General features: G+C 59.9%; 200 protein-coding genes, 1 tRNA gene, 1 pseudogene and 1 riboswitch (1 of these 203 only partly in view). Of the genes and pseudogenes, 100 read left to right on the plus strand and 102 right to left on the minus strand.

Going from position 1 to position 230686, the window contains the following annotated elements; genetic code table 11:
- Positions 1-252 precede the first annotated feature (252 nt).
- The 5 genes from eco to glpT all read right to left on the minus strand — a co-directional run bounded on the left by eco (position 253) and on the right by glpT (position 6098).
- Positions 253-735, minus strand: coding sequence for a serine protease inhibitor ecotin (gene eco / locus LA321_RS18870; protein WP_026457944.1), 483 nt, complete (start codon positions 733-735; stop codon positions 253-255).
- Between the two features lie 207 nt (positions 736-942).
- Positions 943-2031, minus strand: coding sequence for a glycerophosphodiester phosphodiesterase (glpQ, locus tag LA321_RS18875; RefSeq protein ID WP_042069854.1), 1089 nt, complete (start codon positions 2029-2031; stop codon positions 943-945).
- Between the two features lie 93 nt (positions 2032-2124).
- Entirely contained in the window at positions 2125-3612 is a 1488-nt protein-coding gene (gene glpD, locus LA321_RS18880; protein WP_042069856.1) for a glycerol-3-phosphate dehydrogenase, read from the minus strand.
- 269 nt (positions 3613-3881) lie between these two features.
- Positions 3882-4640, minus strand: coding sequence for a DeoR/GlpR family transcriptional regulator (locus tag LA321_RS18885; RefSeq protein ID WP_026456932.1), 759 nt, complete (start codon positions 4638-4640; stop codon positions 3882-3884).
- A gap of 102 nt (positions 4641-4742) precedes the next feature.
- Positions 4743-6098 carry a glycerol-3-phosphate transporter gene (gene glpT / locus LA321_RS18890; RefSeq protein ID WP_042028653.1) on the minus strand — a complete coding sequence of 452 codons (1356 nt, stop codon included), beginning with the start codon at positions 6096-6098 and terminating at the stop codon, positions 4743-4745.
- A 510-nt stretch (positions 6099-6608) separates the two neighbouring features.
- Between glpT and LA321_RS18895 the strand changes: the two genes are divergently transcribed.
- Positions 6609-7463, plus strand: coding sequence for an MIP/aquaporin family protein (locus LA321_RS18895; RefSeq protein WP_042069858.1), 855 nt, complete (start codon positions 6609-6611; stop codon positions 7461-7463).
- 29 nt (positions 7464-7492) lie between these two features.
- Positions 7493-8995, plus strand: a complete 1503-nt coding sequence (gene glpK, locus LA321_RS18900) for a glycerol kinase GlpK (protein WP_042028651.1) — start codon at positions 7493-7495, stop codon at positions 8993-8995.
- A gap of 203 nt (positions 8996-9198) precedes the next feature.
- Here glpK and LA321_RS18905 read toward each other — a convergent pair whose 3' ends face one another.
- Positions 9199-10101, minus strand: coding sequence for a LysR family transcriptional regulator (locus tag LA321_RS18905; protein ID WP_042069859.1), 903 nt, complete (start codon positions 10099-10101; stop codon positions 9199-9201).
- A gap of 195 nt (positions 10102-10296) precedes the next feature.
- Between LA321_RS18905 and LA321_RS18910 the strand changes: the two genes are divergently transcribed.
- The 7 genes from LA321_RS18910 to dkgB all read left to right on the plus strand — a co-directional run bounded on the left by LA321_RS18910 (position 10297) and on the right by dkgB (position 13734).
- Entirely contained in the window at positions 10297-10677 is a 381-nt protein-coding gene (locus LA321_RS18910; protein ID WP_042069861.1) for a DUF6404 family protein, read from the plus strand.
- Positions 10678-10681: 4 nt separating this feature from the next.
- Complete coding sequence (locus LA321_RS18915; protein ID WP_042069862.1) at positions 10682-10918, plus strand: hypothetical protein; 237 nt, start codon at positions 10682-10684, stop codon at positions 10916-10918.
- 82 nt (positions 10919-11000) lie between these two features.
- Positions 11001-11363, plus strand: a complete 363-nt coding sequence (locus LA321_RS18920) for a VOC family protein (RefSeq protein ID WP_042069864.1) — start codon at positions 11001-11003, stop codon at positions 11361-11363.
- 41 nt (positions 11364-11404) lie between these two features.
- Positions 11405-11641 (plus strand): hypothetical protein, encoded by a 237-nt coding sequence (locus LA321_RS18925; protein ID WP_042069866.1) that lies wholly within the window; start codon positions 11405-11407, stop codon positions 11639-11641.
- A 159-nt stretch (positions 11642-11800) separates the two neighbouring features.
- A complete protein-coding gene (locus LA321_RS18930) occupies positions 11801-12391 on the plus strand; it encodes a HEPN domain-containing protein (RefSeq protein WP_042069867.1) in 591 nt (196 codons plus the stop codon).
- 156 nt (positions 12392-12547) lie between these two features.
- On the plus strand, positions 12548-12844 hold the full coding sequence (locus LA321_RS18935; protein WP_042069869.1) for a putative quinol monooxygenase: 297 nt from the start codon (positions 12548-12550) through the stop codon (positions 12842-12844).
- 83 nt (positions 12845-12927) lie between these two features.
- Entirely contained in the window at positions 12928-13734 is an 807-nt protein-coding gene (dkgB, locus tag LA321_RS18940) for a 2,5-didehydrogluconate reductase DkgB (protein ID WP_042069870.1), read from the plus strand.
- A gap of 120 nt (positions 13735-13854) precedes the next feature.
- Here dkgB and LA321_RS18945 read toward each other — a convergent pair whose 3' ends face one another.
- Positions 13855-14862, minus strand: coding sequence for an HAD family hydrolase (locus LA321_RS18945; RefSeq protein WP_042069871.1), 1008 nt, complete (start codon positions 14860-14862; stop codon positions 13855-13857).
- A 304-nt stretch (positions 14863-15166) separates the two neighbouring features.
- On the opposite strand from LA321_RS18945, the gene LA321_RS18950 reads away from it, so the two are divergent.
- Both LA321_RS18950 and LA321_RS18955 read left to right on the plus strand, forming a co-directional pair.
- Positions 15167-16339 carry an MFS transporter gene (locus LA321_RS18950; protein WP_042069873.1) on the plus strand — a complete coding sequence of 391 codons (1173 nt, stop codon included), beginning with the start codon at positions 15167-15169 and terminating at the stop codon, positions 16337-16339.
- Positions 16340-16437: 98 nt separating this feature from the next.
- Positions 16438-16737 (plus strand): annotated as a pseudogene (locus tag LA321_RS18955) (PLP-dependent aminotransferase family protein); the annotation flags it as partial.
- A gap of 36 nt (positions 16738-16773) precedes the next feature.
- On the opposite strand, the gene LA321_RS18960 reads toward LA321_RS18955, so the two are convergent.
- Positions 16774-17424, minus strand: a complete 651-nt coding sequence (locus LA321_RS18960; RefSeq protein WP_042069876.1) for a tellurite resistance TerB family protein — start codon at positions 17422-17424, stop codon at positions 16774-16776.
- Between the two features lie 62 nt (positions 17425-17486).
- Between LA321_RS18960 and LA321_RS18965 the strand changes: the two genes are divergently transcribed.
- The 4 genes from LA321_RS18965 to rsmS all read left to right on the plus strand — a co-directional run bounded on the left by LA321_RS18965 (position 17487) and on the right by rsmS (position 19342).
- On the plus strand, positions 17487-18338 hold the full coding sequence (locus LA321_RS18965; RefSeq protein ID WP_042069877.1) for a DMT family transporter: 852 nt from the start codon (positions 17487-17489) through the stop codon (positions 18336-18338).
- Complete coding sequence (locus tag LA321_RS18970; protein WP_042069880.1) at positions 18335-18634, plus strand: hypothetical protein; 300 nt, start codon at positions 18335-18337, stop codon at positions 18632-18634. Before LA321_RS18965 ends, LA321_RS18970 begins: the two co-directional genes overlap by 4 nt.
- A 20-nt stretch (positions 18635-18654) precedes the next feature.
- Positions 18655-19125, plus strand: a complete 471-nt coding sequence (locus LA321_RS18975) for an acyl-CoA thioesterase (protein ID WP_042069882.1) — start codon at positions 18655-18657, stop codon at positions 19123-19125.
- A gap of 61 nt (positions 19126-19186) precedes the next feature.
- Positions 19187-19342: a pleiotropic regulatory protein RsmS gene (gene rsmS, locus LA321_RS18980; protein WP_082037565.1), complete on the plus strand. Its 156-nt coding sequence runs from the start codon at positions 19187-19189 to the stop codon at positions 19340-19342.
- Between the two features lie 91 nt (positions 19343-19433).
- Here rsmS and rluF read toward each other — a convergent pair whose 3' ends face one another.
- A complete protein-coding gene (rluF, locus tag LA321_RS18985) occupies positions 19434-20462 on the minus strand; it encodes a 23S rRNA pseudouridine(2604) synthase RluF (protein WP_042069883.1) in 1029 nt (342 codons plus the stop codon).
- 566 nt (positions 20463-21028) lie between these two features.
- Between rluF and gdhA the strand changes: the two genes are divergently transcribed.
- Positions 21029-22375, plus strand: a complete 1347-nt coding sequence (gene gdhA / locus LA321_RS18990; RefSeq protein WP_042069885.1) for an NADP-specific glutamate dehydrogenase — start codon at positions 21029-21031, stop codon at positions 22373-22375.
- 126 nt (positions 22376-22501) lie between these two features.
- On the opposite strand, the gene LA321_RS18995 is transcribed toward gdhA, so the two are convergent.
- The gene (locus tag LA321_RS18995; RefSeq protein ID WP_042069886.1) at positions 22502-22873 is read right to left on the minus strand and encodes a VOC family protein; all 372 of its coding nucleotides are present in this window, start codon (positions 22871-22873) and stop codon (positions 22502-22504) included.
- 151 nt (positions 22874-23024) lie between these two features.
- On the minus strand, positions 23025-23492 hold the full coding sequence (locus tag LA321_RS19000) for a hypothetical protein (RefSeq protein WP_042069888.1): 468 nt from the start codon (positions 23490-23492) through the stop codon (positions 23025-23027).
- Positions 23493-23767: 275 nt separating this feature from the next.
- Here LA321_RS19000 and LA321_RS19005 point away from each other — a divergent pair, with 275 nt between their 5' ends.
- The 9 genes from LA321_RS19005 (at position 23768) to gloA (ending at position 32166) form a co-directional block, all read left to right on the plus strand.
- Entirely contained in the window at positions 23768-24406 is a 639-nt protein-coding gene (locus tag LA321_RS19005) for an HNH endonuclease (protein ID WP_042069889.1), read from the plus strand.
- Between the two features lie 183 nt (positions 24407-24589).
- Positions 24590-25171 (plus strand): electron transport complex subunit RsxA, encoded by a 582-nt coding sequence (gene rsxA / locus LA321_RS19010; RefSeq protein WP_042028612.1) that lies wholly within the window; start codon positions 24590-24592, stop codon positions 25169-25171.
- A gap of 2 nt (positions 25172-25173) precedes the next feature.
- The gene (gene rsxB / locus LA321_RS19015; protein ID WP_026458166.1) at positions 25174-25740 is read left to right on the plus strand and encodes an electron transport complex subunit RsxB; all 567 of its coding nucleotides are present in this window, start codon (positions 25174-25176) and stop codon (positions 25738-25740) included.
- A 2-nt stretch (positions 25741-25742) separates the two neighbouring features.
- Positions 25743-28412, plus strand: coding sequence for an electron transport complex subunit RsxC (gene rsxC, locus LA321_RS19020; RefSeq protein WP_042069890.1), 2670 nt, complete (start codon positions 25743-25745; stop codon positions 28410-28412).
- Positions 28413-28441: 29 nt separating this feature from the next.
- Positions 28442-29494, plus strand: a complete 1053-nt coding sequence (gene rsxD / locus LA321_RS19025; protein WP_042069891.1) for an electron transport complex subunit RsxD — start codon at positions 28442-28444, stop codon at positions 29492-29494.
- A 40-nt stretch (positions 29495-29534) separates the two neighbouring features.
- A complete protein-coding gene (gene rsxG, locus LA321_RS19030) occupies positions 29535-30167 on the plus strand; it encodes an electron transport complex subunit RsxG (RefSeq protein WP_042069892.1) in 633 nt (210 codons plus the stop codon).
- A gap of 26 nt (positions 30168-30193) precedes the next feature.
- On the plus strand, positions 30194-30946 hold the full coding sequence (locus LA321_RS19035) for an electron transport complex subunit E (protein ID WP_042028701.1): 753 nt from the start codon (positions 30194-30196) through the stop codon (positions 30944-30946).
- 14 nt (positions 30947-30960) lie between these two features.
- On the plus strand, positions 30961-31602 hold the full coding sequence (gene nth, locus LA321_RS19040; protein WP_042069893.1) for an endonuclease III: 642 nt from the start codon (positions 30961-30963) through the stop codon (positions 31600-31602).
- 150 nt (positions 31603-31752) lie between these two features.
- A complete protein-coding gene (gloA, locus tag LA321_RS19045) occupies positions 31753-32166 on the plus strand; it encodes a lactoylglutathione lyase (protein WP_026458785.1) in 414 nt (137 codons plus the stop codon).
- A 63-nt stretch (positions 32167-32229) separates the two neighbouring features.
- On the opposite strand, the gene LA321_RS19050 is transcribed toward gloA, so the two are convergent.
- Positions 32230-33105 (minus strand): flagellar protein MotY, encoded by an 876-nt coding sequence (locus tag LA321_RS19050; RefSeq protein WP_185377951.1) that lies wholly within the window; start codon positions 33103-33105, stop codon positions 32230-32232.
- Positions 33106-33174: 69 nt separating this feature from the next.
- Positions 33175-35148, minus strand: a complete 1974-nt coding sequence (locus LA321_RS19055; RefSeq protein WP_224212230.1) for a methyl-accepting chemotaxis protein — start codon at positions 35146-35148, stop codon at positions 33175-33177.
- Positions 35149-35428: 280 nt separating this feature from the next.
- On the opposite strand from LA321_RS19055, the gene LA321_RS19060 reads away from it, so the two are divergent.
- Positions 35429-36382, plus strand: coding sequence for a hypothetical protein (locus LA321_RS19060; RefSeq protein WP_042069895.1), 954 nt, complete (start codon positions 35429-35431; stop codon positions 36380-36382).
- A 237-nt stretch (positions 36383-36619) separates the two neighbouring features.
- Positions 36620-37618: a DUF1176 domain-containing protein gene (locus LA321_RS19065; protein ID WP_042069896.1), complete on the plus strand. Its 999-nt coding sequence runs from the start codon at positions 36620-36622 to the stop codon at positions 37616-37618.
- Positions 37619-37659: 41 nt separating this feature from the next.
- Here the strand turns inward: LA321_RS19065 and LA321_RS19070 are convergent, their stop codons facing one another.
- Positions 37660-38820, minus strand: coding sequence for a DUF1615 domain-containing protein (locus LA321_RS19070; RefSeq protein ID WP_042070052.1), 1161 nt, complete (start codon positions 38818-38820; stop codon positions 37660-37662).
- Between the two features lie 241 nt (positions 38821-39061).
- Here LA321_RS19070 and LA321_RS19075 point away from each other — a divergent pair, with 241 nt between their 5' ends.
- Positions 39062-40090, plus strand: coding sequence for a sterol desaturase family protein (locus LA321_RS19075; protein ID WP_042070054.1), 1029 nt, complete (start codon positions 39062-39064; stop codon positions 40088-40090).
- Positions 40091-40155: 65 nt separating this feature from the next.
- Here the strand turns inward: LA321_RS19075 and leuA are convergent, their stop codons facing one another.
- The 4 genes from leuA to dapB form a co-directional block, all read right to left on the minus strand.
- Positions 40156-41814, minus strand: a complete 1659-nt coding sequence (leuA, locus tag LA321_RS19080) for a 2-isopropylmalate synthase (RefSeq protein ID WP_042069897.1) — start codon at positions 41812-41814, stop codon at positions 40156-40158.
- Between the two features lie 481 nt (positions 41815-42295).
- Positions 42296-45532: a carbamoyl-phosphate synthase large subunit gene (gene carB, locus LA321_RS19085; protein ID WP_042069899.1), complete on the minus strand. Its 3237-nt coding sequence runs from the start codon at positions 45530-45532 to the stop codon at positions 42296-42298.
- Between the two features lie 16 nt (positions 45533-45548).
- Complete coding sequence (carA, locus tag LA321_RS19090) at positions 45549-46712, minus strand: glutamine-hydrolyzing carbamoyl-phosphate synthase small subunit (protein ID WP_042069900.1); 1164 nt, start codon at positions 46710-46712, stop codon at positions 45549-45551.
- A gap of 641 nt (positions 46713-47353) precedes the next feature.
- Positions 47354-48166, minus strand: coding sequence for a 4-hydroxy-tetrahydrodipicolinate reductase (gene dapB, locus LA321_RS19095; RefSeq protein WP_042070055.1), 813 nt, complete (start codon positions 48164-48166; stop codon positions 47354-47356).
- A 331-nt stretch (positions 48167-48497) separates the two neighbouring features.
- On the opposite strand from dapB, the gene LA321_RS19100 reads away from it, so the two are divergent.
- From LA321_RS19100 to serA, 4 genes are all read left to right on the plus strand, one after another.
- Positions 48498-49823 (plus strand): Na+/H+ antiporter NhaC family protein, encoded by a 1326-nt coding sequence (locus LA321_RS19100; RefSeq protein ID WP_042069901.1) that lies wholly within the window; start codon positions 48498-48500, stop codon positions 49821-49823.
- Positions 49824-49945: 122 nt separating this feature from the next.
- Positions 49946-50542, plus strand: a complete 597-nt coding sequence (locus LA321_RS19105; RefSeq protein ID WP_042069903.1) for a 5-formyltetrahydrofolate cyclo-ligase — start codon at positions 49946-49948, stop codon at positions 50540-50542.
- Between the two features lie 171 nt (positions 50543-50713).
- The gene (rpiA, locus tag LA321_RS19110) at positions 50714-51367 is read left to right on the plus strand and encodes a ribose-5-phosphate isomerase RpiA (RefSeq protein ID WP_042069905.1); all 654 of its coding nucleotides are present in this window, start codon (positions 50714-50716) and stop codon (positions 51365-51367) included.
- A gap of 209 nt (positions 51368-51576) precedes the next feature.
- Entirely contained in the window at positions 51577-52809 is a 1233-nt protein-coding gene (gene serA / locus LA321_RS19115; protein WP_042069906.1) for a phosphoglycerate dehydrogenase, read from the plus strand.
- Positions 52810-52890: 81 nt separating this feature from the next.
- On the opposite strand, the gene LA321_RS19120 is transcribed toward serA, so the two are convergent.
- Positions 52891-53271, minus strand: coding sequence for a diacylglycerol kinase (locus LA321_RS19120; protein WP_042069907.1), 381 nt, complete (start codon positions 53269-53271; stop codon positions 52891-52893).
- A 143-nt stretch (positions 53272-53414) separates the two neighbouring features.
- Between LA321_RS19120 and LA321_RS19125 the strand changes: the two genes are divergently transcribed.
- The gene (locus tag LA321_RS19125) at positions 53415-54476 is read left to right on the plus strand and encodes a 3-deoxy-7-phosphoheptulonate synthase (protein WP_026456871.1); all 1062 of its coding nucleotides are present in this window, start codon (positions 53415-53417) and stop codon (positions 54474-54476) included.
- A gap of 80 nt (positions 54477-54556) precedes the next feature.
- Here the strand turns inward: LA321_RS19125 and LA321_RS19130 are convergent, their stop codons facing one another.
- The 3 genes from LA321_RS19130 to LA321_RS19140 all read right to left on the minus strand — a co-directional run bounded on the left by LA321_RS19130 (position 54557) and on the right by LA321_RS19140 (position 57170).
- Positions 54557-55342, minus strand: a complete 786-nt coding sequence (locus tag LA321_RS19130; protein ID WP_042069908.1) for an ATP-binding cassette domain-containing protein — start codon at positions 55340-55342, stop codon at positions 54557-54559.
- Positions 55329-56336 carry a vitamin B12 ABC transporter permease BtuC gene (gene btuC / locus LA321_RS19135; protein WP_042028584.1) on the minus strand — a complete coding sequence of 336 codons (1008 nt, stop codon included), beginning with the start codon at positions 56334-56336 and terminating at the stop codon, positions 55329-55331. The genes LA321_RS19130 and btuC overlap by 14 nt, the downstream gene beginning before the upstream one ends.
- A 102-nt stretch (positions 56337-56438) precedes the next feature.
- Positions 56439-57170: a substrate-binding periplasmic protein gene (locus LA321_RS19140; RefSeq protein ID WP_042069910.1), complete on the minus strand. Its 732-nt coding sequence runs from the start codon at positions 57168-57170 to the stop codon at positions 56439-56441.
- 114 nt (positions 57171-57284) lie between these two features.
- On the opposite strand from LA321_RS19140, the gene LA321_RS19145 reads away from it, so the two are divergent.
- Both LA321_RS19145 and tapW read left to right on the plus strand, forming a co-directional pair.
- Positions 57285-57641, plus strand: a complete 357-nt coding sequence (locus tag LA321_RS19145) for a DMT family protein (RefSeq protein WP_005337656.1) — start codon at positions 57285-57287, stop codon at positions 57639-57641.
- Between the two features lie 59 nt (positions 57642-57700).
- Positions 57701-58840: a type IVa pilus ATPase TapW gene (gene tapW, locus LA321_RS19150; RefSeq protein WP_026457954.1), complete on the plus strand. Its 1140-nt coding sequence runs from the start codon at positions 57701-57703 to the stop codon at positions 58838-58840.
- 70 nt (positions 58841-58910) lie between these two features.
- Here tapW and LA321_RS19155 read toward each other — a convergent pair whose 3' ends face one another.
- On the minus strand, positions 58911-59360 hold the full coding sequence (locus tag LA321_RS19155; protein WP_042069911.1) for a methyltransferase family protein: 450 nt from the start codon (positions 59358-59360) through the stop codon (positions 58911-58913).
- Between the two features lie 163 nt (positions 59361-59523).
- Here LA321_RS19155 and alr point away from each other — a divergent pair, with 163 nt between their 5' ends.
- Positions 59524-60750: an alanine racemase gene (alr, locus tag LA321_RS19160; protein ID WP_042028580.1), complete on the plus strand. Its 1227-nt coding sequence runs from the start codon at positions 59524-59526 to the stop codon at positions 60748-60750.
- A 193-nt stretch (positions 60751-60943) separates the two neighbouring features.
- On the opposite strand, the gene LA321_RS19165 is transcribed toward alr, so the two are convergent.
- From LA321_RS19165 to LA321_RS19195, 7 genes are all read right to left on the minus strand, one after another.
- Positions 60944-61888: a TerC family protein gene (locus tag LA321_RS19165; RefSeq protein WP_042069912.1), complete on the minus strand. Its 945-nt coding sequence runs from the start codon at positions 61886-61888 to the stop codon at positions 60944-60946.
- A gap of 297 nt (positions 61889-62185) precedes the next feature.
- Positions 62186-63181, minus strand: coding sequence for a murein tripeptide/oligopeptide ABC transporter ATP binding protein OppF (gene oppF, locus LA321_RS19170; RefSeq protein WP_042069914.1), 996 nt, complete (start codon positions 63179-63181; stop codon positions 62186-62188).
- Positions 63182-64162 carry an ABC transporter ATP-binding protein gene (oppD, locus tag LA321_RS19175; RefSeq protein ID WP_042069915.1) on the minus strand — a complete coding sequence of 327 codons (981 nt, stop codon included), beginning with the start codon at positions 64160-64162 and terminating at the stop codon, positions 63182-63184.
- A gap of 117 nt (positions 64163-64279) precedes the next feature.
- Entirely contained in the window at positions 64280-65191 is a 912-nt protein-coding gene (gene oppC / locus LA321_RS19180; RefSeq protein ID WP_042069916.1) for an oligopeptide ABC transporter permease OppC, read from the minus strand.
- A 14-nt stretch (positions 65192-65205) separates the two neighbouring features.
- Positions 65206-66126: an oligopeptide ABC transporter permease OppB gene (gene oppB, locus LA321_RS19185; RefSeq protein WP_042028574.1), complete on the minus strand. Its 921-nt coding sequence runs from the start codon at positions 66124-66126 to the stop codon at positions 65206-65208.
- Between the two features lie 101 nt (positions 66127-66227).
- Positions 66228-67847 carry an ABC transporter substrate-binding protein gene (locus LA321_RS19190; RefSeq protein WP_042028571.1) on the minus strand — a complete coding sequence of 540 codons (1620 nt, stop codon included), beginning with the start codon at positions 67845-67847 and terminating at the stop codon, positions 66228-66230.
- 280 nt (positions 67848-68127) lie between these two features.
- Positions 68128-68763, minus strand: a complete 636-nt coding sequence (locus tag LA321_RS19195; RefSeq protein WP_042028570.1) for a YchE family NAAT transporter — start codon at positions 68761-68763, stop codon at positions 68128-68130.
- A gap of 962 nt (positions 68764-69725) precedes the next feature.
- On the opposite strand from LA321_RS19195, the gene adhE reads away from it, so the two are divergent.
- Positions 69726-72392, plus strand: a complete 2667-nt coding sequence (adhE, locus tag LA321_RS19200) for a bifunctional acetaldehyde-CoA/alcohol dehydrogenase (protein WP_042028569.1) — start codon at positions 69726-69728, stop codon at positions 72390-72392.
- Between the two features lie 379 nt (positions 72393-72771).
- Here the strand turns inward: adhE and LA321_RS19205 are convergent, their stop codons facing one another.
- From LA321_RS19205 to LA321_RS19215, 3 genes are all read right to left on the minus strand, one after another.
- A complete protein-coding gene (locus tag LA321_RS19205; protein ID WP_042069917.1) occupies positions 72772-73512 on the minus strand; it encodes a YebC/PmpR family DNA-binding transcriptional regulator in 741 nt (246 codons plus the stop codon).
- Between the two features lie 90 nt (positions 73513-73602).
- The gene (aspS, locus tag LA321_RS19210) at positions 73603-75369 is read right to left on the minus strand and encodes an aspartate--tRNA ligase (protein ID WP_042069918.1); all 1767 of its coding nucleotides are present in this window, start codon (positions 75367-75369) and stop codon (positions 73603-73605) included.
- 32 nt (positions 75370-75401) lie between these two features.
- On the minus strand, positions 75402-75653 hold the full coding sequence (locus LA321_RS19215) for an FmdB family zinc ribbon protein (protein WP_005337686.1): 252 nt from the start codon (positions 75651-75653) through the stop codon (positions 75402-75404).
- A gap of 163 nt (positions 75654-75816) precedes the next feature.
- On the opposite strand from LA321_RS19215, the gene LA321_RS19220 reads away from it, so the two are divergent.
- The 6 genes from LA321_RS19220 (at position 75817) to LA321_RS19245 (ending at position 82062) form a co-directional block, all read left to right on the plus strand.
- Positions 75817-76665 carry a DUF72 domain-containing protein gene (locus tag LA321_RS19220; protein WP_042069920.1) on the plus strand — a complete coding sequence of 283 codons (849 nt, stop codon included), beginning with the start codon at positions 75817-75819 and terminating at the stop codon, positions 76663-76665.
- Between the two features lie 321 nt (positions 76666-76986).
- On the plus strand, positions 76987-77736 hold the full coding sequence (cmoA, locus tag LA321_RS19225; RefSeq protein ID WP_042028565.1) for a carboxy-S-adenosyl-L-methionine synthase CmoA: 750 nt from the start codon (positions 76987-76989) through the stop codon (positions 77734-77736).
- On the plus strand, positions 77733-78710 hold the full coding sequence (gene cmoB / locus LA321_RS19230) for a tRNA 5-methoxyuridine(34)/uridine 5-oxyacetic acid(34) synthase CmoB (protein ID WP_042069921.1): 978 nt from the start codon (positions 77733-77735) through the stop codon (positions 78708-78710). Before cmoA ends, cmoB begins: the two co-directional genes overlap by 4 nt.
- A gap of 52 nt (positions 78711-78762) precedes the next feature.
- Positions 78763-79551 carry an ATP-dependent zinc protease family protein gene (locus LA321_RS19235; RefSeq protein ID WP_042028562.1) on the plus strand — a complete coding sequence of 263 codons (789 nt, stop codon included), beginning with the start codon at positions 78763-78765 and terminating at the stop codon, positions 79549-79551.
- Between the two features lie 3 nt (positions 79552-79554).
- Positions 79555-81093 carry an inactive transglutaminase family protein gene (locus tag LA321_RS19240; RefSeq protein ID WP_026457188.1) on the plus strand — a complete coding sequence of 513 codons (1539 nt, stop codon included), beginning with the start codon at positions 79555-79557 and terminating at the stop codon, positions 81091-81093.
- Between the two features lie 3 nt (positions 81094-81096).
- Positions 81097-82062, plus strand: a complete 966-nt coding sequence (locus LA321_RS19245; RefSeq protein ID WP_026457189.1) for an alpha-L-glutamate ligase-like protein — start codon at positions 81097-81099, stop codon at positions 82060-82062.
- A 144-nt stretch (positions 82063-82206) separates the two neighbouring features.
- Here the strand turns inward: LA321_RS19245 and LA321_RS19250 are convergent, their stop codons facing one another.
- Positions 82207-82809: a peroxiredoxin C gene (locus LA321_RS19250; RefSeq protein ID WP_026457190.1), complete on the minus strand. Its 603-nt coding sequence runs from the start codon at positions 82807-82809 to the stop codon at positions 82207-82209.
- A 145-nt stretch (positions 82810-82954) separates the two neighbouring features.
- Between LA321_RS19250 and LA321_RS19255 the strand changes: the two genes are divergently transcribed.
- The 4 genes from LA321_RS19255 to LA321_RS19270 all read left to right on the plus strand — a co-directional run bounded on the left by LA321_RS19255 (position 82955) and on the right by LA321_RS19270 (position 86800).
- Positions 82955-83863 (plus strand): hydrogen peroxide-inducible genes activator, encoded by a 909-nt coding sequence (locus tag LA321_RS19255; RefSeq protein WP_042028560.1) that lies wholly within the window; start codon positions 82955-82957, stop codon positions 83861-83863.
- Positions 83864-84025: 162 nt separating this feature from the next.
- Positions 84026-84478 carry a C40 family peptidase gene (locus LA321_RS19260; RefSeq protein ID WP_042028559.1) on the plus strand — a complete coding sequence of 151 codons (453 nt, stop codon included), beginning with the start codon at positions 84026-84028 and terminating at the stop codon, positions 84476-84478.
- A gap of 293 nt (positions 84479-84771) precedes the next feature.
- Complete coding sequence (locus tag LA321_RS19265) at positions 84772-84948, plus strand: hypothetical protein (RefSeq protein ID WP_124240153.1); 177 nt, start codon at positions 84772-84774, stop codon at positions 84946-84948.
- 397 nt (positions 84949-85345) lie between these two features.
- Positions 85346-86800, plus strand: coding sequence for a SulP family inorganic anion transporter (locus LA321_RS19270; protein WP_042069923.1), 1455 nt, complete (start codon positions 85346-85348; stop codon positions 86798-86800).
- Positions 86801-86882: 82 nt separating this feature from the next.
- Here LA321_RS19270 and icd read toward each other — a convergent pair whose 3' ends face one another.
- Both icd and LA321_RS19280 read right to left on the minus strand, forming a co-directional pair.
- Positions 86883-88136, minus strand: coding sequence for an NADP-dependent isocitrate dehydrogenase (gene icd, locus LA321_RS19275; protein WP_042069925.1), 1254 nt, complete (start codon positions 88134-88136; stop codon positions 86883-86885).
- A gap of 166 nt (positions 88137-88302) precedes the next feature.
- Complete coding sequence (locus LA321_RS19280) at positions 88303-89178, minus strand: helix-turn-helix transcriptional regulator (RefSeq protein ID WP_042069926.1); 876 nt, start codon at positions 89176-89178, stop codon at positions 88303-88305.
- Between the two features lie 129 nt (positions 89179-89307).
- On the opposite strand from LA321_RS19280, the gene manA reads away from it, so the two are divergent.
- The 4 genes from manA (at position 89308) to LA321_RS19300 (ending at position 95226) form a co-directional block, all read left to right on the plus strand.
- Entirely contained in the window at positions 89308-90519 is a 1212-nt protein-coding gene (gene manA, locus LA321_RS19285) for a mannose-6-phosphate isomerase, class I (protein ID WP_042069928.1), read from the plus strand.
- Between the two features lie 805 nt (positions 90520-91324).
- A complete protein-coding gene (locus LA321_RS19290) occupies positions 91325-94003 on the plus strand; it encodes a GH92 family glycosyl hydrolase (protein ID WP_042069929.1) in 2679 nt (892 codons plus the stop codon).
- Between the two features lie 281 nt (positions 94004-94284).
- On the plus strand, positions 94285-94656 hold the full coding sequence (locus LA321_RS19295) for a hypothetical protein (RefSeq protein ID WP_052445706.1): 372 nt from the start codon (positions 94285-94287) through the stop codon (positions 94654-94656).
- A 51-nt stretch (positions 94657-94707) separates the two neighbouring features.
- Positions 94708-95226: a hypothetical protein gene (locus tag LA321_RS19300; protein WP_224212231.1), complete on the plus strand. Its 519-nt coding sequence runs from the start codon at positions 94708-94710 to the stop codon at positions 95224-95226.
- A 93-nt stretch (positions 95227-95319) separates the two neighbouring features.
- Here LA321_RS19300 and LA321_RS19305 read toward each other — a convergent pair whose 3' ends face one another.
- On the minus strand, positions 95320-95469 hold the full coding sequence (locus LA321_RS19305; protein WP_167335316.1) for a hypothetical protein: 150 nt from the start codon (positions 95467-95469) through the stop codon (positions 95320-95322).
- 521 nt (positions 95470-95990) lie between these two features.
- Between LA321_RS19305 and LA321_RS19310 the strand changes: the two genes are divergently transcribed.
- The 7 genes from LA321_RS19310 (at position 95991) to tauD (ending at position 104054) form a co-directional block, all read left to right on the plus strand.
- On the plus strand, positions 95991-97886 hold the full coding sequence (locus tag LA321_RS19310; protein WP_042069931.1) for a PTS fructose transporter subunit EIIC: 1896 nt from the start codon (positions 95991-95993) through the stop codon (positions 97884-97886).
- Between the two features lie 240 nt (positions 97887-98126).
- On the plus strand, positions 98127-98879 hold the full coding sequence (locus LA321_RS19315; RefSeq protein WP_042069932.1) for a DNA/RNA non-specific endonuclease: 753 nt from the start codon (positions 98127-98129) through the stop codon (positions 98877-98879).
- A gap of 253 nt (positions 98880-99132) precedes the next feature.
- Positions 99133-100236, plus strand: coding sequence for a YdcF family protein (locus LA321_RS19320; protein WP_042069933.1), 1104 nt, complete (start codon positions 99133-99135; stop codon positions 100234-100236).
- Positions 100237-100604: 368 nt separating this feature from the next.
- A complete protein-coding gene (gene tauA, locus LA321_RS19325; protein WP_042069934.1) occupies positions 100605-101579 on the plus strand; it encodes a taurine ABC transporter substrate-binding protein in 975 nt (324 codons plus the stop codon).
- 23 nt (positions 101580-101602) lie between these two features.
- Complete coding sequence (gene tauB / locus LA321_RS19330) at positions 101603-102370, plus strand: taurine ABC transporter ATP-binding subunit (protein WP_042069936.1); 768 nt, start codon at positions 101603-101605, stop codon at positions 102368-102370.
- On the plus strand, positions 102367-103206 hold the full coding sequence (tauC, locus tag LA321_RS19335; protein ID WP_042069937.1) for a taurine ABC transporter permease TauC: 840 nt from the start codon (positions 102367-102369) through the stop codon (positions 103204-103206). Before tauB ends, tauC begins: the two co-directional genes overlap by 4 nt.
- Positions 103203-104054 carry a taurine dioxygenase gene (gene tauD, locus LA321_RS19340; RefSeq protein WP_042069938.1) on the plus strand — a complete coding sequence of 284 codons (852 nt, stop codon included), beginning with the start codon at positions 103203-103205 and terminating at the stop codon, positions 104052-104054. The genes tauC and tauD overlap by 4 nt, the downstream gene beginning before the upstream one ends.
- A 66-nt stretch (positions 104055-104120) precedes the next feature.
- Here tauD and LA321_RS19345 read toward each other — a convergent pair whose 3' ends face one another.
- The 4 genes from LA321_RS19345 to LA321_RS19360 form a co-directional block, all read right to left on the minus strand.
- Positions 104121-104489 carry a DUF805 domain-containing protein gene (locus LA321_RS19345; RefSeq protein ID WP_042069939.1) on the minus strand — a complete coding sequence of 123 codons (369 nt, stop codon included), beginning with the start codon at positions 104487-104489 and terminating at the stop codon, positions 104121-104123.
- A gap of 145 nt (positions 104490-104634) precedes the next feature.
- The gene (locus LA321_RS19350) at positions 104635-104970 is read right to left on the minus strand and encodes a DUF3634 family protein (protein ID WP_042069940.1); all 336 of its coding nucleotides are present in this window, start codon (positions 104968-104970) and stop codon (positions 104635-104637) included.
- Between the two features lie 382 nt (positions 104971-105352).
- A complete protein-coding gene (locus LA321_RS19355; protein ID WP_042070059.1) occupies positions 105353-106327 on the minus strand; it encodes a nucleoside hydrolase in 975 nt (324 codons plus the stop codon).
- 218 nt (positions 106328-106545) lie between these two features.
- The gene (locus LA321_RS19360; protein WP_026457877.1) at positions 106546-106839 is read right to left on the minus strand and encodes a hypothetical protein; all 294 of its coding nucleotides are present in this window, start codon (positions 106837-106839) and stop codon (positions 106546-106548) included.
- Between the two features lie 212 nt (positions 106840-107051).
- Here LA321_RS19360 and LA321_RS19365 point away from each other — a divergent pair, with 212 nt between their 5' ends.
- The 14 genes from LA321_RS19365 (at position 107052) to LA321_RS19430 (ending at position 121179) form a co-directional block, all read left to right on the plus strand.
- A complete protein-coding gene (locus LA321_RS19365; protein WP_042069941.1) occupies positions 107052-108494 on the plus strand; it encodes a coniferyl aldehyde dehydrogenase in 1443 nt (480 codons plus the stop codon).
- A gap of 14 nt (positions 108495-108508) precedes the next feature.
- Positions 108509-109099 carry a TetR/AcrR family transcriptional regulator gene (locus LA321_RS19370; protein ID WP_042069942.1) on the plus strand — a complete coding sequence of 197 codons (591 nt, stop codon included), beginning with the start codon at positions 108509-108511 and terminating at the stop codon, positions 109097-109099.
- Positions 109080-109598, plus strand: coding sequence for a hypothetical protein (locus tag LA321_RS19375; RefSeq protein ID WP_042069944.1), 519 nt, complete (start codon positions 109080-109082; stop codon positions 109596-109598). Before LA321_RS19370 ends, LA321_RS19375 begins: the two co-directional genes overlap by 20 nt.
- Before the next feature lie 17 nt (positions 109599-109615).
- On the plus strand, positions 109616-110800 hold the full coding sequence (locus LA321_RS19380) for an iron-containing alcohol dehydrogenase (RefSeq protein ID WP_042069945.1): 1185 nt from the start codon (positions 109616-109618) through the stop codon (positions 110798-110800).
- A 144-nt stretch (positions 110801-110944) separates the two neighbouring features.
- Complete coding sequence (locus tag LA321_RS19385) at positions 110945-111205, plus strand: GNAT family N-acetyltransferase (RefSeq protein ID WP_026457815.1); 261 nt, start codon at positions 110945-110947, stop codon at positions 111203-111205.
- Complete coding sequence (locus LA321_RS19390) at positions 111192-111782, plus strand: nucleotidyltransferase family protein (protein ID WP_042069946.1); 591 nt, start codon at positions 111192-111194, stop codon at positions 111780-111782. Before LA321_RS19385 ends, LA321_RS19390 begins: the two co-directional genes overlap by 14 nt.
- A gap of 70 nt (positions 111783-111852) precedes the next feature.
- Positions 111853-113676, plus strand: coding sequence for a SulP family inorganic anion transporter (locus LA321_RS19395; protein WP_042069947.1), 1824 nt, complete (start codon positions 111853-111855; stop codon positions 113674-113676).
- A gap of 131 nt (positions 113677-113807) precedes the next feature.
- Positions 113808-115154 (plus strand): MATE family efflux transporter, encoded by a 1347-nt coding sequence (locus LA321_RS19400; RefSeq protein ID WP_042069948.1) that lies wholly within the window; start codon positions 113808-113810, stop codon positions 115152-115154.
- Positions 115155-115165: 11 nt separating this feature from the next.
- Positions 115166-115777 carry a hypothetical protein gene (locus tag LA321_RS19405; RefSeq protein ID WP_042069949.1) on the plus strand — a complete coding sequence of 204 codons (612 nt, stop codon included), beginning with the start codon at positions 115166-115168 and terminating at the stop codon, positions 115775-115777.
- Positions 115778-116043: 266 nt separating this feature from the next.
- On the plus strand, positions 116044-116262 hold the full coding sequence (locus tag LA321_RS19410) for a YdcH family protein (protein WP_026457390.1): 219 nt from the start codon (positions 116044-116046) through the stop codon (positions 116260-116262).
- Between the two features lie 162 nt (positions 116263-116424).
- Positions 116425-117618: a sugar ABC transporter substrate-binding protein gene (locus LA321_RS19415; RefSeq protein WP_042070061.1), complete on the plus strand. Its 1194-nt coding sequence runs from the start codon at positions 116425-116427 to the stop codon at positions 117616-117618.
- Positions 117615-119753 (plus strand): sensor domain-containing diguanylate cyclase, encoded by a 2139-nt coding sequence (locus LA321_RS19420; RefSeq protein WP_042069950.1) that lies wholly within the window; start codon positions 117615-117617, stop codon positions 119751-119753. Before LA321_RS19415 ends, LA321_RS19420 begins: the two co-directional genes overlap by 4 nt.
- Before the next feature lie 127 nt (positions 119754-119880).
- Positions 119881-120540, plus strand: coding sequence for a YceH family protein (locus LA321_RS19425; protein ID WP_042069951.1), 660 nt, complete (start codon positions 119881-119883; stop codon positions 120538-120540).
- Positions 120541-120621: 81 nt separating this feature from the next.
- Positions 120622-121179: a HutD family protein gene (locus tag LA321_RS19430; RefSeq protein WP_042069953.1), complete on the plus strand. Its 558-nt coding sequence runs from the start codon at positions 120622-120624 to the stop codon at positions 121177-121179.
- A gap of 76 nt (positions 121180-121255) precedes the next feature.
- On the opposite strand, the gene azu is transcribed toward LA321_RS19430, so the two are convergent.
- Complete coding sequence (gene azu / locus LA321_RS19435) at positions 121256-121696, minus strand: azurin (RefSeq protein WP_026457528.1); 441 nt, start codon at positions 121694-121696, stop codon at positions 121256-121258.
- 295 nt (positions 121697-121991) lie between these two features.
- Here azu and LA321_RS19440 point away from each other — a divergent pair, with 295 nt between their 5' ends.
- The 10 genes from LA321_RS19440 to LA321_RS19485 all read left to right on the plus strand — a co-directional run bounded on the left by LA321_RS19440 (position 121992) and on the right by LA321_RS19485 (position 137538).
- Complete coding sequence (locus tag LA321_RS19440) at positions 121992-123035, plus strand: FAD:protein FMN transferase (RefSeq protein WP_042070062.1); 1044 nt, start codon at positions 121992-121994, stop codon at positions 123033-123035.
- 154 nt (positions 123036-123189) lie between these two features.
- Complete coding sequence (locus LA321_RS19445; RefSeq protein ID WP_042028519.1) at positions 123190-124836, plus strand: tetratricopeptide repeat-containing response regulator; 1647 nt, start codon at positions 123190-123192, stop codon at positions 124834-124836.
- 49 nt (positions 124837-124885) lie between these two features.
- Positions 124886-125848 carry an ion channel gene (locus LA321_RS19450; RefSeq protein WP_042069954.1) on the plus strand — a complete coding sequence of 321 codons (963 nt, stop codon included), beginning with the start codon at positions 124886-124888 and terminating at the stop codon, positions 125846-125848.
- Between the two features lie 271 nt (positions 125849-126119).
- Positions 126120-126926: an exodeoxyribonuclease III gene (xthA, locus tag LA321_RS19455; protein ID WP_042069955.1), complete on the plus strand. Its 807-nt coding sequence runs from the start codon at positions 126120-126122 to the stop codon at positions 126924-126926.
- Between the two features lie 315 nt (positions 126927-127241).
- Positions 127242-128441 (plus strand): efflux RND transporter periplasmic adaptor subunit, encoded by a 1200-nt coding sequence (locus LA321_RS19460; RefSeq protein ID WP_042028515.1) that lies wholly within the window; start codon positions 127242-127244, stop codon positions 128439-128441.
- A gap of 9 nt (positions 128442-128450) precedes the next feature.
- Positions 128451-131561, plus strand: coding sequence for an efflux RND transporter permease subunit (locus LA321_RS19465; protein WP_042069956.1), 3111 nt, complete (start codon positions 128451-128453; stop codon positions 131559-131561).
- A gap of 144 nt (positions 131562-131705) precedes the next feature.
- Entirely contained in the window at positions 131706-132215 is a 510-nt protein-coding gene (locus tag LA321_RS19470; RefSeq protein WP_042069957.1) for a hypothetical protein, read from the plus strand.
- Positions 132216-132480: 265 nt separating this feature from the next.
- Entirely contained in the window at positions 132481-133995 is a 1515-nt protein-coding gene (locus LA321_RS19475; RefSeq protein ID WP_042069959.1) for an efflux RND transporter periplasmic adaptor subunit, read from the plus strand.
- Positions 133992-137141, plus strand: a complete 3150-nt coding sequence (locus tag LA321_RS19480) for an efflux RND transporter permease subunit (protein ID WP_042069960.1) — start codon at positions 133992-133994, stop codon at positions 137139-137141. Before LA321_RS19475 ends, LA321_RS19480 begins: the two co-directional genes overlap by 4 nt.
- Positions 137142-137175: 34 nt before the next feature.
- Positions 137176-137538, plus strand: coding sequence for a copper-binding protein (locus LA321_RS19485; RefSeq protein WP_042069961.1), 363 nt, complete (start codon positions 137176-137178; stop codon positions 137536-137538).
- A 74-nt stretch (positions 137539-137612) separates the two neighbouring features.
- Here the strand turns inward: LA321_RS19485 and LA321_RS19490 are convergent, their stop codons facing one another.
- From LA321_RS19490 to LA321_RS19515, 6 genes are all read right to left on the minus strand, one after another.
- Positions 137613-138530 carry an ABC transporter substrate-binding protein gene (locus LA321_RS19490; RefSeq protein WP_042069962.1) on the minus strand — a complete coding sequence of 306 codons (918 nt, stop codon included), beginning with the start codon at positions 138528-138530 and terminating at the stop codon, positions 137613-137615.
- Between the two features lie 59 nt (positions 138531-138589).
- Positions 138590-139393, minus strand: coding sequence for an ABC transporter ATP-binding protein (locus LA321_RS19495; RefSeq protein WP_042069963.1), 804 nt, complete (start codon positions 139391-139393; stop codon positions 138590-138592).
- Positions 139393-140430 carry a FecCD family ABC transporter permease gene (locus LA321_RS19500; protein ID WP_026457394.1) on the minus strand — a complete coding sequence of 346 codons (1038 nt, stop codon included), beginning with the start codon at positions 140428-140430 and terminating at the stop codon, positions 139393-139395. Before LA321_RS19500 ends, LA321_RS19495 begins: the two co-directional genes overlap by 1 nt.
- Positions 140431-140437: 7 nt before the next feature.
- Positions 140438-141454, minus strand: a complete 1017-nt coding sequence (locus LA321_RS19505; protein ID WP_042069965.1) for a FecCD family ABC transporter permease — start codon at positions 141452-141454, stop codon at positions 140438-140440.
- A 71-nt stretch (positions 141455-141525) separates the two neighbouring features.
- A complete protein-coding gene (locus LA321_RS19510) occupies positions 141526-143499 on the minus strand; it encodes a TonB-dependent receptor domain-containing protein (protein WP_042070063.1) in 1974 nt (657 codons plus the stop codon).
- 281 nt (positions 143500-143780) lie between these two features.
- The gene (locus LA321_RS19515) at positions 143781-144584 is read right to left on the minus strand and encodes a siderophore-interacting protein (protein ID WP_042069966.1); all 804 of its coding nucleotides are present in this window, start codon (positions 144582-144584) and stop codon (positions 143781-143783) included.
- A gap of 330 nt (positions 144585-144914) precedes the next feature.
- Here LA321_RS19515 and LA321_RS19520 point away from each other — a divergent pair, with 330 nt between their 5' ends.
- On the plus strand, positions 144915-146432 hold the full coding sequence (locus LA321_RS19520) for an HD domain-containing phosphohydrolase (RefSeq protein ID WP_042028494.1): 1518 nt from the start codon (positions 144915-144917) through the stop codon (positions 146430-146432).
- An 89-nt stretch (positions 146433-146521) separates the two neighbouring features.
- On the opposite strand, the gene LA321_RS19525 is transcribed toward LA321_RS19520, so the two are convergent.
- Positions 146522-147772: a TIGR03503 family protein gene (locus LA321_RS19525; RefSeq protein ID WP_042069968.1), complete on the minus strand. Its 1251-nt coding sequence runs from the start codon at positions 147770-147772 to the stop codon at positions 146522-146524.
- On the minus strand, positions 147769-148503 hold the full coding sequence (dnaQ, locus tag LA321_RS19530; RefSeq protein WP_042069970.1) for a DNA polymerase III subunit epsilon: 735 nt from the start codon (positions 148501-148503) through the stop codon (positions 147769-147771). The genes LA321_RS19525 and dnaQ overlap by 4 nt, the downstream gene beginning before the upstream one ends.
- A 75-nt stretch (positions 148504-148578) precedes the next feature.
- On the opposite strand from dnaQ, the gene rnhA reads away from it, so the two are divergent.
- Positions 148579-149043: a ribonuclease HI gene (gene rnhA / locus LA321_RS19535; RefSeq protein WP_042069971.1), complete on the plus strand. Its 465-nt coding sequence runs from the start codon at positions 148579-148581 to the stop codon at positions 149041-149043.
- Here the strand turns inward: rnhA and LA321_RS19540 are convergent.
- Positions 149031-149753, minus strand: a complete 723-nt coding sequence (locus LA321_RS19540; RefSeq protein WP_026457478.1) for a methyltransferase domain-containing protein — start codon at positions 149751-149753, stop codon at positions 149031-149033. The genes rnhA and LA321_RS19540 overlap by 13 nt on opposite strands.
- A gap of 72 nt (positions 149754-149825) precedes the next feature.
- On the opposite strand from LA321_RS19540, the gene gloB reads away from it, so the two are divergent.
- Together gloB and LA321_RS19550 are read left to right on the plus strand one after the other, a co-directional pair.
- Complete coding sequence (gene gloB / locus LA321_RS19545; protein WP_042069973.1) at positions 149826-150590, plus strand: hydroxyacylglutathione hydrolase; 765 nt, start codon at positions 149826-149828, stop codon at positions 150588-150590.
- A gap of 70 nt (positions 150591-150660) precedes the next feature.
- Positions 150661-152217 carry a LysM peptidoglycan-binding domain-containing protein gene (locus LA321_RS19550; RefSeq protein WP_042069975.1) on the plus strand — a complete coding sequence of 519 codons (1557 nt, stop codon included), beginning with the start codon at positions 150661-150663 and terminating at the stop codon, positions 152215-152217.
- Between the two features lie 79 nt (positions 152218-152296).
- On the opposite strand, the gene astE is transcribed toward LA321_RS19550, so the two are convergent.
- On the minus strand, positions 152297-153322 hold the full coding sequence (gene astE, locus LA321_RS19555) for a succinylglutamate desuccinylase (protein WP_042069976.1): 1026 nt from the start codon (positions 153320-153322) through the stop codon (positions 152297-152299).
- A gap of 253 nt (positions 153323-153575) precedes the next feature.
- On the minus strand, positions 153576-153785 hold the full coding sequence (locus LA321_RS19560; RefSeq protein ID WP_026458132.1) for a DUF1127 domain-containing protein: 210 nt from the start codon (positions 153783-153785) through the stop codon (positions 153576-153578).
- A 513-nt stretch (positions 153786-154298) separates the two neighbouring features.
- Between LA321_RS19560 and LA321_RS19565 the strand changes: the two genes are divergently transcribed.
- Positions 154299-155192 carry a DNA replication terminus site-binding protein gene (locus LA321_RS19565; RefSeq protein WP_042069977.1) on the plus strand — a complete coding sequence of 298 codons (894 nt, stop codon included), beginning with the start codon at positions 154299-154301 and terminating at the stop codon, positions 155190-155192.
- Positions 155193-155280: 88 nt separating this feature from the next.
- On the opposite strand, the gene LA321_RS19570 is transcribed toward LA321_RS19565, so the two are convergent.
- From LA321_RS19570 to LA321_RS19685, 24 genes are all read right to left on the minus strand, one after another.
- Complete coding sequence (locus LA321_RS19570; RefSeq protein WP_042069978.1) at positions 155281-159096, minus strand: DEAD/DEAH box helicase; 3816 nt, start codon at positions 159094-159096, stop codon at positions 155281-155283.
- A 434-nt stretch (positions 159097-159530) separates the two neighbouring features.
- Positions 159531-160898 (minus strand): tetratricopeptide repeat protein, encoded by a 1368-nt coding sequence (locus LA321_RS19575; RefSeq protein ID WP_042069979.1) that lies wholly within the window; start codon positions 160896-160898, stop codon positions 159531-159533.
- 168 nt (positions 160899-161066) lie between these two features.
- Entirely contained in the window at positions 161067-162230 is a 1164-nt protein-coding gene (locus LA321_RS19580; RefSeq protein WP_042069980.1) for a hypothetical protein, read from the minus strand.
- A gap of 14 nt (positions 162231-162244) precedes the next feature.
- Positions 162245-165400 carry a toxin VasX gene (locus LA321_RS19585; protein WP_042069982.1) on the minus strand — a complete coding sequence of 1052 codons (3156 nt, stop codon included), beginning with the start codon at positions 165398-165400 and terminating at the stop codon, positions 162245-162247.
- Positions 165401-165413: 13 nt separating this feature from the next.
- On the minus strand, positions 165414-166265 hold the full coding sequence (locus LA321_RS19590; RefSeq protein ID WP_042069983.1) for a DUF4123 domain-containing protein: 852 nt from the start codon (positions 166263-166265) through the stop codon (positions 165414-165416).
- Entirely contained in the window at positions 166265-168307 is a 2043-nt protein-coding gene (tssI, locus tag LA321_RS19595) for a type VI secretion system Vgr family protein (protein WP_042069984.1), read from the minus strand. Before tssI ends, LA321_RS19590 begins: the two co-directional genes overlap by 1 nt.
- Before the next feature lie 10 nt (positions 168308-168317).
- On the minus strand, positions 168318-168605 hold the full coding sequence (locus LA321_RS19600; RefSeq protein WP_042028472.1) for a type VI secretion system PAAR protein: 288 nt from the start codon (positions 168603-168605) through the stop codon (positions 168318-168320).
- 289 nt (positions 168606-168894) lie between these two features.
- Positions 168895-170325 carry a VasL domain-containing protein gene (locus LA321_RS19605; protein WP_042069986.1) on the minus strand — a complete coding sequence of 477 codons (1431 nt, stop codon included), beginning with the start codon at positions 170323-170325 and terminating at the stop codon, positions 168895-168897.
- Between the two features lie 45 nt (positions 170326-170370).
- Complete coding sequence (gene tssM, locus LA321_RS19610) at positions 170371-173856, minus strand: type VI secretion system membrane subunit TssM (RefSeq protein ID WP_042069987.1); 3486 nt, start codon at positions 173854-173856, stop codon at positions 170371-170373.
- Positions 173857-173897: 41 nt separating this feature from the next.
- The gene (gene tssA / locus LA321_RS19615) at positions 173898-175337 is read right to left on the minus strand and encodes a type VI secretion system protein TssA (RefSeq protein ID WP_042070065.1); all 1440 of its coding nucleotides are present in this window, start codon (positions 175335-175337) and stop codon (positions 173898-173900) included.
- 8 nt (positions 175338-175345) lie between these two features.
- Positions 175346-175945 (minus strand): type VI secretion system-associated protein VasI, encoded by a 600-nt coding sequence (vasI, locus tag LA321_RS19620; protein ID WP_042069988.1) that lies wholly within the window; start codon positions 175943-175945, stop codon positions 175346-175348.
- A complete protein-coding gene (locus tag LA321_RS19625; RefSeq protein ID WP_042069989.1) occupies positions 175945-177483 on the minus strand; it encodes a sigma-54 interaction domain-containing protein in 1539 nt (512 codons plus the stop codon). The genes vasI and LA321_RS19625 overlap by 1 nt, the downstream gene beginning before the upstream one ends.
- 2 nt (positions 177484-177485) lie before the next feature.
- Positions 177486-180122, minus strand: a complete 2637-nt coding sequence (gene tssH, locus LA321_RS19630) for a type VI secretion system ATPase TssH (protein ID WP_042069990.1) — start codon at positions 180120-180122, stop codon at positions 177486-177488.
- A gap of 21 nt (positions 180123-180143) precedes the next feature.
- Positions 180144-180923, minus strand: coding sequence for a type IVB secretion system protein IcmH/DotU (gene icmH / locus LA321_RS19635; RefSeq protein ID WP_042028462.1), 780 nt, complete (start codon positions 180921-180923; stop codon positions 180144-180146).
- A 23-nt stretch (positions 180924-180946) separates the two neighbouring features.
- On the minus strand, positions 180947-182281 hold the full coding sequence (gene tssK / locus LA321_RS19640; RefSeq protein ID WP_042069991.1) for a type VI secretion system baseplate subunit TssK: 1335 nt from the start codon (positions 182279-182281) through the stop codon (positions 180947-180949).
- Between the two features lie 2 nt (positions 182282-182283).
- On the minus strand, positions 182284-182799 hold the full coding sequence (tssJ, locus tag LA321_RS19645) for a type VI secretion system lipoprotein TssJ (RefSeq protein ID WP_042028457.1): 516 nt from the start codon (positions 182797-182799) through the stop codon (positions 182284-182286).
- The gene (gene tagH / locus LA321_RS19650) at positions 182799-184034 is read right to left on the minus strand and encodes a type VI secretion system-associated FHA domain protein TagH (RefSeq protein WP_042069992.1); all 1236 of its coding nucleotides are present in this window, start codon (positions 184032-184034) and stop codon (positions 182799-182801) included. The genes tssJ and tagH overlap by 1 nt, the downstream gene beginning before the upstream one ends.
- A 40-nt stretch (positions 184035-184074) precedes the next feature.
- Complete coding sequence (gene tssG, locus LA321_RS19655; protein ID WP_026457015.1) at positions 184075-185073, minus strand: type VI secretion system baseplate subunit TssG; 999 nt, start codon at positions 185071-185073, stop codon at positions 184075-184077.
- A complete protein-coding gene (gene tssF / locus LA321_RS19660; RefSeq protein ID WP_042069993.1) occupies positions 185037-186803 on the minus strand; it encodes a type VI secretion system baseplate subunit TssF in 1767 nt (588 codons plus the stop codon). The genes tssG and tssF overlap by 37 nt, the downstream gene beginning before the upstream one ends.
- A gap of 3 nt (positions 186804-186806) precedes the next feature.
- Positions 186807-187238 carry a type VI secretion system baseplate subunit TssE gene (gene tssE, locus LA321_RS19665; protein WP_042028453.1) on the minus strand — a complete coding sequence of 144 codons (432 nt, stop codon included), beginning with the start codon at positions 187236-187238 and terminating at the stop codon, positions 186807-186809.
- 6 nt (positions 187239-187244) lie between these two features.
- Positions 187245-188726, minus strand: a complete 1482-nt coding sequence (tssC, locus tag LA321_RS19670; RefSeq protein WP_026457012.1) for a type VI secretion system contractile sheath large subunit — start codon at positions 188724-188726, stop codon at positions 187245-187247.
- 37 nt (positions 188727-188763) lie between these two features.
- A complete protein-coding gene (gene tssB, locus LA321_RS19675) occupies positions 188764-189267 on the minus strand; it encodes a type VI secretion system contractile sheath small subunit (protein WP_042028451.1) in 504 nt (167 codons plus the stop codon).
- A 1886-nt stretch (positions 189268-191153) separates the two neighbouring features.
- Positions 191154-191594, minus strand: a complete 441-nt coding sequence (locus LA321_RS19680; protein ID WP_042069994.1) for a hypothetical protein — start codon at positions 191592-191594, stop codon at positions 191154-191156.
- An 11-nt stretch (positions 191595-191605) separates the two neighbouring features.
- Positions 191606-193228 (minus strand): RHS repeat domain-containing protein, encoded by a 1623-nt coding sequence (locus LA321_RS19685; RefSeq protein ID WP_224212232.1) that lies wholly within the window; start codon positions 193226-193228, stop codon positions 191606-191608.
- Between LA321_RS19685 and LA321_RS20240 the strand changes: the two genes are divergently transcribed.
- Entirely contained in the window at positions 193214-193348 is a 135-nt protein-coding gene (locus tag LA321_RS20240; RefSeq protein WP_267884086.1) for a hypothetical protein, read from the plus strand. The two genes, LA321_RS19685 and LA321_RS20240, sit on opposite strands and share 15 nt — an antisense overlap.
- A 228-nt stretch (positions 193349-193576) precedes the next feature.
- Here the strand turns inward: LA321_RS20240 and LA321_RS19690 are convergent, their stop codons facing one another.
- From LA321_RS19690 to LA321_RS19715, 6 genes are all read right to left on the minus strand, one after another.
- The gene (locus tag LA321_RS19690; RefSeq protein WP_042028446.1) at positions 193577-194275 is read right to left on the minus strand and encodes a DUF2931 family protein; all 699 of its coding nucleotides are present in this window, start codon (positions 194273-194275) and stop codon (positions 193577-193579) included.
- A complete protein-coding gene (locus LA321_RS19695) occupies positions 194275-196275 on the minus strand; it encodes a phospholipase effector Tle1 domain-containing protein (RefSeq protein ID WP_042069996.1) in 2001 nt (666 codons plus the stop codon). Before LA321_RS19695 ends, LA321_RS19690 begins: the two co-directional genes overlap by 1 nt.
- A complete protein-coding gene (locus LA321_RS19700; RefSeq protein ID WP_042069997.1) occupies positions 196275-197069 on the minus strand; it encodes a DUF4123 domain-containing protein in 795 nt (264 codons plus the stop codon). Before LA321_RS19700 ends, LA321_RS19695 begins: the two co-directional genes overlap by 1 nt.
- Positions 197066-199108, minus strand: a complete 2043-nt coding sequence (locus LA321_RS19705) for a type VI secretion system Vgr family protein (protein ID WP_042069998.1) — start codon at positions 199106-199108, stop codon at positions 197066-197068. The genes LA321_RS19700 and LA321_RS19705 overlap by 4 nt, the downstream gene beginning before the upstream one ends.
- Positions 199109-199407: 299 nt before the next feature.
- A complete protein-coding gene (gene hcp1, locus LA321_RS19710; RefSeq protein WP_010634242.1) occupies positions 199408-199926 on the minus strand; it encodes a type VI secretion system effector Hcp1 in 519 nt (172 codons plus the stop codon).
- 766 nt (positions 199927-200692) lie between these two features.
- Positions 200693-201616 carry a LysR family transcriptional regulator gene (locus tag LA321_RS19715; protein WP_042072772.1) on the minus strand — a complete coding sequence of 308 codons (924 nt, stop codon included), beginning with the start codon at positions 201614-201616 and terminating at the stop codon, positions 200693-200695.
- 124 nt (positions 201617-201740) lie between these two features.
- Here LA321_RS19715 and LA321_RS19720 point away from each other — a divergent pair, with 124 nt between their 5' ends.
- Genes LA321_RS19720 through LA321_RS19735 form a run of 4 tightly spaced genes read left to right on the plus strand, consistent with a single transcriptional unit; the run spans position 201741 to position 204984 of the window.
- The gene (locus LA321_RS19720; RefSeq protein WP_042072774.1) at positions 201741-202658 is read left to right on the plus strand and encodes an alpha/beta hydrolase; all 918 of its coding nucleotides are present in this window, start codon (positions 201741-201743) and stop codon (positions 202656-202658) included.
- A 49-nt stretch (positions 202659-202707) separates the two neighbouring features.
- On the plus strand, positions 202708-203637 hold the full coding sequence (locus LA321_RS19725; RefSeq protein ID WP_042072777.1) for an alpha/beta hydrolase: 930 nt from the start codon (positions 202708-202710) through the stop codon (positions 203635-203637).
- A 56-nt stretch (positions 203638-203693) separates the two neighbouring features.
- Positions 203694-204332 carry an SDR family oxidoreductase gene (locus LA321_RS19730; protein ID WP_042072778.1) on the plus strand — a complete coding sequence of 213 codons (639 nt, stop codon included), beginning with the start codon at positions 203694-203696 and terminating at the stop codon, positions 204330-204332.
- Positions 204333-204345: 13 nt separating this feature from the next.
- A complete protein-coding gene (locus tag LA321_RS19735; protein WP_209418325.1) occupies positions 204346-204984 on the plus strand; it encodes a flavodoxin family protein in 639 nt (212 codons plus the stop codon).
- A gap of 99 nt (positions 204985-205083) precedes the next feature.
- Here the strand turns inward: LA321_RS19735 and LA321_RS19740 are convergent.
- Positions 205084-205173: transfer RNA gene (locus LA321_RS19740), tRNA-Ser, on the minus strand.
- 308 nt (positions 205174-205481) lie between these two features.
- Here LA321_RS19740 and LA321_RS19745 point away from each other — a divergent pair.
- Together LA321_RS19745 and LA321_RS19750 are read left to right on the plus strand one after the other, a co-directional pair.
- Entirely contained in the window at positions 205482-206399 is a 918-nt protein-coding gene (locus tag LA321_RS19745) for a L,D-transpeptidase family protein (protein WP_042028169.1), read from the plus strand.
- A 21-nt stretch (positions 206400-206420) separates the two neighbouring features.
- A complete protein-coding gene (locus LA321_RS19750; protein ID WP_026457253.1) occupies positions 206421-207407 on the plus strand; it encodes a DUF481 domain-containing protein in 987 nt (328 codons plus the stop codon).
- A gap of 76 nt (positions 207408-207483) precedes the next feature.
- Here LA321_RS19750 and LA321_RS19755 read toward each other — a convergent pair whose 3' ends face one another.
- The 4 genes from LA321_RS19755 to LA321_RS19770 all read right to left on the minus strand — a co-directional run bounded on the left by LA321_RS19755 (position 207484) and on the right by LA321_RS19770 (position 211683).
- Positions 207484-208899, minus strand: coding sequence for an SLC13 family permease (locus LA321_RS19755; RefSeq protein WP_042072781.1), 1416 nt, complete (start codon positions 208897-208899; stop codon positions 207484-207486).
- A 230-nt stretch (positions 208900-209129) separates the two neighbouring features.
- Positions 209130-209855, minus strand: coding sequence for a MaoC family dehydratase (locus tag LA321_RS19760; protein WP_042027394.1), 726 nt, complete (start codon positions 209853-209855; stop codon positions 209130-209132).
- Positions 209856-210099: 244 nt separating this feature from the next.
- Positions 210100-211044, minus strand: a complete 945-nt coding sequence (rlmF, locus tag LA321_RS19765; protein ID WP_042072782.1) for a 23S rRNA (adenine(1618)-N(6))-methyltransferase RlmF — start codon at positions 211042-211044, stop codon at positions 210100-210102.
- Positions 211045-211194: 150 nt separating this feature from the next.
- Positions 211195-211683, minus strand: a complete 489-nt coding sequence (locus LA321_RS19770) for a C40 family peptidase (RefSeq protein WP_042027399.1) — start codon at positions 211681-211683, stop codon at positions 211195-211197.
- Between the two features lie 275 nt (positions 211684-211958).
- On the opposite strand from LA321_RS19770, the gene LA321_RS19775 reads away from it, so the two are divergent.
- Together LA321_RS19775 and LA321_RS19780 are read left to right on the plus strand one after the other, a co-directional pair.
- A complete protein-coding gene (locus tag LA321_RS19775; RefSeq protein WP_042072783.1) occupies positions 211959-212681 on the plus strand; it encodes a 4'-phosphopantetheinyl transferase family protein in 723 nt (240 codons plus the stop codon).
- Entirely contained in the window at positions 212678-213526 is an 849-nt protein-coding gene (locus tag LA321_RS19780) for a tetratricopeptide repeat protein (RefSeq protein ID WP_042072784.1), read from the plus strand. The genes LA321_RS19775 and LA321_RS19780 overlap by 4 nt, the downstream gene beginning before the upstream one ends.
- Before the next feature lie 147 nt (positions 213527-213673).
- On the opposite strand, the gene LA321_RS19785 is transcribed toward LA321_RS19780, so the two are convergent.
- Positions 213674-213916 (minus strand): Lpp/OprI family alanine-zipper lipoprotein, encoded by a 243-nt coding sequence (locus tag LA321_RS19785; protein ID WP_005334342.1) that lies wholly within the window; start codon positions 213914-213916, stop codon positions 213674-213676.
- Between the two features lie 224 nt (positions 213917-214140).
- Positions 214141-214794: a 3,4-dihydroxy-2-butanone-4-phosphate synthase gene (gene ribB / locus LA321_RS19790; RefSeq protein WP_042027402.1), complete on the minus strand. Its 654-nt coding sequence runs from the start codon at positions 214792-214794 to the stop codon at positions 214141-214143.
- A gap of 105 nt (positions 214795-214899) precedes the next feature.
- Positions 214900-215057, minus strand: a riboswitch (FMN riboswitch).
- Positions 215058-215289: 232 nt separating this feature from the next.
- Between ribB and purU the strand changes: the two genes are divergently transcribed.
- Complete coding sequence (purU, locus tag LA321_RS19795; RefSeq protein WP_042072786.1) at positions 215290-216126, plus strand: formyltetrahydrofolate deformylase; 837 nt, start codon at positions 215290-215292, stop codon at positions 216124-216126.
- A 55-nt stretch (positions 216127-216181) separates the two neighbouring features.
- Here the strand turns inward: purU and LA321_RS19800 are convergent, their stop codons facing one another.
- Both LA321_RS19800 and cls read right to left on the minus strand, forming a co-directional pair.
- Positions 216182-217444 (minus strand): DUF945 family protein, encoded by a 1263-nt coding sequence (locus LA321_RS19800; RefSeq protein WP_042072788.1) that lies wholly within the window; start codon positions 217442-217444, stop codon positions 216182-216184.
- Positions 217445-217547: 103 nt separating this feature from the next.
- Positions 217548-219029 carry a cardiolipin synthase gene (gene cls, locus LA321_RS19805; protein ID WP_042072789.1) on the minus strand — a complete coding sequence of 494 codons (1482 nt, stop codon included), beginning with the start codon at positions 219027-219029 and terminating at the stop codon, positions 217548-217550.
- Positions 219030-219128: 99 nt separating this feature from the next.
- Between cls and LA321_RS19810 the strand changes: the two genes are divergently transcribed.
- Entirely contained in the window at positions 219129-219671 is a 543-nt protein-coding gene (locus LA321_RS19810) for a DUF1439 domain-containing protein (protein WP_042072791.1), read from the plus strand.
- Here the strand turns inward: LA321_RS19810 and LA321_RS19815 are convergent.
- Complete coding sequence (locus LA321_RS19815) at positions 219633-220112, minus strand: GNAT family N-acetyltransferase (RefSeq protein ID WP_042027413.1); 480 nt, start codon at positions 220110-220112, stop codon at positions 219633-219635. The two genes, LA321_RS19810 and LA321_RS19815, sit on opposite strands and share 39 nt — an antisense overlap.
- A gap of 281 nt (positions 220113-220393) precedes the next feature.
- Here LA321_RS19815 and LA321_RS19820 point away from each other — a divergent pair, with 281 nt between their 5' ends.
- Positions 220394-221101, plus strand: coding sequence for a lytic transglycosylase domain-containing protein (locus tag LA321_RS19820; RefSeq protein WP_042072792.1), 708 nt, complete (start codon positions 220394-220396; stop codon positions 221099-221101).
- 88 nt (positions 221102-221189) lie between these two features.
- Here LA321_RS19820 and aqpZ read toward each other — a convergent pair whose 3' ends face one another.
- Together aqpZ and LA321_RS19830 are read right to left on the minus strand one after the other, a co-directional pair.
- Entirely contained in the window at positions 221190-221879 is a 690-nt protein-coding gene (gene aqpZ / locus LA321_RS19825) for an aquaporin Z (RefSeq protein WP_042072795.1), read from the minus strand.
- 269 nt (positions 221880-222148) lie between these two features.
- A complete protein-coding gene (locus LA321_RS19830) occupies positions 222149-222361 on the minus strand; it encodes a DUF1653 domain-containing protein (RefSeq protein ID WP_042072798.1) in 213 nt (70 codons plus the stop codon).
- Between the two features lie 393 nt (positions 222362-222754).
- On the opposite strand from LA321_RS19830, the gene LA321_RS19835 reads away from it, so the two are divergent.
- Complete coding sequence (locus LA321_RS19835) at positions 222755-223969, plus strand: pyridoxal phosphate-dependent aminotransferase (protein ID WP_042072799.1); 1215 nt, start codon at positions 222755-222757, stop codon at positions 223967-223969.
- Positions 223970-224102: 133 nt separating this feature from the next.
- Here the strand turns inward: LA321_RS19835 and LA321_RS19840 are convergent, their stop codons facing one another.
- The 7 genes from LA321_RS19840 to LA321_RS19870 all read right to left on the minus strand — a co-directional run.
- A complete protein-coding gene (locus LA321_RS19840) occupies positions 224103-225743 on the minus strand; it encodes a mechanosensitive ion channel family protein (RefSeq protein ID WP_082043447.1) in 1641 nt (546 codons plus the stop codon).
- A 327-nt stretch (positions 225744-226070) separates the two neighbouring features.
- Positions 226071-227264 (minus strand): enoyl-ACP reductase FabV, encoded by a 1194-nt coding sequence (fabV, locus tag LA321_RS19845; protein WP_042072802.1) that lies wholly within the window; start codon positions 227262-227264, stop codon positions 226071-226073.
- A 268-nt stretch (positions 227265-227532) separates the two neighbouring features.
- Entirely contained in the window at positions 227533-227715 is a 183-nt protein-coding gene (locus LA321_RS19850) for a hypothetical protein (RefSeq protein ID WP_026456445.1), read from the minus strand.
- 53 nt (positions 227716-227768) lie between these two features.
- A complete protein-coding gene (gene rstB, locus LA321_RS19855) occupies positions 227769-229094 on the minus strand; it encodes a two-component system sensor histidine kinase RstB (RefSeq protein WP_042072803.1) in 1326 nt (441 codons plus the stop codon).
- Positions 229095-229115: 21 nt separating this feature from the next.
- Positions 229116-229823: a two-component system response regulator RstA gene (rstA, locus tag LA321_RS19860; RefSeq protein WP_042072804.1), complete on the minus strand. Its 708-nt coding sequence runs from the start codon at positions 229821-229823 to the stop codon at positions 229116-229118.
- A gap of 75 nt (positions 229824-229898) precedes the next feature.
- On the minus strand, positions 229899-230552 hold the full coding sequence (locus LA321_RS19865) for a helix-turn-helix transcriptional regulator (protein WP_042072806.1): 654 nt from the start codon (positions 230550-230552) through the stop codon (positions 229899-229901).
- 67 nt (positions 230553-230619) lie between these two features.
- Positions 230620-230686 carry the 3' portion of an L-cysteine desulfidase family protein gene (locus LA321_RS19870; RefSeq protein ID WP_042072808.1) on the minus strand. 1223 nt of this gene lie beyond the right edge of the window, so the window shows 67 of its 1290 coding nt (coding positions 1224-1290); its start codon lies off the right edge, out of view; the stop codon is at positions 230620-230622.

Raw genomic sequence — 230686 nt, forward strand, 5'->3', positions numbered from 1 at the left:
TCAGGCCATCGCCGAGTGCAAAATCAATTTTTTCACTATGTTAATAAAAAACTTTTATTGATGTCGATTTATCCCGACCCTATTGATGATTTCGTCTCAAAACAAGAAAAAATCATTGATAAATAACGGGCTTATGCCAAAACGATGTCATCCTGACAGGCCGGTTTGTCACCGCGACAGATAAAAATAAAGCGCCATATGGCGCTTTATTTTTATCGCGAGTCAACTCGTGTCGCAGGGCTGCAGAGCGAGTTACTCGATCATGGCCGGTTGAGCCAGGTTGTCGGCACGCCACAGACGATAGCGCACTTCATATTCCTGGGGCACATAGATGACGAATGGCAGCTTGGAGTTGTAGTTCACAAAGAAGCCCTGGCCATATACCTGAACAAAAGACTCCTTCTTCTGTCCATCCGGGCAGGCCATCAGGGTGCTGATGGGGTCGGATACCTTGCCCAGCACCAGATAGTTGTAGCCCCAGCCCTTGACGCTGTGCTGTTCCAGATTGCCGGCAAAACGTGGCACGTTGCAATCCACCATCATCTTCTTGCCAACCTGCAGCTCGACCATCATGTCGGCTTCTTTTTCGACTTCGGGCAGGCGGATCACCACACGTTCCTGATTCACGTCAGCGGCTGGGAACATGCTGATATCAAATTTTTTCGGCTCGGCAGCGACGGCATGGCCGCCCAGCAACAAGGCGCCCAGCAGGCTAAAACGCAGTACGGTTTTCATCTGTACCTCTTGGGGTTGGTTCAACGCCGCTAGACTAACCGCTCTGCCGATTTCATGCCAGCGCTCTGCGCCGCAAATCTCGCAGGAACCGGCACACAGTGACGCTATCTGGTTATTTTCTGACATGGTGTACACGCCCGTTGCGGGAGCCTCATGAAAAAGGCGAGGCCAACTGACCTCGCCATGCACCAACTTACTCTTTTTTCACTATTTTTTAGCCGTCTCATGGGCCTGGATGACGGCCACCGCCTTGTCCGGGAAGTCGCTGAACACCCCGTCCACATCCGCCTGATAAAGGAAGATGTTCAGGAGATCAGTGAAGTCCTTGGCATAGGCGGGGATCTGTCCCTCATCCTGACGGAAGGTATAAGGATGCACCTTGAGACCGGCGGCATGGGCCTCTTTCACCATGTTGGTGAAGACCGGCTTGCCAGGAGTACCCGGCTCGGTCACCACCATCGGCTTCCAGGGGCCAATCCCTTCGGCATAGGAGGCGATGGTCTTCATGGCGCCCGGCTTGAACATCCAGTCGTAGTCATAGGGGGTCGCCTTGCCCTTGGCGTCGTAGACCATGGTCTCGTTCCAGTCGGTCTCGGCCATCAGCTGCACCAGCTTGAGATCCATCCCCATGGCGGGCATCAGCTCGCTGTTGATGCGCTTGAGCTCGTTGGCATCGAAGCATTGCAGATAGACCTTGTCATCCTTGGTGGTGTAGCCGTACTCCTTGAGCACCTTCAGCACTGCCTTGGAGATGTCCTTGCCTTCGTGGCGAAACAGCCAGGGGGCCTTGATCTCCGGATAGATGCCGACGTTCTTGCCGGTGCTCTTGTTCATGCCCTGGATCATCTCGATCTCTTCCTGGAAGGTGTGGATCTTGAAGTTGGACTTCCAGAGTGGGAAGCGGGCGGGATAAACGGGGACCTGCTTGCCATCCACCAGCTGGAACGGCTCGGTCATGCGCAGGGAGCGCACCTCGTCCAGAGTGAAGTCCACTACATAGTAGCGGCCATCCGGGCGGGCCCGGCCGGGGAAGCGCTCGGCCACGTCGGTGATGCCGTCCAGGAAGTGATCGTGCATCACCACCAGCTGGTCATCCTTGGTCATCACCAGATCCTGCTCGAGGTAGTCCACCCCCATGGCGTAGGCCATGGCCTTGGACGCCAGGGTGTGTTCGGGCAGGTAACCGGAGGCGCCGCGGTGAGCGATCACCACCTTGCCTTCATCGACGGCCAGCGCAGGCAATGACAGGGAGGCCCCAAGGCCCAACGCAATGAGGGAAATAGCGAATTTTTTCATATGTGATGCTCTTTATTATTGTGTAGGTAGTTGTTCTATCAGAGGTTTATTGCAGTTTTAGGGCGGGCTGCCTGGCAGCAGCCCGCTTTTTCATCAGCTTGCCTTGGGCAAGGCGTGATGATGTTGCGCCAACCAGGCTTGCAGTTGCTGCTGTTCGGCGTCGGAGAGGCGCAGCCCCAGCTTGCTGCGGCGCCACAGGATATCTTCCAGGGTAAAGGCCCACTCGCGCTCGATGAGATAGCGCACCTCGGATTCATACAATCCGGCACCAAAGTGCTGGCCACGCTCCTCTTTCAGCCAGAGGCGGGCATGGCTGCCATAGGCTTCGGCGATGCGCAGGGCACTGCGATCATCGAGCCAGTCGAATTCGAGCGCATAGGCGCGCGCCAGTTCGCGTACCGTGCAATCGAACTCGCCGCCGGGCAGGCGGCTGCTGGCGGTCCAGTCGTCGCCCATCTGGCTGAACCAGGGCTTGAGCTTGTTGCAGGCAGCCTGGGCCAGCTTGCGATAGGTGGTGAGCTTGCCACCAAACACTGAGAGCAGCGGCGCGCCATCGGATTCACCGGAGAGCTCCAGCGTGTAGTCGCGGGTCACCGCCTGGGGCGAGTCGGATTCGTCATCGCACAGCGGGCGCACCCCGGCATAGGTCCAGATCACATCTTTCGGGGCGATCTGGCGGGTGAAGTGGGCGTTGACCACCTTGCACAGATAGTTGACTTCGGCGTCGCTGATCCTGGCCTCGCGCGGACTGCCGTGGTGCTCCACGTCCGTGGTGCCGATCAGGGAGTAATCCTGCTGGTAGGGAATGACGAAGACGATGCGGTTGTCCTCGTTTTGCAGGATGTAGGCCTCTTCGCGCTCATGGATGCGCGGTACCACGATATGGCTGCCCTTGATGAGGCGAATACCGCGCGGGGATGTCTCGTGCAGGCTCTCGTCATAGAAGGTCTTGACCCAGGGACCGGCCGCATTGACCAGACCGCGACAGGAGACGGTGAACTGCTCGCCCCCTTCCCGCTCCAGGGTCAGGGTCCAGTGTTTGGATCCGCGCACCGCCTTGACGCAGCGGGTACGGGTCTGCACGTCGGCGCCCTTGTCCCGGGCCATCATGGCATTGAGCACCACCAGGCGGGCGTCATCGACCCAGGCGTCGGAATATTCAAACCCCTTGCTGATGCCGGCGGTCAGACCATCTTGCGGCAGGAAGCGCACGCCGCAACTGCCTTTGAGCTTGTCGCGCTTGGCCAGATTGTCATAGAGGAAGAGGCCGGCACGGATCATCCAGGCCGGGCGCAGGTGCGGGCGATGGGGCAGGCGAAAACGCATGGGGCGCGCGATATGGGGCGCCATGCCGAGCAGCACCTCCCGCTCCGCCAGCGCCTCTTTCACCAGCCGGAATTCATAATGTTCGAGATAACGCAGGCCGCCGTGGATCAGCTTGCTGGAGTTGGAGGAGGTGGCCGAGGCGAGATCCTGCGCTTCAAACAACGCCACCTTCAGCCCACGCCCCGCCGCATCGGCCGCGATGCCGACGCCGTTGATGCCGCCGCCGACGACGACCAGATCATAATGTTCGCTCATGTTCACCTACTTTCATTTTTATGATTGCTATGGCAGCAATGTTTGATTTCGCTCATTTTAGAACATGAAAAACCAACAAACGAACATTTTATGGCGAAAGTGTGATCGCACCATCCCACGGAAAGCAGCAAATATGGCATGGCACGCTCACCAGCGATGCGCTGCCGGACAGGGGGTAGCGCAGCCCAGGTGAAAACTAGCCATTAAGGGATATGAAAATAGAAAAGCCGCCCGGATAGGCGGCTTATAGTGATATCTGCCGACGATGATCAGCAGATATGGCAGGCGATCTGGTGCTGCGCCATCAGCCGCACCAGCTTCTCCGGCGGCTCCTGATCGGTGAAGAGGGCGTGAACCTGGCTGAGGTTGCCGAGATTGACCATGGCATTGCGACCGAACTTGGTGTGGTCGGCGGCCAGGAACACCTGACGGGAGTGGGCGATGATGGCCTGGGCAATCTTCACCTCGTGATAGTCGAAATCGAGCAGGGAGCCATCGCTGTCGATGCCCGAGATGCCGATGACGCCATAATCCATGCGAAACTGGCCGATGAAGTCGCGGGTTGCCTCCCCCACTATGCCGCCGTCCCGGTTGCGGATCTCGCCCCCGGCGATGATGACGGTGAAGTCATCCTTGGCGGTCAGTATGCTGGCCACGTTGAGGTTGTTGGTGACGATGCGCAGCTCACGGTGATCGAGCAGGGCGCGGGCAATGGCCTCGGTGGTCGTGCCGATGTCGATAAAGAGGGAGGAGCCGTCGGGAATATTGGCCGCTACTTCCCGGGCGATACGCTCTTTCTCCTTGAGCTGCATCACCTTGCGGGCGCTGTAGGCAGTATTGACCGTGCTCGAATGCAAAGAGGCACCACCGTGATGGCGCCGGATCTTGTTCTGTTCGGCGAGATCGTTCAGATCCCGGCGAATGGTCTGGGGACTGACGTCAAAATGGCTCACCAGATCGTCGGTCGAGACAAATCCCTGCCGCGTCAAGACCTCCAGGATCTCCAGATGTCGTTGGGTTTGTTTCACGCTTTCACTCCGATGATGAAACGAAAAAAGGCCCCGGCAGATGCGGGGCCTTCTGGCAGTTTACCTGATCCCCTTTGGGATCAATAAGCTGGGGATCACGTTTTATGCCTTATTGGCCGCCGCCTTGGCTGCAACGGCGATGTTCTCGTGCTTGAGGGTCATCGCCAGCAGGATGATGGAAAGCACGCAGGATGCAGTCAGCACCACGAAGCCGCCATCCCAGCCAAAGTGGTCAACGGTGTAGCCCAGCATGGCGTTGGCCGCGACCGCACCGCCCAGGTAACCAAACAGACCGGTGAAGCCTGCCGCGGTACCGGCCGCCTTCTTCGGTGCCAGCTCCAGGGCATAGAGACCGATCAGCATGACGGGACCGTAGATGAGGAAGCCGATGGCCACCAGCGCCAGCATGTCGACGGTGGGGTTGCCCGCCGGGTTGAGCCAGTAGACCAGCACGAACAGGGTCACCAGCACCATGAACAGGATGCCGGCCGGGGCGCGGCGGCCCTGGAACATCTTGTCGGAGATCCAGCCACACAACAGGGTGCCCGGGATACCGGCCCACTCATAGAGGAAGTAAGCCCAGGAGGATTTGTCGACGGAGAAGTCCTTGGCCTCTTTCAGATAGGTCGGGGCCCAGTCCAGCACGCCGTAACGAATGAGGTAAACGAAGGCGTTGGCGATGGCGATGTACCACAAGAGCTTGTTGTGCAGCACGTACTTGACGAAGATCTCCTTGGCGGAAAACTCCTGCTCGTGGCTCTCGTTGTAATCCTTCGGGTAGTCGTTCTTGTACTCCTCGATGGGGGGCAGACCGACCGATTGCGGGGTATCACGCATCACGAAGAAAGCGATCACCGCGATGGCAGCGGCGGCCGCAGCCGGCACATAGAAGGCACTGCGCCAGTCGTTGAACCAGCCCATCCCCAGGATGAACAGCGGACCAATCATGCCGCCACCCACGTTGTGGGCCACGTTCCAGACCGAGACGATCTCGCCTCGCTCTTTTTGTGACCACCAGTGCACCATGGTGCGACCGCAGGGAGGCCAGCCCATGCCCTGCACCCAGCCATTCAGGAACAGGAGCACAAACATGATGGCGATGCTGGAGGTGGCCCAGTGCATGGTCCCCATCATGAACATGATGCCGGCCGACAGCAGCAGACCGGCGGAGAGGAAGTAACGGGCGTTGGAGCGATCCGACACGTTGCCCATCAAAAACTTGGAAAGGCCATAGGCGATGGAGACCCCGGACAGGGCAAAGCCGAGATCCCCGCGGGAGAAGCCCTGCTCCACCAGATAGGGCATGGCCAGACTGAAGTTTTTCCGGACCAGGTAGTAACCTGCGTAACCGAAAAAGATCCCGATGAAGACTTGCCAACGCATGCGTTTATAGAAGGGGTCGACCTTGTCAGCCGGAAGCCTGTCGATGTGCGGTGCAGGCCTGAAGAGACTAAGCATGTTCTGCTTCCTTATTGTTGTTATGGGCGGTTGAGGATGCCCTGACCAAGCTGACGAATCGAGTGAGTCCTCAAATTCGAAAGCGAGCCAATTGTGCGCATAAACGCTCACAAGTTCTGTGACACATGCTCAAATATTGCAGATTTATTACAAACAAAAAGCCTCAAATGAGAAATCAATCATCAAGCGCAACCCCTTGTACAGCAAGGGATAGAGACTACCACCTTGGGGGTAACTGGCCGTTATCAGGTTGCTTTACGTCACATTTTCTTAGCAATGAGTGGGATCTTGCCCACATTTCCCATGGCGGGGGGATGGTGAATTCGTCGGGACGGGTTATTTTCTCACACGTCCGATAACGAACAAAAACGAGCATAACGTTTGCGTAAGGTGAGAAAAAACAGGGAAACGTTTCCGGACGCAACAGATAGATAGAAAAACGATAAAACGGAACATCGACAATAACAGAACATCAAACCTCTACTACGGGTGGATACGAGGAATACAGATATGAGCATACAAAGACCCAATACCCTGCTTGGTGAGTGCATCGCCGAGTTTATCGGCACCGGCCTGCTGATCTTCTTCGGCGTAGGATGTGTGGCCGCCCTGGTGCTGGCAGGCGCCAATTTTGGTCAGTGGGAAATTTCCATTACCTGGGGCCTTGGCGTGGCCATTGCCATCTATGTGACCGGCGGTATTTCAGGTGCCCACCTGAACCCGGCCGTCACCCTGGCGCTGATGACCTTTGCCGGCTTTGACAAACGCAAGGTGGTGCCCTTCATCATCGCCCAGATGGCAGGCGCCTTCTGCTTCGCCGCCCTTGTCTACTTCCTGTATGGTAACCTTTTCACCCAGTGGGAAGTGACCCATAACGTGGCACGCGGCAGCATCGAGAGCCTCGGCACCGCCGGCATCTTCTCTACCTACCCCAATGCCCTGATCTCCAACCTGCAGGCCTTCGCGGTCGAGCTGGTGATCACCGCCGTGCTGATGCTGGGCATTCTGGCGCTGTGCGACAACAACAACGGTGCCCCCAAAGGTTTCGCCGCCGCCCTGCTGATCGGTATCCTGATCGCGGTGATCGGCGCCTCCCTCGGCCCGTTAACCGGTTTTGCCATGAACCCGGCCCGTGACTTCGGTCCCAAGCTGTTTGCCTTCTTCGCTGGCTGGGGTGATGTGGCCCTGACCGGTGGTCGTGACAACCCCTACTTCTGGGTACCCATCCTCGGCCCCATCGTCGGTGCCCAGATTGGTGCCGCCCTCTATGTGAAAGTATTGGCCCCCTGTGTGCCGGGCAACCGTGTTGCCACCACCGAGCAAGCCACCCAAACCGCCAAAGCCAAAGAAGAGGCCGCCGCGTAAGAGCGGCCCCATAAAACGTGGAGAACATCATGTCTGCTGAAAAGAAATATGTCGTCGCTCTGGACCAGGGTACCACCTCCTCCCGCGCCATCGTCTTCGATCAGGATGCCAACATCGTCGGCACCTCCCAGCGCGAATTCACCCAGCACTACCCGAAAGCGGGCTGGGTAGAGCACGACCCGATGGAGATCTGGGCGACCCAATCCTCCGTCTTTACCGAAGTACTGGCCAAGACCGGCCTGCGCAGTGAAGAGATCGCCGCCATCGGCATCACCAACCAGCGTGAAACCACAGTGGTATGGGAAAAGGCCACCGGCAAGCCCATCTACAACGCCATCGTCTGGCAGTGCCGCCGTACCGCGGCCATCTGCGAAGAGCTCAAAGCCCGTGGCCTCGAAGAGTACGTGCGCGAAAACACCGGTCTGGTGCTGGACGCCTACTTCTCCGGCACCAAGGTGAAGTGGATCCTCGACAACGTGGAAGGGGCCCGCGAGAAGGCGATGAACGGCGAGCTCTTGTTCGGCACCATCGACACCTGGCTGGTGTGGAAGATGACCAACGGCGAAGTGCATGTCACCGACCCGACCAACGCCTCGCGCACCATGCTCTACAACATCCGCGATCTGAAGTGGGATCAGCGCATGCTGGACGAGCTGGGCATCCCCATGTCCATGCTGCCGGAAGTCAAACCCTCCTCCGAGGTCTATGGCTACACCACACGTGGCGGCGGCTCCCGCATCCCCATCGCCGGTATCGCCGGTGACCAGCAGTCCGCCCTGTTCGGCCAGCTCTGCTTCGAAAAAGGGATGGCCAAGAACACCTACGGCACCGGCTGCTTCATGCTGATGAACACAGGCACCGAGCCGGTTCGCTCCAATAACGGCCTGCTGACCACGGTCGCCATCGGCCCGAAAGGGGAAGTGAATTATGCCCTCGAGGGTGCCGTGTTTATGGGCGGCGCCACCATCCAGTGGCTGCGTGACGAGCTCAAGATCATCCACGATGCCCGCGACACCGACTACTTCGCAAGCAAGGTGGGCGACACCAACGGCGTCTATCTGGTGCCGGCTTTCGTCGGTCTGGGTGCCCCCTACTGGGATCCGTACGCTCGCGGCACCATGGTCGGCCTGACCCGCGGCGCCAACCGCAACCACATCATCCGTGCGGCGCTCGAATCCATCGCCTACCAGAGCCGCGACGTGCTGGATGCGATGCAGCAGGACTCCGGCATCAAGCTGGCGGCCCTGAAAGTGGACGGTGGCGCGGTCGCCAACGACTTCCTGATGCAGTTCCAGTCCGACATGATGCACACCCCGGTAGTCCGTCCGACCCGTATCGAGACCACCGCCATGGGCGCCGCCTTCCTGGCAGGCCTCGCCGTCGGCTTCTGGAAGAGCTCGGACGAGCTGGAAGACAAGTTCAGCGTGGACAGAGAGTTTATCCCGCAGATGGACCGTGACGAGCGCGCCAAACGCTACAACGGCTGGAAGAAGGCGGTCGAGCGTTCCCGCCGCTGGGCCGAAGAGGATTGATCGGCTAGCCGACATCTTTTTGGAAACAAACATGCCAAGAGGCCGACAGCGATGTCGGCCTCTTTTTTATCTCGCGCTCTGTGCGTGTTCTGTCTTGATGACCACCTGCGTCATTGAACCATCAAGCCATCCATGCTCACCTCTGCCCGGCCAGAGGCCGGGAATGGGTTGGCACCTATATTCCTCCCAGCCCTGTTCAGCCATTAGAGGGTGTGGCTGCCTAATTGCTCCTTTAAAAAATCGAGCCAGACCCGCAGCCGGATATCCCGCTGGGCATCTGAATAGAAGACCGCATTGATGGGGCGCGAAGCGCCGCTGTTGCTGCGCGCCAGCACCTCCACCAGGGCGCCGCTCGCCCGATCCGGCCCGGTCATAAAGTCCGACAGGCAGACAATCCCCTGCCCCGCCAGCGCCAGTTGGCGCAAGGTCTCGCCACTGCTTGCACGCAGGGTCGGGTTAATGGGAAAGCGATCCCCCTGCTCTTCACTCAGTAGCGGCCAGTGATTGAGGTGATCGGGATGCAAAAAGCCGAGCAGCTCGTGACCCGTCAACAGATCCGCCGGCTGGCGCGGGGTGCCGCGCGCCTTCAGATAGTCGGGAGAGGCCAGCAGCCGCAATCTGGATCGCCCGAGCGGCAGGGCGCGCAGGGAGGAGTCGCTCAGCTCGCCGATGCGAATGGCCATGTCCACCCGCCGCTCCATCAGGTTGATAAAGCCCTCGGAGCTGTGCAGTTGCAGCTCTATCCCCGGATAGCGACGGCGAAACTCGCCGATAATGGGCACCAGTCGATGCAGGATAAAGGGGGTGGCGGCATCGACCCGCAAGATCCCCTCCGGCTGTTCGCGGCGCATCAGCAGCAGCCCCTCCGCCTCGCTCATCTCGGTCAGGATCTTCACCGCCCGCTGATAGAACCAGCTCCCCTCCTCGGTCAGGCTAACCCGCCGCGTGGTGCGATTGAGCAGCACGGTAGCGAGCTTCTCTTCGAGCCGCTTGATGCCGCGGCTCACCACCGAGTTGTCCATACCGAGGTTTTCCGCCGCCTGGCGAAAACTGCCCGCCTCCACCACGGCCACAAACAGGGTCAGTTCATCAGAATGGGTCTTCATTGATGTTATTCCGGCAAGAGTAATGGGCCTTTATAGGCGCATTGGCCATGCACTGGCAAGGCCAACGGGACGCCACCAGCCGCAGAATCCTCGCCAATAACGTGATGGCCAACCCATCTATCCATCGGGCTTATGGGTAGAATGCTCGCCATCAGGCATCGTATGGCGCCATGCATGCTCACAAGGAAATATCCCATGACATTCGAAGAGCGACTGGGCGCCGCCCATCAGGAGCTTGCCAGCAGGGGCGTATGGCAATCCCATTACGCTCCTCTCCTGTTCAGACTGCTGCGCAGGCTCGGTTATCCGGTCAAGCCACCCCACTATCAGAGCTGGCTTGCCAACCTGCTGGGATTTGGCATCAGCGCCGGGCTGATCTGGGGTCTGTTGATGTGGCTGTTCAGCTGGCATGGCACTGAAATGGAACCCGTTGACGCCCTGCGCCAGACAGCCCTGTTTGCTGCCCTCTTCGGTCTGCTGATGGCAAGCAGCATAGGAATAAGGCGCAAACAGCTGAAATTGACCCCGTGGGAGCAGTTGGCCCCCACGACAACGACCCCCACCATCCATGAGTGACCCCATGTTCAACCAATTTTGTCCCCGCTGCGGGATTGAGACCGATCACCGCGAGCGGATCCTGCCCAAGGTTCAGCACCACGAAGAGTCTCCCCGCGGGGTCCTCAAGGCCTTTCTCAGCGGCCTTTTTTCCGGCTCCAGCATGAGCGGCATCGCCGCCATGGATCAGGTCGACCGCTATCTGGTCTGCACCAGATGCGGGCTCGATACCCTGGCCAATCAGGGCGAGGAGTTTCAATAGGCAAGGTTTATTCTGCCATCATCAACTCATCGACACCGCGCGGATAAGCCGGCGAACCATCGACCAGCAGGGAGCAACCCAGATGAAAGCCCATGAAAAACTGAACTATGTGGAGTTTGCCGCCAGGGATCTCGCCGCCACCAAGGCCTTCTTTCAGGCCGCCTTTGGCTGGCAGTTTGCCGATTACGGCCCTGACTACTGTGCCTTTGCCGGGGAAGGGCTCGACGGCGGTTTCTATCGCGCCGATCTCTGCAGCCAGAGCGCGCAAGGCGGGGCCATCCTGGTGTTCTACAGCGCCAATATTGAAGCGACCCAGGCCAAGGTGGCCAGCGCTGGCGGCAGCATAGTACGGCCGCTCTTTGACTTTCCCGGTGGCCGCCGCTTTCACTTTGTCGAGCCCAGCGGCAATGAATTTGCCGTTTGGTCGGAGCCGGCCAGCGCCTGATAGTCACAGGCCGGCCAATTACCCACACAAGAGGAAGCCAGATGAGCAAACAGTTTTGCCCTCACTGCGGGATGGATACCGAACACAGAGAGAAGATCAGACAAAAACCCTCCCCCTATCCCGACACAAAGCGTGGGCAATTCAGGGCCTTTCTCAGCGGCTTTTTCTCCGGAATAGGGGGCCACGGCATTGCGGCGCTTGAACTGCTAGACCGTTATGTGGTGTGTGAACAATGCGGTCTGGAGACGCTGGAAAATCAGAGGGAGGAGTTCAATTAACCTCACTTCTAGCAACAGGGCTGAAAGGAATAATGGTCCTACTACCCATCAATACAAGCGTTATCTCTTTTATCTTTTTAAACATATCTGATAAGTTGCAGACTTTGTGCGCTCTGATCTAATTGGTAAAACGAAATAAATCCCTATCAGGAAGATAATATGTCAAAAGCAATTCAAGGATTTGAATACGCCATCAAGGATGCGGAGGAATTACTTGCCCATTTTGATAGCATCAATGCCAACCCACCACCAGCCAATAGCGAAGTTCTCAAACGCGCAGGTCTTGTCATGGCACTTACCGCTTGGGAAACCTACGTAGAAGATCGTCTGGTCGAAGAGATGCATAAAAAACTCGCCATTGTACAAGGCAGCTATCTTGGCGACTTCATCTTGAAAAAACTGCATACCGATTTGAAATCATTCCATAATCCGAGTTCTGACAAGACCAAGAGAATATTTCAAGACTATTTGGGATTTGATGTTACAGAAGGATGGCGATGGTCCAACTATGAGCCAGAGAAAGCCAGATGCACGCTAAATCAGTGGATTAAAAAGCGTGGGGATGCAGCTCACCGCTCAAAGCCTATCAGCACTGGTATCCCGTCGGCACATCTTATCAAGCGCGATGAACTCGAAAAGGTGATCCGTTTTATCAAAGACCTGGTGAAGTCAACAGACAATTACGTCAATGAAAAAATAGATCAACACCATGCTTCCGTTTTCGAAAGACAGCATCAGTTATCAAGCTAACGCGGTACAAATTTAATGATCGCTCGACACCGGCTCTGCCGGTGTATTTATTTCGCCTCATTGCTGCGCTCCCCTCAATTCACTATTGCAATAGTGTCCCTTTTTCCCTACCAGCCTCATATTCATACTGAACCTTCATTTTGCAAGGAGGTTCAGATGTCATCGCCCGTAATTGTGATTGCCCAGCTTGAGGCCAAACCCGAATTTGCCACCCTGTTTCGCGCCGCCTTGAGCCCCTTGATCGCGGCCACCTTGCAGGAGTCGGGCTGCCTGCGCTATCAACTGCATCAGGATCTGGACCATCCCCACAGCTGGATGCTCTACGAGGTGTGGGAAAGTGAAGCTGCCCTCACCACTCACCAGAGCCAACCCCACTTTATCGAATTTCTCGCCAAGATCGGGCCCTGGTTTGCCGACAGCACCATTCGCCGTTATCAGCCGCTGGGTACCTGAATGGCTCGTTTCCCTGACAACGACACAAAACACAGCCTTGCCCTTTGATCTGTAAAGAGGGGCCAACCAATTTGAGGAACAGCATGATGAAGATGCCCAACCTGGGTCTTGGAACCTTCCGCCTGTCCGGGCAACCCCTGCGTGACTCCCTGCTGCAGGGGCTTGAGCTTGGCTACCGCCATATCGACACCGCCCAGATCTACGCCAACGAGGCCGAAGTGGGCCAGCTGATGGCCGAGAGCGGCGTGCCCCGCCAGGATATTTACCTGACCACCAAGGTGTGGACCAGCGAGTTTGGCCAGGGCAAGGTGATCCCGAGCCTGGAGATGAGCCTCGAAAAACTGGGCACCGACTATCTGGATCTGGCGCTGATCCACTGGCCCTCTCCCAGGGATGAAGTGCCGATGGCGGTCTATCTGGAGCAGCTGGCCGAGGCCAAAGCGCGGGGGCTGACCCAGGAGATCGGGGTCTCCAACTTCACCGTTGCCCAGCTTAAAGAAGCCATCGACATTCTGGGGCCAGGCTCCATCGCCCACCAGCAGGTGGAGGTTCACCCCCTGCTGCAAAACCGCAAGGTGGTGGAGTTCTGCCAGGCACAGGGCATCACCGTCACCGCCTATATGCCGCTCGCCTACGGCAAGGTGTTAAGCGAGCCGCTGCTGATGGAGATCGGCAAGCGCCACGGCGTCTCGGCGGCGCAAGTGTCGCTCGCCTGGCTGCTGGCGCAGGGCATGGCGGTGATCCCGAGCTCCACCAGGCGGGAGAACCTGATCGCCAATCTGGCCGCCCTCAAGGTGACGCTCAGCAGCGATGAGATGGCTGTCATCGCCACCCTGGATCGAGGCGAGCGCTGTGCCAACCCGGACTTTGCCCCCGCCTGGGATAACTAAGCCGGGATGTAACGCCCCTGGCAGCCAAAAACAAGCCGGGCGAAGGCGCTCCCGCCTTCGCCCGGATTTGCGGGATAGATCCCGCTTGCTGCTTTATCACGCCCCGTCAATCGCCTCCCGTCAGGGGGCGTTTGGGCAGAGCGCCGGATCAAAGACTTGATTCCAGTCCGACTTCATGTCGACCACCACCCAGCCCCGCGCCTTCGCCTGAGCCAACCCATCGACCAGCTTGCCGCTGGCCGGAGGGTGACTGTCATAGGCATATTCCCGCTTGGCGTCCGTGTGGTGGACCAGCAGACCAAGGGTACGGTAGTCGGGGTTGGTCGAGGTGTACTGCAGCATGGGCACATCGCCATCGCTGTTGCCAAAGGCCGCCACCGGGCGCTGTCCCATAAAGAGGTGGATGGCCGCCGGTTTGGCCTTGCCATCGTCATAGTAGGCCCCCTTCATGGTCTTGCGGATCGCTGACCCATCCTCCGTCAGGGCAAACTCCCCTTGCGCAAACGACCCCACCACCTGCTGCGGCGGTATGCCATACATAGGCTCCGCCAGCTCCCGGATAAAGTCGGCCCCACCGCCGGAGACAATCCAGGTCTTGAAGCCGTTTTCCCGCAGATAGGTGAGCAGCTGCTTCATCGGCAGATAGCCAAGCTGGTTGTAGTGGCAACCATAGCGGGGATCTTTTTTGCTGCTCACCCAGTTGTTCACTCGCTTGGCAAATTCCGTGGTGGTCATGCCGCTGTGCGTCAGGGCCACCAGTTGCACAAGCCCCTTCTCCCCCATCCTGGTCAAAGCCTTGAGATCATCGTTCAGCACAGCGGCGACGACGGGCTCTTTTTTCCACTCAGGGTGGTCTAGCGCCAGACGTTTGATCTCGTCTATCGCAAACTGCAGCTGAAACGTCAGGGGCGCCTCAGGCCACAGGGTGCCGTCATTATCAAACACTACAAAGCGCTTATCTTCCGGGATAAAAGTGGCTTTTTGCTGATCCGTGGCATCGGCCACCCATTTGATGATCGCCTGCTTGGCGGTTGTGTTATTCCAGGCGAAGAGGGGATCTTGCGGGGCGGCCTGGGCGGCAAAGGCACCGCACAGCAAAAGAAAGGAGGATAGTCTGGTCAGTTTCATCTTGTGTCCTGTTTTGCAAGGGAAAAGCCATGACTGGCAGCCCTGAGCGACATCCCCCGTCATGTATCCGGGCCACCCCTGTACCAGCGCCTAAACCATCTACCGGAGCTTACCCCAACGCCCAACGAGTGCAATATGACACCACTGCCAATAGCCACAACAAGCCAGGGGGAGAAAGCGATTAACGGCCAGATTGATGCGAATTGATCAAAAGTCATTTGAATATGCCGTCATTTTTGCCAACAAGCTGCCTCGGCATACTGGCGCCATTCTCCCGTCGGGAGTCCCTATCCAAGGAGTTGTTATGCCACTGGCGTTATTTGCCCTCACCTTAAGTGCCTTTGCGATCGGCACCACCGAATTCGTGATCGTGGGGCTTATCCCCACCATCGCCGACCAGCTCAAAGTCTCGCTCCCCTCGGCGGGCCTCTTGGTCAGCCTCTATGCCCTGGGGGTGGCCATCGGCGCCCCCGTACTCACGGCACTCACCGGCAAGGTGCCGCGCAAGTGGCTGCTGGTGGGGCTGATGGCGCTCTTTACCGCCGGCAACCTGCTGGCCTGGCAGGCCCCCGGTTACGAGAGCCTGATCCTGGCCCGCATCCTGACCGGGCTGGCCCACGGGGTCTTCTTCTCGGTGGGCAGCACCATCGCCACCGGCCTCGTGGCCAAAGAGAAAGCGGCCAGCGCCATCGCCATCATGTTCAGCGGCCTCACCATAGCGCTGGTGACCGGCGTGCCGCTCGGCACCTGGATTGGTCAGACGTTCGGCTGGCGCGAGACCTTTCTGGTGGTGAGCCTGCTGGGGTTGGTGGCCATGGTGGGCAGCCTGCTGCTGATCCCCAATAACCTGCCCAAGGGGGCGGCCTCGACTATCCGCGATCAGCTCTCCGTGCTCACCAAAAAGCCCTTGCTGCTGGTCTACGCCAAGACCGCGCTTGGTTACGGCGGCGCCTTCACGGCCTTTACCTTCCTCGCCCCCATCCTGCAGCAGGTGAGCGGTTTTAGCGCCGGCGCGGTGAGCCTGATTCTGCTGGTGTACGGGGTCTCGGTCGCCGTCGGCAATATCTGGGGCGGCAAGCTGGCCGATCGCATGGGCCCCCTGCCAGCGCTGAAGCTGCTGTTTGCCGGTCTCGCGCTGGTGCTGCTGGTGCTCACCTTCACCGCGCCGCACCCGGTGCTGGCGGTGCTCACCGTGCTGGTGTGGGGCGCCTTTGCCTTTGGCAACGTACCCGGGCTGCAGGTGCTGGTGGTGAAACAGGCCGAGCAGCACACTCCGAGGGCGGTGGATGTGGCCTCCGGCCTCAATATCGCCGCCTTCAACGTCGGCATTGCGCTGGGCTCAGTCGTCGGCGGCCTGGTGGTGGAGCACCTGGGTCTGATGCACACCCCCTGGATTGGCGCCCTTATCGTGCTCTTGGCCTATGGCCTGACCCATATCAGCGAGAAGCGTGAAGCCAGACTGGTGCTGGCAATCTAGTCCGCCACGCAACAGAACGAGAAGGCCGACATCCTGTGTCGGCCTTTTTCATTGGCAAGATGGCAATGGCTCAAGACTCCTTGAGATCCTCATCGACGGCCCTGCTGCGCCTGCTACCGGTGGAAGTGAGCATCTCTTCCCCCGATGGCGGCTATTTTCTCTGGCTCGAGTTTGACCCGCGCCTCGACAGCCGCGCCCTGCACGCCCGGGCGCTGGCCAGCGGTTTTTCACTGGCCCCCGGGGCGCTCTTTTCCAGCAAGGGGCTGCACAACCACTGCCTGCGGCTCAACAGCTCCCATCCCTGGAGCGATCAGTTGGAGGGGGCTCTCACCCGGCTGGCAGAGCTTATCCACCAGCAGCTGGACGCCATTCCCCCAAAAAACAACAAGGCCCCGTAACGGGGCCTTATCGACAATCCATGTACTGAGCGGGGGTCAGGCGGGAGCATCCAGCTGAGCCACCTGGCGCTCTATGCTGCCTTTGAGGTTGTCATCGAGCTTGAGGGCGCGCGCCAGCTCGTCCAGATAACCGCGCTCCATGAAGTGATCCACGTCGATGGCGAGCAGGGAGGCGAGGTAGACCTCGGTCGCCAGCTCCATGTCGGTCACCTCTCGCGCCAGGGCGTGAGGATCCAGGGGGCGGGCCAGCTCGGCATCAATCCAGCGGGCCGCGTCGCTCTGGCCCTGCTCGGTCAGGTACTGCTGGATCTTCTGACGCTCGTCGTTGTCGATATGGCCATCGGCCCGGGCCGCCGCCACCATGGCGCGCACCAGAAGCGCGGCTCTGGCATCCAGCGCATTGCCCTGCAGGGTATCGAGGGGCTGGGTCGGCTGCGCCGGGCTGCCCTGCTGTGCCTGCCAATCCTGATAGAGCTTGTAGGCCAGACCGCCGAGGGCCGCCGCCCCACCGACCGCCGCCACCTTGCCACCATATTTGCGCATCTTCTTGTTGCCAAGCAGCAGGGCCATGGCCCCGGCCGCCAGGCCACCCTGAGCCATCCCCTTCATCTGCGCCTTGCGGCTGTCGCCGCCTTCGTTGAGCCAGCCCTTGCCAGCTCCCATCAATTGCTCCAGCATTTGTTTCATGGGACCTCCTCGTTGGATGGTGAACCATGCTGAACCTCCCCCACTGAACTCAAGGTGAATGGATGCCACTGCCCCGCCTGCTGTTACTGACTCTGCTGACCCTGATGGCGTTCGCCGCCAACTCGGTGCTCTGTCGGCTGGCCCTGTTTGAAGAGCGGATGGATCCCGCCCTCTTCACCCTGTTGCGCCTGACCAGCGGCGCCCTGGTACTGGTGCTGCTGTGCGGCGCGCGCAAAAAATCCCCCCGCCAGGGGGATTGGGGCGGTGCCCTGGCTCTTGTCATTTATGGCGCGGCGTTTTCATTTTCCTACCTCACCCTGACCACGGGCACCGGCGCCCTGCTGCTATTTGCCGCCGTGCAGATCAGCATGCTGGCTCCCCCCCTGCTGCGTGGAGAGGCCCTGCCCCGGCGCCAGTGGCTCGGTCTGCTGCTCGCCATGGCGGGTCTGGTGGTCTTGTTGCTACCCGGCCTCAGCGCGCCGGATCCGCTGGGGGCAACCCTGATGATAGTGGCCGGCATCGCCTGGGCCGGTTATACCCTGCGGGCCTCGCGCTTTGCCGATCCCGTCGCCGCCAATGCCGGCCATTTTCTGCGCGCAAGTCTGCCGGCCGCCCTGCTCTATCTGTTGCTCGGGCAGTTGCAGACCAGCCCCGCCGCCATCGGTTATGCCCTGGCCTCGGGAGCGCTGGCCTCCGGCCTGGGTTATGCACTCTGGTATCTGGTGCTGCCTCATCTTGGCCGCACCCTGGCCGCCAGCGTCCAGCTGCTGGTGCCCCTGCTCGCCGCCCTGGCCGGGCTCATCTGGTTGGATGAGTCCTGGTCACTGCGCTTGGTATTGTCGACCCTGGGCATCTTGGGGGGGATTGCCCTGGTGATTGCCGGACGCCCCCCTTCAGGAGAAAAATCATCATGAAGATGCTCGTACTGCTGCTCGGTTGTGCCCTCTCGCTCCCCCTGCTGGCCGCAGTGGAGGACAGGGATGCCAAACAGGCCAAGCTGGATGCCGCCTGCCAGCAGGCCCAGCAACAGCTGGTCGAACAGGGCAAGCAACAGCGGATCGACGCCTGCATCAAGGCGGGCGGCAAGGCCGCCAAGTGCCAGCAGGAGTTCGCCAGCTTCGGCCAGCGGGAGGGCAACAAACGCCCTGCCCTTGGCGACCTGCCCCCCTGCCAGCAGGCAGAAATCTACCGCAAGAGTTACCGGCAATGAACCCGGATCAAGGAGAGTACATGAGCCCACCCCGCGAGTTGACCCTGCAATTTCTGGCCGAACCTGCCGATGTGAATTTCGGCGGCAAGGTGCATGGCGGCATGGTGATGAAATGGATCGATCAGGCGGGCTATGCCTGCGCCGCCGGCTGGTGCAGCGGCTATGCGGTCACCGTCTATGTGGGGGGGATCCGCTTTTTGCGCCCTATCCAGATAGGCCAGCTGGTGGAGGTACACGCCCAGGTGATCCACACTGGCACCACCAGCATGCACCTGGCGGTAGATGTCTACAGCCGCCACCCCACTGAGGCCCAGCGTCACAAGACCACCCACTGCATCATCATCTTCGTTGCCATGGACGAGCAGGGCAAACCGACCCAGGTACCCCAGTGGCAACCGGTCTCGGCCGCCGATCTGCAGTTGCAGCTCTACGCCAAAAAATTGATGGCCCTGCGCGAGGAGATAGACAAGGAGATGCGCCAGCACCTCTAACCCCAGTCAGTCGGGACGGCGCCCCGTGTATAATGGCGCTTTTCCCTTACCGGAGCCCCCCATGTCACTGGAAAATGCCCCCCCCGAGGTCCAGCTCGCGGTGGATCTTATCGAACTGCTGGAAACCAACCGGATCGATCCGGCCCTTGCTCTCGCGGCGCTCGCCATCGTCCAGCAGGATTACCAGCGTAAGCTGGAAGAGGGACGGGATCACTGACTCCAGCCTCTTTCCCAAAGCAATACACCGGCCTGATGGCCGGTGTATATGCGAGTGAGTCGATGGCAACAGCGCGATCAGACAAGGCGCCCTAGCGCCCCTTCTTCTGCCGCCCACCCTGACCGGTGCGCGGCTTGCCCGCGGCGGGTTTGCCTCCCTTGTTCGGGGCTCCTTTGCCAGCACCGCCTTTTGCTGCGCCACCTTTACCGCCCTTGCCGACCGGGGTTTTCTTCTCGAATGCTTCCGGGCCCGGCACATTGGGGCGTCCACCAATTTCGTGGTCATCATCCCGGCGCGGTTTTTTGCCCTGTCCAGGTTTGCCTCCTTGCCCCAGGTTGCCAGCCCCCTTGTTGCCCTGCGGGGCCGAGCCCTGCTTGCCCTTGGCCGGTTTCACCTCGGAGGAGGAGTCCTCAATCAGCTTGAACAGCTCAATGAGCTCGTCACCGTCAAGATCGCGCCACTCGCCCACCGGCAACCCCTTGAGGCTGACGTTCATGATGCGAATGCGCTCAAGCTTGGTTACCTCGAAGCCAAAGTGCTCGCACATGCGGCGGATCTGGCGGTTCAGCCCCTGCACCAGCGTGATGCGAAACACGAACGGCGCCTCTTTTTTCACCTTGCACTTCTTGGTGACGGTGCCGAGGATCGGCACCCCGGCAGCCATCCCTTTGATAAAGTCGTCGGTCACCGGCTTGTCGACGGTCACCAGATACTCTTTCTCGTGATCGTTGCCTGCCCGCAGGATCTTGTTGACCAGATCGCCGTGGTTGGTGAGAAAAATAAGGCCCTGGGAGTCCTTGTCGAGCCGGCCGATGGGAAAGATGCGGGTGCTGTGGTTGACGAAGTCGACGATGTTGTCCTTCTCACCCGCCTCCGTGGTGCTGACAATGCCCACCGGCTTGTTCAGCGCGATAAACACCAGGCTGTCAGCCTCGCGCGGTTCGATCACCTGACCGTTGACCTTGACCAGATCCCCGGCAAACACCTGATCCCCCACCCCGGCCCGCTTGCCGTTGATGAAGACGTGGCCCTGCTCGATAAAGCGGTCGGCCTCGCGGCGCGAACAGATGCCGCTCTCGCTGATGTACTTGTTCAGGCGCATGGATTCATCGGCCAGCATGGGTCACCTGCCTGCGGGCAGAAGCCTCGCCTCGTTGAACTCTGGTATTGTTTGCCAGCGAGGGCTCGGTCAGCGGCATCAACCGCGTCACCGCATCAAGTTTTTGCATAGTTTTCCATCTTAAAAAGGGCAAAGGCCAGCTTATCCGTCAAAAATGGCGACACAGTAGCATATTGCCAGCTTTAACACGCCGGATACTTGCTCGCGGCGCCCCTCTGCCGGCCAAAATGCGCCAGGGGTCACGCCTCTCCCTCCCGTTACACCTGTTCATCGTTATTTGGTTGTTATGCACAGGCTCCGTTTCTGCGCCATACGGAGCTAATAATTTCTTGCTATTTATTAATCAAAAATGCATAAAAAGATTTTCCTCAACACGAATTATCTTGTGCCCATCGCCCTGACTCTCGGTAGTTTTCGACGATTGGCACAATAATCGGCGGCAAGCCCGTCATTAAGTCGGATCTGTGTCTGCGTCCAAGCGACTTATAACCTCAAAAATTTGGATGCAGGGCATGTGCTTTTCTCTGGCAAGAGGCCAATTTCACCCTTCACTACAGGAGTTACAGATGAGTCATTCCCTATCCCGGGCGGACTTCCTGGCGCAGGTCGCCAGCCGCAATCCCCACCAGCCGGAGTTTATTCAGGCGGTCAGCGAGGTGCTTGCCTCCATCTGGCCCTATGTCGAGCGCCATCCCCGCTATCTGCAACATGGCCTGCTGGAGCGACTGGTAGAGCCGGAGCGGCTGATCCAGTTTCGCATCAGCTGGGTGGACGATCAGGGCCAGGTACAGGTAAACCGTGGCTACCGCGTCCAGCACAGCTCCGCCATCGGCCCCTTCAAGGGGGGGATGCGTTTTCACCCCTCGGTGGATCTCTCTGTGCTCAAGTTCCTCGCCTTCGAGCAGACCTTCAAGAATGCCCTCACCACTCTGCCCATGGGCGGTGGCAAGGGAGGCAGCGATTTCGACCCCAAGGGCAAGAGCGAAGGAGAGGTGATGCGTTTTTGCCAGGCGCTGATGCTGGAGCTCCATCGCCATCTGGGGGCCAACACCGACGTGCCGGCCGGTGATATCGGCGTCGGTGGGCGCGAGGTGAGCTACATGACCGGCATGATGAAGAAGCTCACCAACAGCGCCGAGTGCGTCTTTACCGGCAAGGGGCTCTCCTTTGGCGGCAGCCTCATCCGCCCTGAGGCCACCGGCTATGGCCTGCTCTATTTCGCCCAGGCTATGCTGGCCCATCGCGGCCAGTCGCTGGCGGGCATGACGGTGTCGGTGTCGGGCTCGGGCAACGTGGCCCAGTACGCCATCGAGAAGGCGATGGAGCTGGGAGCCCGTGTCATCACCGCCTCCGACTCCGGTGGTACCGTGTACGATCCCGACGGCTTCACCCCTGAGAAGCTGGCCCGGTTGATGGAACTCAAGAACGAGCAGCGCAAGCGCATCGCCGATTACGCCTATGAACTGGGGCTCGAGTATTACAGTGGCCGCACCCCCTGGCATATCGCCACCCAGGTCGCCCTGCCCTGCGCCACCCAAAACGAACTGCTGGAGGAAGATGCCCGCGAGCTTATCGCCCATGGGGTGCAACTGGTCGCCGAGGGCGCCAATATGCCGAGCAGCGCCGAGGCTATCGCGCTATTTCACGAGGCCAAGGTGCTGTTTGCCCCGGGCAAGGCGGCTAACGCCGGCGGGGTGGCCACCTCGGGCCTTGAGATGAGCCAGAATGCCCAACGCCTTGGCTGGAGCCGGGAAGAGGTGGATGCCCGCCTCAAGGGGATCATGACCAGCATCCACGCCACCTGCGTACGTTACGGCCAGGATGAGGAGGGTCATGTGAACTATGAAAGCGGCGCCAATATCGCCGGTTTCGTCAAGGTGGCCGATGCCATGCTGGCGCAGGGGGTCTGCTAACTCCGCCCATCCCATCTCGATGGGGTGGCCTGAACGAGCGCCCTCTCCCGCCAATAACAACGGCAGCCCATGGCTGCCGTTGTGTTTCAACATGGCGTTATCACCCGTACCAGTGCCTGCGCACCATCAGTCAGGGTAGCGGCTGATCTCGATAAGGTTCCGATCCGGGTCGAGGAGATAAACCGACTCGATGGGCCCGCAGGCACCGCTCTTTATCACTGGCCCCTCCACGACCTCGACATCTAGGCTCGCAAGCTGGGCCAGCACCTGATCCAGAGGCCAGCGGGTAATGAGGCAGAGATCCCCCGAGCCTACCTGCGCCCGGTTGCGCGGCTCCTGCCCAAGGAGTTGCAAATTGATCTTCTGGTTGCCAAAGCGCAGGGCGCGGCGCCCCTCGCCAAAGGTAACTGCCTCCATATTGAGCACTGTGCTGTAAAATGCCACCGAGCGTTCGATATCGCTGACTGTCAGTACCAGATGGTCGATATGGCTAATCATGCATCCTCCCTGTAAACGTCGCCGTCATGGTAATAAGGTGATGGAGACACCTACCACTCCATGCTTATCCTACCCACCTTATGTGGACAGCGAGCAAAACGGCTCAAACGTGTAGCAAACAGCCTCTTTTTGAGAATATCGGTAGCCAGCCTCACTGCACCTTGGCACACTCCTTGTCACGCTGGGCCTGCAGGGCTTCATCCTCGCTATCCATGGCCGCCAGAATGGCCTGATTACAGGCCCGCTCTGCCAATTGGGCCGGGTTCTGTCTGGCCTCCCCTATCTCGGCGATCATGGGGCGGTAGCTGACCGCCGCCTGGCAATACATGGCGCGAAATTTAGGCTGTTGCAAACTGCTGTCGTCTTGGCGATTCAGATCGTCGCAGAGCCGGTGAAACAACGCCGATGCCTTGACCGTACACTGACTAAAACGCCGAACATCCTGCTCGTAAGGTCGGCAAACACTCTGTGGTTGGATCCGCCACAGCTGAAACGAGTAGGGCACCTGCTCCCCCTCATACTGCACCACCAGCGTCTTAAGCTCGGTGCCATAGATATCCGACACCTGCTGCTGCACCAGGTTGAGATAGGCCGAGAAAAGATAGGAAACCGGATCCATCACCACCTCCTTGTGGTTGTGCCATATCACGGTATTGCGGCATGCCTATTCAGATGCCCGCTCTTTGCCAATAAGGGGATACGAAAAACTAGCCTGCTGATTTGTTTATAGAAATCGACCCAGTGTACCGACGTTACTAAAAAATAACCGCTTAAAAAAAGGCGTCATTTGGATTAACATGCCAGGCAACGGCTGCAAACCCAGATGGCGCCTGCTTTCTGTGTTAAACGCCATCCACTGCCCTCTCACTGCCTCAATATCTCTAGGAGTTCACCTTGCGCGATAACTGGACCACCGAAGAGTTACGCGCGGCGGTCGCGGCCTATCTGGAGATGCATGGCAAGGCCCAGCGGGGCGAGCGATTTGTGAAAAAACGCTATTATCGCGAACTGGCCGAGCAATTTGGCCGGACCGACAAGTCCTTTGAATTTCGCATGCAAAATATCTCCTATGTCTTTGAGCAGATGGGACTAGGCTGGGTGCCAGGATTAAAACCGGCGAAGCATGTGGGCTCGCGCACCATGGCTATCCTTGAGGGGCTTATTCGCGATCTCGCTCCTCTGACTGCGCCATTGGCCCCCGAGACTAACGTTCCTCAAGGGGTGCAAGCCCCCCAAGCACACTACCGCACGGCAAGCCGTCACGAGCGCAGTCAATCGGTGCGGGAGTGGGTGCTGACCAACGCAGCCCAGCGATGTGAATCCTGTGGTGAGCTGGCCCCCTTTTTAACAGCAGCGGGAGAGCCTTTTTTGGAGGTGCATCACCTCAAAGGGCTGGCTGATGGCGGGTCAGATACGGTGAGCAATACGGTGGCACTCTGCCCCAACTGCCATCGCGAGCTCCATCATGGTCGTAATAAGCTGACGGTACTCAATGAGTTATATCGCCGCCTCCCTCGCCTCGTGAAAGAGTAACCGCTCACCACATCACTCAGCACCATCACGCCACCATGCCATGGCGCCAAACTTGCCGCCATCTTGAGCAAAACCGCGGGCAAATTATCCGGTTGCATAATAACCCTGCCCCCTTGCGGTTGTTTAACGTGCCCTAAAATCAGATAATACCGCCCGCCTTCAAACCGGATAACCCGACATTCGATGACTGAGTACCTGCTTTTATTGATCGGCACCGTGCTGGTTAACAACTTCGTGCTGGTGAAATTCCTCGGCCTGTGCCCCTTCATGGGGGTCTCCGGCAAGCTGGAAACCGCCATCGGCATGGGGTTGGCCACCACCTTCGTGATGACCCTCGCCAGTGCCAGCTCCTATCTGGTGGAGCACTATATCCTGCTGCCGCTGGATATCGTCTACCTGCGCACCCTCGCCTTTATCCTGGTGATCGCCGTGGTGGTGCAATTTACCGAGATGGTGGTGCGCAAGAGCAGCCCCACCCTCTATCGCCTGCTGGGGATCTTCCTGCCCCTCATCACCACCAACTGCGCCGTACTCGGGGTGGCGCTGCTGAGCATCAATGAGCGTCACAATTTTATCCAGAGCGTGATTTACGGCTTTGGCGCGGCGCTTGGCTTCTCGCTGGTGCTGATCCTGTTTGCCGCCATGCGCGAGCGACTGGTGGCCGCCGATGTGCCCGCCCCCTTTCGCGGGGTTTCGATTGCCATGATCACTGCCGGCCTGATGTCGCTGGCCTTTATGGGCTTTACCGGCCTAATCAAGATATAACCATGATCCATATTCTCTTTGCCATTCTGGTGCTCACCCTGCTGGCGCTGGCGTTCGGGATTATCCTGGGCTTTGCCGCCGTCAAGTTTCATGTGGAGGAGGATCCCGTCGTCGATCAGCTCGACGCCCTGCTTCCCCAGACCCAGTGCGGCCAGTGCGGCTACCCGGGCTGCAAGCCCTACGCCGAGGCGGTTGCAGGTGGCGACGCCATCAACAAGTGCGTGCCCGGTGGTGACGCCACCATGCGCAAGATTGCCGATCTGATGGGGGTCGAACCCCAGCCGCTCGGCGGGGGTGACGAGGCCGCCGTGCCAGTCAAGAAGGTCGCCTTTATCCACGAAGATCAGTGCATCGGTTGCACCAAGTGCATCCAGGCCTGCCCGGTGGACGCCATCGTCGGCGCCACCAAGGCGATGCACACCGTGATCGCCAGCGAATGTACCGGCTGCGATCTCTGTGTCGACCCCTGCCCCACCGATTGCATCGAGATGATCCCGGTGCCGACCACGGTCGATAACTGGAAGTGGGATCTCAACAACGTCATCATCCCGGTCAAGGTAGTGGAGTAACCATGCAGTCCTTACTCGAACGTATCAAAGCCGGCACCTTGTGGGATTTTCACGGCGGTATTCATCCGGCCGACAACAAACGTCAATCGAGCCAGACCCCGGTGGTAGACGCAGGTCTGCCACCGCAACTCATCATTCCGGTACGCCAGCACGCAGGCCTGGCCGGCGATCTGCTAGTGCATGTAGGCGATCGGGTCAAGAAGGGCCAGCCCCTGACCCGTTACGCCAAGGGGCGGATCGTGCCGGTCCATGCCCCCACCTCGGGCACCATCACCGAGATTGGCAACCACACGGTTGCCCACCCCTCCGGCCTCGACGATCTCTGCATCACCCTCACCCCGGATGGCGAGGATGCCTGGGGTGAGCGCAATGGCAAACCCGACTACTGGAATCTGGAGCGGGGCGAGCTGCTCGAGCGCATCCAGCAAGCGGGCATCGCGGGCCTCGGGGGCGCCGTCTTCCCCACCCACAGCAAGCTTGACGGTCGCGGCCAGCTCACCGAGATCCTGATCGTCAACGGGCTGGAGTGCGAGCCCTACATCACCACCGACGATCGGCTGATGCAGCAATACGCCGACGAAATCATGGATGGCATCCGGGTACTCAAGCACCTGCTCAAACCCAAGCTCACCCTGATCGGGGTGGAAGACAACAAGCCGGAAGCCATCGACCAGCTGACCCGCCACGCCACCGACGAGGACGTGCTGGTCAAGACGGTGCCCACCAAGTACCCCTCGGGCGGTGCCAAGCAGACCATTGAGCTGCTCACCGGCCGTCAGGTACCCAAAGGGGGTCGGGCGGTCGATATCGGCATCATGGTGCTCAACGTCGCCACCGTGTTTGCCATCAAGCGCGCCATCATCGACGGCGAGCCGCTGATCGAGCGGATCGTCACCCTCACCGGCGACAGCTTCAAACAACCCGGCAACGCCTGGGTACGCCTGGGCACGCCGGTGCGCTGGTTGCTGCAACGCTTCGAGCTGCAACCCGAGGCGGATCAGCGGGTCATCATGGGGGGGCCCATGATGGGCTTTACCCTGCCCCACGCCATGGTGCCCGTGGTCAAAGCGACCAACTGCCTGCTGGCACCGACCCGTGCCGAACTGCCCTTCCCCGGTCCGGAACAGGCCTGCATCCGTTGCAGCGCCTGTGCCGATGCCTGTCCGGCCACCCTGCTGCCCCAGGAGCTCTACTGGTACAGCCGGGCCAGGGAATACGACAAGGCCGAGCAGCTCAACCTGTTCGACTGCATCGAATGCGGTGCCTGCGCCTGGGTCTGCCCGAGCGAAATCCCGCTGGTGCAGTACTACAAGATTGCCAAGGACGATATTCGCGAGGCGCGTGCCGAAGCCGAGAAAGCCGAGCGTGCCAAGCAACGCTTCGAGGCCAAGCAGGCCCGTTTCGAGCGGGAAAAAGCGGCCCGCGAGGCTCGCCACGCCGAAGCCGCCGCCCAGCGCCGTCAGGCCATGACGGCCGCCGGGGGGGAAGACCCGGTGGCTGCGGCCCTTGCCCGCATCAAGGCCAAGCAGGAGGCCCCTGTCACGGCCGTTGCCGCCACCGCACAAGGCTTGCCCGACAACAGCGCAATGATCGCCGCCCGCGAGGCTCGCAAACGGGAGGCAGAAGCGCGCCGCGCCGCCAAGGCGGCCGAAGCTGCTGCGACCATGCCGAGTGACACCACAACCTCTGCCGAGGCGGACCCGAAAAAAGCGGCTATCGCCGCTGCACTGGCGCGGGCCAAGGCCAGGAAAGCCGCCCAGAGCGGTGATGCCGAGGCAGCACAGACCGTTACATCAGATGCGCCTGTGAGCACCAAGGCCGATAGCGATCCGAAAAATGCCGCCATCGCGGTAGCCATTGCTCGTGCCAAGGCCAAGAAAACCCAGGCTGGCGATGAGGCTGATGCCACCGAGCCAACCGCTGACAGCAAAGCGGCTCAGGCTGAACCGGCAAGCCCCAAGGCCGATCCCAAAAAGGCAGCCATTGCCGCGGCCATCGCTCGCGCCAAGGCCAAGAAGCTGGCCCAAAGCGGCGAAGGCAATCAGGTAGAAGCAACGCCGGCCCCTGAAGCAAGCGAGGCCCCGGTCGAACCGGCCAGCCCCGAGGTCGACCCCAAGAAAGCCGCTATTGCCGCCGCCATCGCTCGTGCCAAGGCCAAAAAGCTGGCCCAAAACGGGGAAGGTGTTCAGGTAGAGGCTGCACCAATCGCTGAAGCAAACGAGGCCCCAGCCGAACCGGCAAGCCCCGAGGTCGACCCCAAGAAGGCAGCCATTGCCGCCGCCATCGCTCGTGCCAAGGCCAAGAAGCTGGCTCAAAGCGGCGAAGGCAATAAGCTAGAGGCAGCACCAGCCCCTGAAGCAAGCGAGACCCCGGCCGAGCCGGCAGGCACCGAGGTCGACCCCAAGAAGGCGGCCATTGCCGCCGCCATCGCTCGTGCCAAAGCCAAGAAGCTGGCCCAAAACGGCGAAGGCAATCAGGTAGAGGCGACGCCGGCCCCTGAAGCAAGCGAGGCCCCAGCCGAGCCGGCCAGCACAGAGGTCGACCCCAAGAAGGCGGCCATTGCCGCCGCCGTGGCCCGGGCCAAGGCCAAGACGCTGGCGGCACAAGCAGCGGCCAATACCGGTGCCAGTGCCACTGAAACGTCGCCGAGCGAAGGCTCATCGCCACACTGATCGTTACAACAGAGGTAACCGACTTCTCCATGTTCAATATCGCGACTGCGCCGTTTGCCCATAACCGCAAACAGACCCGAACCCTGATGCTGCTGGTGATCCTCGCCTGCGTGCCGGGTTTTCTGGCCCAGACCTGGTTCTTCGGCTGGGGCACCCTTATCCAGATCCTGCTGGCGCTGGTGACCGCGCTGGGCTGTGAGGCGCTGGTGCTCAAGCTGCGTGGCCGGGCCATCAAGCCCACCCTGCTGGATGGCAGCGCGGCGCTGACCGCCGTGCTGATCGGCCTCTCCCTGCCGCCACTGCTGCCCTGGTGGATGCTGGTGGTGGGCACGGCGTTTGCCGTCATCATCGCCAAGCACCTCTATGGTGGCCTTGGCCAGAACCTGTTCAACCCGGCCATGGTGGCCTATGTGCTGCTGCTGGTCTCCTTCCCGGTGCAGATGACCAGCTGGTTGCCGCCAGAGAGCGTGCGGGCCTATGACCTGGGTCTTGGCGACGCCCTGTCGGTGATCTTCACCGGTTTTAGCCTCGACGGCTACAGCATGGCCCAGCTCAAACAAGGGGTGGATGGCCTCACCATGGCCACCCCGCTCGATACCCTGAAGACGGGCCTGACCCAGGGGCTGACCACCAGCGAAATTCTGAGCGGCCCGCTGTTTGAAGGCTGGGGCGGCATCGGCTGGAGCTGGGTAAACCTGGGCTACCTGCTGGGGGGCCTGTTCCTGCTGCAACAGAAGGTGATCAACTGGCGCATTACGGTGGCTGTGCTCGGCGCCCTGCTGGTCTCTGCCACCCTCGGCTATCTGCTGAGCCCGGATGCCACCGGCACCCCCATCTTCCATCTGTTCAGCGGCGCCACCATGCTGGGGGCCTTCTTTATCGCAACCGACCCGGTGACGGCCAGCACCACGCCCCGTGGCCGCCTGGCTTACGGGGTGCTGATCGGCGTGCTGGTCTATATTATTCGTCGCTTTGGCGGCTACCCGGATGCCTTTGCCTTTGCCGTGCTGCTGGCCAACCTCTGTGTCCCGCTGATCGACAGCCTGACTCGCCCGAAAGTGTATGGAGCCCGTCGCAAATGATCTCTCTTCGTCCTCTTGTCACCGCCGCCGGAGCCCTGTCATGTTAAAGAGCATGGGAAAAAACGGCCTGATCCTGGCCCTGTTCGCGCTGGGCTGCACCGCACTGGTGGTGCTGACCCACGAATTGACCAAAGAGAAAGTGGCCCAGCAGCAGCAGCGGGAAAAGTTGCAAACCCTCTCGGCCCTGCTGCCTGAGGGAAGTTATGACAACGATCTGGTGGCCAGCTGCAAGCTGGTGACCAGCCGCAAATACCTGGGCAGCGATCAACCCCAGGCCCTCTATACCGCCACCAAGGGGGGCATCGCCACCGGCTATGCACTGGAGACCATAGCGCCGGACGGTTACAGTGGAGCCATCCGCCTGATTGTCGGCATCGATGCCAAAGGCACGATCAGCGCGGTGCGGGTGCTCGAGCACAAGGAGACCCCAGGCCTTGGCGACAAGATTGAGCTGAAAAAATCGGGCTGGATCAACAGCTTTGCCGGCAAGTTCCTGAGTGCGGACAACGAGGCCAGCTGGGCGGTGACCAAGGATGGCGGCGAGTTCGATGCCTTCACCGGCGCCACTATCACGCCGCGCGCCGTGGTCAAGGCGGTGAAGAACCTGCTGACACTGCAGCAAAAGCATCCCGAATGGCTAAGCAACGCCCCGGCCTGTCCGGCGGCCCAATAACCGGAGTCGATCCCGTCATGACACAGATGGAACAGATTGAAACGGGCACGGTCCCGACAGCCGAGCCGGACAACCGCAAACGCGAATTCAAGGAGCTGATGGTACAGGGGCTGTGGAAGAACAACCCCTCTCTGGTGCAGGTGCTGGGCTTGTGCCCGACCCTCGCCGTCTCCTCCACCTTTACCAACGCCCTGGGGCTGGGCCTGGCCACCATGGCGGTATTGATCGGCTCAAACCTCGCCGTCTCCCTGGTGCGCAACTGGGTGCCGAAAGATATCCGCATCCCGGTCTACGTGATGATCATCGCCTCCCTGGTGACCAGCGTGCAGCTGCTGATGAACGCCTACACCTATGGGCTCTATCAGGCGCTCGGCATCTTCATCGCGCTCATCGTCACCAACTGCGTCATCATAGGCCGGGCCGAAGCCTATGCCTCCAAGAACCCGCCGTTGCTGGCCGTCATCGACGGCTTCATGATGGGGCTGGGCTTTACCCTGGTGCTGCTGCTGCTGGGGGCGATGCGCGAGATCATCGGCATGGGCACCCTGTTTGACGGTGCCGAGCTGCTGCTCGGCGACTGGGCCAAATCCCTGCGCATCGAGCTGTTCCACGCCGATGCGAGCCTGCTGCTGGCCATTTTGCCACCGGGCGGCTTCATCGGTCTGGGGCTGCTTATCGCCGCCAAGAATGCCATCAACGACTGGCGCCACGAAAAGCAGTCGGCCACCATAGCCCACTGCAGCGTGCCCCCCGCCAGAGCGCGGGCAACCCAGCTCTGAGACAAGAGGGAGCCATGAACAACCAGAAACGCCGCCAGATCCTGGAGCGGCTGCGGGAGCACAATCCCCACCCCACGACCGAGCTCAACTTCAACTCGCCGTTTGAGCTCCTGATCGCCGTGCTGCTCTCGGCCCAGGCGACCGATGTGAGCGTCAACAAGGCGACCGACAAGCTCTACGCCGTGGCCAATACCCCGGCGGCCATGCTGGCCCTCGGGGTGGACGGGGTGAAGGAGTACATCAAGACCATAGGCCTCTTTAACACCAAGGCCGAGAACGTCATCAAGGCCTGCACCATACTGCTCGATCGCCACGGCGGCGAGGTGCCGGAAAATCGCGAGGCGCTGGAGGCCCTGCCAGGGGTGGGTCGCAAGACTGCCAACGTGGTGCTCAATACTGCCTTTGGCTGGCCCACCATCGCCGTCGACACCCATATCTTTCGCGTGTCGAACCGCACCGGTTTTGCGGTGGGCAAGAACGTGGATCAGGTGGAGGAGAAGCTGCTCAAGGTGGTCCCTGCCGAGTTCAAGCTGGACGTGCACCATTGGCTGATCCTGCACGGGCGCTACACCTGTCTGGCTCGCAAACCGCGCTGCGGCTCCTGTATCATCGAAGACTTGTGCGAGTACAAAGAAAAGGTCTACCCGGAGAGCTGAGCCCGGTGACCTGAACAAGGTGGTTTGAACCGCAGGGCCCCTGCGCCCTTCAGCCATACCGGCCTCGCTCGCAAACATCTGCGGCAGCGGCTTCTCGCGTATCGAAGCGCTGTGTGAATACAAAGAGAAAACTACCCGGAGAACTGAGCAATGAGAATTCTGCATACCATGTTGCGTGTGGGCGATCTGCAACGCTCCATCGACTTCTACACCCGCGTGCTCGGCATGAAGCTGCTGCGCCAGAGCGAGAACAGCGAGTACAAGTACACCCTGGCCTTCGTCGGTTACGGTGACGAGAAGGATGAAGCCGTCATCGAGCTCACCTACAACTGGGGGGTAAGCGAGTATGAGCTGGGTACTGCCTATGGCCACATCGCCCTGGAAGCGGACGACATCTATGCCACCTGTGACGCCCTGCGCGCCGCCGGCGCCAAGATCACCCGCGAGCCGGGCCCGGTCAAGGGCGGCACCACCGTCATCGCCTTCGTCGAAGATCCGGACGGTTACAAGATTGAGCTGATCGCCAAGAAAGATGCCGGCATGGGACTGGGCGACAGCCACTGATACCCAATCCGCAGAAGATAAAAAAGAGCGCTCTGGCGCTCTTTTTTATCTCTGTGGCAGTGCTCAAATCTCGCCATTGCGGCCCATGCTGATCACCACTCGCCGGTTCTTGGCACGGCCCTGCTCGGTTTCGTTGGAGGCGACGTGCTGCTTCTCACCGTGCCCTTCAACCGAGATCTTGCCGGGATCCAGCCCCAGATCGACGAACACCTTCTTGATGGCGTCGGCCCGCTTCTCCGAGAGCTTCTGGTTCGGCCAGCGGCCGCCGTAGCTGTCGCTGTAGGCGTCGATCACCACCACGTCGATGCTCTTGTCCGCCTTGATGAACTCGCTGATCATCGCCAGCCGCCGCTTGGAGGAGATGGAGAGCTGATCGCTGTTCTTGTCGTAAGTGAGCACGCTAAAGGCAATGTCGTTGAAGCTGTAGGGCAGCAAGCCGCTCAGACAGTCGAGAAACGCCTGGTACTTGACCCGGAAATTGACCGAAGAGAGGGAGACCCGTACCGCCCGATTCTGGCGATACCAGTCCCGATATTGAAAGGTCGGCATGCGCCCCCCTTCCAGCTCGTCCAGCATGGTCCAGGCGGTCTGCCCGTCGACCAGGCCATCAAACTGCTTGAAGAAACGCAGCTGGCTCACTTCCCGCCCGGCGATGCCGGGGCGCCACATGGGCGGCATGATGCCGAGACTCACCGTCTGGGTCTGGGCCTGGGGACGCTTTCCTTTGAGCTCGAAGTCGAGGTTGATCTTGCGCCCGGCACGGCTGACGAAAGCCCCCGTGCCCCAGTTGGGAATGGGGTGTTCGAGACGGCACTCGATCTGGCTGTCGGAGGTCAAACGCCAGACGGATTGATCCAGGCCGGCACCGAATTCGGTGACCCCCGCCTGCAACTGCATACTCACTGATATGCTGACCAACCCTAACACCCAAGCGTTCAATTGCCTGCCCTCCACGCGATCTCTTTTCAGATATCGGCAAGGGCAGGCCAAGCTTTAGGTATTAATGGTTCAATGGGAAGCGGGGGGCTCCATCAGCCGGAAACAGGCGATGCGACCCGCCAGCTCGCGGGCCAGTTGATCCAGCTCTGTGCTGTTTTTTTGCAGGGTAACGGAGTGCTGGCGATGCGCCTCGTACACCTCGCGAATGGTCAGCATGTTGTTCTGGATATCGTCGGTGACGTAGCGCTGCTCTTCGGTGGCGGTAGCCACCTGGGCGGTCATCTCGCTTACCTTGCGCACCTCGTCCACTATATCGGTCAGCTCGCTGCCAGCCCGTTTCGCCTCGGTGACGCTGAGCGCCGCCTGTTCGCTGCCCGACTGCATGGCCACGACCGCCTGGCTGGCGCCAAAACGCAGGCGGGAGAGCATCTGTTCGATATCATCGGCCGCCTGCTGGGTACGGTTGGCCAGGGTGCGTACTTCGTCGGCCACCACTGCAAAGCCCCGCCCGGACTCCCCGGCCCGCGCAGCCTCAATGGCCGCATTGAGAGCCAGCAGGTTGGTGCGATCGGAGATCTGCTTGATAAGGCTCAGGGCCTCCACTGCCGACTCGGTATCCTGATGCAGATTGTTGACCAGCTGGCGGGTCTGGGTGAGGGTATCGGCCACCTGGGCGATGGCGGCGATGGTCTGATCCACCTCCTTGTCCCCCTGGCGGGCACGGCCGATGGCCTGCTGGGTTGCCTGGGAGGTCTGGGTCGCATTGCGGGCAATCTCGGCCACGGTGGACGCCATTTCAGTAGCAGCGGTTGCCACCAGATCTACCTGCCCCACCCCGCGCTCGACCCCCTCGTTGACTTCGGCGATCACCTCGTTGGAGGCAAAAGCACTGCGCGTCAGTACATCGCAGGAGCGGCGCACTTCGCACAACAAGCCTTCGAGGTGTTGCAGGAACTGGTTCAAATCGCGGGAAAGCGCTCCCAGCTCGTCGCCGGACTGCCAGTTCACCCGCACTGTCAGATCATTCTCATTGACCAGACGGGAGAAGGTGCGATGCAGGGCGACAAAGCCCAGATGCAGATCCCGCAGTACCTTCCAGCTGATGAGACAGGTCAACAGTAAACAGACCAGCACCGCCAGGGTACCCCACCAGAAGTTGTGCTGGCTGCTGATCTGCATCTGCGCTACCCGCTCAAAGAGTTGCTGGTAGAGCTGATCTTCACCCTGTTTGAGCAGATCGATCTTCTTGGTACTGACCGCAAACCACTGTTCGGGATCAACGCCAAAACCCCCTTGCGCCATCTTGTCGAGGGCGACCTGCTCCAGCTTGCTGACCTCCCCCATCACGGGAGACTGCAGCAGGGTATCGAGCAGCCCTATCTGTTCATCCGTGGCAACCGCCCGGAAACGCTCGAGATAACTCTGCTGGGAAGCGAGCAGCGACATGAACTGCTGCAGGGCGGCGGGCGTGAAGCTGTCTTTGGCAAACACGTTGCTCAGGGTTGCCCGCTCCATCCCCATGCGCTCCTTGTTTTGCAGGAAGGCGGCATAGGCGTTGGTCTGCAGGGCGATGCCTGCATCCCGGCTGCGCAGGCTGATCTCGTCAACCACCCCCAGCAGGGAAGCGATCAACTGGCTATAGAAGGCCACCTGACGAGGCGCTTCTATGGTCAGCTGACTGACCTGATCGCGGATCCCGGCCAGCTGGGCCAGCCCCTGATCCGCCTGCTCATGGGCGATCCCCTGATCCTCGGCCCGAAATCTGGCGATGGCCTCATCCACCGCCGCCCGCTGTTGTGGCAGGGCATCGGCAAACTTGCTGCCAGCCGAGCCGATAAACCCTGCCGACATGCCCCGCTCTTTTTGCAGCTCATGAACCAGCTGGGCACTGCTCTTGACGAGCACCAGCATCTGCTGGGCCTGCTCCATCTCCTGCGACACCCGATAACGGTCGTACACGTAGTGGCCAGCGAAAAACACCAGCGCCAATAATGGCAGGCAAATTGCCAGCAACATCTTGCCAGCCAGTCCCAGTCTGTTCATCACGCGCTCCTGTTTTCTCTATCAATTGATTGATTATATTCACTTCTCTCTCTTTTTCCGGCGCCCACCCAACTATTTTCCACTCCCTTGACCTGGGTCAGGATAAGGGCTCTTGCCGCCACGGACGCGATGACCAGGCGCTTCTTGAATGCTGATTCGAGAGGATGAAACAGCTTCATTCGATAACTATCAAAATATTGGCAAGCTCGCCACTGGTGACATTGGCCACAAGCCCGTTACAGTAGGCAAAAGACAGGATGTCTCGGATCGGAACCTCATCATGCATATTTCCCCTCTCTGGCTGCTGCCGCTTTTACTGGCGCTTCCCGCCCTATCCGCCGATGCCGGCCAGCTGGATCCCGCTCGGGCGCAGGAACGCGCCAATGCGGTGATCGCCCTGATGACCTACACGGTCGTGCCGGATATCACCGCCAGCGATCTCAATATCGGCAGCGGCACCAACCAGTCGGCAGCCCTCGCCATGACCCAGTTTGGCGGTGGCTCAACCATGAGCGACCAGATCCCCGTCTATCTGGAGGGGGCAATAGGATTCAGTCGTTACGATCCCCAGTTCGTCATGAGCAATGGCACCGAGAGCCGCACCATTCCGACCCGCTGGAATAGCCTGACCGCCTCGGGGGGCGTCGGCTGGGATTTTTCCCTGCACCGGGATGAACAAGGGGGACACTGGGTACTTCGCCCCATCGCCAACATCTCCCTTGGCGTGGTGGCCAGCGATCTGCGGATCGGCAGCTGGCTGTTGGAGCGTACCCGGGGCTATTCACTGGACTTTCTCGATGGCGGCCAGCTCAACGTCTATGGCCTGGGGGGCTCCATGATGCTCGATTACGAGCTCTTCTCCCCCGCCCAGGATATCGATGCCGAGCTGCGCTACTCCTACCAGCACCTGCAAAGCTTTGGCGGCACCTCCCACAGCGTGCGCGGGTCTGCCGAGGCGGAAAACCTCGGGCTCTATCTGCGCCGCCGCGCCCCCCTGCTGGACTGGACTCTGCTAGATCGCCCTCTGCGCTATGTGCTGGAAGGGGCCCGCACTGAATATCTCGGGGATCAGCGCGGCCAGCTCGGCTTCAACTCCCTCAACTCGCTGGGACTGGGGCTGGAGCTCGATAGCAGCAAGTACGATATCTTCGTCACCCGCACCCGGTTGGTGGCCAGATACATGTTCAGCCGCCATACCAGCGGTTATTCCGTCGGGCTGGCCATGAGTTTCTAACCAGCTGTAAACGGCCATTAAGCATGAGTGAGAGAGCTTTCATTCAACCGCTAATCTCCCTCAGGTTCACATTTTTCTTGCCTCAAATGACTGGCAATGATGCTTGAACAAACCTGTCTTTTCATTCAGGTAGAAGGTTAATGCCCCACTAAGCGCCTTTATGCGCGCCACAACAAGATTCAATTTGCACCACCCTGAATGCTATCCTGACCTGCCTAATTCTTTTGGAACCATCTCATGCTCATCGCAACACTGCTGGCTTCTGCGCTCGGCTCTTTTACTGAAGGGATCTCTTTTCAACACAAGGACTGGGAACTGGCCTGCGACAACACACGGACATGCCGATCCGCAGGTTACAGCGCAGGATCTGGTGGAATATCAGTTCTGCTCACACGAGAGGCAGGAGCCAAGGGGATACTCAATGCCGAGCTGGCCATCACTGAAGTTGATGAACAAACCCCATCGGCCCCCAGTGATGGTTTGATAACACTGCGCATCAATGACGAAATACTCGGCACCGTAAAAGAGCGGACTCCATTTAGCCAGCATCAAACGGCAGCGCTAGTCCGAGCAATCAAAGGGACTGGCAAGGTGGTATTTGAATGGAACAAACATCAGGAACCGCTATCCGGTGCCGGTGCCTATGCCATTTTTCTCAAAATGGATGAGTTTCAAGGCCGTCTGAATACCAATACAGCCCTGACCAAACAGGGCTCGCTACCCATCACATCCATTCCTCCTGCCTTGTCGGCCCCCGTGATCCACGCCGGTGCCGTTGCCGCAGACAATCTCTCTCGTCCGCTCACCAAGCCGGAGTTGCAGAGCATAGGCAAGTGGCTAAAACAGCAAGTCGATCAAGATACCTGTCCCATGGCCTATGAAAAATCGGAAGGTGGCAGGCTCTATCCCCTGACCCAAGAACGAGCCTTGATCCAGCTCCCCTGCTGGCTCGCCGCTTACAACGACGGATCAGCATTCGTTCTGATTGACGCAGAGCTTGACACCGACAGTGCGACCCTCATCAGTACTGATGCCAATGGTTATGGAATGGGTGAACTGAGTGCCTCACACAAGGGAAGAGGGATAGGAGATTGTTTTTCTTTCGAAAGCTGGATATGGGATGGCAAAACCTTCGTGCAGAGCGAGAAAAGCACCACCGGAAGCTGCCGCATGATTGCACTGGGGGGCACCTGGCACCTACCGACACTGACCAGCAAGGTGGTCAAAGCACAGTAAACATAAGGCAGCCGCTGGGCCGCCCTTGTGGCTTTTGAATATCAGCGGATCGTCGCCATCTTTCTGACGCAGGCTTGCTCCCTGTCATCCACCCGCTTGGCAAACCAGGCGGTGGTGAGGTTGCGGGTGATCTTGGGGCTCTTTAGCTGGATGCCGGGCAGGATGGCGCGGGGCAGCCGCTTGCCCGCCTGCTTGTCGGCCAGGACGAAGACCCTGTGGTAGAGATCGCTCTTGGCAAAGTCGCTGCTATCCCCCAGACGCAGGCTCTGGCTGATGGCCTTTTTGCTCATATTGACCCGGCTGGCGAGGGTGTAGACCGCCAGCTCGGTATTGCCGGGCTTGTCGGAGTTGTAGCGAATGAGATCTCCGTCCAGCGCCAGGCTCTTGCCGCTCAGGCGGCTGACCGCGGCCTGGAAGGCGGCATTGCGGCTCGCGTACCAGCCCGCATTGAAATCGGCGAAGCGGTAGAGGGTGTCGGGGTAGTCGGCCGGGTAGCCGAAGATGTGCTTGGTGCCAAACCAGATGCCGCCGCGACGGGTAAAGACTTCGTGGCGGATGCTGTCCTTGACGGGATAGGGATAGCCACGGGCATTGGCCTCGGCAAAGGCAATGCTCACCTGCATGGGGCCGCCGGTGCGCACCGGGTTGAGGTTGCCAAAGAGCGTCTTGCCCATAGGCAGCATGCCGATCATATCCTCGAAGATTTCACTCATCTCCCGCTCGGTGCGCACCCGATCGATGCGCTCGGCATAGGTCTTGCCGGTAGGAGAGTTGATCGAAAGGGCCGTGCGCACCACAAACTCCGGGATCAGCAGCTTGCCGGCACGGGCGTTGATCTCCTTCCAGGCGATCTTGCTTAAATTGGGTACTACGGGATCGGCCTGGTAAGTGGCTTCCTGCTCCGCCACCGCCAGCACTGAGCAGACGTTGTGATCACTGACTGTGAGTCCCTGGCTGGTGAGGGCCGTCACCACGTCGTTGGCCCACCCCTGCTTGTCCGGCACCTGTCTTGGCAAAAAGCGCACGATGCGGGTCTTCATGTCGGCCGGCTTGCGCGGCTGCATAGCCTTGGGCAACTTGGCGATGGCCGCCGCATCCTGCGCAGGGGCTCCCGGATCGCTGGCGCAGCCCGCAAGGAACAGGGTGACAAACAGCGGCAACGCGCGCACGGCAAAAGAGCTTGAGGAGAGTGAAAACGTCATCGAGGCATCCGGTACTGAGGCTGGGCGCAGACCCGGCCAGTGGCGGGCGCGCAAATAGTCGCTCATTGTAGAGGATTGATCCACAAGGCTAAAGCCCGATGGCCGCGGCGTTCTATTGCGCCTGACAGCCCCTGCCGTCATCCCCTCGCAAACCAGGATGACAAAGGCCCATTGATAAGCTTTTATCGAGAGTGATTTACATTTAGAATGCCGCCGCCCGGACGCTCACGGTATGGACTCCATGGACAGACTGACCCTTCTCTTTGACCCCGTGCAGCAGTGGCTGATCACGCCGCTCTGGCACTGCCTGACCGGACTGCTCGACTTCAACGGGCGCCTGGGGGCCCCCTTCCTGCTGGTCTCGGGCACGATCGCCTATCTGCTCTATCGCCATCGCCGTCGCCAGGGGGATCCCGACGTCCGCAGCTTTGCCGGTTTTCTCGGGGGGCAGGCCGTCTGGCTGCACCCCTCGGCTCTGCTCGACTACCAATACTATCTGGTGCGGGCACTGCTCCATGTGGCGCTGATCCTGCCGATCCTGGCCCTGCTTCACCCCTGGCTGCTGCAGGCGGAGGATGTCCAATCGGCCCTGACCCGGCTCTGGGGTGAACGCCCCCGGCTGGCCCAGGCGAGCTGGCTGATGATGCTCTATGGCCTGGGCGTCTTCCTCATCAGCGATCTGGTGCATTACTGGCTGCACCGCGCCTTCCACAGTCGCTGGCTCTGGGAGTTTCACAAGGTGCACCACAGCGCGACCGTGATGGTGCCGCCGACGGCAAGCCGCATCCATCTGGTGGAAAAGCTGTGCGAGATGCTGGTCAAGGGGAGCTGTCTCGCCCTCTACGCCGGCGCCTTCTACTGGTTGTGTGGCGGCACCGTGCGCCCCTACACCCTGTTCGGGGTGAGCTACCTGGTGCTGGTGTTCAACTCCCTGGCCGCCAACCTGCGCCACACCCATGTCTGGCTCTCGTTTGGTCCCGTGCTCGAGCACATCTTCAACAGCCCGGCCCAGCACCAGATCCACCACAGCCGGGATCCCCGCCACTTCAACCACAACTTCGGCACCAACCTCTCGCTCTGGGACTGGTGGTTTGGCACCCTCTATGTGACCAGCAGCCAGCCCGAGCCCCTCTCCTTCGGGGTCGGCCCCAGGGACAACGAGCGCTACAGCCGCCTGAGCGTGCTCATCCTGCGCCCCTTCCTGGTGACGGCGCGCAAGCTGTGGCGTGCCCTGCCCCGCCCGCGCGGGCGCAATGCCCTGGCCGATTGAGCCGGACAGCCATAAAAAACGCCACCTTGCGGTGGCGTTTTTTATGGGCGAAGAGGCGTGCTGGCTCAGGCACTCCGGCGCAGGGCCTGGTGCTGGGCGGCGCCGTTGATCACCGCCTGCAGGGAGGCATTGACCACGTCGCGACCCACGGCCACCCCGCACATGCGGATGCCCTCGACGCTCAGCAGCACATAGGCGGCGGCGCGGGACTCGGTACCGGCGGTGAGGGCATGCTCGGAGTAGTCGAGCACGTCGATGTGCATGCCGGTGTGGCGTTGCCAGCCGTTGACCAGGGCCGTGATGGCCCCCTCCCCCTCACCGCACAGCTGCAGGGTCCCCGCAGGGGTCTGCAATTCCAGGCGCAGGCTCTCCTGACTGTCGTGGCCGAGCTGGAAGCGGCCCACCCGATAGCCGTGGGCTGGCGCCAGATAGTGGCGCTCGAACAGGGCACGGATCTGCTCCGGGCTGATTTCGCTGCTGCTGGCCTCCGCCTCGGCCTGGACCCGGCGGCTGAAGTCAATTTGCAGCCAGCGCGGCAGTTGCAGGCCGAGGTCGCGCTCCAGCAGGTAGGTGACGCCTCCCTTGCCGGACTGGCTGTTGATGCGGATCACCGCCTCGTAGCTACGGCCGAGATCGGCCGGGTCGATGGGCAGGTAAGCCACGTCCCAGTAGTGATCCGGCTTCTCCGCCGCCAGAGACTTGCGGATGGCATCCTGGTGGCTACCGGAAAACGCGGTGTAGACCAGCTCGCCGGCATAGGGGTGGCGCGGGTGCAGGGCAATCTGGGTACAGGCCCCGACGGTGGCGACGATGGCATCCATGTCGGAGAGGTTGAGCTCGGGGTCGATCCCCTGGCTGTAGAGGTTCATGGCCATGGTGACGATGTCCATGTTGCCGGTGCGCTCCCCGTTGCCGAGCAGGGTGCCCTCGATACGATCCGCCCCCGCCAGCACCGCCAGCTCGGCAGCAGCCACCCCGCAGCCCCGATCGTTGTGGGTGTGGATGGAGATACACACCTCGGGCCGCGCCTTCAAATTGCGGCAGAACCACTCCACCTGATCGGCAAACACGTTGGGGGTGCTCACCTCCACCGTGGCGGGCAGGTTCAGGATCATGGGGCGGGCTGCGCTGCGCCACTCATCGATAACGGCGTCGCACACCTCGACGGCAAACTCCACCTCGGTACTGCTGAAACTCTCCGGCGAGTACTGAAAACTCCACTCGGTGCCCGGATTGCGGGCCGCATACTCCCGCACCCAGCGCGCCCCCTGCACGGCGATGGCCTTGACCCCGTCCCTTCCTGAGTTGAACACATAGTTGCGCTGGGTCGGGTTGACCGAGTTGTAGACGTGGACGATGGCCCGCTTCGCCCCCTTGAGGGCCTCGAAGGTGCGGGCAATGAGATCTTCGCGCGCCTGCACCAGCACCTGGATGGTGACGTCGTCCGGAATCAGGTTGCGATCGATAAGTTCGCGTACGAAGTCGAAATCGGGCTGGGAGGCGGCCGGAAAGCCCACCTCGATGTGCTTGAAGCCGATGTGCACCATCAGCGCCCACATCTGCAGCTTCTGGGCCACCGTCATGGGCTCGACCAGCGCCTGGTTGCCGTCGCGCAGATCCACGGCGCACCAGAGCGGCGCCCGCTCCAGCACCCGGTTGGGCCACTGGCGATCCGCCAGATTGATGACGGGGGCACGGCGGTATTTGCGATGATCGAAGCTCATATTCTGATTCCCTTGGCTGATAGACGAACGGCTGACTGGCGGCTGACAGAGGGACGAAGAGAGGGAAGCGGGGCGGCGCGGTAACGCCGGCCCTGACGAGTCGCGAGGCGGTAACCCCACGCCCGGTATCCTGTGGCCCTTCCCGGTAAGAAGGGCCGGCCGCACAACCCGATAAGGCTGCGGGCCCGATCTGTTCGCCCCTGCATCGGCAGGTGCAGACGACCTGATCCGTTGGCTCCTGTGACGAGGACCCAGTATAGAGAGGCAACGCGGGCGAGAGATTGCAAAGAACGCTGTCAAATACATCTATTGCACAATCATTGTGATGTTTTATCTAATTATTGAGTGACTATCTCCCTCAGGTTCCCTGACCAGGCATTTTCCCCTCTGTCCCGCAGCCTTCGGCCAATAAAAAACCCCGCCATCGCTGGCGGGGTTTTATCGGGTCACGAAGGAGGCGTCTCTCCTTCATCACGCGGTCTTAGCGGCTTTTCAGCTGGCTCTCGACCTTCTGGTGCAGCTCCTGCACCGAGCTCACGTTGGCGGTAGCATCGACTGTGATGGCCATGCAGGTGGCGAACGCCGCGTGCAGCGTGGTGGTGTAAGCCACCTTGTGCTGCAGGGCGCCACGGCGCAGCTGCTTGGAGTCCTCGATGGCCTGACGACCCTCGGCGGTGTTGACGATGTAGGTGTACTCGCCATTCTTGATGCGATCCAGAATGTGCGGGCGACCCTCGTGCACCTTGTTGACCAGGCGCGGGTTGATGCTCGCCTCCCCTAAGGTCACCGCAGTGCCGTGGGTGGCGTCGAGGTCATAGCCCAGCTCCAGCAGCTTGGCGGCCAGGTTGACCACCCGCTCCTTGTCGCCGTGGCGCACGGAGAGCAGGGCGCGACCTTCGCGCGGCACCTGGTGACCGGCACCCAGCTGCGCCTTGGCATACGCCTCGGCAAAGCTGCTGCCCACCCCCATCACTTCACCTGTACTGCGCATCTCCGGGCCCAGCAGCGGGTCGACCCCCGGGAACTTGGCAAACGGCAGCACCACTTCCTTCACGGAGTAGTAGGGCGGGATGATCTCGCTGGTGAAGCCCTGTTCTTTCAGGCTCTGACCGGCCATGACGCGGGCGGCGATCTTGGCCAGCGGCGCACCGGTGGCCTTGGAGACGAACGGCACGGTACGGGCGGCACGTGGGTTCACCTCGATGAGGTAGATCTCGTTGTCTTTCACCGCGAACTGCACGTTCATCAGGCCCACCACGCCAAGCTCCAGCGCCAGTTTGCGCACCTGCTCGCGCATCTCGTCCTGAATGGCCTTGGACAAGGTGTAGGGCGGCAGGGAGCAGGCGGAGTCACCGGAGTGGATGCCGGCCTGTTCGATGTGCTCCATGATGCCGCCGATGACCACATCCACGCCGTCGCAGATGGCGTCCACGTCCACCTCGGTGGCGTCGTCCAGGAAGCGGTCCAGCAGCACAGGCGATTCGTTGGAGACGCTCACCGCCTCGGCGAAGTAGCGGCGCAGGTCCTGCTCGTCATAGACGATTTCCATGGCGCGGCCACCCAGCACGTAGGAGGGGCGAACCACCAGCGGGTAGGTGATGCGCGAGGCCAAAGTAACGGCCTGCTCCAGCGCGGTGACGGTGCCGTTTTCCGGCTGCTTGAGACCCAGGCGCTCCACGGCGGACTGGAAGCGCTCGCGGTCTTCCGCGCGGTCGATGGCATCCGGGCTGGTCCCGATGACCGGCACGCCGTTCGCTTCCAGGGCGCGAGCCAGTTTCAGCGGAGTCTGGCCGCCGTACTGGACGATGACGCCCTTGGGCTGCTCGACCCGCACGATTTCCAGCACGTCTTCCAGAGTCACCGGCTCGAAGTAGAGGCGGTCGGAGGTGTCATAGTCGGTGGAGACGGTTTCCGGGTTGCAGTTGACCATGATGGTCTCGTAACCGTCTTCGCGCAGGGCCAGCGCCGCGTGCACGCAACAGTAGTCAAACTCGATGCCCTGACCGATACGGTTCGGGCCGCCACCGATGACCATGATCTTGTCGCGGTTGGTGGGGTTGGCCTCGCACTCCTCGTCATAGCTGGAGTACATGTAGGCGGTGTTGGTGGCGAACTCGGCCGCGCAGGTATCGACCCGCTTGTAGACCGGGAAGATGTTGTGGCGGGCACGCAGCTTGCGCACTTCCCCTTCGGCCACACCGAGGATCTTGGCCAGACGGGCATCGGCGAAGCCCTTGCGCTTGAGGGCGCGCAGGAAGTCGGCGTCCAAGCCTGCCATGCCGCGCTCTTTCACCTGCTCTTCCAGCTTCACCAGCTCTTCAATCTGCACCAGGAACCAGGGGTCAATCTTGGTCAGCTTGAACACGCCATCCATGGAGAGACCGGCGCGGAAGGCGTCGGCGATGTAGAAGATACGCTCGGCGCCGGCATCCTGCAGCTCGTGGCGGATGCGAGTCAGGGAGTCAGGGGCATTGAGGTCGACCATGGGGTCGAAGCCGGTCTTGCCGGTCTCGAGGCCACGCAGCGCCTTGTGCAGGGATTCCTGGAAGTTGCGGCCGATGGCCATCACTTCGCCGACGGACTTCATCTGGGTGGTCAGACGGTCGTTGGCACCGGCGAACTTCTCGAAGTTGAAGCGCGGTACCTTGGTGACCACGTAGTCGATGGCCGGCTCGAAGGAGGCCGGGGTACGACCGCCGGTGATGTCGTTCATCAGCTCATCCAGGGTGTAACCGATGGCGAGCTTGGCGGCGATCTTGGCGATGGGGAAACCGGTCGCCTTGGAGGCGAGCGCGGAGGAGCGCGACACCCGCGGGTTCATCTCGATGATGACCATGCGGCCATCTTTCGGGTTGATGCCGAACTGGACGTTGGAGCCGCCGGTCTCGACACCGATCTCGCGCAGCACCGCCATGGAGGCGTTGCGCATGATCTGGTACTCCTTGTCGGTCAGCGTCTGGGCCGGCGCGACCGTGATGGAGTCACCGGTGTGGATGCCCATGGGGTCGAAGTTCTCGATGGCGCAGACGATGATGCAGTTGTCGTTGCGATCGCGCACCACCTCCATCTCGTACTCTTTCCAGCCGATCAGGGACTCATCGATGAGCAGCTCTTTGGTTGGCGACAGGTCCAGGCCCCGTTCGCAGATCTCGACGAACTCTTCGGTGTTGTAGGCGATGCCGCCACCGGAGCCGCCCATGGTGAAGGAGGGACGGATGATGCAGGGGAAGCCCACTTCTGCCTGTACCTTCCACGCTTCTTCCATGTTGTGGGCGATGCCGGCGCGCGGGCACTCCAGGCCAATGCTGCGCATGGCCTTGTCAAAGCGGGAGCGATCCTCGGCCTTGTCGATGGCATCGGCGGTGGCGCCGATCATCTCGACACCAAACTCGGCCAGCACGCCGTGCTGCTCCAGCGCCAGGGCGCAGTTGAGGGCAGTCTGGCCACCCATGGTGGGCAGGATGGCGTCCGGGCGCTCTTTCTTGATGATCTCGCGCACCACTTCCCAGGTGATGGGCTCGATGTAGGTGGCGTCGGCCATCTCAGGGTCGGTCATGATGGTGGCCGGGTTGGAGTTGACCAGAATGACGCGGTAGCCCTCCTCGCGGAGGGCCTTGCACGCCTGGGCGCCGGAGTAGTCGAATTCGCAGGCCTGGCCGATGACGATGGGGCCGGCGCCGAGGATCAGGATGCTCTGAAGGTCGTTACGTTTTGGCATGGCTCTCTTTATCCTCTTAGGCGCGATACTGCTTAATCAATTCAATAAAGTGGTCGAACAGACCGGCACAGTCGTGCGGACCCGGACTCGCCTCGGGGTGACCCTGGAAGCTGAAAGCCGGGCGGTCGGTGCGATGGATGCCCTGGAGCGACCCATCGAACAGAGAGACGTGGGTCGCGCGCAGGCACTCGGGCAGGGTCTGCTCGTCCACCGCAAAGCCGTGGTTCTGGGCGGTGATCATGACTGTGTTGTCATCCAGACTCTTCACCGGGTGGTTGGCGCCGTGGTGGCCAAACTTCATCTTGACGGTCTTGGCGCCGGAGGCCAGGCCCAGCAGCTGGTGACCCAGGCAGATACCGAACACCGGGGTGTTGGTATTAAGGAAGGCCTTGATGGCAGTGATGGCGTAGTCGCACGGCTCGGGGTCACCTGGGCCATTGGAGAGGAAGATGCCATCCGGGTTCATCGCCAGTACCTCGGCTGCCGGGGTCTTGGCCGGCACCACGGTCAGGCGGCAGCCACGATCCACCAGCATGCGCAGGATGTTGCGCTTGACGCCGAAGTCATAGGCCACCACGTGATATTTGAGCTGGTCGGCATCCGGGGTGACGTGCCCCTTGCCAAGCTGCCAGCTCCCCTCGGTCCAGTTGTATGCCTCGGCGACGGTCACTTCCTTGGCCAAGTCCATCCCCTTCAACCCGGGAAAGGCGCGAGCCTGCTCGAGGGCGTACGCTTCTGCACTTGCTTCAATGCCCTGCTTGCCCGCCACTTCTTTGCCGGCATAAATGCAACCGGCCTGGGCGCCTTTCTCGCGCAGGATGCGGGTCAGCTTGCGGGTGTCGATGTCGGCGATGCCAACGATATTGTGGGACTTGAGGTAATCGGAGAGGGATTGCTGATTGCGGAAATTGGAGGCAAGTATCGGAAGGTCCCGGATGATCAGGCCTTGGGCGTGGATCTGGGTGGACTCTTCATCTTCGCTGTTGGTGCCGGTGTTGCCTATATGGGGGTAAGTGAGGGTAACGATCTGACGGGAATAAGAGGGATCGGTGAGGATTTCCTGATAGCCCGTCATCGACGTATTGAAAACCACTTCACCAACGGAACATCCCTCGGCGCCTATCGACACGCCTTTGAACACAGTTCCATCTTCCAGCACTAGCAATGCAGTGTGATTCAAGACAACCTCCAGTTATTTAGCTTTAAATTCAGCAATTTACCTGGGTGTTGCGGGCTCGGTTCCGGTCTTTGACAGGACTCGAACCCGGCAGATTTCTGGCAAATTGGGCGCATTCTACTTAAAAAAAGTGGCATTTCAATGTCTTTTCTCTGACGAAATGCATCTAAATTCAATAAACAAGCAACATTACCCATTATCTATGCACTTTTTGCCTTTGCAACCCCCACCATCAAAAGAAAATGAAAAACCACCACCAAAAGCAACACCCAATGCGTCGATAGACACAAAAATCAAATTTAATCACAATAAAAACAATAAATTAAAAAACAACACAAAAACAAACCTGGCCTGATATCGCTCATTTAACCGAAGAAGATTTTCCATAACGCATGAAAAACGTTTTTATTGTTTTGCATTTTTAGTCTGTTTTGTTGAATGTAAAAAAATGGCTAAAAGGGGGATTTTTGACCGCAATGTCGTCACGAGCCGATGACAATCCGGAGAGGGAAAATTGGGGGGCAGAGAGAATTGTGATGATTTATGGCAGTTCAAACAAAAGAGCGGCCATAATGCCTATTTTGGTAGACAAAGTGGGAGTGGACGAGCAATCCCCCCGGCAGAGCGGGGGGATGAAGAGTGTGTTACTTGAGGCCCAATACATCCTGCATGTCGTACAGACCGGCCTGCTGGCCACTGAGCCACTTGCCCGCCCGCACGGCACCGTTGGCAAAGGTAAGACGGCTGGAGGCCTTGTGGCTGATCTCCACCCGCTCGCCGATGTCGGCAAACATGACGGTGTGCTCTCCCACCAGATCGCCGGCGCGAATGGTGGCAAAGCCGATGGTGTTGCGATCCCGCTCGCCGGTGATCCCCTCGCGGCCATAGACGGCGCACTCCTTGAGATCGCGGCCCAGCGTTTTCGCCACTACCTCACCCATGGAGAGGGCGGTGCCAGACGGTGCATCCACCTTGTGTCTGTGGTGCCCCTCGATGATCTCGATGTCGGTGTAATCCCCCATCACCCTGGCGGCCTGCTCCAGCAGTTTGAACACCAGGTTGACGCCCACCGAATAGTTGGAGGCAAACACGATGCCGATCTCCTTGCCCGCTTCGTTGAGGGCCGCCTTGCCCGCCTCGTCGAAGCCGGTAGTGCCGATCACCATCCGCTTGTTGTGGGCCAGGGCGAAGGCCAGGTTGGCCAGGGTCACTTCGGGACGGGTGAAGTCGATGATGAGATCAAACTCGTCACGCACCTTGTCTAGGCTGTCGCTGATCGCCACCCCCAGATGACCCAGTCCGTTGAGCTCACCGGCATCCAGCCCTATCACGGCTGAGCCCGGTCGCTCCAGCGCCGCCCCGACCACTACCCCCTCGGCATTGGTAATGGCTTCCAGCAGCACCTTGCCCATACGACCATTACAGCCCATCACGGCCACACGGATCGGATTGTCCATCTCCACCCTCTCTTCTCTTTAATAAGGAAAGAGACCGTTTTACCAGCCCGCGTTGCCTTTGAAAAGCCCGGTGTGGGCCCGGGCTCACACCCGACAAAACAACGAGATATTTAAATAAAACCGAATATTTGACGGATTCGTACCGATGTACAAAATCCCCTGATAAAAACCCCTATCCATCTGGACGTCCATCTTGACCCATTAACCCTGACTCACTACTGTAGACCCCCCAACCGGGGCAGGATGCCCCCCTGTTTTTCCCCTATTCGCTTCAGATTTCGGCACAAAACAGCACACGACAGGAGGTCATTGTTCAATTTCAGAGGAACACATGATCCAGACTCAACCCAGTGCCAAGGCCCTGCTGCCCCTGCTGGTCTTTCTCGCCCTCTTTATCGGTACCGGTACCTGGCTGACCCTGCAAGGGGTCGAGTTTGCCTTCTACCAGCTGCCCGCCCCCGTCGCCGCCCTGCCCGCCGTGATGCTGGCCCTGATGCTGGGCAAAGAGGGATTCAACAAAAATCTCGAGACCTTCTTCAAGGGGGTCGGCCACAGCAACATCATGGCGATGTGCCTCATCTATCTGCTGGCGGGCGCCTTTGCCAGCGTGGCCAAGGCCACCGGCGGGGTGGATGCCACGGTCGCGCTCGGTCTGTCGTTGATCCCGGGCTGGTTCCTGCTGCCGGGGCTCTTCCTCATCTCTGCCTTTATTGCCACCGCCATGGGCACCTCCATGGGCACGATCGGTGCCGTCGCCCCGGTGGCCCTCGGCGTCGCCCAGGCCGCCGGCATCGACCCCGTACTCATGGCGGGCACCATCCTCTCCGGCGCCATGTTTGGCGACAACCTCTCCATCATCTCTGACACCACCATAGCCGCGACCCGCAGCCAGGGCTGCGAGATGAAGGACAAGTTTCGCGAGAACGTCAAAATCGCCGCCCCTGCCGCCATCGGCGTGATCCTGCTCTACCTGACCCTAGGGTCGGTGGGCGAGGCCCCTGCCAGCAACACGGCCATCGAACTGTTCAAGGTGATGCCCTACCTGCTGATCCTGGGGCTGGCCCTGGCCGGGGTGAATGTGTTCGTGGTGCTGGGAATTGGCATCCTGGCCGCCGGCCTCGTCGGCTTGTTCAACGGCTATGAGCTTGGCCAGTTCAGCAAAGATATCTATCAGGGCTTTACCGGCATGCAGGAGATCTTCCTGCTCTCCATGCTGATCGGCGGCCTCGGCGCTCTGATGGAGCGCCAGGGGGGGCTGGCCTGGATCAGCACCCGCATTGCGGCCCTGATCGCCCGCTTCACCCGGGAGCACAGTGGCGAGCAGAACGAGAAGGCGGCCGAGCTCGGTATCGCCGGGGTAGTGGGCCTCACCAACCTCTGCACCGCCAACAACACGGTCGCCATTATCGTCGCCAGCAAGGTGGCCCGGGATCTGGCGGAGCACCACGGTGTCACCCCGCGCCGCGCCGCCTCCATGCTGGATATCTTCTCCTGCGTGGTGCAGGGGCTTATCCCCTGGGGAGCCCAGGCGCTGCTGCTCGGCTCCATCTTCGCGCTCTCGCCCCTGTCGGTGGTGAGCATGAGCTTCTACCCCATGGCACTGGCCCTGGCCGCCCTGGTGGCAGTGTTCATCAAGCACCAGATGCGCCAGCGTTGATCCCGCCGGCACCGGACATGGCCTTGTCTGGTGCCGTTTGCCACTCTGGCCTCCCCTGATCCGCCGGAGTAATGTGTTAAGGTAAGGCGCTTTCCCCTGCGCAGCCATTCTCGAGGTGCCCCATGCAAGAGTCCCAGCCCGAACGTCAATCCCTGCGCCAACTGGTGAGAACGCGCAGAAAGAGCCTGACCCACGCCGAGCAGCAGCAGGCGGCTCAAGAGCTGCTGGCCCGCTTCAAGGAGCACCCCGAGATCCTGGCGGCCAAACGCATCGCGCTCTATCTGGCCAACGACGGAGAGATCAATCCCCTCCCCGCCATCCACTGGCTCTGGGCCCAGCAAAAAGAGGTCTACCTGCCGGTGCTGCACCCCTTCACCCCGGGCCACCTGCTCTTCTTGCGCTACACAGCCACCAGCCCCATGGTGCGCAACCGCTACGGCATCGAGGAGCCTGAACTCGATGTGCTGCAGGTGGTGCCCCACAGCACCCTCGACCTTATTTGCACGCCCCTGGTTGCCTTCGATGCCGAAGGCAACCGCCTCGGCATGGGGGGCGGCTATTACGATCGCACCCTCGCTTGCTGGCACGAACACAGAATGGGGCCCAAGCCCCTCGGCATCGCCCATGACTGCCAACAGGTGGAGGCGGTGCCGCAAGAAGAGTGGGACGTGCCCCTGCCCCAGATCATCACCCCGAGACGCTGCTGGCGTTTCGAGTAGAGCCGTCAGGCTCCACTCCCCCTTAATCAAGTTCACAGATCAAGGTAAATGGGGAATAAACAGGCAAACGATTTACATCTTGCGGCTTTTTGCCCCGGAACGTGAGCGAGGTGGTCGCTCCGGGGGGGCGGCTTGGATATAATGCGCCCGCTTTTTTCTTAAGGAACGATCATGACTCAAGATGAAATGAAGAAGGCGGCCGGTTGGGCTGCGCTCAAGTATGTGGTTCCCGGTACCATAATCGGGGTCGGCACTGGCTCTACCGTCAACCACTTTATCGACGCGCTGGCGACCATGAAGGACGAGATCAAGGGAGCCGTCTCCAGCTCCGTGGCCTCCACCGAGCGTCTCAAGGGCTTTGGCATCCCGGTGTTTGATCTCAACGAGATCGACGCCCTCTCCGTCTACGTGGATGGCGCCGACGAGATCAACGCCACCCGTGACATGATCAAGGGCGGTGGCGCGGCCCTGACCCGCGAGAAGATCGTCGCCGCCGTGGCCGATCAGTTCATCTGCATCATCGACAACACCAAGACAGTCGACGTGCTGGGCACCTTCCCGCTGCCGGTCGAAGTGATCCCCATGGCCCGCGAATATGTGGCCCGCGAAATCAGAAAGCTTGGCGGCAACCCGGTCTGGCGTGAAGGGGTGGTCACCGACAACGGCAACCACATTCTGGACGTGAAAGGCATGGCCATCACTGATGCCAAGGGGCTGGAAGTACAGCTCAACGCGATCGTCGGCGTGGTTACCAACGGCCTGTTCGCCCACCGCGGTGCAGACGTGGTGCTGATCGGTACCCCCGACGGGGTCATCACCCAATAATCGCTCTGCGAATGAATGACGGCGCCTGATGGCGCCGTTTTTGTTTATTCCTCAACGAGTTGCAAGGTATTGCATGCAACTATCGTTGAAAACTTCAAAAAATTTGACTTTCGTCACAAATATTCCCTCTCCCGCACGTTTTTGCTACTTTACGGTTTTCTTCACACACCATACCTGCACTCGCGTTGCACACTTACAGAGGGATCGACATGACCGCCAAGTTTTCACTGGACAAGGATAAAATCAAGGTACTGCTGCTGGAGGGGGTTCACCCCAACACGGTAGAGACCTTCCGTGCCGCAGGTTACACCAGTGTGGAGTATCTCAAGACCTCGCTTTCCGAGGAGGAGCTGATCGAACGGGTACGCGACGTCCACTTCATCGGCCTGCGCTCGCGCACCCAGATCACCGAGAAGGTGCTGGATGCCGCCAACAAGCTGGTTGCCATCGGCTGCTTCTGCATCGGCACCAACCAGGTCGAGCTGGACGCGGCCCAAATCCGCGGCATTCCGGTATTCAACGCCCCCTTCTCCAACACCCGTTCGGTCGCCGAACTGGTGCTCGGCGAGATCCTGCTGCTGCTGCGCGGCATCCCCGAGAAGAATGCCAAGTGCCATCGCGGCGTGTGGGAGAAACTCGCCAACCGCTCGGTGGAGGCACGCGGCAAGAAGCTCGGCATCATCGGCTACGGCCACATCGGTACCCAGCTTGGCATCATCGCCGAGAGCATCGGCATGAAGGTTTACTACTACGACATCGAGAACAAGCTCTCGCTGGGCAACGCCATCCAGGTGCCCAACATGGTCGAGCTACTCAACATGTCCGACGTCATCAGCCTGCACGTGCCGGAGACCCCTTCCACCAAGGATCTTATCGGTGCCGAGCAGCTGCGCATGATGAAACCGAGCGCCATCTTCATCAACGCCTCCCGCGGCACAGTCGTGGACATCGATGCTCTGGCTGACGTCATCAAGAGCGGCCACATCTCCGGCGCCGCCATCGACGTCTTCCCGAGCGAACCCAAGTCCAACGACGAGGAGTTCATGACCCCGCTGCGCGGTCTGGACAACGTGATCCTGACCCCGCACATCGGCGGCTCGACCCAGGAGGCACAGGAGAACATCGGTCTGGAAGTGGCCAACAAGCTCATCAAATACTCCGACAACGGCTCCACCCTCTCCGCCGTCAACTTCCCGGAAGTCTCCCTGCCGGGCCACAAGGGCTCCAGCCGCCTGCTGCACATTCACCGCAACCAACCCGGCGTGATGAACAAGATCAACCAGATCTTCGCCGAAGAGGGAATCAACATCGCCGGTCAATACCTGCAGACCAGCAGCCACATCGGTTACGTGGTGATCGATGTCGAGACCGAGCACAGCGAGAAAGCGCTGGCCAAGCTCAAGGAGATCGACGGCACCATTCGTGCGCGGATCCTGCACTGATGGCGTGAGTCTCGCCCAGCAAAAAGCCCGTCATGATGACGGGCTTTTTTATTTTATGGCGCTCGCTTGATGAAGGTTTGCTTACCACCACCCCAGCAGATTGCGCCCCACCAGCGCTCCCCACACCAGGGCGTTGAGGGCCAGCGCGATAAAGACGGCGGCGGAGCCCAGATCCTTGGCACGGCCGGAGAGTTCATGGTGCTCGGGGCCGATGCGATCCACCACCGCCTCGATGGCGGAGTTGAGCACCTCGACGATCACCACCAGCCAGCTGATGATGACCAGCAACAGGATCTGGTTGAGGGTCTCCCCCACCCAGAACGTCAGCGGCATCAGCAACAGAATAAGCATCAGCTCCTGACGAAATGCGGCCTCATTGATCCAGGCAGACTTGAGCCCTTTCATGCTGTAACCGGTTGCCTTGATGATACGGGTGACCCCGGTTGCCCCTGGCTTTGCCACGCTATCTACCTCATTTGGAATCGATTTTGGCCTCACATCCTATCAGAGCCCCCCAAGGTTTCAATCGGTGGACTTTTGCTTTATTTTATCCCTTTGCATTTTCGCCCCTGCGGCTGACACCACCCACTCGAGACTTGAGTTGTATGTCCATTCACACAGATGAATTGCGCACCCGTCGCCTGGAGTCACTGATCACTCCGAGCGAGCTCGCACACGCTTTCCCGATCAACGATACCATTGCCCAGAATCTGCTGGATGCCCGTCGCGAAGTGGAAGCCATTCTGGCCGGAGAGGATCAGCGCCTGCTGGCCATCGTCGGCCCCTGCTCCATCCATGATCCTGCCGCCGCCCATGAGTATGCCCGTCGCCTCAACCGCCTGCGCGAGCAGTATAAAGAGAGCCTGTGCATCGTGATGCGCACCTATTTCGAGAAGCCGCGCACCATCGTCGGCTGGAAGGGGCTGATCAACGATCCGCGCCTCGACGGCAGCTTTGACGTCAATGAAGGGCTGAAGCTGGCCCGCAAACTGCTGGTCGACATCAACGAGATCGGCCTGCCCACCGCCACCGAATTCCTCGACATGGTGACCGGCCAGTACATTGCCGACCTCATCACCTGGGGCGCCATCGGTGCCCGCACCACAGAATCCCAGGTACACCGCGAGATGGCCTCTGCCCTCTCCTGCCCGGTCGGCTTCAAGAACGGCACCGACGGCAACACTCGCATCGCCATCGATGCGGTGCGCGCCGCCCGTCACAGCCACATCTTCTATTCCCCGGACAAGGACGGCAAGATGACCATCTACCGTACCGCCGGCAACCCCTATGGCCACGTGATCCTGCGTGGCGGCCACCGTCCCAATTACGATACCGCCAGCATCGACGAGGCCTGCGAAGCCTTGGCCGACGTGGGACTGCCTGAGCGTCTGGTGGTGGATTTCAGCCACGGCAACAGCATGAAGGATCACCGTCGCCAGCTGCTGGTGGCTCAGGATATCTGCGATCAGCTGCGCCGTGGCCGCACCGGCATCGCCGGCATCATGGCCGAAAGCTTCCTGGTGGAAGGGCGCCAGGATGTGGAGAACGGCTGCGCCGCCACCTTCGGCCAGAGCATCACCGATGCCTGCCTCTCTTGGGACGATACCGAGACCCTGCTGGCCATGCTGGCCGAGGCCGCCCAGGTGCGTCTGCACAAGTTGGGCTGAGCCTCGTCAGAACGTACAATAAATAAAGAAGGGCCAGACATCCTGCATGTCTGGCCCTTCTCTTATTAGGCAAACCCCGCTTACAAACTGGGCATAAACCAGACCCGGCCACCCGCCTCTATGCGCTCTGTTCTTATCTGGAACACCTGCTCCAGCAGCGCCTGGCCCACCAGTTCGACCCCACCCTCGCTCACCACACGCCCCTGCTGCAGGCAGAGGATGCGATCCGCCCAGTCGATGGCCAAATTGATGTCGTGGATGGCGATCACCACCAGCAGCCCCTGACAAGCCACCGTCTTCAGCAGCCGCAGCAAGGCCAGCTGATGGTGCAGGTCCAGCCCGGCCAGAGGTTCATCAAGCAGCAGGACGCGCCCCGCCGGGTTGAGCCCTGGCCACACCTGCAGCAAGGTACGGGCGATCAGCACCCGCTGCTGTTCGCCGCCGGACAGCCGGCTGAAATCCCGCGCCAGCAAATCATCCAGCTCCAGAGCCTCGCACAGGGCCTGGATCGCCTCGCGCTGACGGGCGGGCTCGCCCCCCTCGTCCAGCCCCAGGCTCAACACCTGAAACACCGGGATATGAAACAGCTGGGGCTGGCGCTGGGGCAACATGGCGCGGCGACGGGCGAGCGCCTGCCAACCAAGGTCAGTAAGCACTTCCCCATCCAGCAAGACGTCTCCTTGCGCAGGCAAAATGCCGGCTAGGGCGCCGAGCAGGGTCGATTTGCCGCTGCCATTGGGGCCGAGCAGGGCCACCAGCTGGCCGCCCGTCCAGGCGAGATTAAGAGGGGCCAGCCGTGCAGGAATAGCGAGGGCGCGGGCCTCAATCAGAGGGGCGGCATCATTGTGACACTCAGGTGTTGGCATGGGCATCTTGCCTCAACAGCAGGTAGATAAAGAGCGGGGCCCCGACCGAGGCGGTGATGACGCCGATGGGCAGTTCACCGGCACTCAAGGCCGAGCGGGCAACCAGATCGGATGCCAGCAAGAGGGCGCCGCCCCCCAGCGCCGAGGCAGGCAGCAAGAAGCGCTGATCGCTGCCGCCACACAAGCGCAGCAGATGGGGCACCACCAGGCCGACAAAACCGATGACGCCGCACAGGGACACCGCCACCCCGGTGAGCAGACAGACCGCCAGCACCAATCGCACCCGCATCCTGTCCACATCCAGCCCCATCAGGCGGGCCTGGGTCTCCCCCAGCAGCAGTTGCTGCAGCGCCTTGCCCTGCCAGCAGAGCCAGCCCAGGGTGAGCGGCAATAGCAGCCACCACCAGGCGATCTGCTGGCTGCCATAAGAGAGACTGCCCATCATCCAGAACATGAATTCGCGCAAAGAGGCATCGTCGGCAAAGTACATCAGCCAGGTCATGGCCGCATTGGTGAGAATGCCGATGGCGACCCCAAACAGCAGCAGCCTGGCATGGCCAAGCCTGGCACGGCGCGCCAGCCGGATCAGCATCATGGTCACCAGCAGGGCCCCGCCAAAAGCGGCAAGGGACAAACCCCAGCCCGGCAGATAGACGCCGAGGGATTTGGCCACCGCCATCGATACCATGGCCGCCAGCCCTGCTCCGCTCGAGACGCCGAGCAGGCCGGGTTCGGCCACCGGGTTGTGCAGCATCACCTGCAGCACGGCGCCGCCACAGGCGAGCGCGGCTCCCGCCAGCAGGGCCAGCAGGGCGCGCGGCAGGCGCAGCTCCAGCAGGATGCGTTGCTCCAGCTCGCCAAGGGGTTGCCAGGGCAGCAGCACAAACTCCCCCCAGGCGAGGGAACAGACAAAGAGCAGCAGGGTCAGCAGGGCGAGGCCAAAGAGCCAGCGCCGCTGCCAGCGTTGCTGGCGGGCGAGCAAAGAGAGGTACACGCAAGATCCCCGAACATGAAGGCACAACCTTGCCACCGCTGTCGGCCAGACAGGGCAAGGTTGCAGGAAAAGGGCATGATAACAGTGGCTTGCCACCCAAGGTCAAGGCTGGTAGTGACTGGCCATCTGCTTTATATCGCCGCTCTCCACCAGACGCTGCAAGGCGGCGCTCAGGACGGACTTTTGCGCCTGATGGGGTGAGCGCTTGCTCATGCCAAGGTAGAGGGTCACCGGACTATCCGGGCGGTAGTCCGCTTTGCCAAGGGGCTCCCCGTCCCCCTGGCGCAGGGCGTAATCAACCTGGCAATCGGTGCCTATCATCAACGGCAGGTGGCCCCGCTGCACCATGCGAAGCAGCTGATCCTCGGTCGGCACCCCGTGCTTGTTGAGTGCGGGATCAGAGTCAAAGGGTTCGAAGTAGGCAGACTTGAGCACATAGCCCACCTCCATTCCAGCCAGATCCCGATACTGGCGGATACCGGCCACCGTGGCGGGCTTGCCATAAAAAGCGGGCCAGCACTGGTAATAGGCGGGTTGCAGATAATCGATGAAGGCGGCGCGTTCGGCGGTGTGAGCCAGACCAATCATGAGATCGACCTGGCCGGATTCCATCTGCTTGAGAGCCCTGCCCCAGGGCATGCGCCGGATCTGCAACTGGATGCCGCTCTCCTTCTGCAGACGCTGCAGGATCTCCACATCGAGTCCTTGCAACTCGCCATCCGGTTGCAGGATCCGAAAAGGGGGCCAGAGATCGGTGGCGACCGTCAGGGTCGGAGCACCTTGAACCAGGCAGGCAAACAGCAGACCAAGCACACCCCAGCTTGTCTTGCCCATTCGGTTGGATCCTTGTGTTGCGCTATCCATGATTGACTAAAAATACCCTGACCGCCCACTTATGAAAACCCATGGTTCAGAGATAAAATGCAATTGATTTTAAAGGAGAACCTAATGAACCCAATCTTTACCAGTATCGGTCTGTTGCTGTGCAGCAACGTTTTCATGACCTTTGCCTGGTACGCCCACCTCAAGAGTATGAACCACAAACCCTGGATCATTGCGGCGCTGGTAAGCTGGGGCATCGCCCTGTTTGAATACCTGTTGCAAGTGCCCGCCAACCGCATCGGCCATACCGTGATGAGCGTGGGGCAGCTCAAGATCCTGCAGGAGGTGATCACCCTCACCGTATTCGTCCCCTTCTCCATCTTCTATCTCAAGGAAGATCTGAAATGGGACTACCTCTGGGCCGGGCTGTGCATCCTGGGGGCGGTCTTTTTTGTTTTTCGCGAGAAACTCACCGGCGCCTGACGCTGTACACTCAATAACATCCCCGTTAACGGCATCTCCTTGATAGACGAGGCAAAACAATGGAATTGCGAGACATGCTACAGATCCTGGCCAAGCAGGATGGCTCAGACCTTTATCTGTCAACCGGCGCCCCCCCCTGCGCCAAGTTCAACGGGGTGTTGCGCCCGCTGACCGAGACGCCCCTCAATCCGGGAGATGTGGCGAGCATCGCCGACGCCATCATGGACAAGGAGCAGAAGGAGCAGTTCGAGCGGGAGCTGGAGATGAACCTCGCCATCTCCCTGCCCCAGGTAGGCCGCTTTCGGATCAACATCTTCAAGCAGCGCAACGAGGTCTCCCTGGTGGCGCGCAACATCAAGACCGAAATCCCGCGCTTTGAGGATCTCAAACTCCCCCCCGTGCTGCTCGACACCATCATGGAAAAACGGGGCCTGGTGCTGTTCGTCGGCGGTACCGGTTCAGGCAAATCCACCTCACTGGCGGCCCTTATCGATCACCGCAACCGCAACAGCGGCGGCCACATCATCACCATTGAGGATCCGGTAGAGTTCGTTCACCGCCACCGCAAGAGCATCATCAACCAGCGCGAGGTGGGGGTCGATACCCGCAGCTTCCACGCCGCCCTGAAAAACACCCTGCGCCAGGCGCCGGACGTGATCCTCATCGGCGAAATTCGTGATCGCGAGACCATGGAGCATGCCCTGGCCTTCTCGGAAACCGGCCACCTGGCTATCTCCACCCTGCACGCCAACAACGCCAACCAGGCGCTGGACCGCATCATCAACTTCTTTCCGGAAGAACGGCGCCCGCAACTGCTCAACGATCTCGGCAACAACCTCAAGGCATTTGTCTCCCAACGGCTGGTGAAGACCACGGACGGCGGTCGCCGGGCGGCGGTGGAGATCATGCTTGGCACTCACACCATACGTGACATGGTCAAACGGGGTGAATTTGGCGGTCTGAAGGAGGTGATGGAGAAATCCAAGGCCCTCGGCATGGTCACCTTCGATAGCGCCCTGTTCGATCTGGTAGTGGAAGGGGTGATCGATGAAGAAGAAGCGGTGAAGAACGCCGACTCGGCCAATAACCTGCGCCTCAAGATCAAGCTGTGGCGGGAGAAGGGCCAGATCGCCAGCAGCAGCGATGCCACCGGCTGGAGCCTCGAACCCACCAAGGATGAGAAAGACGACCTCTTCTGATCCAGCGCCGTTCAAGCACAGCCTCGTCAACCAAGGGGTTGTGCTTCTTTCCTCTTCTGTCACCGCCGCCCTAGCACCAGCGCCGCACCCGCTGGCAGTAACGGGCATACTCATCCCCGAAGCGAGCCTGCAACAACCGCTCTTCCGGGATGATCTGGAAGCGGGTCAACCAGGCCACCAGCAATACCGGTCCCAGCCAAACCCAGACGCCCCCCAGATAACAACCCCAGGCCAGCAGCCAGCAGAGCAGCCCCAGGTACATGGGATTGCGGCTGATACGATAGACACCGCTGGTGACCAGATGGCGGGTGTGGTGTGGCCGGGTCGGGCTGACGGTGGTCTGGTGGTGGCGAAAGCGCTGCAGGGCCCCGAATCCCAGCACGGCGCCCAGCGCCACCAGCAGGGCCCCCAGAACCCATTGCCAGCCCGCAGGCTCCCCACCACCGCGCATTCCCCACATGGCAGCAGCAGATAGGGTAAAGATCAGCGGGGGTGGCAGACGTAACTCCAAATTGACCATTTTATTCCTCTGACAAGTGTCGCACGGCGCTCGGTTGCGATAGACTCTCCATCACTCGGCAATCGCCGAGCCGTCGCCAAGATCATAATAATAACAACAAGTTGTCGCTAAACCGCTACGCTAGTATCGGCACTATCCCAACTCGAATAAAAAAGGAACGTCTATGCACAAGAAAACCCTACTCGCTACCCTGATCTTCGGTCTGCTGGCTGGTCAAGCCGTCGCTGCCCCCTATCTGCCGCTCGCCAATGACCATCGCAACGGTCAGGAGCAGACCGCAGCCAATGCCTGGCTGGAAGTGGATCTGGCCGCCTTCGAGCACAACATCCAGACCCTCAAAGAGCGCCTGGGTGACAAGGGCCCGCAGATCTGCGCCATCATGAAGGCCGACGCCTACGGTCACGGCATCGATCTGCTGGTGCCCTCCGTGGTCAAGGCGGGCATCCCCTGTATCGGCATCGCCAGCAACGAAGAGGCCCGCGTGGCCCGCGAGAAGGGCTTCGAGGGTCGTCTGATGCGGGTCCGTGCCGCCACCCCGGATGAAGTTGAGCAGGCCCTGCCCTACAAGATGGAAGAGCTGGTTGGCAGTCTGGCCAGTGCCCAGGGGATCGCCGACATCGCCAAGCGCCACAACACCAACATTCCGGTGCATATCGGTCTGAACTCCGCCGGCATGAGCCGCAACGGCATCGACCTGCGTCTGGCCGATTCCAAGGAAGATGCGCTGGCCATGCTCAAGCTCAAGGGGATCACCCCGGTCGGCATCATGACCCACTTCCCGGTGGAAGAGAAAGAGGACGTCAAGCTGGGGCTGGCCCAGTTCAAGCTGGACTACCAGTGGCTGATCGACGCCGGCAAACTGGATCGCAGCAAGCTCACCATCCACGCCGCCAACTCCTTCGCCACCCTGGAAGTGCCGGAAGCCTACTTTGACATGGTGCGCCCGGGCGGCATCATCTATGGCGACACCATCCCCTCCTACACCGAGTACAAGAAGGTGATGGCATTCAAGACCCAGGTTGCCTCCGTCAACCACTACCCGGCAGGCAACACCGTCGGTTATGACCGCACCTTCACCCTCAAGCGCGACTCCCTGCTCGCCAACCTGCCACTGGGTTACTCCGACGGCTACCGCCGTGCGCTCAGCAACAAGGCCTATGTACTGATCCAGGGTCAGAAGGTACCGGTCGTCGGCAAGACCTCCATGAACACCATCATGGTGGACGTGACCGATCTGAAAGGGGTCAAACCCGGTGACGAGGTGGTGCTGTTTGGCCGCCAGGGTGACGCTGAAGTGAAACAGGCGGATCTTGAGGAGTACAACGGCGCCCTGCTGGCGGACATGTACACCGTCTGGGGCTACACCAATCCCAAGAAGATCAAGCAGTAAGGATCGACCTTAAAACAAGGGCTCCCGAGGGAGCCCTTTTTACTGGTGCCTTTTGATGTACCTTACGCCGTCTTCTTGCGGGTCATCCAGAGGCTCAGCCCCATGGAAGCCAGCAGGATCAGCGCTACTACGCTCAGTGCGATGCCACTCAGGGGGATCTTGAACAGATCCCCCCAAATTATTTACAGCGCCTTCAAGCGGTCTTTTTACGAGTCACCCAGAGACTCAGTCCCATGGAAGCCAGCAGGATCAGGGCCACGACACCCAACGCAATACCGGTCGGGATCTTGAACACATCCAGCAGCAGCATCTTGACCCCGATAAACATCAGGATCAGCGCCAGGCCATATTTGAGCAGGGCGAAGCGCTCGGCGACACCGGCCAGCAGGAAATACATGGCGCGCAGGCCCATGATGGCAAAGATGTTGGAGGTCAGCACGATGAAGGGATCCGTGGTCACCGCAAAGATGGCCGGGATGCTGTCCACCGCGAAGATAAGATCGCTCACCTCCACCAGCACCAGGATAAGCAGCAAGGGCGTCGCGTAGCGCACGCCATCACGCCAGACGAAGAAGTGCTCCCCCTCCAGCGTCTCGGTCACCTTGAAGCGGCGGCGCATCCAGCCAAGCAGGGCGTTGTTCTCGAGATCCGGCTCCTTGTCGGCCGCCCACAGCATCTTGGCACCGGTCAGCAGCAGGAAGGCGCCGAACAGATAGAGGATCCAGTGGAACTGCTCGATGAGCCAGCTGCCGGCGAACACCATGCCGGCGCGCATGACGATGGCACCCAGTACCCCGTAGAGCAGTACCCGGCGCTGCAGCTCGGCCGGAATGGCAAAGTAGCCGAACAGCATCAGCCAGACGAAGACGTTGTCCACCGCCAGCGCCTTTTCGATAAGGTAGCCGGTGAGAAACTCCAGCCCCTTCTGGTTGGCGATTTCGCGCCCGGCACTGTGATCCAGCCAGAGCCAGATGGCGAGGTTGAAGAGCAGGGCCACGCTCACCCAGATGAGGGACCAGATACCCGCCTCTTTGAGGGATACCTTGTGTGCCTTGCCGCCGCCGACAAAACGAATGTCAATCCATAACAGGACCAGCACTATGCTGAAGAAACCGGTCCACATCCACCATTCACCCATGTTCACTTCTCCCCAAAACGACAAAACCCACGGCCGGGAGGCAGTGGGTTTGCATCTGGAGCAGATACACCTTGCCTCTCGGCAAGGTCTCACTTACAGCCAATTTGCATCGACTGCCCGGCTGCCGGGTGCACTGCAGGAAAAGGTGTGCACCGTAATGACGACAAACCGGCGAGAAGTTACTCCCCTTGTTGCGGCGGATAGTAACAGCCTCGAAAGGTAACGCCAAGAGGCATCTTCACCCCCACACAAAAAATAAAAAGGGCGCCACATGGGCGCCCACTTATCATGCTTCAATCAGAGCGGATCTATCTTGAGGCAGGAGACCGCGTGGTCAAAATTGCCTTCAAGCTGGGGACGGGTTTTGGCACATTCGGGGCCCGCCACCGGGCAGCGGGTGCGGAACACACAGCCGGACGGCGGGTTCATGGGCGACGGCAGATCCCCCTCCAGGATCTGGATGGTCTTGCTGCGCTCCAGATCCGGGTCAGGGACGGGCACCGCCGACATCAGGGCCTTGGTGTAAGGGTGCAGCGGATTGGCGAAGATCTCCTTGCGGGTTCCCAGCTCCACCGCGTTGCCCAGATACATCACCAGCACCCGATCCGAGATGTGTTTGACCACAGACAGATCGTGGGCGATGAAGATGAGCGACAGTCCCATCTCCTTTTGCAGGGATTTGAGCAGGTTCACCACCTGGGCCTGGATCGAGACGTCGAGCGCCGAGACCGGCTCGTCACAGATGATCATCTTGGGCTCCAGGATCAGGGCCCGGGCAATCCCGATGCGCTGGCACTGGCCGCCGGAAAACTCGTGGGGGTAGCGGTTTACCAGGTTTGGCAACAGGCCCACCTTGCTCATCATGGCGCGCACCCGATCCTTCACCTCCTCCTTCGCAAGATTTGGATAAAAGGTGATGAGGGGTTCGGCGATGATGTCGCCTATGGTCATGCGCGGGTTGAGGGAGGCCAGCGGGTCCTGGAAGATCATCTGGATCTCTTTACGCTTCTCCCGCAGCGCCTTCTGGTCGAGCTTGGTCAGATCGTTGCCAAGCCACACCACCTTGCCGTCGGTGGCCGGCACCAAGCCGATGATGGCGCGAGCGAAGGTGGACTTGCCGCAGCCCGACTCCCCAACCACCCCCAGGGTCTCCCCCTCGTACAGGCGCAGGGTCACCCCGTCCACCGCCTTCAGGGCCGAGGGTTTGGCCCAGGGCCAGGCCTTGCCGCTCTTGATGCTGAAGTGAACTTTGAGGTCGGACACTTCCAGCAGCAGTTTCTTGTCAGTACCCATTTAGTTCACTCCCTTGATGATGGCATCCGAAACCCAGTGGCAAGCCCGCTCCCGCCCGTTGTTGAACTGGGTGAGGATGGGAGATTGCTGGCCGCAAATCTCGCTCACCCGGTGGCAACGCTCCTGGAAGGGGCAGCCGGTGGGCAGACGTAGCAGGTTGGGTGGATTGCCCGGGATGGTGGGCAGCTCTTCCCCTTCGGTATCGAGGCGGGGAATGGCGCGCAGCAGGCCTTCGGTATAGGGGTGGCTCGGGCGATAGAAGATATCGTCCACCTTGCCGTACTCCATGGTGCGGCCGGCGTACATCACCAGCACCTTGTCACAGATACCGGCCACCACGCCAAGGTCGTGGGTGATCATGATGATGGCGGTGTTGAACTCGCGCTTGAGTTCATTCATCAGGGTCATGATCTGGGCCTGCACCGTCACGTCGAGTGCCGTGGTCGGCTCGTCGGCGATCAGCAGCTGGGGCCGGCACAAGAGTGCCATGGCGATCATCACCCGCTGGCGCATGCCGCCGGAGAACTCGTGCGGGTACATGCCCATGCGCTTGCGCGCCTCTGGGATCTTCACCGCATCCAGCATGCGCACCGACTCTTCGAACGCCTCGGCCTTGCTTACCCCCTTGTGCAGCATCAGCACTTCCATCAGCTGATCCTGCACCTTCATGTAGGGGTTCAGCGAGGTCATGGGGTCCTGGAAGATCATGGCGATCTTCTCGGCGCGGATCTTGTTGAGCTTGGACTCCGGCAGGTTGAGGATCTCGTCGCCCTGAAACTTGGCAGAGCCGGTGATGACACCGTTCTTGGCGAGCAGCCCCATGATGGCAAACGCGGTCTGTGATTTGCCAGAGCCGGACTCGCCGACGATGCCCAGGGTCTCGCCCGCCGCCAGTGAAAAGTTGAGGTCGTTGACCGCCACCACATTGCCGTCCGGGGTCTTGAACTCGACCCGCAGATCTTTTACATCCAGTAACTTCATAAAAACTCCTTATCGATCTTTCGTGACGTATTCCTGTCGATCCGGTGCGCTGCCAGCGTATTAGCCGCTGTCTTGGCGCTCTCTCGCCGTTTTCTCAGCGCTCACTCGGCGCTTTTTTTAGCGATCCTTCGGATCGAGGGCGTCACGCAGACCATCCCCGAGGAAATTGAAACAGAACAGGGTCACCACCATGAAACCGGCGGGGAACAGGAGTTGCCAGATGGCCACTTCCATCGACTTGGAGCCTTCATCCAGCAGGGCACCCCAGCTGGTCATGGGCTCCTGGACACCGAGGCCCAGGAAGCTCAGGAAGGATTCGAACATGATCATCCCCGGCACCAGCAGGGTGGCGTAGACCGCCACGATACCGAGCACGTTTGGCACTATGTGGCGAGTGATGATCTTCCACTTGGAGACGCCGCAGACATGGGCCGCCTCGATGAACTCCTTGCTCTTGAGGCTCAGGGTCTGGCCACGGACGATCCGCGCCATGTCGAGCCAACTCACCGCCCCGATGGCGATAAAGATAAGCGCCAGATTGCGGCCGAAGAAGGTCACCAGCATGATCACGAAGAACATGAAGGGGAAGGCGTTGAGGATCTCGAGTACCCGCATCATCAGGCTGTCGACGCGACCGCCGATAAAACCGGAGGCGGCGCCATAGAGGGTGCCTATGATGACGGCCACCATGGCCCCCATGATGCCGACCATCAGCGAGATGCGCCCACCGAGCAGGGTACGCACAAACAGATCGCGTCCCAGGCTGTCGGTGCCAAAGTAGTGACCCGCCTCCATGTCAGGGCCAGTCTGCATGGCGCTCCAGTCCGGATCGTCGAAGGTGTACTGGGACAGATGCGGCCCGAAGATCACCGCCAGACCAATCAGGCTAAGGATGATGAGGCTGGTGAGCGCCGCCTTGTTGCGCAGGAAACGACGACGGGCATCCTTCCACAGGGAGCGCCCTTCCACCACGTCCACTTTCTGGGCGAATGCCTCGACGGCCTCGCGTTTTTCAGTTGAAACAACCATGGTCTACTCCCTGATTAATAACGGATTTTCGGATCGATAAAGGCATAGAGAATATCGACCACGGCGTTAAAAGTGATGGTGAGGGCACCGACCAGAATGGTCAGGCCGAGCACCATGGAGTAGTCACGGTTCAGCGCTCCGTTGACGAACAACTGACCTATCCCCGGCAGGCCGAAGATGGTCTCGATCACCACGGAGCCCGTGATGATGCCCACAAACGCCGGCCCCAGGTAGGAGACCACCGGCAGCATGGCCGGGCGCAGCGCGTGTTTGAGGATGATGTGGCGCAGGGGCAAGCCCTTGGCGCGAGCGGTGCGGATGAAGTTGGAGTTCATGGTCTCGATCATGCTGCCGCGCATGATGCGCGAGATGGCCGAGATGTAATACATCATCATGCCGAACACCGGCAGCACCATGAACTGGATGCCTCCCCCCTGCCAGCCACCGGCCGGGAACCAGCCCAGATAGATGCTGAAGAAGAGCACCAGCAGCGGCGCCAGCACAAAGCCGGGTATCACCACCCCCGCCATGGCCGACGACATCAGCAGATAATCGATAATAGTGTTCTGCTTCAAGGCTGCTATGGTGCCGAACGTCACCCCCAGCGTCACCGCGAACAGAAAGGCGAAGGAGCCGATCTTGGCCGAGACTGGCAGGGCCTGGCTCACCAGATCGTTGACAGTGAAGTCCTTGTATTTAAAGGAGGGCCCCAGATCCCCCTGTACCAGGTTGCCTAGGTAGGTGAGGTATTGCATGCCGATGGGCTTGTCGAGGCCGTACTTGGCTTCGATGTTGGCAATGACTTCGGGAGGGAGCGAGCGTTCGCTGGTGAAGGGGTTACCCGGGGCGAAACGCATCATGAAGAAGGAGACGGTGATCAAGACCAGCAGAGTCGGGATCGCTTCCAGTAGACGTTTTAGAATAAATTTCAACATAGACAGTTCCTGTCCTGTACTGCTTCCAAATGGTCGCGGTTGTAATAAAGGCCCGCCGTCTGGCGGGCCCTGCTTGTTATGCGACTTGTTGCTTTACATCATCAGTGGGCGACGATGTACATGTCCTTGCTGTAGAGGTTGTCCAGCGGGTTGGCCGGGTAGCCACCCACATAGGGTTTCACCATGCGGGCAGTCACGTACTGGTAGATGGGGGCGATCGGCATGTCCTTGGCCAGGATCTCTTCGGCCTGGACATAGAGCTTGTTGCGGGCTTCCACATCCACCTGATCGCGGGACTCGCTCATCAGCTTGTCAAACGCCGGGTTGGAATATTTGCCGTCGTTGTTGCCATGGGTGGTCTGCATCAGATCCAGCATGGAGGAGGCTTCGTTGTAGTCGGCGATCCAGCCGGCACGGCCCACGTCAAACTGACCCTGTTTCTTGGTCTCGAGGTAGGTTTTCCACTCCTGGTTGACCAGGCTCACCTGCACGCCCAGCTTTTTCCACATGGAGGCGACGGCCACAGCCACTTTTTTGTGGTTGTCGTCGGTGTTGTAGAGCAGCTCGAACTTCAGCGGCTTGCTGGCATCGAAACCGGCTTCGGCCAGCAAGGCTTTCGCCTTGGCATCGCGCTCGGCCTGGGTCATCTTGGACCACTCGGGCGCCACCGGCTTGAAGCCGTCCACGAAATCAGGCACCAGGGTGTAACCCGGGGTCTGGCCCTGGCCCATCACCTTGTCGGCGATCACGTTGCGATCGATGGCGTAGGAGAGCGCGGTACGCACGCGCACATCGTCAAACGGCTTGCGCTTGACGTTGTACTGGTAGTAGTAGGTGCCCACATAACCGGTCACTTTCAGCTCGTCCGGCTTCTCTTTCTTCATCTGCTTGAAGCGCTCGATGGGCATCTGGTAGGTCATGTCCACTTCACCGGCCAGGTAGCGGTTCAACTCGGCGTTGGTGGACTGGATCGGCAGATAGGTCACCTTGTTGATGACGGTCTTGGCGTCGTTCCAGTAGTTTTTGTTGCGCTCCACATCGACGCGCTCGTTCACCACCCAGTCTTTCAGCACATAGGCACCGTTGGACACCATGTTGCCGGGCTGGGTCCACTTGTCACCAAACTTCTCGACTACTTTCTTCGGCACCGGATAGGTGGTGGTGTGGGAGAGCATGCTGACAAAGTAAGGGATCGCCTTCTCCAGTTGCACCTCGAAGGTGTAGTCATCGACCGCCTTCACACCCAAGGTGTCGGCAGGCTTCTTGCCAGCGATGATGTCGGAGGCGTTGACGATGGTCGGGATCTCCAGATACCAGGAGTAGGGAGAGGCGGTTTTGGGGTCGACGGCACGCTTGAAAGCAAATTCGAAATCGTGAGCGGTGACCGGATCACCGTTGGACCACTTGGCGTCTTTACGCAGGTGGAACACATATTTTTTGTTGTCCGCGGTTTCCCAGGACTCGGCCACGCCGGGCAGCACTTCGCCCTTGGGACCGGAGGCGACCAGACCTTCGAACAGATCGCGCAGGATATTGGATTCGACCGTTCCTTCGGTCTTGTGCGGGTCCAGGGTGGCGGGCTCGGAGCCATTGCCTTTGACCAGCTGCTGCACTTCGGCCAGCTTGGTACCGGCGGGTACATCGGCGGCTTGTGCCATTGTGGCGCCACCAAACAGCGCGGCCACCAGGAGGGTGTTAATCATTGTTTTTTTATGAGTCATTTCCATACTCCAACAAGAACATTCCATGCAATTTTTTCAATGACGGGGTAACAACCCGCTCCCAGCATAATTCCCTGCTTATTGTGATGATGCAATAGATATTATCAGGAGCAACGGCCATCCATGGTCAAAAAAACAGCTTTTGACAAGAATTTCAGTATTTAAACGCCCCGTAACCGACGTTTTTTTATACAAATCGCTCGATTCTAGAAAATGGCATTCAAAAAGCAACCAATAAAAAGCCGGTCACGAGGACCGGCTTTCATAAAACGGATCTGGCTCACATCAGGCTGGGGAAGACACCCTTGATCCCGGCCACCATGATCTCGATACCCAGCGACATCATGATAAGACCCATGATACGGGTCACCACGTTGATGCCGGTATTGCCCATGATCTTGAACAGCAGGGGGGCGGCGCGAAAGATTAGCCAGGAGCAGAACGAGAACACCACCACCACCAGCGACATGCCGAGCATCTGCTGCCAGTGGCTCTGGCTGGCGTAGACGATGACCGACGAGATGGCCCCCGGTCCCGCCATCAGTGGCAGCGCCAGCGGCACGACCGCGATGGATTCACGCACCGCCAACTCCCCTTTCTCCTGCTTGTTGTGCTTCACCTCACCCAGCTTGCCTTGCAGCATGGACCAGGCGATCAGGGTGATAAGCGAACCGCCGGCGATGCGAAACGACGCCAGCGAAATACCAAAACCGTCCAGGATCAGCTGCCCCATGGTCATGGAGACCAGCAGGATCACCATCACGGCGATATTGGCGGTCGTGTTGGTCTTCATTCTTTCGGCCGGGGTATGGTGACTGGTCAGACTGACAAACACCGGCAACAGACCAAGCGGGTTGATGATCGCAAACAAACCGACAAAAAACTTCAGATATAAAGAGACGTCAATTGCCGCCATAGACCCCTTCCAATAGTGTGCAAGCCCGCGGGCTACTCCATATCAATGCGTGCGTAAATTTACACCATAGCCAGGATCCGCACCAATTAAATAATCTCACCAATATCGGGGTTTTTTAGTTAGTTCCGCTAATGATTCCCCTTCTTCCCAACAGATAAGCCAGTGCGAAACGATCTCCGCGGCGCAAGTCGCTACCTCCTCTAATCCGTGGCCCAGGTACACCCCCTGTCGCCACGAGTGTTTTTCCGGCTCCTGTTTTGACGTTTTCCTGACGCGACGATCAACACCAGGAACCGAGGGTCATGATTGCCTATCAGATACCAGCTACACATCCGCCTGCCAGCCACTAAACTGCCTTTGCAGAAGCCCGGCAAGGAGGGGCATTCCAACCACTTCACACCACGCTAAAGGTAATAACGAGTCCCTTACGGGTCATACCTCTTCCCCCTTTATCCAAGGTAAAGGAAATGCGAAATTGCGTGTAAAAAAGCGCCAAAAACGGTGGGAAGAAACGGCAAACCAAACGGTCAAAATACACAAATCGATAACAGACAGTGGAAAATCTGCCACCACTCGAGTGTCAAAGGTTAAGTTTGATCACAATGACTGTGTGATGGCCGTCATGCAGCGGTTTCCTCCAAATTGTTTATCAAGCCTTAACTTGATGAAAAATCTGGACTAAAACCGTTCATTCCGGGTTCATAAAGGATTTGTTCAACTCCACAACTTGATAACATCCGACTAAAAAAAATTGTGAAATAAAATTTCTTTTGTTCTTTTGCAACACTTGATCGAGATCAAGTTTTTATGGGTCTACCCCGCTCTATAATCGACTCGGAAAACAATTTAGTAAGGCATGTAAATACCCCTGTTGCAGTAATTGTCGCCTTGACAGGCCAACTATAATTGCCGGGCATTGCCAACGTCTTACTAAACAGTTTTCAAATAATCAGGAGATAAACATGGCAGTAACCAATTTGGCAGAACTGGATGCACTGGTCGCCCGCGTTAAGGAAGCACAGCGTGAATTCGCCAGCTTCTCCCAAGAGCAGGTAGACAAGATCTTCCGTGCCGCCGCCCTGGCCGCCAACAACGCCCGTATCCCTCTGGCCCAGATGGCCGTAGAAGAGTCCGGTATGGGTATCATCGAAGACAAGGTTATCAAGAACCACTTCGCCTCCGAATACATCTACAACAAGTACAAAGAAGAGAAGACCTGCGGCATCCTCAGCGAAGATGACGAGATGGGTACCATCACCATCGCCGAGCCGGTAGGCATCATCTGCGGTATCGTACCGACCACCAACCCGACCTCCACCGCGATCTTCAAATCCCTGATCTCCCTGAAGACCCGCAACGCCATCATCTTCTCCCCGCACCCCCGCGCCAAAAACTCCACCAATACCGCTGCCAAGCTGGTACTGGATGCAGCCGTTGCCGCCGGTGCGCCGAAAGACATCATCGGCTGGATTGACCAACCGTCTGTTGAACTCTCCAACGCCCTGATGAAGCACAACGACATCAACCTGATCCTGGCCACCGGTGGCCCGGGCATGGTGAAAGCCGCCTACTCCTCCGGCAAGCCCGCCATCGGCGTGGGTGCCGGTAACGTACCGGTAGTCATCGACGAAACCGCCGATGTGAAGCGCGCCGTCGCCTCCATCCTGATGTCCAAGACCTTCGACAACGGCGTGGTCTGTGCCTCCGAGCAAGCCGCCATCGTGGTTGACTCCATCTATGACCAGGTCAAAGAGCGTTTCGCCACTCACAACGGTTATGTGCTGAGCAAGGACGAAGCTGACAAGGTTCGTAAAGTCATCCTGATCAACGGCGCCATGAACGCCAACATTGTGGGTCAGCCTGCGGTCAAGATCGCCGAAATGGCCGGTGTTACCGTGCCTGCCAACACCAAGATCCTGATCGGCGAAGGCGTGAAGATCTGTGAAGAGGAAGAGTTCGCTCACGAGAAGCTCTCCCCGACTCTGGGTCTGTTCCGTGCCAAGAACTTTGAAGAAGCCGTTGAAATGGCCTGCGACATGGTCAACCTGGGCGGTATCGGCCACACCTCCGGTCTGTACACCGACCAGGACCGCAACGCCGACCGCATCAAGTACTTCGGCGACAAGATGAAGACTGCCCGTATCTTGATCAACACCCCGACCACCCAGGGTGGTATCGGTGACTTGTACAACTTCGCGATGGCACCGTCCCTGACCCTGGGTTGCGGTTCCTGGGGTGGCAACTCCATCTCCGAAAACGTGGGTCCCAAGCACCTGATCAACAAGAAGACAGTCGCAAAACGGGCAGAAAACATGCTGTGGCACAAACTTCCGAAATCCATCTACTTCCGTCGTGGTTCCCTGCCGATCGCCCTGAGCGACCTGGAAGGTAAGAAGCGCGCCATGATCGTGACCGACCGCTTCCTGTTCAACAACGGCTATGCCGACGAAGTGGTTCGTCTGCTCAAGGGCCTGAAGATGGAAGTGGAAGTGTTCTACGAAGTAGAAGCCGACCCGACCCTGACCGTGGTACGCAAGGGTGCCGAGATGGCCAACTCCTTCAAGCCGGACGTGATCGTCGCACTGGGCGGTGGTTCACCGATGGATGCTGCCAAAATCATGTGGGTGATGTACGAGCATCCGGACACCGCGTTCGAAGATCTGGCTATGCGCTTCATGGACATCCGCAAGCGTATCTACAAGTTCCCGAAAATGGGCGTGAAGGCCGAGCTGGTCTGCATCACCACCACTTCCGGTACCGGTTCTGAAGTAACTCCGTTTGCGGTCGTGACCGATGACGCCACCGGCGTGAAATATCCGCTGGCTGACTACGAGCTGACCCCGAACATGGCCATCGTTGACGCCAACCTGGTGATGGGTATGCCGAAATCCCTGTGCGCCTTCGGTGGTATCGACGCCGTGACTCACGCCATGGAAGCCTATGTTTCCGTACTGGCCAACGAGTACTCCGACGGTCAGGCACTGCAAGCCCTGAAACTGCTGAAGGACTACCTGCCTTCCAGCTACCAGAACGGTGCCAACGACCCGGTCGCCCGCGAGAAGGTGCACAACGCTGCCACCATCGCCGGTATCGCGTTCGCCAACGCCTTCCTGGGTGTGTGCCACTCCATGGCCCACAAACTGGGTGCCGAGTTCCACATTCCGCACGGCCTGGCCAACGCACTGCTGATCAGCAACGTCATCCGCTACAACGCGAACGACAACCCGACCAAGCAGACCGCGTTCTCCCAGTACGACCGTCCGCAGGCTCGTCGTCGCTACGCAGAAGTGGCTGACCACCTGGGTCTGACTGCCGCCGGTGACCGTACCGCCGCCAAGATCGAGAAGCTGCTGACCTGGCTGGACGAGCTGAAAGCAACCTTAGGGATCCCGGCCTCCATCCGTGACGCAGGTGTCGCCGAAGCCGACTTCCTGGCCAAGGTTGACCAGCTGGCCGTGGAAGCCTTCGATGACCAGTGCACCGGCGCCAACCCGCGCTACCCGCTGATCAGCGAGCTGAAAGCCATCCTGCTGGATACCTACTACGGCCGTCCCTTCTCCGAAGAAGCCCAGGTGGCTGACAAGGTGGAAGTGAAAGCCGAAACCAGCAAGAAAAAATCCAAGGCCTGATAACCGGTCCCGAGATTAAAAAAGCCCGCGCCACTGCGCGGGCTTTTCTTTGTCTGAAAGCCGGCACCTTCTTTACCGGACAACAGAACCTCCCCTCCCCCCACATTGCCAGCCGTATGCTCCCATTTCATTGGTCGCCATGACATCCGCAGCCAGTGCCAGGTGCAGCCCGTCCTCCACAGACAGGTCACAGCATTTGCCCCCCTATCAATCAACGAAGGCGAAGGCACAACCACGGCGAGCGCGTCTGCCGCCAGCGGACAAGAAAAGTCAGTAAGACTGGAGCGTTAAGCGGGGGATAAAAAAGAGAGCAGGCGTTACCGACGGGATAAAAAAATGGCAGCCATCTGGCTGCCATCGGGAGAGCATGAGCGGGCGATCAGAGGGTCGCGGCCACTTCGTCGGAGATGGAACCGTTGTGGTACACCTCCTGCACATCGTCCAGATCTTCCAGCATGTCGATGAGGCGCATCAGCTTGGGCGCGGTCTCGGCATCCAGTTCGGCTTCGGTGGAGGGGATCATGGTCACTTCGGCGCTCTGGGCCTTGAAGCCGGCTGCTTCCAGACCGTCGAGCACGGTACCGAAATCGTTCGGGGTGGTGTACACCTCGATGGAACCATCCTCTTCGGTCACCACGTCGTCGGCACCCGCTTCCAGGGCGGCATCCATCAGGGCATCTTCATCGACGCCCACGAAGGTCAGCAGGCCTTTCTTGGTGAAGAGGTAGGAGACGGAACCGTCGGTACCCAGGTTGCCACCGCTCTTGCTGAAGGCGTGACGCACTTCGGAGACGGTGCGGTTACGGTTGTCAGTCAGGCACTCCACCATGACGGCGGTACCGGCCGGGCCGTAGCCTTCGTACACGATGGTCTCGAGCTGCTCGCCGTCACCACCGCCAGCACCACGCTGGATGGCACGGTTGATGGTATCGCGAGTCATGTTGTTGGTCAGGGCAGCCGTTACCGCCGCACGCAGACGCGGGTTGTTGGCCGGATCCGCATCACCGAGACGCGCGGAGGTGGTGATTTCGCGGATCAGCTTGGTGAAAATCTTGCCACGCTTGGCATCCTGAGCGGCCTTGCGGTGTTTGATGTTGGCCCATTTACTGTGACCTGCCATAGGGACTCTCCGTTATATTTTTAACTTTCAGTAACACAAGGGGAAACGTGAAAGGCCGCATTGCTGCGGCCTTTGGTGCCGGATTACGGCTTATTCATCACCCTTGACGGTGGTCGCAATCGCCAATTCACCCAGTTGGGCCGGGTTGGCGAAGCTGGGGGCGTCTGTCATCAGACAGGCGGCCGCGGTAGTTTTCGGGAAGGCAATCACGTCCCGAATGTTGTCGGTACCGGTCAGCAGCATGCTGAGACGGTCCAAGCCAAAGGCCAGACCGGCGTGGGGCGGGGTACCGTATTTCAGGGCATCCAGCAGGAAGCCGAACTTCAGGCGCTGTTCGTCCGGGGTAATACCCAGGATGTCGAACACGGTGGCCTGCATTTCGCTATTGTGGATACGCACAGAACCACCACCCACTTCGTAGCCGTTGATCACCATGTCGTAGGCGTTGGCGTAAGCACCCAGCGGATTGGCTTTCAGCTGTTCCGGGCTCAGGTTGCTCGGCGCGGTGAAGGGGTGATGCATGGCAGCCAGACCGCCTTCGCCATCTTCCTCGAACATCGGGAAGTCGATGACCCACAGGGGCTTCCAGCTGTTCTCCAGCAGGCCCAGATCGCGGCCCACTTTCAGACGCAGGGCGCCCATGGCGTCGCACACCACTTTCTTGGAGTCGGCGCCGAAGAAGATGATGTCGCCATCGGCCGCACCGGTACGGGCCAGGATCTCGCGCACGATCTTGTCAGAGAGGAACTTGGCCACCGGGGACTGTACGCCTTCGATGCCGCTCCCGGCCTCGTTGACCTTCATCCAGGCCAGGCCCTTGGCACCGTAGATGCCGACGAACTTGGTGTACTCGTCGATCTGCTTGCGGGAGAGCTCGGCGCCGCCCGGTACTTTCAGGGCAGCCACACGGCCTTTCGGATCGTTGGCAGGGCCGGCAAACACGGCGAACTCGACGGCGGTCAGCAGATCTGCCACATCCACCAGTTCCATCGGCAGACGCAGATCCGGCTTGTCGGAGCCAAAGCGGCGCATCGCCTCGTCGAAGGTCATGATGGGGAAGTCGCCCAGATCCACGTTCAGGATATGCAGCCACAGTTTGCGGATCATCTCTTCCATCACCTCACGCACCTGAGGTGCGGTCATGAAGGAGGTCTCCACGTCGATCTGGGTGAATTCCGGCTGACGGTCGGCACGCAGGTCTTCGTCGCGGAAGCACTTGACGATCTGGTAGTAGCGGTCGAAGCCGGACATCATCAGCAACTGCTTGAACAGCTGCGGGGACTGCGGCAGGGCGTAGAACTTGCCCTTGTGCACACGGCTCGGCACCAGGTAGTCACGGGCCCCTTCCGGGGTGGCCTTGGTCAGCATCGGGGTCTCGATGTCGAGGAAGCCGTGCTCGTCCATGAAGCGGCGCACGAAGGCACTGGCCTTGGCGCGGGTCTTCAGGTACTTGGCCATCTCGGGGCGACGCAAGTCCAGGTAGCGGTACTTGAGGCTGATCTCTTCGCTGTTGACCTGGTTGAAGTCAAGGGGCAGCGGCTCGGCGCGGTTGATGATGGTGAGCTCGTGGGCGAACACCTCGATGGCACCGGTGGCCATGTCGCTGTTGCGCTGGGACTCCGGACGGGTGCGCACCACGCCTGTCACCTGGATGCAGAACTCGCCACGCAGCTCGGAGGCCAGAGCGAACGCTTCCGGCTTGTCCGGATCGAAGAACACCTGCACGATCCCTTCGCGATCGCGCATGTCGATAAAGATCAGACCGCCGAGATCACGACGACGGTGGACCCAACCGCACAATGTAATGGTCTGCCCTTCATGGGCCTCATTGACCTGTCCGCAATAGATAGAGCGCATGGACTTCTTCCTTCGAAATTGTAGAGAGACGGTTAACCTTGGGCCGCCGGGCACGACTGGCAAGCACCGTCTGTCTCACAGCTGGCCAGATTCTTTTTCTTACCCGGTTTGAAATCAGTCTCGTACCATCCGGTTCCCTTGAGCCGGAAGCCTGCCGCCGATATCAGCTTGACCAGATTCGGCTTGCTACAGGCCGGGCAGTCGGTCAGGGGGGCATCGGAAAGCTTTTGCAGTTTTGCCAATTCATGGCCACAGACGTCGCAACGATATTCGTAGATAGGCATGGGTCACAAGAAATTGAAAAACAAAAGGGCTGGCATTATAGAGGAAAACCCCCATTTGGGTAAAATGGCCAGCAACCCCCTTTGCCCAGTTTTTTTGCCTCCGATGCCTAAATTCGGCCAAAAAAACGTCGCACCTTCTCCATGAGCGGAGCAAACAACCAGCATGAGCCTCTATCTGGGCCTGCCGCAATGGTCCCACCCCGCCTGGCCGGGGCAACTGCTTGGCCTGGGCGCCAAACCCGCCGAGCACCTCGCCCACTACGCCAGCGTGTTCGACTCGGTGGAAGGAAACACCACCTTCTACGCCCTGCCGACACCCGAGACGGTACAGCGCTGGGCCGATGCGGTGCCAGCCCGTTTTCGCTTCAACTTCAAGTTTCCGCAAACCATCAGCCACCAGAGCGATCTGGTGAGCGTGGACAAGCAGGTCGCGGACTTTATCGCGCTGCTCTCCCCGCTGCACAACAAGCTGGGGCTGCTCACCCTGCAGCTGCCCGCCCGCTTCGGCCCCGAGGGGCTGCCCCGCCTGCAGGCCTTTTTCAACCGATTGCCGGGCGAATTTCGTTATGCCCTTGAGGTACGCCATCCCGATTTCTTCGCCAAGGGTGAGGCCGAACGCGCCCTGAACAGGATGTTGATGGAGAAGGGCATCAACCGCATCATGCTGGATAGCCGACCGCTCTTCTCGGTACCGGCCACCACAGCTGCCATGACCGATGCCCAAGGCAAGAAACCCAGGCTGCCGGTCCATCTGCTGGCCACCGCCCAGGCCCCCGTGGTGCGCCTCATCGGCCTGCCGGATCCGGCGGCCAATCACCCCTTCTTGCCGGGCTGGCTCCCCCACTGGCAGCAGTGGCTCGCCGAGGGCAAGGATCTCTACCTGTTCATCCACACCGCCGACAACGCCAGAGCCCCTGAGCTTGCTCGCCAGATCAGCCATCTGCTTGGTCAGGAGATGGCCTCCTGGCCGGGGGAAAACGATCGCGCGCGCCAGGGAGTGCTGCCCTTTTGAGCGCCATCGGCTGATGCGTAAAAAAAGCCGTATTTTTCTGGTCTGGCGGGGCTTGGCGCCAAGACAAATGGCCTGCAATCCTCTACACTAGCGCCCCAAGCGAGGGGCCCGAATGTTTCGCATTGCAATCCGTTGCAACCGACGATGGGGCTCCGGTTCAAGGGTCCGGAACATGACCCGTACGAACAGGGCCGGTCCAGGGAGCTCATGACCCGTCACCCGTTCGTAAAGCAGGTGATATATCAACTCTGATGGCTATCACTCAACGACTCAATTGAACAATGCCGTCGGTTTATTCAACGACGGTCAGGTTGCGCCAGCATGCATACCAAAGATCAAATTTTTGCCGCCCCCATCGCCCGACTGGGGGATTTCTGTTTTGACGAGCAGGTCGTCGACGTCTTTCCCGACATGATCCAGCGATCGGTACCGGGTTACAGCAACATCATCTCCGCCATCGGCATGATGGCCGCCCGCTACGCTCAGCCCGAGAGCCGACTCTACGATCTCGGCTGCTCCCTCGGGGCCGCCACCCAGGCGATGCGCCGCCATGTCAATCAACCGGGTTGTCACATCACGGCGGTCGATCTCTCCCACCCCATGATCGAGCGGGCCCGCGCCCACCTCTCCGGCTTCAAATCCGAGGTGCCGGTGGAGCTGGTGGAGGCGGACATCTGCGATATCGAGATCGAGAACGCCTCCGTGGTGGTGCTCAACTTCACCCTGCAGTTCGTGGATCCCGAAAAACGGGCCGCCCTCATCCAGCGCATTCACGACGGCCTGCGCCCGGGCGGCATCCTGATCCTCAGCGAGAAGTTTCGCTTCGAGGACGAACCGGTCAACGAGCTGCTCATCGACCTGCACCTCGACTTCAAGCGGGCCAATGGCTATAGCGAGCTCGAGATCAGCCAGAAGCGCACCGCCCTTGAGAACGTGATGCGCACCGACAGCCTGCCGGTACATCAGGCCCGCCTGCGGGAGGCCGGCTTCGCCCATCAGGATCTCTGGTTCCAGTGCTTCAACTTCGGCTCCATGATCGCCATCAAATCGAGCGGGAGCGAACAGCCATGATCGACTTTGCCAACTTCTATCAGCTGATCGCCAAGAACCGCCTGAGCCACTGGCTGCATACCCTGCCCGCCCAGCTGCACGCCTGGCAGCATGACAACCAGCACGGGGATCTGCCGCGCTGGAATCGGGCCCTCAACAAACTGCCCCAGGTTGAACCTGGCCAGATCGAGTTGAAAGAGCGGGTCGAGATTGGCTCGGCCGAGAGCCTAGGGGAAGGTGAGCGCAAGAAGGTCGAGAGCCTGCTGCGCCACTTCATGCCCTGGCGCAAGGGGCCCTTCACCGTGCACGGCATCCACATCGACACGGAATGGCGTTCCGACTGGAAGTGGGATCGGGTGCTGCCCCACATCAGCCCGCTGGCGGGACGTTACGTGCTGGATGTCGGCTGCGGCAGCGGTTATCACCTCTGGCGCATGGTGGGTGAAGGGGCCAAGCTGGCGGTCGGCATCGATCCGAGCCCACTGTTCCTCTGCCAGTTCGAAGCCATTCGCCACTTCGCAGGCAATGACCAGCGAGCCCACCTGCTGCCCCTTGGCATCCAGGAGCTGCCGGAGCTGCGCGCCTTCGATACCGTCTTCTCCATGGGGGTGCTCTATCACCGCAAATCCCCCATCGAGCACATCGAGCAGCTGCGCAACCAGCTCAAAGACGATGGCGAGCTGGTGCTGGAGACCCTGGTGATCGACGGCGGCGTCAATGACGTGCTGATGCCCACCGACCGCTACGGCAAGATGCGCAATGTCTGGTTCATCCCATCCAGCGCAGCACTCAAGCTCTGGGTTGAACGCTGCGGTTTTACCGATGTGCGGATCGTCGACGAGAATATGACCAGCACCGACGAACAGCGTCGTACCGACTGGATGATTAATGAATCCCTGAGTGATTATCTGGATCCGGACAATCCGGCGCTCACGGTAGAAGGACACCCGGCCCCCAAGCGGGCCGTACTGATTGCGCGCAAGGCCAAAGACTAGCCGATGGCTGCTGTGGACGTTACACTGACCAAATTCCAGGAAGCACAGTTAAATGAATGACATGAAAAGCAAATTAAAAGGAATGACCCTGCTCTCCCTGCTTAGTCTCGGCGGGTGTGTCAATATGGAAAAACCTCCCCAGGTCCCCGCTCTGACCCTGGCCGAGCTGCGTAGCGAGCTCAGCCAGAGTGAACAGCGCCTACAAACAGCCATGGAACAGCAGCAGAAGCAGTATGCCCAGCAACAGCATCTGCTGGTTCAGCTCAACACCGATGTCACCAAGATGAAAGAGTCCGTCAAGCACGTAGATCACAAGCTCGCGAGCCTCCCGACCGAACCGCCCAAACCCCTGCCAATTCCGGCGGCAAAATGCCCCGCCCCGGATCAGGGCCACACCATAGATGGCAAACTGCTGGTGGGTGAAGCGGAGTGGATCTGGGTCGATGCCGCCAACGACGCCTTCCAGGCCCGGGTCGATACCGGCGCCACCACCTCCTCCATCAGCGCCCAGGAGATCACCATTTTCGAGCGCAACGGCAAGAACTGGGTGCGCTTCTTCCTGAGCCATCAGGAGATGGACGACAAGATCCAGATCGAGGCGCCGCTGGTGCGTCACGTGCGGGTGCGTCAGGCCTCCGCTGACGATCTGGACCGTCGCCCCGTGGTTCGCCTGGCAGTGCGTATCGGCGATATGACCGAAAAAGCCGAGTTTACCCTGAAAGACCGCAGCGACATGACCTTCCCCGTGCTGCTGGGTCGTGAGTTCCTCAAGGATATCGCCGTGGTCGACGTGGCCCGCGAATATATCCAGCCCAAACCCAAGCTCAAGGATGTGAAATAATCCATGGTTTCTCGCAAGCCGTTCTATTTGCTGGTTGCCCTGCTGTACATTGTCGGCCTGGGGATGACCCTCTATCACCACATTGCTCTGGACGTGCCCCTGACGCCGGGTGAAAAGCGCCAGATTTGGTCCATCGAGGCCAAGCTGGAGTTCGATGCCACCGGTGAGCCGGTGATCGCCTCCTTGGCTATTCCTGGCACCCAGCCCGGTTTCACCCTGATGAACGAGAATGCCGCGAGCCCGGGCTACGGTCTTTCGTTTGTTGAAAAAGATGGCGATGCCCGCGCCGAGTGGTCAATTCGCACCGCTTCCGGCCGTCAGGAGCTCTACTACCGCGTCGACATGATGGCGGATGCTCACGCCAAGCCGGCAGCCAACCCGCAGCCGCCTGCCATCGAGAAGCAGATCGAGAGCGAGCCCTATGCCACCGCGATGAAGCAGATCCTGGAACGTGCCCAGGAACGCTCCGCCGACGGCTATACCCTGACTCGCGAGATCATCAAAGAGATCGAGAAGCAGGAACAGAACGCCGAGCTGCTGAAAAAGAACAAGTCTCGTGCCAACCTGATCGCCGAGCTGCTCAACAACGCCGACATTCCGGCCCGTGTGGTCCATGCCCTCAATCTGGAAGATGGCCGCCGTCGCCAGGAGCTGGTGGATTACCTGCAAGTCTTCAACAGCCCGACCGACTACAAGCTGTTCAACCCGCAGACCGGTGAACAGGGCCGCCCGGCCAACCTGCTGCTGTGGGAGTACAACTCGGGCGCCCTGCTGGACGTGACCGGCGGTCACAACTCCCGCGTCACCTTCTCGATGATCGAGCAGGAGCAACCGGTGAGCGTCGCGCTGGCCCAGAAGTTCGAAAAATCCGAGATGTTGAACTTCTCCATCCACAGCCTGCCGCTGGAAGAGCAAGCCCTGTTCAAAGGCCTGCTGCTCATTCCTATCGGCGTGCTGATGGTGGTGTTCCTGCGGGTACTGGTGGGGATCAAGACTTCGGGCACCTTCATGCCGGTGCTGATCGCGGTCGCCTTCATCCAGACCTCGCTGGTGACCGGTCTCATTGGTTTCCTGCTTATCGTGGGCACCGGCCTTATCATCCGTTCCTACCTCTCGAGGTTGAACCTGCTGCTGGTCGCCCGGATATCGGCGATCATCATCATGGTGATCTCGATGATCGGCATCTTCTCCGCATTCGCCTTCAAGCTGGGGCTGACCGACGGCATGAAGATCACCTTCTTCCCGATGATCATCCTCTCCTGGACCATAGAGCGGATGTCCATCCTGTGGGAAGAAGAGGGTCCGAAAGAGGTGTTCCGCCAGGGCGGCGGTTCCCTGCTGGTGGCCGTCATCGCCTACCTGGCCATGGATAACGAACTGATCCGTCACCTCACCTTCAACTTCCTCGGTCTGCAACTGGTGCTGATGGCGACCGTGCTGCTGATGGGTAACTACACCGGTTACAAGCTGAGCGAGCTCAAGCGCTTCAAGCCGCTGGTGGACGAGATGAAGTCTGGCGCCACGCCGGGTAAGGACAAGTAACAGATGTGGTTCTGGGAAAAGTACACCACCCCGTGGAGCCTGTCTCAGTCAGGCATCCTCGGCATGAACAAGCGCAACCACTCCTACATCAGCCGCTACAACCCGCGTCGTCTCTACCCGCTGGTGGATGACAAGCTGCAGACCAAGCGCATCGCGCTGGATGCAGGCGTGACGGTGCCGGATCTCATTGGCACCATTCGCGAACAGCACGGAGTGGGACAGATCACCGAGCTGGTGAAAGAGTGGCCAGGCTTCTGCATCAAGCCGGCCCGGGGTTCCGGCGGCAAGGGGATCCTGGTGATCCTGCGTCAGGAAGATGGCCTCTTCTACAAACCCAACGGCAGTGCCTGCAATGGCCAGGATCTGGAGCGCCATGTCTCCAACATCCTGGCGGGGCTCTACTCTCTGGGGGGCAAGCCGGACGTGGCGCTGGTAGAAGGGCTCATCAACTTCGATGACGTGTTCGACGGCTACTCGTTTGAAGGGGTGCCCGACTCCCGGGTCATCATCTTCAAGGGCTTCCCGGTGATGGCCATGATGCGCCTCTCCACTTCTGCCTCCGACGGCAAGGCGAACCTGCACCAGGGCGCCGTGGGGGTGGGTTTGTGCCTGCGTACCGGTCGCGCCCTGCGGGCTGTGCAGTTTGGCTCACCCATCCGCCACCATCCGGATACGGGACTCGACCTCTACGATCTCAGGGTGCCCCACTGGGATACCCTGCTGACCCTGGCCGCCTCCTGCTACGAGATGTCGGGGCTCGGCTATATCGGGACCGACATGGTGCTGGACAAGTTCCGCGGCCCTATGCTGCTGGAGCTCAACGCCCGTCCGGGCCTTGCCATCCAGATCGCCAACGGCCGCGGCCTGGTGCCCAACCTCAAGACCATCGAGAAGCTGGGGCAGGTCAAGATGAACGTGGATCAGCGGGTCAACTTCGCCAAGGATCACTTCGGGATCTTCGACGAATAATCCGGTTGCTACCCGATGCCAAAAGCGTGCCCATGGCGCGCTTTTTTATACCAGCCCTACAAGCTGTTACTGCATCCACCATCCAAATAACAGGCATAAAAAAACCGGCGCCTTGACACCGGTTTTTTACTTCGCATCAACCCATTACAGGGCGTCGGCGTTCTCGGACAGGTATTTGGCTACGCCATCCGGAGAGGCCTGCATGCCTTTCTTACCCTTTTCCCACTGAGCCGGGCACACTTCGCCGTGCTCTTCGTGGAATTGCAGGGCGTCGACCATGCGCAGCATTTCGTCGATGTTGCGACCCAGCGGCAGATCGTTCACCACCTGATGACGAACCACGCCGTTCTTGTCGATCAGGAAGGAGCCACGGAAGGCAACACCGGCTTCCGGATGCTCGACGTCATACGCCTTGCAGATCTCGTGCTTCACGTCGGCGATCAGCGGGTACTTGACCTGGCCGATGCCGCCATCTTCCACCTTGGTGTTGCGCCAGGCGTTGTGGGAGAACTGGGAATCGATGGAAACACCGATCACTTCCACGCCACGCTTCTGGAACTCTTCATAGCGATGATCGAAGGCGATCAGTTCGGACGGGCAGACGAAAGTGAAGTCGAGGGGGTAAAAGAAGACAACGGCGGCTTTGCCTTTGATGTGGGATGACAGGTTGAAAGAATCAACGATTTCGCCATTACCCAGAACGGCTGCGGCAGTAAAATCGGGTGCGGGACGGCCTACCAATACCATATTCAATTCCTCTTTTGTGAAGTGAACAATCCGCTCAGGATTGGGCCACCTTGGGCCTGGTCCATCTAATTCAAGCGACAAACTATAGGCCCGGTGGTAGATTAGTCAAATCAAATTAAATAGATAGCATTAATCGGGTTTTTCTATGCAACGTTGGCCCAGCCTCAAACAGCTGCAATATCTGGTTGCTCTCGACGAGCACAAAAACTTCAACCGCGCCGCCAAGGCTTGCCATGTCAGCCAGTCGACCCTGAGTACCGGGATCCAGACGCTGGAGGACATGATGAACCTGCAACTGGTGGAGCGGGACCACAAGAGCTTCATTATGACCCCGGTCGGCATGGAAATCGTCGAGCGGGCTCGCAATTTGCTCTCCGACGCGCGGGATCTGATGGAGCTCGGTCAACATCAGGGGGGAGTCATGCAGGGGACGGTGCGCCTCGGCTGCATCCCGACCATTGCCCCCTTCCTGCTCAGCAAGCTGCTGAAGGTGTGCAGCAAGACCTATCCTGATCTCGAATTGTTGCTGCGTGAAGACACCACCAGCAATCTGCTCAAACAGCTCGAACAGGGTCAGCTCGATCTGCTGATCCTGGCCCTACCCATCGAGATCGGCGGCTTTCACTGCAAGACCGTCGGCCAGGATCCCTTCCACATGGTGATGCCTGCCAGCATGGCGGCCGGGCTGCACACCCCGTTCGACTACAAGGAGCTGCCCAACCAGAGCATCTTCCTGCTGGAGCGGGAGCACTGCCTCACCGAGCATGCGGTCAGCGCCTGTCGCCTGCGGGACAAGAGCAAGATCAACCCGTTCGCGGCCACCAGCCTGCACACCCTGGTGCAGATGGTAGAGGCGGGCCTGGGCACCACCTTCCTGCCCCAGATGGCCATAGATGCCGGCATTCTCGACAACTCGGATCTGGTGGCCATCCCGCTGCCCGGCGAAAAATCCTACCGTGAGATAGGCCTGGTATGGCGTCCCAGCACCACCCGGGTGCAGACCTTCTACAAGCTGGCCGAGCTGCTCACCCCGCTGATCAGCCCGGCCAAATAAGCTCAAACGCCAGCCCTCCGGCTGGCGTTTTTTTTACGCAGCCACGCATTTTTGCCATTTGAGACTAGGTCTTGGGCCAGATCCCTGTTTATGATGGAAAAGTTGTCGTGCCGGTCATCTTCTGACGCCGGTGTCCAAGCCTGATCTGTAGAGAGAGCACCGATGTATCGTTTCTTGCTGCTATCCATACTGACCCTGCTGCTGGCTGCCTGCTCCAGTACTCCCGAACCCACGCCACCCGCCCCTCGCCAGAGCAGTGCCTTCGACGGCTTCTACCAGCAGTGGCGCGGCGTACCCTATCGCATGGGGGGCTCGACCCGGGCCGGCCTCGACTGCTCCGCCTTCACCCAGCTGGCCTACCAGCAGGTAATGGGGTTTTCCCTGCCCAGAACCACAGAATCCCAGGCCACCCTCGGCACACCGGTCGAACGTTATCGGCTGCAACACGGGGATCTGGTCTTCTTCAAGACCGGCTGGCGCCAGTACCACGTCGGGGTCTACACGGGATCGGGGGAGTTTATCCACGCCTCCACCAGCAAGGGGGTGATCCGCTCCCGTCTCGACAATGTCTACTGGAACAGCCGCTACTGGCAGGCTCGCCGCCTGACCCAATAAGGCACCAAGCCCACTTACCTGTCCTTTCATCTTCCCGTGAAGAGTCATGGACCATTGCTTATAACCCAATTGAACCCAAAACCTGCGTTTCTGCTCATTTTGTGATAAAGTGGTGACCCTTTTTCAGGCATAGCCCTGTTGCGCCGGGTTTCTCTTCGTATGAAAACAATGCCCCAGACAGGCAAACGCAACAGCTGTGGTGTGGCAGGAGCAGCCACGCAGCGTCAGCGCGGGACGAGCGACTGGCCACACAACACGGGTTTCAATCGTCAATTTGATAAGGAGATCGTGCAATGAAGCAATATCAAAGCTGGTTGGGACAATACCTGATGAGCCGTCGTGACGGTGACCATGCCATGGCTTCCGAGCTGGCCAGCTCCATCTGCGAGTTCTGGCAGCAGCAAGGAGATGAGGCCGAGCTGGACAAGTGGCAGCAGATCTACCAGCACCATCTGGAAAGAACCACTTAATCATCCGATTCCTTGCCTTGCAGCACCCGAGCTGCAAGGCTTTCTTTTGTTTACCCTTTCCAGCTCCCCTCTTTATCTCCGTTTTGTTGCCAATCGCGGCAACCTGATGTCGATGTCATCCCTGTGCCATCAGTTCGCACCAGACGACAGAAACCACGGTTCTAGCCCTTGCATAGCCAACGCATACAGCCATAAAACTCTCTTTCGCCTCTCCTGCGGCATGTCGCCTCAACGGTTCAACTACCCAAGCACGATTGAAATGAGCGATACGCCGCCACATCACCCCACTTCCGCCTTGCCCCTGCCACTCCCCTTTGTTAGAGTCGCGCGCCGCGCGGCGACCGCGCCCACAAAAACAATGAGCGCCCAGGGCGCCAGCAACGAGCGAGAACAATCCATGCGTGAGCGCATCAGACAAGAGTGGTTTGGCAACGTCAGGGGGGATCTGCTGTCGGGCACGGTCGTGGCCCTGGCCCTGATCCCGGAGGCCATCGCCTTCTCCATCATCGCCGGCGTCGATCCCAAGGTGGGGCTCTACGCCTCCTTCTGCATCGCCGTCATCATCGCCTTCACCGGCGGCCGCCCGGCCATGATCTCCGCCGCCACCGGCGCCATGGCCCTGCTGATGGTGACCCTGGTGCGCGAGCACGGGCTGCAATACCTGATGGCCGCTACCCTGCTCACCGGCCTGCTGCAGATCCTGGCCGGCTACCTGCGCCTCGGCGCCCTGATGCGCTTCGTCTCGCGCTCGGTGGTGACCGGCTTTGTCAACGCTCTGGCCATCCTCATCTTCATGGCCCAGTTGCCGGAGCTGACCAACGTCAGCTGGCAGGTCTACGCCATGACCGCAGCCGGGCTTGGCATCATCTACCTGTTCCCGCGCCTGCCGCGCATCGGCACTTTGCTCCCCTCGCCGCTGCTGTGCATCGTGCTGCTTACCGCGGTGAGCGTCGGCCTCGGCCTCGAGGTGCGCACGGTCGGCGACATGGGCGCCCTGCCGGACACCCTGCCGGTCTTCATGTGGCCCGACGTACCCCTCAATCTCGAGACCCTGGCCATCATCTTCCCCTACTCCGCCGCCCTGGCCGTGGTGGGGCTGCTCGAATCCCTGATGACCGCCGCCATCGTCGACGAGATGACCGGCACCCGCAGCGATCGCCACCGTGAGTGCAAGGGCCAGGGGCTGGCCAACATCGCCGCCGGCCTGATGGGCGGCATGGCGGGCTGCGCCATGATCGGCCAGTCGGTCATCAACGTGAAATCCGGTGGCCGCGGCCGCCTCTCCACCCTGGTGGCGGGGGCCCTGCTCATCGTCATGGTGGTATTCCTGGATGAGTGGATCCGCCAGATCCCCATGGCGGCCCTGGTGGCGGTGATGATCATGGTATCCATCGGCACCTTCTCCTGGGGCTCAGTGCTGCGCATGCACAAGACGCCGCTGGCCACCAATCTGGTGATGCTGAGCACGGTGGCCGTGGTGGTTGTGACCCACAACCTGGCCCTCGGGGTACTGACCGGCGTGCTGCTGGCCTGCCTCTTCTTCGCCCACAAGGTGGCGCGCACCCTGCTGGTACACAGCGACAGCGAGCGTCACGGCGCCACCCGCACCTACCGGGTGCACGGCCAGGTCTTCTTCGCCAGCACCGAGCAGTTCTGTGCCGGCTTTGACACCGGCGAATCCCTCGAGCGGGTGGTGATCGATTTAAGTGACGCCCATTTCTGGGATCTCAGCGCCGCCGAGGCCCTGACCAAAGTGCGCCGCCGCTTCGAGGCTGCCGGCACCGAGGTGCAGCTGACGGGGGTGAGCGACGCCAGCGCCGCCCTGCTCGGCCGCTTCGCCCCGGCGACCTGACCGAACGCCGCTTCTGGAACCAAACGCCCATAAAAAAAGGCCAGCCCCCTGGGGCTGGCCTTTTGCGTTGCCGAGGCAGCGCTTACATCTGGTCGACCATGTCCTGGGCGAACTGGGAGCAGGAGCGCAGGGTAGCGCCTTCCATCAGGCGCTCGAAGTCATAGGTGACGGTCTTGTTGCGGATCGCCGCTTCCATCCCCTTGATGATGAGGTCGGCCGCTTCGGTCCAGCCCATGTGACGCAGCATCATCTCGGCGGAGAGGATGAGGGAGCCCGGGTTGACCTTGTCCTGACCGGCGTATTTCGGCGCGGTACCGTGGGTTGCTTCGAACAGGGCCACGCCGTCGCCGATGTTGGCACCCGGTGCGATGCCGATGCCGCCCACCTGGGCCGCCAGCGCGTCGGAGATGTAGTCACCGTTGAGGTTCATACAGGCGATGACGTCATACTCGGCCGGGCGCAGCAGGATCTGTTGCAGGAAGGCGTCGGCGATGACGTCCTTGACCACGATGGTCTTGCCGGTTTTCGGGTTCTTGAAGGAGCACCAGGGGCCGCCGTCGATAAGCTGGGCGTCGTACTCTTTCTGGGCCAGGGCGTAACCCCAATCCTTGAAGGCACCTTCGGTGAACTTCATGATGTTGCCCTTGTGCACCAGGGTCACGGAGTCACGGTCGTTGTCGATGGCGTACTCGATGGCGGCACGGACCAGACGCTCGGTACCGGCCTTGGACATGGGCTTGATGCCGATGCCGCAGGACTCGGGGAAGCGAATCTTCTTCACGCCCATCTCGTTTTGCAGGAAGGAAATCACCTTCTTGGCTTCGTCGCTGTCGGCCTTCCACTCGATGCCGGCGTAGATGTCTTCGGCGTTCTCGCGGAAGATCACCATGTCGGTCAGATCAGGACGCTTGACCGGGCTCGGAGTGCCTTCGTAGTAGCGTACCGGGCGCAGGCAGACGTAGAGATCCAGCTCCTGACGCAGGGCCACGTTGAGAGAGCGAATACCGCCACCGACCGGGGTGGTCAGGGGGCCCTTGATGGCCACGCAGTATTCACGAATGAAATCCAGGGTTTCGGCCGGCAGCCAGGCACCTTCGCCATAGACATGAGTCGATTTCTCGCCGGTATAGATCTCCATCCAGGCGATCTTGCGCTCGCCTTTGTAGGCTTTCTCGACCGCGGCATTTACCACATTCAACATGGCCGGGGTCACGTCCACACCGATACCATCCCCTTCGATAAACGGAATGATGGGATTGTGGGGAACCTGCAGCTTGCCGTTGGCATCGACTGTGATTTTCTGGCCCTGGGTCGGGATAACTACTTTGCTTTCCATCGGCATCTCCTAACTTCCGTTTGTTATCAATCTGATCGTTGCGCGCGGCCATCTTAGCCCATTCATTTTCATAATAAAATGGCGATCACCCATGTCAGACCAAAGAGGTAGCCCCCGGGCGATCCGGGTCACAATCCCGCCCCGGCCGCGGCTCTGGCGCCAGTCGCTATCCTTCGGCCTCGCAGGCCAATGTCTGGGGCTGGCTCAGAGCGCGGTATTGGGACGGCGTCAATCCCGTCTTCTGCTTGAACACCCGACAGAAGTAATTTACATCGGTGTAACCACAACGGCTGGCTACCTCCTCCAAGCGGAAACGGTACTTTTTCAGCATGAATTTGGCCCGGTCGATGCGCACCCAGCTGATGTAATCGGCCAGGCGCATATGGCCCTGCTCACGAAACAGGTGGGAGAGATGGCTGGCGGAGACATTGAAGCGGTGAGCGATGGAGTCGCGGGTAATGGGGCGGTGAAAATTTTCCTGGATATAGATGCAGATGCCGTGGAACAGATCCGCCCCCCGCGGCCTGTCAACGGCGGACTCCGCCAGCAACTGACGCGTACTGGTGAGCAGCGCCTGCAGCAGCAGATCGTCAGTGGGCGCACGACCGGGATCCTCGGCCAGCACATTGAGCGCTCCCAGAATATGCTCTGTCACATGACCCGCCCGGGCCATGATGCTGTGTTTTTGCACGTCAAAGAAATCGGGCTCTTCCCGGCGTTTGCTCACCAAGCTGAACCCTATCTGGCGCTTGCCAAACAGCAGGCTCAATACGGAGCAGTCAGTGGTCCAGAGCGGCTTGTTCCAGCCGTTGGGAGGGATATAGAGCGCCTGCCCGGGCTGCACACCAATCTCCTTGCTGCCAGCCTCCCTGTCCCACACCTGATTGAGGTATTCACCGCTGAACACCAGCTCGAGGCGGGGAAAGTTGACCTGATAGCTGAAGCTTGGGGGCAGACCCTGTTCACTGGCGAACCAGATTTGGTCGAAAGGAACCTGTTCACCAAGGGCACCATCAAACAACTGGCTGAAAATGAGTGACATGCTGATCCTGATCAAGAGAGAGGCAAGCGGTTGCGGCGCACGCAATGGCCCATGTTATAGTCCGGCTCGGACTATCAATGCCACCCTTTTCTTCACCCGCTCCTCTTCATCTTAAAATGAGGCATTCTTATGAGCAGTAGCGTCTTGCCCTCCTTTCTGTTGATGCAAAACCCGATTCAAGGCTACGACTGGGGCAGTCATGACTCCCTCACCACCCTGTTCGGGATCCCCAATCCGGAGGGCAAACCCCAGGCCGAGCTGTGGATGGGGGCACACCCCAACGGCTGCTCCGAGATCACCTGCGGCGATCAGGTACAAAAGCTCTCCACCCTGATCGATAGCGCCCCGGCCGCCGTGCTGGGTGAGGCAACCCTCGCTCGCTTTGGCAGCCTGCCATTCCTGTTCAAGGTGCTGTGCGCCGAGAAGGCTCTCTCCATCCAGGTGCACCCAAGCAAGGCGCAGGCCGAAGCCGGTTTTGCCAAGGAAGAGGCCGCCGGTATCGATCCCAAGGCAGCCAATCGCAACTACAAGGATCCCAACCACAAGCCGGAACTGGTGTTCGCGCTCACCCCGTATCAGGCGATGAACGGCTTTCGCTCCATTCCCGCCATCCTGGCGCTGTTCGAGCGGGTCAAACTGGCGGCTATCGCCGATCTGACCGGGGCCCTTGCCGCCGCTCACGCAGCCAATCAGGGCGAAGCCGGGTTGCAACACTTCTTCCAGCAGCTGTTGATGCTGGAAGGGGTACGCAAAGAGGCTGCGCTGATCGATCTGCTGGCTTACGCCAATGAGCATCAGGACGAGGAGACCTTTGCCCTGATCACCTCCCTCGCCGTCCAGTACCCGGGGGATGTGGGGCTCTTCTCGCCGCTGCTGCTCAACGTGGTGACCCTCCAGCCCGGTCAGGCGATGTTCCTCGATGCCTGCACCCCCCACGCCTATGTGCGCGGTACCGGCCTTGAGATCATGGCCAACTCCGACAACGTGCTGCGCGCCGGCCTCACCCCCAAATACATCGATGTGACCGAGCTCCTGGATTGCACCCGCTGCCTGCCCAAGCCGGATGACCAGATCCTGCTGGCCCCCCGCCGCGAGGGTGCGGTACAGCACTTCGAGGTGCCGGTGCCGGACTTTACCTTCAGCGTCTATCCGGCGGGTGAGCATCAGCTCACCACCGCCAGCGCCGAGATCCTGTTTGCCATCGACGGCCCCGTCATCCTCAAGCGCGGTGATGACACACTGCGTCTCGAGAAGGGACAATCCGCCTTTATCCCGGCCGCCACCGGCAGTTATCAACTGCTGGCCGAGGGCCGGGTCGCCCGCGCAGGCAACCGCTACTAAGGCGCGAACCGGCGAGTTCAAGAGCCGATACACGCACAAGGGCCATCATGGATGGCCCTTGCTGTTGTTCTCTGCGTTACTGTTCACCTGACTTAACTGATACGCCCTCGCCCCATCAACCACACAGGAAGGGTCGTCTTTTGACCCATGTTTAGAGACTACCGGGACTATTTTCTGGCTCAGCCAGCAGCCATTAACTGTCAGCGTTTTGAACCGGGATATCGCCATTTCTGCCAAGCGACATCTAATGATGATCCTATCCATGACTACGACGTAAAATAATACGTTAGTTAATAACAGACAGTTCCCGTTAATCCATACTTTTCCTGTCGCGTCTTTATAAGATCCGGCTCACGCTTTCGACTTCAACGTATCGACAGCATACGACATTTAATTATTTCCAATCAGAATAAAACCCCATCCAATATAACTCTCATAAAAACTCATAATTTAATAAACCCATCTATTAAAAATCAAGATAGAACAATGCGTTATGTCGGGAAATAATATGAATGCCAATATAAAAATTCCGCAAAAAAGGAAGAAGTATATAGCTGCGCAATGCAATTGCATGAAAAAATCCTCTCTATCCATTTGTCGCATTAAAACCAATATTTGTAGTTATTTTGATAATAATGACTGGAGGCAATAATCAAAGACATAGATTACACCTTTATTTGTTTTAAATAGAGTGTGATCCTACTCGCAACCAAATACTATCTGACTCCTATACCCTGCATCTGAAAAAAGTTTTCAGCCCCCCTATTTTCCATCACACACCAATCACAATATAACGGAGTTTATTATGAAACAGGCTCCTCTCCTGCTCGCTTGTGCGACCCTCGCCGGGTTGATGGTCATTGCCGGATGCAAGGAGGACACGCAAGATCCTGTCAGCCCTCCCGACACGGGTGTCACCCGCTACGTCAATCCATTAATCGGTACGGGTAATCTCGGCAATACCTATCCTGGCGCAACCACCCCTCACGGCATGATCCAGCTCTCCCCGAATAATGGGGCTGTTGGCTGGGAATATACGTCCGGCTATTACTATCACGACAGACGCATCGCCGGTTTCTCTCATACCCATCTCTCGGGGGCGGGTGCCACCGACTTGAACGATATTCTGGTGATGCCCATCAACTCGCGATCCGATTACAAGATAGAGAAGGGGGGCAATCTCGAAGCATCCCGTTATCGTCACAAGGATCAACAGGCGACGGCGGGCTACTACAAGGTGGATCTGCTCGATTACGGCATCAAGGCCGAATTGACTGCAGGCGATCGCGTCGGTGTCCATCGTTATACCTTTCCTCGCGATGAAAGATCCGAAATTGTGATTAACCTGGGTGTCAGTTTTATCGACGGCACATCAGGAACAGAGATGAAGTGGGATAAGGAGAATAACCGCATCGAAGGCTATCGTTTCTCTTATGGCTGGGCCCCCAGCCAGAAAGAGTTCTTCGTGATGGAGTTCAATCAGCCAATCAAAAACATCCGCTTTGCCTACTACGACAAAGAACGGGATCACTATATCGACGCGAGGCAAAGCGCCACGGAAATGGCCAACGAGGCGATCGAAAATTATCAGCCTGTCCGCGCCTATGTGGAATTTGATACCTCGACGACGGGCTTGACCGTTGAGGCCAAGGTGGCCCTCTCCAGCGTCGAAATAGGCAAGGAGGGCAAATCAGGCGCCTCGCTCAACATGACCAAAGTGGCAGACATGACATTTGATGATGTCCGGCAAGCCGCCACCCGGAAATGGGAAAACGAGCTGGGAAAAATCCGGGTTAGCGGTGATGAAGAGTACAAACAGACCTTCTACACGGCGCTCTATCATGCCTACCTAGGCCAGACTATCTACTCCGATTTGGATGGTCGCTACCGCCAGGTGCATCAGGGAAGCAGCGCAAATCCCGATGGCAACACCCAAGACGGAAAGCTGGCCGAGACGCTGAAAGAGTCAGTTCGTACCGCCGATGCCAACAGAGACGGTAAAGCCGACTTTACCCGCTATGACACCCTCTCCCTCTGGGACACCTATCGCGCCGTGCAACCTCTCTCCTCCATCCTGGAACCGGATCGTCTCGCGGATGTCGTCCTCTCCATGCTCTCCTATGCAGAAGAGGAGTGGATCGACGATGAGGGCAACATGCGTAAAGGGCGCTTGCCAGAATGGACTCTCAAAGGCAATGAGACCGGCATGATGATGGGCATGCATTCGACCCCTGTCATCCATGACGTTTTATCCAAGGGCTCCCTTGATAAACGCATGATTGACCTTGGTTTTAATGATACAGAGCGCCAGCAGATCAAGGAACGTCTCGTGAATGCCATGGTGACCGATGCGCGCGCTTCGACCAGCCAGGGAGTGGCGTGGATCAAGGAGTACGAAGAGCAGGGCTATGTACCGGCCCAACTTCACGATCAACCCCCCTCTGACCCCTGGGCGGCCCATTCTCCCTTCAAAGACTCCTGGACTGCATCCTATTCGCTGGAGTACTCCATGAACGACTGGGCCATCGCCCAATCCGTCAAGACCGTATTTGGTGAAGACGATCCTCGTTATCAAGAGTTCGCGGATCGCTCCAATAACTGGCAAGCGCAATTTGACTTTGGTGGCCAATACAAAGGCTGGTTCAAGGCTCGCGATTATGCTGGAAACTTTATTGACGCCAACTGGGTAGACCCGAAAACGGGACGGAAAGTCGGCAAAAACTGGCGTCCGGAGATGTTCAACTGGGCATTTACCGAGTCCAACGGCTGGCAATATTCGTTCAGCGTCCAGCATGATATTTCAGGCCTGATCGACCTGATGACCCGCTTCGACCAGAAGCAGGACCCTTCGGCGAAACGTGGCGACTTGTTTGCCAGGCGGCTGGACGAATACTGGACCACCTACCCGGATCGCAACGCCGCGGACAACCAGTTCCCCATCTTCAATACGGGCAATGTGGGTCAGCATGTACAGGGCAACGAGCCGGATATCCACGTGCCCTATCTCTACAACTACGTTGGCCAGCCCTGGAAAACCCAGGCCGTCATCGTCGACACAACCAACGTCTGTTACAAAAACACCCCTGACGGTATTTGTGGCAACGATGACTTCGGCACGCTGTCAGCCTGGTTCGTGTTCCGTGCGCTGGGTTTCTTCCCGGTCAATGCATCGTCCGGCATCTACGAAATAGGGACCCCCATGTTCGAAACGGCATCCATCGATGTGGGCAATGGCAAGAGATTCACAGTCAAGGCGCAAAATGTCAGCCGCGACAATATCTTTATCCAGTCGGCACGACTCAATGGCAGCGAGTTGACGCGCACCTACCTGACCCATGACGACATCATGAATGGCGGTGAACTTGAATTTGTGATGGGAGATATCCCCAACAAGGAGTGGGGAGCCCAACCCGAAGATCTGCCACCGGCGCAAGGCATCGGCACCTTCCTGCACGAAAGCGATATGCCCGAAGGATCCCGTTGATCCAGTTTTCACGGGGGGAAGAAGAATTCCCCCTTTCTAATGACACCTCCCGATTTTCCTCTTCAAAAAACATTTTTTAGTTCAAAAAAACACACAAATATAATTGTATTATTTTTCATGTAAAAAACTGAAATCAAAAAATCAAACCACAATATCATACTACCTTGCTTAATCTTGTCATATAGTGTCAAAATACAGCCAAAAGGCTCAAAGTCGTACTGACTCATCAACAATAAAAACATAGATAAAACTAGGCCAATATATATAAACAGGAGTTTCAGATGGAAAAAATAGGTCTGCTAATTACCTTTTTCTGGTGCTTAATGATAGTGATATTGATTTGGTTGAAATGGGAAAGTGCTGTAAGTATGTCTCTTAATGAATGGGGTGATTTTCTAGCAGGAATGACTGCACCAATTACATTCTTATGGCTTATTATTGGGTACATATTACAACGTAAGGAACTACATTTGAATACTGAAGCCTTAATTATGACTAAAAATGAAATGGCTAGACAAGGCAATGAGTTAAATGAACAAACACAATATATCAAAATGCAAGCTCATGCGGCAGAAACTCAGAGTAGCTCAACTAGAAGAAAGGAATTGAGAGAGATTTTACTTCGTAATACCACTCATCATCGTGAAGAGTAACACTTCAAATTAAAAACCATATGCTCTTTTTTAAAAAGAAAGCAATATAGCATGGGATATCATATGCGTTTATATTTTGGACTATCAGCTTTAATTTATTCATTATTAATTGGCCCAGGTTACGCCGCCTGTGACAATGCAGCCGCGGTCAAGCTGGCCAAGGCTTTTTGGAGTGAACACAGGGACTTCTATTACACAGAACCGGCAAAGGTGAAAGCGCTGCTGACACCGGCATTTTTTGCCGTGCTGAGCGAGGAAGCCAAGTGTAATGGCGAAGGGGAAGTGTGCGCCATCGATGCCGATCCCTGGATCAGTGCGCAAGATGGCGAGGTCACCGGGCCCATCACCTTCCGCCTGGCTGGCCAGCAGGATGGCATCGTCTCGGTCAGCATGGATTATCGCTTTATGCTCTCGGAGACCCGGCAAGAGCCACGAGCCGTCACCTTTCAATTTAAAACTGCCGGCGATCGCCGCTGTTTTCTGCTGGATGATTTTATCAGCCCGGGCGAGGGTTCACTGAAACGGCGCCTGCAGCAGTGGCAGGCACAAAACGGTGCCGGGCCGCAATAATTAACCCCCACGGCCCGCTGGGCGGTGGGGGTTGGGTTATTCTGGCGATCCTTTCGCTATGTCAGAAAAACGGACTGCGACCATCAGAGCGGGCTAATACTCGGCCTCTTCAGAGTGAGGCTCAGAGGAGCGGATGCGCTCCAGTTCATCGACCCGGGCTTGCCACTTGTCGTGGGCCTGTTTCAGACCCTGCAGCTCCAGCTCCTGACGCATGGTGTCAATCTCTTGGTCTAGTTTTTCCATCAGAATGTCTCCTTCATTCATAGAGTTACACACTGGCTGACGGCACTTGGCCAACCTGCTCTCCCCTATTCTGACATCCGGAATCGCGCAACTGCCCAACGAAATAAACGATTGATTGTGGCAAAACCAATCTAAAATTTTGTTTTACTTTTCACATGAGCCCCACTTAGCTCACTCACGGCTGTCGCCTATTTCTGTCTATCCGCTCACATTTTGCTCACGCCTTGGCCATCACACAATTCTCCATCCCATGTTTTTATTCCAATTGAATCATTGCTCAGCAGTTGATTCCCCATCTATAGAATCCGTCTTCAACTATCTGTTTTTAAATGCAATTAATTAAAATAAATTAACATTAACCGGTGCAAAAAAAGTGCGAGCAGGGTCACAGGGCGGGGCATGGCGCACAAAAATCCAGTGAACGGCACATTTGTCCGATTTCGGCAGGCCGGCAAGGGGAGAACAATATTCGGGACAACTGACCCCACCTCATGACGCTCGGGAAGAGCAAGGAGAGTGAAATGTTACCCACCATGACTAATGACGGACTCATCTGCCTGGCATTGCGGGCAACCAGCAAGGAGGCCCTGTTTGACGAGATGGCCGAGTTGCTGGTGCGCGATGGCGCCGTGTCGGATCGGCAGCAATTTATCAGCGATCTCTGGGCCCGGGAGCAGCTTGACTACACCGGCTTCGAGCAGGGTGTGGCCCTGCCCCATGCCAAGAGCGACGCGGTGCGCCGCCCGGCCATTGCCATCGGGATCAGCCAGCAGGGGATCGAATACGGCTCCGAAGATGGCCAGCCCGCCCAGCTGTTTTTCATGATCGCCTCCCCAGAGGGCGGGGCCAACCACCATATCGAGGTGTTGGCCGAGCTCTCCACCCGCCTGCTGGCGCCGGGTTTTATCGAGCAGATGAAGGCAGCCACCAAAGTCGATGAGGTGCTGTCGCTGCTCTCGGCAGGATCCAGCGCGCAACAACCCACCAAGGCGGTCCTCCCCACCGAAGAAGAAGAAGAACCTGCCAGGGAGCGTGGCTTCAAGGAGCGGCTCGCGACCCTGAAACAGCATCTGCTGTTTGGTACCTCCCACATGATCCCCTTTATCGTGGCGGGGGGTGTGCTGCTGTCCCTCTCCGTGATGATGAGCGGCAAGGGGGCCGTGCCAGAGACAGGTTTTCTCAAGGACATGGCGACCATGGGGATCGCCGGACTCACTCTCTTTACTGCCGTGCTCGGTGGCTATATTGCCTATTCGCTGGCCGACAAACCGGGCCTGGCCCCCGGCATGATCGGCTCCTGGGTGGCGGTACAGCACTATCAGACCGGTTTTCTTGGGGCCATTCTGGTGGGCTTTATCGCCGGCTTCGTGGTCAACCAGCTCAAGCGGATCAAGCTGCCTGACTCCATGAGTTCCCTCGGCTCCATCTTTATCTATCCGCTGATCGGCACCTTCCTGGTATGCGGCATCGTCATGTGGGTAATTGGTGCACCGATTGCCGCCATGATGGAATCGATGAACCAGTGGCTCTCCGGCATGGCAGGCTCCGGCAAGGTGATGCTGGGCACCATTTTGGGGGGCATGACCGCCTTTGATATGGGCGGCCCGGTCAACAAGGTGGCGACCCTGTTCGCCCAGACCCAGGTCGATACCCAGCCCTGGCTGATGGGCGGCGTCGGTATCGCCATCTGCGTGCCGCCACTCGGCATGGCATTAGCCACCCTGATGTCCCCGAAAAGATACAAGAAAGAGGAGCGTGAATCGGGCAAGGCAGCGGCCATCATGGGGATGATCGGCATCAGCGAGGGGGCCATTCCGTTTGCTGCTGCCGATCCGGTACGGGTCATTCCGGCCATCGTCGCGGGGGGCATAGTCGGCAACGTCACCGGCTTCATGATGAACAGCATCAACCATGCCCCCTGGGGGGGCTGGATCGTACTGCCGGTGGTCGAGGGCAAGATAGGCTATATCGTCGGTACCCTGCTCGGTGCCCTGACCACCGCCATCATAGTCAACCTGCTGAAAAAACCGGTGACCGAGGAGGAAGAGGAAACGAGCACAGCAGATGACTACCAGGCCATCGAGGCGGAAGGAGAAGCGGACGTACTCGCCATCACCGCCTGCCCCTCCGGTGTGGCCCACACCTTCCTCGCCGCCAAGAGCCTGCAGAAGGCAGCCGCCAGGGCGGGGATCAAGCTCAAGGTGGAGACCCAAGGCGCCAACGGCATCATCAACCGCATCACCGCCAAAGATGTGGCCAACGCCCGCTGCGTCATCCTGGCCCACGACGTGGCCATCAAGTACCGCGAGCGCTTCAAGGATATCGAGGTGATCGACACCAAGATCCGGGAGGCGATCCACGACCCGGACGGACTGCTGGCCCGCACCCGGGCAAGCACGGGGCAAGATGCGGCCTGATCCGCCGTGACATGCTTTGCCACCAGCAGCAGGGGTCCATTGCGGGCCCCTGCTCTGTTAGCGGCGACCAACTTTTCATCATCTCATATGGCAAACCACTGATTTAAAACACATTAACTACCCTTCCCCCAAATCCCGGCGCGCCGTCACAAATCCGCTTCGTGTAAAAAAACAGCAATTGAATAGCTGGTCAGATCTCATGTCAAATGGCTCCGCCTACTAAACTGGAGCATCACAAAAATGATAAAAATCAATAAATTGGTTCTGGCTGTTACCCTCACCCTCGGTGCCGCACCCGGCTTTGCCGCTGGCTTTGTCTGCGGCGATCACGTGCGCTTCGGCACCCCGGCCGGCTCGGATCAGGAGCTGTGCCGTCAGGGGTACGCGGCGGGCTACAACTACGACTACAAGGTGGCGAACTGGGTCTCCTACCGGATGACGGCCGAGAGCGCTCAGGGCAAGGTCAAACGCAAGGATGCCTTTGCCGAAGACAAGGAGGTGCCGGTCGCCTTTCGCGCCACCCTGGCTGACTACAAGCGTTCCGGCTATGACCGTGGCCACCAGGCTCCGGCAGCCGACATGGCCGCCACCGAGGTGACCATGAAGCAGAGCTTCCTGTTGACCAACATGACGCCGCAACTGCCGGCCCTGAACCAGAAGGCCTGGCGCATTCTGGAGGAGAAGGTGCGCCAGTGGGCCATCGCACGCGAGGATGTGCAGGTGATCACCGGCCCCGTCTTCACTCACTCGGAGAAGTACATCGGCAACGGGGTGATGATCCCGAGCGCCTACTACAAGATAGTGATGGACCCGGCCAGGCTGCAGGCCATCGCCTTCATCATGCCGCAAGAGGATATCCCCACCAGCCAGATCGCCAACTATCGCGTCTCGGTGCGCGAGGTGGAAGAGCAGACCCAGCTCGACTTCTTCAGCGACATGCCCTACGAGCAGCAGGAGACGCTGGAGGCCAGGGTCTCCCCCATGTGGAACTGACGGCTACCGATGCGCTCACGCAGGCCATGCCATCTGGCTGGCCTGCACTTCGGCCCTTCCCGGGGGCGAGTTCAATCCCCGGCCTTGCCGGCCTGTCTCACAGTTTGCTCTCCCCTTTCCTGTTATATTTCTCACTTTGCTTTTAATGCCAAGGTTTATTGATAATCCGATGAATTATCACGCATTTATAAGCAGCATACGGCATCTGATAGCAAATATGGCGCCTGATGGCGCCCACACAGAGGAATCACAGATGAAACAGACCCTGATTGCCCTGACGTTAGGCGGCTTGCTGGCCCTCTCCCCCCTCCCCCTGCTTGCGGCCGACAGCACGATGCAGATGGAGAACGATCTCAATACCCTGGTCAGCAAACGCCAGGCGGTGGACATGCTGCTCGGCGAGGCGCTGCAGATCTACAAGTCCCCGGCCAAGATCTCCCACGCCGGCTTTACCGCCAAGATGCCGAGCAACATGGAGCTGGTGACCGAGCGGCTGCTGGCCGCCTATCAGCTGGAGCCCTATCGCACCGATCTGCTGATCTCGGCGGCCAATGCCCAGATTTACAACGGCAACCTGACCCGGGCCATCGCCCTGTTCGAACAGGCCCAGGCGGTGGCGCCCGATGATCTCGACATCAACTCCTATCTCGCCATCTGGCAACTGGTGAAGGGCAACAAGGAGGCATCGCGCACCTATCTGGCCAGGGTGGCCAATCGCAACGGCGGACGCGCCGCCGATCTGGAGGAGATCATCGCCCGGGTGCAGCGGGTGACCACCACGCCGCTGCAGACCAAACTGACGGACGATCAGATCAAGGCGGCCAAAGAGGGCAAACGGGCCATCGTCACCCTGGGCTATGCCCTGAATCCGGACGGCAGCATGGACAAGATCCTGCTCGGCCGCTTGCAGACCACCCTGGAGCTGGCCAAGGCGGATCCGGATGCCCTCATCATCCTGACCGGCGGGGTACCGCAGAATCGCCAGACCGAAGGCAAGCTGATGGCCGACTGGCTGGTGAAGCACGGCATCGATCGCAGCCGCCTCATTGAGGAGAACTACGCCACCAGCACGGTGGACAACGCCCTCTACAGCGCCTATGCCCTGGCCCGTCACCAGATTGACCAGGCCGTGCTGGTCAGCTCGGCGAGCCATGTGCGCCGTGGCCAGACCCTGCTCGAGATCGCCTGCGATCAGATTGGCCCGGCCGGGATCAAGGTGGTGAGTGTCAGCTACCCGGACAAGCCCCTCAAGGAGCTGGCCACCCCGAGCGAGAGCGAGCTGCTTGGCATCTACCGCGACGCCCTGCGTACCTACGGCATGTGGAGCTACCGCTCCGCCCCCCTGCTGGAGCGCTGATCCCCCGGCTTCAAGCCGAACCATCCGTGATGGACAATAAAACCCGCCCCTTTGGCGGGTTTTATTATTGCCAAAAAAGGGCTCTCTTTTTGCCGCTATCGCTCATTGAACCATCTCTTGTCTGATAAAGAGAAGTGGCCATTCCTCAATTTATCGGACGTTCTATCTCACGCCGGGAAATATATTCAGACGCTATTTCCCGCTTGATAAATATCGACTTCGATGATTGAGATATATAAATAAATACATTGAATTACCGTTCTTTTTCTAAGAACCATTGCTCACCCTAACAATATTTTTGTTCTTTCATTGTCAGTCAGATAAATGGGAAAACAGCTGTTCCACTCTCCTGATAACGGAATAGCATCATGACAAGGAAAGGATATTCTCTCTGGCTGGCGGCCCTCGCCATCATCAGCCTGCAGGCCAACGCCATCGAGGTAACAGTGGCCTACCAAACTTCCGCCGAACCCGCCAAGGTGGCCCAGGCCGACGGCACCTTCGCCCGCGCCAGCGGCGCCACGGTGAAATGGCTCAAGTTCGACAGCGGCGCCAGTGTGGTACGGGCGCTCGCCTCCGGCGACGTGCAGATCGGCAACATAGGCTCCAGCCCGCTGGCGGTGGCGGCAAGCCAAAACGTGCCCATCGAGGTGTTTCTGCTCGCCTCCCAGCTCGGCAGCTCGGAAGCGCTGGTGGTCAAACAGGATCTTCCCTCCCCCGCCGCCCTGGCTGGCAAGCGCATCGCCGTCCCCTTTACCTCCACCACCCACTACAGTCTGCTGGCGGCGCTCAGGCATTGGGGAGTGGATCCGGCCAGCCTGCAGATCATCAACCTGCAGCCGCCGGCCATCATCGCCGCCTGGCAGCGGGGTGACATCGATGGCGCCTATGTCTGGGCGCCGGCCCTCAACGAGCTGACCAAGGGCGGCAAGGTACTGACCGACTCGGCTCAGGTGGGCAGGTGGGGGGCCCCCACCCTGGATGTGTGGGTGGTGCGAAAAGAGTTTGCCAAGGCCCATCCCGAGCTGGTGCAGGCCTTCGTCGACAGCACCCTGGCGGCCCAGCGCGACTACCTGACCAACCCCGACGACTGGCTGGCAAAGCCGGACAACCTCGCCAAGCTGTCAACCTTGAGCGGCGTGCCCGAGGCAGACGTGCCCAGCCTGGTTCGCGGCAACACCTACCTGAGCGCCAGCCAGCAGAGTGCAGAGCTGAGCAAGCTGGTAAACCAGACCATCATCGACACCGCCCGCTTTCTCAAGGAGCAGGGCAAGGTGCGAAGCGCCGGCAGCGACTATCGCGATTACGTGACCGACCGTTTCGTCAAGGCACAACCCCACTGACCCTGCATCACAAGGAGGTAGCCATGCTGCAGCTCACTCACCTGTGCGCCGACTACGACGGGCGCAGAGTCCTCGACAACATCAACCTGACCCTGGATGCGGGGGAGCTGATGGTGGTGCTTGGCCCCTCCGGCTGCGGCAAGACCACCCTGCTCAATCTCATCGCCGGATTTCAGCCCCATCAGCAGGGGAAAATAACCCTGCACGGTAAACCGGTGACCGGCCCCGGCGCCGAGCGGGGGGTGGTCTTTCAGCACGAGGGGCTGCTGCCCTGGCGCAACGTGCTGGACAACGTCGCCTTCGGGCTGCAACTGGCCGGCGTGCCGCGCCGCGAGCGCGAGGCCAGGGCGCTGGCCATGCTGCGCAAGGTGGGGCTGGAAGAAGCCAGTCACGCATTCATCTGGCAGCTCTCCGGCGGCCAGCGCCAGCGGGTCGGCATCGCCCGGGCGCTGGCCAACCAACCACAACTGCTGCTGCTCGACGAGCCCTTCGGCGCCCTCGACGCCTTTACCCGCGAGCAGATGCAGACCCTGTTGCTGCATCTGTGGCACGAGCAGCGCCGCCAGGTGCTGCTCATCACCCACGACATCGAGGAGGCGGTGTTCATGGCCACCGAACTGGTGCTGCTCTCCCCCTCACCGGGGCGGGTGATGGAGCGGCTGACCCTGGATTTTGGCCGCCGCTTCGCGGCCGGCGAGCCCTGCCGCAGTATCAAGTCGGATCCCGCCTTTATCGCGCGGCGCGAGTACGTGCTCGGCCGGGTCTTCGCCGAGCGGGAGGTGTTTGCATGAGCCTTGCCCTCTCCCGTTCCCTGAACCCGGCCCGCCATGCCCTGCGCCGCAGACTTCGCTGGCCGCTGCCGCGCCGGCTTGGGGTGAGCCTGCTTACCCTCGGCGCCCTGTTGACCCTCTGGTGGCTGGTAGCGCGCCTTGGCTGGATCAACCCGCTGTTTCTGCCGCCCCCGGGCCAGGTGCTGCAGCAGCTGCTCACCATCGCAGGGCCGCAGGGCTTCATGGATGCCACCCTCTGGCAACACCTCGCCGCCAGTCTGCAGCGCATCCTCATTGCCCTCGTGGCCGCCACCCTGTGCGGCGTGACTGTGGGCATGGCCATGGGGCTCAACCCCACCCTGCGCGCCATGCTCGACCCGCTGATCGAGCTCTACCGACCGGTGCCGCCCCTTGCCTACCTGCCGCTCATGGTGATCTGGTTTGGCATCGGCGAAACCGCCAAGGTGCTGCTCATCTATCTGGCCATCTTCGCGCCGATCGCCATGGCGACTCTGGCCGGGGTGAAGGGCGCCAAACAGGTGCGAGCGCGGGCCGCCCGGGCGCTCGGCGCCAACCGCTGGCAGGTGCTGTGGCACGTCACAGTGCCCGGCGCCCTGCCGGAGATCCTCACCGGGCTGCGCATCGGGCTCGGGGTCGGCTGGTCCACTCTGGTGGCGGCCGAGCTCATCGCCGCCACCCGCGGCGTGGGCTTCATGGTGCAATCCGCCGGCGAGTTTCTCGCCACCGACGTGGTGCTGGCGGGCATTCTGGTGATCGCCCTGATCGCCTTCATTCTGGAACTTGGTTTACGTGCGCTGCAGCGTCGCCTGACGCCGTGGCATGGAGCAGGACTATGAGCAATTCCCTGCGCATCACCCCCCTCGGCCCCCATATCGGTGCCGAGATAAGCGGTCTCACCCTGGCCGAGCCCCTGAGCGGGCAGCTGTTCGAACTGATCCAGCAAGCCCTGCTGACCCATCAGGTGCTGTTCTTTCGAGAGCAGCCCATCACCCCGCTATCACAGCGGGCGCTGGCCCACCGCTTCGGCGATCTGCACATTCACCCCGTGTACCCCCATGCGCCGGAGGCCGAGGAGATCATCGTGCTCGACACCCACCACGACAACCCGCCGGACAATGACAACTGGCACACCGACGTCACCTTCATCGAGACGCCGCCAGCACTGGCCATTCTGGCCGCCAAGCAGCTGCCGCCGGTGGGGGGCGATACCCTGTGGGCCAGCGGCATCGCCGCCTTCGAGGGGCTCTCCCCCCGCCTGCAGCAACTGCTGGCAGGGCTGGAGGCCGAACACGACTTCACCAAATCGTTCCCGGCCCATCGCCATAACGCCAGCCCGGCAGAATACCTGCGCTGGCAGGAGGCGGCGGCCCGCCACCCGCCGCTGCGCCACCCTGTGGTCCGCACCCATCCCCTGAGCGGCCGCCAGGCGCTGTTCGTCAATGAAGGCTTCACCACCCGCCTGCCCAAGTTGCCGGCGCAAGAGAGCGAGGCATTGCTCGCCTTCCTGTTTCGCCATGTCACCAAGCCCGAGTATCAGGTTCGCTGGCGCTGGCGGGAGCACGACATCGCCATCTGGGACAACCGGGTCACCCAGCATTACGCCAACGCCGACTATCTGCCGGCCCGGCGCATCATGCACAGGGCAACCGTGCTCGGTGACAAGCCTTTCTGGCGCGCCTCTTGACGTCCGGCAACGAAAGAGGGAGGCATCGGCCTCCCTCATCTCATGGCTAATGGCAACAGCCATTCCCTAGCTGATAACCCCCTGGGGTGCAGGCGCCTTGGGATCATCCCCGAAGCGGTTGGGGCCGCTATTCCCCTGACAGACCAGGAAGTAGATCAGCACCAGGGTGCCCACCACGGGAATGAGGCCGATGAGCAACCACCAGCCGGTGCGGTCAGTGTCGTGCAGGCGGCGGGCCGCCACCGCCAGGGCCGGCAGCAATACGGCCAGGGAGTAGATGCCGCTGAGCAGTTCGTTGCTGCCCAGCACCTTGTCCAGCGTCTTCATCAGCAGCATAGCCAGCAGGTTGAACAGCACGAACATCCAGTATTCGGTGCGGTGGGCCCGCCCGCTGAATACGGCATATTTTTTGAGTACGGCAAGATACCAGTTCATTGCGCCTCCAGGCTCAAGTGAAAACAGAATGCATAGGGTCAGAGCTTAACGAGTTCACTGGCGGGGTGCGAGCAAAAAGACCCGCCGCAACGCCTGCCTGTCTATCAGATCAGGCTGAGCGCTCTGGCAATACTCTTTGGGGCCACTATCTCTTGCGCGCCTGGGGGCCGGGCCGTCGCGCCACGGGCTGATGGTAATAGCCATAGGGGAAGACATTGCGAAAACGCTGGGCGACCGGCTCGGGAATGGAGCGGGAAAACACCAGCCTCACCCTGTCGCCATCAAGCTGGCCGAGGATCCGCCCGCGCACCGTCTCGTGACGCAATATCTGCTTGATCTGCTCAAGAAACGCGGGAGGCACCTTGCCCTCCTTGACCACCACCTTGCCAGGTTGCAGCCGGATCTCGAACAGGGCGCCACGCCCCAACTTCATCAGCCACCAGATAAGGGCAAGTGCCACTCCCAAGGATAACCAGGCCATGTCGTTCCCTCCCAACGTCTTGATATCTGGCAGTATAACCACCAAGAGAGTGCCTTTTATGGGGCCGGGCTCACACCCCGGGGGTCGACGTTTTCCAATTGGCAAACAGGCACCCATCTTGCTTGCGGGTAGACCTTTTAATAAAACGACCAATCTTTGACGGAGACCTTATGACTGCGCACCCGGCTCCGCAGATCCAGCACATCGCCACAGACTCCCTCCTGCTGCGCAGCTACTTCTGCCTGCTGGCCATGTAAAACAAGTTGAGCGAAGGGGGCGAGCACAACGACGTCGCCCTCTACGCGCTGCTGCAGACCGCGGTGACGCCGGCTACCGCCATCTGACGGCGTTGTGGCGGGTAATTGACCCGCCACACCAGGGGTTATGCGCCGCGCCCGGCGCCCCAGGACACCAGGGTTTCGCGATAGAGGGCGAGCAGCGCTTCGTCCCGCACCGCCACCCCGACCCGCTGGGCAGGGCAAGTGGCCCACTCGTCATGGGGATGGGATTTGCCATCAAACTTTTGCAGGGTATGGCCGATGGCGGGGCCATGGGTGATGACCCGCACCGGCCCCTCGCGCAGGGTGAACAGGGTCGGATCTATCACATAGGCGATGGCGGAGGGGTCGTGCACATGGCAACCATCCAGGCCGATGCGATCGGAGTAAAACCTGAGATAAAAGCGGCTCACCTCCCACAGGAAGCGGCCCGGCTCCCCCGCCTCGTCGCGCAGGGCATCGAGATAGGCGCTGCTGAAAAAGCTCTGCTGGGTCACGTCCAGCCCGATGATCACCAGAGGCCAGTTCGCAGTAAAGACCTGGTCGGCAGCATCGGGGTCATCGTGGATGTTGGCCTCGGCATAGGGGGTCACATTGCCGCGATGACCGTTGACGCCAAAGGCGCCCCCCATCACCACCACCTGCTTCACCAGTTTGGTGATCTCGGGGGCATGCTGCAGCGCCAGCGCCAGATTGGTGAGCGGCCCTATGGTCACGACCGTGATCTCGCCGGGCGCCGCCTTCACCGCCTCGACGATATATTGCCAGGCCGGACGGGGATCCGGGGCTATGGTGACCTCCCCCGCTTCCAGATCGCCAAAGCCGCTTGGGCCGTGCACCACAGTCGTGGGGCCGACCGGTTCGCGCAGCAGCGGCCCCGCTGCGCCCCTGGCCACATCCGCCTTCATGCCATATTTTTGCTTGAGCCAGAGGGCGTTGCGAGTACCGTTGTCGATGGTGGCGTTGCCAAAGACGGTAGTGATGGCGAGCAGGTCGATGGCGGGGTGCGCCTCGGCAAACAGGATAGCCATGGCATCGTCGATGCCCGGATCGGTATCGAGAATAATCTTGTGAGTCAGGGTGTTGTTAGTCATGGGGCCTCCCTACAGCGACAAAGGGGAGAGTCTACCCGGCCCGTCGCAACCAATCCCGGCAGGGGATCACAGAACCCGTCACAACCGGGTCTGGCGATGAAGATGCAAGGGGCGCGGCCCCTTGCCGGCGCCGCGCCCCTTTTCTTTGCATTATCCGCATCTGCCACTCGTCGGGACAAGCCGCGAGCACAGACCCCTATGGCTTAGTGCTTGCGATGCCAGCGCGGAGAGGTGGCCTTCTCCCCCCAGGGGGTGACGCAGGGCAGCAGGGCTCCCTCTATCACCACGTCACTGACCGCCAGCGCCTCGGCAATCTTCTGGTGCAGCACCCGCAGCACCTTGCCCTCGTGTTCGGCCAGGGAGTGGCCGGCGGCAAAATATTCCGGCTGATATTGCAGCGCCAGCTTCTGGGCAAATTCATAGGTGTTGAAACAGTCCGGCATCCGCTCGACCACATCTTCAAGCCGGGCCAACAAGCTGTTCAGTTCCCTGGTCATAATGCTCTCTCCGTGTAGATGAATAGTTGAAAACTACCCCTTATTGGATAAGTCACCAATCAACAAACCGCAAAAGTGTGGGGTATAACACAGTTCTCTCTTGCCTCCAGCCCACAGTGGCGAGGCCTCAGCATGCCAGCTTTACATCTGCGCAACAAATCGCTAGATTTAGACCGACCAATCAGTCGGTTGTTTTTTATGCGGAGAAGATCATGGGCGCGGCACTGTTTCACCATCCTGAGGATACCCAGGCCATCAAACTCTCCCTGCCGGATCAGCTGGCCCGGCTTAAACAGGCCTATATGGCCCATCCCATGCCTACCCTGGCCGAGCGCAAGGCGCAATTGGGCAAGCTGAAACAGGCCTTGCTGGCGCACAAACAGCCCCTGTGCAAGGCGCTGGCAGAGGATTACGGCCAGCGCAGTCACTACGACAGCCTGATCGCCGACGTGCTGCCCTGCATCATGCAGATCAACTACACCCAAAAGCGCCTCAAGCGCTGGATGCAGCCCCATCGCCGCCACGCGGGCCTGCTGCTGGCCCCCGCCAGGGTGGAGGTGCACTTCCAGCCCCTCGGGGTGGTTGGCATCATAGTGCCATGGAATTTCCCGGTGATGCTGAGCCTCGGCCCTCTCATCACCGCCATCGCCGCCGGCAACCGTGCCATGCTCAAGCTCTCCGAGTTCACCCCCCACACCAATGCCGTACTGCGCACCCTGCTCACCAGCGTGTTTGACGACAATGAGCTGGTGATCATCGAAGGGGATGCCCAGATGGCGGCAGCCTTCAGCTCTCTGCCCTTCGATCACCTGCTGTTTACCGGCTCCACCCAGGTGGGCAAGCTGGTGATGGCCGCCGCCGCGCCCCAGCTCACTCCCCTTACCCTGGAGCTGGGCGGCAAGAGCCCCTGCCTGATCGCCCCCGACATGCCGGTGGCCACCGCAGTGGAGCGGATGATCTTCGGCAAGAGCCTCAATGCCGGGCAGATCTGCGTCGCCCCCGACTATGTGCTGCTGCCCCGCGCCGAGGTGGATAACTTCATCGCCGCCTATCGCGCCCGCTTTGCCAGGCTCTATCCCAAGGGGCTGGCCAGCCCGGATTACGGCGCCATCATCAACGATCGCCAGTACCAGCGCCTGGTTGGCTGGCTGGAGGAAGCCGAACAGGCGGGCGCCCAGCTGCACCCCTGCGCCTCGCCCGCACGGGATGACAGCCAACGCCTGCTGGCCCCCCACCTGCTGACCGAGGTGCCAGGACGCTGTCAGGTGATGCAGCAGGAGATCTTCGGCCCCCTGCTGCCGCTCATCCCCTACGACACCCTGGAAGAAGCCCTCGCCTACGTGGCCGAGCGGCCCCGCCCACTGGCGCTCTACCTGATGAGCTTCGATCCCGAGCTGCAGGCCAAAGTGACCCGGGAGAGCCACTCCGGCGGCATGGCCATCAACGAGAGCCTGTTCCAGGTGGCGGCCGACGATGTGCCGTTTGGTGGCATAGGCGCCTCCGGCATGGGGCACTACCACGGTCACGAGGGATTCCTCACCTTCTCCAAGGCGAAAACCGTGCTGACCCGCGGCAAGTTCACTACCGGCTCTTTGATCCACCCGCCCTACAAGGGCTGGATCCAGAAGCTGATGCTGGCTTTCTTCCTGCGCTGATCGAGGAGTTCGCCATGACCGACAAGCGTCGCCAAATCCTGGACGCCGCCCTGGCCCTGTGCGCCGAGGATGGCCTGCAAGGGGCCGCCACCGCCCGCATCGCCAAGGCAGCCGGGGTGGCCAACGGCACCCTGTTCCACCATTTTCCGAGCAAGGAGGCGTTGATCCTGCAGCTCTATCAGGACGTCAAGCAGCGCATGGGGGCCGCCATCTGCGAGGCCGATCCCGCTCTCTCCCTGCGCGAGCAGACCCGCCACTACTGGCAGCTGGCCATGGCGTGGATGCTGGCGCACCCCAATGAACTCAAGTTCGTACTGGGCTTCTTTCACTCCCCCATGCTGGCCAGAGAGACCCGCAGCAAGGTGCTGAACGATGCCCTGCGTTTTCTGCCAGCCCTGCTGGCCCAGGGTCAGGCGAGCGGCGAGCTGATGCAGGCCCCCGCCCCCCTGATGCTGGAGGTGTGCCAGGGGCAGTTTCTGGCCTGCGCCTCCCTGTTCGTCGATCAACCCGAGCTCGGGCAGGATGCCCACTGGCAAGCCAGTGCCTTCGCCCTGTTCTGGTCCGCCATCTCAGGAGCCAACCTTGATGACACACCCAGCCCTTGAATCCCTGGCCAACCGGGGCCGCCACCTCTGGATCACCCTCCTCTTGTGGGTGGTGGGCCGTACCCTCTGCCGCGCTGCCCGCGTCGATGAGGCGGTGCGCCGCGAACTCGCCCCCCTGCCAGACGGGCTGGCCATTCGCCTTGAGGTGGGTGGCCTCCCCTATGCCATGCAGATCCACAAGCAGGGCGGTCGCTGGCTGGCTGGCCCGCCGGCGGCCCCTCACGCCTGCATCCACCCGCTGCGGGTGCGCTTCAAGCACCCCAATATCGCGTTTCGCGCCTTGAGTTTCCGGCTCGGGGTCAATCAGGCGTTCAGTGAAAACCGGCTGCTGGTGGAGGGGGACCTCACCTGTGCCATGCACCTGGTGCGGGGGCTTGAGCAGTTGCAGTCCCTGATCCTGCCCGCCTTCATCGCGCGGCCATTGCTGCGCCACTATCCGGCCCCGGCCAACAAGCTCGGCCGGGCCTGCAACATTTATCTGGGTCTGGTGACCGGCTGAGAACAAGGAGCCACTCAATGAGCCGCTATTACGATTTCTTCTGCCCGGTCAAGCTGATGGCCGGCGAACAGGCGCTGGAGCAGCTGGCCAGCGAACTGGCGAGCCTGGGGGCACGCCGTCCCCTGCTGCTCACCGACAAGGGGGTCAATGGCACCGGCCTTGCCACCCTGCTGGCCAATGTGCTGGCCGAGGGGGAGCTGCCGGTCGCCGCCATCTGGGACGAGATCCCGGCCGACTCCTCCACCGCCGTGGTGGAACGGATCGCCAAACGCTACGCAGAGCTTGGCTGTGACAGCCTGGTGGCGCTGGGGGGCGGCTCGGTCATCGACACCGCCAAGGCGGTCAACATCCTCGCCAGCCTTGGGGGAGAACATCTGCTCGACTACGCGGGGGCAGGCTGCCTCACCCGCCCCCTCAAGCCTCTGGCGGTGGTGCCCACCACGGCGGGGACCGGCTCCGAAGTGACACTGGTGGCGGTGATCAAGGATGAGGCGAGCGGGCGCAAGGTCCCCTTCACCTCCCCCTTCCTGCTGCCACAGCTGGCGGTGCTCGATCCGCGCCTCACCCAGGGGCTGCCCCTCAACATCACCGCCGCCACCGCCATGGATGCCATGACCCACGCCATCGAGGCCTTTATCGGCACCGCCAAGAATCCGGTCAGCGACGCCCTGGCCCTGATGGCGGTGGAAAAGATTGCCGGCGCCCTGCCCCTCATCGTCAAGGATCCGCAAAACCGCCAGCTGCGGCTGCAGCTGGCGGAAGGGTCGACCCTGGCGGGCATGGCATTTTCCAACTCCATGGTGGGGCTGGTCCATGCCCTCGGCCACAGCCTGGGGGCACGCTGCCATCTGCCCCATGGCCTGTGCATGAACCTCTTTCTGCCCACAGTGCTCGACTACAACCGCCCCGAGGTGGATGGCGAGCTGGCCCGTTTGCTGCTGCCGCTGGTGGGGGCGGAGCGCTTTGCCGCCACCCCCGCCCACCAGCGGGCCGAGGCAACCATAGCGACCATTCGCGCCCTGCGCGATACCCTGTGGCAGGAGGTCAAGCTGCCTCGCACCCTGAATGAGGCAGGAGTGAGCGATCGCTCGCTGCTGACCGAGATCCGCGATCTGGCCATCAACGACGGTGCCATGCTGTTCAATCGCAAGGATGCCGATCGTGAGCAATTGCTCACCCTGCTGGAGCGGGCCTGGGCGTAACGAAAGCGCACATCGGGGAGCGCGGGGGCCGCGCTCCCCGGCAGGTGTTCTGCAGGATATTGGCCACGGGCCACGATGATCTGTTCTATACCTTGGCTAACCCTTATCCTGTCCAGGCAGCCCTTTAGCATCAGAGGTGACACCATGAACGAGATCATTCATCAGGCCAACCAGCAGCAGTTCATCTGTGTGGTAGACGGCAAGGAGTCACGGCTGCGCTACCGCCGCCTCGATGCCAAGACCATCGATGCCTACAGCACTTTCGTCCCGCCGGAGCTGCGGGTGCAGGGGATCGCCGATCAGCTGGCCCAGGCTTTCTATGACTGGACCCAGGCACAGGGGCTCACTATAGTGCCCACCTGCAGTTACATCGATGTCTGGTTACGCCGCCATGCCAACAGTTGAGCTTTCACCGTCTGTCAACGAACGCCACCTGCAAACCCGTACCGAAGCCCTGCTGCGGGCAGATCCCCTTCGCATGGCCTGCCTGGCGGCCGCCGCCGAGCTGGCACTGCCCGACTGGGCCATCGGCGCCGGCTTTATCCGCAACCTTATCTGGGATCACCTGCACCACAAGTCGACACCGACCCCGCTGAACGACATCGATCTCATCTATCTGGACGAACGCGATCCGGCGGGGCTGGCCGAGCCGGATCACGAAGCCTGGCTGAGCGCAAGGGTACCGGGCCTTCGCTGGGAAGCGCGCAACCAGACCCGCATGCACACACGCCAACGGGTCGAGCCCTTCACCAGCAGCCTGGAGGCCCTCACCCACTGGGTCGAGGTGCCCACCTGCATCGGCGTGCGCCTGAACGGGAATGGTCAGTTCGAATGGCTGGCCCCCTACGGCTTTGCCCACAACTGGTCGCTGCAAGTGAGTGCCAACCCCCACTGCCGCCAGGAGAGCCAGGTCTTCACTCGCCGCATTCAGGAAAAAGACTGGCAAACCATCTGGCCTGACCTTGTGATCAACTGGCCATAACCGGATTGCAATCTTTCGATAACCTTGGGCAGACTATGAAAAAGCTCCAAGTTACTCAATGGGTTAAATAATGCGCGAATTTTTCTCACTCGAACGCTGGCTACCGGGCCTCGCCGCCCTGCTGCAATACCAGCGCGCCTGGCTGATGCCGGACCTTCGCGCCGGATTCTCGGTGGCCGCCGTGGCCCTGCCCGTGGCCATCGCCTATGCCGAACTCACCGGGGTCGGTGCCATCGTCGGCCTTTATTCCTGCATCCTGCCCATGATGGTCTACGCCCTGTTCGGCACCTCCCGCCAGCTGATCGTCGGACCGGATGCCGCCACCTGTGCCGTCATCGCCGCCGTGGTGACACCGCTGGCGGCGGGGGATCCCACCCGTCACTGGCAGCTGGTGATGACCATGACAGCCATGACGGGCTTTTGGTGCCTCATCGCCAGCCGCTTCAAGCTGGGGGTGCTGGCGGACTTTCTCTCCCGCCCAATCCTGATGGGGCTGCTCAACGGGGTGGCCATCACCATCATAGTGGGCCAGCTCTCCAAAATTTTCGGTTTCACCTTCGACGAACGCTACCTCATCGAGCGGATCGCCAGCGGCGCCAACTACATCACCCAGACCCATCTGCCGACCCTGGCCATGAGCCTGATCGCCCTGCTTACCCTGCTGCTGGCCAAGCGCTACAAGCCTGCCTGGCCCTCCTCCATGGTGGCCATGGTGGTGACGGCGGCCCTGGTGTGGGCGCTGGATCTTGACCAGTTCCATATCGCCACCCTGGGGAGCGTCGGCTCCGGCCTGCCCGCGTTCCAGATACCGGAGTTTCCCCCCGGCCTGATGCGCGAACTGGTGCTGCCGGCGCTTAACCTCGCCATGGTGAGCTTCGTCTCCATGATGCTCACCGCCCGCAGCTTCGCCGCCAAGAACGGTTACGAAATCGACGCGGACAAGGAGTTCAGGGCACTGGGCATGGCCAACCTGGCGGCCGCCGCCTCCCAGGGCTTTGCCATCAGCGGGGCCGATTCGCGCACCGCAGTCAACGACGCCAATGGCGGCAAGAGCCAGCTGGTCTCCATCATCGCCGCAGCCGTCATCGCCATCATCACCTTTTATCTGACCGGCCCGCTGCAATACATTCCCACCGCGGCGCTCGGGGTGGTATTGGTGATGGCCTCCCTGTCGCTGACCGATTTTCGCGGCTTGTGGGCTCTGCGCCACTCAGATCGCTCGGCGTTTTGGCTGGCGCTGATCACCTTTATCAGCGTGCTGACCATGGGGGTTATTCCGGGGATCACCCTCGCGGTCTTGCTCGGCCTGTTCCAGTTCCTGCGCAACGTGATGCGCCCCACCGATCAGCTGCTCGGCATGGACGACGAGGGGGTGGTGCGCACCCTGGGGGACAACGAGCAGGCCAAAGCCATTCCCGGCATCCTGGTCTATCGCTTCAACTCGCCGCTGACCTACTTCAATGCCCCCTACTTCAAACGGCGGGTGCTGGCACTGCTGGTGCAGGATCCCCTGAGTCCCCAGTGCCTGGTGATCGATGCGGTGGCCTGCTTCACCCATCAGGACATCAGCGTCATGAGCATGGTGGGGGAGCTGCACAAGGAGCTGAAACGGCGCGGTATCCACATGGTGATGGCGGGCCGCCACGGCCAGATGACCCACTGGCTCAAACAGGCCGGGGTTCGGGTAGGAGATGAAGGGATCATCCTCTGCCCCGACATGTATCAGGCCCTGCGCATGACCCGCTGTTACCGCGAGCCGGTGTTCAAGGATGACGAGGTCACCGAGAGCACCACGGATGCCCTCCTCTCCCGCTGGCCCCAGGACGACGCCCTGCCCGACTCGGCGCGCCTCACCCTGCCAAGCGAACAGGAAGCCGGCGCCACCCCGGCCTGATCCCAAGACCCTACCGATCCGGATCACCGGCCGGCGCACAGCGCGGGCCGGTGATTGCACCCGCCAGCCTCTTGGTGTTAAATGCCCGACCAGATGGCACCGTTCGCGTGCCACCAGCCGTTGGACACACCATGCAAACTCAATCCCACGCAGGTCCGGGTACGCTGTTCGCGCTCACCTGGCCGCTATTTATCGATCTCGCCCTGCACTTTCTGACCGGCGCCCTTAATACCTTCATGGTGGGCCATGTCTCCTATCAGGGGGTGGCGGCGCTGGCGGTCGGCAACCAGGTATTCGATCTCGCCATCACCCTGTTCAGCTTCGTCAGCATCGGCACCAGCGTGGTGATCACCCAGTATCTGGGGGCTGGCGACAAGGAGAAGAGCCGGGTGGTGATCCACACAGCCATCGGCTTCAACCTGCTGATCGGCCTCATCGCCGCCATCGGGGTCATGGCCGGGGCCGGCACCATGCTGACGCTGATGAACCTGCCCGCTCACCTGATGAGTGACGCCACCCTCTACCTGCAGATCATCGGTCTGTGCCTGCTGCCGGAGGCGGCGGCGCTCTGTCTGGCCGCGACCCTGCGCGCCCACGGTCACACCCGTCAGGCCATGTACGTGACGCTTATCGTCAACCTCATCACCTTCGTCGGCAACCTGCTGCTGCTCTACGGCTGGTTCGGCCTGCCCCAACTTGGGGTGGCCGGGGTCGCCATCAGCACGGTGGCAGGACGTCTGGTAGGGGTGGTGCTGCTGGTGTGGCTGGTGGCCAAAAAGACCGGCATCCACCTCAAGGCGTGCGATATTGTGCATCCCAGCCGCGAGATGCTGGGCAAGGTGCTGCACATCGGCCTGCCCGCCGCCGGGGAGAACCTCTCCTGGATGCTGCAGTTCATGGTGGTGACCGCGTTTGTCGGCCTGCTCGGTGACAAGGCGCTGGCCACCCAGTCCTACTTCTTCCAGATCTGTCTGTTCATCCTGCTGTTCGGCCTCTCCATCGGCCTTGGCAACGAGATCATCATCGGCCACCTGGCGGGGGCCAGGCAGTTCGATCGCGCCTACCAGCAACTGATGAAAAGCCTCAAACTCGGCCTCCTCGTCACCTGCATCATCGCGCTGGCCGCCGCCATCAACGGCCGCTCCATCATCTCGCTCTTCACCGATGATGCCGACATCATCACTCAGGTGGCGCAGCTGTTTTTGATCAGCCTCATCCTCGAACCCGGCCGCACCTTCAACCTGGTGGTGATCAACGCCCTGCGTGCTACCGGGGATGCCCGTTTCCCGCTCTACATGGCGCTCATCTCCATGTGGGGAATTGCCGTACCCCTTTCCTATTTCCTTGGTATCATGCTGGGCTATGGACTGGTCGGCATCTGGTTGGCCCTTGCCTGCGACGAGTGGGTACGCGGTCTGGCCATGTTCTGGCGCTGGCGCAGTCGCCGCTGGCAAAACAAAATTCTGGTTGAAACATAAGTGGAATCACAATGAAGAAGATAGGACTCTTGCTCGCTGCCCTGTTGCTCAGCCCGCTGACACTGGCGCAAACCGCCCCCTCCACCCCCAAGGCAGTGGCGCCCCAGACCTGGTATGTGGCCCCCATCGCCATCGATGAGACCAGCGAAGCCCAGAAGGCGCTGACCAAGGACTTCATGGCCCAGATGATCAAGACCATCAAGATCAACGAGTACCAGACCGGCAAGGCGGTGGGTAACACCAAGGATCCCAAGTGGCTGATCCGCACCAAGCTGATCCCAGCCAGCGACGCCCCGCTGGTGGGCAAGAAGCATCCGCAGGGCCTCACCTACGGCAAGGGTACCCCGACCCAGGAGATCGTTGGCGAACTCCTCATGAACGGTACCCTGGTAGCCCATATCGGCCAGGGCTGGCGCGAGCCCATCGTCCCCGGTACCCCGGTGGCAGAGAAGCTCTCCATCGCCAACTACCGTTATGCCATTGGCGATCAGGCCAAGGCACCGGATCTCGAGGAGCTGGCCGCCCAGATTGGCTTCGAGGCCGGCAAGGTGATCGCCCGCGGTGGCAAGCCGCTGCCTGAGAAGAGCAAGAAGAAAGAGCCGGTGGACAAGACCAGGGAGTAAGACTGCCGACCGTCATTGAGGGGACCTTGGGGTCCCTTTTTGTTTGCCGCTGCGTTGGCCGACTTCTGTGAAGGTGCGCACAAATTCGTCGCATCGCCATCATTGATTATTTTATTATTTTATTTAAATTCAATTAGTTAAAAATGTTCCGCTAGCAGAACCCAACGAATGGCATCAAATTCGATCGGGATCACATTCCTCACCACGGCGAAGGGGTAGCTTGGATTCACAGGCACAATCAAACGAAACCAAGGAGGCTCCATTACATGTTCCCAGAGTACAGAGAACTCATCTCGAAACTGAAGAGCAGTGATGTCCATTTCCAGAAGATGTTTGACTTGCACAACGACCTGGATGAGGAGATAAGGAAGCTGGAAAAACACCATGCCAGCGATTACAGCTCCGAGGTGAAGGATCTGAAAAAACAGAAACTGAAACTGAAAGAGGAGATATACGAGATCCTCAAGCAACATCCACAGCAATAGATGCCTCAACGAATATCCGGATAAGCAATTTATCCCTCAGCCCGGCTTCCGTGCCGGGCTTTTTGCTATTTATGTCAATTAGCGGGACAATAGCGCTACCTGCCAAGGTGGTTATTTGTTAAATTTTTCCCTTGTGATTCAATGGCTAACGCCGACAATAATATGAATATGACATTCCCCTTCCATGTGCTGTTGCTGCTTGCTCTGTTCTGCTTCACCTCTCCCCTGCAGGCCCGCGGCCCCGCGCTGGAGCTATGGCACTCCCAACAGGCCGGCTACGTCATCGACGAGGTGATCGCCCGCTTCAACCGGGAACAGGATCAGCGGGTGTGCGTACTGCAGATAGAGCCCAGCAAGATCAAGGGGGATATCCTGCTGGCGGCCCAGTCCAGAGGGCTGCCGGATCTGATGCTGATCCCCTCCGATTTTCTCGGGCTTTACCGTCAGATGAAGCTCGCCCCCCTGCCGGCAGACTGGTTCTCCAACGAGTTGATGGCCGAGACGCTCTCCTATGTCACCCTCGATCGGCAGCGCTGGGGCATGCCCATGATGCAGGGCAACCACCTGATGCTGTTCTACAACAAAGAGCTGGTCTCCACCCCGGTGACCGAGTGGCAACAGTTTGCACAGATCGCCCCCGACCTGACGGCCAGGGGCATAATGCCCATCAGCTGGCCCTATGAGGATATGTATTATCTTGCCGCCTTCCTGCGCACCTTCGGGGGCTCCCCGGTGACTGACGGGCGCATCACCCTCGATACCCCTGCCATGGTGCAGGCACTGGAGGCCTACCGTACCGTGGCCCGTCAGGGCTGGGTCGATCCCGATGGCGACTATGACGCAGCTCTCTCCCGCTTCAGCACGGGTAGGAGCGCCTATCTCATCAACGGGGATTGGGCCTTCAGCGATCTGACGAAAAACATGGGCGAGAGACTGGGGGTGGCTCTGCTGCCCGCCTGGCAGACACGTCCCATGAGCTCCATGAGCGGCGCCTATGTGATTGGCGTTGCGGCATCCGCCATGGAGGATGAGGATCGCCGTCCCGTCATCCAGGCCCTGATGGCTTTTATCCAGCGCAGCGATACCCAGGATTTCATCTACCGCCGCGGCGCCCTGCTGCCAGTCAATCGGGATGCCTTTGCCGCCATCGGCCAGAGCCCGGATCCCCGTGCCCGCGTGCTGCTTGAACAGTTCACCCGCAGCGCCCCCATGCCTTCCGGGAGCGCCATGGCGGTCGCCTGGCAGGCGATGGCCACCGGTTTTGAACGGGCCCGGGAGGGAGGCAGTGCGACCGACACAGCCCGTTACATGCAACAGCTGGCGGATCGCCAGCATCTTCAGGTCAATGCACCATGAGTACCCGCACCTTTCGCCTGGGACCGACCCTGGTGGTCATCCTGTTCGCCGTCGCCCTGCTGCCCACCCTGCTGGCCAGCGGGGTGCTGCTGACCCGGCAGCACGAGATCATCGCCCAGAGCGAGCAGGATCAGCTCGAACGTGCCCTTGCCAGCATGGCCCGGGATGTGCGCTTTCGCAGCGAACTCATCGGTACCCAGCTCAACCAGCTCAGCCACGACAGAGTGCTCCACCAGGCTATCGACAATTTCCTCTTCTCGAGCCACGCTCGCCTGATCCTCGCCAGCTTCGTCAAGGGCAACGATCTGATCCACGCCGCCTACCTGCTCGACAAGTCTGGTCAGGTGGTCGAGTACGTCAACGGCCGTGCCACCATGCTGGAATCGAGCGATCTCATCGCACCCTTGCTGACCTGGAGCAAGACCCGGGAAGCCCGCCAGGGCAAACACCTGCTGCTTCCCGTCAGCGATCCCGCCTTGAGCGCCATGCCGGGCGGACAAGGGAGCGGCGGCATCGCCCTGGTGGCCCCCGTCTATCGCAACTACCAGCGAGCCGGCGTGTTGCAGACACCTTCCGGCTTCGTGCTGGCGATCCTCCCCTGGAAGAACATCGCCCGGGTGCTGGAGCCCTACCTCAAGGGGCGGGAGTCACTGAGCATCACCCATGATCAGACGCTGCTCTACCAGAGTCCGGTCCCCACCGATCTCGCCCTCGATCCGGACATGTCGCTGGAGATGGAACACCCCATGTCCATCGACTGGCCCCTGCTGAGCGATGGATTGCAGGCGACCATCACCCTCTCCAGCTACAACAACGACCGGGTGCAGGAACTGAACAACTCCCAGCGCATCTTCACCTGGTCCATCGTCGTCATGCTGGTGCTGGTGGTGCTGGTGTGCATCTGGCTCACCCGCTGGCTCAGCAGGCCCCTGGTCGCCCTGGCGGCCATGGTGCGTGGCTACGGCCGGGGCGATTACCAGCAACAGCTCGCCCCGCTGCGCTTCGTGGAATACGACGAGGTGCGCCGCCTGCTGCAGGAGATGGCCCGCACCATCTCGGCGCAGGTGATGGCGCTGCACCAGCAAAACGAGCAGTTGCAGCTGGCCAACCGGGAGAAGGAGGCCTTCAACCAGCAACTACGCGACTTCAACGACAAGCTGGAGCTGGAAGTGGCCACCCAGACCACGGCGCTGCGTTCGGCCCTGAGCCGGGTAGAGCGCAGCCGTCACATACTGCAATCCTGGCTGCAATTCGCCCTGCACCAGCAGTTGGACGTGAACATCTCCCAGCTGGCCACTTCCGCCTTGCATCAGCTCTCCCAGCTCTACCATGGCCATCGCTGGGGGCTGGTGATCCGGCGCGAGGGGCAGGAGCCCTATGTGCTGACCCAGGAGCTGGCGGCCCCCGAGCGTGCACGGCTGACCGCCAAGCTGACCCGACTGGTGGCGGAAGATGTCCCCCCAAGCCCATACCCGTGGCACGATGAGATCTGGCGGGTGCTGCCCCTGCCCGGCAGCCAGGGTGGCGTGCTGTTTGGCTACCTGATGGTGAGCGCCGAAGGGCTGGAGCCTGACGATGACGCCATCCTCCACCTGTTTGCCAAACAGCTGGCGACTGGGATCGAGGGGCGGCTCTTCACCGATGAGCTGGCCCGGGTGGCCCGCACCGACAACCTGACCGGCCTGCCCAACCGTCAGGCCTTCGAGGAGGCGTTTGCCCACTATCAGGCGGTGCATGCCCGCCATCCCGAGCGTCCTCTCTCCCTCTTCATGCTGGATCTCAACGGACTCAAACACACCAATGATCACTATGGCCACGAGGCCGGTGATGCCCTGCTCAATGGCATGGCCCAGTTGCTGCTCACCCACTGCCGCCAGGACGAGCAGATCTTCCGCATCGGCGGGGATGAGTTCGTGCTGCTGGCCGAGGCGGATGAGGCGGGCTGCCAACGGCTCGCGGCCCGGCTCAAGGAGAGCCAGCAAAGCGCCATGGCGTACCATGGGGAGCAACACTTCCCCCTGCGCTTTGCCATCGGCTGGAGCTGCAGCGAACAGACCCCGCTGGCCAACCTCAGCCGGGTGGCGGACGACGCCATGTATACCGACAAGGCCCGTTTCTATCGCGAGCGCCCCTGAGCCCGGTTGGCGAGCCTTTCGCCAAGGCCGCGGCGGCTTCGCAAAAATGGGGCGCCACGCTGGACGCCATCCGGGCCATGACTAAGATAGGGGCACTTGCTTATATCGATTCAGAAGGGAGTAGGAAATGGAGTTAGTACTTGGCCCACTGGAAGCCCGCGTCATCGGCTGCCTGATTGAAAAAGAGATCTGCACCCCGGATCAATATCCCCTCTCCCTCAACGCCCTGGTCAACGCCTGCAACCAGAAGAGCAACCGCGAGCCGGTGCTGGAGCTCTCCGAGCTCGATATCCGCGCCGTGGTGGACGAGCTGATCAGAAAGCGTCTGGTGGTCAACACCGCAGGTTTCAACGCCCGGGTGCCCCGCTACCAGCACAGATTCTGCAACACCGAGTTCGGCGAGCTGAAGTTCGATGCCCGCGAGCTTGGCATCATCTGCGAGCTGCTGCTGCGCGGCCCGCAAACCCCGGGGGAGCTGCGCTCGCGCACCAACCGCCTGTGCAGCTTCGACGACGTCACCCAGGTGGATGGGGTGCTCAATACCCTGATCGAACGCGGCCCCTACGTGGTCAAGCTGCCCCGCGAGCCGGGCAAGCGGGAATCCCGCTACGCCCACCTGTTCAGCGGCGAGGTGGATATCCAGGCCCTGATGGAGTCGGCCCCGGCGGCCGCCTATGCCTCCCCTGCCGCGGATCGCCTGAGCGAGCTGGAGCTTGAGGTGAGCGAGCTTAAAAACCGGTTGGCCGCCATGGAGGCCCGCCTGGCAGCGCTGGATGGTCAGGGCTGACGCCATCATCCCCATGCCCTATCAGGGAGCCGGGGCGGCAAGCCCGGCTCCCTGTCTATTGACCGATTATGAGGAAATGCCGTGATCACCCTGATCAAAGAGTCTGACCACCAGAAGATGCCCTGGAAGAACAAGCAGGGCACCACAGCCCAGATCCTCATCTCCCCCAAGGGCGCAACCCTAGATGGGCTCGACTTTGACTACCGGCTGAGTTCGGCCCCCATCAAGGGGGCGGGCACCTTTTCCCGCTTCCCCGGCTATCAGCGCATCCTGTTGCCCGTGAGCGGCGCCGGCTTCGTGCTTAACGGCCACCCCTACGCCACCTTCGAGGCGGCCCACTTCAGCGGCGACGACGAAACCCACTGCGAGTTGCTGAAAAAAGAGGTGACGGATCTCGGGCTTATCTACCATCCGGATCGCATCAGCGCCAACGTGCGGGTGCTGACCCTCCCCTTCCCGCTCGCTCTCACCCTGGAGGCAGACAAGCACTACCTCTGCCACCTGCTGGAGGGCCAGCTCACCGTGCAGGGCCAAAGCGTCGCGCCCAACGAGACTCTGGTGATCAACGGCGAACAGAGCATCCACTTCGAGTGCGGGAAAAAAACCACCATCGCCTTCTTTACCCTGCAACATAAATGACTCGCTTCATCTGGCAGATGACGAAGACAAAAAAGCCGGGATCATCCCGGCTTTTTGCTGGTTGCTACAAGGGCGATTAACCGACCTTGAAGGTGCCTTTCATCATGGCGAAGTGACCCGGGAAGGAGCAGAAGAAGGTGAGGTCTTTACCGGCCAGCCCCTCGGTCTTGAAGGTGACGCTGCTGCTCTCGCCGCCGCCGATCAGCTTGGTGTGGGCCAGCACCCGCGGATCGTCCTTGGGCAGATAGTCATTCTCGGCACCGGCGCTCATGCCTGCGGTGGCCACGGCCTGGTAATCGGCGGTGGGAGACAATACCCAGTTGTGGCCCATGCCGGTCACCGGCAGCTTGCCGGTATGATTCAGGGTCACCGTCACCTCCTTGCAGGTGGCGGGTACCGTCATCTCCTTGAGATTGAACTGCATGGCATCATTGCCTTCGATAACCAGTGCGCACTCGTCAGCCAGCACCGGAGCGGCCAGGGTAGTCAGAAACAGCAGGGTAATCGCCTTTTTCATCATCTTCTCCTTGGATGAGCAATGGATGACAACAGGTTCGCTTGGCACAACAGGAAGAGGCCAGCAAAGATGTCGTCAAAATCGACCTTCATCTTACCCGATTGTCTTCAATCGGCGATGACTTTAGCGCAAAGGTGCGGGCCAGCTCACCCGACAGGCAATATTTCCCTTCCCTTTCACCGGCAAGTGACCCGGGCTGTTTAATTTTTCCGGTCATTTTCCGGTGCTTGCCGCCCTCCCCTTGGCTAAGCTAGCGCCCCGATGATGCAACCTCTGTGCGAGACGCCTTCCCATGATGCCGATTTCCCCTCTGCCGGCCCTGCGTGGTCTGCTGTTTGTCCTGTTGCTGGCCCTGACCGGCTGCCAGCCCACGCCACCCGCCCAGACCCGTATTCAGGGCAAGACCATGGGCACCTACTATGTGGTGACCCTGAGCGATCCCTTCCCGGGGGGGGAGCCGGCGCTGAAAGAAGAGGTGGAGCGCCTGCTGGCCCGGATGAACAAGGAGATCTCCACCTACGATCCCGCCTCCCTCATCTCCCGCTTCAATCAGGGCCCCGCCAATGCCCCCATGGCCATTCCAACCGCCATGGCCAGGATAGTGCAGCAGGGGATCGACGCCGGTCACCTCACCGGCGGCAAGCTGGATGTGACCGTGGGCCCACTGGTGAATCTGTGGGGCTTTGGCCCGGACAAGCGACCGGTCAAACGACCGGATGCACAGGCCATCAATGATGCCCGCCAGAGGGTCGGGATCGACAAGCTGACCCTGCTCCCCCAGGGGGATCACTTCCTGCTCGGCAAGTCCATTCCGGACCTCTATCTCGATCTCTCCACCCTGGGGGAAGGAGCCGCGTCGGACGAGCTTGCCGCCCTGCTTGAGGGCAAGGGGGTCAACAACTACCTGATCGAGGTGGCGGGAGCGGTGCGCAGCAAGGGCAACAACAGCAAGGGCAAGCCGTGGAAAGTGGCCATCGTCGAGCCTTCCGACCAGCCGGGTGCTTTCTCGGACGTGGTGAGCCCTAACGGCATGGCCCTCAGCACCGCCGGCAGCTATCGCAACTATTACGAGCTTGATGGCAAGCGCTACTCCCACATCATCGATCCCGCCACCGGCCAGCCGATCACCCACAAGCTGGTCTCCGCCAGCGTGATCACCCCGACCGCGCTCGAGGCCGATGCCCTCGACACCGCCCTCATGGTGATGGGGCCCGAACAGGCGATGGCCTTCGCCAAGGCGCACCAGCTGGCGGTCTATCTCATCGTCAAGAGTGGTGACGGCTTCAAGGCGCAGTACACCCCCCAGTTTGCCCCTTATCTGGCCCGGGAGAAATCCTGACCGCCAGAAACGACAAGAGCCTGACAAGGCTCATTTGACCAAGGCTAAATGCCCCCCCTTGTCCGCCCCATCCAATCGCTGCGGGCCAATTGCCTCTGCGGGCCCTTTGGTGGCACACTGCCCCCATCAGCCCGCAGCGCCTCGACCCTGACAGATGCAGACACCGGAAAAAGAGCCTGAAAAGAAAACCGCGCCCAAGCCCCAGCGCATTCTGATGGTCAACGAGCAACGCACATTCCAGGTGATGATGAAGGCGATGCTGATCAACATCGGCATCAGCGACATCACCTTCTGCAACAACGCCGAGGAGGCGCGCCGCCGCTGCCAGAAGGGCAGCTACGACATCTACCTCATCGATTACGATCTCGGGGTCGGCGAGAATGGCCGCCAGCTGCTCGAGAGCCTGCGGGATCAGAATCTGATCCCCCCTAAAAGCGTGGTGATCATGGTGAGCGGCGACAGCTCCCGCGCCATGGTGCTGAGCGCCCTCGAGGCCGAGCCCGACGAATACCTGATGAAGCCCTTCTCTCAGGAGCAGTTCTCGTTTCGCTTGAAGCGCGCACTGGCCCGCCGTCAGGCCCTCTCCAGCATCTTCTCCGCCCTGGCCGACAACAATCTGCCCGCCCTGCTCACCGCCTGTGCCGAACGGGCCGAAGCCGTGCCCCGCTTTGCCAACTATTGCCGCTGCCTGCAGGCCGACACCCAGCTCAAGCTGGGCCAGGCCCAGGAGGCCCGTACCCTGATGCGCCAGCTGCTGGCCGGGCAGGACAACAGCTGGGCCCGGCTGACCCTGGGCAAGGCGTGCAATACCCTGGGGCTTCATGAAGAAGCGGTCAGCCACCTGCAGGCGACTCTCAAGAATACCCCCCTGATGGTGGAGGCCCATCGCTGGCTGGCGGAATCCCTGCTGGCGCTGGGCAAGGATGAACAGGCCCAGCAGGAGCTCAGGCGGGCAGTGGATATTTCTCCCCAGTCGGTGCCGCTCTCGCGCCGGCTCGCGGAGGTGTGCCTGCAGCGCCACGACTACGCCCAGGCCAAGGATGTGCTGCTCTCGCTCATCGATCTCTCGCGCAATTCGATTCACCGCACCCCCCACTACCTGGGGGCCTATATCCAGACCCTGACCCTCTACGCCCTCAACAGCAACGACAGCTACCACATCGCCAACCTGCAAAAACAGGTGAACAGCGCCCTGTCGCGCATTCGCGACTCCCTGATGATGTCGGAGTTCAACTACCCGGTGTTCGAGCAGATCTGCCAGGCCAGGGTGCAAATCGCCCTCGGGGAGCTGCTCAAGGGCAAGAAGATGCTCTATCGCGCCAACCAGAACTGGCTCGACGAGCCGGCCACCATGCCGCCGGCCCTGCTCGGGGAGACCATCCTCGCCCTCTATCAGCTTGGCGAGTTCGAGTATGCCGAGAGCCTGCAGAGCCTGTTGGCGGAAGATGGCGATCGGCTGCTCACCACCTGTATCCAGGCCACCCGGGATGACAAGACGGTGCTGGAGCGCCGCCAGCGCTACCAGCAGCTCAACGAGCTCGGCATCAAGGCCTATCAGTCCGGCGAGCTGGAGCAGGCGCTGGGCCATTTTCGCGAGGCATTGCGCCGCGCCCCCGCCAATACCGGCGCCGCCCTCAACAAAATCCAGGTACTGCTGCAGTTGATGCAAAAAAATCGCAAGAGCCCGGAGTTTGGCGCCGAGTGCAAGGACACTCTGGATATCCTCGACGGCATCCCTCTCAACCCGGCCCAGCAGGATCGCTTTCGCAAGCTGCGTCAAGAGTACAACCAGTTCAGCTGACCCCGTTCGCCTATGCTGATATTGACTCGGCAAGGGGAGGAGACCGGCGATGGCCATGTGTCGATATCTGGTGGCGGATGGCCGCCACTGCTGCGAAGAGGCGGGAGAGCATGATCTGTGCCGTTGGCACGATCCCCATGGTCACCATCAGGATCCCCACACCGCTCGCGAACTGGAGCACTACATCCACCAGGGCGGCCTGTGTCACGGCCTGCAGCTGGCCCGCGCCAACCTGGCCGGCCTCAATCTGGTAAAGAAGGGCTCGCCGGAGGGCTTTTTGCTGGAGCAGTGCAACCTCTATCGGGCCAACCTGCAGGGCGCCCATCTCTACGGTATTCGCATCAAGGGTGGCAGTCTGATGAAGGCCGATCTCAGCGATGCCAACCTGCACTGCGCCTCCCTCGACGACGTCAATCTGCTCGGCATTCGCTGGCACAACACCCGCCTCGACAACCTGGATACCGGCAAATGCCTGATGCAGGAGCGGCGCGGGCGCAAAGAACGGGATCCGGTGCAGGCCCGCATCTGGCTGAAAGAGGCCGAAGAGACCTACCGGGATCTGCGCAAGGCATCGGAGGCCCAGGGTATCTTCACCATGTCCGGCCGCTACATCCAGCAGGAGCTCACCATGCGCCGGCTGCAGCTGCCGTTCTGGTCGAGTCACCGCTTCACCTCCTGGGTGGTCGATCTCTTCTGCGGTTACGGCGAGGCTCCGATGCGAGTGGTGCTCTTCTCCCTGCTGCTGATTTTCATCTGCAGCATCTTCTACTTCTTCTTTGGCCTGAGCTTCAACGGCAACCCGCTCATCTACCGCCCCGACGCCCCCCTGGAGCAGAATGCCATCTTCCTGCTGGAGTGCCTTTACTACAGCGTGGTGACCTTCACCACCCTGGGTTATGGCGACTTTACTCCCATCGGCTTCTCCCGGATCTGCGCCGCCTTCGAGGCCTTCACCGGCAGCTTCACGCTGGCGCTGTTTGTGGTGGTGTTTGTCAAGAAGATGACCCGCTGACAACCTGTCCACGATCCTACTGCGAGGCTGTGATCAAGGCTCATGTGCTGCTCGCTTATTTGTAACCAAGAGTTCTCACGTACATCTATACGCTCCGGTTCCTGCGCTGCGCTTCACCTTGCTGACAACCTCTCGCGACAGATCGTGAACAGGTTCCGATAGCCAGATACTCTGCTCAGAAGCTGCGCCGGACACATCCCCCTGGAACTTGCATCCACCGCCGATTCCTAGTCCAATAGCCACTTATAAAAATGACATGAGCATCCCGGACATGAAGATCATCTCTTTCAATATCAACGGCCTGCGCGCCCGTCTGCATCAGTTGCAAGCCATCATCGACAAGCACCAGCCCGATGTGATCGGCCTGCAGGAGATCAAGGTTCACGACGAGGCCTTCCCCCTCGCCGACGTGGAAGCCATGGGTTATCACGTCGAATTCCACGGCCAGAAGGCCCACTACGGGGTGGCCATTATGAGCAAACAGAAGCCGGTCAAGGTGGAAAAGGGTTTCCCCACCGACGATGAAGAGGCCCAGCGCCGGATGATCATGGCCACCTTCGAGCGGGAAGATGGCTCCCTTATCAAGGTGATGAACGGCTACTTCCCGCAGGGGGAGAATCAGGAGCACGAGACCAAGTTCCCGGCCAAGCAGAAGTTCTATGAAGACTTGCAGCACTACCTCGAGACTCATCACACCCCGAGCGATCAGCTTGTGCTGATCGGGGATATGAACATCTCCCCCACCGATCTCGACATCGGTATCGGCGAGGCGAACCGCAAGCGCTGGCTGCGAGATGGCAAGTGCTCCTTCCTGCCCATCGAGCGCGAGTGGATGGCCCGTTTGGAAGGATTCGGCCTGACCGACACCTTCCGTGCCGCCAACCCCACCGAGTGCGAGCGCTTCTCCTGGTTTGACTACCGCTCCAAGGGGTTTGACGAGAACCGTGGCCTGCGCATCGATCTCATCATGGCCTCCGATGCCCTCAAGGACAAGGTGACCGAAACCGGCATCGACTACGAACTGCGCGGCATCGAGAAGCCCTCCGACCACGCCCCCATCTGGGCCTGCTTCGCCTGAACAAACGTCAAATGTTAATAAAAAAGCCAGTGTAGAGGCCCCTCTTCACTGGCTTTTTACATTGGCCATCGACAACGTCAGCGGCCCGCCAACATTTTCATTCAAATCCCAAAAAGGGCTTGAGCCGGGCGGATGGCCCTTGCCACAATTCGTTGCCCATCAAAAAGGTGAAAACTTTCACTTTGAGAAGGTTAGGTTCAAGATAGTGATCCTATTATCCCGATTTCCGATTTTCCGTTTGTAATGACGTTAATCATGACTTGTGCACAGAGTGCGGATCGCCACGACAGCGATCCATCCAACAGGAGTGTAAAGATGAAGGTGCCGACTAGCCCAATAGCGAGATTCAAACAGAGCGTGTTGACGCTGGCACTGATCGGCGGACTGACGGCCTGTGGTGGTGAAACCGACCCGGCAGCCAACGCCATGCCTGCCGTCCCTGTGGTGGTTAACGAGGTCACCCCGGTCGATGTGCCGCTCACCACCGAGATGGTGGGTGAAACCGCCGGTTTTCGCGAGATTGAAGTACGCTCCCGGGTGAGCGGCATCCTGCTCAAACGCACCTATGTGGAAGGCCAGCCGGTCACCGCAGGCCAGGAGCTGTTTCTGGTCGATCCGGCCCCCTACAAGGTGGCGCTGGAGCAGGCCAAGGGCACCTTGGCTCAGGAGCAGGCCCGCCTCAACAAGGCCCGCGCCGACAAGGATCGCATCATCCCGCTGTTCAAGCGCCAGGTGGTGAGCCGCAAAGACTACGATGACACCATCGCCAACTACGAGGCGGCCGTGGCCAGCCTGCAGGCGGCCCAGGCCAAGGTGAAAGAGGCTGATCTCAACCTCAGCTACACCCAGGTCACCGCCCCCATCAGCGGCATGGCGAGCAAGAGCTCCCAGTCCGAGGGTAGCCTCATCTCCACCAGCGGTGACAGCAGCCTGCTGACCACCATCACCCAGTTCGATCCCCTCTATGTGAATTTCTCCTACTCGGAGCAGGACCGTCTCAACTTCGAGAAGTCGGTCAAGAAGGGGCTTATCGAGGCCAAGAGTGCCACCGACTGGCGTACCCATATCCAGCTGGCCGACGGCAGCACCTATCCTGAACCCGGTCGTCTGAACTTCTCCGACACCCGTGTCGATCCCCAGACCGGCACCATCCGTGCCCGTGCCATCTTCGACAACAAGGACGGCGCTCTGCTGCCCGGCCAGTTCGTGCGCCTGACCATCGATCTGGGTACCCGCAAGAACGCCATCGTGGTGCCGCCGCGCGCCATCGTCCAGTCCCAGGCTGACCGCCTGGTGATGGTGGTGGATGCCGACAACAAGGTGAGTCCGCGTCCGGTCAAGCTGGGCCCGACCGTCAGTAGCGGCATCATCATCGACAGCGGCCTGCAGGCCGGCGATCGCTACATCGTCGAAGGGTTGATGAAGGCGCGTCCGGGTGCCGTGGTCAAACCGGTTTCCGCCGAGGAGATGAAGGCGATCAACGCCAAGATCACCCAGGGTGCCGCTGGCAAATAAGGAGCCCCCATGTTTTCCAAGTTCTTTATCGAACGCCCCATCTTCGCCAGCGTGATTTCGATCATTATCGTGCTGGGCGGGTTGGCGGCGATGCGCGCGCTCCCGGTGGAGCAGTATCCCCAGATCACCCCCGCCGTGGTCTCGGTGACCGCCTTCTACCCGGGTGCTACCCCTGAGGTGATCTCCCAGACCGTGGCCGCCCCCATTGAACAGCAGGTCAACGGGGTCGAGAACATGATCTACATGCAGTCTGGCTCCGCCTCCAACGGCCAGATGAACCTCAACGTCTACTTCGACATCGGGGTCGACCCCGATCAGGCGACCATCGACGTCAACAACCGGGTCTCGGCCGCCATGGCCCAGCTGCCGGAAGAGGTGAAGAAGCAGGGTGTGACGGTGCGCAAGAAGTCCACCTCCATCCTGCAGGTGATCACCCTGCAGTCGCCGAACGGCTCGTTTGATACCACCTATCTGTCGAACTACGCCCTGCTCAACATCATCGACGAGCTCAAGCGTATTCCCGGCGTGGGTGATACCTCCCTGTTCGGCGGTACCGATTACGCCATGCGGATCTGGCTGCGCCCGGACCGGCTGGCCCAGCTGCAACTCACCCCGAGCGACGTGATCGGCGCCATCCGCGAGCAAAATACCCAGTTCGCGGCGGGCAAGATCGGCTCCCAGCCCACCAGTACCCCCACCGACTTCACCTACACGGTGCAGACCAAGGGACGACTGGATGACGTGAAGGAGTTCGAGAACATCATCATCCGCGCCATGCCGGATGGCTCCAAGATCCGCGTTCGTGACGTGGCCCGGGTCGAGCTCGGTGGCAAGGACTACGACGTACTGGCCCGTGCCAACGGCAAGCCAGCCATCGGTATCGCCACCTACCTGCAACCGGGTGCCAACGCGGTCGCCGTGGCCGATCAGGTGCGCGCCACCATGGAGCGCCTGCAGGGTCGTTTCCCGCAGGACGTGGAGTACCAGATCCCCTACGACACCACTGAATTTGTGAAGATCTCCATCGAGGAGGTGGTCCACACTCTGCTCGAGGCGATCGTGCTGGTGTTCGTGGTGGTCTACCTGTTCTTGCAGAACTTCCGTGCCACCCTGATCCCCTGTATCGCGGTGCCTGTCTCCTTGATCGGTACCTTCGCCGGCATGCTGATGCTGGGCTTCTCCATCAACCTGCTGACCCTGTTCGGCATGGTGCTCGCTATCGGTATCGTGGTGGATGACGCCATCGTGGTGCTGGAGAACGTCGAGCGGATCATGAGCGAGAAGAAGTGCTCCGCCAAGGAGGCTGCCATCCTCGCCATGCAGGAAGTGTCTGGCCCCGTGGTCGCCATCGTGCTGGTGCTCTCCGCCGTGTTCCTGCCGGTTGCCTTCATGGGCGGCATGACGGGGGTGATGTACAAACAGTTCGCTATCACCATCGCCGTGTCGGTGGCCATCTCCGGCCTGGTGGCACTCACCCTGTCGCCGGCCCTGTGCGCCATCTTGCTCAAAGAAGGTCACCACAAACCGGCCCGCTTCTTCGTCTGGTTCAACAACGCGTTTGATCAGCTGACCCGCCGCTATGTGCGCGGGGTAGCCTTCCTCAACCGCCGCGTCGGCGTCGCCTTTGGTATCATCGCCATCATCCTGGTCAGCAGCTATGCCCTGTTCCAGAAAGTACCGGGCGCCCTGGTGCCTGATGAAGACCAGGGCTACCTCATCGGCTCTGTGATGCTGCCCGATGCCGCCGCCCTGACCCGTACCCAGGCGGTTGCCAACGATTTCGACAAGATCGCCATGGCCAACCCCAACGTGAAGGACGTGGTCACCTTCTCGGGCTTTGACATCCTGTCCGGCTCCATCATCAGCAACCGCGGTCTCACCTTCGTGACCCTGAAAGACTGGAAAGAGCGTCAAGGGGAAGGGCAAGACTCTTTCTCCCTGGCCAAGACTTTCCAGGGGCTGAGCCTGATGGGACTGGCCGATGGCTTCACCGCCACCTTCAACCCGCCTCCCATCACCGGCATGTCCACCACCGGGGGCCTCGAAGGCTATCTGCAAAACCGGGGTACCGGCGACGTGCACGCCTTCGCGGGCGAGGTACAGCGCCTGCTCGACGCGGCCAAGGAGCGTCCTGAGTTTGCCAGCGTGACCACCACCTTCCGCGCCAACGTGCCCCAGGTCTTCCTGGATCTCGACCGCGAGAAGGCCAAGGCGCTGGGGCTGCCCATCAACGCCGTGTTTGACACCATGCAGGCCACCTTCGGCCAGGTCTATGTCAACGACTTCAACCAGTTCGGTCGTACCTACCGGGTGCAGTTGCAGTCCGAGGCGGACTACCGCGCCAAGAAGGATGACATTCGCAACGTCTATGTCCGCTCCAATACCGGCGAGATGATCCCCCTCACCAGTCTGGTGACGGTGCGCGATGCCACTGGCCCCGAGCTGGTCGAGCGTTTCAACATCTTCCCGGCCGCCAAGATCATGGCTCAGCCGGCGCCAGGCGTGAGCTCGGGCCAGGCGATCAAAGCCCTGGAGGAGGTCGCCGCCCAGACCCTCGGCAACGACGCCAAGCTGGAGTGGACCGGTGCCGCCTACCAGGAAAAAGCGGCCGCCGGCAGCGCTGCCATGGCGTTTGGCTTCGGTATCGTGATGATCTTCCTCATCCTGGCCGCCCAGTATGAGCGCTGGAGTCTGCCGTTTGCGGTGATCACCGCCGTGCCGTTCGCCCTGTTCGGCGCCCTGCTCGCCACCTGGGCCGTGGGGCTCACCAACAACGTCTACTTCCAGATAGGCCTGGTAACCCTGGTGGGTCTGGCGGCGAAGAACGCCATCCTGATCGTGGAGTTCGCGGTCATGAAGCATGAAGAAGGGATGACCCTCATCGAGTCGGCCCTGGAGGCGGCGCGTTTGCGTTTCCGTCCCATCGTCATGACCTCCCTCGCCTTCATCCTCGGCTGTGTGCCCCTGGTCACCTCCAGCGGCGCCGGCGCCGCGAGCCGCCACGCCCTCGGCTGGCCGGTCATCGGCGGTATGCTGGCGGCGACCTTCATCGCCATCTTCTTCATCCCGCTCTTCTTCCGCCTCATCATGAAGGGCTCGGAGAAACGGGCCAAGCAGTAATCCAGTCACCTCCTGACGGCCCAACACCCCCGCCATTGCGGGGGTGTTTTTTTATCCTCACCGGCCACGCGAGGCGCCATGCCTTGACCTTCTCCTCAAGGTAAGGTTTACAGTCCAACCATCTGATCTCGAAGGATATCCGGATTGTCACTCACCCAGCTTGCTGCAAGATTGCCCTCTGTTGCCTTGGCCCGGCTGTTGCTGGCGCTGATGCTCATCTGCAATCTGACCCTCTGCATCAGCTGGCACGGCGCCTCTATGGCCATCACGAGTGCCTCTCTCTCCCTCTTCACGCCGCATACACTGCCTGACGCCATGATCCCGTCCCATGGGGATGACGCGGGCCCACGCACCATGGCGCAGGATCAGGAGAACGCTTCCGTGACCCTCTCCTGCCACGCCAGTGCCGGGAGCGAATCGACCGTGACGGGGGATGAGTGCCAGATGCAGACCGGGCTGTCCGGCGCCGCCAATGCCCTGCCTCTGCTCGGCATGCTGCTCTCGGTTCTGCTGCTCCCCCTGTTGCTGCTGTCGCTGGGGACCCTGCCCCGCTTGCTGGATCTCTGGCTGCGTGACCCCTTCCTTAGAACCCGCGGTACTCACCCGCCCTCCTGGCCCCGCCGGCATCTGATGCTGTCGGTGCTGCGCCACTAGAAAGACCGTCTCTTGCGTGCCTGATCAGGGGTCACCCTGTCCTGGCTGCGCTCCTTGCCTGAGCCTGCGCCACCCGCGCAGGAGAACGGGCGTCCCTGACGCCCCGTTGGCCGGGCAAACCGTGTGACTCTTATCCCTTATTCGTCACCGGCCCGGCCATCCGACAGAAGAGAAGATGGTCCATGTCATCAGTCCGATTTAGCGAATACGCAGTCGCGCATCCGTGCGCCCTTGCCCCCCTTTCCCTGCACCTGGGAGGTTTCCTATGAGCCAGAAATTGCTCGTCTCCGCCCTGCTGCTCGCCCTCGGGGCTGGCGGCGGTTACTGGGCGGCCAAACAGACAGTCACCGCGGTTGCCAAGGAGAAGACACCGCTCTACTGGGTCAACCCCATGGATCCCCGCGACAAGCGCGATGCCCCCGCCAAGGACAACATGGGGATGGACTTCATCCCCGTCTATGAAGAGAAGCAGGGCGGCTCCCCCGGCACCGTCACCATCAGCCCCGAGATCCAGCAGAACCTGGGGGTACGGCTGGCCAAGGTGGAGAAACTCCCCATCCACCAGCAGATCGAGACGGTCGGCTATGTGGGCTATGACGAGGAGCGGCTGGAAGCCATCAACTCCAGGATGGCGGGCTGGATCCGCAACCTCGCCATCAAGAACGAGGGGCAGCAGGTCACCAAGGGCAGCTTTATCTACGATCTCTACGCCCCGGATCTGGTAAACGCCCAGCACGAATACCTGCTGGCGCTTAACACCACCAATCCCCTGCTGCTGCGCGCCGCCGAGGGCAAGCTCAAGTCCCTGCAGGTACCGGCGGATCAGATAGCGGCGCTCAAGCGCACCCGCAAGGTGCAGGAGACGGTGCGCATCTACGCCCCCAGCAGCGGCTATGTCTCCGAGCTCAAGGTGCGTGAAGGCCAGTATGTGGAACCCGCCGCGCCCCTGTTCAACATCAGCACCCTCAAGCAGGTGTGGGTGAGCGCCGAGGTGTTCGAGCGCCAGGCTGCCCAGATCAAAGTCGGCGATCCGGTTACCATGACCCTGGACTATGCCCCGGGCCGCAGCTGGCAGGGTCGGGTGGACTACCTCTACCCGACGCTCGATGCCAGCACCCGCACCCTGCGGGTACGCCTGCGCTTTGACAATCCGGACGAGTTTTTGAAACCCAATATGTTCGCCAAGGTGAGCATCAGCACCGGCAAGGGGGAACCCCGCCTAGTGGTGCCGAGCGAAGCGGTGATCCGCACCGGCAACCAGGATCGGCTGGTGTTGGCGCTGGGGGATGGCAACTTCAAGTCGGTGGCCGTCACCCTGGGCCCCCAGTTTGGTGACAAGGTCGCCATCGATGAGGGGGTCGAAGCCGGTGACAGCATCGTCAGCTCGGCCCAGTTCCTGCTCGACTCCGAATCGGCCATCGATTCGGACTTCCAGCGCATGACGGCGGTGCGTCCCATGCAGGTGTGGACCCAGGGCCAGGTGCAGAACATCGATCTCGCCGGGCGTACCCTCGGCATCTCTCACCAGCCTATCCCCGAGTGGCAGTGGCCCGCCATGGAGATGGACTTCACCGTGGCCGACGGTGTAGACATCAGCCAGCTGAAACCGGACCAGACCCTGCATCTGCAGGTAGAGCAGGAGGGGGACGAGTACCGCATCATCCAGATCCATGTGGAAGATAAACCGGCCGCGGGCGACGCAATGAAAGAGGCCAAGGGCGAGATGACAAGCATGGAAGGTATGGATCACAGCCAGCACCAGATGGGGGATAAATCATGATCCCCGCCATTATTCGCTGGTCCGTCGGCAACCGCTTTTTGGTGTTGTTGCTGACTGTCATGCTCACCGCCTGGGGCCTCTGGTCGGTCAAGCAAACCCCGGTGGACGCCCTGCCGGATCTCTCCGACGTGCAGGTGATCATCAAGACCTCCTACCCGGGCCAGGCACCCCAGGTGGTGGAAGATCAGGTCACCTACCCGCTCACCACCGCCATGCTGGCGGTGCCGGGCGCCACCACGGTGCGCGGCTACTCCTTCTTCGGCGACTCCTTCGTCTATGTGCTGTTTGATGACAGCACAGACCTCTACTGGGCGCGTGCCCGGGTGCTGGAGTACCTGAGTCAGGTTGCCCCCAATCTGCCTGCCGGAGCCCAGCCCCAGCTCGGGCCGGACGCCACCGGGGTGGGCTGGGTTTACCAGTACGCCCTGGTGGACAAGACCGGCAAGCACGACTTGAGCGAACTCACGTCGCTGCAGAACTGGTTCCTCAAATACGAGCTGCAGACGGTCAACGGCGTCTCCGAAGTCGCCACCGTCGGCGGCATGGTGCGCCAGTACCAGGTGCGGGTCGACCCGGACAAACTGCGTGCCTACGGCATCCCGCTGTCGCTCATCCAGACCGCCATCGAGCAAGGCAACCAGGAGACCGGCGCCTCCGTCATCGAGATGGCGGAAGCGGAGTATATGGTGCGCTCGAATGGCTATTTGAAGAGCATCGAGGATCTGAAACAGATCCCGCTTGGCACCAATGTGCGCGGTGCCCCGCTGCTGCTGGGTGACGTGGCGGACGTAGTCACCGGTCCCCAGATGCGGCGCGGCATCGCCGAGCTCAACGGCGAAGGGGAAGTGGTGGGTGGCATCATCGTCATGCGCTATGGCGAGAATGCCCAGCACACCATAGACGGGGTCAAGGCGCGCCTGGCCGAGCTCAAATCCAGTCTGCCGGAAGGGGTGGAGATCGTCACCGTCTACGATCGCTCCGACCTTATCCAGCGCGCCATCGACAACCTCTCCGGCAAGCTGGTAGAAGAGTTCGCCGTGGTGGTGCTGGTGTGTCTGGCATTCCTGTTCCACCTGCGCTCGTCGCTTGTGGTGGTCATCACCCTCCCTATCGCGATTTTGACCGCCTTTATCGTGATGCATCTGCAGGGGATCAACGCCAACATCATGTCGCTGGGGGGCATCGCCATCGCCATCGGCGCCATGGTGGATGGCGCCATCGTGATGATAGAGAACGTCCACAAACACATGGAGCGGGAGGAGCTTACCGACAAGAACCGCTGGCGCATCATCACCGAGGCGAGCATCGAGGTGGGCCCGGCGATATTCTTCTCCCTGCTCATCATCACCATGAGCTTCCTGCCGGTGTTTGCCCTGGAGGCGCAGGAGGGGCGCATGTTCCATCCGCTGGCCTTCACCAAGACCTACGCCATGGCCGCCGCCGCCGCGCTCGCCATCACGCTGGTGCCGGTGATCATGGGCTATTTCATCCGCGGCAAGGTGCTGCCCGAGCAAGCCAACCCCCTCAACCGCTGGCTGAGCCAGGCCTATATCCCGCTGCTCAACGCCGTGCTGGCTCGCCCCAAGACCACCCTGGCGGTGGCGCTGGCGGTCACCGTGATCGGCTTCTGGCCGCTCAAGTATCTGGGCTCCGAGTTCATACCGCCGCTGGATGAGGGGGACATCATGTACATGCCCACCACTGCGGCCAACATCTCGGTGGGCAAGGCGCGAGAGATCCTGCAGCAAACCGACAAGCTCATCCGCACCGTGCCCGAGGTACAGAATGTATTCGGCAAGGCGGGGCGCGCCGAGAGCGCCACCGATCCCGCCGATCTGGTGATGATGGAAACCAGCATCCAGCTCAAGCCCCGCGACCAGTGGCGCCCCGGCATGACACCTGAGAAGCTCAAAGAGGAGCTCGACTCTCTCATCCGCTTCCCCGGTCTCACCAACGCCTGGGTGCCCCCCATCAAGACCCGCATCGACATGCTGGCCACCGGCATCAAGACCCCGGTGGGGATCAAGATCGCCGGCCCCGACCTCAAGGTGGTCCAGCAGATAGGCCAAGAGCTTGAGCAGATCATCGGCAAGGTAGAGGGGGCCTCTTCCGTATACGCCGAGCGGGTGGCGGGCGGACGCTATGTGAAGGTGGATATCGATCGGCTCAAGGCGGCCCGCTACGGCCTCAACATCGCCGACGTGCAGGCGGTGCTGGCCACCGCGGTGGGCGGCATGGACGTGGGCCAGACCATTGAGGGGCGCGAGCGCTACCCCATCAACCTGCGCTATCCCCAGAGCTATCGCGACTCGGTGGCGAGCATGGAGCTGCTGCCCCTGGTCACCCCCAAGGGTGAGCGGATCGCCCTGGCGGACGTGGCCCGGGTCTACATCAGTGACGAGGCGCCCATGCTGCGCAGTGAAAACGCGCGCCTCAACGGCTGGGTCTATGTGGATATCCGTGGCCGCGACATCGGCTCCTTCGTCGACGAAGCCAAGGCCGAGGTTGGCAAGCAGCTGGTGCTGCCGGCCGGCTACGCCCTCAGCTGGTCCGGTCAGTACGAATACATGGAGCGGGCCAAGGCACGCCTCGCCTACGTGGTGCCGCTCACCGTCGCCATTATCGTACTACTGCTCTACCTGGCATTTCGCCGCTTCCAGGAGGTGCTGCTCATCCTCACTACCCTGCCACTGGCGGTGGTCGGGGGGATCTGGACCGTCTGGCTGCTCGACTTCAATCTCTCGGTAGCGGTGGGGGTCGGCTTTATCGCCCTGGCCGGGGTGGCAGTGGAGACGGGGGTCCTGATGCTGGTCTACCTCAACCACGCCTGGGACGATCTGGTGGCCAGTGGCAAACCGGACAAGGCCGGCCTGCACCAGGCGGTCATTCACGGCGCCGCCCTGCGTCTGCGTCCCAAGATGATGACGGTGGTGACCATCATCGCGGGCCTTCTGCCCATCATGTGGAGCCAGGGTACCGGCTCCGAGGTGATGCAGCGCATCGCCGCCCCCATGGTTGGCGGCATGGTAACGGCGCTGGTACTGACCCTGCTGGTACTGCCAGCGGCCTACTACCTGTGGCGCGTCCGCACCCTGAAACGACTGGAACACGCTCCTGCACAGACAGATACTCAGGCTGCGCCCTGATCAATCAGACAACACTGACAAACAAGGAAACATCATGAACTACAAGACATTGACACTGACCCTGCTGCTTGGCCTTGCCACCCACACCGGCGCACAAGCCGAAGAGATGATGAACCACGAAGGGCACGACATGAGCCAGATGGGTGACATGCAGCAGATGGAGGGCATGAAGGAGATGGTGATGACCAAGGGGGTCATCACCCGCATCGACGAGGCAAATGGCAAGGTGGGGATCAAGCACGAGGATATCGAGAACCTCAAGATGCCCGCCATGACTATGGTGTTCACCCTGCTCGAGCCGGCCCAGCTCAAGGGGATGAAGGTGGGTGACGCTGTCAGCTTCCATGCCGAGATGCGCGATGGCAAGCTGCTGCTGACCAAGATCCAGCCGCAATAAACCGTCAACAACGGCCATAAACAGAGGGAGGCGCAAGCCTCCCTCTTTCGTTTCATCGGCTCGAGATGGATTCGTCAGCCACGCTTTTGCAGCAGGGTCTCCACGTCCGCGATTACCTTGAGCGCCGCCTGGGGGCCGCCGGACGAGGTCCAGAGCGAGCCATCCACGGCGCCAAAACGCTTCTCCCTGATCACCGGCAGCTGCTGGTAGGCCGGGGTCTGCTCGGCCTGGCGCATCGCTTCCACCGCATCGCCGCTGGCACTCAGGGTGCCGATCACCAGCCAGTCTGCATCCAGCAGATTGAGAGACTCCAGACTCAGGGCCGGGGAGTGGGGTGCCCCCTTGCCCTGCTGCTGGGCCGGGCGCACCAGCCCCATCGACTCCACCACGCTGCTGGCGAAGGTGCCCGGATACATGAAGCTCGGCCCCTTGGGATTCCAGCGCACTATGCTGATGCTCTCCCCCTGATGCCCGGCCAGGGTGGTGCGTGCCTGCTGCAGGCGCGCCTCGTATTGTTGCAGGAATGCCTCCCCCTCCTGTTCACGGTTGAGGGCGCTGGCGACACGGCGCAGCAACGGCTGCCAACCGTCGGTCCACTGGCCGGTCACCACGGTCGGGGCAATCTCCCGCAGCAGCGCCAGCTGCTCCGGGGTGGTGGGGCCGGTCAGGATCAGATCCGGCTCCAGGGTGATCAGGGTCTCCAGGTTGGGGCTGCCAAGATCCCCGACCACGGGGATCCCCTCTCCCACCTTGTCCAGCAGATAGCGCGGCAGGGTCGGCTGACCGCGACCATTGACGGCACCAACCGGGGTCACCCCCAGAGTGAGGGCGCTGTCGAGATCGATCTCGCTCAAGGTCACCACCCGCTGGGGATTGGCCGGTACCTGGACGCTCTGGCCAAACGCATCGGTCACCTGACGCATCTCCTGCGCCTGAACCAGGGGCGCGGCCAGTATCAGGATAGTGGCGGCCAGGGAGGCAAAACGCTTCATCATCTCACTCCTTCTCTTGAGGTACTGCGTTGGTATAAAGGGTATTCAGGGTCATGGCTTCAACTCGCCCGGCGCACGGCATCATCAGCATAGTGACGACGCGGCACTATGATGGGGGCACCATCGCCGGGGGCGTGGAGGATATCGACGCTGGTCTGGTAGAGGCGATCGATAAGGGGCTTGGTCACCACTTCGCGGGCCGGGCCCATGGCGGCGATCTCCCCGTCGCCGATGGCGATCAGCTCGTCGCAATAACGGGCCGCCATCGCCAAATCGTGGATCACCAGCAGCACCGTCTTGCCCTCGGCGGTGATGCGGTGAATCGCCTCCATCACCTCGGTCTGGTGGCCGATATCGAGGGCGCTGGTAGGCTCGTCGAGCAGCACCATGTCGCTGTCCTGGGCCAGGATCATCGCCAGCCAGGCCCGCTGCGCCTGACCGCCGGAAAGCGACGAGGCGCTCTGGTGCCAGATCCCCTCCAGCTGCATCCGCTCGCAGGCCGATCGCACCATGAGCGCATCTTCCTCGCTCCACTGATTGAACCAGCCCTGATGGGGGTGGCGGCCGTACTGCACCAGCTGTTCCACCAGGATGCCGGCGGGCAGGGTCGGCCGCTGGGGCAGATAGGCAAGCTCACGCGCCAGCCCCTTCATGGGGTAACTGGTCAGGGGCTTGCCCTTGAGCAGTATCTCCCCGCTCTGTGGGGCCATCTGCCCACAAAGCAGCTTGAGCAGGGTCGATTTGCCGCAGCCGTTGGGGCCGACGATCCCCACCAGCTTGCCCTTGGGCACGCTGAAGGAGATATCGCGCAAGATGGTGGTCTGCTGATAGGCGAAATGGAGTCGGTTTACGGTGAGCGTCATCAGTCGGCCCTCTGGCGATCGTGAACAAGGAGAAACAGCAGCAAGAGGCCGCCGAGAATGCGGGTCATGATGCCGGTCGCCACCTCGTGGGGACTGGCCAGCACTCGAACCAGGGTGTCGCTGGCGAGCAGCAGCAGGGCGCCACTCAGCGCCGCCAGCCAGAGCGGCACGACTCTGTCCTTCACCAGCCAGGAGGCGAGGATGGGCGCCGCCATGGCGATAAAGACCACGGGACCGCCGATGGCGGTGCCAAGGGCCGCTACCAGAATGGCTTGAGCCAGGATCCCCAACTGTACTTTGTCGCCATTGACCCCGAGGGAGCGCGCCATCTCGGGGCCAAAACGCAGCACCGCCAGGGAGCGGGAGAGGTAGATAATCCAGGGGCAGAGCAGCAGCAACAAGATGACGATGGGGGTGATGGTGTTGTAACTCACAGCGATGAAACTGCCCATGTTCCACAGGTAGAGGGAGCTCAAGTGCAGCAGCGCCTTGGTGGACATCACGAACTGGCCGAGGGCCTCGAGCATCTCGGACAGACCAATGCCGATCACCACGAACAGGTAACCCTGTTCACCGGGTTTGCGGCAGAGGGCATAGAGCACCAGCGCCGCGAAGATGGCGCCAAGCGGCGCAGCCCACCAGGGCCAGCTGCCCAGGGTCAGGTAGAGGGAGAAGATGATGATGCCAAGGGAGGCGCCATTATTGACCCCCACCATGTCGGGAGTTGCCAGCCGGTTGCGGATCAGGGTCTGTACCAGACAGCCCGAAAGCCCCATGGCCGCCCCCGCCACTATCACCCCCAGAATGCGGGGCAGCCGGATCTTGAACAGGGTTATCCCATCGAGGCGCGAGCCCTCCCCCAGCAAGGTGTTGAGCACGCCAGCAAAACCCAGCTTGCCGCTGCCGACACTCAAGGCCAGCAGCATCAAGGCAGCCAGGGCAAGGGCCAGCAGCGTCAGCCAGCGCCAGCTCGGCAGATGCAGCAGGATGGAACGTTCGCTCGCCCGCAGGCAGAGCATATCGGTCGGTGTAAGCATCAGCGCCTCACTTGACGGTCAGCAGGGTACGAAAGCCCCCACGACGCACGATGGCGATCAGCACGGGGGCGCCGATCAATGCCAGGATGACCCCGTTGGGCAGCTCGAACGGCTGGATCAACCAGCGCGCCAGAATGTCGGCCACCAGCAGGAACAACATGCCGAACAGGGCGGAGAAACAGACCTGCACCGACAGCCTCACCGGCTCCACCAGGCGGCCACAGTAGGCCGCGAGGAAACCGACGAAACCGATGGGGCCGGCGATGGCGATGGCGCTGGCGGTCAGCAGGGTGGCGGCCAGCAGCACGCCGATCCGCACCCGGGTCGGCCGAATGCCCAGCGCCTGGGCCTGACTGTCCCCCATCTGCATCAGGGTCAGCTGGCGGCAGAGCAGCAGGGTGAGGGCGAAAGCGAGCAGCACGAACGGCAGCACGGCGATGATGGCGTCCATATCGGCCCCCGCGAGGGAGCCCAGATTCCAGAAGCGGTACTGCTCCAGCACCATCTTGTTGGAGAGCAGCAAGAAACTGGAGAGGCCACCGAAGGTGGCAGACAGCGCCACCCCTACCAGGATGAGCTTGAGGGGATTGGAGCGGCCTATCATCATGCCGAGCCCCAACACGATGAGGTTGCCAAGCAGGGCACCGAGCCCGGCCCAGAGCAGATAACCGTAGGCGGACTCGACCCCGAACCAGGTGAGCCCGATCACCAGGGCGAAGACGGCGCCGGCATTGACCCCGAGCAGACCGGGTTCGGCCAGCGGGTTGCGAGTGGCGCTTTGCAGCAAGGAGGCGGCAAGCGAGAGAGAAACGCCCACCACCATGGCACACAGAGTGCGGGGCAGGCGCAGGGTATCGAGCACCATGGCCAGCTTCTCGTCGCCGGCAAAGCGGGGATCCCCCGCCAGATAACCCATCACTTCACGGGCGCCATACACCCCGGCACCAGTGGCCAGGGAGAGGCAAAGCAGCATGAACAGGAGGAACAATCCCAGCCAGAGCAGATACGTCTGGTGTCTAAGCACCCTTGGCTCCTTTGGTTGATATGCATGGTTGAATCAGGGAACAAGGGGAGCCCGCGGGCTCCCCGAACTCATCACAGCTTGTAAGCCACGCCGGCGTAGACGGTGCGCCCCTCGAGGATCTGATCCGCTTCGGTGGCGACCCAGTCACGCTTGGTGTTGGTCAGGTTGTTGAGGCCGAACTTCACATCCAGCGCCCGGGTGGCACTCCATACGGCGCCGGCATCCAGGGTGTGGAAGCCCGCCGTGTTTTCATAGGTGGTGCCGCTCAGACGTGGCACGGGCAGGATCTGGCTGCCGGTGTAGTTCCAGCCAAGCCGGGTGCTCAGGGTGTCGATCACTTGCCACTCCAGGGTGGCGTTGGCGGTGTGCTCCGGCGTCTTGTAGAGATCCTTGCCGGTGGTCTTGTCTTCCCCGTCGATCAGGGTGAAGTTGCCGGAGAGGCTCAGCGTATCGGTGATATCGAACCAGCCGCTCAGCTCCAATCCCTTGATGCGGGCCTTGCTGACGTTGCGATAGGTCATCACGGAGGGGCGCCAGGTGGAGGTCCACCCCTCGCTCTGGATCTTGTCCTTGATGTCGTTGTGGAAGGCGGTCACCCCGGCCCCCCACACGGTGGCGTCATAGGTGGTGCCCAGCTCGTAGCTGACGGCGGTCTCGGGTTTCAGGTCCGGGTTGCCCACCACGACGCAGCGACCGCGACAGGCAGCGACCCCGTAATCCGCGTTGGACTGGGCGATGGTCGGTGCCTTGAACGCCTTGCCGATCCCCCCCTTGACCACCCAGTTGTCGGTCAGGCTGTAGAGGGCATAACCGCGCGGGCTGAACTCGGTGCCGTAAGTCTCGTGGTGATCGACCCGGCCGCTGAGGGTCAGGGCCAGATCGCCGAAGCCAAACTCGTCCTGCAGATAGAGGGCGCTCTGATCGACGCTGACATCACTCCCCTTGAGGCTGACATTGTGCTTGAGCTCGGTGATGCGGTATTCGGCGCCGCCGGTCAACAGGTGGCTGCCAAGGTTGCCGCTCAGCTGGCCGTCGAAGGTGTGGTTGGTCTGGGTCACATCGCCGCTCTGTTTGGTCAGACCCCTCATCAGCTCGGAGTCATCGAACAGGTCGACCTGCTCGAAGGCGTAGCCAACCCGGCTGTCGAACAGATCCCAGCGCCCGACGTGGGTCGTGTTGAGCCCCAGGCGCTCCATCTGCTGGATATTGCGCGGCGTCTGGCCGTAGTTGTTCCAGTGCGCCTCCCGATCGTCCTTGGCGTAGTTCATGCCGACATCCAGATCCTGCTGCTCGTCAATGAGCCACTTGACGTTGGAGAGCATGCCGAGCTTCTCGCGTTGCTCAATGGCATCGGCCTTGGGGTTGATGCTCTGCTCGCTCTGCCAGGCATCCCTGTGGTTGCCTTCCACCACGAAGTTGGCCAGCAGCTTGTTGTCGATGAGCGCGCCGCCCACATAGGCGCTCGCCTTGTTGACGTCCCCGCCGTGACCATCGGTCGGATCGCTGAAGGTGTAGGTCGCGGCCGCCTCGGTCTGCTCCTTGGGCTGGCGCAGGATGACGTTGACCACGCCCCCCAGGGCATCGGCCCCGTAGAGGGAGGAGATGGGACCGCGGATCACCTCGATGCGCTCGATGGCGGCCATGGGGATGGCGGAGAGATCGAAGTCGTTGCCGTAACCGGAAGTCAGGGCATCGCGGGAGCTGATGCGCCGCCCATTGACCAGCAGCAGGGTGTAGTCCCCCTCCAGCCCGCGCAGTTTGATCTCGCTGCGGCCATAGCTGGTGGCCGGATTGATGTTGACCCCGGGCAGCTGTTTCAGGGCCCCGGTCAGGTCATTGACGTTGAGCTTGTCGAGCTCGGCACGGGTCACGACCGAGACGCTGGCGGGCGCCGTCAGTTCACTGTGGCGAGTCTTGGTCGCGGTGACCACCAGGGTTTCATGGGCGGGATCGGCCGCGCCGGTTTGTGCTTGTGCCACGGCCGGCAAGGCAAAAAGGGACAACACCAGAGGATGAACTGCAAATAGTCGGGATGATGTACGCATCATCAACACTCCACATAGAACAGGAAAAGGCCAACACCACCGACATCCCTGTCTGACCTTGCCAGACCCGGCGCTGAGTGATTGGGCTGCTTATGGCACGAGCACAGGCCCATGCTTCTTCGCCCTGATATCAGTCGGCTCGGGCAGGAAACAGCCTGGCCATCCAGGGCGGTTCCTTCTCTATATGAAGGCGCCGTACCGACCGATTTCGGAACGGCGCAATACTAAATGCAAATCATTTTTATTTGCAAGAAATGAATCGGGTATTCTTTCGCGTCTGCTTAATTATCCATCACTTCATGACGCGCTTGATGGTAAGCCTCCTCGCTCTTGCCTCTGCGCCAGTAAGGCACCGCATAAATGGCCTGGCGATCGACCTCCAGGGTTCCGCGTACATGGCGACGCAGCGGCAACACCAGCGCCTCTTCCCCTGCCAGCCAGAAGAAGCCTCCTTCCCGTTCAAGGGGCAAGCCCATGACATGCTCCAGCAGGCCGCTTGCTTCAGGTTCGCCGACAAACCAGTGGCAACGCACCCCGGTGGGCAGGGAAAGCGACAGGGCGTCGGCCTGATCGGGTACCAGAATGGCGATCTCCCCTCTGGCATCGGCAGGCATCACTTCGCACATCGCCATGATGGCGGGCAAGGCAGTCAGATCCCCCACCAGACAGTAGTGAGTTGCCGCTGGCAGCATGGGATTGGGGCCACCGGGCGCAGAGAGGATCGCCTTGTCCCCCGGTTTGGCCTGACCGGCAAAGGCGCTGGCAGGCCCGCCATCACCGTGCAGCACGAAGTCAATATCGAGCTCCAGGGACTCACGGCGAAAGGCTCGCAATGTGTAGGTGCGGATGATGGGCTTGTCTGCCAACTGCGGCCAGCGCGGACCGTTTGGCGTCATGGTCGGTAGCACGGGCTCTGCCTGGTTGGGCTGTGCCAGCATCACCTTGATGTGGGCACCGCCGCAGGTGTAGGGATAGTCGGCCAGTTCACTGCCGGTAAAACAGATCCGGCGCAGATTGGGGGTAATTTGGGTAACGGCTTTGACACTCAACAGACGGGGACGGTTGGGAGGCAGAGTTGGGGACACAGATGAATTCCTCTTGCAGTAGATTACCCATGCTACACGCAAACAAGAATCAGTATCAAATGCGATTTATTCCCGTTTCATCGGTTTGTATCAGGAGTGTGCCATCATAGTCACTGGAACCAGGCTCGCGGCGCCATGACGAAGGGAGGATTTCCCCCTGCTAGCCGGCCCCTGTTCATGGCTGCACTTCGGTTTTGAGAGAGCCTGGGCAGGCCGCCATGCCACGGCGCCCGACCACAGTTTTTCGCGATCAAATTTTATTTCTCAATAAGTTTCCTATCCTTAGTGAAGCAGTTAATGTAAGCACAAGATGCCAAACAGGATTGTATGATGGATGACCAGATCCTGATTATTGATGATGACGATATCGTCCTTCCCGATAGCCAACAGGCTGGCTGGAAGGTGATGATCGTGGATGATGAGCCCGAAGTTCATCGCATCACCAAGATCACCCTGAACAAATTCGAGTTTGACAATCGTCCCATCGAGTTTCTGCATGCCTACTCCGCTGCCGAGGCCAAAGAGCTGCTCGCCACAACACCTGATGTCGCCCTGCTGCTGCTGGATGTGGTGATGGAGTTCGATCATGCCGGCCTGGATGTGGTGAAGTTTGTTCGCGACGAGCTGCAAAACAAGATGGTGCGCATCGTGCTGCGTACCGGGCAACCTGGCCAGGCCCCGGAAGATGACGTGGTCACCAACTACGACATCAACGACTACAAGGACAAAACCGAGCTTACCTCCCAGAAGCTGCGTACCCTGCTGCGTGCCAGCCTGCGTTCCTATCGGGATATCCGCACTCTGGAGAGCAATCGCCAGGGGCTGGAAAAGGTCATCGAGGCCTCCAAGGGGATCTTTGAAAAGCGGGCCCTGCGCCAGTTTGTCGAAGGGGCACAGGCCCAGCTGACGGCCCTGCTTCATCTGGGAGAAACCCAGATCTATGATCTCAAGCAGTCGGCCTATGAAGTGCGGGATCAGATACTCGAACCCCTGCTGCCCGGCTTGCCCCCGCTGCGATTGAGTGACGCCCCCGAGATATTGCGCCAGGCCATGGCCAGCCGAGCCAACGTCTACGCCCCGGAGCAGATGGTGCTTTACTGCCAGAATCCGCGCCACCATCTGCTGTTTCATATCGAGACCTTTCGCCAGCTCAGCCAGATGGACACGGGTCTGCTGACCCTGTTCACCGAAAACATCATAGTGGCGTTGGAGAACATCCGGCTCAACGAGGTGATCGCCGACAACCAGCGGGAGATCATCTATCGCATCGGTGAACTGGTCGAGACCCGCTCAAAGGAGTCGGGACTGCATGTCAAACGGGTCGCGCTCTATACCGAGTTGTTCTGCCTGCTGCTTGGTATGAGCGAGGAGCAGAGCGAGCTTATCAAGCGCGCATCGCCCCTGCATGACATCGGCAAAGTGGGGATCCCGGACTCCATCCTGCACAAACCGGGCAAGTTGACCCCGGAAGAGTGGGAGATCATGAAAACCCACGCCCAGCTCGGTCAGGACATGCTCTCCGGCAGCGATCTGGCGCTGTTCCAGATTGGGGCCACCATCGCCGGCAACCACCATGAAAAATGGAATGGCAGCGGCTACCCCCGCGGTCTGACAGGGGAGAATATTCCGCTGGAGGGGCGCATCGTGGCGCTCGCCGACGTGTTCGATGCTCTCGGCTCGGATCGCTGCTACAAGAAGGCGTGGCCACTGGACAAGGTGCTGGCCCTGATAGAAGAGGAGAAAGGGGAGCATTTCGATCCCAGCCTGGTCGAGCTGATGATGGCCAATCTGGACAAGTTCCTCGAGATCCGCGAACAGTACAAGGATGTCTATATCGGCGAGCACTAGCCAGCCCCTATTGCCTGTGACAGACACAGCAAGGTGCCAGATAAAAAAACCGCCCATGGAGGGCGGTTTTTTTATCCCGATGGCCTGTGTCACTGCTCCGGCAAGTTGAGATCCAGCTTGGTACCCGTGTCAGCGGACTCCGGGCTCTTAGCCTGTACTGCCGCCAGCGCCCGCTTCAGGGCCCGGCGTTTTTGCAACACCACAAACCCGACTCCACCGAGCACCAGCAGCAACACGCCTCCCCCGGCCAGCACCCAGACCAGCCAGCCCATCTCCTCTTCCTGCGGCGCTTCAACGGGCTGCGCGCTGGAGACGACAGGCGCCACCTCAACCGGCGGGGGCGGAGGGAATATGTTGAAACTCTTGCCGGGCAACAGGATCTTCACTTCGCGCCCCAGCAAGTTGGTGCCATAGAGCGTGGCTTGTACCTCGTACTGCCCTGGGTCCTTGATCATCGACAGGTCGATATTCAGTCTGGGGGCGGCCACCGTCTGGCTAAAGGGATAACTTCCCCCCTCTTTGCTCGTCACTTTGCCCTGGATCACCACGGAGGCTGGATCCAGTTCATCCCGATCGATGAGGAATGCCATCTTGGCCCCTTGCACGTCAGAAGGCGGCTCCAGGTTATAACTGAACGGATAGGGGTAGAGCAGCACATCCTGATAACGGGCACGTTCAAACACCTGGTTGCCCGTGCTGAACATGGCGCGGTACTTGCCCGTCGGAATATCTTCCAAGACCGCTTCTGCGGTCATGACCCCATCCCCCGGCACCTCGTCAAGCCCCTTGCCATCGTCATGATACTGGCCGAGCACCTTGTCCAGCACCACCTCCTGCTGCTTGTCATCGCTGTACGACTGCAACCTGACGGTCATCCCCAGCTCGGAGAGATAGTAGTTGTCTGCAGGCTGCTCCCCCGCTATCTGCAACCAGGATTTGAGCTTGATCACCTCTCCCTGATAGAGCTGCATCGGTAGCGCCTCGATATCCAGCTTGATATCGGAGAGGATGCGCACCCGGTTGTCCGGATCCACCTCCCCTATCGCCTGCCAGGGGCCCGGCATGGGATTGCGCAGGGTGATGAGGTCATATTCGGGCAATGCCAGCCAACCCACATCGGCAGGCTTGACCCGACCCACATAAAGCTTGCTGCCATCGGGTCGCACCAGGATCACCGACGGGGTGCCCGCCTTGCGCTTGATGATGAAGGTGATCTCCTTCACTCCGTAGTCGATGCGAAAGCGGTTATCCAGCAAGGGGATGTCGGAGGGCGCAAACACCTCGGTCGCCGCCGCCCCCAGTGAACAGAGCAACAGGAGAGAAAACCACCACCTGCTCATTGCCGCCACAGACAGCTTCCTCCCTTCTTTTGCACCAGATCCAGCCTGGCCTCGTGCAGCGCCTGCACCTCGGCGCTGGCCCGCACCACTTTGAGAGGCGGACGATGGCTTTCCAGCCGGCGGATGCTGGTGTCCTGGCTGCTCTCGCTCTCACTGCTTTCGGTCGCCAGATTCAACTTGGTCTGGCCACCCGTCATCAACAGGTAGACGTCCGCCAGGATCTCCGCATCGAGCAAGGCCCCGTGCAGGGTCCGGTGGGAGTTGTCTATGCCGTAGCGATCACAGAGCACATCCAAATTGTTGCGCTTGCCCGGGAAGAGGTCCCGCGCCATCGCCAGGGTATCCGTGATGCTGCAGATATCGGCGGTCTTGAAATCGAGTCCGAGCTTGCTGAACTCGTAGTCCATGAAGCTGACGTCAAACGGTGCGTTGTGGGCAATGAGCTCGGCACCGCGGATAAACTCGATGAACTCGTCAGCAATCTGGTTAAAGGAGGGCTTGTCGGCCAGGAAGGCGTCGGTAATGCCGTGCACTTGCACCGCTTCCGGGTCCACCAGCCGATCCGGCTTGATATAGACGTGGTAATGGTTGCCAGTCAGCTTGCGGTTGATCACCTCCACACAGCCGATTTCGATGATGCGGTGTCCCAGATAGACGGGGCCGCCACCTGTGTTCATACCTGTGGTTTCAGTATCCAGAATGATCTGGCGATTCAGTTGGGGTGTGTTCATGATCCAATCTATGTCAAACTTCGGCTTTACCCGCTAGTTTACCCCAAGCCTTCGGCTAAAACAGATTGATTACTCATGTTAAAACAGATTGATTTATTCACGGATGGCTCCTGCCTCGGCAATCCGGGCCCGGGCGGTTACGGTGCCGTCATGGTTTATGGCAAGCATCGCAAAGAGATCAGCGCCGGTTTTCGGCTCACCACTAATAACCGGATGGAGCTGATGGCCGCCATCATGGGCCTGCGCACCCTGAACGAGCCCTGCCAGGTTCGCCTCACTACCGACAGCCAGTATGTGCGCCAGGGGATCACCCAGTGGATCATCGGCTGGAAGAAAAAAGGGTGGATGACGGCCAATCGCCAGCCGGTCAAGAATGTCGACCTGTGGCAGGCGCTGGATGCGGAAGTGAGCCGCCACCAGATCGAGTGGCTCTGGGTCAAAGGGCACTCCGGCCATCCGGAGAACGAACGCTGTGACGAGCTGGCCAGAGAAGCTGCCTGCGGCAAGCAGTTGGCCGAGGATACCGGCTACCAGCCCTGACGCGCCATTCCCGGTGTGGCCAGCGATTTTGGCAACTGCCAGCGGCGTCGCACCGGGATGAGTGGAAAACGCCGCTTGCGGGCGGCAATCACATAGACAGAGGCAAATCCCCGGCAATAATCCCGTCCCAGGCTCTCCCGCCACCAGCTATGCCAGCTTTGTCGCCCCATGAACGAGTAGCCAAAGCGTTCATCGAACATCACCTCGCACCCCAGCAACTGTAGCCAGTCCGTGACCCGTCCCGGGGTAAACATCCGTGCTGACCAAGGCAACTTGCGCCGCAGCACCGGCATGTAGTGCCCGATCCCGACCAGACTCAGCGGGTTGTAGCCGCTGACGATCAGCCAACCATCGTCGGTCAGCACCCGTTCGGCTTCGCGCAATACCTGATGGGGATCGGCAGAGAAATCGAGACAGTGGGCCAGCAGACAGGCATCGACGCTGCCGGTACGCACCGGCAAGTCCAGCGGATCGCCGTACATGTCGAGCAGCCGGCCTTCGGGGGCGACACCAATTTGGTGGCGAATGGAGGAGCATTTGCAGGAGAGCTCGGCGCTCAGGGCACCTATTTTCAACAGATGATAGCCAAACAGGTTCGGGCACCAGTTGTCGAGCCGCTCCTGAATTTCACCCGCCACCCAGTCCCCCATGGGCAATGCGGACCAGCTGGTCGGGATCTCGATTTGTTGTTCGGTACGTGCCACCTGCATAATAGGGCTCAACTCGGGGTTTCGAACGCCATCCTGTTATATAAGATACCCTCCCTAAAGAGAAGCAGACTCATGTATCCAGTGATCACAGTTCCAGCCTTTAACGATAACTACATCTGGTTGATCCGACACGAAAATCATTGCCTGGTCGTCGACCCAGGCGACGCGGCTCCGGTGCTGGAGCGGCTGGCCGCACTGGAGTTGCAACTCGATGCCATCTTGCTGACCCATCACCATCACGATCATGTCGGCGGTGTTGGCGAACTGCTCGGCCACTTCCCCCACGCCAAGCTGTATGGGCCCAAACTGGACCCCATGCCGGATCACCACGGCCAATGGCTGGAGGATGGCGATCAGATCAACTGGCATGGTCTCGCCCTTGAGGTGATCCATGTACCCGGCCATACCCGTGGCCACATCGCCTATTACAGCGAAGGTATGCTGTTTTGCGGTGACACCCTCTTCTCCGCTGGTTGCGGTCGCCTGTTCGAAGGGACGGCGAAGCAGATGTATCGTTCGCTAGAGCGGCTCGCCGCCCTGCCCGACGACACCCTCATCTATTGCGCCCATGAGTACACCCTGTCCAACCTGCGCTTTGCCTATGCGGTCGAGCCGGACAACCCGGCGATCCAGCGCCAGATCGGGCTGATCAGCAAACGGCGCCAACAGGGGCTGCCCAGCCTGCCCAGCCGGCTCGGAGACGAAAAGTCATTCAACGTTTTTCTGCGTTGCGAGGCAGACTCGGTAAGATTTTCTGCTGAAAAACACGCACTAAAATGCGTGGAAAATCCGGTAGATACCTTCACCATCCTGCGCCAATGGAAGGACGTTTTTTGAGCAAACCTTGATCAGGGGGACGTTGCCCCTTATGATGCGGGCTGTTTTTGTTACAAATGACCGGAACGAGATGAAGGTACGAACGGCCTTATTGGCAGCGCTGTTGCTCAGCGGCTGCCAAAACCTGAGCCATCAGGATGACCGGGCGCTAACGGCAATCGAGCCGATCAAGTCCCCCCAGGTCAATAAAAAAGCGAATAAAAAACATGCTTCACGTTTCGTTTTCGGCGATGAACAGCTGGACGAAATGGAAGATACGGACAATCTGTGGGTGCGTATCAGCGATGATATGCAACTGGATACCCCGGATAACCCCCGCATCAGGAAGCAACGCGAGTGGTTGCTGCGCAACGACAAGCATCTGGCGACCATTGCCAGCCGGGCTGAACCCTACCTGTATCTGATGGTGGAGGAAATAGAACGGCGTGAGCTGCCAATGGAGCTTATTACTGTTCCGATGATCGAGAGCATGTTCAATCCTCGTGCTCGCTCCCGCAGCAATGCGGTCGGTCTGTGGCAGTTTGTGCCCGCCACCGGCCGAAACTTCGGCCTGCGTCACGACAACTGGTATGACGGTCGCCGGGATGTGCTGGCGTCCACCAACGCGGCGCTCGACTATCTGGAATACCTGAACCGCTTCTTTGATGGCGACTGGCTGCAAACCCTGGCCGCCTACAATGCCGGTGAAGGGCGGGTTCGCAACGCCATCGTGCGCAACCAGCGTGCCGGTCGCCCGACCGACTACTGGTCCCTCGATCTGCCGCGGGAAACCCAGATGTACGTGCCCAAGATCCTGGCCATGGCGGACATGCTCAGCAATGCGGACAAGTACAACATCAAGTTGCCGGTGCTTGCCAACCAGCCCAAGTTGCGGGTTGTCGAGACGGGCAGCCAGATCGATCTGAACGTGGCTGCCCAGCTGGCAGGCCTGCGCGTCTCCCATCTCAAGGAGGTCAACCCGGCCCTGAGTCGCGGCGTGATGTCCCCCCGTGGCCCCTACCGGCTGCTGGTACCGGTCGAATACGCCGATACTCTGGAGCTGGCGCTGGCGGATCTGCCCAAGAGCGAGCGTATCCGTACCCGCTCCTATCAGGTGGTCAGCGGAGACACACTGTCGCGCATCGCTCAGAACCATGGTGTCAGCGTGAGCGAGCTGAAACTGGCCAACAACCTGCGCAGCAACAACCTGCGCCGTGGCCAGCAGCTGGTGATCCCCCTTGGCGGCAAGGCGGTGGTCAGCAGCCAGGCCACGGTTGCCAGCAAGCCGCAGCAGCTGGCGAGTCGTGAGAGCACGTCGAAGAACAAGGTGAGCTACAAGGTGCGCTCCGGCGATACCCTGTGGAGCATCAGCAAGGTTCACGGCGTCTCTCACAACGAGCTGGCCAAGTGGAACGGCCTGAATGCCAAGTCGGCCCTCAAGCCGGGCATGAATCTGGTGGTCTATCCCAAGCAGGGGAAGAGCAACAAGTCGGTGGTTTATCAGGTTCGCCGTGGCGACTCCCTCTCCTCCATCGCGGCACGCTTCCAGGTGGCCATCAACGATGTGATGCGCTGGAACCAGCTCGACAAGGGGGACTACCTCAAGCCGGGCCAGGAGCTGACCCTGTTTGTGAACAACAACAGCTAAGCGCGACCCACGCCTTGACCCGATACAAAAACGGGGCCAGTCAACTGACTGTCCCCGTTTCTTTTTAACGCGGTAGCGACTAGTCCCAGAGCCGGGTCGGCACCACCAGCAGCACGGTACGCTGCCCCACCTCCACGTTGGCATTGGGGAAGACGATGGCCTCGCGCGGCTTTTCGACCGTGTATCTCAGATCCCCATCCTCAGCCAGCACGAACCCCTGGGGGAATTCGGTGAAGTTGTCCACGTCGCTGGCGAACAGGAAGCGAAACTGCTCGGATCGCTTGTTGATCACCCGATCGATGGCAAACAGGGTGAAGTCCTCGGCGCGCCAGGGCTCCAGTGCCACCTCGTCCTGGGTCACCAGCTCCTGCAATGCGACCTTGGTCTCGATGAAGCGGGTCATGTCGTTCTCGCCAAACGGACGCACCTTGCCAAGCTCCACCGTGAAGGCGTGGGCTCCGTGCTGGTGCGAGCTGTAATAGCTGAAGGTGGTGGTGGGGCCACCGGAGAGCAAGATGGTCCTCACTCCGCAGGCCCCGAGAAACTGAACCTGCTCCCGGCAGTGGGGGCGATCGTGAGGGAAGGGATAGACGGCAAACTTCTCGTGGCGCGAGCCACGAATGGCGGTGTGCAGATCGTAGTGATAGCGCGGGCGGTCCGGATCGGCGAAGAAGCGGCTCACATACTGCTCGAGGCGCATGGCGCGGATCCGCTCCCGGTTGCACAACCCCTCCCCCTTGCTGTGGGCGCCAGAGAAGAGGCGGTTCATGTTCTCCTCCACCTCCCGCACCCCGAGGTTCATGGCGGCCGGATTGCCAAACAGGAACAGGATCCGGTGGCGAGCCTGCAGCTCCCCCTCGAGCAATCGGGTCAGCAGCTGGTTGCAGATCTCGATGGGGGCCGTCTCGTTGCCGTGAATGCCACAGGAGAGCACGATATCCTTGCGCCCACCCGGTTGATCACCGGCCCCGGAGGCGGGCTCGAGGCAGAGCACGCCGGTATCCCAGACACTCACCCTGTCGCCATTGGCCAACGCATAGGAAAAGGGCTCGAGCTGCCACTCATGGCTGCGAGTCAAGGCCAAAAAATCATGCTGGGGAATCATCCATCTCACCCTCTTGGTCTGAAACACTAGGGTGGATTATACGCAAGGCGACGCGGCTTAAAATCCGTTTTTTAAACAAATTCAAACATTAATGATACAAGTTGGCGAACAGGCTGGCGCAGAAACCAATTGGGTCAAGGGTAAGCATTAAAGGGTTGCTGGCGGGGAAAAACAGCGTGGTGCAGCCGGTCGATCACTGGCTGGCAAGGGGGATGGGGATCAGCAGAACAACGAGGCATCCATGCCCGGTCGATTAACCACGCCAGAACGGCTTGGTGGTTTCCTGATAGCGATCGGCTTCGCTCAGACCGATGTCCTTGAGCAGGTACTCGGGCAGCTCGGAGAGCTGGCGACGGCTGCGGCTGCGCTCCAGCCAGGTCAATACGGTCATCTTGGCACGAGCGATCAGGTTCAGCTCGCTGTCGTGGTGATAACCGGCTTGGGTATAGGTCATGTTGGCCATGGTATGGCTCCTCCGGGTTCTGATGTTTGCGCACTGGGCTTGAATTTGATGCGCAAAGCTTAGTCAGGGGCCGGATCCGTCTCAATTGACGAATTTTGATACATAACATTAGCAAAACTAATGGTTAAATACGCAACGATGTAAATTTAACTCGTTGAATATAAAGGATTAATAAAACACGAACAGCAGCCGCATGCTGCCACAGCATATTGTGCTGGGCAGGAGCCCTCTATCTATGCAATTCAGCAAGCATCCTATGCACTCGCAGCATGCCACCCCTGCGTCGATAACCTCGTCTTTACAGTGCCCTGTTAATTTATTGATCTTTTATTGATTGTTATTTAACGCAATGACACACAAAAGAAACCTGCCTGGCGCCGTCTCTTTCCCATGCATAAGGCCAGCAGCCATCCACGACTTGGCGCCTCACCGTCATACTGGTATGGTTATTTATACAGTGGTTTGCCTATCACCGAGCCCTCTCCAGGGCCGGATGCGACAACAGGATCATCGATGGACACCTTTACCCCTACCGCCGCCCTGCGCCAAAAGATGGAGGCGATTGAAGATTCACTGGCCCGGCTGGCCGCGCTGCTGCGCCAGCTCGAACTGAAAGAGGCCCATGTCTATCCCCTGCCCCCGGTCCCGCAGGGGAAAGAGCACGACCCCATCGAGCGGATCGAAGTGGGCTATCTATGTGGAGAGGAGGCGCTCGCCGCCACCCTGGCCGCCTATCAGGATCACAGCGCCCGCCCGGGCTGCTCCACCAAGGCAACTCATCGCCTGCCCGGCTGGCTGCGCTTCCCGGCCGCCACCGCCCCCGTACTGGCCCCCCTGATTGAGGAGATCAACCGCCACAAGCTTGAGTTCAAGGGGCTGGTGCAGCAGGCGGGCGGGCGGGACGAGAAGTTCGAGCTGGTCCACACCGCCCTGCCCGGCGTCATCACCCTACAGGTCTATCGCAAGCTGACCCTGCTGGATGGAGAGCTGCAATCATTGGGATTTACCTGGGCCGACAAGCAGACCATCAACCGCCTCAGCCGGGAGCAGGTGCTGGAGATGCTGGAGCGCAGCCGCCGCTACGTGCCGGCCCTCTCCAACAACGAGGAGTGGAGCAAGATGGTGGATCAGGAGGTGTACGACATCCGTCGCCTGCCGGCGGATGCAGAGCTGCGGATCCGCCGCCCGGTCAAGACCCACCCCATGATCAACCTGTTGTGGCAGGCGCGCACGCCCCGCAAGCAGCAGATCAAGGCGAGCCTGCCCCTGCTGCTCTGCGCAGACAGCTCCCCCGCTGTAACCCATCTTGGCCACTACCCGCCCAAGAGCCGACAGGCGCGGCGGGATCGCAAGATTGGCGGCGAGCCCATCATAGAGCGGCTCCACCTCTACCTCTATCAGGGGTAAGCGGCACCCGGCCCTGTGCAGATTGACCAAAGAAGAGAGGGGAGCATCCGCGGATGTTCCCCTCTCTTTTACCCTTGACGGCGCGCTCTTAGCTCATCAGCAGGGCCCGCAGGCTCTCCACATCGAGGCCACGCACCTCGGACTGGCCGCTCAGCAGGCCATCGGCCAGCGCCCGCTTCTCGTCGTGCAAGGCAACGATCTTCTCCTCCACCGTCTGCTCGCACACCAGGCGATAGACGGTGACCGGCTGGGTCTGCCCCATCCGGTGCGCCCGATCGCTCGCCTGATCCTCCACCGCCGGATTCCACCAGGGGTCCAGGTGTAGCACGGTATCGGCCTGGGTCAGGTTGAGCCCTGTGCCCCCCGCCTTGAGGCTGATGAGAAACAGCGGCACGGACTCGCTGCGAAAACGCAGGATGGAGTCCTGACGCGCCTTGGCCGAGCAGGCTCCATCCAGATAGCAGTAGTCCCACTCTCGCTGCTCGATCCGCGCGCGCAACAGGCTCAGCAGATCGACAAACTGGCTGAACACCAGCACCCGGTGGCCGCCGTCGATGGCCTCCTCCAGCAGCGCCATCGCCTCGTCCAGCTTGCTGCTGGTCTGGGACCACTCCGGCATCACCAGCTCGGGGGAGCAGCAGAGCCGGCGCAGCCGGGTCAGACCACTCAACACGTGCATCAGGGCTCGGCCGTCGGCACTTTGCACCTGCTGCACCACCTCGCGCCGGGTCGCCTCGTAGAGCTGGCGCTCCTCGGGGGAGAGGCTGATGTGATGGATGATCTCGGTCTTGTCCGGCAGCTCGGTCAGCACCTCCTGCTTGAGGCGCCGCAGGATGAAGGGGCTGATCACCGCCCGCAGCAGCGCCATGTGCTGGGGATCCTTCACCGCCTTGCCAAAGCGGCGCTTGAACTCACCGAGGCTCCCGAGCAGGCCCGGGTTGATGAAGGTAAACAGGCTCCACAGCTCCCCCAGATGGTTCTCGATGGGAGTGCCGGAGAGGGCAAGACGAAAATCCCCCTCGAGCTGGAACAACAGCTTGGCCCGCTGGGTGCCGGCGTTTTTGATCTGCTGCGCCTCATCCAGCACGATAGAGGGCCAACTGCGTGACTTGAGCACCGCCGACAGGCCGCCGAGCATGCCGTAATTGAGCAGGATCACCTGACCCGCTTTGGCCTCGCGGATCACCCCTTCCCGCTCGGCAGGATTATCGACGGTCACCACCTCCAGCTCGGGGGCAAAGCGGGCCACCTCCTCCTGCCAGTTGGTGACCACAGATTTCGGCACCACCACCAGCGCAGGGCCCAGACGCTGGCGCATGCGCAGCACGATGAGGGCCTGCAGCGTCTTGCCAAGGCCCATGTCGTCAGCAAGACAGGCGCCGAAGCCGTGATGGGCCAGGGTCGCAAGCCAGCGCACGCCATCCTTCTGGTAATCCCGCAGCGCCTCGAGCAGCTCGGCCGGGCACTCGACCTCCTGTTGCCACTCCTGCTGCAGGTTCTGCCAGGCTGCATCCCCTTCGGTGGTGATGACGGAGAGCAGCCGGGTCAGGGGATAGGCCAGCTTGTTGTTGATCCGCTGATCTTCGTCCAGCATGGCCCCCAGCATAGTGAGGCGCTCTACCAGCTTGTCGCTCAGCATCAGGCTGGTCTTCTCGTCGAGCTGAACGGTGCGCTGACCCGGGGTCATCTGGCGCAGGATGAGGCGCAGATCGAGGATCTGGTGCTCATCGAGGGACAAGGCCCCCTCCACCTGGAACCAGTCCTGGCGCCGCTCGATACGAAGACTCAGGGCCGCCTCATCCAGGCTCTTGAGGCGGGCGCTGTCCTGATGCCAGTGGATGACCACGCCGTTATCCACCAGCTCGGGCAGGGCATTGACCAACGCCAGCGCCTGCTCCCCCTCGAGTCGCCACTCGGTGCCGGGCAGGCCGATGGGCAGGGCGGCGCGAAGCACTTGGGCCTGCTCCTTCTCGGCCGCCAGATCCCGTTGCCAGTAGCAATACTCCTGGATCCCCTGGCGCACGATGGCCTCCCCCTTGCCAAGAGGCTGGGGGGGCACGTCATCGAAGCGGGTCACCAGCCTGACCGAGAGCTGACCATCCTGCCAGTCCAGCTGAACCGACGGGATCCCTGGCCAGGGGGCCAGTTCGGCATTGCCCTGCAAACCGGCCACCTGGCTGTGCCAGGGCAGATCCGGGATGGCATCCAGGGTCTGTTGCAGCTCAGCCAGTCCTTCGGCGGGCAGCAGAGGGATGGCCTCGAGGGCCGGCAGGCGATCGAGCAGAGGCTGGGGGGTGAGAATAAGCTGCCACAAGTCCTGCGCCAGCGGCATGATATGGGCCCCGCGCGCGGCAGCGGCCGGGATGAGGCGGGCGCTCATCCCCTGTTCCACCGCCACTATCTGCAGCAGGGGCGCGGTCAGCGCCAGCTGCAGCTTCTGCCCTCTGGTATTGAACAGCCGAGGGTGATTGGCAAGGGGCGCCCACACATCCCGGGGCAAGCGGCTCATCACCCGGGGCAGGGTACGCACCAGCGCCCAGTCGTGCTCATCGAGCAGGGCCGCATACTGGGTGGAAAGCAGGGTGGGATCGACCCGGCGACCGGCGGTCCACTCCCCCTTGGTACTGAGCTTCTGGATCTTGCACTCGAGCTCGGGGCCGTCGGCGTGGAGCAGCCACACCAGCCTCTCTTGGGGCTTGCGCACCCCGCTGGCACGCCCCAGCCCCTGCAACCAGTTGAGCCAGTTGGCGGACGCCGCCGTCTTCTCCTCGTCGCTCTCGTCGTCATCCTTATCGCCCTCCTGCAGCTGGCACAAGGGCGCCCCCTTGACCGTCTCCTCCAGCAGCAGGCGCAGCAGATCCTGACAAAAACCCATCAGCCTGTGGTGAGGCTCGGCATCCAGCAGGTGGGTGAGATCCCACTTGTGCAGCATGGCCACCTGGGGACTCTGGGTGCCGTGGCGAGCCAGGGCACAGAGATCGAGCCAGAGGTAGCCCCAGTGCAACTCATCCACCGGCAGTTGCAGGGTATCGAACAGACCCACGGCCTGGCCGTGGCGCTCCCCCGCCCATTGGCTGAGCAGGTCACCCAGCAAGGGGAACTGGCCCGCCAGGCTGCGCTGCCACTTCTTGCGCTGTTCGCTCGCCACCACGGGATCGGCCTGCTGCAACCAACCCAGCCAGAGCAGGGCGCTGAACGAACGGGGCCACTGCCCGGCCTCATGACTCCCCTGCCACTGGCCGAGGGCAGTCAGCAGGCGCTCGCCAAGCGGCCCCTGCGACTCTATGGCCAGTGCCTGCAAGGCGGGCCAGTCGGTGCTCACCCCGTCATCATCTCCACAGAGCCAGCGCCACTCCGCCTCGAATGCCCGTGCGAGGGGTTGCACCTCGGGGGCGCAGCGATGCAGCTGGCCGGCCAGCGGCCACTGCGCTTCATAGGGAGCATCGAGCAGCAGTTGCAGGGAGAAGTGTTCCAGCAGCAGCTGTTGCCAGGCGGGGCTGGAGCCTGCCAGCAGTTGGTAGGCGCCCGGCGTGTCGAGCAGGGTCAGCAGTTCGCTGGCCGAGAAGTAGGCCGGAACCTCCCCCGCCTTGCCGCGACACAGCTCGCGCACCAGGGCGTGGGCGAGATCCTGACCGGTCAGGGAGGAGACCTTGTGCCAATCCGGCGCGGGACAAAACCCGCCACGTACGCCCAGGATCAGCGCCAGCGTTCCCTCGGCCGTCAGGCTCCACTGCTGCTCCCCCCGCAGCCTCACCAGTCCGGCATCTTGCAGCCGGAGCAGGTCGCCAGGCAGGGAGTGACCCAGACCCAGCTGCTCTTGCAGCAGGCGGGTACTGGCAATGCGCTGCAGTTGCAACGCGGTGAGCAGGGCATAGCTATCCGAAGAGAGAGTGGAAACAGACATCAAGACTCACGGGCAGGTGCAAAAGCGGAATTTTAACGGTAAAGCGCCAACGGCTCGACCCTTGACAACGAAATAACGCAAAAAAAAAACGGCCATCCATTGATGACCGTCGAAAGTAACGAAGGAAATAACTGGATTCACCAGTTACCTCCCACAGCGGGAAAATCGGGAGCCTTAGCCCCTAATTCGTGGTGCCAATGCTAGAGGTTGACGCACGAAAAAGCTTTGAAGCGGATCACAGTTGAAAAGGATTTCTGAAAACGCTTTCACTTTTGCCCCGCGAAAACAGCCAAATGGAGCCAGATATAGGGGCGTTTTGACACATCAAAAAGACGATGGGATAGCCCCTGCCGGGCCATCCCATCTCTGACGATTCAATCACCGTCCTTCGTGACACAGGATCAAAAACAGTCTGGTCAGGCGCGGCTTTTGGTCTAGCTACCTTGAGCCTCTGTCGTCATCTTCCCGAACCAGTGCTCCGACAATTTTTGAGCCTTTTTGACTTCCGGCTTGGTCATCGCCGCTTCCAGCTCGTCCCGCGCCTGCGCCGCCTCGGGCATTCCTTCGGTCGCCGCCAGCGACAACCAGGCATAGGCATGGATCCGGTTGCGCGGCGCACCCAGCCCCTCTTCACGCAGGGCGCCCATGCGGTATTGCGCCATCCGATTGTTCTTCATCGCGGCCAGGCGATACTGCTTGAGCGCCAGGGCATAATCTTCCTGGCCCCCCTGGCCCAGGCGCAACATCTCCCCATAGGCGTATTGCGCCTGGGTATGCCCCTGCTGTGCAGCCTTGCCATAACTGGCTCTGGCTTGCTCCAGCTCCCCCTGCTCCTGTTGCAACTGAGCCAACTCGAACCAGGCCTTGGTCACGCCCCCTTGTGCCGCCTGAGTCAGCAGCTGGATGCGATCGCCAGGCGCAGTCTGTTGCAAGCTCAGCTGATATTGCGCTTCGTGATTGCCGTGGCCGGCCGCCAGCTCCAGCCAGTAGCGACCAAGGGCCGGATCCGCTTTGACTTGCTCACCCGCCAGATAGGCCATGCCCAGCCAAAGCTCGGCCTCGGCGGAACCGGCATTGGCGGCGCCTTGATAGGCCGCAAACGCGTTGGCAGGCGCTGCCTGCTTCGCCTGCCACAGCAAGGCATCCGGCTGCTGCTGGGCCGCCGCCTTGTCATACCAGCGCTGCGCCAGATCCGGTCGCTTGGCTACCCCCTTGCCCTGCTCATAGCGCAAGCCAAGTTGGTACTGGGCATCGCGGTTGCCAAGATCAGCTGCTTTTTCGAGCCATTTGACGGCATCTTCGTCGGCACCGCGCTGCGTGGTATACCACTGACCCAGGACCAGCTGTGCCTCGGCATGCTCCCCCTTGGCGGCCTGCTCGAACCAGTCGAGGCACTCGCTCACCAGCTTGCCCTGATGCTGTTCCCGACATGCCAGCCCCAGCTGATAGCTGGCATTGGTATTACCAAGGCGCGCCGAACGCTGCCACCACAGGGTCGCCTGCGCCGGATCCTTGGGCTCACCCAATCCGGCCTGATACCACTCCCCTACTTGCCTGGCTGCGCTGGCACGGGTCTGTCGGTCGGCCGCCAGGGTACCGCTCTCCCGGGCAACCTGCTGCATCCAGTGCATGGCATTGGGATAATCCGGCTTGGCGGCAAGCCTCTGGGCCAGCTCGTACTGGGCCTTGCCATCCCCCTGCCTTGCGGCTTGGGCAAGTTCGGCCTCGGTGAGTGACGGGGTTGTCGTGCAGGCGGTCAGCCAGCTGGTCGCCAGCGCCAGCCACAAGCTCTTGTGATTCATAGTTCTGCTTTCGTGTAATGGAAGAAAATTGAAGGCAATCAATCACCCTTTATCAGATGCTTCGCGACATGCTCTCTCCATCTGATAAGCATAGAGCTGATGTGACCCCTTTCCCTGCTACTAATATCTCAACAGAGGTAAACAGCCACAAAGCCGAACCTCCTGAATTTACGTTAACGTTTCCATCTTTGACTGGTCATTGGCGGCCAGAAAATCGGCCAAGGTTCCACCACGCTGATAGTGAGCTTCAGCTGCGGCAACTTGACGACGCAGGGCATCACTGGGTTGAGCCCACAGTTCAGCAGGCAATGGAGTACTCCACGCTTCAATATTGGCGGGCATGGGGCGATCATTGACCGATTTCTGGTACCACTGTGCAACCCAAAATGGCAGGTTCCAACCGCTGGCGATATGAAACAGGTAATAAAGAAACACACTCAGATAGGAAATAGAAAAATCGGCCAAGCTCAGGGCGAACCAACGCCTTCTTGGTTGCTTTGCAAAGTCATCGAGCAGTGCCCGGCGCGACGCCGCAAAGGTAGCCACACTCTCTGGCTCCCCACCCACTCCAGCCCAAGTCTCCTGACTGTCATCCATATAGCGACGAATAGACTCCCAAAACAGTAGGGCCTGTGACATCACCCCCATTGGGAGGCGATAGAGCCACACCTGTTTGCCATCTGGATCGGGGATCGCCAAGCAAAAATCTGCGGTACGCAGCAAAGCACTACCAGTGGTCATCACCCCGCTCTCCACCCAGGCCTGCACCGATTCCCACGGTACGATAACGGGGGTGTCGGAGCCGGTAGGAAAGTAACACACCTCACGCCGCTGGCGGTGAAAACGCAGGGGGCGCTCACAGCGGGCATCGCGAGCATTTTTCAGGACAGCAGCGAATCCAATACTCAATGTACAAATTAGTCCTATCGTTAACATCACAGAAACAGGGATTGAATGACCAGGCTCAGGCACCACTACCACACGATAGTAGTTGTACCAAAAACCACCTATAGCACCTGGGCGTTGCATCTCTATATTCGCGATGAACGCAAAACCCAACGCAGACACCAACGCCATAAAACCATTAATGATAAGTGTCATTTGAATGGCAAACGCAACACCATGATTGCCATTTCCGATATCCATATGGGCATCATTTTGCGCCACGATGGCAGGCTGTTGTCCCAATGAGAAAGAGCGGACAAAGGCGGGCAGCGGAAGGGGAGAGAGAACAAAGCGCTCCACACCGCCTATGGTGCGCACTTCCCCCGCACACGGTTCATTGCATGCGGCCTCATCGGACAAACTGGCACTGTTTTGAGAGGCGCTCATCAGCGGGCTCCTGATTAATTAGGTGAATTGTTAGAAATTTCAGACTCTATCATCACTACATCGGCACTAAGCGCACGCGGCAGCGCCTGCTGACGTACTTTAAGCAACTTGACCTGATGGAGAGGACCTGCCGTGCTGGTCCCCTCTTTTTGTAAATAGAGAGTCTCTGCCTCTGCCTCAGGAGTTGGTTTATAGCTCAAAGTGATGCCGATGCTGTGGTTGCCCCTCAGCTCCTCAGCATAAAGCGGGAGGCCAAGCTGCAGCGGCTCCCCTGGTTTGCTTAAGCAGACCCATTGCTGCTCAAGCAACTCGCTCCAGACTTGCCACTCATTGCGCAGGGCATTGTTGCCCCAGTAGACGGCCATGGTGATCCCTGCCTGGGCCAGATCGCCCAGCGTCAGTGCAGGGAAGCTCAGGGAGAGTATCATACCCTTAGCCACCATTTTTAGCTCGGCCTGGGGTTTGGCTGAAATGCGAGCCAGCGCCAGATGGCTATCGGCCAGGGTAGCAAAGCTTGGTTTTTTACCCCAGCGGGTCTTCTCAAACCAGGCAATATAGTCCGGCAAATAGCTGCGATTAAAGGCAACCGTGATGGCCACCTCCACCGCCGAGGCCACCAGGCCTACCACAGTCATCCTCATGGTCAGGGTCAAAAGCCGGCCCGCATTAGCGGCCCAAAGGGCGGCGCGCGCGGCGGGCGCCGCTCTCATTACCTGCATCGTGATTTGTGTTGAACGCCATGCACCGTAGCCATTAATGGCAAGCTGGGCCCCACTGGTTCCCATCTCCAATGCACTTTTGGTACTTTGCCGGCGATCGCCGTTACGCAGAGCGGTAAAGGTCGCATCAGTGGCTTGTCCCAATTTAACTACATTAGCCGCAAATGCCGCGACATAACTAGCTCCACCCAATATGGCGGTCATTCGTCCCAGACGGGCCATAGTGTTAAGAGAGGCCAACTCGCCGCTGACAGTACGCAAAGCAGCCAAATCATAGGTAGTCAACAACCCCTGAACTGCGGCCAAGGTTGAGCTGCTTACAATGAACAAGTCACGCATGAAATCGAAGTAGTTCGCTTTGCCTACGTGTAATCTTTGTGAGGTGCTGTAAAGATTATATCCCTGCCAAAAGGCGATTAAAAAGCCCAATATATCCAGCGTTCCAGCCGACCAACGACCTCTTGTTCCGCGATAGAGCCCTCCCTCATCTTGTGCCAGCGCCTGGAAATGACGCATCTCATCGGCACTAAGACCGGCGATTTGATACCCGACCTTTGCCGGCCCAGGGCCAACCGGACTCATAGCCCGCTGCAATATTGGCTCAAGCGCCCCCAGCCGCTGCTGATTTATTTTCCGCTCATTCTTGATAACGGCAATACGCGGGTTGGAACGTCCACTTCGACGCTGAGCGGTTTTCAACTGGCGTAACTCATTTTTGAGTGACACATTGACACTACGCAGCGCCATCACCTCCTGCGATATCTGATTAAATTTGGTCAATTCAGCGCCACTGGAAAAAGAAACGGTAATCCCTTTCAACCCATGACCTTGGATCAGAGTAAGACGGGCAGCATTGCCCATTGGTCGCAAAAGGTCAGCGGGGTTAAACTGCTGGGTAGCATTGAGCTGCTCAAACATGCCTTGCAACGCATTGGCGAACCCAGTGGTCAGTGCAGGTCGATAACTGGTGCGGATAAGATCAGCAAAAGCAGCCAATTTCTGATCAAGCAACGCATTAATCTGTCCCGCCAAAACTTGAGCTGATACCCCGTTTAACCGAGCTGCTAACGCTGCGATGTTATTGGCCAGTTCGGCCTGTTGAGCTGGCAATGTGCGCAGTGTTTCGAGATCTTTGATACGAGAACTAATGGCCTCCTGCAACTTGGCGAGTTCATCCGGTGCTGCGGTATAGGCCAACGGGTAGAGCACCCAAGGCATTTTATCGAGTTGCTTACTTACTGCCCTGATCGCCTTATCACTGCGGCAAAGATCCTGAACACAGCTATATTCTGCAGCCAGCGCCTCCTTTACCTGCTTGCTGCTGGCAGCATCAAAATACCAGGCCGCCTGATAAAAATGGGGGAACAGGGCCACCCTATCTTGGGTGATGCGCTCAAGTAATTGCTCCCAACGTTGATGGATCTGACGCTGCTCAGCTAAAAACGCCTCCATCTCAGTACGGTTGATCATATCCTCAATGCCTCGTTGGCCTGCTGAGCCATCCCAAAATCTCCATGCAGAGACGCCCTCTACTTGCCGCTGGTGCTGTTCTTTTAGTACCTCCAGTTCATCTGGGGTTAGGCTTTTCTGGGCTTGTTCAAGCTCTTCTTGACTGAGCTCTAACTGAGATTCGATATAGCAAGCTTCTGAATACTTCTGGTTGCGGACTTCATCTTGCTGCCATTCATTTATCCACTTGGCTACCTGATCTTGATATGCACTCAAATCCCGCAGTACACCAATATCATCCTGCAGCACTATAAATAGGTAGTTTTGTTCACATTCAGGACTGACCGTTTGTCGCAGTTCAGAAGCACCTTTGGCCTTATAAAGGTGGTCATATTCCCAGTGATAAGGAGTTTCTTGCAGCAAAGCATTTCTTTCATGAGAGGGCTTAACGGTGGCACATTCGGCTACCCATTGCTCTGCTTGCGCCTGAGTAAGCAAATTCTTACCACCTTTTTCAGGATGCACCGAGGATAAAGAAACCGCTTGCATAAGCCTCTTTCGTTGTGATGCATTCTTAAGTACTTGAGAACATTTTCTTGCAGTCCATTGCACTTCGGAGTAGGCCACGCATAGCGGTTCACTACGTTTGAAGATCATCTTGGCATCGCCGACCGAGCTGGTTCTCTCGTCCGCAGAAACGTCAGCCTTGTTCCACAACAGAGCCTCTATCTTCCCCTCTGTTACACGATATTCGTGCAAAATTGCGCTGTTATTTCTCTCTACCACCGCATAAATCCAGCCATCTCGAATGAGGCGAATACCTACAGGCTTGGACACTGTTTTATAAGGCATGGCCAATTTCCCCGCCGGATCTGGCCCCTCGACCAAACCATAACGCAGAGGGATAAGCTGGATCTTTTCTTGGCTAAGGGGACAGGTGCCTGCTGGAAATTTCGCATCTTTGCTCTTATTGCCAGCCTTGGCGTCTTTCAATGCGCTCATGCCAATATATTCCTTAAACGAGAGCAACGTGTTGTTCTGCCCATTCGGCAGCACGTTCAATACGTTGAGATGGGGTGTGTTGTGAAGATACAGTGAGCAAATTAGCGACCTCTTGATAGTGATGTGGGTCAACACACTGCTCACCAAGATGCCCTAGCACTGTAAACAAGGAGAGTTGATCGCTTTCTGTCACAAATCCCTGCTCATACCCCCACTCTGCCCATTGATCTATCCACTCATTTGGTTGTGATTGAGATGACAATCGTGTAGGAAACCACTTCTCCATATGCCGCCATACAGCACCCAGAGTGTCCAACCAAGTTACTTCTCCCAACCTCGTCCACTGTGGATCGGACAAGCGCAGCCGCTCACCCCGGCGCTCCCCTAAAGCTGGAGCGACTCGTTTGTGCCACCACTCAACCGGTGCGTTAGGCAGTAACTGGCGACGCGCTGATATCCACACTTGGCTGATCCCTTCCCAGAGACATGGCTCGTCATCGAGCAGCAAGCGGTACATACCGTCGGGTTGGGCGAGTTTGAGCAAGATGCGGCTGCCATAGGGACTTTCGACTTCAATCAGCTGACGAAGACGATCAGCCAACGGCAATAATGGCAAGGGAGAGGCTAGCAGCCACCCCACGTTGGCGGGCAGCGTCTGAAACCAGGTGAGAAGCTGGCTATTTGCTTCCACCAAACAGGGAGAAACCTCCCGCAAGCTATCCCATGGGGCATAGAGATACAGCGGTTGATAGGCCGGCTTATCTGTCACGTCAAAGAGTTGTCGCTCCAGATCGGGGATCTGCGCCCCATCAAGCAGCAAGTAAAGATGCTCCCCCTTGGCCAAGTCAAGTTCGGGCAAGACCATTACTTGCTCTCCTCCTTGGCCAGCTGTTCACAGATCTCGCAGACGGGCTCTGCCGATTTGAGGGTCGCAATCTGACGAACCGGATCCACCGGGGGTGGCGGCGGCACCACCTCCACATCATCAGGCTGGATCGGCATCTTCCCCGCCCAACCGGAACCTGAGCCGGGGCTGCCGCCAGAGTTCATCTTGATGGAGCCACCGGAGAGGGTGACGCCGCTTGGGTCGATTTTGACAAAACTGCCCCCCACCTTGAGGGTCAGCTCGGCGCCTGCCTCCATCACTATCTTCATGCCCGCCTTGTGATGTACCTCGCTACCAGCCTCAACCAACAGGGATTGCCCCAGTTTCTGGTGCATGCTGGCATCCACGGTCAGCGAATAGTCACCCTTGATATGGTCCCGCTTCTCACCTTCCACCGTCAGGTGGTCATTGGCCTTGATACGGGTCACCCGCTCGTTGTCGATGTCTCTGTGCTCATCGTGCTTGATGTGCCAGGCCGCATCATTCTCAATCAGCACATTCAGGTCTTTCTGACCGTGCAGGTAAATCTCTTCCTGCCCCGCCTGGTCTTCAAAACGCAGCTCGTTGAAACCCTCACCCTGATGGGTCTCGGTGCGCAGCACGGTGCGGGTCTTGTTGGCCGGCAATTCATAGGGCGGCCGGTTGGTGGCGTGGTAGGTGCGTCCCGTCACAATAGGCTGGTCGGGGTCCCCTTCCAGAAATGAGACGATGACCTCATGGCCGATGCGCGGAATGGCCATCATGCCATATTGACCACCTGCCCAGCCCTGGCTCACCCGCACCCAACAGGAGCTCTGGTCATTGGAACTGCCATAGCGGTCCCACGGGAATTGCAGCTTGACCCGGCCGTGCTCGTCGCAGTAAATCTCCTCCCCCTCCGGCCCCACCACCATGGCAATCTGCGGGCCGTCCACCATGGGTTTGTGGGGCGCTTGCGGGCTGCCAATACGGGCCCGCCAAGTGCTGCTCGCCTTCACCACGCCAAATTCGTTGTGGTAGACGGTAGGGCCGCTGCCCCCCTCCTCTTCCAGCGCCTGCGGCTGTTGGCCGGTGTGACGGATATGGACGATTTGCCAGTCGCTGTTGAGGCTGCCGTTCGGGTGTTCGGTCAGGGAGAAATACTGCCCCGGCAGCAGGGCCGCACTGTTGGATTTGCCTTGCCCTGTCACGGCGTCATTGCGCAGGGCATCGAGCCGATGCTGGGCAAACGCCTTGCCGCTCGGGTCCTGCTTGTAGCGGCCCGGGTAGTCGAAGTGCTGGTAGTTCTGGCGCTGATGCTCAAGCTCGGCCCCCAGTTTCTTGTGGGAGAGCCCATAGGCCGGGGTCTTGAAGCTGTAGTCCTTGAGCTCCACATCCGAGGTGCGCACCGCCTCGCGATAGTGGAACTGGCGCACATAGGCGCCCTGCTCGAGCGAGCGGTTGCCGAGGTTGAAGAACAGCTCGGGACCGGCAGTCAGGGCCGCCGCGTCGTCGGCAAACACGAGACGGTGTTTGCCTTGCTCAAACTCAAAGAAGTAGAACATCCCCTCTTCGGCGGCGAGGCGATTCAAGAAATCGAGGTCGGTCTCGCGATACTGGACACAATACTCGCGCTGGGCATGTTCATTTTTGAGGGCAAAGGCATAGTCGGTAATGCCGTGTTCCTGCAACAGGATGCTGAGAATTTCGTCGGGCTTTTGCGCCTGGAAGATGCGCGAGTTGTGGCGAAGCCCCAGTCGCCACAGGGCCGGTTGCACCAGCAGCTGGTAGCGAGTGCGGCGAAAACCGCTGTCCCCCTGGGCAAAATTGCTCACTACCCCGCACACCCGGCGCTGCAGCTCGCCCTGGTACCACACCAGGAGCTCGCACGGCTGGTCCAGCACGGCGGCAAAATCGATATCTGGCTGGGGGCTCGCCAAATCAAGGCGCAGCTGGAACGGGCCGTTCAGCGCCTCTTCCAGGGCAAACTCGGCCACCACGAAGGTTCCCTCGGGCAGCGACCCCACCTTGACGGTAAATTGTAATCCTGTGCTGTCTGCCATCACGGGCTCCTTATCCTGCCTGTCCGCTGCCAGATCCAATCACCACGCCGCCACAACCGACGGCAGTGCCCGTCACGGCAATGGGCTTGCCGTTGACCAGCACTGAGCCGACCCCGCCCGAAATGCTGCGTGGATGAGGCGGGTTGTTGGGTTTGTCGTGAGGGGCCAACGGGTCGCCCTGGCGAGCCACCGGCTTGCCATCGAGAAAGACATCGGGACTGGCGGCAATCACCGGAGAGGGATGGAATCCGTCGTGGTCGGTGCCAATGTCACCGAGCAGTGCGATAGCGGGGCACATAATTATTCTCCATATGAGCGGGGAAGCGCAGTCATTGCGTATCCCCACGCCCCTTTGCAGCAGTGACAATCACGGGGCCTAAAACATGCAAAGTGGGCCACAGCACAGACCATGCCACTCGAACAAACCTGATATTTATCAATAAAAACAATGCATTAAATAAAATATTGCGAGCCATCAGGCCATGACTCGCAAGGTCTTGCGCAAAACCGGCCACAACTCTGCAAGAGCTTGCCCTGACAGTGAATCTCACCAATGGGCACGCAAAAAATTGCTCAACACAGAATAATCAGCTGCCAGTTTGTGCCTGTTGTAGCTGATAGAGCCGGATATTGAGCGCTTTGAGGTCATTTTCCAGCCCTTTCAACTCGGCGGCGGTAATGGGCTCTTGCGATGCTTTTCGCGCCTCCAGTTCACTCAGGCGCAGGCTGAATGGAATGTCCTGCATCAGGTTCTTCTGCACCTCGTAGAGCTGGGACTTGAGGTAGGAGATGGTCACCGTCTTGCGCTGGCGTTCGAGCTCCAGCAATTGATCGAGCAGGGCATCCACCCCGGCCCGGGCATCGAGATAGGTCGGCACCCTGTTGTTGTTCACATCCTGGCTGGCCAAGGCGTTTTGCCACTGCTTGTCCAGCGCCTTGACCGCCAGCGAGTCGGGGTAGAGCATCTGCAGCGAGCTGCGCAATCCTTCCGCGTAGCGATACCAATAGAGCGGCGAGGTCTGCTCCAGCCGGCTCAGCTGGGCTTGGTAGCGGGCCACCAGCTCGCTCTCCATCCCTTGCAGGGTCTGCTCACCAAGAACGATGCGTGCCTGGCGGATATCGTCGTAATTGAGTGCCCTTGGCAGCTCGGTGGCAGGCTGCTGCAACCGCTCGGCTGCCACTATTTTCTCCTGCTGCTGGTGCTGCCAGCCGAACCAGCCCATCACCGGCAGGGCGCAGCTGAGCAGGCCACAGCCAAACCAGAACCAGGCCGGACGGGGCTTGCGGTGCTGCTCAATCTTGAGCACAGTCGGCTTGACCTGCCCCTTCTCCCGGCCCACCAGTATGCTGCCCTGGGGCAGGTGCGGCGTGGCGGATGCCGATGAGGGGCCGGTGTCGTGCTCCATATCCGGCTTGAAGAACACCATGGGCGGGATCTGCAGATCCTCCTTGAGGCCGGGTTCATCGGAGACGATGACGATCTCGGTCTCATCGAACAGGTGGGTATACCCCTCGATGAAGTGCACCAGATTCTCGACTCGGGGAATGCGGCTCAGGCCCGCGTTGTGCAGCTTTTCACTGATGAGTTGCAATGCCCGCTCGCAGCGATAGACCAGCCGCTTGTCTTCGTGGCTGATCTGGTACTGGCGGATCACGTCGCTGATGCGGGCGATGAACCAGTCCAGCATCTCGACACGGGCCCGCTCCTGATGCACCGGTGGCCAGAAACTCTCCCACTGGGTCACGATCAGGTTGGCGAGAAACTCGCACCCCTCGGTGAAGCCGCTCAAGCCCTGCAGACGGGAGCGCGCCAGGGTGAAATAGATGGCTGTTTGCAGATCCACCCCGTGTTTCTCGAAGATCTGGCTGGCAAGCTGATGGATCTTGAGCCAGTCCACCTCGGGTCGGGAGGCGTGACTGAGCTTGTTGATTTCGGCGCGCAGCGCTTCATATTCCGGCAGCATCCGGGGATCCCGTCCCACCTTGAGCGCCTGCTGGCCTTGTTGATTTTGTGACATGTCGACTTCCACAGCTTGTGGGGGGCACCGGGTGCCCCCGCTTTATCAATAGAGGGATTCAGGCAATCTGAACTGGCTGAACAGGCCCCCGGTGAAGGGGTTCTGCACGCTGTCGGTATAGACGCGATAGGTCATGGCCCCCTGATCCACCGGGAAGCGCACATCGAAGGTCGCCTCGCTCACCTGGGTCAGCTCCCCCTTGTCCATCAGGCGGAACATGGCCCAGGGGCCGATGAAGCCTTCGCTGCGCGGTGAACGCTCGCGGGCGGCCGGCACCAGAGTGATCTTGCTCTCGGCACCGTCACGCATGGTGTTGGGCCATACCAACGGGATCTTGGTGCGTCGGCCATGGGCGTACTCCAACAGCTGGCCATCCAGATTCAGCACGCTGCGCCGCTTGTTGGCGGTGAGTTCGATGGGCTCGACGGCAAACTGCACTTCCAGGTTGCCCTGCTGGCTGAAGAAGATCTGGCGGATGCGCGCGGCTCTGTCCAGCTGCTTGACCAGCTCGGCCTGCACCGGGGAGCTGAACTCCCCTTCCATCAGGCCGCTCTCCACCATGGGTTTGAGGTTGACCTGATAGAAGCTGTCGAGAGTCCCGTTGGGAGCAAAGAAGCGCTCCATCTCGGAGAGGGGCACATCCTTGGCAGAGCCCGGGTTGAACGGATAGCGATCGGCCAGCTGGCTGTTGAACGGGGTCAGCACCTTGTCCTGCCACTCCTGGTTGAGGGAGGACATGGCAAGATCGATCACCAGTCGCGAGCTCTGATCCGCCAATTGCCCCACCCAGCGATCGAGCGGTGCCGGCAAGCCGCGGGCGTACTGCTGCAGTGCAAACACCGGGTCTGCGTACTTGTTGGTCATGCGCAGCTGCACTGCCTTGAGGGCCGACTGGCCAGGCTCGGTGGCGTTGACGATGAGCTCCAGATAGTGCTGCAGCTCCATCAGTTTCTGGTTCACCTCCTGGATAAGCGGTCCCTGTTCGCCGCGACCGCTCAAGGTGGCATTGGCCGCCATGAAGGGACGCCCGATGCGGGAGGTGATGGCCTGGGCCGGATCCCCCTCCACATCGGAGATCTTGCGGATACGGGTGTTGTCATCGAGGGTCGCCAGCACCCGCTGGAACGGCTGGTCGTTGCCCGTAATGGCCGCTAGCACATCCAGCGCCTGCTCGGGACTGGCCAGGGTCTGTACGTCCAGGTTGTTCAACAGTTTTTGCCACTGGTTGACGTAGTCGGTGACGTAGCGGTCGTTGACCTGACGGGTGATCTCCTTGCGATCGGCATCGCTCAGCTGGCTCAGCTTGCGCTGGCCCAGCACCCAGGCGTCCATGGCAGTGAGGTCGATCAGCGCCTTGTCCTGCTTGAGGAAAAAGTCGCTGAAACCGGGCCAGGTCAGCAGCCGTGGCAGCAGGCCGGCGTTGTCGCTGCGCAGGGCAAAGACGGTGTCGAAGGTCGGCCCCACCTCGTCGCGCACGTTGAGATCCGGCGCCAGCACATCGTCCGCCTTCACCACCAGGTTCTGGTAGACCCGCTGATACATGGGCAGTTTGCCAAGCTCGCGCTGGGCGCCATAGATAGGCTCCTTGAAGGGAACGAATGCTGTGATGGCCGCCTGATCGCGGGCTGCCCGGGCCGCATACCAGTTGGTGTGATCGAGGGCGTATTCGAGGTGCCCCATCAATTGCTCCTGCACCGCACCCTGCCCCGGGAAGGCCTGCTGCCAGCGGCTCGCCATATACTGCTCCACCAGCGCCTTGTTGCGACCGGAGGCATCGTCGAGCATCCGCATCACCCGCAGGATGGCGAGTTTCTCCTCGCTGCCGGCTGGCGCCTGGTTGAGATCCGTCAGCAAGCCCTGCATCTGGGCCGGCAGGAAGCGCAGGCTCAGCAGTTGCAGATAGGATCCTTCCACATAGGGGCCAATCTCGTCCCCCTGATAGAGGCCAAGGTCAGCCACCAGCGGCATGCGCTCACGGTAGTTGCCAAAGGAGAGGGTCGCCTCACGAATGAGGTTGAGTCGCGGCAGCTGGCTCACACCGAAGGCGTGTTCGTCGGCCACCTCGTTGGTTTCCATAAAGGCCTGGGCCTTGGTCAGCACGTTGCGCCCCGCCTCTTCGTTCACACGATAGAAGTAGTGCCAACCGCCGATCAGGGCTGCCGAGAAAAGCGACAGGCAGCCAAGGCCGATGGCCATACGGCGACGGCGGTAAAGGGTGTGCAACCGGTTCTCCCCGGCCAGATGGGCCTCTGGGAAGATGATGCCGGAGAACAGCTGGCGCACAAAGTAGGTGTTGGACTCCCCGCGCAGGGCCGAGTGGATGGGCTCCGGCAGGTTGTAGCGGCGGGAGGCCGCCTGGGCAAACGCATCGAACGGTACCCCCTGCTGATAGACGGAGCTGATGTAGACCCCCCGCACCAGCAGCGGCTTGCTCTCTTCAATAGCCAGGGTTTCATCGAGCAGGCTGGTCACATAATCCTTGAGGCCCGCCAGCTGGCGCACGAAGGAAAACAGGGCGTTACGCTGGGCGGCATCGAGCCTGGCCAGCATCAGCTCGGGCAGATTGCTGTTGAGGTTGTCCACCCACTGATCCCAGAACAGGGCCAGATCCTGCTGCCAGTCAGCGCACGGCTTGAAGGTCACCCCCAGCACAGCCTCACGGGCCTCCTTGTCGAGCTGCTCATATACCACATCGAAGCCACGCAGCAGATCGAGCTTGGTGAAGGTGACATAGAGCGGCAACCGGGTGTTCATGGTGGCCGACACCTCCTGCAGGCGGGAGCGCATCAGCTGGGCATAAGCCTTGCGCTCGGCCACGCTGGCATGGGAAAGCCAGGCCAGATCCACGGTCAGTACCAGACCGTTGAGGGGCTGGCGACGACGATGTTCATTGAGCCAGTTCAGCAGATGCAGCCAGAGCCGCTCATGCTTGCGGGCCAGAGGGTCTAGCTCGGGTTCGGATTGGGACAGGAGTTCACCGGCGGGATCCAGCATCACCGCCTGCTCCCCCAGCCAGCAGTCGATCAGCTGATCCTGCGCCACGTCGCGCAGTTCGGTGTCGAGCCTGGGGTTGAGTTTATTGGCCGGGTTGGCGCGATGGATCAGGCTGCTCTTGCCGCTGCCGGGCAGCCCCAGCACCAGATACCAAGGCATGGTGTAGAGTGCCCCCTTGCCCAGATGGTCATTCAGCGCCTGCAGCCAGCGGTCCAGAAACAATGCCTGCCGGTCGATGATCCCCTTGACCGGATCCTGCTCCAGCAGGACCTCGGTTTTGCGCTCGGCCTTGAGCTGCTGCATCTTGCGCCACACTCGCCAGGAGATGACCCCCAGCAGCAGCCAGAGCCAGAGCAGGGTGAACACGACCCGTCCCCACAGCGGCTCAAGCGGCTTGGCTTCGCGGAGCTCGAGACGGGGTCCCAGCCACCAGGCCAGGATGAGGGCGACTGCCCAGAGCACCACACCGAGCAGGGGCCAGGAGGGCTTCAATTTCGGCAGCTGTTGCCGCAGAAAGGTAAAGATGGTTTTGAACATAAAATGTGATCCAACTCCGACTCAATGACTCATTTCGGCATTCATTTCGACAACGGGGCCACATGGCTTTCCAGGCGGCTGACCAGTCCCGGTTCCCATTGCGCCAACCCCAGCCGGGTTGCCTCTTGCCACAAGTGTTGATAGTGCTGGCGCGCAAGCGCCTCCATGCCTTCCTGCGCCAACAGCTCCGCCTGCACCAACTGGGCATGGAAACGGTCTCTTGGCTCTTTCAGCTGTGCCATTCGCTCGTCGAGCAGGGCCAGGGCCGCAGCCACTCCCTGCTCCCCATGGCGCTGGGCCACCTCTTCGGCCAAAGAGGATCCCCCTTCGCTGCCGCTTCCTCCCTTGGCCGGCTGCAGCCAGCGGCTGCACTCGGGGGAGAGGAACGCAGAGCCATCGCTGAAAGTGAGCTCCCGCAGGGCCGGCAGACGCTGCAAGAAGCCGTCGAGCTCCTGCATGATGGCCTGGGCGACGGCAGCAAATCCCAGCTTCTGCGCCACCTCGGCCGAGAGGCGATGCCCCTCGAACCAGTAGGGGGCCAGGGTCAGGCTCTGCTCGATGCGCTGCCAGAGCGCCAGATCCGGCGAGCTCATGGCGGCGCGATACTCATCCACCATGTCCACCGACATGGGGGCCAGCTGGGTTTTATTGTCCCGGCTCGTCATGGGCGGCGTGGTGATCCCGGCCCAGATGGCGTGGCGGCGCAGGCGATAACCCACTGGCGCCTCCGGCTGGCGCTCGATCAACAGCTCGGCGACCTTGAGCTGGGTCTGGCGCCAGGCGCGATCATTGGAACTGTCGATCTCGACACCGGCACTGCCGCCGCCACCGCCGCTCAGCACCATGGTTGCCGCCGTGCCGGCTGACGAGGCCGTTGCACTCGCGGCCGCCGGCGTGCCTTGCTGCGGCTGTTGGGCGGCATCGGCCTGGGCTTGTGTGGCCTGCTGGCGCTGGGCCCGCTTCAGCCCCGTCAACAGCGGATCGAGCAGCTCTCCCTTGTCGGGACACTGGGCCAACCAGCCTGTTTCCAGCTGTTCGGCCTGCACCAGCAACTGGGCCAGCTCGGCTGCCGAGGCGCTTTCGCAGACCCTTGGCAGCGCCCCCTCGAAGCGCTTGACGATCTGCACCATCAAGCGCTGCTTCTGGGTGGCATTGCCGGGCCAGGCCAGCAGCCAGTAGCTGCCGATCCAGGCTTCCAGCAGGCTGAGGGCGGCGCCGAAAGGCGTCGCCTTGGCCGGGTGCTGCAGACAGCGCAGCAGCTGGGCCAGCACCCGCATGTCCTTGGTGCGGTTCTCCAGCAGGAAGAGACAAGCATCAGCCACCGCATTGAGATCCACCTGGCTGTGGGCCAGGGAGCCCAGTTTGACAAGCTCGGTCTCTACATAGTCCCAGCGCGGCTCGTCGGCCTGTACCTGGCCCTTGATCTGTTCATCCGGCAAGCTGGCCAGCAGGCGTTCACACCAGGGGTGTTGATAGCTCATCAGGCCCCCTACCAGCGACACTGCTGGCGCAGGGGAACCAGCGCCTCTTTCAAACCGCTCAGATCGATGCGCAGCAGGGCACCGTTATCGGCCCGCACCTGCAACTCGCGAGCCCCAAGCCAGCGTTTGAGCTCCTCGATGGCGGGCAGGCCGCGACCATATTCGAGCAGCAACCCCTGATCTCGCACGAACCAGCTTTGGGAGGCGCGGCTCGGTTGACCATCGAGTTCAATCTGCACCCGCTCCCCGACCCAGGGGGTGTCCAGTCGCAGCCTGACGTGAGTGATGCTGTCGACGCAACCGATGGCCAGGGTCGCCCCGCGCAGGGCCGGACGGGTCAGGGTGACACTGCCCTGCCCCTCATCCTGCACCAGCAAGAAAGGAGGAGTTTGCGGAGTGCGAGCCTGCTCCTGCGCCCAGATGGCCTGCCAGGCGGGGGAGCGGGCGGCCCCCTTCTCATTGGTCGGCGCCTGATCGCTACCGATGGCGTCATAGCAGGCGAGACGCACCAGCGGCGAGGGTTCCTGCCGGCACGCCTGCCAGGCCTTCATATCCGGCGCCGCGGCACCACTGGCCAGCAACAGGGGCAATAGGGCGATGACGCTCATCAGTTCACCTCCAATTTCTGGCACTTGTGATCCAGGGTGCGTTTGGGAATGTTCAGGCTCTCGGCCACCAGCATGCGGTTGCCCTGGAAGTAGCGCAGGCGCGCCTCGATGACGGAGGCCTCGTACTGCTGCATGGCCCGGCGCAGATCCCGGATGTGGTTGTAATCATCCAGCATGCTGGGCAGCAGGGCGCAGATCCGCTCCCGCAGCTCCGGCGGCAATGCCTCCAGCATCACCTCTTCCCCGTGACGGGAGTGGGCACAGGCCACCTCCAGCAGGTTGCGCAGCTCGCGCACGTTGCCGGGGAAGTCATAACTTTGCAGCTGTTTGAGGAACTTGCGATGCAACCCGGCGAGCTCCTTGCCATCCTGAGCGGCAAACTGGGCCATGAAGTGCTGGCACAGCATGGGGATGTCTTCCATGTGCTCGCGCAGGGGGGCGATCAGCAGCAGACACTGGCAGAGACGGTGGTAGAGGTCGGCACGAAATACCCCCTCCTCCACATGACGGGTGAGCGGCTGATGGGTCGCGGCGATAAGGCGAAAATCGGAGTGGCACTCCTGCTCGGAACCCAGGGGCCGGTAGCTGCGGGTTTCGAGCACCCGCAGCAACTTGGCCTGCATGGTGGCGGGCATGTCACCCACCTCGTCCAGGAACAGGGTGCCGCCATTGGCCTGGGCCACCAGCCCGACCTTGTTGGACAGCGCGCCGGAGAAGGCCCCCTTCTGGTAACCAAACAGTTCGCTCTCGATGAGGTTCTCCGGAATGGCGGCGCAGTTGATGGCCACGAACGGCTTGGCGGCGCGATCGGAGCACTGGTGCACCAGGCGGGCGACCACCTCCTTGCCACTGCCGGTCTCCCCCTGGATGAGCACGGTCAGCTTGTGGCGACCGGCCTGGCTTATCTGCTCGCGCAGCCCGCGGATCACCGCCGACTGGCCGACCAGCTGATCGCCAAGCAGCTTCTCGTGCTGACGCAGCCGCTCCCCCTCCCCCTTCATCTGGCGCAGGGAGTCGCGCAATACGGTTTGATCCCGGCGACTGCGTCCCAAATCACGGATAAGGGTGAGCTGGTTGCAAAACACCTGGGAGAGCTGGGCCAGTTCGGTACGTTCCGCCCACTGCTGCAACACATCGCCATCATCCATCATGGCCAGCACGGCAAACGGCTTGCCATTGGCATCCTTGAGGGGAAAGGCGTGCAGGCCGCACTGTTGGCCGAGGTTGGCCAGCAGGGCTCGAAACCCTGCGTGCTCGATGCGCGCACCGCCATAGAGGGAGTCCCAGGTTCGGGACTGCGCCTTGTGCAGCACATAGGCAAGGGGATGGGAAAAATCATCCACCGCCAGCGCCAGGGCAACTTCCCTCCCCTTGACCCAGCCTTTGCATTCGAGCTGGCGACCACTCACATCCAGCATGCCAAGCAGGATCCCCTTGGGCTGGAAGCTGGCATCGAGGGTCGATGTCCACCAGTGGCACAGATGCTGCTCGTCCCGCTGCTCGGTCAACGCAAGGGCAAATGCGAGGGCTTGTTCCATGGTCAGCCCTCCACCTCGGCGACAAACTGGTGATCGGCCACGGAAAAACGAACCCGGTTGATGGGCTCACCGGCCGAGAGACGCTGCAACAACTGCAGGGAGACCGGCGGCAACAGGGCGCCATCGATGACGGATTCGAGCATGCGAGCGCCGTTTTCGCTGCGATTGGCGCGCAGCAGTATCTCTTCGGCCACGGCCTCTTCCAGCACCACCTCGGCCCCGAAACGCTCCTTGAGCAGCTTGACCAGACGGTTGAGTTTGCCCCCCACGATCTGCACCAGGGTGTCATGGCCGAGCGGCAAGTAAGGGATCACTTCCATCCGCGCCAGCAGCGCCGGCTTGAAGAAGGCGGCGAGCTCCGGATAGATAGCATCCTGCAGCTCGTCCGGCCGCTCGGCGTAATCGACGATGGTCTGGAAGCCGAGGTTCGAGGTGAGGAAGAAGACCACGTTCTTGCAGTCGATGATGCGCCCTTCCCCGTCCGCCAGTTCGCCCTTGTCGAACGCCTGATAGAAGAGGTTGAGCACGTCCGGATGGGCCTTTTCCACCTCATCCAGCAGCACTACGGAGTAGGGCTTCTGACGAATCGCTTCGGTCAATATGCCCCCCTCGCCGAAACCGACGTAGCCGGGGGGCGAGCCGATCAGGCGGGAAACGGTGTGCTTCTCCTGATACTCGGACATGTTGATGGTGGTCAGATACTGGCGCCCGCCAAACATCAGCTCGGCAATCTGCAGCACGGTTTCGGTCTTGCCGACCCCGCTCGGTCCCACCAGCAGGAAGGCCCCCAGCGGCCGACCCGGGCGACGCAGATCGGCGCGGGCAGTCAGCAAGTGTTTGTGCAGGTGGGTCACCGCCACATCCTGCCCCTTGATGAGATCCCCGAGGTACTCGGGTAGCCGGGTCACCACGTCGAGCTCCCCCTGGGAGATGCGATTAAGCGGCACCCCGGTCCACTCGGCGATCACCGCCGCAATCTGCTTCTTGTCGACGTGGGCGGAGACCAGCACTTCCCCCTGCTGCAAGGTGGAGAGCTCGTACTCGAGCCCGGCCAGCATCTCGGCAGCGGCCTGGGGATCGAGCGGGGCATCCGCCAGGTCCAGGGCTTCCCCTTGCTCGTCGGCCAGGAGAGCCGCACGCAGCTCGACGATCTGGTGGACCAGCGCCTGCTGCTGCTGCCACCGGGATTCCTGATCGCGCAGGGCATCACGGCAACGCTGCTGCTCGGCCTGCAGCTCGACCAGTCGCTCTTCGTTGTCACCGAGCCCGATCAGGCTCTGGCGCTCCAGCTGGCGGATCTCCAGCTCGCGCTGGCGCAGCTCGTTTTGCAGGTGGCTGACGGCGCGTGGCGGCGTGGTCAGGTTAATGGCCACCCGGGCACAGGCGGTATCGAGCACGTCGATCGCCTTGTCCGGCAGCTGACGCCCGGAGATGTAGCGGGCGGAGAGCTGGGCGGCGGCTTGCAGCGCCTCTTCATCAATGAGCACCCCATGGGCTTTCTCGTAGATGCTGCGCAGGCCGCGCAGGATCACGGTGGCCTCGTCAGCATTAGGCTCGCTCACCTTGACCAGCTGGAAACGGCGCGACAGGGCCGCGTCTTTTTCCACGTACTTCTTGTACTCGCTCCAGGTGGTGGCGGCGATGGTACGCAGCTCACCCCGGGCCAACGCCGGCTTGATGAGGTTGGAGACATCCATCCCACCGGCCTGGTTGCCGGCACCGATCAGGGTGTGAGCCTCGTCGATGAAGAGGATGACAGGACGCACTGAGTCCTTGACCTCCTGCATCACTCCCTTGAAGCGCTTTTCGAACTCCCCCTTGACCGAGGCACCGGCCTGCATGGCGCCGAGATCGAGCGTCATCAGCTCCACCTCGCGCAGCTTCTCGGGCACCTGGCCCGCCACCATGCGCAGGGCCAGCCCCTCGATGAGTGCGCTTTTACCGACACCCGCCTCGCCAACCACGATGGGGTTGTTCTTGCGACGGCGGGAGAGGATGTCGATCATCAGGTCGATTTCGTGATCCCGGCAGAGCACGGGATCCAGGCTGCCCTGACGGGCCTGCTCGGTCACGTTGATGGTGAAGCGGGCCAGCAGGCTGGCATCGGCCGGCAGGGCAGCCCCAGTCCCACTCTTGGCGGCACTGCCGCTGGCAGCCGCCACCTGGGTCTCGGCGGATTCCTTGACCCACTCGTCAAACTGCTGGCGCAACAGCTCGCGGTTGACGTTGGCCAAGAGGCGAGTCACGGAGCCGGGCAGGTAGCGCTGCGGGGTCATCAGCAGCACCAGCAGCATGACGCCGCTGCGAAGCTGGCCGTGCTGCAACTCGGCGGAAGCGAGCAACCAGCTGTCTTGCAGCCACTCTACCAGCAGTGGCGAAAAGGAGGGATAACCCTGACCATAACCATTGTCGGCCGCGGAGGGTTGCAGCAGGGTCTTGAGCTCCTCGACCTCCACCTCGGCCATTTTCAGGATCTGGCGTACATCGCACAGGGGCGTTTCCAGCATCTTGAGCAGCAGGTGCTCGATGCGGATCTCGGCTCCCTGATGGTTGACGCAGAGGGCCGCAGCCTCCTCCAGCATGTGACGGCAGATGGGGTTGAGTCTTTCCACCAGTACCGGTAGCTCTATACGAATCAAGGCGTGCTCTCCTTAAGAAAATTATTTTAATAATTCGCCCAGTTGACGCAGCACGTCCTGGGTCTGGTTATTGAGTTGGTAGTGATAGAGGCCAAAGATGATGGCCAGGATCAGGGCTCCCCCCATGAACAGGCTGCGCAGGGAAATCTGCTTGCGCAGCTGATAGCGGGAGGCCTGCCGGCCGAGGTCCAGGTGAAACACGCTGGGGGCTTCGGCGGCACTCTCGGGGGCCAGCTGTCTGTGCAACTGCCGGACGATGCGTTCGAACTCCCCTTGCCCCTTGTTCATCACCTTGTAACGCCCCTCGAAGCCGAGGCAGAGGCACAGGTAGATGAACTCCAGGATGTCGCGATAGCGCTCGGGGTCTTCCTGCAGGCGGGCGAGCAGCACGAACACCTTCTCGCCACCCCAGGTCTCGTTATGGAAACGGGCCAGCAGGGAGTGCTGGGACCATTCGCTCTGGCTGCCCCAGTCGCGGCCCATCACGGCCTCGTCGATGAAGGTGCAGAGGATGTAGCGAAACGAGAGCACTACACCGTTCTCGTAGCCCTGGGCCATCAGCTCCTGCTCAATGGCCTGGATCTCGGTCACCACCCGCTGGTAGAGCTCGGGCACCCGATCGTAGCGTGACAGCAGGCGCACTCGCTGCACCAGCCCCAGCAAGGGGGTCACCGCATCGATCATGGGATTGATGCTCTGGCCGCGCAGGCGGAACCAGTAGTCCGAATCCATGTCCAGCTGCTCGGCATGATCGAACAGCAGGTCGCTGAGTTGCTCGTTCTTGATAATGTCCGTCGTCATCTCTGCTTATTCCTTTGATGCGATCATTGGCTGCGGATGGCCCAAAGCTGCATGTCGAGCTCGGGGAAGTCGCCGGCAATGTGGAAGGCGAGCGTGTTGCTGACCGCCAGCATCTGCCAGGCCGGGCTCTGCCTGTCGAGCTGGAAGTAGCTGTAACCGGCGTGATAGGGCAACTGGCGCGGCGCCACCGGCAGCGGCAGCAGCGGAATGCCGGGCAACTGCAGACTGATGAGCTCGCGGATCTTGTCGCTGGAGGCCACTTTGGTCTGTTGCAGCAGCTGTTTGCGCAGTTGCTCCTGGGGCATGCGAGCACGCACTGCCAATACGAAATCGGCGCTCTGCATCAGCTCGCTCTCGTTCACCATGGCCACCACTATGCCGTACTGGTGCTTGCGCAGCTGGATGGAGACGGCGCGCGGTGACAGCACTGTGCTCAGCGCCTGGCGCAGGGTCAGCATCACAGGCTCGAAGCTCACCTGTTGATCGTCGTGCCGATAGGCCGGGAACTCCGGCGGCAGGCGGGACTCGTCGGTGAAGGTCATCAGCTCGCCACAAAGTTGCACCAGGGCCTCGTGCAACCGTTCCGGATGCAGGGTGCCAAGGCGCGCCAGATGCGAAAGCTGGGGCTGGGCCCGGTTCAGGAGCTGCAACATCATGAACTCGGCCACATCGGCCACCCCTTGCTGGCCGGGCGCTGCGATGCGCTGGGAGAGGCTGCGCGCCCGCTCCGCCACCAGACCGGCCGACTCGCCGAGGAAGCGTTTGAGGGCCGGAATGGCCGACACGCTGATGCTGCAGGGCATAAAGTTGGGATCCAGCACCAGACCGCCATCGGGGCGTTTGTCCAGAATGCGGGCGATGGCCAAGGAGGCGTAGGCACTGCGATCTTCGCGCTCCAGCATCAGGCGCAGGCTGACCCGACCCACTTCGAGGGAGACCACGTCTCCCCCTTCGCTGTGCAGGTCGCGCACGTCATGGCGATGGGCCTGCAGCCGGGTAGCCACCTGGCCGCCCTGTCCCACCTCGTTGACGCCACTCACCGAGAGCGGCAGCGCCAGATAGACCTTCTGGTTGGCCACCGAGGCATCGGTGACTTCCAGCGGCGTCGGCAGCAGATCGTCGTTGGGGATGTTGAAGACGGTACCGTCCGGCAGTATGCCGGTGGCCCCCACCAGGGCGATGCGGCCAAAACCGAGATAATCCTCGTTGATGGCGAGCGACTGCAGCCCGTAGAAATAGTCGGACAGCGCGCTCAACCTGGCGTGCAGCGCGTAATCCGAATGTCTTTGCTGTTGCTGGAAGTGCTGGGGCTTGATGAAGAGCCCCTCACGCCAGATAACCCGATTTCGACTCGACATAATTATTCTTCTTCTTTTTTCAGTTCCACTTCATCCAGACGCAGATGCACCAGGATTTGATAGGCGCGCCCCTTGCTCTTGACCTTGATGACCTTGCGCCACTCGGCGCTGTCCGGATCGGCGTAGCGGGCAATCACCCCGATGTAACGCACCTTCTCGTCAAGCTTGACGGGAGGTAGGTATTTGAACTGGCCCGGCAGCAGGGTGTAGTCCTGATGGTCCAGGTAGTTCTTGCCAAGGGCCTTCTCCACGTCCTCGGTCACCTGGTCGTAATCGGTGGCGAGCAGCTTGGAGTCTTCCGCCAGCACCACCACCTGAAACTCGATGGGCGCCGCCTCCCCGCTCTCGTTGGGGTTGACGTCCGGCTCCGCCAGCAGGCTCAGCCCCAGGGTGGAGGGTTGATCATCATTGCTGCCCACCTGGATGTCCGGGTTCATGGCCACGTCGGCCATCTTGCCCATGGTGGTACAGCCCGCCAGGGCCAGCAGAGCCGCCCCCAGCATCAGCGCGCGTATCATCAAATCAGTCCCTGTTGCTGACGCACGGCCTGGTCATAGGCCTGGGCATAAACCTGGTGGAACAGCTTGTCGAACCCCTGCTGACGGGCAGAAGTGAGTTCGCGGTAGTAGTGCTGGTACATGTTCCAGGCCCAGCCCTCGTCGGCCACGCCCGGCGCCCCGCTGCGGCGGTAGTGTTCGAACCGGCCGAGCAGCGCCTGGGGCGAGAAGGCTTGCAGTATGCTGTCCAGTGCCGCACCGATGGCCTGCTGGTTTGCCACGTGGTGGATGCGTACGTTGTGCAGACTCTCGGCCACCGCCGCCGGGGCGCTCAGGTGGACCGGGCTCTTCTGCTCGGCAAACATCACCGCCAGGGTCTCGTCATAGTCGAGCCCCAGACGCAGCGGGTTGTCCTCGATGGGGCGCAGGTGCTTGTCAGCCAGCGCCGCCTGCTCCTGTTGCAGTTGCAGCAGCCCTTCCACCATGGCCCGCACCGTCTTGCCCATCTCTTCGAGCATGTCGTGGGCCTGCTGGGTGTCCTGCAGTTGCAGGGATTGACCCAAACCGCGCATCAGCGGCGTCAGGGCCACATGGTCAACACCATCCAGGGAGGTCTGATAGTCGGGATGGGTCTCGATGTTCGGCATATCCAGAAATTCTTGGTTCATGGTGTTCTCGACGGCAGAAAAGGGGGCCAGGGATACGGGATCCGTATCCGGTTGGGAGTGCAACTGCGCCTGCAGGCGGGCATCCGCCAGCGGGGCCGAGGCTGCGCGCTCCTGCTGCAATGCCAGCAAGGGGTCGGCAGCCAGGGTGCGTGGATCGTCCATGGTCCGGGCGGGTTCATCCCCGGCCAGCCACTCGTCGAGCTGCTCGGCGGGGCGAGTGCCCAGCACCTGCTGCAGGCTCTGTTCGGGAGAAACGGCGCCCAGATAGGCTCGCAACCGGAACGGGCCGACGATCAGCTCGTCGCCCTGTTCGAGGTGTACCTTGCGGGCCCGCCCGATGGGCGAGGTGGCACCATTGATATAGGTCTGTCCGCTCAGATCACACAGGCAGAAGCGACCGTCATGCAGTTCGATCCGGGCATGGGCCGGCAACACGGCCCCCAGTCTGTCCCGCAGCTGCCAGTCATCCTGCTCGGAGGCCCCCAGGGTGCCCCCCGTCTCGTCGAAGCGGTACTGCACCTGCTGGCTGCCGTCGAGCTGTTCGCTGTTGAGCACCACCAGGGATAGTTGCTGGTTAAAATCGTCCACATTCACTCCTGCACTTGTTCCTACACTTAATTTCCTGCGCTTATTCCTGTACACAGATGGTCACGAACGGATCACTCGGTGGCTGACCGAGAAAGGTACTCCACCCCAGGCGCGCGCTCTGCTCCTCCCCCAGACGCAATCCCCTGGCCTGTTCCTGGCCGAAGCCAAGTCGCAGATCCCAGGCCAACTGGTCTCGCAGGATGAAGGAAACAAAGGTCACCAGGGCATGGAAGTGCTCCCCGTTCGGGAGAAACCCGAGAAACTGGCTAAAACTCAAATCGTTGATCTTCAATAAAAACTTGCCAGCACAATCGTTCACCTTGTCGCCGATGACAAAATCCCCTCCCAGGGTGGCGCAGGCCTGGCCCAGCCGGTTTTGCTGATCCGGATGGATGGGCACCTTGCGCCACTGCCAGGCACTCACCTCTACATCCGCCAGATCGAAACAGTGGGCCACCAAACCAGCTACCACTTCGGGGGAGCGGCTGGGGCTGGCCAGGAGCCCTGCATAGGAGAGCATCTTGGCGCGGTTGACCGGCAGGCTGCGGCAGACGGCCTCATTACCGAGCCCCACCAGGGCGAACATCAGGCGGGAAAAACCATCCTCTCCGTTGTCCTGAAAGCGCACGTGGTAGCGGTACTTGCGCCAGAGCCGGTGCAACAGGGTCAGCAGGCGGTGGTGGAAAAAATCCAGAAACAGGCCGAGCTTCTGCTCCCCCTGGGCGTATTCCCACGCCAGGGAATCCAAGTAGTAGCCGGGCATGGGAGACTGGCTGCCGTGCAGGCCGAGAAACGCCACTTCCAGCTCGTGGCGTCCCTGTGCATCCTGGCCGATCTGCAACACGTCGCTGGTGGGAAAGCCCAGGGAGGCAGTCGCCTTGAAACGGATGTTCTCGTTCCCCGGCAGATAGTCGAGTCCCCGCTCCTGATCGGCACCATCCAGCCGGTTGAGCAACTCCACCAGCTGGAAGAAATTGAAACGCGGTGCGTCCTTGCCGGACGTCACATCAGGGAGTGTTGACCGATCTGGACTGGCCACTGGTAACGCTCCTTGTTGTCGAGATTGACCACCTCAAGCAGGTGGAAGGCATTGACGCTGGCATACAGCGAGAAAAAGTGGGCCAGCACGGTACTGAAGAGATAAAGCTCCCCTTCGCTGCCAAAGGCGGACTGGCGGATGGAGAGCTGTGACTTGAGCCCCCGCACCGGCATGCCGCGCACCAGACGGTCAACCGGATTGGTCTTGATCTCCTCGATCCCCGCCAGGCGCTTGCGCGACGCCTGCTCCGCCTGCTTGTCGTGCAGCGCGGGAAAGTCATAAGTGCGCAGCACCTGCACCAGCGCATCGCGCCGCAGCAGGGAGACATAGTTCAGCGACAGGTTGGAGATGAGGGTCCAGTGCAAACTGCCGTCGAGGGCCGGTCGTAGTGGCCGGGTCGGCCTGATGAGATTGCGGAACGTGGCAAACGAGGGCGAACTTCCGGTCGGCACACAGATGCTGCCCACCTTGAGCCGCGCGGCGCGGGAGCGGTTGGTACAGGTCAGGGTGACCGAGATCGACTCGTCAAGCTCGTGGGTAACCGTCTCGTCCCCGCGCACGAACGACAGATAGTGATCGAAGCCATCCCCGCTCACCGACTCCTTGACCCGCACCCGGTAGTAGAGCGCCAGTCGCTGCTTGGCCCGCTCAATCTGGTGCTGGAAGCTCTCGAACGGTTGATAGATGCGTGGCGTACCGCGGGAGCGACCCAGGTTGCCCTCGACCCACCCCTCGACATCGTCGACCGAGAAGATCTCGAAGCTGTCCGCGTGGCGATAGCTCGCCTTGAGCGGATACTCAGCCTGACGACCATTGAGGTTGACCGGTTCGCTGTCGTGCTGGAACAGGTTGATGGCCGGCACACAGTTGAGCATGAAGGAGTCGGGACGGATCTTGAGCTCCGCCGGCAGGGGCCGATCGAAGCAGAAGTGAAGTTTGAATTCGCTCACTGGCAACGGCTGTTTCGGCCAGTCGCCACCGGCGAGTTCGAAGAACAGAAAGCTTTCCGGGAAGCAGAAATACTCCTGCAGGATCCGGTAGCCGGAGTAGACGTTGTTCGGATAGGGCAGCAGCGCATCGTCGCGCTCGAAGCCAACCGGTTTAAGCGCATTGCTCTCTTGGCGAAAGCGCTTTCCGTCGATCTCGAGCTCGATATGGGAAAGCTGGTTGGAGAGCCAGAAATAGAGCTCATAGGCGGTGTAGCTGTCACCACCGAGGTACAGGCGCAGCTTGTCCAGTTGCAGCTCGCTCAGCGGCAAGGGGGCATGCAGGGCGATGTCCAGCGAGATGGTGGAGAGATCGTTGCCGCTCTGGGCCGCGATATGACGAATATCCGCCGGGTAGACCCAGGTATCGTGACAGGTACGGAAATGACAGGTCACCTCGTCCAGAGGCAGACTGTCGAGCTGGCATCCCTGCTTGACCAGCGCAGGCTGGGCAATCGCGCCCGGAATGACCGAAAACTGCATGATGGTCATGCTGGGCACGGGACGCAAATAGTTGGGCCAGAGCATATTGAGCAGACCATGGGTCAGCTCGGGAAACTCATCCTCTATCTTGGCGCGCAGATTGCCGGTGAGAAACGCGAAGCCTTCCAGCAGGCGCTCCACATCCGGATCGGAATTTTGCTCCGACAGAAAGCGGGTGAGCTCGGGATGGCTATCTGCAAATTCGCGCCCTTGCAGGCGCAAAAATGCCAACTCATCCCTGAAGTAATGTTCCAGCGACATTGATCAGACCATGCGGTAGTGACGGTGACTGTCCATATGGACGTTGAACGAGGTAACCTGCTCGATATGCTCCAGCCTCACGTGGGCCGTCACCTGAAACGACATCTCAAGCGGAGTCGCCTGATAGTCGGGTGAACGGACATCCACATGAATGATCCGCGGTTCATAACGACGGATGCACTGCCGGATCGCCTCGCGGATCCGCCCCTTGATATCCGCACTGCCCTGGGTCGCGTCATTGAGATCGATGACACCCAGATCGGGAGCACTGCGGCAGTTGCCGGGACGGGTATTGAGGATCTGTTCGAGCTGCCGTTTGACAGACTCGACCAGCTCATCCGCTTCCGAACGGGGGGAAGAGACCAGCCCCTCCCCCCGGATACGATCAAACAGACTGGCCGCATTTCCTCTATCCCAGGAAGAGAGATGCGGCATCGGGCATTATTCCTTGTCCAGTCGACCTACCAGAGACAGCTCGAAGCTGGCTCCCATGTACTTGAAGTGCGGGCGCACGGCCATGGCGACCTGATACCAGCCCGGTTCCCCTTCCACGTCCAGCACCTTGATCTGGGCGGCACGCAGCGGGCGACGGCTGCGTACGTCTGCCGGCGGGTTCTCCTGATCGGCAACGTACTGCTTGATCCAGCCATTGAGCTCGCGCTCCAGATCCTGACGCTCCTTCCAGGAGCCGATCTGCTCGCGCTGCAGCACTTTGATGTAGTGCGCCAGACGGTTGATGATGAACATGTAAGGCAGCTGGGTACCCAGCTTGTAGTTGGTCTCGGCCTCTTTGCCTTCCTTGGTGTTCGGGAAGACCTTGGGCTTTTGCACCGAGTTGGCGGAGAAGAAGGCGGCATTGTCGCTGTCTTTGCGCATGGTCAGGGTGATGAAACCCTCTTCCGACAGCTCATACTCGCGACGGTCGGTGATCAGCACCTCGGTCGGGATCTTGGCTTGCAGCTGACCCATGGCCTCATAGACATGCACCGGCAGATCATGGATGGCACCACCACTCTGGGGACCGATGATGTTCGGGCACCAGCGATACTTGGCGAAGCTGTCGGTCAGGGAAGTGCCCATCAGGTAGGCGGTGTTGCCCCACAGATAGTGATCGTGATCCGAGCTGATATCTTCCCGGTAATTGAAGCCCTTGATGGGGTTCTCGGTCGGATCATACGGCAGACGCGCCAGGAAGCGCGGAGCGGTCAGCCCCAGATAACGGGCATCTTCGGATTCACGCAGTGAACGCCACTTGGTGTAGGCCGGGCCTTCGAAGACCGACTTGAGATCCTTGATGGAGGGCAGATCGGTGAAGCTGTCGACACCGAAGAAGGCGGGCGCAACGGAGGAGATGAAAGGCGCATGGGCCATGGCACCGACGGCGCTGACATACTGCATCAGCTTGATATCGGGCGAGCTGTGGGTAAAGGCATAATCGCCGATCACGGCCCCGATGGGCTGACCACCAAACTGGCCATAGCCAGTGGAGTAAACATGCTTGTAGAGACCGGATTGAGTGATTTCGGGTGAAAATTCGAAATCTTCCAGCAGCTCTTCCTTGGTCGCATGAAGCACCTGGATCTTGATGTTTTCACGAAAATCGGTGCGATCCACCAGCAATTTCAGCGAACGCCAGGAGGACTCCATCTCCTGCAGCTCCTTGGCATGCAGGATAACGTCCATCTGCTTGCTCAGCTTCTTGTCGAGCTCGACAATCATGCTGTCGACCAGCGCCTTGTTGACCGGCTCAGCCGTGCTACCACTGTCCAGAATGTTGGCGATCAGGGCGGCGACGCCTTGTTTGGCAACACTGTATCCCTCGTCAACCGGGGTGATACGAGCCTGCGCCATGATTTCGTCCAGCAGGGAGGACGAGGAGGCGGCACTCGCCCCCGCTTGAACCTGTTCTTCGACCAAAGACATGTTTATTCCTTTCTCGTCAATCAATACAACCCGCCGATCACTCGGCTGGCTTAATCAAATCCAGCTCCTTGAGCAGTTGCTCACGAGCCTCATCACTGGACAGCAGATCCTGCAAACGATTGCGGAAGGCAGGAATATTCCCCAGCGGCCCTTTCAGGGCAACCAGCGCCTCGCGCAGTTCCAGCAGCTTGCGCAGCTCGGGAACCTGCTGGGCCACGCTGTCAGGGGTGAAGTCTTCCAGAGACTGGATCTTGATCGACACCGGCAGTTCGTCCTGGCTGTTCTCCTCCAGGCGGTTGGGAACAGCAAACTTCAGCTCCAGTGCAGACTCTTTCATGACGGAAGAGAAGTTGTTCTTGTCGATTGAAACGGTTTGGCGCTCCTCGATGGGAGTGTCTTCGGTACGCCCTTTCATATTACCGACTACCATCATGGTCAACGGAAGTTCTATTTCCGCTTGCTGACCACCGGTTGCCGGTACATATTTGATATTAATACGCTCTTTGGGCGCGACAGTGGCGCCATCAATTCCTTTTCCCATGCTCTAAATACCAAGTTAAGGGTCACATCAAGGCCCTAAAGCTTATAGCCAACATCCTCCCCATCAACTGTAAGATATGACAGTTGACGGCCACGCCGATATAACCGACGAAAGATTCATTGGCCGACGGTGCATTTTCGACACACTAAAGCAAATGCTCTAAATATCGAACATGCAATATCTTCTTGTTATCTATAACAACAACCCGATTACGCCTCTATTCTGTGTTAGAGGTCATTAGGCATAAGAGCCATTTGCGCCGCATGGTATATGCATGCATTATTTGCAGTCAATTGATTATTTATTGATGATGCAGTAACCAGTAAAACTCATGCATATAAAGAACTTATAAAACAAACACTTACAACACCTCATGGCAAGTTAAAAATAAATAATCACGTTCAAGCAAAATCTACCAATTGCACACAAATATTGAGTGCTTTTGCCGATTTAAACGTCAATAAAGGTAACTGTCATATAACCATTATCATCATTGCGACAAGAGTGGACGCAGCAATGCTTAGCACCAACAACAAACTGATAACACAATAAGGTTGTAGAGCTTACCATTCATGATGATAAATGATTACTTCACTGCACTTATATTCCCCCCTGGATAACGCATTATTCAACGCCATATCGCTTTATTGATAAGATGATAAAATCATCTGCCATCATAACAATCTCAGTATCCCATGGGGTTGTTATCAGACATCCAACGACCTTCACAGACTTGACATATCCATGTCATTTTCAGCCCGTCTATATCCCTTCTTTATTATTTCTGTGGCCACTCAAAAAAGTCGCGGGGAACAATCCAGAAGATCACCCAAGAACAGCGCCTCATACGAGGACCTTCCAGATCACGGTAGAGTGGCTTGCTTATCGTGTCAGGAAGGAAGAGCTGTACTTGGAAGCAACCCGGCCCAAAAGGGATCGCAATGGAGCCATTCATGATAGTGAGTGAGAAGATGTTTGAGGAAGCGCGATTGGCTGTATCTCTCACCCCAAGGCAGGCACCACTACTCAGTTTTTGAACGAATCAAGTAGGACAAGGGGCTGTTCGAAACTTGCTGAGTTAAAGATGGATTATCCTGCTGCCAAGTATATTGGAGTATATAGGTCAAGTCTTCGCCTGAATAATATATTGTTCCGCTCTTGCTCCAAGTAGTATATGAAACACTAAAGGTGCAGTGAAAATATCGAGTACATGCCTACCAAAATGGATTTTCATGGAGATTAACCACTTTCTCACTGCCAGTGAGAAAGTGGTTAATCCGTGGTTTATAAATACTAATTTATTTACTACAACTTTGATTGGTGTTGTTATTTAAATCATTAGTCCGGCCTGCCTTAGCGATAAGACAAGACTAATGATTTGGTCATAAAAATCACATTCAATGAAAAGTTATCAACGGAATACTATACCACCTATATAGCCATCTTTCAGTTCTACTAGTACACGTCCTAGCATCCTCATTGATAACGTCACAATATCACTATCAACCAGCTCTATAACCCCAGTCAAAACCGTACTGGTAGAAATGTTAATGGGCTGTTTGACATCATTAACGTCTGCTTTATAAACCACTGCATACTTAAGAAAAAAACACTACTGATAGAGCACTTTGAGATATCTAACTTTGTGATGGGGATTTATCATCAGATACTGGGGCCTGTCTTCCCACGGGAGCCCAGTAGTAAGGATAAAAATGTCGTTCAAGACGGCATGGTCATTAAGGCGTTGACGGCACCTCAAGGCGAATAGTGTCGGGGTGGAAGAGATGTCCAGAGCCTCTTGCTGATGATTTATCGTGCCATGCCGTCTATATAAGATAAGGGATTTTTAAAATCAACTCAGTTTTTTAGCGGTTATTAATTGCATGCTACATATCATTCAAAATTATACCAAGCCCTGATTTTGGGTATTTGTCTTTTATTACCTCAACATAGTGCTCATCACCAAAATAAAAATCTACCTTTGACAAATAGTCTTGAGCAGCTAAATAGCACCTCTTTTCTGGCCAGAAAAAATCGACTACACAATTATTTATTTTAAAGCCACTCCTATCCATTTCAGAATAAATATACACAGCACTAGCAAAGAAGTTGACAAGATCGCCTTTTTCTTTTTTCAAAGATAACAAAAACTTATAAAAACCTAACTCAATATCGTCTAATGTTAACTCACCACTGGCAACATGCAAGAACAAATATTTAATGGATAAATAATGGTTGTGCCCACCCCAGTCTCGATCCACCACAAAAAAATCACCATTACCCCTGAAAAAATCCTCTGGGTGGGTCATAAAATCTTGGATGTTCATATAATACCTACTTATATTCTTGTAGTGTCATCAAACAACGACAATAATTTACCGATATCGCCATTATGCTTTATCTGATCCGCGCCCTCTAATGCAGCTTCACTTAATCCACCCTTAGTTTTTCCACCGGGCACCCACTCTTTTGATAGAGCGCCTGGCTCATTACCTGTTGGAATTTTGTAACTAAACCTAGGATCATTGGGTTTTATCCTAATATAATACAGTTCACTGTTGGCAACTACTTTTAACCCATCTTCATCAAGCCCGAGGGCCAATTTTTCATTTAGAAACCGAGCTTTTTCCATGGGGTCTTCAATCCTTGAAGCCTTTGATGCAATTGAAGAAATCTCTGAGTTCAAACCAACAAACTTACCATTCGGTAAACTCTTATAGGGACTGTTTGGGTTAAGCCAATCAGCTATCCGTATGAATCCCCCGCCTTGATCCTCAAATAACTTCTCGTGAGCAGTAACATACTCATCAGGCAAATATGACCTTGGATTTTCTGGTCGATTGCCTCTTTCTAAGTTGATGATTTCATCATATTTCTCCTGAGTCATCGGAATGTCAGCAGGTTTTACGGCATTGGCTGTATTATTTGGTCTATATGGCGCCGGCTTGGCATCTGGGCATACTCCATCGACACTGGATAGACCCAACGGGTCTATCCAACGAAGTGGGTTTTGACCAAATCGATAGCCATTCAAACCACCCAACAAACCGACCGGATCGGGAGTGATAAATCTACCCGTCCCGGGCTGGTAGTAGCGGTGGCGGTTATAGTGGAGGCCCGTCTCGGCATCATAGTACTGCCCTTGAAAACGCAGGGGCGTCTCAACTTCGGCCAGTTCCTGTTTCCACACATTGCCATAAGCGCGATAGCGCACCTGCCAGGCGGTTGCACCATTTTCTCGCGTCAGCGCCAGCGGGGTACCAAGGTGATCCAGTTGATAGTGGAATACCTCTGCGCCTTGCCCTTCCCCTTCCAGCTGCACCAGCGGCTTGAAGCTACCGGGCTCGTAGATAAAGCTGCGGTAACCACCCTCGCTGCAACTTTCGGCAATCAGGTTATTGGCCTGCCACAAGAACTCGCTAACCTGGTCGCCCTGTTGCTCATTTTGCCCAACGAGCGTTTTGCGAATACGGCGGCCAAAGGCATCGTAGTCGTAACGGGCGATGCTCCCACCTGGCAACTCGACTCTGATGAGCTGATGCTGACAGTCGTAGTGATAACGGGTGACAAGTGACTGGCCCTTGCCTCGCCGCTCTACTTCCAACCGGCCAAATTCATCGTATTCGAAGTGGCGATCCCCGCTAAAGAGCAAGCGGTTGCCCTGGGTGCTGGCGGCATCAAACCGATTGCCCTGCGTCTGGCTCAACAGGTTTCCTGCCGGATCATGCAAGAATCGCTCGGTCAGCTCGCCGCGCACCTCCAGCAAACGGTCCAGCGGATCGTAGCGATAATGCAATTCCCCCTGGGCACTGTCGTTGATGTGCAACAGATTGCCTGTGCCGTCATAGCCATAGCGCCGTTCGCGGGCAATCTGTTGTCCGCGTTGCAATCGCAGAGCTGTCAGACGTCCCTGCTCGTCATATTCGTATTGCTGGGTCAATGCCCCTTGGCTGCGACGCATCTCCAACCCGCCGACTATCTGATGGCGGGTGAGTTCGGCACCATTGAGATCGACACCGCTCAGGGCACCATGCTGGTAGTGGTAAGCAAGTTGGTTAGTATCGAGGAGTTGCCAATGTGACTTCCCTGATCATTGGCCTTGCCTTTCAGGTAATTTGCTGTTGGTGATCCTAATAGGCCTTCAGCCACTTGGTATGCTTGGCCTTATCACCTCTAGCCAGCCAGAAAGCACGGATGTTCTCGGCCAATTCTGCGGCCATGGCATGCTCGTTATCACGACGACAAATCAAGGACTGGGCCAACAAGTTTTGGTACTGCTTCATTGATACCTCTTAACCCGCTACCCAAATCAATTAACCGGATTGGTATCCGTTTTAGGTTGTGCAGCACGGTAAGCGTCCATTATCGGGGCCCAGTCCATACCGAGCGGTACAGGATGTTGCTTGAATAACTCGCCATATTTCTTGTCGAAATCATTCATACCATATTGGCGTGCTATCGGTACTCTCTGATCATACCAATCATCGGTCACCTCTTCGGCGATACCTCGGGTGAGCACTAGATCAGGGCTGAGTTGCAATCCTCCTCCGGTTAATATGACCTCGAAATAACCACCAGGAGCCAAACCAAAATAGAGGCGATTTCGTCTATCATAACGCCCTTCGACCAAATACACCTGACGCATTTTCTGCTCTAGATCGATAGGTAAATCTACCTTGATGCGGTATCGTTTTCGATCATGGAACGAAACCATCTCAATCACAGCTTTATCGGGGACGGGCACACCGTCAGTAGGCAGTCCTCCACCACCAGCCCAGTAATATTTTTTATTGATAAGTTTACTCTGAAGAATGCCAGCATTGCACCCTCCCCCTGGATAACCCACCACCTTCTTACCTTGCCAGTAAAACTCTGCTTTTGTTGTACAAAAATTGTCAATATTAGAGCCTGTACCATAACGCCAAGAAAAAGGTTTGATCTGTGTATTCGCAGCACAAGCCAACAGAGGACAAAGCAGGCCAAGCACTAATATCCATCGTTTTAACATCATGACTCCTTGTTCCCTATCAGTTCGCGCCTCTCTTTACTAATACTCGTTTCGTCTTTATTGATATGGGCCGGATTTGCAATACCCTTGTTGCTGGCACTGTGGTGAAGATAATCACGACGCAAGGCGCGGTAAACATCGGGCGATAATTGATGGGCCAAGTTCTTGGCAACCTTCTGTTCGATAGCAGATAGGGCCCAAAGTTTATCCAGCGCCTTCAAGTCAGCCTCTGGCCGTTTGATAGAGAGCGGCTCAAGCTGCAATGCTCTATCATCCGGCATCCACGCTTTAAACGGCACCCCCACGGCTCGGCCCGCCTCAACCATCATATGCAGTGGAATACGGGAGTATTCCCCCTCGACCACCCGGCTCATCAGTACCTCCACATAGACCGATTTTTTGCTGGGGCCTGTACTATTTTTCCCGTTGGGGCGTTGGAAGGAGTAAGGCTTCAGGCTGATCGCCCCCAATGGCGGCACGGCGCCACGAGACAGGCTGTGGTTGATACGAGTGACCCAGCCCAACGTTCGTTTCTCCTCGGCATACGCCTTGGCTTTTTGATAGGCAATGCTCTCGGCATCTGGTGTTGAAACAGTTTCCACACTCATAAAACGTTCCAACTCAATGCACTCGATCAGGGCTGGATCGCGGTTGGGATTGCTCAAACTCCAACGGCTATAGTAACCACCACCTATGTCAGAGTGAGCCCCCGGTAGCGCCAACTCAGTAAAGTGAGCAGGAATACGGGCGCCTGCTGCATCTTCTGTAATGCGCGATAGCGGGAAGTATTTACGCACCTCATCCTGCGCGGTGAGATGTACTACCCGTTCTGCGCAATCGGCTTTGAGCTGAACATTGACATTAGGGTTGTAAGAAGAAACTACGGTATCGAACAGGCCCACAAAGGTAAAGCGAACATCATCGCGGCTAGCCCAATCAAATCCCACCTTCAGGCGAATATCCGGGCTATTCGCCATAGTTTGCACCAATGGATGATCGGATTTTTGGTCGATAGTATTGACGAAATGGCGTGCAGCAGCGGCGCCCCGACTAAAGCCAAACACATCGAATACGATGCGATGGATGCAGTCGATACTTGGTAAAACATCACGGAGATCATCTTGAATACTCATCAGAATTGTATCTGTGCAAGCTTGCGTCACCTTTCCAATGATGGAGGTATTTTCTCCACTAAAATCGAGATCAAACCCTTGGGTCAGGGTATCGTCCGAACGATATTTAGGGCCATTTTTTCCCGCAATTGGATCGCGCGTTCCAATACCACTGATATAGGCTCTCGCACTCAACGTTTCTGCGCCAAATAAATATTGGTCATTAAGTTTCCAAACATTGGTTACGTCATTAGCCGAACTCCCTTCAACCGGGCTTTGCCCCATCTGGCAGCCCCGTAGCTCTTTCTCCCGCTGCACAGGATCTGAGCAGGTTTCCAGCAGCCACTGCTCTACTTTTTGCAGCCCCGCCTGGGCGTTGTGGGTGTTGTTACCCGTGCCGTCAAAAAACACCCCGATCCGCAAAGTAGTGAGCTGATAGCCCTTCACCTCAATCACGTAAGAGTGCTTAGTGATAAACCGTGGCGGCTGAGCTTGCCCGGCTTTGTGTCCTTTAGGAAGCGGCTGTTCGGGGTCCGTGAGGCAGAGGTCGCCAGTGGTTACCTTGACATGCTCGCGCTTCACATCGTCGTGCCCGAAGAGTTTGTCGGTATAAGCGGGAACCTGGCTGGTTTCGCCTGCTTTCAGAGCCTCACGAGACTGCGCGGCTTTCAGCCATGGCTGGGTCTCCAGCTTGACGGTGACCGGACCCACCGCAAAGCCTTGTACCAGGGTTGGGCCATCTTTCAGGGGCACGGTTTTGCTGGTGCCGGTGGCATCGGTCAAGGTGGCCTTTTGCCCCTTGAACGAGCGGTTCTGTTCGTCCCGAACATCTATCTCAATCCAGCAGTTGTTCTTCTCACAGGGGATGCAGTGGGCACTGATAGCCATTACACAGCTCCTATCAAGTCAGGGTATTTGTTCAGCCAGTTATTCACCTGAGCCATTTCGTCGTCGGTCAGCATCAATGGCGCTCTGATGGCATCAAGCTCCATGCTTGCTTGCAACGTGAGAGCGCCAGCTACAACGCCATCCAGGACGTCACCTGCCAGCCCTGCTTGATTGGCCTGCTTGAGGACGGTGGTAATGGCAGCTTCCGGATTGGGATGACGTGCCATGATATCCTCCATCCGTTGCCAAAAGTGGCGAGAGAGGATGTAGGCGTGACGGCTTTCGTCATACAGCGGCGTCAGGTGGTGAGGCTGAATGCGAAACCAGGGCGCTTGGTGAGGAGTAAATTTGGTATCTGGCGTGCGTTGCCACGCACAGTCGTTGGCCCACAGACTTGAGCAAGGACCCAGCACATCATCGAGCTCCTGCTGACTCATGGTGCTCAGCATCTTGGGAAAGACCCGATTATCGGCATAGCGCAACCACATCACTTCCCCTTCAAAGGCCACTTCTATCAGACTTTGCCAGTGCTGCAGGACGACATCGGTAGCGGCATCGCTCGCGACATATACGCCCCCCAGCTGCGGGTGAGCGGCAATAAACTCGGGTGCAGGGTTGGGGAGTAGCCAGGGGCCTTGTTCGGCCTGGTCCGCGAAGGCGGTACCGGCAAACAAGGGGATGGCATTGGCACCGCATTGATTGCAGTAGTCTGCCACAGCAGTGGTATCGAGCGCGGCATCGATGATGGCAAACAGCTGGCCGGGATATTGGCTGCGCCACTCTTGCAAGGTCATGCCTTACCTCCCTGAGCAAAGGGGCAAGGCTTCACCAGTGGAGCCATGGATTCCATGCTCTTTTGAATGGCGCTCGCCGGAATAGTGGCTGGTGGTGCGGACGGCACTTTGACTGCACCCGGCAGGAGCGGCATCTGCCCCGCCCAGCCAGATCCAGAGCCGGGACTGCCGCCCGAGTTCATCTTGATGGTCGGGCCGACCAGGGTAACGCCGCCGCCATCGACCTTGATAAAGCAGCCACCGACCTTGACGGTGAGTTCGCTGCCCGCCTCCAGCACCACCTTGGCACCGGCCTTGACGTGCACCTCCTGCCCGGCCTGGGTTAGCCAGCTCTGCCCCAGTTTCTGGTGCTGGCTGGCATCTACCGTGAGCGAATGGTCACCCTTGATATGGTCCCGCTTCTCACCTTCCACCGTCAGGTGGTCGTTGGCCTTGATACGGGTCACCCGCTCGTTGTCGATGTCCCGATGCTCGTCGTGCTTGATGTGCCAGGCCGCATCGTTCTCAATCAGCACATTCAGGTCTTTCTGACCGTGCACATAAATCTCTTCCTGCCCCGCCTGGTCTTCAAAGCGCAGCTCGTTGAACCCCTCACCCTGGTGGGTCTCGGTACGCAGCACGGTGCGGGTCTTGTTGGCCGGCAGCTCATAGGGCGGCCGGTTGGTGGCGTGGTAGGTGCGCCCCGTCACAATAGGCTGGTCCGGGTCCCCTTCCAGGAAACTCACAATCACCTCATGGCCGATGCGCGGGATGGCCATCATGCCGTACTGACCACCGGCCCAGCCCTGGCTCACCCGCACCCAGCAGGAACTCTGGTCGTTACTCGAACCGTAGCGGTCCCAGGGGAATTGCAGCTTGACCCGGCCGTGTTCGTCGCAGTAAATCTCCTCCCCCTCCGGCCCCACCACCATGGCAATTTGCGGGCCATCCACCATGGGTTTGTGGGGCGCTTGCGGGCTGCCAATACGAGCTCGCCAGGTGGTGCTCGCCTTCACCACGCCAAATTCGTTGTGATAGACGGTCGGGCCGCTGCCCCCCTCCTCTTCCAGCGCCTGGGGTTGTTGGCCGGTGTGACGGATATGGACGATTTGCCAGTCGCTGTTGAGGTTGGCGTTCGGGTGCTCGGTCAGGGAGAAATACTGCCCCGGCAGCAGGGCCGCACTGTTGGATTTGCCTTGGCCTGTCACCGCATCGTTGCGCAGGGCATCGAGTCTATGTTGGGCAAACGCCTTGCCGCTCGGGTCCTGCTTGTAGCGGCCCGGGTAGTCGAAGTACTGGTAGCTCTGGCGCTGATGTTCAAGCTCGGCCCCCAGTTTCTTGTGGGAGAGCCCATAGGCCGGGGTCTTGAAGCTGTAGTCTTTGAGCTCCACATCCGAGGTGCGCACCGCCTCGCGGTAGTGGAACTGGCGCACATAGGGACCTTGTTCCAACGAGCGGTTGCCGAGGTTGAAGAACAGCTCGGGGCCAGCGGTCAACGCCGCCGCATCGTCGGCAAACACGAGACGGTGTTTGCCTTGCTCAAACTCAAAGAAGTAGAACATCCCCTCTTCGGCAGCGAGGCGATTGAGGAAGTCGAGGTCGGTTTCCCGGTACTGGACGCAGTATTCGCGCTGGGCGTGTTCATTTTTGAGGGCAAAGGCGTAATCGGTGATGCCGTGTTCCTGCAACAGGACGCTGAGGATTTCATCGGGCTTTTGCGCCTGGAAGATGCGCGAGTTGTGGCGAAGCCCCAGTCGCCACAGGGCCGGCTGCACCAGCAGCTGGTAGCGGGTGCGGCGAAAGCCGCTATCCCCCTGGGCAAAGTCACTGACCACCCCGCATACCCGGCGCTGCAGCTCGCCGTTATACCACACCAGGAGCTCGCACGGCTGGTCCAGCACGGCGGCAAAGTCGATGTCCGGCTGGGGACTCGCCAACTCAAGGCGCAGCTGGAACGGGCCATTCAGCGCCTCTTCCAGGGCAAATTCGGCCACCACGAAGGTCCCCTCGGGCAGCGCCCCCACCTTGACGGTAAATTGTAATCCTGTGCTATCTGCCATCGGTGAGAGTCCTCAAGAATGTGTTGCCCTGGGTGACGGGGTCGTTGAAGCAGTGCGAGAGAGTCGCAATCGTCCCGATGGCATTGACACCATGGCTACCGCACACCCTTGACGGCGAGCGGCAAGATGCGACCCCATTTTTCTTATGCCTGCACACGAAGCGCAGACAGGCATAAGAAAAATCGTGGGCAAGGGAAATCGGATGCAATGGAGGGCAATTGGCGAGGCAGCATTGCACCTCTGATTTCGGTGGTTCCAAGAGCAAAAGGGCACCGCAAGCAGTGCCCTTGAACATCAGCTTACGCCTCGATCGGAGCACGCCAGTCGTCAGCACCGGAAGTACCGGCAACGGTGTGTTCCCAGTCAATCTTGCGGTATGCCATGGAGACCTGGATCAGCTGGGTGAAGTCAGACTTCGCCGGATCCTGGCAGTGCGGCATCTGGCAGTCGATATCCACGATGGTGGCATCGGTCAGCACGGTAGAGAAGAAGTGCTCCTGCTTGCCCTCGACGGAGGTGCGATACCACTTCAGGGTCACTTTCGGCAGCATCTCGCCGGACGCCAGGGCGTTGTACATCAGCGGAACCGCTTTGTTCAGGGCCACGGTGAACTTGAACGGCTTGTGGACACGCTGACCAGCCGGCTGGCCGGATTGCGGGTCGGTCGGTACGGTCACGACGTGCTGGAACTCTTGTACCAGCATCTCGTCTTCGTGGCCTTGCACGAAGATGTTGCCGACGGAGTCAGAGGTGAAGGCACCCGCGGTGATGTTGCCCTGGGTTTTACCTTCGATGCTGATATAACATGGAGTTGGCATGGATATGCTCCTGATAGATTAGTGAAATGAGATAGCACTCGAGCGAATCTGTTAGCAGCGTCCATGCCACCTATAAAAACCATTAATTATCAATGATTTACAAATGATTTGCGCTAATCACCATGCAACGACAAGCAATTTTTTGCTTTATCTCACCCAATGCATCGTCAATCGTTGCCCATCCAGTTTTTAAATCTGGTAAATACGCAATACATTGCGCAGTTCAGAATGATTCACTGTAATGGCGACAATTTAGCCACTCGCAATATTGCACCGGCACAGGTGCACGCTTTCCGCGTTGATGCCAGCAGCCCAAATCACCATGATGCGAGTGTCCTCCTCACACCTCAGGACAATCGTGGTGCTGTCACCGTCATAGATACACGAGGGTCAATGAACTGCTTCCGTGACTTTTCCTGCGCCCCCGGAGACCCCCACTGATGAAAAAGAACCGTCACCGAGTGACGCCTGTTTTTCCATCCCAACTGTGAAGTGCATCCGATGAGTCATGGGAAATTGCGTCACGCAAGGGATAGGTCGAGAGGATGCCTACAGCCAGTTACAGAAGCGGGCATGTAGACAACATGAACCAATCGCAGGAAGCGGGACTATGGGTAGCAAACGCTCACAAGCGCCCAGCGGGATTGGCATGCAACGACCGATACAGGAAGAAAGACCAAGACAATCAAATAAAAAAGCCCACCCCTTAAACAGATCTGGCTTGGAATGTGGCGGAGACATTTCACCAAGCAAGCTCTGACGCACGCTACCTGGCAATCCCTTCCCGCTTCTCCACCAGAAAGTCCATCAGCACCCGGATCTTGGCCGGCATCTGGGCCCGCGACGGCACATAGAGATAAAACCCCGGGAAGGGGGGGCACCAGGGGGCGAGCACCCGCACCAGTGATCCGTCACTCAGGTGCTGGCGCACCCGCAGATCCAGGTGTTTGACCAGCCCCACCCCCTGCAGGGCCGCCTGCAGCATGCTGTCGTCGTCGTTGAACACGGCGTTGCCCTTGGGATCGAAAATCTGGGTGTGCAGCTCCTCATCGGGGGAAGTGAACGACCAGCGGTCGATGGTGTTGCTGGAGGTGAAGCGGTAGGCCAAGCAGTTGTGCCGGGTGAGATCCCCCGGGGTCTGCGGCGTGCCATGCTGCCTGAAATAGTCGGGTGAGCCGACAATGGCCATGGTCAAAGGCGGGGTGATGGGCACCGCCACCACGTGTTCATCCAGGCTCTCCCCCAGGCGAATGCCGGCATCCATTCCGTCGGCGATGATGTTGGAAAACCCGTCCGCCATCACCAGCTCCAGCCGCAGCTTGGGATGGCGCGCCAGAAACTCCCCCATGTGCGGCTCGAGCAGCAGCCTGGCGGCGATGCGCGAGCTGTTGATGCGTATAAGGCCCGAGGGCTCAAGGTGGGAGTCATTGAGCTCGCTCACCACCCGTTCGATGGCCGTGAGGGAGGGTTGCAGCACGTCCAGCAGGCGCCGCCCCTCCTCGGTCAGCGACATGTCGCGGGTGGTACGGTTGAGCAGCCGCACCTGCAGCTGCTGCTCCAGCCCCTTGAGGTGCTGGGAGAGGGCGGCGCGGGTCACCCCCATCTCGGTGGCGGCCTTGGTGAAGCTGCGGTGACGGGCGATGTGGGCAAACCACGTCAGTGACGCGACGAGTGAAGGTTCTATGAGCATTTGTTTAGCCTGGCTAATCAGTCATGTCTTGATAGGTGCGTATATCTAGCTCAATAGACTTACTACTATTAGCTCGAACTCGCGTCAAGCATGACGACCCCTGAACCTAACGGAGAGCCCGACCATGTCCCACGTCACCTTCCCCAATCGCAACGGCCAAGGCATCACCATGGCCGCCATCGTTCACTTCCCGCCGCACTTCGATGAGCGCAAGCAGTACCCGGCGGTTGTGGTTTCCCACCCCGGCGGCGGGGTGAAGGAGCAGACCGCGGGCCTGTACGCCAGCAAGCTGGCCGAGCAGGGCCTCGTTGCCATCGCCTTTGACCGCTCCTATCAGGGCGAGAGCTCGGGCGAGCCGCGTCAGCTGGAGAATCCCCACGTCAGCACCGAAGATGTCAGCGCCGTGGTGGACTACCTGACCACGCTGCCCTATGTCGACGAGAACCGGATCGGGGCCATGGGCATCTGCGCCGGTGCCGGCTACAGCGCCAATGCCGCCATCCAGGATCGCCGCATCAAGGCGCTCGGCATGGTCAGCGCGGTCAACATCGGCCAGATGTTCCGCAATGGCTGGGACAACAGCGTCAAGGATGCCGATGCCATGGGGTATCTGGACTTCGGCTCCCAGGCCCGCACCGCAGATGCGACCGGCACCGCCTACGCCACCATCCCCTTGGCGCCCCTGCGTGAAGAGGATGCTCCCAACGAGGAGCTGCGCGAAGCCTGGGAGTACTACCACACCCCGCGCTGCAAGCACCCCAACGCGCCGGGCTTTGCGCTGACCCGCAACCTGAACCAGATCATCACCTACGACGCCTATCACAAAGCGGAGGCCTTCCTGACCCAGCCGATCCTGGCGGTGGCTGGCAGTGTGGCTGGCAGCAAGTGGATGAGCGACGACCTGCTGGCGCGCGCCGCGAGCACTGACAAGACCCTGCACGTGGTGGAGGGGGCCAACCACATGTCCCTCTACGATGTGCCCCGCCATGTCGATGAGGCCGTCGCCAAGCTGGCCCCCTTCTTCCTGCGAACCCTGAACTAATCGGCCCGCGAGAGGGGGAAGCCCCTCTCGCTTATCGAGGAGCATCATCATGAGCCATGTATTGAACCTGACCTATCAGAACCTGGGCTGGCAGACGGCGGCCGACCTTTACCTGCCGCCCGATTTCGACGAGCAAAAGCGCTACCCGGCCATCGTCAGCACCCACCCCATCGGCAGCTGCAAGGAGCAGACCGCCGGCAATGTCTACGCCAAAGGGTTGGCCGCGGCGGGGTTCGTGGTGCTGGTGCCCGACGCCAGCTTCCAGGGCGCCAGCGGCGGTGAGCCGCGCTTTATCGAGGATCCGGCCATTCGGGTCTCCGACATCCGCTTCGCGGTGGATTACCTGCAAGCCCTGCCTTATGTGGACAGCGATCGCATCGGCGCCATCGGCGTGTGCGGCGGCGGCGCCTACACCATCCATGCGGGCATCACGGATCACCGCCTCAAGGCGCTGGTCTCCATCACTGGGGTCAACTATGGCCGCCTGATCCGCGAAGGCTTCGCCCAGTTCAAGCCTCTTGAGCTGGCCCAGAGCATCGCCCGGATGCGCACGGCGCAGGCACAAGGGAGCGCTACGGAACCCGCCGATCTGCTGCCGGCGTCGGTGGCGGCGGCCACCGCGGCAGGCATCACCGACATCGACGTGCTGGAGGCCACCGAGTACTACAAGACGGCGCGTGGTCAGCAGCCTCACGGCGCGACCCGCCAGCTGATGTCCTTCACCGGCGCCGCCATGGGATGGGATGCCTTCCTCCACGCCGAGGTGCTGCTGACCCAGCCGCTGATGGTGGTCATCGGCGACAAGGCGGGGGGCTTTGGCGCCTATCGGGATGGTTGGGAGATCTACGGCCGCGCCGCCTCCACCGACAAGCACATTGTCGTGGCCGAAGGCTGGTCCCATTACGACCTCTACGACAAAGCCGAGCCGGTGGCCATCGCCATGGCAAGCCTCGTGCCCTTCTTCCAGCGCACCCTGTGATCCCGCGGTGGGGGCATCCCCCACCCATTGATGAGACAAACGAAAGGTCAACCGATATGCGAAACGTACTGATCCTCGGGGCCAGCGGCCAGATAGCTCGGTGGGTGGTCAAGGGGCTCGCCGGGCAGGGCGACATCCGCCAGACCCTGCTGCTGCGCGACCCAAAGAAGTTGAGCGGCCGTGAGCCGGCCAACGCCAGGGTGGTGATCGGCAGCGTGCTGGACAAGCCGCTGCTCAAGGAGGCGATGGCAGGACAAGAGATCGTCTACGCCAACCTCAGTGGCGATAACCTGGACAAGCAGGCTCAGGCGGTCATCACCGCCATGCAAGCCGCCGGAGTGAAGCGCCTGGTCTTCGTGCTGTCCCTTGGGATCTACGACGAGGTGCCCGGCAAGTTCGGCCAGTGGAATCGCGGCATCATCGGCGAGGAGCTTAAACCCTACCGGCGCGCGGCAGACGCCATCGAGGCATCGGGGCTGGATTACACCATCTTGCGTCCGGCCTGGCTGACCGATGAGGATGAAGTGGATTACGAGCTGACCGCCAAAGGCCAGCCCTTCTTGGGCACTGTGGTGTCGCGCAGGAGCGTGGGGGATCTCATCACCCGGATCCTAGTCTCGCCCGAACTGCATCTGGGGGAGAACCTTGGCATCCACCAACCCGGCAGCGACGGCGACAAGCCGTATTTTATGTAACGTGAGGTCAAGGATGATGAGCTGGGTTTTTATCACCCTTGGTGCGCTGGCCGCCACCGTGGTGGTCGTGCTGCTGGCGGTCTCTTTTATCGAGCGTCGGCAGGCACATGAGCTTGCAGGGCTGGAGGCAGAGAGTCAGCAGGTGGCGAGCCCCAGCACGGCGGTGGTCTATTTCTCCCGCTCGGGCAATACGGCGCTGGCCGCCCGCCACCTGGCAAATCGGCTCGGGGCCCGGCTCTTTGCGCTGGATGCCCCCGCCTATCGGCTCGGCCCCAGGGGATTGGTGCAGGCCCTCGGCGATGCGAACGCATTGAAGCATGCACCAGAGGCACTGCCCGATATCGTGCCGCGCACCCTCGATCTGACTCCGTTCGATACTGTGTGGCTCGGCTCCCCGGTCTGGCTCTACAGCCCGGCGCCGCCTATCTGGGCCTTCGTCGAGCACAACCGTTTCGATGGCAAGGATGTGGTGCTGTTCAACACCTACAACAGCCACCTCGGTGAAGAGCACATCGAGGCACTCAAGGCCAAGGTGATGGCCCGTGGCGCCAAATCCTTCGCCCATCGACATGTGCTGCGGGGGCGAATGACCCGCCAGCTGACACCCGATCAGATGGTGGCGGCAATCGACGACTGGCTGCCCAAACCTTAAGCGCTCGGGAATCCTCCCTTCTCAGGGAAAAAACGACCAGGAGCCGGGAGGGGCAAGCGCCCAATGAAAAAGCCCACGCATTGGCGTGGGCTTGATATATGGCGGAGAGACAGGGATTCGAACCCTGGGTGGTATTGCTACCACAATTGATTTCGAGTCAATCCCGTTCGGCCACTCCGGCATCTCTCCGTGAGGAGAGTTTTTACCCAAGGTGCCCGGAGAATGCAATAAAAATATCTTTAATATCAAACAACTGAACATAAAAGGAGCGCCAGGCTTTCTCTCGGTGTGTTCCGGACGAAAACCCATTTTGTCTTCATATTGCCGGCAACATGACAGAAATGACCGCGTTCAGGCCGGTTACGCCCCCTCTACAGCATGTAACCCGGCAGGCAGACTGGAAATCCTCGGCCGATTCAGGAACAATCGGCGTCCCTCCTTGGCGAAATGACGACATGTCCGCCCCGATATAAAGACGTGAATTGATGGAAAGCCTCATGCCGATAAAATCTGCTCTCTCCTTCCTGCTGACCATGACCATGCTCTGCACTACCCAGGTGCTGGCCCAGACCTACCCTCTCCCGCCCGCCAACAGCCGTCTGATCGGCGAGCTGGAGGACTACATAGTCCAACCCAACGATCATCTGGAACTGGTCGGGAAAAACACCCACACCGGTTTTTTGGCACTGCTTGAGGCCAACCCGGGGGTTGACCCCTATCTGCCTACCCCGGGCACCCGGCTGACCCTGCCCACCCAGATGCTGCTGCCCGATGTGCCCCGGGAGGGCATAGTCATCAACCTGCCCGAGCTGCGTCTCTACTACTTCCCCAAGGGGAAGGACGAGGTGATCGTGCTGCCCATCGGGATTGGTGATGTCGGCCGTGAAACCCCGGAGATGACGACCACCATCATAGAGAAAAAGCCGAACCCGACCTGGGTGCCCGGCCCCATGGTGCGCAAGTCCTGGCTGGAACAAAAAGGGATCTCCCTGCCGGCGGTCGTTCCCCCCGGCCCTGAAAACCCCCTTGGCAAATTCGCCATGCGGCTGGGCTATGGCAACCGGGATTATCTGATCCACGGCACCAACAAGGAGTTTGGCGTCGGTTTGCGGGTCAGCGCCGGCTGCATCCGTCTGCGTCCGGATGACATAGAGTCGCTGTTCAAGATAGTGCCCGTCGGCACACCGGTACGGGTCATCAACCAGCCGGTCAAGGTCGCCATCGAACCCGATGGCCGGCGCTGGCTGGAGGTGCACTCGCCCCTGTCCCGTACCGAGGAAGAACTCGAAAATGGCGCCCCTCTGGTTCTGTCACCAGCCATCGAGCAATTTATCAGCGCGCCCGAGGTCACTCAGGCCGATGTCACCGCCGCACTGGACAGCAAGAACGGGCTGCCCCGACCCATCAGCGGCTAAGTACCGGAGTCATCATTGCTCATGAGATACCTGCTCCTCCTGTTCATGCTGGCAAGCCCCCCCTCATGGGCCAAGGACATTCTCTGGATGCGCAACGGCGATCGCCTGACCGGAACCATAGAGGAGATCACCGATGAGTCGGTGCGCATCGCCCTGCCCTATAGCCAGGCCGTGACGATCAAACGGGAAGCAGTCAAACGCTGGCGGCTGGAGAAGCAGGACAAACCCAGAGCCACGGCCAAGGGTGGCATACCGCTGTTTCAGGGGGATGAGGATGAGCGCAATGCCTGGCTCTGGACCGGTAATGGCGATCTCAATATCAAGCTCAAGGAGAACGAGACCCGCACCAACGACATCAACATCAAGGGCAAGACGGAGGTTGCCAACCTCGACTGGCGTTACAGCCTGTCAGGGGAGTACAACTACGAAACCGCCAATGGCGAGACCAACAGCCACGACTATAAACTCAACCCGACCCTGGACTTTTTCTTCAACAATCACTGGTTTGTCCGCAACTCCCTCAATGCCGAGTACGACATGCTGGATGAGAACTACCTCCAATTGGACTTCAGCTCGGGCCCCGGTTACCGCTTCTGGAACGACAAGCGCAGGCGGCTCGAACTGATTGCCCAGGCGGGCATACAGCGCACCTATTTTCGCGACGGCAGCTGGACAGGCCTGCGCCTGTTTGATTCCCGCATCATCAGCTACCCCATCGGTAGCTTGGGCTGGGATTACCGTCAGCCATTCTCGCTCTGGCAACAGCAGTTAGAACTGTTCAGCAAGGGGACTTATTTGAAATATCTGTCACAGCCGTCCCCCTATGTCACCCTGGAGCAGGATATCAATGGCAGCATAGGATTACGTTACTACCTCAACGACAATATCCGCCTCTCCTGGTCGAGTGAGCTCGACTGGCAGGATGGGGAGATCCGGTATGAGGGGGTAGAGCAGAGCCTCAAGGAGAGCGAGATCCGCCACCTGATCAGCCTGGGTGCCAGTTTCTAGGCAAGCGACTGTCAAATACAGCCATATAAAGAAAGGGAGCCGTGATGGCTCCCCTTTACTATTGCATGACCCGGGTTCAAATCAGACCCCAGGCGGCAATCTGGTAGATCCACACCATGGCCAGAACAGTGCCAACCAACCCCATGATGACGCCGATCCGCACCATCTGGTGGCTCTCCACCAGACCGGTCGCGTGGGCCAGCGCATTGGGGGGCGTACTGATCGGCAAGGACATGCCAAGGGATACCGAAATGGTGACTGCCAGGATCAGGGTGTGGCTGCCCCCCCACTCGGCCAGTCCCGGCATGCTGACAGCCAGCGCCGCCACCAGTGGCAACAGCAGGTTGGCCGTCGCCGTATTGGACATGAAGTTGGCCATCACTACCGCCAGCAGACAGGCCCCTACCAGCACCACCAGAGTAGAGTATTCATGGAACGGGATATGGGTGATCAGCCGCTCCGCCAGTCCGGAATCCTCCAGCGCCAGACCCAGCGCAATGCCGCCCGATACCAGCCACAACACGTCCAGAGAGATCCTGTGCAGATCCTCCTTGGTGATGATGCCCGTGGTGAGGAATACCGCCACCGGGATCATGGCGACCACATAGGAACTCATGCCGTGCAGGTCACCCATCAGCCACAGCACTATGGTCAGGATAAAAGTGAGGTAAACCACCCAGGCCCGGGGCGTTTGCATAAAGCGCCCCTCAATCTTGAGATCCATCAGCTTGAGCTGGCTGGGATAGAAACGCCCAAGCAGGAACCAGCCGAGCAGCAGCAACAGCACCACGAAGGGCACCGCAAATCCCATCCACTGACCAAAGGAGATGGCATGCTCACCGGTCAGGTACTTGAGAGCCACGGCGTTGGGTGGCGTGCCAATTGGTGTGCCTATCCCCCCCAGGTTAGCCGCCAGGGGAATCGCCAGCACAAACCCGATCTTGGCGGGATCCTTGTCGGGAAACACCGCCAATACCGGCGCCAGGATCGCCAGCATCATGGCCGTGGTCGCGGTATTGCTCATGAACATGGAGAAGGTCGCGGTGATCAGCATGAGACCCAGCATGACGACTCGCGGATTGCGCCCGAAGGGGCGCAGCAGCACCCGGGCCAGGTTCACGTCCAGATGATATTTGGTCGCGGCGATGGCCAGAAAGAAGCCACCGAGAAACAGCATGATGACCGGGGAGGCAAAGGTGGCCATGATCTCGGTCGAGGTCAGCAAGGTGCCAAAGCCGGTCTCGCCCTTGTCGGCCGTCATGAACCAGAGCCCCTTGTCAGAGAGCAGCAGCAGCTCCAGCACTATGATCAGGACCGAGGTGGCGAAGATGGGGATGGGCTCGAGGATCCAGCACAGTGCGGCCAGCACGAAGATGGCGACAACCCGCTGCTCCACCACAGTGATCCCCTCCAACGGGATCCAATGGGTCGGGATCAGCAGGATAAACAGGCTGAGCAGCACAGGCAGAATAATCTTGTGATTAATTGGCACTATTTTCTCCAGGATAGGGAGCAAGGATTCAATAGTGGCATAAAATGCTATCTCATCAGTTCGCCGTCTTATCAAAATGAGAGCTGGCTAACTGCGACGACACCGTTTTTGTGAGTCATATCAAGCTGTTCATGACACTGGCTGTCATGGGCAGACCCCCCTCTCTTCGTTGGATACAAAAACGGGCCCGACAAAGCGGGCCCGTTCAACGATTCACTGCGAAGACGTGATTAAAAATAGATGCGGGTCACCGACTCGATGACGCAGCCGGGACGGCGGATCCCTTCGATCTCCACCTTGATCTCCTTGAGCAGCTCCAGCCCGCCCTTGATGGGGGTGACGCGAGCCAGTTTGGTGCGCGCGCGGATATTGCTCTCCACCTTGATGGGATAGGGGAAACGCACCTGGTCGAGGCCAAAGTTCACCACCATGCGAGCGGTGGGAAACTCGGGAGTGCTCTCGTCGACCGAACCGGTCAACTGCGGCAGCAACGCCAGGGTCAGGAAGCCGTGAGCAATGGTGGTCTTGAAGGGCGACTCGGCGGCGGCACGCTCGGGATTGGTGTGGATCCACTGGTGATCCCCCGTCACCGCAGCAAACTGATCGATCATCTGCTGGCTGACATGGAGCCATTCACCGACGTGAGTCTCTTCACCGATACGGCCCTGCAACTCGGCATAGAGTGCGGCAGCGGCCTCGTCCAGCTCGATGGCCGGCTCCTGCACCATGGCAGGCTGGCCATTGGCAACCTGGGCGACGGCGACGGACTCTTGCTGCTGACCGTGCTGGGTTTCACCGTGAGGGTCGAGCACGCGCCCCAGCAAAGGATGCAGGTGTGCCTTTTGCTGAAACTCACGCCAGTAGTCGCGGATCGCCGGAGAGAGCCAATCCTTGAGCTCAAAGGGGTGCTGCGCCAAAATTTCGCGCTTGTGCTTCAGAAAATCGACAACTTTCATCTACCGATCCCTATTCGATTCAATGCCTATAAGAGGTCTAACCAGTCCTATTTTATTAAAGTTACAGGTGAAAGTGCAAAAAAATCTCGGCGTACAACTGTACCAAGGCGAAAGTGACTACTTACAGGCCCTAAATAAAGATAATCTGCCAAGCTGGGTTCGGATGGCAAAACGCCTTGATTTAGCTAAAAAACAACCAAAAAAGTCATCAAAAAAGGCCCTGCCGGGCCTTGTGAAAAACAACTCATCGGGTTCTGGACCACCAGGCTGTTCGAGCGGCCTTGTCGAGGAACGTCCAGGCCAATACCCGGCTGATCTTGTTCCCCTGTGCCATGTCGATGACCCGCACGTCGACGGCGCCGACCCGACCCAACGCTTTTTTCGCCGCAGGCAGGTTCTCTTTCTTCGAAACCAGGGAGCTGAACCAGAGGCACTGGCCGGCAAACTCCCTGCTTTGACCAATCATGTTGGCCAGAAAGGCCGCCTCGCCTCCCTCGCACCAGAGCTCGGCCTTCTGACCGCCGAAATTGAGCACCGGCTTGCCCGCCTCTCCTTTGCCCAGATTGCGCAGCTTGCGCTCGGTTCCCTTGCACGCCTCCTCCAGCGAGGCGTGAAACGGCGGGTTGCAAAGGGTCAGCGAAAACTGCTCCCTGGGCCCAATGATGCCGCGAAAAACCTGCCTGGCATTGGTCTGCAGGCGACATTCGATCTGTTTGCCGAGGCCATTGCTGGCGGCCAGCAGGGTCGCTGCCTTGACCGATACGGGATCGATATCCGCCCCCACGAAGCGCCAGCCATACTCTCGAGCCCCCAGCAGTGGATAAATGCAGTTCGCACCGACCCCGATATCCAGCACCCGTACCTGTTTGCCGGTGGGCACCTCCCCTGCGCTCTCGGCCAGAAGATCCGCCACTCGATGCAGATAGTCGACGCGCCCCGGGATGGGCGGGCAAAGATAACCGGCGGGCAGATCCCAATGAGCAATGCCATAGTGACGTGCCAGCAGCGCCTTGTTCAGCGCCTTGACGGCCACCGGATCGGCAAAGTCGATGGTGCGCTTGCCATAGTCGTTGGTGAACACATGGGCTGCCAACTCGGGAGTCACCAGACAGAGTGCCTCAAGGTCGTAACCCTCCTGATGACGGTTGCGGGGATGGAGTCCGGATTTGCGGTCACTGTGCGATGTCATATTGGGTCTGCCGAGGAAAACGGGGGCCACACTATAGTGACTTGAGGCGGTAAAGTCTAAATGACGGCCATAAAAAACCGGGCTGCGAGAGCCCGGTTCAAGTGAGGTTGGAAAAACAGTCCGTACCGCGAGCCGTTTGTCCAGCCTGACTCAGATATCGATCCGGCGTGCCTGCCAGAACTTGCTGCGCCAGTAAGCACTGTCGAGCTTGGAGCGCGTTACCCCGGCTCGGGTGGAGGCGTGGATGAACTCGCCATTACCCACATAGATGCCGACATGATTGAGGCGACGATTGATCTTGAAGAAAACCAGATCCCCTTCGACCAGATCCTGCTTGGCGACGCGAGCGCCTTCATGAACCTGGGAGCGGGTATCCCGGGGCAATTCGATGCCGATGGCATTGCGGAATACTTCGCGGGTGAACGCCGAGCAATCGATACCACGTTCAGTGGTGCCACCATAACGGTAGGGTGTACCGCGCCACTCTTTGTACACGGTCAGAATTTCGTTCACATCCGGTGTTTGCGACGGTTCCGGTTCGACAACGGGTTCCATCATGGCAACTTCAATCTTGCTCGCGACCTCGGGCTGGGGTGCCGAAGCACAACCCACCATACCGAGCGCGACCAGCAGTAGCATCAGGTGGCGCAATCCTTTATCCCCGTAAAAGCGTAAATCTTGTTAAAATACGGCCCCAAAGGGCAATTCATAAGGCAACAGCACTCGACTATATCCAAGAATTCTATCGAGGCAAGTGAAAATCCCTATCGAGGTCACATTTTTGCAAGTAAATGCGTTGTTTTTCATAATTAATGTGATCATGAACAAACAATATACAATCCCCGAAATGGCCTCGGGCCTCATAGAAAACTGACTTTTATCCCTGTTTCAGCCCCTTTTTAAAGTGAAAAATTATGACCGCCACGGATCTTTTTTTGTTAAGACCGGCAGACATCCATGAAGCCCAGCTCACCCGGCTGACCACCCTGTTATCCGCCGAAGAGAGAGATATCTGGCACTCGATAACGCTGCCGGCGCGGCGCCAGGAGTACCTGGTCAGCCGGGGCCTGTTGCGCCAGCTTCTGGCCGAACGGCTGCAGCAACCGGCCAGTGAATTGCACTTTGGCCAGGGGGAGCATGGCAAGCCACGGCTGCAGGATGATGCCTGGCATTTCAACCTCAGCCACAGCGGTCCCTGGCTGGTGCTGGCCCTGAGCGCGCAGGGGCCGCTCGGGGTCGATCTCGAGCTGGGCATGCGCCGCCGCAGTCCCCTGCCCCTTGCCCGGCGCTTCTATGCCAAGAGCGAATACAGCTGGCTCAGTCAACTGCCAGACACTCAGCAGGAGAGTGCCTTTTACCGGCTCTGGTCACGCAAGGAAGCAGTGCTCAAAGCCCATGGTGGCGGCATCGCCGCCGGGCTTGAAAAGATCTGTTTCCTCCCGGAAGAGGGGTGGCGTCTCGACAACCGGCTGGATGACACGCACTACCAGGTGCAGGACTGGCCATTTGCCAGCGGCTGGTTGAGCATTGCGGCCAGCCATTCCCAGGTTCACTGCTACCGGCTGGATGAGCGCTTGAATTGCCATGCCATCAGCCCCATCTTGTTCAACACCCTCTCTGAAGAGTCCAACTCATGATCGTCGACATTACTCCCCAGAATTTTCACGCCGAACTGATCGATGCCTCCATGAAGAAGCCGGTCGTCATCTACTTCCATGCGCCGCAGATGCCGGAATGCCAGGGAATGACCCCGCTGGTCGAATCTCTGGTCGGCCCTGCCAACCCGCAGGTGACCCTGGCCAAAGTGGACATGAACGATCCCCAGCTGCAGCCGCTGGCCAGCCAGCTCGGGCTGCGCGCCCTGCCCGCCCTGGTGCTGTTCCATCAGGGCCGCCCCGACGAACAGGCGATCATCGAAGGCCCGCAGGATGAAGCTACCCTGCGCCAGTACTTTGCCGCCTTCGCACCCAAGGAGGAGGAAGAGTTGCTGGCCAAGGCCCAGCAGGCGCTGGCCGACGAGCAGCCCGGCACCGCCTATGCCCATCTTGGCAAGGCCCACCAGCTGGCTCCTGAACGTCACGATATCAGCCTGTGGCTCATTCAGGCGGCGCTCGACCTCAATCTGCTGGATGAAGCGCAGGAGCGCCTCGGTCAGATCCCCATGGTGGCGCAGGATGGTCACTACCAGGCCCTGAGTTCACGGCTTGCCCTGGCACTGCAAGCTGCCGACAGCCCGGAGCTGCGGGCACTGGAGGCGCGCTACGCCGAACATCCGGATGATTTTGCCCTGGCTCAGGATCTGGCGGTGCAATACAACCAGGCGGGACGTCAGGAAGAGGCGCTGGGGCTGCTGCTGAGCATTCTCAAGCGGGATCTGGCGTTTGGCGATGCCAGAAAAACTTATCTCGATATTCTGGCGACCATGGGCAGTACGCCGGCGGCGCAAAACTATCGTCGCAAACTCTACAGCCTGCTCTATTGAGAGACGCGAAATAACGTGTGGAATTACGTGGGGGAGTGCCGGGAAACCGGCATGACCTCATGGGTCAGGAAGTGAACGTCAGGTAAAGAATTGGTGAATTTCAGACATAAAAAAATGGCGCATTGCTGCGCCATTTTTTTGCATGGATTACTTCTTGTAGGAAGTAGCCATGTTGTCGATGCGCTGGTTAGCACGCATAGCTTCTTGCTTGGCTTCAGCAACATCAGCAGCGATCTTGGACTGATCAGCACGAACTGCGCTAACATCTTGAGCCAGCTGGTCAACTTTGTTAGACAGATTCTGAACGGAGGTTTCCAGTTCGCTGGTGTTAGCGCAACCACCCAGCAGAGCGGACAGACCAACAACACCTACCAACAACAATTTTTTCATTTTTAAAGCTCCCTTGAACTCGCCAGACGTTTAGCAAGCGGCGTGATTATGGCACAAAAAAATCATACTTTGCATAGCCCCCAGCACAGATAAATGCATTAAAACCCTCATTTTTTTTCGACCGAGCATTTTTTACCCAGAATCGACCAAAAATGAGTGTCACGTAACCGGGGTACGCACAAAGACTAACCAAAAACTTCCCTTATTACAATTTCGTATGAGCCTCAGGCGGTTTGTTCTGACAACAATTGGCGATATTGCACCAAATCCTCGATGGTCAAGACCGGCATCTGATGCTTGCGACCAAAAGTGACCAGATCCGGCAGCCGCGCCATGGAGCCATCCTCCCGAGTCAACTCACACAATACGCCGAACGGTTTGAGCCCGGCAAGCTGCATCAGATCGACTGTCGCCTCGGTGTGGCCACGACGGGTCAAGACCCCGCCGGTGCGGGCCCGCAGCGGGAAGACATGGCCCGGGCGATGGAGATCCCCCGGCTTGGCGCCATCGGCAATGGCGGCGCGGATGGTGGTGATGCGATCGGCGGCGGAAACACCTGTGGTGACCCCTTGCGCCGCCTCGATGGTGACGGTGAATGCGGTCTGATAGTGGCTGGAGTTGGCCTCCACCATCATGGGCAATTCGAGCTGGCGCACCCGCTCATCGGTCAGGCAGAGACAGACGATGCCGGAGCACTCGCGGATCATCAGCGCCATCTGTTCGTTGGTCATGGACTGCGCGGCGAAAATGAGGTCGCCCTCGTTCTCCCGATCTTCATCGTCGGCAACCAGAACGCCACGACCGGCACGCAAGGCCTCGAGCGCTGCTTCGACACGGGCAACGGGATCACCGAATTCACTGAGTAGAGACTGATTCATGGTAAAACTCCTAAACAAGACAAGGACCAGAATCAGGGCACGGAAAGGCAGACAGAGATAGGCATGCAGCGGCTGGCCCGCGCGGGGCTTGCCTGCAAAAGTCTGTCTTATCCTCTTTCATCCGGACTGTAACCGTCGGCTCCGGCATCTCACCGGATCTGCTGACCCCGACCCGGTGTCAAACCGGGGTCGGGCGCTCGCGGGCTCCCCGAGTCAATCGGGATACCGCCGGTGGGGAATTTCACCCCGCCCTGAGAATAAGCCCCGACAGCCTAAAGAAAAACGGTTGCAGATACCAGCCCAAATCCCTGTCAACGCGAAAACCGACCATGGAAGGACTCGTATGTTGCAGACTCAGACCGCCCTGACCCAGAAGACCATGACGAGCCGCCGAATTTCTTTATGGCCTCAATTTGTTTGTGGCATAGTGCCTGAAAAAACGCGCCGCCTGCGCAGCCCGACAGGCGCCAACACCACAAACGGAAAATGACAGAGATGGAAAAGAAAATACTGTTGACGGACTGCCCGGACGCCAAGGGCCTCATCGCCAAGATCACCAACATCTGCTACAAGCATCAGCTCAATATCATCAAGAACGATGAGTTCGTTGACCACGAGAATGGCCGTTTCTTCATGCGCACCGAGCTGGAGGGGCGTTTCAACGACGAGACCCTGCTGGCCGACCTCGATGATGCATTGCCGATTGGTGCCCTGCGCCGCCTGGTCAAGGCTGGCAAGAAACGCATCGTCATCCTGGTGACCAAGGAGGCTCACTGCCTCGGCGATATCCTGATGAAGAACTACGCCGGCGCGCTGGACATGGACATAGTCGCCGTCATCGGCAACTACGACACCCTGGCCGAGCTTACCGGCAAGTTCGATATCCCGTTTCATACCGTCAGCCACGACGAGCTGAGCCGCACCGAGCACGAGGAGCAGGTGCGCGCCATCATCGACAGCTATGATCCCGATTACGTGATCCTGGCCAAATACATGCGGGTACTGACCCCAAGCTTTGTCGCCGCCTACCCGCGCAAACTCATCAACATCCACCACTCCTTCCTGCCCGCCTTCATCGGTGCCCGCCCCTATCGCCAGGCATTCGATCGCGGAGTCAAGCTGATCGGCGCCACCGCCCATTTCGTTACCGACGATCTGGATGAAGGCCCCATCGTCGAGCAGGACGTGATCCACGTGGATCACACCTTCACCGCCGATGACATGGCCAAGGCCGGACGGGATGTGGAAAAGTCGGTACTGAGCCGCGCCCTGGAGCTGGTCTTGCACGAGCGGGTGTTCGTCTACGGCAACAAGACGGTGGTGTTCAAGTAATGCCACCTCAAACAACAAAGGCTCCCAAGGGAGCCTTTGTTGTATTACGGCGATGTCAGAGCGGCAGCTCGTTGACCGTCACGCCCTCTTTGGTGAGCTTGAGCTCGGCGTTGAGGTGAGGCGGCTGCGCCTTCAGATAACCCATCAGGGTCAACTGATCGAGCATAGGTGCCAGCTGTGGTACCGCCTTGCCCAGCTTGTCGCCAAGGCTGGCGTGCAGCACCCCGGTCAGCGCCTGCATTCCTTGTTCGCTGTTGAACAGTTGCTCCAGCGAGGTCGGGGCCAGGGTCGCCTCCCCCTTCATGGTGACGGGCTCGCCATTGAGCTTGGCACTCAGATCCGTCAGCTCTAGGCTGGCACCACGTTTGAGCATCTTGTCCAGTGCCTGCTGGACCGCCACTTCGTCGATCCCCTGGCCACCGGCTGCCTGCAGCCCCTGGTAGCCCTCCAGATCCAGGCCATTGAGGCTGACTGCCAGTGAGGCGTCAGTCACCGCCAGGGCATCGGACTCGTTCTCCAGATTGAGCTTTGCAATTTTCATCTGATAAGTGCTGGAGAGGGTCTGGGCATCGTTGCCCTTGATCTGGGTCTGGGTGCTCATCCCTTGCAAGGCAATCCTGGCGCTATCGGGCAGTTGCAGTGTCAGCGCCGCCAGGGTCATCTCGCTCTGGGGCGCCAGCAGGATGCCGCTGATCTCGGCCAGATCGGCACTCCCCTTCATGTCTGCCAACACCAGATCGAGCTTGTTCTGCTCTTCGTGCACCGTCATCCCCTGCCAGCTCATGGTGATATGGCCGTTACCGTCCAGATCCCCGTGATACTCGCCATTGAGTGGCAGGAAACTGAATTCATCCAGCCCCTGTTTGACCTTGAACTCGTTGGCCCAGAAACGGCTGCTGTTGCTCATGGTCCAGAGGCTGCTCAACGACTCGATGCCGAACTGCCATTGCTCCATTTTGAGAGCGCTGAATACAGTGGCCAGCGACCCCTGCCGGGTATCGAGCAAGGCATGGCTCTTGATATAGAGCGGCAGGATGCGGCTGTTGACCGTAAATTGCAGCTCCAGCGGTTGATCGCCACCCATGCCACCATCAAACGCCGCCATCTCCTGGGGCGAGATCACCAGCTTGAGCACGCCGTCCCGGGTGAACAGATTGCTGCTACCAGGCACCCAGGCGAGATCGAGGCCACTGTCATGCTTGACCTTGGCAATCTGCTCCGTCATGAGGCGATCGAAGCTGTTGCCGGTATACCAGCACGCCGCCAAACCACCACCTACCAGTGCCGCGCCGACGGCCAGGGCCACTATTTTTTTCATATGTTGATGAGTCTCCAGGGATTGTCACTGCACTCTACGGGGCCAGCTCCCGACCAGGCAAGCCCAATGAACGGAAATCCCGTGCCAGAGCTCGTCATGCTGGTCACAGCAGGGGACTGAAAAGATAGAAGATATTCTCCATCACCTTCTTGTACCAGGGACGGGCACGCCACTGGGCCAGGGTCATGGGGGTGGCTTCCGCCATATACCCCTGCACCAGCTGGTTCATCTGGGCGACAAAGGCCGGATTGTCCACCAGCAGGGTCACCTCGAAGTTGAGCCAGAGGCTGCGACGATCCAGGTTGACCGTGCCCACCAGCGCGAAGTCATCGTCCACCAGCACACTCTTGGTGTGGAGCAGGCCGGCATCGTAGCGATAGATCTCCACCCCCGCCTCCAGCAGCTCCTCCATAAAGGCATTGCAGGCGTAGTTGGCCATGATGGAGTCGTTGCGCGCCGGCAGCACCAGTTGCACCTGCACGCCACGGGCTGCCGCCGAGCTGAGGGCCGCAGCCAGGGGATCGTCCGGTACGAAATAGGGGGTGGTGAGCACCAGGTGACTATGAGCCTGGTAGATGGCCAGCAGCAGGCTCTGCTGGATGCAGTCTCCCCCGACGAAGGGGCCGGAGGGGATCAGCTGGGCGCGATAATCGGTCTGGGGCCAGGCTTCGGGTTCGTGCTGCAGGCTATCGAGCAGGCGTTCGCCGGTCTCCATCTCCCAGTCCCAGACGAAGATGGACCACATCAGGGGCACCATGGGTCCCTGCACCCGGATCATGATGTCGACCCACTGGCCGACCCCGGCATCCTGCTTGAAGAAACGGGGATCCACCATGTTCATGGAGCCGGTGTAGCCAACCCTGTCGTCGATCACCACCAGCTTGCGGTGCATCCGCAGATCCTGGCGCTGGAACGGAATGCGCCAGGCACCGACGGGCAACACCTCCACCAGCTTGACCCCCGCCTTGCGCAGCTTCTTGGGCCAGGGGGAGCGGAAAAACTGCGAGCTGCCCACCGAGTCGAGCAGCAAACGACAATCCACACCGCGCTGTGCCACTTCCATCAGGGCCTCGCACACCATGTCAGCATCGCCACCAGGGTGCCAGATATAGAACTCCAGATAGCAGGAGAGCGTAGAGCGGCGGATATCCTGGGCGATCTCCCGCAGGATCCAGTCCGGTTTGTTGAGCAAGGTCATGCGGTTGCCGGAGAGCATAGGCATGGCCAGGCGGCCCTGGATCAGATCATGAAGCGGCTGGGCCTTGGCCCCCACCTCGCAGCAGTGCTGGGGAAACAGACGGGCCAGCTGACGGATCCAGATGGCATAAGGGCGGTACATGGCCTGAGCACGCTCGGCGCGGCGACGGCCGAGCCGGATCTCGCCAAACAGGACGTAGAACCCCACCCCGGCAAACGGGATGGCATAAATGAGGGCCAGCCAGGCCAGCGACACCCCGATGGGACGACGCTTCATCACCACCCTAAGCGACACACCGGCCACGATGACGGTGTGAAATAACAGCAGCAGCCAACCCAGAAAACGGGAAAACAGCAGTTGGAGATCGTGTTCCAGACCGTTAAACAACGGGAACTCCTCTTCTAATCGACAAACAGAACGGTGGGCAGACCCCATCAGGCCAGAATGGTATGCTGTAGGGCACATCCATTCAATCAGGTCTCATCCATGATCCTGCAATCTATGCTGCTCAGCCTGGCCATGCTAGGTCAAGGCTCATATGACATCAATGAACAACAGATAAACCAGTACCTGCAATCCCAGGTCAAGGTCGACAAACAACTGGAACTGCCCGGCATCATCAAGGCCCATGTACTGCTGGAGCAGAGCGACGTCCAGATCGGTCGCCAGCAGCCGGATACCGCCCGTGTCTATGGCAAGGGGAAGCTGAAAATAGCGCTGCCGGACAACACCGAATATGACGCCAGCCTGCAGATGACCTACGAGGCGAGGCCCCGCTACGACAAGAGCCAGAGTGCCCTGTTTCTCGACAATATGAAGCTGGTGGAGTACAAGCTGGAGCCGGAAGCCGCCCAGCAAAAATTCGGACTCATGCTCGGCATGCTGCTGCAGAGCATGGAAAAACGCCTGGAGACCCAGCCCGTCTATCGGCTTGACGACAAGGATCCGCAGCAGGCCTGGCTCAAGGAGAACCTGCTGGGGGTGGAGCTGTCACCGGGCAAAATCCACCTGCTGACTAATCCCCGCTAACCAGCCCATCTCTGCTGGTGCGCTCTGTCGCACCAGCAACTCCACCTGATAACCCTGCTGCAACTGCCGCTCATAGAGGGAGTGAAGGGCGCCTCTCAGACGATCGAGCCGCATATCGACAAAGCCGGCCTTGAGGTAAAAGGGTTTCTCGAAGGGCAGTGCCTGGCACACCACCGGCTTGTCAGCCAGGCCGTCGCAGGCATACTGCAGCAGCCGCGAACCCAGCCCCAGGGACTGGTAATGAGGCAGCAAGCGAAACCCGCACAGGTGATAGAACTCGTCTTCGTCCCGCAACCTGACCGCTCCCACCAGCCAGTGAGCATCACGCACGACAAAGATCCGCTCGGCCAGATCCGGCACATAGTGGGAAAAGGTCGTTTCGTAATAATCCCTGATAAGAGAGAGGTCGGCGTCGCAATACTCTTCGAAGGTAAGCTCCATTGCCGGCGTGCGAGTCACAAACAAATCCTTTGCTAATCAATTGGTAATGTCAGATATTGTGGACTAATCCGACCAGATTGACCCAGCAAGATAGCACGCCTGCCAGCGACAAAAAAGCACCGGTGCGGGCAAAGCCGCTCCTCTGCCCCATCCGGTGTCACAGGCTGTGACCCTCCTCACCCAATCGGCCCCGGCCTGCCGTTCAGCGCTTGTCCCGATCTGGCCATGATGCTTTACTCAAGCAGTTGTACACGACAAGGAGCACGCACTTGAAAGCATGGATGCTGGCGAGCCATCTACTGTTGATCCCCATCCCGGGCTGGAGCCAGACACCTCTCCCGGCAGAAGTGGTCTTTGTGACCTCCGAGCCACAGCCCGTCGCACAAGTGGAACCCGCCCCCCAACCGGCCCCTCCCGCCGGCAGCAAGCAGATCCATGTCTATAAATCGGTGCAGCAAAACGGGGTAACCCGCTACTCCGACATGATCCCGGAGCAGGGCCATTATGAGTTGCTGCTGTTCAATGACTGCTTCGCCTGCAATCCCGACTCTCGCGTCAACTGGCAGACCACGGGACTGTTTCTCTACGACTATGCCAGCACCATCAAGGCAGCCGCCAAGGCCTATCAGGTGGAGCCAGCCCTGATCCGTGCCCTGATCCATGCCGAATCCGCCTTCAACCCGCTGGCCATCTCCCGCAAGGGGGCCATGGGGCTGACCCAGCTGATGCCTGCCACCGCGCGGGAGCTCGGGGTTGGCAACGCCTTGCTGGCGGAGCAGAACATCTTTGGCGGGGTGAAATACCTGGCGGGGCTGCTCAAACTGTACGATGGCAACGTGGCACTGGCGACGGCCGCCTACAACGCCGGCGCGGGCGCCGTGCAAAAGCATGGCGGGATCCCCCCCTATGCCGAAACCCGGGCCTATGTAGAACGCGTCCAGCTGTTGCACCAGCGCTATAAAGAGATGCTGCAGGCCAAGGGGCTCTAGTCCTCGTCGTTTCTCGTTCTCACCAACCCTGCAAAAACAAAAAACACGCCCGCAGGCGTGTCGAGACCACACATGTTATGGCGAGCGCTTACTTCTGCTCGTCAGCCACCAGACGATAGGCCAGTGCCCCCAGAATGCCTCCGACAATCGGCGCAACCCAGAACAGCCACAGTTGACTGGTCGCCCAGTCGCCGACAAACAGCGCCACACCGGTACTGCGGGCCGGGTTGACCGAGGTGTTGGTCACCGGAATGCTGATGAGGTGGATCAGGGTCAGGCACAGGCCGATGGCGATCGGTGCAAAACCGGCTGGCGCGCGGCTATCGGTCGCCCCCATGATGACGAACAGGAAGACAGCCGTCATCACCACTTCGCACACCAGCGCTGCCATCAGGGTGTAGCCACCCGGCGAGTGCTCACCATACCCGTTGGAGGCAAACCCGGCGGAGAGATCAAATCCGGCCTGGCCGCTGGCAATCACATAGAGCACGCCGGCTGCAACAATGCCGCCCAGCACCTGGGCCACGATGTAAGGCACGACCCCGGTCGCCGGGAAACGGCCACCCGCCCACAATCCCACGGTGACCGCCGGGTTGAGGTGACAACCCGAGATATGGCCGATGGCAAAAGCCATGGTCAGTACCGTCAGACCGAAGGCCAGGGCGACTCCCAGCAGACCGATCCCGACATCCGGAAAGGCCGCCGCCAATACGGCGCTTCCACATCCTCCCAGCACCAGCCAGAAGGTTCCAATAAACTCGGCAGCAACAGGTCTCACGCGATTTCTCCCCATAATGTGACACTAAAAAGCTCCGTACAGAGCCCACGATTTAACAGGTGCGACATTATGGGAGTGTGAATCCGGGATGCGAACCCTGCCCGGGATGTTCAAAATTTGCGACCAATATCACAAAACATTGATTAGATAAGGCATTTATCAGTAGTGCCGCGAAGTGCCAGCCTCATGAGGATAAGTTTCATGCGACAACTTATGACCATTTTGACTCCATCAAACCGCTTGCCCACCTCCGGGGACGCGCTTCCCCCTCACTCCCCGACCGGTGTGAAGCGGCTCACCACCTCTCCCTGATGTTCAATCCACTCCATGAACATGGCCACGGGACGGGCATAGACCTCGCCATCCTGCTCGGAGCGATAGATCACCAGCTGCTCCCCGGTTTCAGTGTGCAAGGCCAGGGTGAGGACTTGGTAAAGCCCCCCCTTGAAGTGACGATAACGGCCGGGTACGGGTGCATGCATGGAGATCCCTCCTGGGATTGAACGAGATGAAACGATGACACAGGCGAGCATGGGCTGGCTCACGCCATCCCGCCGGTTTGCTGTCAAAAACGGGGAGTGGAAGACGAATTTTTCCGCAAGCCAATCGTGCCAGAGAGCGTGATAATTTCAACACAGTCAGGTAGCTTTGTTAATCAACCCATCATCTTTCACTGGCGATCCCGATATCACACAAACGATCATGCTGAATTTAACTTTTTGATAACCCTGTTTTGGAGCTAAAAATCAGGGATTTCTACTAAAAAGAAGATTGTTCTAGCATTCAATTCTGTGAAGAATAGGGGAAGGGAAATTTGATACTAAAAACCGCCTTTTTCGCCAACGCGTCCCCACGGGGAAGGAATCACAGTCACCATGTTCACTATCGACAAGTCGCACAAGCTCGACGATGTCTGCTATGACATCCGCGGCCCGGTGCATAAAGAGGCTCGCCGTCTCGAAGACGAAGGACACCGCATCCTCAAGCTCAACATCGGCAACCCGGCGCCGTTTGGTTTCGATGCACCGGAAGAGATCATCAAGGATGTCATCCTCAACATGCCCCAGAGCCAGGGCTACTGCGATTCCAAGGGGCTCTTCTCGGCCCGCAAGGCGGTGATGCAGTACTACCAGCAAAAAGGGATGCGCAAGGTCGATATCGACGACATCTACATCGGCAACGGCGCGAGCGAATTGATCGTGATGGCGATGCAGGCGTTGCTCAACAACGGCGACGAGATGCTGGTGCCCTCCCCCGACTACCCGCTGTGGACTGCGGCCGTCACCCTCTCCGGTGGCCATGCAGTGCACTACCGCTGTGACGAAGGGGCCGACTGGTATCCGGATCTCGATGACATCCGTGCCCGCATCACCCCGCGCACCCGCGGCCTGGTGCTGATCAACCCCAACAACCCGACCGGCGCCGTCTACGGCAGCGAGTTTTTGCTGGAGGTGATCGAGATCGCCCGCCAACACAACCTCATCATCTTCGCCGACGAGATCTACGACAAGATCCTCTACGACGACATCTCTCACACCAGCGTCTGCACCCTGTGTGACGATGTGATGGTAGTGACCTTCAATGGCCTCTCCAAAGCTTACCGAGCCTGCGGTTTCCGCCAGGGCTGGATGGTCATTACCGGGCCCAAGGGGCGCGCCCGCGGCTATATCGAAGGGTTGGAGATGCTGGCCTCCATGCGCCTGTGCGCCAATGTGCCGATGCAGCATGCCATTCAGACCGCCCTTGGCGGCTACCAGAGCATCAACGAGCTGATCCTGCCGGGCGGCCGCCTGCGCCGCCAGCGCGACAAGGCCTGGGAGCTTTTGAACGAGATCCCCGGGGTCTCTTGCGTCAAGCCCAAGGGGGCGCTCTACATGTTCCCGCGCCTGGATCCCAAGGTGTATGACATTCGCGACGACCAGAAGATGGTGTTCGACCTGCTGCAGCAGGAGAAGCTCTTGCTGGTGCAGGGCACCGGCTTCAATTGGCCGGCGCCGGATCACTTCCGCCTGGTGTTCCTGCCCCGGGAAGAGGAGCTGGAGGATGCCATCGGTCGTCTCGCCCGTTTCCTCAAGGACTACAAGCAGTAACGGCGACGCGACTTAGGCCTTGATCTGCCTCCTCTCCACGGTCGCAGAGCAAAGATAAAAAATCCGAAGCGGCCTGCACCGCTTCGGATTTTTTTATGGCGGGAGGCTCGCACTGCGAGGCCCGCTTTGTGAGTTATTTCTTCCCTTTCTCCCCGGTTGCCACCTCGGCGGGCGGCACTGCAGGGGCCTGATACCAATTCTCCCGGGGCACCAGCACCGCTTGTTCCGGCTGTGCGACGAAATTGGGGGACATGATCTGCACCCCGAACTCGTTGAACACATCCTGGATGTGGCCGTGCAGCTCGGTTCTGACCGGGCCGGGCAACAGCCCCTCTTTCATCCGCACCTGTAGCTCGTACTCCACATACCAGTCCTGCAGATTGAGCTGGCGCACCAGAGGTGCCTCCTCCTGATTGATCAACTGGCTGCGCCTGGCCGCCAGCTCCAGCATGGCGTGCACCTGGCGCCAGGGAGTGTCATAGCCGATGGTGACCTTGGTGAGCAGGGCAATACCCTTGTCGCTCGACAGCCGGCTCAGGTTGGTCACCTTGCCCCCTACCACCACGGCGTTGGGCAGAGTCACCTCGTGATCATGGCGGGTCACCAGCTTGGTCGAGAGGGCGCTCAGCTCGGTAACGACCCCTTCCACCTCCCCAATCTGCACCAGATCCCCCGGCCGCAAGGCCCGCGAGTAGATCAGTACCAGGCCACTCATGGCATGGTTCATGATCCCGGCCGAACCCAGGGTCACCATCAGACCGAAGAAGACGCTCACCCCCTTGAAGGCGTCCGAATCCGCCCCCGGCAGATAAGGGTAGGCGACGGTCAGGGCAAACAGCCAGATCACCACGGAGAGCAGACGGCGGGTCGCCCCAATCGTTTCGGAGTGCAACCCCTGCACCCGGAACTGGCCACGCTCGATGCGCTCGAAGATGACGGCCAGCATGCGGATGAAGAGCTTGGTCAGCACGAAGATGACCAGCACGGTCGCAAGCCCTGGCATGGCGGCGATGATCCCGCTCAGGATGTCGCTGCACAGCCCCAGCAGGGAGGAGCCCAACTGCTCGCTCCAGACCCGGGTATGCGGGAACAGCCCCAGCACATAGGTGAGCCAGCCATAGGTGAGCAGCAGGATCACCAGCAAGGTGAATACGCCGATGACGCGGATCTCCAGATTGCCGAGCACCTGACGCCATTGATGGGGGATCAGCCCCTTTTGCTGCAGCAGGTTGTTGGCAAACCAGCGGCGCGCCCGCAGGTGACCCCGCCGCAGCAGCTGGACCACCACCAGAAAAATCAGGGTCACCAGCACCGTCTTGCCCGCAGCCTTGATCAGATAGGCGTTGGAGTGCAGCTCCAGCACCTTGATCCGCACATTCTCCAGCCTCACCCGCACCCGCTCGGCAGCCTGATCCAGGGTCAGCTCATCGAGCCACTCCAGATCCTTTTCCAGCAGCACCAGCAGGTGCTTGTCATGGATCCTGAACTCCCTCGCCTCCTGGCCGAGTCGGGTCGAGCTGACCACGGTCACAGGATGGGTCAAATCCTCGGGCTGCAACTGTTGCACCCGCTCCTTGACGATCCGCACCCGGGCCGCCCCGTCCAGGCGGCCGAATTTCGCTTGCAGCATCACGATGGGCTCGTGAAACAGGGTCAGGGTCTGGGCCCGCTCCTGCTCGGTCGGCTCCAGCCTCGGCTCCGCCGCCCACCCGCTATTGACCGTGAGCAGGGCCAGCAGCATCCCTGCCAGCCTGATCATCCCTCTATGCCCCATAACTTCTCCCTATTGACCGCCAGGTCCCATCATGATGGTCACGCCCTGTCACGGGATTGGGTCAACCGGCTCAATCCAGATCTTGCCGTCATCCGTGACACGCCGGAACACCGTCCGTTTTTTGCAAAAAACCGAGTTATAACAAAGATTACCAGCAGTAATAGCACCGCGGCGATGGCGGCGAAAGAGGCCGCCACACCATTTTGCAACCTAACTCACAGGCATCTGGGCACACCATCAAAAAGGACTCGTACTGATTCGATAAAACCGGTAGACGGCCATAAAAAAACAGGGCCCCGCAGGGCCCTGTTTTCACGAACAACCGGTTTACAGCTCGACCACGTCGAACTGCACGTCCGGGTTCACATCCGCATCGTAATCCACCTCGTCCAGACCGAAACCGAACAGGCGCAGGAACTCCTGTTTGTAGCCGGTGTAATCGGTCAGATCGGAGAGGTTCTCGCTGGTGATGGACGGCCACAGATCGCGGCAGGTCTGCTGCACATCTTCACGCAGCTCCCAGTCATCCATGCGGATGCGGGCCTGTTCGTCCAGCGCCAGATCGGCACCATACAGACGGGTGCGCATCATGCGATCCACCTGCTCCATGCAACCCTCGTGAATGCCCTTCTCCTTCATGATCTTGAACGCCATGGAGATATAGAGCGGCATCACAGGAATGGCGCTTGATGCCTGGGTCACCACGGATTTCAGCACGGCCACGTGGGCGGTGCCGCCCTTGGCAGCCAGATCGCCACGGATGGCGGCGGCGGCGCGGTCCAGATCTTCCTTGGCGCGGCCCAGGGTGCCATGCCAGTAGATGGGCCAGGTCAGATCGGTACCGATGTAGGAGTAGGCCACGGACTTGGCGCCGTCAGCCAGCACGCCCGCATCGCGCAGGGCAGCAATCCACAGCTCCCAATCCTGACCACCCATGACGGTGATGGTGTTCTGGATCTCTTCCTCATTCGCCGGCTCGACGGTGGCGGTGATGATCTGATCCTTGTTGGTGTCGATGGCGGTGGTGGTGTAAACCTCGCCGATGGGTTTGAGGGCAGAGCGTACCACTTCGCCGGTTTCCGGCATCTTGCGCACCGGAGAGGCCAGGGAGTAGACCACCAGGTCAACCTGACCCAGATCCTGCTTGATGAGTTCGATCACCTTGGCACGGCACTCGTTGGAGAAGGCATCGCCGTTGACGCTTTTCGCATACAGGCCAGCTTCCTTGGCGGCCTTGTCAAAGGCGGCGGAGTTGTACCAGCCGGCGGTGCCCGGCTTGGTCTCGGTGCCGGCTTTTTCGAAGAAGACGCCGAGGGTGGCGGCGCCGGAGCCAAAGGCGGCGGCAATGCGGGACGCCAGGCCATAACCGGTGGAGGCGCCGATCACCAGCACCTTCTTGGGACCATTCTCGATGGTGCCCTTGGCCTGGGTATAGGCAATCTGACGACGAACATTGGCTTCGCACCCGACCGGGTGAGTGGTGGTGCAGATAAAGCCGCGAACCTTGGGTTTGATGATCATGTGTTGTCTCTTATCCGTTTGATGGATGAAATCGGGGCATAAGATACCTCATCTTGCCGGGATTAGGTGCTCTGATGTGTTGAACTGCGGCAAAAACGGGCATCTCGCAGGCTACCTGCTACCCAAAACAGAACCCTCGCGGATGAAATGAAGCGCAACTCGCAGACCCCTTGCTCACAACTCAATCGAACGGCAGTTATCGGGACTAACAACATCAAAGGGAGGCATCAGCCTCCCTTTTGTGTTTTATCGCGCCGGCAGGGGGCGATTATTTGGTGGTCGGGGCTACCTTGACGGCCGGCGCCTTGGCATGAGCTGCTTTATGGTGTTTTTTCACCACCTTGGTCTGGGTGGTTTGCGGCGCAGCAGACTTGGTCGGGGTGGCAGCCATGGTAAAACCGGAGGTGAGGGCGAAAACGGCGGCCAGGGTCAGGGGAATGATCTTTTTCATCTTCATTTTCCTTATTCAGGTGGGTGTCATGGAGCCTTCTCCATGACTTCATCCTAAAGGGAGGGCGGCCGCGCTTCCGTGAGTGGTTGGTGACGGTTTGTATCCAAATGTACAGGCAGGGTGAGGCAGAAACGGGCACCGCCGTCACCGGGCAGCAGGGCCACCTCTCCCCCGTGATGGCGGGCTATGCTGCGCACTATGGCCAGCCCGAGGCCGCTGCCGCCGGTGCGGCGGTCACGGCTCTTGTCCAACCTGACAAACGGCTCGAAGATTTGCGGGGCCAGCTGCGGATCGATACCGGGCCCGTCGTCGCTCACCTCCAGCAGGTAACGATCCTGCAAACGCGAGACGGTGAAGACGACCCTGTGCTCGGCATAGCGCAGGGCATTGCCGATGAGATTCTCCACGGCACGGGCCAGCAGCCGTTGATCGCCGCACCAGGGCATGTCGATGGGCTGAAGCTCGAAAACCAGCTCTTTATCGTGCTGCAGCGCCTGCCAGTCGGTGCTGTGCTGCCGTGCCCACGCACCCAGCTCAATCTCGTCGCGCTGCAGCGGCATCTCGGGCCTGTCCAGCCTGGCGTAGGTGAGCATCTCCTCGATCAGGGCATCCAGCGCCCCCAGATCACGCTCCAGTGCCTGCTGATCCGGCGCGGCTGGCTGTTGCTCCAGCATCGCAAGGCGATAGCGCAACCTGACCAGCGGGGTACGCAACTCATGGGCGATGGCATCGGTCAGTTGCTTGCGACTGGCCAGCATGGCCTGCAGCTGGGCGGCCATCTCATCGAAGGTTCGCCCCACCCTTGCCAGGCTGCTCCCCGCCGGCAGATTGGTGCGACGGGAGAGATCGCCGTCGCCAACCAGACGGGCCGTGCGTTCCAGCTGTTGCAAACCGCGCCAGTGGGGACGCAGCCAGAGCAGGATGGGCACCCCGAGGGAGAGCCCGATCAGCAGCAGCAACCCCACATCAACCCAGTGAAGTTCATGAAGATAAGAGAGATAGGGCACGGGGCCGACGATCAGCACCTGTTCGGTACCCGGGATGCGCTGCAAGAAGGTGTCATCTTCTTCGACGATCACGATATTGCCCGCGGCAAGAAAGGCCTGATCCTCCCGTGCCAGCGGTTGCTGTGCCAGCGCCCCGACCTTGAGCGGCAGGGTGAGCTGACGGCTCTGCAGCCGCAGGCGCTCCGGCCAGAGTTCGGGGGAGAGCTTGGCCAGCTCCCCCGTCAACAGGCCCAGAGAGCCTTGCATCATCCGCTCCAGATAGCGATCCCCCGCTCGCTCGGCGGTGACCTGATAGACCATGCCCACCAGCAAGATTGCCAGGGTGAAGCAGCCCATCAGCAACAGATAAAACTGGATAAAGAGGCGGCGCATGATGCTCCTTGCTGCTCCCGGTTATTCCCAGGCATGGGGCACGAACAGATAGCCTTTCTGGCGGACCGTCTTGATGCGCACCGGGTTATTGGTGTCATCGCCGAGCCGGCGCCGCAAGCGGGAGATGGCGACATCCATGCTGCGATCCAGCCCGTCATACTCCCGGCCTCGCAGGCTTTGGAACAGGGCTTCCCGCCCCAGGATCTGGCCGGCGTGGCAGGCCAGCTCCCACAACAGATCGAAATCGGCGGTGGAGAGGGCAATGCTCTGACCATCGAGCCGCACATCCCGCCCCGCCCCATCGACGCACAGACGGCCAAATTGCAGGGCCTGGGGCGCCGAGGTCACCGCCACCGGCTGCGGCGCCTGCTGGTGCTGTCGAAACTGCACCCGCAACCTGGCCAGCAGCACGGACGGGGGCGTGGTCTTGAGGATATAGTCGTTCGCCCCCAGCTCCAGGCTCAGGATCTGGTTCATGTCGCTGTCGAGGGAGGTAAGCATGACGATAGGGCCGCCAAAGCGCGGTCGCAATGCCCTGCACAGGGACATGCCATCGAGCCCCGGCAACATGATATCGAGCAGCACCAGATCAGGCCGTTCGGCCTCGAATCTGGCCAGCGCCCTGTCTCCCCTGCTCTCCAGGATCACCTCCATCTCATGACGTCCGAGCCAGTTGCTGATCAGCTCGCCAATCTCGGGGTCATCCTCAACAAACAGAATACGTTGCATAAAAAGCGCTCGTTGAAAGCAAGGGAAAACCCTTTCGGGATGTCACGCGGCCACTTTTGACGTTGTGGACCCAGATTACCCCTTCTTGATCTCCCGCAGGTAGCGGTAGATGGAGTGCACCGAGATGCCAAGCTGGCGGGCGGCGATCTGGGCGCTGTCTTTGAGCTCGAAGATCCCCATGTCGTGCAGCTGGTTGACGATGACCCGGGTCTTCTGGGATGGCGGTACCGCCTCGTTGCCACGCACCTCGCTGCTGATGGTGTCGATGGTGCTGTTGAGGGCCTCGTCGATGTTGCGGGCGAACACCTCGGGGGTGGTGGAATGCTCGTGGGTGTGCATGCACTCCGGCATCATGGCCCGCAGCACGGATTGCAGCGGGGCATCCATGTCGGTGTTGATGCACAGCATGCCGATCGGCTGGTGCTCGCCATTGCGAATGATGGTGGTGAGGGAGCGCAGCGTCTTGCCGGTGGCGCACTTGGTCAGGTAGGGGCTGGAGATATCCTGCCCGCTCTTGAGCTTCATCAGCGCCAGGTTGGTGATGGGGGCACCGACACTGCGGCCCGTGATATGGCCGTTGGCAATCTTGATGATCGAGGGGTTGCGCGCATCCAGACTGTGGAGCAATACCTCCGTATGCTGGCCATACATGGTGGCGATGCCATCCACTATGTTTTCCATCGCCTTGAGGATCTCGAAATCACTCGGACTCAACTCTTGCAGCTTCACATTGGGACCTTAATGCAGGGGCTGCTGCGCCGGACTCGGGGCGCCGGGCAGCAGCCGACAGGGACACTCAGGCGGACATGATATCAATAATGGTGCTGTCTGTGGCAGCCATGCCGTCCTTGACCATCTGACCG

The organism is Aeromonas enteropelogenes (genome assembly GCF_020097295.1).
Classification (GTDB): Bacteria; Pseudomonadota; Gammaproteobacteria; order Enterobacterales; family Aeromonadaceae; genus Aeromonas; species Aeromonas enteropelogenes.

What these genes read in the sequence shown, in the direction of transcription:
- LA321_RS19785 (WP_005334342.1), bottom strand. Translation starts at nt 213,916, where the DNA reads ATGAAAAAATTGTTGTTGGTAGGTGTTGTTGGTCTGTCCGCTCTGCTG.
- manA (WP_042069928.1), top strand. Translation starts at nt 89,308, where the DNA reads ATGAGCAGTAGCGTCTTGCCCTCCTTTCTGTTGATGCAAAACCCGATT.
- LA321_RS19390 (WP_042069946.1), top strand. Translation starts at nt 111,192, where the DNA reads ATGCCAACAGTTGAGCTTTCACCGTCTGTCAACGAACGCCACCTGCAA.
- LA321_RS19680 (WP_042069994.1), bottom strand. Translation starts at nt 191,594, where the DNA reads ATGAACATCCAAGATTTTATGACCCACCCAGAGGATTTTTTCAGGGGT.
- dapB (WP_042070055.1), bottom strand. Translation starts at nt 48,166, where the DNA reads ATGGACAATCCGATCCGTGTGGCCGTGATGGGCTGTAATGGTCGTATG.
- LA321_RS18965 (WP_042069877.1), top strand. Translation starts at nt 17,487, where the DNA reads ATGCCACTGCCCCGCCTGCTGTTACTGACTCTGCTGACCCTGATGGCG.
- LA321_RS19055 (WP_224212230.1), bottom strand. Translation starts at nt 35,148, where the DNA reads ATGAACAGACTGGGACTGGCTGGCAAGATGTTGCTGGCAATTTGCCTG.
- LA321_RS18975 (WP_042069882.1), top strand. Translation starts at nt 18,655, where the DNA reads ATGAGCCCACCCCGCGAGTTGACCCTGCAATTTCTGGCCGAACCTGCC.
- LA321_RS19070 (WP_042070052.1), bottom strand. Translation starts at nt 38,820, where the DNA reads ATGACGTTTTCACTCTCCTCAAGCTCTTTTGCCGTGCGCGCGTTGCCG.
- LA321_RS19465 (WP_042069956.1), top strand. Translation starts at nt 128,451, where the DNA reads ATGTTTTCCAAGTTCTTTATCGAACGCCCCATCTTCGCCAGCGTGATT.
- tauC (WP_042069937.1), top strand. Translation starts at nt 102,367, where the DNA reads ATGAGCCTTGCCCTCTCCCGTTCCCTGAACCCGGCCCGCCATGCCCTG.
- LA321_RS19060 (WP_042069895.1), top strand. Translation starts at nt 35,429, where the DNA reads ATGCATATTTCCCCTCTCTGGCTGCTGCCGCTTTTACTGGCGCTTCCC.
- LA321_RS19835 (WP_042072799.1), top strand. Translation starts at nt 222,755, where the DNA reads ATGTTCACTATCGACAAGTCGCACAAGCTCGACGATGTCTGCTATGAC.
- LA321_RS18920 (WP_042069864.1), top strand. Translation starts at nt 11,001, where the DNA reads ATGAAAGCCCATGAAAAACTGAACTATGTGGAGTTTGCCGCCAGGGAT.
- gloA (WP_026458785.1), top strand. Translation starts at nt 31,753, where the DNA reads ATGAGAATTCTGCATACCATGTTGCGTGTGGGCGATCTGCAACGCTCC.
- LA321_RS19380 (WP_042069945.1), top strand. Translation starts at nt 109,616, where the DNA reads ATGAGCCGCTATTACGATTTCTTCTGCCCGGTCAAGCTGATGGCCGGC.
- LA321_RS19235 (WP_042028562.1), top strand. Translation starts at nt 78,763, where the DNA reads ATGAATGACATGAAAAGCAAATTAAAAGGAATGACCCTGCTCTCCCTG.
- oppC (WP_042069916.1), bottom strand. Translation starts at nt 65,191, where the DNA reads ATGGTTGTTTCAACTGAAAAACGCGAGGCCGTCGAGGCATTCGCCCAG.
- LA321_RS19520 (WP_042028494.1), top strand. Translation starts at nt 144,915, where the DNA reads ATGGATGACCAGATCCTGATTATTGATGATGACGATATCGTCCTTCCC.
- LA321_RS19500 (WP_026457394.1), bottom strand. Translation starts at nt 140,430, where the DNA reads ATGCTTACACCGACCGATATGCTCTGCCTGCGGGCGAGCGAACGTTCC.
- LA321_RS18910 (WP_042069861.1), top strand. Translation starts at nt 10,297, where the DNA reads ATGACATTCGAAGAGCGACTGGGCGCCGCCCATCAGGAGCTTGCCAGC.
- LA321_RS19305 (WP_167335316.1), bottom strand. Translation starts at nt 95,469, where the DNA reads ATGGAAAAACTAGACCAAGAGATTGACACCATGCGTCAGGAGCTGGAG.
- eco (WP_026457944.1), bottom strand. Translation starts at nt 735, where the DNA reads ATGAAAACCGTACTGCGTTTTAGCCTGCTGGGCGCCTTGTTGCTGGGC.
- tapW (WP_026457954.1), top strand. Translation starts at nt 57,701, where the DNA reads ATGGAATTGCGAGACATGCTACAGATCCTGGCCAAGCAGGATGGCTCA.
- vasI (WP_042069988.1), bottom strand. Translation starts at nt 175,945, where the DNA reads ATGAGCGTCATCGCCCTATTGCCCCTGTTGCTGGCCAGTGGTGCCGCG.
- LA321_RS19560 (WP_026458132.1), bottom strand. Translation starts at nt 153,785, where the DNA reads ATGGCCAACATGACCTATACCCAAGCCGGTTATCACCACGACAGCGAG.
- tssM (WP_042069987.1), bottom strand. Translation starts at nt 173,856, where the DNA reads ATGTTCAAAACCATCTTTACCTTTCTGCGGCAACAGCTGCCGAAATTG.
- nth (WP_042069893.1), top strand. Translation starts at nt 30,961, where the DNA reads ATGAACAACCAGAAACGCCGCCAGATCCTGGAGCGGCTGCGGGAGCAC.
- carB (WP_042069899.1), bottom strand. Translation starts at nt 45,532, where the DNA reads ATGCCAAAACGTAACGACCTTCAGAGCATCCTGATCCTCGGCGCCGGC.
- rstA (WP_042072804.1), bottom strand. Translation starts at nt 229,823, where the DNA reads ATGCAACGTATTCTGTTTGTTGAGGATGACCCCGAGATTGGCGAGCTG.
- LA321_RS18930 (WP_042069867.1), top strand. Translation starts at nt 11,801, where the DNA reads ATGTCAAAAGCAATTCAAGGATTTGAATACGCCATCAAGGATGCGGAG.
- ribB (WP_042027402.1), bottom strand. Translation starts at nt 214,794, where the DNA reads ATGAATCAGTCTCTACTCAGTGAATTCGGTGATCCCGTTGCCCGTGTC.
- tauA (WP_042069934.1), top strand. Translation starts at nt 100,605, where the DNA reads ATGACAAGGAAAGGATATTCTCTCTGGCTGGCGGCCCTCGCCATCATC.
- LA321_RS19600 (WP_042028472.1), bottom strand. Translation starts at nt 168,605, where the DNA reads ATGTGCCCCGCTATCGCACTGCTCGGTGACATTGGCACCGACCACGAC.
- LA321_RS19590 (WP_042069983.1), bottom strand. Translation starts at nt 166,265, where the DNA reads ATGGTCTTGCCCGAACTTGACTTGGCCAAGGGGGAGCATCTTTACTTG.
- LA321_RS19395 (WP_042069947.1), top strand. Translation starts at nt 111,853, where the DNA reads ATGCGCGAATTTTTCTCACTCGAACGCTGGCTACCGGGCCTCGCCGCC.
- gdhA (WP_042069885.1), top strand. Translation starts at nt 21,029, where the DNA reads ATGAGTCATTCCCTATCCCGGGCGGACTTCCTGGCGCAGGTCGCCAGC.
- rsxB (WP_026458166.1), top strand. Translation starts at nt 25,174, where the DNA reads ATGATCCATATTCTCTTTGCCATTCTGGTGCTCACCCTGCTGGCGCTG.
- LA321_RS19365 (WP_042069941.1), top strand. Translation starts at nt 107,052, where the DNA reads ATGGGCGCGGCACTGTTTCACCATCCTGAGGATACCCAGGCCATCAAA.
- LA321_RS19165 (WP_042069912.1), bottom strand. Translation starts at nt 61,888, where the DNA reads ATGGGTGAATGGTGGATGTGGACCGGTTTCTTCAGCATAGTGCTGGTC.
- LA321_RS19525 (WP_042069968.1), bottom strand. Translation starts at nt 147,772, where the DNA reads ATGAGCAGGTGGTGGTTTTCTCTCCTGTTGCTCTGTTCACTGGGGGCG.
- rsmS (WP_082037565.1), top strand. Translation starts at nt 19,187, where the DNA reads ATGTCACTGGAAAATGCCCCCCCCGAGGTCCAGCTCGCGGTGGATCTT.
- LA321_RS19100 (WP_042069901.1), top strand. Translation starts at nt 48,498, where the DNA reads ATGATCCAGACTCAACCCAGTGCCAAGGCCCTGCTGCCCCTGCTGGTC.
- LA321_RS19770 (WP_042027399.1), bottom strand. Translation starts at nt 211,683, where the DNA reads ATGCTACTGCTGGTCGCGCTCGGTATGGTGGGTTGTGCTTCGGCACCC.
- LA321_RS19575 (WP_042069979.1), bottom strand. Translation starts at nt 160,898, where the DNA reads ATGAATCACAAGAGCTTGTGGCTGGCGCTGGCGACCAGCTGGCTGACC.
- LA321_RS19695 (WP_042069996.1), bottom strand. Translation starts at nt 196,275, where the DNA reads ATGGCTATCAGTGCCCACTGCATCCCCTGTGAGAAGAACAACTGCTGG.
- LA321_RS19800 (WP_042072788.1), bottom strand. Translation starts at nt 217,444, where the DNA reads ATGAAAAAAATAGTGGCCCTGGCCGTCGGCGCGGCACTGGTAGGTGGT.
- astE (WP_042069976.1), bottom strand. Translation starts at nt 153,322, where the DNA reads ATGATTCCCCAGCATGATTTTTTGGCCTTGACTCGCAGCCATGAGTGG.
- LA321_RS19475 (WP_042069959.1), top strand. Translation starts at nt 132,481, where the DNA reads ATGAGCCAGAAATTGCTCGTCTCCGCCCTGCTGCTCGCCCTCGGGGCT.
- LA321_RS19360 (WP_026457877.1), bottom strand. Translation starts at nt 106,839, where the DNA reads ATGACCAGGGAACTGAACAGCTTGTTGGCCCGGCTTGAAGATGTGGTC.
- LA321_RS19725 (WP_042072777.1), top strand. Translation starts at nt 202,708, where the DNA reads ATGAGCCATGTATTGAACCTGACCTATCAGAACCTGGGCTGGCAGACG.
- LA321_RS19445 (WP_042028519.1), top strand. Translation starts at nt 123,190, where the DNA reads ATGCAGACACCGGAAAAAGAGCCTGAAAAGAAAACCGCGCCCAAGCCC.
- LA321_RS19625 (WP_042069989.1), bottom strand. Translation starts at nt 177,483, where the DNA reads ATGGAACAAGCCCTCGCATTTGCCCTTGCGTTGACCGAGCAGCGGGAC.
- LA321_RS18995 (WP_042069886.1), bottom strand. Translation starts at nt 22,873, where the DNA reads ATGATTAGCCATATCGACCATCTGGTACTGACAGTCAGCGATATCGAA.
- LA321_RS19370 (WP_042069942.1), top strand. Translation starts at nt 108,509, where the DNA reads ATGACCGACAAGCGTCGCCAAATCCTGGACGCCGCCCTGGCCCTGTGC.
- LA321_RS19265 (WP_124240153.1), top strand. Translation starts at nt 84,772, where the DNA reads ATGAAGCAATATCAAAGCTGGTTGGGACAATACCTGATGAGCCGTCGT.
- LA321_RS19850 (WP_026456445.1), bottom strand. Translation starts at nt 227,715, where the DNA reads ATGAAAAAGATCATTCCCCTGACCCTGGCCGCCGTTTTCGCCCTCACC.
- LA321_RS19290 (WP_042069929.1), top strand. Translation starts at nt 91,325, where the DNA reads ATGAAACAGGCTCCTCTCCTGCTCGCTTGTGCGACCCTCGCCGGGTTG.
- LA321_RS19820 (WP_042072792.1), top strand. Translation starts at nt 220,394, where the DNA reads ATGCTGGCGAGCCATCTACTGTTGATCCCCATCCCGGGCTGGAGCCAG.
- fabV (WP_042072802.1), bottom strand. Translation starts at nt 227,264, where the DNA reads ATGATCATCAAACCCAAGGTTCGCGGCTTTATCTGCACCACCACTCAC.
- icd (WP_042069925.1), bottom strand. Translation starts at nt 88,136, where the DNA reads ATGGAAAGCAAAGTAGTTATCCCGACCCAGGGCCAGAAAATCACAGTC.
- rluF (WP_042069883.1), bottom strand. Translation starts at nt 20,462, where the DNA reads ATGCTGGCCGATGAATCCATGCGCCTGAACAAGTACATCAGCGAGAGC.
- LA321_RS19510 (WP_042070063.1), bottom strand. Translation starts at nt 143,499, where the DNA reads ATGCGTACATCATCCCGACTATTTGCAGTTCATCCTCTGGTGTTGTCC.
- hcp1 (WP_010634242.1), bottom strand. Translation starts at nt 199,926, where the DNA reads ATGCCAACTCCATGTTATATCAGCATCGAAGGTAAAACCCAGGGCAAC.
- LA321_RS19125 (WP_026456871.1), top strand. Translation starts at nt 53,415, where the DNA reads ATGTCCATTCACACAGATGAATTGCGCACCCGTCGCCTGGAGTCACTG.
- tssC (WP_026457012.1), bottom strand. Translation starts at nt 188,726, where the DNA reads ATGTCTTTGGTCGAAGAACAGGTTCAAGCGGGGGCGAGTGCCGCCTCC.
- LA321_RS19255 (WP_042028560.1), top strand. Translation starts at nt 82,955, where the DNA reads ATGCAACGTTGGCCCAGCCTCAAACAGCTGCAATATCTGGTTGCTCTC.
- LA321_RS19405 (WP_042069949.1), top strand. Translation starts at nt 115,166, where the DNA reads ATGAAGAAGATAGGACTCTTGCTCGCTGCCCTGTTGCTCAGCCCGCTG.
- LA321_RS19375 (WP_042069944.1), top strand. Translation starts at nt 109,080, where the DNA reads ATGACACACCCAGCCCTTGAATCCCTGGCCAACCGGGGCCGCCACCTC.
- rsxG (WP_042069892.1), top strand. Translation starts at nt 29,535, where the DNA reads ATGTTAAAGAGCATGGGAAAAAACGGCCTGATCCTGGCCCTGTTCGCG.
- LA321_RS19205 (WP_042069917.1), bottom strand. Translation starts at nt 73,512, where the DNA reads ATGGCAGGTCACAGTAAATGGGCCAACATCAAACACCGCAAGGCCGCT.
- LA321_RS19195 (WP_042028570.1), bottom strand. Translation starts at nt 68,763, where the DNA reads ATGGCGGCAATTGACGTCTCTTTATATCTGAAGTTTTTTGTCGGTTTG.
- LA321_RS19690 (WP_042028446.1), bottom strand. Translation starts at nt 194,275, where the DNA reads ATGTTAAAACGATGGATATTAGTGCTTGGCCTGCTTTGTCCTCTGTTG.
- glpT (WP_042028653.1), bottom strand. Translation starts at nt 6,098, where the DNA reads ATGCTTAGTCTCTTCAGGCCTGCACCGCACATCGACAGGCTTCCGGCT.
- LA321_RS19700 (WP_042069997.1), bottom strand. Translation starts at nt 197,069, where the DNA reads ATGACCTTGCAAGAGTGGCGCAGCCAATATCCCGGCCAGCTGTTTGCC.
- LA321_RS19425 (WP_042069951.1), top strand. Translation starts at nt 119,881, where the DNA reads ATGGAGTTAGTACTTGGCCCACTGGAAGCCCGCGTCATCGGCTGCCTG.
- LA321_RS19350 (WP_042069940.1), bottom strand. Translation starts at nt 104,970, where the DNA reads ATGGCCTGGTTATCCTTGGGAGTGGCACTTGCCCTTATCTGGTGGCTG.
- LA321_RS19485 (WP_042069961.1), top strand. Translation starts at nt 137,176, where the DNA reads ATGAACTACAAGACATTGACACTGACCCTGCTGCTTGGCCTTGCCACC.
- LA321_RS18960 (WP_042069876.1), bottom strand. Translation starts at nt 17,424, where the DNA reads ATGAAACAAATGCTGGAGCAATTGATGGGAGCTGGCAAGGGCTGGCTC.
- LA321_RS18935 (WP_042069869.1), top strand. Translation starts at nt 12,548, where the DNA reads ATGTCATCGCCCGTAATTGTGATTGCCCAGCTTGAGGCCAAACCCGAA.
- purU (WP_042072786.1), top strand. Translation starts at nt 215,290, where the DNA reads ATGGAAAAGAAAATACTGTTGACGGACTGCCCGGACGCCAAGGGCCTC.
- tssJ (WP_042028457.1), bottom strand. Translation starts at nt 182,799, where the DNA reads ATGATACGCGCGCTGATGCTGGGGGCGGCTCTGCTGGCCCTGGCGGGC.
- tssF (WP_042069993.1), bottom strand. Translation starts at nt 186,803, where the DNA reads ATGTCGCTGGAACATTACTTCAGGGATGAGTTGGCATTTTTGCGCCTG.
- LA321_RS18895 (WP_042069858.1), top strand. Translation starts at nt 6,609, where the DNA reads ATGAGCATACAAAGACCCAATACCCTGCTTGGTGAGTGCATCGCCGAG.
- tauD (WP_042069938.1), top strand. Translation starts at nt 103,203, where the DNA reads ATGAGCAATTCCCTGCGCATCACCCCCCTCGGCCCCCATATCGGTGCC.
- oppD (WP_042069915.1), bottom strand. Translation starts at nt 64,162, where the DNA reads ATGAAGTTACTGGATGTAAAAGATCTGCGGGTCGAGTTCAAGACCCCG.
- LA321_RS19840 (WP_082043447.1), bottom strand. Translation starts at nt 225,743, where the DNA reads ATGGGGCATAGAGGGATGATCAGGCTGGCAGGGATGCTGCTGGCCCTG.
- LA321_RS19315 (WP_042069932.1), top strand. Translation starts at nt 98,127, where the DNA reads ATGATAAAAATCAATAAATTGGTTCTGGCTGTTACCCTCACCCTCGGT.
- LA321_RS19155 (WP_042069911.1), bottom strand. Translation starts at nt 59,360, where the DNA reads ATGGTCAATTTGGAGTTACGTCTGCCACCCCCGCTGATCTTTACCCTA.
- LA321_RS19190 (WP_042028571.1), bottom strand. Translation starts at nt 67,847, where the DNA reads ATGACTCATAAAAAAACAATGATTAACACCCTCCTGGTGGCCGCGCTG.
- LA321_RS18945 (WP_042069871.1), bottom strand. Translation starts at nt 14,862, where the DNA reads ATGAAACTGACCAGACTATCCTCCTTTCTTTTGCTGTGCGGTGCCTTT.
- LA321_RS19605 (WP_042069986.1), bottom strand. Translation starts at nt 170,325, where the DNA reads ATGTCACAAAATCAACAAGGCCAGCAGGCGCTCAAGGTGGGACGGGAT.
- LA321_RS19715 (WP_042072772.1), bottom strand. Translation starts at nt 201,616, where the DNA reads ATGCTCATAGAACCTTCACTCGTCGCGTCACTGACGTGGTTTGCCCAC.
- icmH (WP_042028462.1), bottom strand. Translation starts at nt 180,923, where the DNA reads ATGACGACGGACATTATCAAGAACGAGCAACTCAGCGACCTGCTGTTC.
- tssB (WP_042028451.1), bottom strand. Translation starts at nt 189,267, where the DNA reads ATGGGAAAAGGAATTGATGGCGCCACTGTCGCGCCCAAAGAGCGTATT.
- xthA (WP_042069955.1), top strand. Translation starts at nt 126,120, where the DNA reads ATGAAGATCATCTCTTTCAATATCAACGGCCTGCGCGCCCGTCTGCAT.
- LA321_RS18970 (WP_042069880.1), top strand. Translation starts at nt 18,335, where the DNA reads ATGAAGATGCTCGTACTGCTGCTCGGTTGTGCCCTCTCGCTCCCCCTG.
- rsxC (WP_042069890.1), top strand. Translation starts at nt 25,743, where the DNA reads ATGCAGTCCTTACTCGAACGTATCAAAGCCGGCACCTTGTGGGATTTT.
- oppB (WP_042028574.1), bottom strand. Translation starts at nt 66,126, where the DNA reads ATGTTGAAATTTATTCTAAAACGTCTACTGGAAGCGATCCCGACTCTG.
- LA321_RS19065 (WP_042069896.1), top strand. Translation starts at nt 36,620, where the DNA reads ATGCTCATCGCAACACTGCTGGCTTCTGCGCTCGGCTCTTTTACTGAA.
- dkgB (WP_042069870.1), top strand. Translation starts at nt 12,928, where the DNA reads ATGATGAAGATGCCCAACCTGGGTCTTGGAACCTTCCGCCTGTCCGGG.
- LA321_RS19035 (WP_042028701.1), top strand. Translation starts at nt 30,194, where the DNA reads ATGGAACAGATTGAAACGGGCACGGTCCCGACAGCCGAGCCGGACAAC.
- LA321_RS19580 (WP_042069980.1), bottom strand. Translation starts at nt 162,230, where the DNA reads ATGAGCGCCTCTCAAAACAGTGCCAGTTTGTCCGATGAGGCCGCATGC.
- LA321_RS19745 (WP_042028169.1), top strand. Translation starts at nt 205,482, where the DNA reads ATGCCGATAAAATCTGCTCTCTCCTTCCTGCTGACCATGACCATGCTC.
- glpD (WP_042069856.1), bottom strand. Translation starts at nt 3,612, where the DNA reads ATGAGCGAACATTATGATCTGGTCGTCGTCGGCGGCGGCATCAACGGC.
- LA321_RS19130 (WP_042069908.1), bottom strand. Translation starts at nt 55,342, where the DNA reads ATGCCAACACCTGAGTGTCACAATGATGCCGCCCCTCTGATTGAGGCC.
- LA321_RS19565 (WP_042069977.1), top strand. Translation starts at nt 154,299, where the DNA reads ATGGACACCTTTACCCCTACCGCCGCCCTGCGCCAAAAGATGGAGGCG.
- LA321_RS19720 (WP_042072774.1), top strand. Translation starts at nt 201,741, where the DNA reads ATGTCCCACGTCACCTTCCCCAATCGCAACGGCCAAGGCATCACCATG.
- tssI (WP_042069984.1), bottom strand. Translation starts at nt 168,307, where the DNA reads ATGGCAGACAGCACAGGATTACAATTTACCGTCAAGGTGGGGTCGCTG.
- LA321_RS19775 (WP_042072783.1), top strand. Translation starts at nt 211,959, where the DNA reads ATGACCGCCACGGATCTTTTTTTGTTAAGACCGGCAGACATCCATGAA.
- rsxA (WP_042028612.1), top strand. Translation starts at nt 24,590, where the DNA reads ATGACTGAGTACCTGCTTTTATTGATCGGCACCGTGCTGGTTAACAAC.
- LA321_RS19685 (WP_224212232.1), bottom strand. Translation starts at nt 193,228, where the DNA reads ATGCGTCGCAGCCAAGGGGCATTGACCCAGCAATACGAATATGACGAG.
- LA321_RS18915 (WP_042069862.1), top strand. Translation starts at nt 10,682, where the DNA reads ATGTTCAACCAATTTTGTCCCCGCTGCGGGATTGAGACCGATCACCGC.
- LA321_RS18950 (WP_042069873.1), top strand. Translation starts at nt 15,167, where the DNA reads ATGCCACTGGCGTTATTTGCCCTCACCTTAAGTGCCTTTGCGATCGGC.
- dnaQ (WP_042069970.1), bottom strand. Translation starts at nt 148,503, where the DNA reads ATGAACACACCCCAACTGAATCGCCAGATCATTCTGGATACTGAAACC.
- cmoB (WP_042069921.1), top strand. Translation starts at nt 77,733, where the DNA reads ATGATCGACTTTGCCAACTTCTATCAGCTGATCGCCAAGAACCGCCTG.
- rstB (WP_042072803.1), bottom strand. Translation starts at nt 229,094, where the DNA reads ATGCGCCGCCTCTTTATCCAGTTTTATCTGTTGCTGATGGGCTGCTTC.
- rpiA (WP_042069905.1), top strand. Translation starts at nt 50,714, where the DNA reads ATGACTCAAGATGAAATGAAGAAGGCGGCCGGTTGGGCTGCGCTCAAG.
- LA321_RS19705 (WP_042069998.1), bottom strand. Translation starts at nt 199,108, where the DNA reads ATGGCAGATAGCACAGGATTACAATTTACCGTCAAGGTGGGGGCGCTG.
- rnhA (WP_042069971.1), top strand. Translation starts at nt 148,579, where the DNA reads ATGTTAAAACAGATTGATTTATTCACGGATGGCTCCTGCCTCGGCAAT.
- LA321_RS19830 (WP_042072798.1), bottom strand. Translation starts at nt 222,361, where the DNA reads ATGCATGCACCCGTACCCGGCCGTTATCGTCACTTCAAGGGGGGGCTT.
- LA321_RS19260 (WP_042028559.1), top strand. Translation starts at nt 84,026, where the DNA reads ATGTATCGTTTCTTGCTGCTATCCATACTGACCCTGCTGCTGGCTGCC.
- LA321_RS19295 (WP_052445706.1), top strand. Translation starts at nt 94,285, where the DNA reads ATGGAAAAAATAGGTCTGCTAATTACCTTTTTCTGGTGCTTAATGATA.
- LA321_RS19300 (WP_224212231.1), top strand. Translation starts at nt 94,708, where the DNA reads ATGGGATATCATATGCGTTTATATTTTGGACTATCAGCTTTAATTTAT.
- gloB (WP_042069973.1), top strand. Translation starts at nt 149,826, where the DNA reads ATGTATCCAGTGATCACAGTTCCAGCCTTTAACGATAACTACATCTGG.
- LA321_RS19105 (WP_042069903.1), top strand. Translation starts at nt 49,946, where the DNA reads ATGCAAGAGTCCCAGCCCGAACGTCAATCCCTGCGCCAACTGGTGAGA.
- LA321_RS19140 (WP_042069910.1), bottom strand. Translation starts at nt 57,170, where the DNA reads ATGGGCAAGACAAGCTGGGGTGTGCTTGGTCTGCTGTTTGCCTGCCTG.
- tssK (WP_042069991.1), bottom strand. Translation starts at nt 182,281, where the DNA reads ATGTCGAGTCGAAATCGGGTTATCTGGCGTGAGGGGCTCTTCATCAAG.
- LA321_RS19540 (WP_026457478.1), bottom strand. Translation starts at nt 149,753, where the DNA reads ATGCAGGTGGCACGTACCGAACAACAAATCGAGATCCCGACCAGCTGG.
- LA321_RS19270 (WP_042069923.1), top strand. Translation starts at nt 85,346, where the DNA reads ATGCGTGAGCGCATCAGACAAGAGTGGTTTGGCAACGTCAGGGGGGAT.
- LA321_RS19735 (WP_209418325.1), top strand. Translation starts at nt 204,346, where the DNA reads ATGATGAGCTGGGTTTTTATCACCCTTGGTGCGCTGGCCGCCACCGTG.
- LA321_RS19550 (WP_042069975.1), top strand. Translation starts at nt 150,661, where the DNA reads ATGAAGGTACGAACGGCCTTATTGGCAGCGCTGTTGCTCAGCGGCTGC.
- glpK (WP_042028651.1), top strand. Translation starts at nt 7,493, where the DNA reads ATGTCTGCTGAAAAGAAATATGTCGTCGCTCTGGACCAGGGTACCACC.
- LA321_RS19075 (WP_042070054.1), top strand. Translation starts at nt 39,062, where the DNA reads ATGGACAGACTGACCCTTCTCTTTGACCCCGTGCAGCAGTGGCTGATC.
- tauB (WP_042069936.1), top strand. Translation starts at nt 101,603, where the DNA reads ATGCTGCAGCTCACTCACCTGTGCGCCGACTACGACGGGCGCAGAGTC.
- LA321_RS19480 (WP_042069960.1), top strand. Translation starts at nt 133,992, where the DNA reads ATGATCCCCGCCATTATTCGCTGGTCCGTCGGCAACCGCTTTTTGGTG.
- rsxD (WP_042069891.1), top strand. Translation starts at nt 28,442, where the DNA reads ATGTTCAATATCGCGACTGCGCCGTTTGCCCATAACCGCAAACAGACC.
- LA321_RS19810 (WP_042072791.1), top strand. Translation starts at nt 219,129, where the DNA reads ATGATCCTGCAATCTATGCTGCTCAGCCTGGCCATGCTAGGTCAAGGC.
- alr (WP_042028580.1), top strand. Translation starts at nt 59,524, where the DNA reads ATGCACAAGAAAACCCTACTCGCTACCCTGATCTTCGGTCTGCTGGCT.
- LA321_RS19220 (WP_042069920.1), top strand. Translation starts at nt 75,817, where the DNA reads ATGAGCCTCTATCTGGGCCTGCCGCAATGGTCCCACCCCGCCTGGCCG.
- LA321_RS19245 (WP_026457189.1), top strand. Translation starts at nt 81,097, where the DNA reads ATGTGGTTCTGGGAAAAGTACACCACCCCGTGGAGCCTGTCTCAGTCA.
- LA321_RS19280 (WP_042069926.1), bottom strand. Translation starts at nt 89,178, where the DNA reads ATGTCACTCATTTTCAGCCAGTTGTTTGATGGTGCCCTTGGTGAACAG.
- adhE (WP_042028569.1), top strand. Translation starts at nt 69,726, where the DNA reads ATGGCAGTAACCAATTTGGCAGAACTGGATGCACTGGTCGCCCGCGTT.
- LA321_RS19420 (WP_042069950.1), top strand. Translation starts at nt 117,615, where the DNA reads ATGAGTACCCGCACCTTTCGCCTGGGACCGACCCTGGTGGTCATCCTG.
- LA321_RS19250 (WP_026457190.1), bottom strand. Translation starts at nt 82,809, where the DNA reads ATGGTATTGGTAGGCCGTCCCGCACCCGATTTTACTGCCGCAGCCGTT.
- LA321_RS18925 (WP_042069866.1), top strand. Translation starts at nt 11,405, where the DNA reads ATGAGCAAACAGTTTTGCCCTCACTGCGGGATGGATACCGAACACAGA.
- rlmF (WP_042072782.1), bottom strand. Translation starts at nt 211,044, where the DNA reads ATGACATCGCACAGTGACCGCAAATCCGGACTCCATCCCCGCAACCGT.
- LA321_RS19460 (WP_042028515.1), top strand. Translation starts at nt 127,242, where the DNA reads ATGAAGGTGCCGACTAGCCCAATAGCGAGATTCAAACAGAGCGTGTTG.
- oppF (WP_042069914.1), bottom strand. Translation starts at nt 63,181, where the DNA reads ATGGGTACTGACAAGAAACTGCTGCTGGAAGTGTCCGACCTCAAAGTT.
- tssA (WP_042070065.1), bottom strand. Translation starts at nt 175,337, where the DNA reads ATGAGCTATCAACACCCCTGGTGTGAACGCCTGCTGGCCAGCTTGCCG.
- LA321_RS19415 (WP_042070061.1), top strand. Translation starts at nt 116,425, where the DNA reads ATGAATATGACATTCCCCTTCCATGTGCTGTTGCTGCTTGCTCTGTTC.
- LA321_RS19000 (WP_042069888.1), bottom strand. Translation starts at nt 23,492, where the DNA reads ATGGATCCGGTTTCCTATCTTTTCTCGGCCTATCTCAACCTGGTGCAG.
- LA321_RS19760 (WP_042027394.1), bottom strand. Translation starts at nt 209,855, where the DNA reads ATGAAAGTTGTCGATTTTCTGAAGCACAAGCGCGAAATTTTGGCGCAG.
- LA321_RS19400 (WP_042069948.1), top strand. Translation starts at nt 113,808, where the DNA reads ATGCAAACTCAATCCCACGCAGGTCCGGGTACGCTGTTCGCGCTCACC.
- aspS (WP_042069918.1), bottom strand. Translation starts at nt 75,369, where the DNA reads ATGCGCTCTATCTATTGCGGACAGGTCAATGAGGCCCATGAAGGGCAG.
- tssE (WP_042028453.1), bottom strand. Translation starts at nt 187,238, where the DNA reads ATGCCGCATCTCTCTTCCTGGGATAGAGGAAATGCGGCCAGTCTGTTT.
- LA321_RS19345 (WP_042069939.1), bottom strand. Translation starts at nt 104,489, where the DNA reads ATGAACTGGTATCTTGCCGTACTCAAAAAATATGCCGTATTCAGCGGG.
- azu (WP_026457528.1), bottom strand. Translation starts at nt 121,696, where the DNA reads ATGAAAAAGGCGATTACCCTGCTGTTTCTGACTACCCTGGCCGCTCCG.
- LA321_RS18905 (WP_042069859.1), bottom strand. Translation starts at nt 10,101, where the DNA reads ATGAAGACCCATTCTGATGAACTGACCCTGTTTGTGGCCGTGGTGGAG.
- LA321_RS19145 (WP_005337656.1), top strand. Translation starts at nt 57,285, where the DNA reads ATGAACCCAATCTTTACCAGTATCGGTCTGTTGCTGTGCAGCAACGTT.
- LA321_RS19410 (WP_026457390.1), top strand. Translation starts at nt 116,044, where the DNA reads ATGTTCCCAGAGTACAGAGAACTCATCTCGAAACTGAAGAGCAGTGAT.
- LA321_RS19730 (WP_042072778.1), top strand. Translation starts at nt 203,694, where the DNA reads ATGCGAAACGTACTGATCCTCGGGGCCAGCGGCCAGATAGCTCGGTGG.
- cmoA (WP_042028565.1), top strand. Translation starts at nt 76,987, where the DNA reads ATGCATACCAAAGATCAAATTTTTGCCGCCCCCATCGCCCGACTGGGG.
- LA321_RS19585 (WP_042069982.1), bottom strand. Translation starts at nt 165,400, where the DNA reads ATGAGCGCATTGAAAGACGCCAAGGCTGGCAATAAGAGCAAAGATGCG.
- LA321_RS19240 (WP_026457188.1), top strand. Translation starts at nt 79,555, where the DNA reads ATGGTTTCTCGCAAGCCGTTCTATTTGCTGGTTGCCCTGCTGTACATT.
- LA321_RS19450 (WP_042069954.1), top strand. Translation starts at nt 124,886, where the DNA reads ATGGCCATGTGTCGATATCTGGTGGCGGATGGCCGCCACTGCTGCGAA.
- LA321_RS19490 (WP_042069962.1), bottom strand. Translation starts at nt 138,530, where the DNA reads ATGAAGCGTTTTGCCTCCCTGGCCGCCACTATCCTGATACTGGCCGCG.
- glpQ (WP_042069854.1), bottom strand. Translation starts at nt 2,031, where the DNA reads ATGAAAAAATTCGCTATTTCCCTCATTGCGTTGGGCCTTGGGGCCTCC.
- LA321_RS19570 (WP_042069978.1), bottom strand. Translation starts at nt 159,096, where the DNA reads ATGTCTGTTTCCACTCTCTCTTCGGATAGCTATGCCCTGCTCACCGCG.
- LA321_RS19495 (WP_042069963.1), bottom strand. Translation starts at nt 139,393, where the DNA reads ATGACGCTCACCGTAAACCGACTCCATTTCGCCTATCAGCAGACCACC.
- LA321_RS19320 (WP_042069933.1), top strand. Translation starts at nt 99,133, where the DNA reads ATGAAACAGACCCTGATTGCCCTGACGTTAGGCGGCTTGCTGGCCCTC.
- LA321_RS19780 (WP_042072784.1), top strand. Translation starts at nt 212,678, where the DNA reads ATGATCGTCGACATTACTCCCCAGAATTTTCACGCCGAACTGATCGAT.
- serA (WP_042069906.1), top strand. Translation starts at nt 51,577, where the DNA reads ATGACCGCCAAGTTTTCACTGGACAAGGATAAAATCAAGGTACTGCTG.
- LA321_RS19385 (WP_026457815.1), top strand. Translation starts at nt 110,945, where the DNA reads ATGAACGAGATCATTCATCAGGCCAACCAGCAGCAGTTCATCTGTGTG.
- LA321_RS19815 (WP_042027413.1), bottom strand. Translation starts at nt 220,112, where the DNA reads ATGGAGCTTACCTTCGAAGAGTATTGCGACGCCGACCTCTCTCTTATC.
- leuA (WP_042069897.1), bottom strand. Translation starts at nt 41,814, where the DNA reads ATGAGCTTCGATCATCGCAAATACCGCCGTGCCCCCGTCATCAATCTG.
- LA321_RS19310 (WP_042069931.1), top strand. Translation starts at nt 95,991, where the DNA reads ATGTTACCCACCATGACTAATGACGGACTCATCTGCCTGGCATTGCGG.
- LA321_RS19440 (WP_042070062.1), top strand. Translation starts at nt 121,992, where the DNA reads ATGCCGATTTCCCCTCTGCCGGCCCTGCGTGGTCTGCTGTTTGTCCTG.
- LA321_RS19215 (WP_005337686.1), bottom strand. Translation starts at nt 75,653, where the DNA reads ATGCCTATCTACGAATATCGTTGCGACGTCTGTGGCCATGAATTGGCA.
- LA321_RS19750 (WP_026457253.1), top strand. Translation starts at nt 206,421, where the DNA reads ATGAGATACCTGCTCCTCCTGTTCATGCTGGCAAGCCCCCCCTCATGG.